Origin of the sequence: Ferdinandcohnia jepli, from assembly GCF_047246645.1 — a bacterium.
Lineage (GTDB): Bacteria > Bacillota > Bacilli > Bacillales > Bacillaceae_L > Ferdinandcohnia.
Genome location: NZ_JBFOKR010000008.1, coordinates 57,672 through 221,824 on the forward strand (window position 1 = coordinate 57,672; position 164,153 = coordinate 221,824).

Sequence of the window (164,153 nt, forward strand, 5' to 3'; positions counted from 1 at the left end):
CTGCATTTTCAATAACAGTCCGACCCTTTGCACGCACAGCTGCTAACATGATATTAATTGTTGCCCCAACACTAACTACGTCCAAATAAATTCTAGCACCGCGTAATTCATCTGCACGAAGATAAATCGCACCTTGTTCATTTGTAACAGTTGCACCTAGTGCTTCAAATCCTTTAATATGCTGGTCGATTGGTCGTGGACCTAAATGACAGCCACCAGGCAAACCAATTACCGCCTTTTTAAAGCGGCCAAGCATTGCACCCATTAAATAATAAGAGGCACGCAGCTTTTTAACTCTTCCATTTGGTAATGGCATTGAAACGATATTAGAAGGATCAACGTAGATTTCTTCTTTATTTATACTTACATGGCCACCTATTTCTTCTAATAGGTCCCCTAAGATTTGAACATCTGAAATATCAGGTAAGCCTTCAATTGTAACTGGCGACTCTGCTAATATGGTTGCTGGGATAAGAGCAACAGCACTATTTTTAGCACCACTGATTTTTACAGAGCCTTTCAATGGATAACCGCCTGCTATTTTAAGTTTTTCCATATGTGTCTCCCTTCTGCGAAGATGACGGTTTTGTAAGGGAAACTTGAATTACCTCGATCTGTTCCCTTTTCACGTACATATTACACTTCACTCTGGTGGTATATTTTAACATTTATTTTATTCAAAGCTGTACGAGTATTAATTTCTAGTTTACACGAAAATCATAAAATCATGAAACATTTTAAAGCTTTTTTCAAAAACAATTCATCCCACCTATGTAAACATACTCCATTAGGTAGATAAAATAGTTCAAAAGTATAGTTTCTGCTTGGTATAGGAAATTTGATGTTGTGAATGAAGTATTTCTTGTTGAAGATCTATGAAATGTATATTAGGCTTCGAAGAACATGTTGTATCGTTGAAATACTAGGATTCACCACCATCTCCTTTCATATCAGTATTATCGGCACTAAGTGGCCGTTTCCCCTATACTACCTGTTTTGCCAAAGTGTTTCATGGACATACCATTTATTTTAAGAGGTATCTTTGGCACCTATATTATAACGTAAGAAAACCGCTCTTCCAAATTACATAACTGTAAAGTAGAGTGAGAGCGGCTTACGTATATATTCGAAGGCATGCTTCGAAGTATTCAATTTATTTGACGTACAAATTCATAAAAAGTTTCAGGTGTTTTTTACGCTTTACCTGAAGAACCAAATTCACGCATTTTACCTTTAACTGTTTCTTTAATTGCGTCACGAGCTGGACCTAAGTATTTACGTGGGTCATATTCATTTGGTTTTGCTGCAAGCACTTCACGAACTGTTTTTGCAGAAGCGATTTGATTTTCTGTGTTAACATTGATTTTTGCTGTTCCTAAAGAAACCGCTCTTTGGATATCTTTTGTTGGAATTCCAGTTCCACCGTGAAGTACAAGTGGTAATCCAGTAAGATTTCCGATTTCCTCCATCTCTTTGAAACCAAGGTTTGGTTCACCTTTGTAAGGTCCGTGTACAGAACCAAGAGCTGGAGCTAAGCAATCAATACCAGTACGTTTTACTAGCTCTACGCATTCTTGAGCGTCCGCATAGATTACGCCCTCAGCAACAACATCATCCTCTTGTCCACCAACAGTACCAAGTTCTGCTTCAACAGAAACTCCGTGGAAATGTGCTAACTCAACAACTTTCGAAGTAATTTCAACATTTTCTTCAAACGGATGGTGAGAAGCATCGATCATTACAGATGTAAAACCAGCATGAATTGCTTTTGCACATGATTCATAGCTTGAACCATGGTCAAGGTGAATAGCAACTGGAACTGTAACGTTATAGTCTTCAATAAGAGCTGTAACCATTGCTACAACTGTTTTGAATCCACCCATATAACGAGCAGCACCTTCAGAAACACCTAAAATAACTGGTGAATTTTCTTCTTGTGCAGCTTGTAAAATTGCTTGTGTAAACTCTAAATTATTTAAATTAAATTGACCTACTGCATAACCTTCTGCTTTCCCTTTTTCAAGCATTTCTTTCATTGAAACTAAAGGCATGTGAAGTCCTCCTTTTGTACCGTTTTTTATAACCATTCCATCATTTCGTATCACAATTAGAATGACCTTTTTAAAATAATAATATGTAAAATGATAATAGAAATTGATAGACAACCGGCCTATTAAAGCTTCACGTTCAAAAAGGAGTTAAACCGAACGCAGTAATTCTGCTCTAGTTCTTACGTGACTTCTTGAACAATCTAGTAAAAAGCCTTATATCCTATGGAATAGCTATATTACAGTACATAGCATATCAACAACATCTTGATTCCGCAATAGTCTTGACTTCAGTGAAATACCACGTAACCGTTTCCAATCTAAGCACAATGCCCTTTAACATATTTTTGTCTTTTTTAGGACATTTTTCACAATCTTATTTTACGATTTTAAAGGAATATGCTTTCTCACCGCTTCACGAATTTCATCAATGTCAAACGGCTTTGCAAAGTGAGTAATTGCTCCTAAATCCTTTGCCTCTTGAATCATATCCAATTCCCCATAGGCTGTCATAATAATAACTCGGATTTCCGGATCAATTTTTTTCAAGCGTTTTAGGATTTCTATCCCATCCATACCCGGGATTTTCATATCTAATAAAACTAAGTCTGGAGAGTGTTTTTGGACGATATCGATAGCCTGTACTCCGTTTGCTGCTTGGAATGTCTTATAACCTTCTTTATGAAAAACTTCATTTAACAGTATTCGTATTCCGTATTGGTCATCAACAATTAAGATCTTATCTGACACTCTAAAACCCCCCTTATTCTGCTAAAAAATTATGTATGCTCCATTAGATGTAAAAATGCTATTACTCAATGGTTTCACTCATTAAACAATTTTATTCTACCTTAAATGGTAAATCTCCTTCTTTTTTGGAAAGAAATCTTATTATTTGTCAAGTGCTGTAAGATGGTGAATAAGTGCTGGATACAAGGTTTGGTGATTTCCGCTCCTGGCACTCGCTCCAAACACCCTTTTGAAAACCTAGCTTGTAGATTAAAAACCTTCCCGTTTAGATTTAAAAATGAACAGAACTACTAAATCAATCTATTTAAAAAACTATATCAGCATACAATTTCCTCTTTTTTTGTAAAACCGTTATACTATTGGTACGATTTTAAGTAAGGAGTTGAGCAATATGCTAAAAATATTTACGACCCAATTACAAGGGCATTTTAATAGGATTATGGATAAAGAAGAAATGAATATCGAGGATAGTGCAAGAATCTTATCACAAGCTGTCATTAGTGATGGTACCATCTTCGTTCATGGATTTAATGAAATGAACGCTATTACAATCGAGGCGATTCAGGGACCTGAACCCTTACAGTCTGCTAAACCATTATTTAAAAACGGTGAACAAGCACAAATTGAGGATGTAGATCGTGTATTGATTTTCACTAGATTCTCAACAGATGAGGAAGCAATCACACTGGCCGAGCAATTACAGCAGCAAGGTGTTCAAACTGTTGGAATATCAGCTATCGCAAAAACAGAAAGTGACCGAACCCTGGATCAAATTGTTGATGTACATATAGACAGCAAGCTCACAAGACCACTTTTGCCAGACGAAGATGGAACTCGCTTTGGCTTTCCAAGTATTATGACGGCGCTATATGCTTACCACGGCTTGTCTTTTACAATAAAAGAAATGGTTGCAGAATTTGAATAAAGAAAAAACTCGGCGATTGCCGAGTTTTTTTGTGTCTTAAAAGTTAGAGTCTAGATATTTAAACTTAGTTTTCTATGTCTAGCTCCAGCGCCTAGCCAGTTTTCCTACCAGAATATGCTTCTTCGAGTATCTTGCGCAAAAAGCTTTGCTTTTTAAGCAGCTCGAGGTCGCTTCACCCTTCCTGCGGCGGCAACACTAAGGAATGCTTCGTGAGGATAATCCCCGCAGGAAAAAAGCTTTGCTTTTTTTCGAGCCTCCTCGTCAGGGTTCCAGCGCTTGTCGGGGCTGACCAAGGCGCTTACGCATTTCACATTTTTTCGCCATTCACAAGTGAAGCACGGATAAATTCTCTAAATAACGGTTGTGGACGGTTTGGTCTTGATTTGAATTCTGGGTGGAATTGAGAAGCCACAAACCAAGGGTGATCTTTCAACTCAATAATTTCAACAAGACGTCCATCTGGGCTTGTCCCAGAGAAGATGAAGCCTGCTTCTTCCATTGCTTGACGATAATGATTGTTAAATTCATAACGATGGCGGTGACGCTCATACACCACTTCGTCATTGTATGCTTCAAATGCCTTTGTACCTTCAATAATTTTACATGGATATAATCCAAGGCGAAGTGTTCCACCCAAATCCTCAACATCCTTTTGTTCAGGTAGAAGGTCAATGATTGGATGTGGAGTTTCTGGCATAATTTCTGCTGAATGCGCTCCATCAAGTCCTAACACGTTTCTAGCAAATTCAACTGATGCTAACTGCATTCCAAGACAAATTCCTAGTAACGGAGTTTTAGTCTCTCTTGCATATTTCATTGTAGCGATTTTACCTTCAATTCCACGGTCACCAAATCCTCCAGGAACTAGGATACCATCTGAACCACCAAGTAATTCCGCTACATTTTCCTCTGTAACATCCTCTGAATTTACCCAGTTAATATTAATATCTGAATCAAACGCATAGCCAGCATGTTTTAATGCTTCTGCAACAGAAAGATAAGCATCCTGCAGCTCTACATATTTACCTACTAATGCGATATTCGTTGTCTTTGTAAGATTCGTTACCTTTTCAACGAGCTTAATCCAGTCAGTCATATCCGCTTCTTTGCAATCAAGTTGAAGATGTTCGCAAGTAATTTGATCGATATGCTGTTCTTGAAGCGCTAATGGGATTGAATATAATGTTTCTGCATCACGACATTCAATAACGGCTTTCTCCTCAATGTCACAGAACAGAGCAATTTTATCCTTCATATCTTGTGAAATTTCCATTTCAGTACGAAGAACAATTACATTTGGTTGAATACCAAGGCTACGAAGCTCTTTCACACTATGTTGAGTTGGCTTAGTCTTCATTTCCCCTGCAGCTTTAATATAAGGAACTAGTGTACAGTGAACATACATTACATTACGTGCACCAACATCACTTTTAATTTGGCGAATTGCTTCTAAGAATGGAAGTGATTCAATGTCTCCAACCGTACCACCGATCTCAGTAATAACAACATCGGCATTCGTTTCACGACCTGAACGAAAAACACGCTCTTTAATTTCGTTTGTGATGTGAGGAATAACCTGTACTGTTGCTCCTAGGTAATCACCACGTCGTTCTTTCTTTAAAATTGTTTGATAAATTTTACCTGTTGTAACATTGCTGTACTTGTTTAGGTTAATATCAATAAAACGCTCATAGTGACCTAAGTCTAAATCCGTTTCAGAGCCATCATCGGTTACGAACACTTCACCGTGCTGATAGGGACTCATTGTTCCCGGGTCCACGTTAATGTATGGATCGAACTTCTGGATTGTTACATTCAACCCTCTGTTTTTTAATAAGCGCCCTAGTGAAGCAGCAACAATCCCCTTCCCTAAGGAAGAAACAACTCCACCAGTTACAAAAATATACTTTGTCATCTTGCTTAAATCCCCCAATCTATGTATTAGTTAAAGTTTGCTCCAAAAATAAAAAAGATATAAAGAGAATGTGAAACGGTATGTGTCACTTCAATCAGTGCAGGTACGAATAACGGTTCCTGTCACCCACTGCTAGCATTCTCAAACAAGTCTGTAAACACTACCTAAGTATTCACCTATACACCTTTTCTACATCTTGCAATGGTGACAGGCACCCAAAGCACTGTTCAAATTCTAGCTGATGTACTACTCTCTATACTCCATATTTTTACAAACCCCAGAAAAAATAAAAAACGCTCCTCTTACGAATGTAAGGGAGCGAAACATTTATATGTTTTCGTTAGATACTCATTTTTTAAAGAGCCCAAAAATGATTCTACCTACTTGTGTTGTAAAAGTCAAGATGAACTTACGTACTTAATTAGAGGTCTTCGTCCTCGTCCTCTTCTAGTAATTCATCCTCTTCTTCATCTTCGTCTAGATCATAATCGTCATCTTCTAATAACTCTTCTTCGTCTTCGAAGTCTTCATCATCATCTTCATCGATATCATCGAAGTCATCCTCTTCGTCTTCATCTTCATCGAGGTCATCAACATCGTCAATATCATCCTCTTCGAAATCATCTTCTTCATAATCTAAATCATCTTCATCAAGATCGTCGAAGTCAATTAAATCATCTTCTTCAACAGCTTTCTTCTTCGCCTTTTTCTTCTTAGGCTTAACAGTATGAGTAACTTCTTCATCAATTTGCTCATACGGATACCATGTACGTAGTCCCCAGCGGTTATCTCCTAATGTGATAAAACGGCCATCTACGTTTAAGTCTGTATAAAATTGAGCAAGTCTTGCTCTAAGTTCCTCTTCAGGTAATGCTAGGTGCTTTTGTACTTCGTCAACTAGATCTTGGAATGAAATTGCATCTTTTCTGCCAAGAAACACTTCATATGCTACTTCAAGCATGGACATTTCTTTTATTTGCTCTGGTGAGAATTGTTCCAAACTCATCAAGGCACTCCCTTTCTATGTATAACTTATCTACTAATTATGATAGGTACCTGCTGTTATGTAAAAAAAAGAAAAGTACTTTAAAAATAATACTCTGTAAAATACATATCATTCATTATAAACAAAATCAACCTATTTATGCCACTCTTATTATTTTTTAAAGGCTGAGCATGTATATTTTTCTGCTCAGCCTTTCGTGTAAATCTATTTTTTCTTTTTGTTGGCCATTTCTAAAAAAGATTGCTATATGTCTTTTTATTTTGAGAGTAAGAGGTATAAAGATTGTGACTTCCGCTCCTGGCACTCGCTTTCCGCGGGCGGACCGTGAGCCTCCTCGTCGTTACACTCCTGCGGGGTCTCACCTGACTTGCACAGGACAAGGAACGCTCCGGCAGCATAAGCATCGCACGAAGAAAATGCAAAGCATTTTCGAGGAGTCTCGTGCCATGCGCTGCAATCACACTGTAAATCCTATTTTGTAATCTAAAAACAACAACAAAGTTTCCTTAACAGCCTTTTTAAAACCAACTTACATATTACGACGATACTGCCCGCCTACTTCATACAGCGCTTGTGTGATTTGGCCGAGGCTTGCTACTTTTACTGTTTCCATTAGTTCGGCAAAGATATTTCCGTTAGTGACTGCAACGTGTTTTAGACGTTTTAGCGCTTCGTCGATTTGGTCTTTGTTGCGTTCTTGGAACTCTTTTAGATTATGAATTTGAAGCTCTTTTTCTTCTTTTGTCGCACGAGCAAGCTCGATGTTATTTAAATCCTCTTCTGAAGGTGGATTTGGATTCAAGTACGTATTGACTCCAATAATCGGAAGCTCACCTGTGTGCTTTTTCATTTCATAATACATTGACTCATCTTGGATTTTACCGCGTTGGTACTGAGTTTCCATGGCACCTAGTACGCCGCCACGGTCGTCAATTCGGTCAAACTCTTGAAGAACTGCTTCCTCAACTAAGTCTGTAAGCTCCTCTATAATAAATGACCCTTGTAATGGATTTTCATTTTTCGTTAATCCATGTTCCTTCGTAATAATCATTTGAATCGCCATTGCTCGACGCACTGATTCTTCCGTTGGAGTCGTGATTGCTTCATCATACGCATTTGTATGAAGGGAATTACAGTTATCATGTAACGCCATTAGTGCTTGAAGCGTTGTACGAATATCGTTAAAATCAATTTCTTGTGCATGCAATGAACGTCCAGACGTTTGAACATGGTATTTTAACTTTTGGCTACGTTCGTTAGCTCCATACTTTTCTCTCATAACAGTCGCCCAAATACGTCTAGCCACACGGCCAATTACTGTGTACTCAGGGTCTAACCCGTTACTGAAGAAGAAGGAAAGATTAGGCGCAAAATCATCAATATTCATTCCACGACTTAAATAGTATTCCACATATGTGAATCCATTTGACAGTGTAAATGCAAGCTGTGAAATTGGGTTTGCACCCGCTTCTGCAATATGATAGCCAGAAATGGAAACAGAATAATAGTTTCGCACTTTATGGTCAATAAAGTACTCTTGAATATCCCCCATCATCCGAAGAGCGAACTCTGTTGAGAAGATACATGTATTTTGCCCTTGGTCTTCTTTTAAAATATCCGCTTGAACCGTACCACGGACAGTTTGTAGGGTTTTTGTACGGACCTCTTGGAATTCTTCAACTGTTAAAATTCTTCCTAACTCTTGTTCGCGCTTTTCAACTTGTTGATGAATGGCTGTATTCATGAACATCGCTAGAATAATAGGAGCCGGACCATTGATTGTCATTGATACTGATGTTGAAGGTGCACAAAGGTCAAAGCCACTATAAAGTTTTTTCATGTCATCTAACGTACAAACAGAAACCCCACTTTCACCAACTTTCCCGTAAATATCAGGTCGGTAAGCCGGATCCTCACCGTATAGCGTTACAGAATCAAACGCTGTACTTAAACGCTTTGCATCATCATCCTTCGATAAATAATGGAAACGGCGGTTCGTACGCTCTGGTGTACCCTCACCTGCAAATTGACGTTTTGGATCTTCACCTTCACGTTTAAAAGGAAATACTCCCGCTGTATACGGGAAAGACCCCGGAACATTTTCTTTATAAACCCAACGTAGAATTTCGCCGAAATCCTTAAAGCCTGGAAGTGCAACCTTTGGGATATCTAAGCCTGAAAGACTCTTCGTTTTTAAGATTGTTACGATTTCCTTATCGCGAATCTTCGTAATGAATTTATCGCCTTTATATGTTTCTCTTAAAGACTCCCAAGTATCTAATATCTTTTTAGATTCAGCTGAAAGTTTTGCTTCATACTCTTTTTGCAGTGCTTCTAGTGCAGTAAGTACCTCTTGGTTTCCGAGTTCCTTCACACTTTCTATTGTTCCAGAGATCTGGAATAGTTTACGAGCAACCTCAACTTGTTCTGCTGCCTTTTTATGATAGTTTCGAACTGTCTCAGAAATCTCACGTAAATAATAGCGGCGGTCATTTGGTATAATGACGTTTTGCTTGTGTACATCAGCAGATTTTTCAAAAGATGTAACCCAGTCTGTTCCCACCTTTTGGTTAATTCGATCCACAAGATTCGCAAACAACGCATTAGTACCCGGGTCATTAAATTGACTCGCAATCGTACCAAACACAGGCATTTCTTCAAAATCTTTTTCAAATAAAAGATGACTTCTTTGGTACTGTTTTTGAACCTGACGCTTCGCATCCTCTGAACCTTTACGTTCAAATTTGTTGATAACGATTAAGTCAGCGTAATCAATCATGTCTATTTTTTCAAGCTGAGATGGGGCACCAAACTCACTTGTCATCACATACATAGAGATGTCACAAACCTCTGTGATCTCCGCGTCACCTTGACCAATTCCACTTGTTTCAACAATAACCAGGTCAAAACCTGCAGCTTTTACAACGGCAATTGCATCTTTAATTGCAAGAGATAATTCTGATTTCGATCCACGTGTTGCAAGGCTACGCATATAAACTCGTGGTGAGAATATAGCATTCATTCGAATTCGGTCTCCAAGTAACGCCCCACCTGTTTTCTGTTTCGTCGGGTCAACAGATAGAACCGCAACCTTTTTATCATCAAACTCGTTTAAAAAGCGGCGAATTAGTTCGTCTGTCAACGAGCTTTTACCCGCTCCACCTGTACCAGTAATCCCAACAACCGGTACACTTTTTTCTAATCCTTTTACTTGCTTAATAATTGTTTCAGCTGCTGCCGCAGTTTCACCAGTTCCCTCAATTTGGTTCTCTGAAATTGTAATTAACTTCGCTACTGCCTGATAGTCCCCTTGTTGTAAAAGCTCGAGTTCATTCGTAAGCTCCGTATTTGTTGGATAATCGCACTCTTCAAGCATTCTATTAATCATCCCTTGAAGACCGAACTTACGTCCATCCTCAGGTGAAAAAATACCCGCAATCCCATACTCATGAAGCTCTTTTATTTCACGTGGGATAATAACTCCTCCACCACCGCCATAAATGCGGATATGAGATGCTCCACGCTCTTTTAAAAGGTCATACATATATTTAAAATATTCAACATGGCCACCCTGGTAGGATGAAATCGCAATGCCTTGCGCATCCTCTTGGATTGCTGCGTTCACAACTTCCTCCACAGAACGGTTATGACCAAGATGAATCACCTCTGCACCACTCGCTTGCAGAATACGACGCATTATATTAATTGAGGCATCATGCCCATCAAATAAGCTTGAGGCCGTTACAAATCGAACATGATTTTTGGGACGATAGACTTCAACCGTACTCATTGTTCTCCCCCGATCTTCTTTAAATTAGTATTTAAGGCTACTTATGATTTCCTGTTAGGCAAACTATGCGCTTTTTCATTAGATTTGAAGTAGTTCTACAATGAAAATAAGCTAATCCGACAATATCCCTCATAATTCGGTCATTCCAGATATTAATTCGAAACAATTACAAATTAATTCGGCAATAATTATGTTAATCCGGCAATAATTTAATTAATTCGCCAAAAAGCAATATTGACCACATCAGCATTAAGAAACCTACTCAATTCCCTTTAACAAAAGCTCTGTTTGTAATTCAATATATTCTTCCAGTGTATAAAGCTTACCCATTGCCCATCTTCGGAAGCCCCACATTTGGCCTTGAACAAAGATGTTGTGAGCAACCAGTTCTATCTGTTGTTTCGATAATTGGAGCTCGCCTTTTTTGACACAGCTTTCAATTACCTTTTCAAACATGCCAACCATTTCGAATTCTTTTTTCAATACATATGGCAGTGCTTCTTTCGAAAGCGATTTGGCTTCTTGGTACATAACAAGTACTTCATCCTGCATTTCATCCATAACACGGAAATAATAGTCAATCGCAAGCTTTAGGCTTTCGATGCTACCTTCTTTTGTGTTAATGGCTTGCTGGAGGCGGTCTTGAACCTGGTCATAGATGCTATCACAAACGAGGTAAAGCACATCCTCTTTTTTTCGAATATATTCATAGAGCGTCCCGATACTAAAGCCGGCCGCCTTGGCAATTTCTCTTGTTGTTGTTCGATGGAAGCCTTTTTCCTTAAAAAGAGTAACGGCTCCCTTGATCATCTGATCGCGGCGTTTTTTTATGAGACGTTCATCTTTTACAGAAGCAGGTACTTCATTTCTGCTCATCTCATCACCTCTTTTTTTGAAGAATGCAGTGAAAGTAGAATAGCTCTCTCACTGCATATAAACCATTTATTTTGTCAGCATTCTTGAAATAACTAGGCGTTGAATTTCTTGTGTTCCTTCATAAATTTGTGTGATTTTCGCATCACGCATATAACGTTCTACTGGATAGTCCTTTGTATACCCATACCCTCCAAACACTTGAACAGCTTCTGTTGTTACCTTCATTGCTGTGTCTCCAGCAAAAAGCTTCGACATTGCAGATTCTTTTCCGTATGGAAGTCCCTCTGATTCTAACCATGCAGCTTGATAGGTTAATAGACGAGCAGCTTCAACACTAGTAGCCATGTCAGCTAACTTAAAACCTACTCCTTGCTGTGCAGCAATGGGTTTACCGAATTGAACACGTTCTTTTGCATAATCAGTTGCTGCATCTAATGCACCTTGTGCAATTCCAACTGCTTGAGCAGCAATTCCGTTACGTCCGCCATCAAGAGTCATCATTGCAATTTTAAAGCCTTCTCCCTCTTCACCAAGTAAGTTTTCCTTTGGTACTCGGCAATCTTCAAAGATTATCTCAGTTGTAGGTGATGAACGGATACCCATCTTTTTCTCTTTCTTACCTACCGAGAAGCCTGGGAAGTCACTTTCTACAATGAAAGCACTTGTGCCTTTATGCTTTGAAGTTGGATCAGTTAACGCAAATACAACATAAATATCTGCTACTCCACCATTTGTGATAAAAATTTTCGAACCATTTAACACATAGTGATCACCATCAAGCTTTGCAGTTGTTCTCATTCCACCTGCATCTGAACCTGAACCTGGTTCTGTAAGACCGTACGCTCCAATTTTTTCACCTTGTGCCATTGGTCTAAGATACTTCTGTTTTTGCTCTTCGTTACCAAACTTGTAGATTGGCCAGCCTGCTAATGAAGTATGCGCAGAAAGAGTTACCCCAGTGGAAGCACATACTCTTGAAAGCTCTTCAACAGCGATACAATATGCTAAATAATCACTACCGATACCGCCGTACTCTTCTGGCCATGGAATTCCTGTTAACCCTAGCTCAGCCATTTTATCGAAAATTTCACGATCAAAACGCTCTTCCTCATCACGCTCAGCTGCAGTTGGCGCTACCTCGTTTTTCGCAAAGTCGCGAACCATCTTACGAATCATTTCATGCTCTTCTGATAACTTAAAATACATTAGTGTTCCCTCGCTTTTTAGTAGTTTGATAGTTAGTATGTCGTGGGACAGGTCACTTGTCCCATACCTCTTATAAATGCTTGCTAATCACAATTCGCTGTATTTCACTTGTTCCCTCGTAAATTTCAGTTATTTTAGCGTCTCTGAAAAATCGTTCGACTGGATAGTCCTCTGTATAACCATAGCCACCGTAGACTTGGATTGCTTCAGTTGCAACTTCCATTGCGGTCCTAGATGCAAACAACTTTGCCATTGAGGCTTCCTTACCACAAGGCAATTTTTGTTGTTGTAAAAAAGCTGCTTGATACACTAGAAGTTTTGCTGCTTCAACATTTGTTGCCATATCAGCAAGCTTGAAGCCGACTCCTTGCTGTGCTGCTATTGGCTTCCCGAATTGAAAACGACCTTTTGCATATTCAACCGCATGCTCAAGGGCTGCTTCTGCAATTCCAAGCGCTTGAGAGGCAATACCAATTCGGCCAATATTTAAGTTTGCCATTGCTACTTTAAAGCCCTCACCCTCGGTTCCGAGTAAATTCTCTGCAGGTACCTTTGCATCTTCAAAGGTAATCTGTACAGTACGTGAACCGTGTAATCCCATTTTGTGCTCATCTTTTCCGATAATGAATCCTGGTGTGTTTTTCTCTACGATAAAAGCTGATATACCTTTGCTTCCCTTTTCAGTCGGGTTTGTACGGGCGAAAACAATGTATACATCTGCTTCTCCACCATTCGTGATGAAAACCTTTGACCCATTTAGGATGTAGTGATCACCTTGTTTGACTGCTTTTGTTTTTAAACCAGCAGCGTCCGACCCTGCACTAGGCTCCGTTAAGCAAAAGGCTCCTAGATATTCACCGCTCGCTAGCTTTGGTATATATTTTTGTTTTTGCTCTTCCGTTCCGAAATACAGAATTGGATTTGTCCCAACTGATGTATGCACAGATAATATAACCCCAATTGTTGCACTGACCTTCGAGAGCTCGTTGATTGCAATAATATAGGATGTAAAATCCATCCCAGACCCTCCGTATCCTTCAGGAACGGTAATTCCCATAAGGCCAAGTGACGCCATCTTCGTTAGAATATCTCGAGGGAATTCTCCGTTCTCCATTCGCTCGATAAATGGTGAAATTTCTTTCTGCGCAAAATCGCGTACCATCTTTCGCATCATTTCTTGTTCTTCTGTCCACTTAAAGTTCATGCTGTTTCCCTCCAGTATGGATGGATCTTGGTGTGGTGGGTTTTTAAATAGAGTTGTCACCCTGTTTTCCCCCTACCCTTCATATGTGTAGAAACCACGTCCCGATTTTTTACCTAACCAGCCCGCTTTTACATATTTACGAAGCAATGGACATGGTCTGTATTTGTCATCTCCAAATCCTTCATGCAAGGTTTCCATAATATATAGACAAGTATCAAGACCAATGAAATCTGCTAAAGTGAGAGGCCCCATCGGATGGTTCATTCCAAGCTTCATTACTTCATCAATTGCTTCCTTAGTTGCTACACCTTCATACAGTGTATAAATCGCTTCATTGATCATCGGCATTAGAATACGGTTTGATACAAAGCCCGGGAAGTCATTTACTTCTACAGGAACCTTGTTAAGAGTTTTCGTCATGTCTTCAATGACCTGGTATACTTCGTCGGCAGTTGCTAAGCCACGGATAATTTCTACTAGTTTCATAACTGGCACTGGATTCATAAAATGCATACCAATTACTTTCTCTGGACGTTTTGTTGCAGCTGCAATTTCTGTAATTGGTAGTGAGGATGTATTTGTAGCTAAAATTGCGTTCTGAGGTGTAATTTCATCTAGTTGTGAGAAAAGCTTTGTTTTAATGTCCATGTTTTCAATTGCTGCTTCGATGACAAGATCAACATCACTTGCGTTGTTTAAATCGATTGATGGAGTAACTCTTCCTAGTGTGGCAGACATGTCATCTTCGCTCATACGACCCTTTTGTACCTGGCGTGATAAGTTCTTCGATATCGTTCCAAGACCGCGGTCAACAAACTCTTGTTTCAGGTCATGTAAAATGACATTATATCCAGCCATCGCGCATACCTGGGCAATACCTGAGCCCATTTGACCTGCACCAATGACCATTACTTTGTTTATATTCATATCCTTTACCTCCCGGGAATTCCGGTGCCTGTCATCCGACGCTAGTATTCCAAAAAAAGTTATTATGAGAAACTTTATTTTCGATACTGTACTTATTTGACATCTTGCGTCGGTGGCAGGCACCCCAAACTCTGTATTCTTTCTTGCTTTTATACTTTATCTACACCTCAACCATAATCGCGTCGCCCTGGCCACCTCCACTACAAATTGCAGCGATTCCAATACCGCCTCCACGACGTTTTAACTCATGGATAAGTGTTATGATAATGCGAGCTCCACTTGCACCAATTGGATGACCTAACGCTACCGCACCACCGTTGACATTTACTTTCTCTGGGTCAAGGTTGGCAATTTTTCCACTTGTTAGGGCAACTGCTGCAAAAGCTTCGTTAATTTCAAATAGATCAATCTCATCTACCGTCTTACCTGTTTTTGTAAGAAGCTCATTAATGACTAGACCTGGTGTTTTAGGAAAATCCTTTGCTTCAACAGAAATTGCCGCATGAGCTAAAATCGTTGCCAACGGCTGCTTGCCTTCACGTTTCGCTCGTTCTTCACTCATCACGACAAGTGCCGCTGCTCCGTCATTTACACCCGGTGCATTGCCCGCCGTAATAGTGCCATCTGCGTTAAATACAGAAGGCAGCTTTGCTAGTTTTTCAAAGGTAGTGTCTGATCGAGGTGCTTCATCACGGTCGACAATGGTGACTGCACCTTTTCGTCCTTTTACTTCAACAGCTACAATCTCTTCTGAAAACTTTCCAGCTTCAATCGCTGCTATCGCTCGCTCATGACTTCGATATGCCCACTGATCCTGTTCTTCGCGAGAGATTGATAGTTCTTCTGCAACTTCATTACCGTACGTTCCCATATGAACACCCTGGAAGCTGCACGTTAAACCATCATGGACCATTAAGTCCTTTACCGGTGAATCGCCCATTCGAAGACCGAAACGTGCCTTCGGTAAAAAGTATGGTGCATTGCTCATTGATTCCATTCCGCCTGCAACAATTACTTCCTCGTCACCTGAACGGATAATCTGGTCGGCAAGAGTTACACTACGTAATCCTGAAGCGCATACCTTATTAATGGTTTCCGTTTTCACTTCCCACGGCAGACCAGCTTGTCGTGCCGCTTGCCTTGAAGGAATTTGTCCTTGACCGCCTTGTAAAACTGTTCCAAAAATGACTTCATCCACTTCACTTCCATCGATTCCAGCTCGTTGTATTGCTTCTTTAATTGCAATGCCGCCAAGCTCTGATGCTGTTAATGCACTAAGACTACCACCAAGTTTTCCAAACGGAGTACGAACACCACTTACAATTACTGACTTCACCATGCTCCAGCCTCCTTTTTTATTTCATGCCCATCCGAAACCGCTTACATATTTTCGACTGAACGCTCGCTCGATATTGTTTGAAAGAAGGAGGCGTACAAAATGTACACCTCTCTCATTCTTATATTCTATAAATCTATTATGCATTTGGTAAATAAATACTTATTAAATATATTTTACCACATTTGGTGCCTGTCACCCACGGCTAATTTTAAAAATCGATTATGTTGTGAAATCCAAGTACTAATCAAAATACTTTTATACACCTTGCCGTGGTGACAGGCACCACCAATTCTGTACACTTCTTACCTTCTTACCCATTCACCATCTACGAAGCAAGTTCCTTCTTTTCACCAACAACGGATTTTTCAAGAATTTCAGCGATATCATATGTGCCTACTTGTTCTTCGACTTCTTTTGCCTTCGTACCGTCACTCAACATCGTTAAGCAGTAAGGACAGCCTGAGCTGATCGCAGTTGGATTCACAGCAAGGGCTTGCTCTGTTCTTGCTACGTTAATACGGCTTCCTGTGTCTTCTTCCATCCACATGAGCCCTCCACCAGCTCCACAGCACATACCTGTTTCACGGTTACGTTCCATTTCAACCAATTTCACACCAGGAATTTGTTTTAAAATTTCACGTGGCGGATCGTACACATCATTGTATCTTCCTAGATAGCATGAATCATGCCATGTAATTGTTTCATTAACCGCATGTTTCGGAACAAGTCGCCCTTGCTTTACAAGGTCGTATAGAAGTTCTGTATGGTGATATACTTCTACATTTTCAAGACCCATATCTGGATATTCATTTTTGAATATATTATAAGCATGTGGGTCAATGGTTACGATTTTCTTCACTTCTGCTTTTTCAAACTCAGCAATATTGTTTGCTGCAAGCTCTTGGAATAAGAACTCGTTTCCTAGACGACGCGGTGTATCTCCAGAGTTTTTCTCTTTGTTACCGAGGATTGCAAACTTCACGCCCGCTTCATTCATAAGCTTTGCAAATGAAAGTGCGATTTTTTGGCTACGGTTATCAAATGCTCCCATTGAGCCAACCCAGAATAGGTACTCAAACTCTTCTCCAGCTTTTTTCACTTCTTTTACAGTTGGAACATGTACGTCATCACGTACTTCACGCCAGTTTTCTTTTTCCTTACGGTTAAGACCCCAAGGGTTTCCTTGACGTTCAATGTTTGTCATTGCACGTTGTGCATCTGCATCCATCTTACCTTCAGTAAGTACAAGATAACGACGTAAATCAATAATCTTATCAACATGCTCGTTCATAACCGGACATTGGTCTTCACAGTTACGACATGTCGTACAAGCCCAGATTTCTTCTTCTGTAATAACATCGCCAATTAGGCTTGGGTCATAAGCAAATTCAGTTGTTGCAGCTGACTCGCTTACACCTTTTCCAGCAGAAGCTAGTGCTAATTGATTTCCTTTTGTATGAGAAAATGCAACAGCAGGAACCCACGGAACACGTGATGTTACAACTGCTCCTTTTTCTGTTAAATGATCACGAAGCTTTAAAATAAGGTCCATTGGTGACAGCATTTTTCCTGTACCAGTTGCTGGACACATATTTGTACAACGTCCACACTCAACACATGCATATAAATCAACTAATTGGGTTTGTTTAAAGTCCTCTATTTTTCCAACACCAAAGGTCTCTTGAGTTTCATCTTCAAAATCAATTTTTTCAAGCTTACCAGGGTTGGAAAGACGACCGAAATATACATTTGCTGGACCTGCAATTAAGTGCGCATGCTTTGATTGCGGTACATACACTAAGAATGTTAATAAGAATAATAAATGAATCCACCAAGCGATGTAGAAAATAACAATCGCAACTGTTTCACTTACTCCGCTAAGCAGCATTGCAAAAAGTGATGCAATTGGCTCTGTCCATGCTGTTTCATGGCCATGCCAAACCATCCCTGCACCATTTCCTAGTAATACTGATAGCATTAAACCGCCGATGAATAATAATACAAGTCCTGATTTAAATCCTCTTTTGAGTCGTACTAGCTTTTCAACATAACGACGATGGAATGCCCAAACAACCGCAACTAAAATCATTAATGTTACAATCTCCTGGAAGAATGTAAATCCAGGATATAGCGGTCCTAAAGGAAGATGAGAGCCTGGATTTAAGCCCTTCCATATAAAATCGATTGCACCAAATTGTACAAGAATAAATCCATAGAAAAACATGACGTGGATGATTCCACTTTTCTTATCTTTTAATAGCTTTTTTTGTCCAAAGACATTTACCCAAATTCTTTCTAAGCGTTCTTTTACTTTTCCGTCAAATTCAACTTTTTTACCGAGCTTAATATACTCAATACGCGTTTTTATTAAGTACGCAAAAAGATATAAAGCGTAAGCGGTTACAGCCAAAAATGCAAGAAGATTAATGATTAAGAGGGTACTCATGTGTTCGAACTCCTTTCTTCTGATGTGTTGGTAAACGCTTGCTTTTTCGCAAACATTTGTAATGAAATTAATTTTCTGACTACAAAGTTCATACCTCCATTATATAATGAATGAGCATTCAGTCAATATTTTTATGTAACAAACTTACACATTATGAAATATTACCTGCATTTTTCGTTAAAACTAAGTAGACGACTTCTGAGGAGGGGTATTTTTTGATATTTGTCGTTGGGTTTGTCCTAGTAATACTTATTCTATTACTGCTACTCCGCCTTGATTACAATCTTGGGAGAAAAAGTCACATAAACAAAGCAACACCTCGTGAATTTCCTTTACGAAAAAGTGATTTAACCTTTTTTAAAATGGGCGAAAATTTATTTTCTGACCTTTTCACCGAGATTCGACAAGCAAAAAGTCATATTCATATCGAATTTTATATTATGCAGGATGATGATTTTAGTAAGGAATTTGTTTCCCTCTTAATGGACAAAGCCAAACAGGGAATTGAAGTTCGTCTACTTTTGGATTGGGTTGGAAGTAAAAAAGTAACAAGGAAGCTGGGTACTATGCTAAAAAGTGCTGGTGTTTCATTAGCTTATAGTAACAAACCTTCCTTACCTTATTTCTTTTATAAATTAAATAGCAGGAATCATAGAAAGGTTACAGTTTTAGATGGTAAGATTGGCTACATTGGTGGATTCAATATTGGAAAGGAATATTTGGGCAAGGATGAGCAGTTCGGACTGTGGCGAGATTATCACTTAAAACTGACCGGTGAAGGTGTAGCCGACCTTCAAAAACAATTTCTGAATGACTGGTTTGAGGCAACTGATCAAGTTGTCACAAGCCAAGAAGCGTATTATCCAACACTTCATACGGGTAAGAGTGAGATGAAACTTATTGCTACTGATGGAGTCTATCTTGAGGAATCCCTGGTGAAATTGTTGAATAGTGCCAACGAGCAAATCACGATTGGAACACCATATTTCGTTCCGGGAGATGGCTTGAAAAAGGCACTTATAGATGCTGTAAATAGGAATGTCAGCATACGAGTATTAATTCCAAAAAAAGCAGACCATCCACTTGTAAAAGAAGCTGCGATTCCGTTTATCGATGAATTATCAAAATTGGGCATCCGCTTTTATGCATTCACTAAAGGGTTTTACCATGCGAAAGCAATATTAATTGATAATGACATTTGTGATATAGGAACAACAAACTTTGATCAACGAAGTCTTTATTCTAACTTTGAAATTAACTGCCTGGTTTACGACAAGGAATTTATTGAAATAGTAAAAAAACAAATTGACGAGGATTTCTCGTCTGCAGATGAAATCACAAGCGAAAGACTTGAAGAACTTAAAGAACAATATAAATATAAAATTAAACTCGCATCACTATTTCAGCACTTTTTGTAAAGATGATTCAACAGTATATTTCTGAGGAGGACATTTGTGTTTTTATGGTGCCTGACACCATTGGGGATATTGTGGAGTTTGTGGACAAGTATATGCTCATGGATTTAGGGGGGAATTGTATGAGGGTTAGGTTTGGGTATGTTTCGACTGCGTTGTCGTTGTGGGAGTGTTCGCCTTCGAAGACATTGACTTTCACGAGGTGGAAGGCGATGCCTAAGGATGAACGGATGGAAAAGCTGATTGATGTAACGGGGCAGAACCTTAAGAACACGTTGCGAATGTTGCATTACAATGTAGCCCATGAAATTGAATTATATCGAATGTCTTCCTCTATCGTTCCCCTTGCGACACATCCTGAAGCAACCTGGGATTACAGAACTATTTTCAAAAAAGAATTGCTCGAAATTGGAGAATTTATTAAAAAACAAAAGCTTCGTGTAAGCTTGCATCCTAATCAATACACATTATTTACTAGCGAGAAAAAGCAAATAACAAAGAATGCTGTTCTAGACATGCAATATCATTATGATTTATTTGAAGGTATGGATATAGTTAATGAGGACCGTGTGAATATTAATATTCATGTCGGTGGTGCCTACGGTGATAAAACAAAAGCTCTCGAGCGTTTCCATAAAAACATTAAGCAGCTGCCAGAGATTGTAAAGCAGAAAATGACCCTTGAAAATGATGACAAAACCTATACATCTCTAGAGACTCTTTCGGTTTGCCGTAAAGAAAAGGTACCAATGGTCTTTGACTATCATCATCACATGGCCAATCTTGGTGAAGAAGAACCTGACCTAAACCAGGTAATTTCTGATACATTCGCAACGTGGAGCAATTGGAGTATCCCACCCAAAGTCCATATCTCATCACCAAAATCAGAAAAAGAGTTCAGAAGCCATGCTGACTATGTAAGCCTAGATTTTATCATGCCGTTTCTGAAGGCAACTAAGGAATTACAAATCGACTACGACATTATGATAGAAGCAAAGCAAAAAGATAGATCACTTATTAAACTAGTCGATGAAATATCAAAAATCCGAGGAATCAAACGAAAAAGCGGAGCATCGATTGAGTGGTAAGCGCGAAGGGTGACGTTGAAATTTTCGGTAGTGTCCACCCCAGAAAGACAAATGTCTTTCTGGGGTGCCTGACACCAATTATGTAAACTGTAAACTAACCTTATTATTTTGGACCAAAGGTAATGAGTGGAGCAAGCCATTGAAATAGTTTGAAGCCAAGGTAGATTCCGATTATGCCGGTTACTCCTGCTAGTGCTGGGGGTGCCGGGATTGGTAATTTGAGTAGGGCAAATAGGAATCCGACAATGACTCCAGTTATTAGTGCTAATAAAACTTCTTTCATACATATTTCCTCCTATTTCTAATCTAGTTTCATTATTCCCGACAAAAAGACCCTCTACTCTTTAAGTGAGGGTCTTTGTTGGGGTTTCACATATCGTGTCTATCACCCACTACTAGTATTAGTTAGTGGTTTCATCATTTTAGATAGTATATTACTTTTGGTTATCTTGTAGTGGTGACAGGCACTCAAAACTCTGTACATTTTCTTACTTACGTACGTTTAGTCAAATTCACTTTGGACTGCAGTTTTACATTTTCTCAGGTGCAGATACCCCAATAAGCTTCAATGAATTTTGTAGTGTAATTTGAACTGACTTCATCAAGGCTAAGCGTGCTTTTGTTTTATCTAGATTTTCCTGGTCAAGTACTTTTTCTGCATTATAGAAGCTGTGTAATGCAGCTGCTAGCTCGTTTATATAATTTGTAATACGGTGTGGAATGCGTTTTTCAGCCGCTTCAGTAACCGCAGCAGGAAACTCCCCAAGCTTTTTCAAAAGGTCAATTTCCTTCTCGGAATTAATGTACTCAAGTGCATATTGACCATCTAAGGAGATATTCAATTCCTCGCCTGAACGCAGCATGCTGCAAATGCGTGCATGAGCATATTGCGCATAATACACAGGGTTTTCAGTTGATTGGGAAACTGCTAAATCCAAGTCAAAATCAAGGTGAGTATCAGAACTTCTCATTGCAAAGAAATAACGAACCGCATCTAAGCCTACTTCTTCAATAAGGTCTCGCATTGTAACAGCCTTACCAGTACGTTTACTCATTTTCATTTTTTCACCGTTTTTATAAAGGTGAACAAGCTGGATAATTTCTACTTCAAGAGTGTCCTTTTCATATCCAAGCGCCTGGATTGCAGCCTTCATACGCGGAATATATCCGTGGTGATCTGCTCCCCAAATATTAATCAGCTTTTCAAAGCCACGTTCTAGCTTGTCCTGGTGGTATGCAATGTCAGGAGTTAGATACGTATATGAACCATCATTCTTAATTAATACACGATCCTTGTCATCTCCAAATGTAGTAGAACGGAACCATGTAGCCCCTTCTTCTTCATAGATGTGACCTTTATCTTTGAGAGCACCAAGAGCTCGATCAATTTTACCGTTGTGATAAAGAGATGTCTCTGAATACCATACATCAAAACCTACACGGAACTCCTCTAAATCCTTTTGAAGCTTTGCCATCTCATATTTCAAGCCGTATTCACGGAAGAAATCAAAACGTTCTTTTTCGTCTACGTTGATATATTTATCGCCAAATTCTTCAGCAAGACGTTGCCCAATTCCCACGATATCCTGGCCGTGGTATCCGTCCTCAGGCATTTCCATTTCCTTGCCTAATGCCTGCATATAACGGGCTTCTACAGATAAAGCTAGATTATTAATTTGGTTACCGGCGTCATTAATGTAATATTCACGAGACACATCATAGCCCGCTTTTGCCAACACATTACATAATGAGTCACCAACCGCTGCACCACGAGCATGTCCTAAATGCAAATCACCAGTTGGGTTCGCAGAAACAAACTCTACTTGTACCTTTTGGTTGTTTCCAAAAGTGGTTTCTCCATATGCCTCTCCGGCTTCCAAAATAGCAGGAACTAAATCAGTTAGATAAGAATTGTTCATGTAAAAATTAATAAAGCCTGGTCCGGCAATTTCAATTTTTTCAATTGATGCTTTTGATTTATCAAAGTTTGAAACAATTTCTTCAGCAATCATACGTGGTGCCTTTTTAGCAACTCGTGCTAGCTGCATCGCCATATTTGTCGCATAATCACCGTGTGCTTTTTCTTTTGGTAATTCTAAAACAACTTCCGGTATTTGTTCCTCAGTTGCGAGATTTGCTTTTAACACAGCGTCTTTTATCTCTGTTTTTAAACGTTCTTTGACTTGGTCAACAACATTCATTTAGATTCTCTCCTTAAAATTGATGGTTATGGCGTATAATCCCGATTTTTCACCTTGCAGTGAAAGCTCATATGTTAAAAATAATGATCCCTTTTGCGAGTTTTTGTACCATTTATATTCAATATTGTTCGTTTTGGTTGTTACAAGAAATGTGCCCATTTCATTTTCATACGAACCATTTGTTACTTCATTCTTTCGGTACACCTGTCTCATTTTCACACTACCAGATCGCAGGATCAGGACTTCACGATCTGAAATCTTAATTATCGTTTTAACAGGACCTATTTCTTGCTTCTCTTCAAAGGCTAAATATGTATTGTTACCCTTTATGTAGTATAGACCATTTGCATCAAAAGCAACATTCTCTTTTCGCAAACCGTCCTTTATTTCCGTTACAAACTTCAATTGAATGGGTGTTCCATTTTGTGAAACAGCACTCATTTCAACACATCCCTATATCAAATGCCGGATTTGCGCACAATTTTTTCGGGCTTGCTCAAAATTCCCTCTGAAAAATTGTGACATGCGCCGGAGGCTTTTCCTTTTTTCAGTGGTTTAAAGCACAAACTGAAATAATTACCCTTACTCTATTTATCCCACTAGTTAAATAGATCGCTGAATATAGTTAAAAACTAGTCTTTAACTATAACAGTATAAGGATTCTTGAAGAAAATATCAAATTCAAAAATATAACTTTCACCCACTCCACAAAATAAAAAACCACCTCTAAAGGTGGCTAACATACATCCAATATTATAATAGCTTTTACTGTTTCGTTACCTTCACATTCAAAAACACATTAACAACAAATAAAATAACTGCAAGAGTCGTTATCGTTCCACCTACAGCAATTACAGGCTCAAGTGCTGTGTTCCCTTGCATCAGCAATGTTAACCCCACCATCATAACCGGCAAACCAATGTTATGAAGCCAAAAATGAGCCTTCCCTAACTTAGACTCTCCTGCGTGAGGAAATAGGTAATATATAACCCCCGCTAGCGCCATTGATACCCAACCAAGCAGATTAACATGCGCATGGACACCAACTAGCGTATGTGCCCCAGACATCGACATTCCCATGCCCAAAAGCACACCAATCAAAAAATACAGGACGGAAATTTTAATAAATCGAACTCCAACCATCGTTATCCCCCTTCCTTACTATTTAAGTACTTCAAAAGAAGTATATTCATGAAAGGAAGGGTAGTTGACAAAAAATTCAGAAATACAAAGTGGTGCCTGTCACCGATGCTAGCTTCCAAACAAGTTATGGTGTAATACCTAAGTATCCTACACTAAATCTAATTTAGAAATTTCGCCTCGGTGACAGGCACCTAAACTCTGAACTATTTTTTAACTACGTACCTATTTATCTACCCTGAATTAAATTTGGCAGGCTATTTCTGAACCCAACCCAAAATCATTTCACGAATTAGTTTGCTTGCGGTATTAGCCGTTTGTTCAGAATGATCATATATTGGGGCTACTTCTACTAAATCTGCCCCGACTACGTTAATATCTGACTTCGCAATCGCGTGAATTGCTCCAAGCAATTCTTTAGAAGTAATTCCTCCTGCATCAACAGTACCAGTACCTGGTGCATGCGCAGGATCAAGTACATCGATATCAATGGTTACATAAACAGGACGTCCTGCAAGCTTTGGCAGAACTTCTTTTAATGGCTCAAGCACTTCAAACTTAGAAATGTGCATGCCGTTTTCCTTAGCCCATTGGAACTCTTCCTTCATACCTGAGCGGATACCGAATGAGTACACATTTGTTGGCCCAATAAGGTCAGCTACTTTTCTGATTGGTGTTGAATGAGAAAGTGGTTCTCCTTCATAATTCTCACGCAAATCAGTATGAGCGTCCATGTGAATAATCGCTAAATCCGGGTACTTTTTGTAAACAGCTTTAAAGACTGGCCATGATACCAAATGCTCTCCGCCAATTCCTAATGGGAATTTTCCAGCAGCAAGAATTTGGTCTACAAAGTCTTCAATCATGTCTAAGCTTTTCTGCGGGTTTCCGAATGGCAATGGAATATCCCCAGCATCATAATACTTTACTTCATCTAGCTCTTTATCAAGATACGCACTGTACTCTTCTAATCCAATCGATACCTCACGGATACGCGCTGGACCGAAGCGTGAACCTGGACGATAACTAACAGTCCAGTCCATTGGCATACCATATAGAACCGCTTCACTTTCTTCAAAATTAGGATGGCTTTTTATAAACACATTTCCTGAATATGCTTCATCAAATCTCATGTTAAAAATCCTCCGTTATTTAACTAGGTCAGCAACAAATTTAGGTAGCACAAACGCCGCCTTATGAAGCTCTTTTGTATAATACTTTGTTTCGATGTCATGGAAACGGTCTTCACTAACTTCTAGTGGGTCATGTTTCTTTGAACCAATTGTGAAAGTCCACAAACCACTTGGGTATGTAGGGATATTCGCAACATATAAACGTGTGATTGGGAAGATTTCCTTTACATCACGTTGTACATTTGTAATTAACTCTGGTGTAAACCAAGGGTTGTCCGTTTGCGCAACGAATACACCATCTTCTTTTAACGCTCTAGAGATTCCAGCATAAAATCCTTTTGTAAATAAGTTAACAGCAGGACCAACAGGTTCTGTTGAGTCCACCATGATTACATCATATTCATTTTCGCTTTGTGCAATATGCATAAAGCCATCATCTACCTTTACATCTACTCGAGGATCATCAAGTTTTCCTGCAATTTCAGGAAGGTACTTTTTGGAGTACTCGATTACTTTTCCATCAATATCTACTAAAGTAGCCTTTTTAACACTCGGGTGCTTTAGAACTTCACGGATAACGCCACCGTCACCACCACCGACTACAAGTACATTTTCTGGATTTGGGTGAGTAAATAATGGAACATGTGCAACCATTTCATGATAAACAAACTCGTCAACTTGAGTTGTCATTACCATTCCATCAAGGATTAGCATGTTACCAAACTCTTCCGTTTCTACCATATCTAATTTTTGAAACTCAGTTTGCTCTGTATGTAATGTTTGTTTAATTTTCGCTGTAATACCAAAGTTCTTCGTTTGTTTTTCAGTAAACCATAATTCCATTTTCATAACATCCTTTCTTTAATCAAATGCGCATTGGCGTATTTGCGCCCGATTTTTTTCGAGCTTGCTCGAAAAATTTCCTTTTAAAAATCGAGGCATCCGCCGGAGGCTTTAACTTTATTCAGTGGGAGTTAGAACCCCGACTAAATTGTATACTATTTTTGCACTCATCCCACACTTATAGAAGTTGGGGACTTCATTCAGCTGAATAAAGTTAAAAAAATCATAATTCCTCATTACAATTATTCCCTTATCGTTCCCTATTCCACCAAATAAAATTAGTTAAACTTGTTAAGCTTCTGCAACTAAAACTCGAGCAACTCAAACACCTCTGGAAACAGGCATTGCTTTTTCGAATTCGCTTCCGCTTTTCTTTGCATCTAACTTCAAAAAGTATAGAACAATCACGCAAAAATGCAAGAAAATTTTTCATGTTTTAGCAAATTAATGTTTAAAACGTGTCAATTGTTTCAATACTGATTGATATATATAGACGCAGGGTGTCGTATGCCCTAATCACTAGGGTGTCCAAAAAACACTCTGTCATGGATAGAGAGAGTTTAGTAGAGAGAGGTGATCCCCTTGGAAGTCATTAGAAATGAACGCTTTAAAAACACTATTAAAATTATCCGTGCCATTTTAATCATAAGCCTAATTTTCATTGGCCTCGCTACAGTAGGTCTCCTAGGCGTTCTTTCATATGCCAAAACGCAAGGGGCACCTCCTCTTGCAGTTCCTTTATCAACATTAATATACGCAGATGATGGTTCGTTAATTGGGGAAGAACGGCACCAGGGGGAAACTCGTTATTGGGTATCACTTGAAGATATGTCCCAGCCTATTATCGATGCGACTATTTCTATAGAAGACCGTAACTTTTTCAATCATCATGGCTTCGATTATAAACGAATCGGCGGAGCCATTTTAGCAGATATAAAGGCAATGGCAAAGGTTCAGGGAGCCAGCACCATTACACAGCAGTATGCCCGAAATTTATTTCTAGAGCACGAAAAAACATGGAACCGAAAACTCACAGAAGCTTTTTATACGATTCGGTTGGAACTCAATTATTCAAAAGACGAGATTTTAGAGGGCTATTTAAATACCATTTATTACGGCCATGGCGTGTATGGTATTGAAGCGGCTGCTAACCATTACTTTGGAAAAAGAGCAAGTGAACTAACACTCGCAGAGGCATCCATGCTGGCTGGTATCCCAAAAGGACCAAGCCATTATTCTCCTCTGGTAAATGAAGAAAAAGCTAAACAACGACAAAAGGTTGTTCTTGCTTCAATGGTAGAAACCGGGCTTTTATCAAAGAAAAAGGCAACTACCGTAGCTGAAGAAGAACTCTCTTTCACAACAAATGCCAATATAGGTAGAGAAGACATCGCTCCGTATTTCCAGGATATTGTGAAAAAAGAGCTTAATTCAAAATTAAAGTTAGATGAACGCACTATTGAAACTGGCGGTTTACGAGTGTATACAACTCTAGATCCAGAATTGCAAAAGCTGGCGGAGGAAAAGGTAGAAGCTACCGTCAATAAAAACTCTGACATTCAGTTAGGTTTTGTGGCAATGAATCCGAAAAACGGGGAAGTTAAGGCCCTACTCGGTGGACGGAATTATGAAGAAAGTCCTTTTAATCGGGCAACACAGGCAGAAAGACAGCCTGGTTCCACGTTCAAGCCATTTTTGTACTATGCCGCTTTAGAAAAAGGATACACGCCATCTACACAAATTCGAAGTGAGGTTACGACCTTTTCATTTGATGAAGATCGGTCTACCTATACACCAAAGAATTACAAAAACTATTATGCAAATGACACCATTACATTGGCACAAGCGCTTGCATTATCGGACAATGTATATGCGGTAAAAACCCATTTGTTTTTAGGGGAAGATACCTTAATAAAAATGGCTAAGAAGGTAGGAATCTCTAGTGAACTTGACAAGGTCCCTTCGCTTGCCTTAGGAACATCCGGTGTAAAGTTACTTGATATGGTGAATGCATATAGTACCATTGGTAACGGCGGGCAGCTTCGAAAACCCATTTTTATCACAAGAGTAGAGAACTACAAAGGTGAAGTCATCTACGAAAATAATCAGAAGCCAAAGCAGGTTCTCGACCCTGATTTAGCTTTTGTAACGACTCATCTCATGATGGGCATGTTTGATAAAAAACTAGATGATTATACGGCAGTTACCGGTTCCTCCATTACAAATAAACTGACTCGCTTTTATGCTGGAAAATCTGGAACGACTCCGACTGACAGCTGGATGATTGGTTTTTCGCCGGACCTTGTTGCTGGTGTATGGACAGGGTATGATAAAAACCAAACTCTCGATTTAGTGGCAGAAAGACAGTATTCGAAAAATATTTGGGCTCATTTTATGGAAGAAGCACATAAAGATAAACCACCAATCCCATTTAAGCCTCCAGAAGGGGTTGTTGGTGTCTATGTGAATCCTGATAGTGGGCTGCTTGCTACAAAGGATTGTCCTGTTTCAAGATTAACCTTCTATAAGAAAGGAACAGAGCCGACCGAGTTTTGCACAAAGCATAGTGATGGTGAAATCCCTGTAGAAAAGAAGAAGGAAAAAGACGAAGAAGAGGATAAAGGATTCTTCAGAAAAATATTTGATTGGTTTTAGCTTTATCATGTTTAAGAAGTATGAACAAATTAAATATGCACAGAATTTCAAAGTTCGTTTTCGAGTTAAATTGATTTTGGCGTTAACACGACAAGGATGCATTTTAGAAAAAGCGAAACCCCCAGGCTGTGTAGGTCCTGGGGGTTTCTGTGTCCTAGTTCCAATGTGTGCACATTGTAAATTTAGTGTACTTACTTTCCTATAAAAGCTCAAGCTAAACCTTCTTTGTTCACAAAACTGTCACATGTTTAGCTATGGTATTTTACAATACCTCAAGTTGTCTGTAAACCCTGTTTGAGTTCATCACTTGACTGTTCCCACATGCCAGCATCATGGTTTTCCAGAAAATCTGCTAAAAGCTTTTTCGACTTTTCATCCATAAAATCAACCATGATTTTACGTTTCAATGATTTATCCATTTTATTTACATGGTCTGGCAAAGACTTATAACCGCGTCGTATTGAGCGATCAACCGTCATTTCACATGCAGTTACGCCAGCATAATACGGTCCCTCTTCTTTACGGTCAATAGTTACCCAAACAAGCCAAAATGGCTTTCCATTAGGAACATCCTCTTTATTAGGTAGAAACTTAATACCTTTTTCAACAACACTTCGAGCATGCATTGCACCAATATCAACAAACACATCATTATTTTCTATATCAACAAATACGGGTGAGATATTTTCTAAACTAAGGGCACCAATTCCGTATCCTTTATGACCATCTGTTGGATCATTTTTAATAATGTTGAAGGCAACCTTTTTCTTATTCTGATCCACCTTAAAATCCACCTTTCACAATAATTCTTCATTTTACATTATTTTACCACACCACCATAGTGTTTTTAAAATGGGAGGATTGGCTGAAACAGCATAACAAGAACGTCAGTAATAAAATAGACCCCTGCTTGTAGATATGGGTAAAAGTAATTGTCACCCAGCGGTGTAATAACTAAAACAAGAAATAACACTACACCGAACCCCTCAAATTGGGTTAGCTTAGGACGAATCCCTCGTGGAACTAAGTCCTCAATGATTCGATATCCATCTAGAGGTGGGAATGGCAATAGATTAAATAGAAACAGCATAATGTTTAACCTTACGAAAAGGTTAAAGAAGGTCTCCAGACCTGCAGCATAGGTTTCAGGTAATAAACCAAATACGCCAAAACGAATCATTAAAAAGAAGAGTAGGATTCCTAGAGTCGCAACAAATAAGTTACTCAATGGTCCTGCTATCGATACGAGTATCCCGGCTAGGCGCGGATTTTTAAAATGAAATCTGTTAACCGGAACAGGTCTCGCCCACCCGAAACCGGCAAGAAATATCAAGATGGTACCAAATGGGTCTAGATGCTTTAACGGATTTAGTGTTAATCTACCTTGATTTTTCGCTGTATGATCACCAAAGCGATATGCGACATAGGCATGTGCAAATTCATGGACTGTGAAGGCTACTAATAAGGTGATGACTACGTACGGTATGAGAGTCAAATCAAATGCTAAAAAACTAGTTACATTATCCACATGTTTTCCCCTTTTTCTAGTATTGTAAGTACTTTCAGTATACAATACTTATAGTATCTTTAGAATTACGATTTAGTAGATAGGAGAGATTGAGATGCCATATGTAACAGTGAAAATGCTTGAAGGTCGCTCTGAGGAACAAAAGAAAGCATTGGTTGAAAAAGTAACAGCTGCAGTATCTGAAACAACTGGTGCACCGAATGAAAAAATCGTTGTTTTTATAGAAGAAATGACGAAAAACCATTACGCGGTAGCTGGAAAGCGCCTAAGCGACGAATAATGACTACATACAAAGGACTGGTTCTTCATGAATCAGTCCTTTTCTTTTGTGGAAGACTAGTTACATATCAAATGCGCCTCGGCGAATTTGCGCCGGATTTTTCTTCGAGCTTGCTCGAAAAATTTCCTTTTAAAAATCGAGGCATCCGCCGGATGCTTGAACCCCGACTGTATTGTATACTCTTTTCACATTCATCCCCCACTTACAGAAGGGACTTCTGCCGAATGAAGTTAAAGGAATTATTCCCAAACGAATATTACACTTGCATTTTGGTGAATAAACGAATAATATAGATAAGTATTTTAAAAAACGTTCGTCTTTTTGGAGGTATACACTTCTATGTTTAAATTATCAGAGCTTAATACCAACGTAAAAACTGAATTACTAGCAGGTATTACTACATTTTTAACCATGGTTTATATTGTCGTTGTTAACCCGGTTATTTTATCTGACGCTGGAGTACCTTTTCAGCAAGTCTTTTTAGCAACCATTATTGCTACTGTTATCGGGACACTTTGGATGGCACTCTTTGCGAATTATCCAATTGCCATCGCACCTGGAATGGGGTTAAATGCCTATTTCGCGTATTCAGTAGTAGGTGCAAATGAGAACATTACTTACGAAACTGCTTTTGCTGCTGTATTTGTTGCAGGACTCATCTTTGTGATTTTGTCTTTAACACCGTTTCGAAAAAAGCTAATCGAAGCGATTCCGGAAAACCTTAAGCACGGAATTACTGCTGGTATCGGACTATTCATCGCATTTATCGGATTACGGTTAACCGGTATTGTCACTGCACATGAAGCAAATCTGGTAACACTAGGCGATTTACATTCTCCTACCGTTTTACTTGCTTTAGTCGGTTTAGCAGTTACATTGATTCTTATGTCATTAAATATAAATGGTGCGTTATTCTTCGGAATGATCATTACAGGAGTAATCGCATATTTTACAGGTCACCTTGAGTTCAATGAAGGTATTGTAAGTCGCCCATCACTGCCAGAAGGATTAATTATTGCAAATCCATTAGCTGCTATTGGTGATGTAATTCAGTACGGATTATATACAGTCGTATTCTCTTTCTTACTCGTTACGATCTTTGATACAACCGGAACGATGGTTGGGGTTGCCCAGCAAGCTGGTCTTATGAAGGGGAAGGAAATGCCGCGTGCTAGACAAGCACTACTCGCTGATTCTATCGGTACAACAATTGGGGCCATGTTTGGAACAAGTCCAACAAGCGCTTATATCGAATCATCAACTGGTGTTGCAGCTGGTGGACGTAGCGGATTAACAGCTGTTACGGTTGCCGTACTATTCGCAGTCTCTGCCTTTTTCGGTCCGCTCGTTGGAGCTGTATCAGGACTCTCTGCAATTACTGCACCTGCACTCATTATTGTAGGTTCTTTGATGATGGGCAGCATTTCAGAAATTAAATGGAATGAACTAGACGAGGCCTTTCCTGCATTCTTAATCATTTTAAGCATGCCACTAACATCGAGTATCGCAACAGGAATCGCACTTGGCTTCATTTCATATCCATTAATGAAGGTTGTAAAAGGAAAATGGAGAGAAGTTCACCCGCTAGTATATTTCTTTGCAGTACTTTTCTTCTACCAACTGGCGTTTTTACCACACTAAATAAAAAACTCGGCAGTTCATTCTCTAATGGAGAACAGGAACTGCCGAGTTTTTTTATGGGACATGTGCCCCAATTAATTGACTACTAGATTACGAATAGAATTGATATATTCATATGCTTCTTCTACTTCTTCGTCTGTGTAGCGTTGCTTGCTTTTTAGTGTGAAGATTTTTTCTTTTACTTCTTCTTTTTCAAGTCCTTCGAAGTATAGTACGGTTGAAACAAGCTCCAGGAAGCGTGCATTCTGGTTGTTTAAGGTTTGCATACAGTTTTCTAAAGGGGGCATGTCCAATTGGTAGTGGCTTAAAAACTGCTCACCTTTTTCAGTTAAGGAATAGCGGTATTGGTAGTAACCGCCTTTCTTTTCTTTTACTTCGTCTAAAAATCCCAAATTACATAGCTCTTCGACTCGTAGGGTAAGTTCTTCGGAGTAAGGTCCATAAAAATGAAAATTGTATTTTTCATAAAACGGATACTCAATCTTCTTTGCGATATAAATCATTTTTTGCAGTTTTTTACGACCAGTAATTTCTCCTGCTGCAGAGAAAGCTTTCATTATTTTTGCGTGTTCTGTTAACAAAACCCCTTCATCTCCTCACCGAAATCTGAAAAGCGCAAGCGCCTTCGAAAAAAGCTAAGCTTTTTTCTGCGAAGAACACTCCTAGAAGCATTCCTTTATGCTAAGAAATGAGAAAACTGGAGGCTCCGACAAAGAGGCGATTTTTGCCTCTGTAGGAGGAGCTGAAGTTTCTCGAATTTCTAGGCGCTGGAGCTAGACATAAAAAAATTGTTTGGAATTTTATATATATTTATCTAATACGCTAAAAGTTCTATTATCTTTTGTTTCACTGTGCTCTCTTCTGGTAGCTTCTCAATCATATCTTGTGGAAAATAGAGCTTATGATCCGTTCTTCGTTTTCCTGAAATCGCATCAACAATCTCAGATTGTCTCGATAGCTCACGGATTTCTCCATTTGGCATTAATAGATGAATAGGAAGTCGTTCCTCTTCCTCACCTGGACGGTAAAAATCGTATGGTAAATCAGATGATGAATCGACCACTAAATAATACTTAGAATCAATACCGGCTTCATTAAATAAGTTCGTTAGCTCAATAAGCTTCATCATTTGATCACTCGGGTTAAACTCGATATATTTAAACAAGTTTCGATTCATGAATCGATTACATAAATCGCGCAAAATGGCGTCTTCCTCTTGCTGCCAAGCCTGGAAATAGAAGAAAATCGTCGATTCATCTAAACGTAAATAATCTTGAAGTGTAATGTTCTCATTAAAAATAGAGATAAAATGAGTTGGCTCCGTCTTAAAGGAATAATTCTCCGTATAAAGTTGCTTCGCTCGATGGAGAATTTTCGTTAAAATTACCTCTGAACTTCTTGTAACAGGATGGAAATATACCTGCCAGTACATTTGATAGCGGCTCATAATATAATCCTCTACCGCATGCATACCGCTGCTTTTAAAAACAACTTGATCTTCCTGGGGACGCATTACACGAAGAATTCTTTCCATATCAAAGTTCCCGTAACTTACGCCTGTATAATACGCATCACGAAGTAAGTAATCCATACGGTCAGCATCAATCTGACTTGAAATAAGACTTACAACCACTTTGTTTTTATAGGTTTTTCCGATTACTTCCGCTACTTTTTTCGGGAATTGTTTGGATACTTGTTGTAAGACTGAATTTACTTCAGTATCACCTACAATGATCGCTTGTGTATATTCTTCGTGGTCATAATGGAACACTTTTTCAAATGAGTGTGAAAAAGGACCGTGACCTAAATCGTGTAAAAGCGCTGCACATAGGCAAAGCAAACGATCTTCTTCATTTAAAAACGGGCGGTCTTTAAACACATCATCTATAATTCTTCTAACAATTTCATACACACCTAAGGAGTGATTAAAGCGGCTATGCTCCGCCCCGTGGAATGTAAAATTCGTCGTGCCCAGCTGACGAATCCGTCGTAATCTTTGAAACTCAGACGTAGCGACGAGATCCCATATCACCTTGTCCTGAACATGAATATATCTATGTACAGGGTCTTTAAACACTTTCTCTTCACTTAACTTCCCATTGGAATTTGTCATCTATTCAACCTCTTCCATACTGGCATGCTATTATTATATATATTTTCTTTAGACAGAAAAACCCAAAATTCATCAAAAGCATTCGACAAACTCGTTACAACAAGGGGTAGCAAGTACTTGGAAAATTTTTCGACACGAACCTACCGGTAAATAACTCTCCCATTAAGATGTGCCATTTATGCGTAAAAAAATCACCTTTTCCCTTGAATGAGAAAGGCGATTTACTCTTTGTTCAGCTTCTTATTAATTTTTTCAATCAGTTCATCCTCAGTCGGAGCAGAAACCGGACGATTGTTTACAAAAGCGAATGATTTTTTTCGACCAGGACCACAATATGATTGGCAACGGATATCAATTGTTGCATCACAGTCAACCTGTTTTAAGCGTGGTACTAATGTTTTAATATTTGTCGCATCGCAATCATCACATATACGAAATTCATTAGCCATCAGTGTACAATCCCTTCACCAAATGTATATGTTGCGTGTTTGTTATAACACGTTAAAAGTAAATATATAAAATACTAGTGTTACTAGTATTTGCAATTCGTTTGTAAAAAAACACTACACGGTATTTTACCTTGTCCAGTTTGTCTTTGCAAGTGAACTCATCAAATTTCAAAATATCTCCATATGTGAGAGTTTACGATAATTAGGAATTCAAAGTATAAAAGTATAACAGTTTAATCATGGCTTTCTATTTATGTCCAGTTCCAGCAGCGAACTCCGCTTCGTCGGAACTCCGACGCACAGGAAGTCACTGCCGTTATGAACAAAGGGCGTGACGGTTTTAGCAGTCAGTTTTCTCTATTCTGGTCGAGGCGCATACACATTTCCAAATAAATCTACTATCATAGTAAGATTTTTGGTATAAAGATTGAATCTATTGACCAATATAAGTAATAGCCGAAAGCATTCATAAACATACTATATTGGGAGATGAAAGAATATGAAAGTAAGACAAGACGCTTGGACAGAAGAAGATGATCTATTATTAGCAGAAACTGTCCTTAAGCATGTTAGAGAGGGCAGTACACAACTTAATGCATTTGAAGAGGTAGGCGACAAACTTAATAGGACTTCAGCGGCATGTGGATTCCGTTGGAATGCAGTTGTACGACATGACTATGAAAAGGCATTGCAATTAGCGAAAAAACACCGTAAACAACGTCAACGTGCACTTGGAAAAACACAGCCAGTTAAGAAACAATTATTGTATACACCGCCAACACCTAACCTTGAAGAGTTTGCTGATGAATTACCTCTAGTTACAACAGAGTCAATGAGCACTAGAAAGGTAGCACCAGCTGTTTCAAGAAACACTAGACCAGCAATGTCAATGTCAATTGAGGACGTAATCTCATATCTTCATTCAATGAAGAAAAGCACATCTGGAATCGAAGCACTAAAAAGTGAGAATGAAAGATTAAAAAATGAAAAGAATGAAATACTTCGTAAAAATGAAGAGCTAGAAAAGCAAATTGCACAACTAGAACAAAGCTCAGAAAACATTCAAGAAGACTATGAAACACTAATGAAGATTATGAATCGTGCAAGAAAACTAGTCTTATTCGAAGAAGAAGAAAGACCAGCAACAAAATTCAAAATGGACCGCAATGGAAACCTCGAAAAAGTTGCCGAGTAGAATTGCCGAGTAAGGTTTTGAATGTATTTCTATGGTGCCTGACACCACAAAAAGACAAATGCCCCGGAATGTCCGCCTGAGGTGGACGTTCCGGGGTTTTTTATTTACAGCTATCTTTATTTATTCAATTCTTGCTTTTACAATTGTGCCTTCTGGTGAGATTTCGAATCTAAGATGTATTGAGCCTGCTGAATAATCTACTTCTATATAGCTTTCAAATGCTAGTTCACTAAAAAGTTGGTATTCATACTCTGTTTCACTTCTTTGTTTCTCGCCATGTTTTTCTACATCAAGTGGAAGGTGTGCTTTAAGCAATTCATAGGCTTCTTCGACTGTTGCTGGTGGATTTTTAAAACCAATCAGGGGATTTTCACAACGTTCCGCTCCTATTGTTCTACAAGTTAAAACAATAGATTCTGTCTCGAATTCCCGTTCAGAAAGTTTCGTCATGTTTTGTTCAATAAACGATAGTTTGTCATAATAGCCGCCCTGTGTGGTTGTTGACTCTGTTGTAGCAATCAATTTTCCATTAACAAACTGATATTTCCCATCCCCAAATGGGTCATTTGTAGCAGAGTCAGAGCTTTCATCTTCCACATCTTCCCCTTCCGTTACCGTTATTTCCTCCGTATTAACCGTTTCTTCATCAGAGGCTAAATCCGTTGAAGATCTAACAGATACTTCTCTACCTGAAACAATAAGCCCTCCTACAATAACCAATAAAGCGAGAACTACTACCGATCCAGCCTTTCGACTTGAAACAAGAGTCTCTCCCACATTTTCAAACACTCTACTAACAATCGCTCTTTTTGTTCGAGTCGCCTTTTGGTCAAATAACTTTCTACACCCTTCACTTAGTAATTGGAAGGTTAAAAGTAAACCTGTAATAGCCAAGGCAGGAAACAACACAATCCACGGAGCTTTTATGATTTCATAACGTGCTGCAGACAGTAACCCAAACCAATCATAAACCCCAGTTGCAGAAAAATAGCCCGCTTCATCCTGGAATACTCCACCACCTGGAATATATTGAATTATATTTTCAATAAAGTATTCAAATAAGGCCAATTGCCCAACTAATAAGGTCACCCGTGCAAGATCATTAAAAAAGTTAACAACTACATTGCGTGTAATCGTTGGCAGGTAATGAAGAATTGCTAATTGAAAAGGGGAGGTTCCAATTGTCTTACTTGCCTTTACAAACTCTTTTTGGGAAATCTCGTACAACTCATTTGAAAATAGATAACTTATTCTACCTACCTCAATCAGTGCAATGATTACAATATTCCAATAAACCCAATTTCCAGACGTGTTTTTACTAAAAATCTCAAGAAGTAGGATAGCAGCAAAGATGGTTGGAATACTTCCAAATAATGAATACCAGCCATTTGTCACTAAGTAAGCAAGTCCCTTTTTAGTAGAAGCAAAAAATGCCATTGGCAATGCAATGATGTACCTAATAACCGTAATGAGGATAATTATTTTTAACGTATCTTTGGCACCGATGATCAGCATCGAAAGAATATCCCGTGCTTCACGGTCCGTTCCAAGTATATCTTCACTAGATGGCGGAAACGGAGCTCTCCCAATCCCACCGTCCTCGTAAAATCTCATTCTATGTTCTGGTGCTGTATCATCAACGAAATCAAACTGTGGACCAACAAAGCTAATAAATAACATAAATCCTAGCATTAGTAAGCCAATCCATAGAGACCAATTTTTCATCAGTTACCTCCTTTCCCTTTATTACACTTTTATATTGCAGATAATAAAAAGCACAAAAAACCAAATAAATAAATACTGAACAATTACCTTTACTATTTGTGATAAAACATTCCTTTTTTCAACCTGATATTTGTTTTTCCAAATAATACTCACTATTTGAGTCAGTACAAGTATCACAACAAAACAGAATGAAATTTCCACAATCAAACCTATTTCTGGATACCCTTTAAAAGCCGCATACGCAGGTTTACTAACATCCAACCGTTTTATAGATGTCATCATTCGCCAAGCAGCACCCTTATACTCCATTAGCCACTCAACGATTAACAGATTTGAAACGATATACGTCATTACAACTCCAAGGTGTTGCAGGATCGAATGGAAGCACTTTTTTAGAATATGCTTTTTTATTACTACCCTTTGCGTCAATCCCTTTGAACGTGCGAACTGAATGTACATTTCGCCATCTTCGGCAGATAATGTGGCAAACGTTATCCGCGCAAAATACATCATTGGATATAAAGCAACGAGAATCGATGGAAAAATAAAATTAAACCACTGATCATGGCCAAATACATCAATAAAATTAAAGTTAAATAAAATAATCCATTGTAATGCAATAATTAGTAAAAAGTCGGGAAGCGAATTTACAAGAGAGGTTACTCCCGTACCCAAAACGTTTAAATATGTATTCTTATACCGATAATCAAATATACCTTTTGAAATGCCTAAAGTTACCGAAAGGAAAAATGCAGTCAAAATGACATATAAACTTCTCGGAAAGTGATCCATTACAATGTCTTCGTATACCTCACCGCTCTTAGTCGTCCCCAGGCTTCCTTCTGTCCACCCGCTTATTATGAATTGCTTAATTGCCTCAACACTTTCAGATATCGGGAACAGTAGTTTAATAGATGAGAAGAACGACATCACGTCCCCTTCTCCTAAAAAATAAGCTATCACTAACAGGACAAGTCCTAAATAAAGTAAAAACATAAGATCTCTTCCCGATATTGCTATCTTTTTAATCAATCGGATCCCCCCTTTTTCTAATCTCTTTTTATTCTACTGCCCGTCTAACGGCCAGATTTACACCTAACATTAAGACGACATCTTACAGAAAAGGTTTCACTTTTTATAATATTTGGATTTATCACTCTATTATGTAACAGAAACAAGTAAATTGCACATAAAAAAGAGCCTTATCCTGAATCAGATAAGACTTTTCTATCTACTTTTTCAATTTATCGGCAATATCTTGGCTAAAGCCATACCGCGCACTGATTTCTATCTTCAAATAACTAGCTTACGGTTTTTAGTTTTGATTTATGATTTTTAATTCGGATTTACGATTTATAATTTGAATTTACGATTTTTAATCGAGATTTATGGTTTTTACGAGAAAAATACGATTTTTAGCAATTTCCGGCGCATCGCCAGCTTAAAAGCCGCTTCTTACTTCTCAAACAACTCAATCCACTCACCATCTGGTCCAATAAAAAACACATATCTTGCACCACTTGGAAGAGTCGTTATCGCTTCATCCACAAATGTTACCTCGTGTTCCTTAATTCTAGCGATTTCCTGTTCAATGTTCTCCACGGCAAACGCAATATGGTGTACCTTTCCTTCAGTCGGTAAGTTAGGATTATATCCCGAAATCAATTCAATTACCGTTTCATCTGAGTCACTGAACCCTAAAAATGCAAGTTTGATAGCTGGATCGACATGGTCTTGTTTTTCAAGTAACTCTAAGCCTAATACTTTTGTGTAAAACTCTATCGTTGTATCTAGATCCCTAACTTGGATTCCTACATGTTCTAATTTTTTAAGCGGCATGTTTCTGTTCTCTCCTTTTACGAATGATTTTTGGTCGATAGCCTACTCCAATATACGTAACGGCAAGCGCGAGTACTAAGACAGATCCCTTAACAATTTCAAAGGCATAGTACGGTAGATTTAACATGGTTAATCCATTTAACAAAATGCCAATTAAAGCTGCTCCGAAAAACGTACCAAGCGCGTTTGGTTTTCCAGCACCTAATACAGAGAAACCTACAAATACAGCCGCGACAGCCTCCATTAAAAGAGAAGCACCGGCATCAATTTGCCCTGACCCGACACGTGCAGCAAATAGAATACCAGCCATTGAAGCAAATACTCCTGACACTGTGTATGCAATAAGTTTTACCTTATTTGTATTAATCCCGGATAACCTTGCTGCTTCTGCATTTCCACCAGTCATATATAAAATTCGTCCCCATCTTGTGTGAGTAAGAATGACGTACACAAGTAGAACAAAAAACAACATAATCCATACAGGTACAGGTAGGCCAAGCATTTTACCCTGGCCAATCCATAAAAAGGCTGAACTGAATTCACCCGGTGCAGTCCCTCCACTTGTTAGCGGCATGTTGTTATAAATGGAGTACCCTTCCGTATACGTTCGATGAAGTCCAGAAACAATATACATCATTCCCAAAGTTGCAAGTAAATCCGGTATCCCTATTTTTACAATCAACAAAGTATTCACTAACCCTACTAAAATACCAACAACAAGAGGTAACAAAAGCACAATCCATAATGGCAGCTCATACCAGACCATCAAGGATGCAGTAATTACGGTCGAAAGTGACATAGTCGATCCCACAGATAAATCAAAACCATCAACAACAAGTGTAAAAGTAACGCCTAATGCAAGCAAAGTCACAATTGAGATAGACCGCAAGATATCTGATAGATTTCCATATGAAAAAAATGCATCATTTACAAAACTAAAATATATTAAGATGACACCCATTAAAACAATTGCCCCATATTTAAACAAGAAGCTGATGATATTCCCTTTCATGTACGTCTTCCTTTCCACCACTTGCATACAAGAGGATTTTGTCTTGAGTTGCTTCTTCCCTTGTCAGTTCTTTCACAATTTCTCCGTCATACATAACGAGTACTCGGTCTGAGATACCGATGATTTCCTCAATTTCACAGGACAAATACACAATTCCCTTTCCATCGTCTGCAAGTGAAGTGATTAATTGAAAGATATCCTGCTTCGCTCCTACATCGACACCCTTTGTAGGCTCATCAAATAAGTAGATACTCGCATCACGGGATAACCATTTCCCAATTGCCACCTTCTGCTGATTACCACCACTTAAGTGCAGAGCTGGTGTCTCTGTATCGTCCGCTTTTATTCCTAGTAAATTGATAACTTCCTGAGCATGAGACTTCTCTCGTTTTCTATTCATAAAAAGGAACCGCGAAAACTTCTTTAGGTTTGCAAATGAGAGATTTGTTGAAATTGACTCATTGATAAAAAGTCCTTCTTTTCGTCGTTCTTCAGAAATGAGGGCTAAACCCGCCTCTATTGCGTCTCCGGAATGTGTAAAAGCAGCAGGTATCCCTCCTAGCTTCACTTCACCATCAACACGAGGTCGTAAGCCGAATAATGTCTTCGCTAGCTCCGTTTTACCGGCACCCACTAGTCCTACCACTCCAACAATTTCTCCCTCCGAAACGGTAAAAGATAGATTAGTTAGTTTCTCACCGTCATCGAGTCCGTGAACATCTAATAGAACCTCTCCCCGCTTGAATATTCTATTGGAAGCCTGCACAACAAATGAATTCCCAAGCATAGCTTCCACAACTACTTTTTGAGTAACATCCTTCGTCTGATAAGTAGTAATTGTTTTTCCATCTCGCATGATGGTCATACGGTCACAAATCCCAAACACTTCAGGTAAACGATGAGATATAAAAATACATCCAACACCATTCTTCTTCAGTGTCTGTATAACGTCAAACAGATGCTTGGTTTCTTCAATCGATAAGGGTGCTGTTGGCTCGTCAAAAATAATTACCTTTGCTTCATGAACAAGGGCTCTCGCAATAAGAACAAGTTGTTTTTCAGCAAGAGTTAGCTCAAGTGCCTGCTTTTGCATCGGAATGGATGATACATTTAGGAGAGAAAGAGCATCCGCAGCTCTTTTATGCAGCTTCTTCTTGGAGACAAAAAACCCTTTATCTGTTGAAAAAGTATCTAGCAATATATTTTCAGCTACAGTCAATTGCGGAACAACTACGGTGTCCACCTCTTGATATACGCAGTGAATCCCGTGCTCTTTCGCATCCTTTGGTGAATAAATTTGTACCGATTTACCATCCACTAGAATCTCTCCTGTATCAAGCACATATGCACCTGAAAGGATTTTCATCAGTGTACTCTTTCCGGCACCATTTGCACCCAACAAGGCATGAACTTCGCCACTTTTCAGTTCAAACGCTCCATGTTCGAGGGCAACAACATTGCCAAAGCTCTTCGTAATATCTCTCATTTCTAATAAAAGGTTGCTCATTTTCACATCAAGCCTCCTGTCTGTGAAAAATATGGGAGGACCTCACGTTAGTAAGGTCCTATTTTCATATTTTAATAGCTTTGTTTTTTGGGTTTATGCACTTTAATTTTGATTTGTGCATGTTAATTTCGATTTCTGCACGTTACAAGAAAAATATGCACTTTAGCAAAAACCCAACTTATTCTCCCGCTTCAAGCTTCTTCAACTCGTCTGTGTACCCTTGCTCACTCTTGCCCCAGCCTTCAATGTATTGATCAAGTTCAGCTGTTGTAATTTGTTGAGCCGGTAGAGCTTCTTTCGTTACGAAAACTGGCTCAAGCTTTACTCGTTCTGGTGTTTCATCCCCATTAAGCTGTTGGTACACATAACGAACCTGGATACGTCCGATATCCTTTGGATCAACGGCTGCAGATGCAACCCACGGGCTGTTATCTTCTTGAATCATTTGCAGATCTTCGTCACTCATATCAATTCCATACACCTTGATATCTGTACGTCCCGCTTGTTGAATTGCACGAACTGCCCCTTTTGCAAACTCATCCCACGCTGCCCAAACTGCTGTGATTTGGCCTTCTTCAGGATATTGCTTTAACAGTGCTTCCATTTGAGCTTGCGTATCTAATGCTGTATTTGCAGTAGCCGCACCGAATGTGGCGATTTCCTTAATACCTGAGTTGCTTTCTAAGAACTCGGCATAGGCAAGCTGGCGTCTTTCCATTGGTGCAAAACCTGCCACCCAGATTTTCACGATGTTTGCGTCACCTTTAGCATCCTCTGCTAATTTTTCCAGCGTCATTTGCGCCATTTGTTGGTCGCCTTGCTCTAATACTGTAACGCCCGGAACCTCTACTTCTGCATCAAATACAACTACTGGAATCCCCTTATCAACAGCCTTTTGTACTCCGTTTTGTAGAGCTTCCTTTGTTCCGTGGTCGATTAAAATTCCGTCAAATCCTTGGTTGATCGCAGCATCTAAGTTAGACGCCATTTTTGCTAAGTCACCATCGGATGTGAAAACCGTTGTTTTACCTCCGAACTTTTCTACTTGCTCTTCTACCCCTTCGATATACTGGGCGGAAAAGGTTCCTAGGTTCTGCTGCATGACTAACGCTATCTTCTTATTTGCTAATGGATGGTCTGTATTTTTAGCCTCATTATTGCTTGTTTTTGTTGTTTCCTCTGCCACTTTCGGTTGGCAGCCAACCAATACAGCTATAATTAGTAAAAGTATAAAAAATAATTTTGTTAATTTCATTTTGTTCTCCCCTTTTCGGTTTTAATCATTGTTCTCCCATCTGTTTACTCAAGTTGACTATATATCACTCTCCCGTTTTTTAGAGGCTTTTCTATGAAATTATGTATTTGTAAAATAAGAAAAGCCTCTTTCTAAATCAGAAAGAGGCTTGAAGCATACTAACGTCTTCGCACCTCTTATCTTCCAGAAAGAATAATCCTTCTGTTGGAATTAGCACCGTGCCTTGCGGGAAATTTCCCGGCGATTTGTATCGCCCCATTTCACAATGGTATTACGGTCGGTTGCTGGGCATCATCGGGCCAAATCCCTCCGCCTGCTCTCGATAAGAGTTGTATACAGCATATTCACTTTTTTACTACTTGACGAGAATAATATCATCCTCAAAAATAAATTGCAATATTTTTATTATAAAAATTATGAGAATAGTAAAAACTCTTTTTACATCTCAATGGCTTTCCGATTTCGTTCTAAAACACGTGCATAATTTTGTTCAAACAGAATCATTTCCTGCTCTGTCAGCTGTGAAGCAAATATATGCTGACTTTCATTTTTTAATGTCTGTAGAAGCTGAAGCATAACTTTTTGCATGGTTAAATCTTTATCAACTAATTCTGCTAAAGATGCCATTGTCTCCGGCTTAATAGATGGATAGATAAATTTTGTTTCCTCACCTTTTAAAGCTGTCTCATAAAATCGCCTGATAACTTCAGCACGCTCTGAACCACTGCCTGTTACTCCCAGATAGATTTGAACGGCTACCCCGTTTCTTAATCGACGCTGTGAAATCCCCGCAAACTTTTTGCCATTCACACTTAGATCATAGCTTCCCGGACAATATGACCCAACTATCTCTTTTGCCACTATTTCGACTTGATAACCTTTGAACATTCGTTGAATAAGCGCGAGCATCGTATCGTAACCACGATTGATATCGATTCCTTTTTCACTCTCAGGAAAAATTAACGAGATATTTAACACGCCTTCGTCAAGCACGACCGCAAGACCACCTGAGTTTCGGACGATGACTCTGTATCCCAGTGACTCTAGTAATCGGACTCCATCTTGTAAATGAGGTAGCTTCGTATCCTGTATCCCAAGCACAATCGTATCGTGATGTACCCACGTTCTGGCTGTTGCTACAGATTCACCTTTTCCGACAGATGCACAAAGCGTATCGTCCATCGCAAAGGATTGAAGCGCATCAAACTGGTACCCATGACTTGATTGATCAATTATTCGCCAACTCGGCTGTTGTAAAAGGCTCATTTCTCAAAACTCCCGTACGTAAAAAGTAATTTATTATACCATATTGAGCTTGAAGAGGTAAAAAGGGGTACTTTAAATAGAACTTTTAGTAGATTAGATTGATAAGCAAATTAGAATCTATTATGTAATTGCGCATTAACTTTACTAATTGCAGGATAGCTTGATTAATTGCATAATAAATTTAATAATTGCTTACTAATTTCGATAATTCGCAGGATAACAGAAATATTTCTGAAAACAGATAATAAGAAATTGACAGCCAAAGCAAGCCTCAAAAATGATATACAACACCAACATAGTTCAACATTTGCAGGTAGGAAATTGATGCTTTCTATCTATAAAAAAAAGATAGCCACGCCCAACCGTGACTATCTCCCACATTTTTTTACAGCGCTTGTGCCGCAGTAATCAACGCAAGCTTGTATACATCCTCAGCGTTACAACCACGTGATAGGTCATTCACCGGTTGGTTTAGACCTTGTAAAATCGGTCCTACTGCTTCAAAATTTCCAAGACGTTGCGCAATTTTGTAGCCGATGTTTCCAGCTTCAAGGCTCGGGAATACAAATACATTTGCGTCCCCTTTAAGTACTGAGTCTGGTGCTTTTTTCGCAGCAACAGATGGTACGAATGCAGCATCAAACTGGAATTCTCCATCTAAAACTAACTCCGGCTTTAATTCCTTTGCAATTTTAACAGCATCTACTACTTTATCCGTTTCTGGTGATTTTGCTGATCCCTTTGTAGAGAAGCTTAGCATTGCCACGCGCGGATTGATATCAAACATTGCTGCTGTATTCGCACTCTCAATCGCAATTTCAGCCAAGTCCTGGCTATCTGGAGATATATTGATTGCACAGTCTGCAAATACATATTTTTCATCTTCACGAACCATGATGAATACACCTGACGTCTTTTTTACACCTTGCTTTGTTTTAATGATTTGTAAAGCAGGACGTACTGTGTCTGCTGTTGAATGAGCAGCCCCACTCACTAATCCATGTGCTTTACCTGTATAAACAAGCATGGTTCCGAAATAATTTTCATCTTGTAGAATTTTTCGAGCATCTTCTTCAGTAGCTTTTCCTTTACGACGCTCAACGAAAGCTGCTACTAATTGATCAAACTCCGCATATGTAGAGTAATCATAGATTTCAACACCATCTAGAGATAATCCAAGTTCATTTGCTTTATTTTCAACCGCCTGCTTCTCGCCAACAACAACCGGCACAAGCACTTTTTCACTTGCTAATCGGCTTACTGCCGTTAAGATACGCTCATCTAGTCCTTCTGGAAAGACAATTTTCAAGTCCTTACCTGAAACCTTTTGTTTTAACTCTGTAAATAAATCACTCACATTAAATCCTCCTACCTTGTTACCGTACTCTCCTTTGGAAAGTACCTAATTGACACATCAATTTAGTTATCTAGATAATCAATTATCTACCATCCATAAGGATAAAGCTTTTTCAGTAAAAAGCAAATCAAACGGCCTTGCAATTCTGTGACAGTATTATGACGCTATAATCAATTTTCCCAAGTATTGTATTATTTACTCTTATTTTGAAAAATGACTTTACTAATTTTTGCTTTCCTAACTCTCGTTTTGTTCACAAAATTGTCTAAGGTTTATTCACTTGGCTATAGGGGAAACTATGATATAGTAATCTTTAGCATACATAAAAACTTAATCAGCTACAGTTCAAACTGGTTGAACTACTAGACAAAGTATATAATTTAATAGGGTTCAAACCCTAGCTGAATTAAGTTAAAGCCTCTGGTAATACCATCAAGATTCTTTTAAAATGAATTCCGTTGGAATTTACCAAGGTGTATAAAAGAATAGGAGTGATAGTAATGGCTGAAGCAGCACAAACATTAGACGGCTGGTATTGCCTTCATGATTTCCGTACAGTGGATTGGACTTCTTGGAAAACTCTATCAAGTGATGAACGCCAAGCAGCAATTCACGAGTTTCTTGGTTTAGTTGAGAAATGGAACACAACCCAAAACGACAAGCAAGGTAGTCACGCATTATATACAGTTGTTGGGCAAAAAGCGGATTTCATGATGATGATCCTTCGTCCAACTATGGAAGAATTAAATGAAATTGAAACTGAGTTTAACAAAACAACACTAGCAGAATATACAATTCCTGCTCATTCTTATGTTTCTGTCGTTGAATTAAGTAACTATATTGCATCTGGAAGTGACGAGGATCCATATCAAAATCCTCATGTTCAAGCTCGCTTATATCCAATCCTACCGAAAAATAAGTATGTGTGCTTCTATCCAATGGACAAGCGCCGTCAAGGTGAGGATAACTGGTATATGCTACCGATGGCTGACCGCCAAAACTTAATGCGTAGCCATGGTATGATTGGCCGTCAATACGCTGGTAAGGTAAAACAAATTATTACTGGTTCAGTTGGATTTGACGATTACGAATGGGGCGTTACATTATTCTCAGACGATGTCCTTCAATTCAAAAAGCTTGTTTATGAAATGCGTTTTGATGAAGTAAGTGCACGTTACGGAGATTTCGGAGCATTCTTCGTAGGTAACATCTTACCAGAAGAAAAGGTTCCGGTCTTTTTACATGTAAATTAATGATAAACGGGAGGTATCTACCTTCCGTTTTTATTTTATTCTTTTTACTCTTTATTAAAGAATTGTTGCTATTTGCCTGTTTTCTATGAGTGTGATGGAAATAAGGTTTGGTGGTTTCCGCTCCTGGTACTCGCTTTCCGCGGGCGGAACGTGAGCCTCCTCACTGAAATGCTGAAGCGGCTCGACCAGAAACGAGGAGTTGAAATTTCTCGAGTTTCTAGCCGCTGAAGCTGGACAAGTCGCAAGCTCCTGCGGGGTCTTCACTTGACTTGCACAGGACAAGGAATGCTCCGGCAGCAATAAGCATCGCACGAAGAAAATGCAAAGCATTCTCGAGGAGTCTCGTACCATACGCTCCAATCACCGTTTGTATAATCTTTTTTCAGTTCAAATGAACCTTATTGTAGAATGTAAAGCTATAAAGTTTGCTAAAACAGCCATTCTTTATCATATTCCACCCAACCTGCTCATACACTTCTTATTGATGAATCCTCTATTACATACACCACAAGTCATAGTGAAAAAACCCAGAAAATAATCAAAAAGTAGGAACCCATTTTTCTCCCAAACAATAAGTTAGTAAAGAGACTTTTTTCAATTACATGTCTCTTATGGTAAGTGAGGTGAGAAGATGGCAGTTGTTGCACATACCGAAGAGGATGTAAAACTGTTAGCAAGACTTTTACGTGCGGAAGCTGAGGGTGAGGGGAAGCAAGGAATGCTTCTGGTTGGTAATGTTGGGGTAAATCGGGCAAGGTCTCGGTGTCTCGATTTCAAAGACATTACGACAATCCGGAAAATGGTTTTCCAAAGTCCAGGTGGATTTGAAGCAACTCAAAAAGGATATTTTTATCAAGCAGCACGTCCTTCGGAAATTGCATTAGCCCGAAGAGTACTTAAGGGTGAGCGTTTTCGCCCTGCTGAATTTTCACTTTGGTTTTTTGAGCCTTCTGGTACTTGTCCTGCCCAATGGTTTAACCAGTGGAATGTTGGACGGTTTAAAGCTCACTGCTTTTACCAACCTACACAGTCTGATTGTCCAGGAGTTTTCTAACGTTTTCCTTGTTTGAATCACTTCAAACTTTACACATACTGAGGAGGGTTTACATTGAGTAAAGAAAATAATCAGAGAGAAACAGCTCAACAAAATCCATATGCTGCATACGGCTATAGCCCACAAAGCTTTGGCCAATATGGCGGTTATACGGATCCAAGTCAATTTAGTCAATTTGGAGGATATGGGTATCCATATCAGCAACAACCTGCAATGCAACAAGTACCTCAACAGGCAGGTGCACAATTTCCTTCAGGATATCCAGCAGGTTTCCCTAGTCAATTCCCAACAGGAGAGGTAGCGAGTCAAGTTCCAGGGATGCTGCCAATCGAAGAGTCCTATATCGAAAACATTCTGCGTCTAAACAAAGGGAAGCTCGCAACTGTTTATATGGGCTTTGAAAGCGGTCAACAACCAAAAGTATTTAGAGGGATCATTGAAGCTGCAGGACGGGATCATATCATCTTAAGTGACCCACAGTCTGGAATGCGCTATTTATTGTTAATGGTATTCCTTCAATACATTACGTTTGACGAGGAAATTGAGTATGAATATCCATATGGAGCAGGTGTACAGCTAGCTAACTATTCACCACGCTAATAAGTAAGAAGGAGTGTCACCCAGACACTCCTTTTTCATTCTATAAAAGCTTTGACGCAGCCACACCAAGCAGTACCCATCCTATTAAGAATGCAACGCCGCCCAGAGGAGTAATCGCTCCAAGAACCTTGATACCGGTTGTACTTAAAACATACAAGCTTCCTGAGAATAAAATAATTCCAATTAACATACTCCAACCTGCAGATGTAATGAGGTTTGTTTGTGGGAACTTGTCAGCTAAAAATCCTACTACAAACAATCCGATTGCATGGAACATTTGGTATTGAACTGCAGTATTCCAAGTCTTTAAATATTTCTCTGATATTTTTCCTTCTAAACCGTGTGCACCAAATGCACCTAGTGCAACTGCTAAAAACGCATTAACCGCTCCTAAAATTACAAATAGCTTCATGTATTTTCTCCTGCCTTTTTGTCTTCCGCCACCTTGACGGCATGTTTTTCTAAAAATTCCTCTTTTATTTTATCATATTCATTATAAGATAGTAGTAGGGAAGGGGGACTGGCTATGGAAATTGAAGTTTTTTCGTCAGGAGATATGGCGGTTCACGTCACATACAAATTACCAGTCACTGAAACGTTACATAGAAGAATTCAGGAAACCTGTAAGGCTATTAGAGAATTAAATCTTCTTGGTGTCGTTGAAATTGTGCCAGGTTTTAATACGATAACCGTGTACTATGACCCACTTGTTACAACCTACTTTGATGTCTATAAATTTGTGCTTTCTTACAGCATATTAGTCAAGGGCGAACGCGATACCCCCACAAAAGAAATCATAACAATTCCCACATGCTATGGCAGCACATTTGGGGAGGATCTTGAACATGTTGCCTTGATTCATAACCTAACAGAAGAGGAAGTAATTAAACTACATTGCAGTGCTAATTACCTCGTTTACATGATTGGATTTTTACCTGGTTTTCCTTATCTTAATGGACTCAAAGATGAAATTAAGACACCTCGATTGGCTACTCCGCGTCTAAAGGTTCCACAGGGAGCGGTTGGCATAGGTGGCAATCAAACAGGTATCTATCCACTTGAGTCTCCAGGTGGCTGGAATCTAATTGGCAGAACTCCTGTCCGTTTATTTGACCCGACAAAATCTTCCCCATTTTTACTTAAAGCAGGGGATACAATCCGTTTTACACCTATTTCACGAGATGAATTTTATGAGATAGAAGCCCAAATTAACGAAAATAAATATGAAGTTCAACGAGAGGTGATAAAAAATGAAACAGATTGACCTAAATAGTGACGTAGGCGAAAGTTTTGGTGCCTACAAAATTGGAAATGAAGAACAAGTTTTTGATTATATAACAAGTGCAAACATAGCATGTGGCTTTCATGCAGGCGACCCTCACATTATGAGCAAAACCGTGAAATTGGCAAAGGAAAAAGGGGTAGCTATTGGAGCACATCCTGGCTTTCAAGACCTAGTTGGGTTTGGGCGTAGACCGATGTCCATGTCACCATCTGATGTTTATGATTTACTACTATACCAATTGGGAGCTCTATCAGCGTTTTGCCAGATACATCATGTGAGGCTCACACACGTCAAACCTCATGGTGCTTTATATAATATGGCAGCAATCGATAGAAACCTTGCTGAAGCAATTGCAAAGGCCGTATATGATTTTGACTCATCGTTACTTTTATATGGACTAGCTGGAAGTAGACTCATTGAGGCTGGTAAAAAATTCGAACTTAAAACAGTATCCGAAGTCTTTGCCGATCGTACATATCAACCTAATGGTACATTGACGCCAAGAAGTGAAAGTAATGCACTTATCCATGATAGCCAAACAGCAATAAATCAGGTCCTCCAGATGGTTAAACAGCAAAGAGTTGAAACAGTGACAGGTGAGATCATTCCAATCGAAGCAGAGTCCATTTGTGTTCACGGTGATAATTTACAGGCGCTTTCCTTCGTAAAAGAACTAAGAGACGCGCTTGCAGCTGAAAAAATTACGGTTAAGGCGCTAGGGTAAGCTATGAATATTCCACTATTTAAAGTGATAAAGAAGGGCCTATATACATCATTTCAAGACCTAGGAAGATTTGGCTATCAGCAGTTTGGTGTTGTAACAAGTGGCGCAATGGATTCGTATTCCAGCCAACTGGCAAATATCCTAGTTGGCAATCCTAGAACAGAAGCCACTCTCGAAATCACTATGATTGGGCCTATTTTACGTGTGGAAGCAACCTCGCTTGTCATTGCTGTATGTGGTGCAGACTTAAGCATGAAAGTGAACGGCCGTAACGCACCATTATGGAAGTCATTTATAGTTAAAAAAGGGGATATTATTGAATTTGGCAAGTCTGTATCAGGAGTGCGAACATATCTTGCCGTTTCAGGGGGATTTCAAGCGAAAGAGGTACTTGGCAGCAAGTCCTATTATGGGAAAGCAAACCTTGGTACTGCAATTGAAAACGGAGATACCTTATTTGGTTATAAAAATGAGACTACATATCGGTTTGGATTAACTCCTGATGTAATTCCAACCTTTTCAAAAAAGATTACTGCGAGGGTTATACTTGGCCCACAAGAACAATATTTTACCGATGAATCAATTGAGTTATTTTTGAACAAACCATTTCAAGTACAACAAGGTGACCGTATGGGGTATCGCCTAAAAGGGACTTCTCCATTGGTACATAAAACAACAGCTGATATTCCTTCTGATGCAATACCACTCGGTGGGATCCAGGTACCTAGCAATGGTGAACCAATTGTTCTTTTAGCAGACCGTCAAACAACTGGTGGCTATACCCGGATTGCAAATGTCATTACCGTTGATATCTATAAAATAGCCCAACTACCACCTGGGGGCACCATTCACTTTATATCCTGTACTGTTGAAGAGGCACATAGACTCTATCAAAAAAGAGCGAAGTTTTTTCAAACCCTGGAATCATTCATTAAATAACCCCATGGCTTGCATAGCCTTGGGGTATAGTTATTATCGATTATTCAAATAAACCTGTAAAGTATCTTTAATATCCTTACGCTCAACCTCTGATACTTGAATGTCGTAATGGTCTCCATTTTGAGTGGTTGTGTAAGTAGAAAACCCCTTCGCACGCAAGAAATCATCAATATCTGTAAGGCTATCATTTTGATTTAACAAAGTTTTATTTCCTACCAATTCACCGTTTACAAAGACCTCATAGCGGTCCTCTGTTAATTTTGCATTATCAAACGAATCGGAATCCAATGGGAAAATCCTTGTGTGAGACCCTGTTCCATCCCAAGATAAACCTGACATCTTTCCACCTCATTTTTTCTATTATTACCTTTAATGTAACCGAAGAAATAAGAAATATGAGGCGAAAATCGGTTACTTAAAAATCAAACAGAGAGTCTCCATTAGCGTCCTCTTCCTGTAATTTCGGAGTGTTTACGACCGTATTTGTTTGTAAAACCGCAGGTATGACCTTTTTCTCTACAATAGGAGCTTTTGCAGGGGACTCTTCTAAAACAAGGTCACATAGTGTCCTTATTGCCATTAAACGCTCCCTTATTTTCTGCTCATTTCCTTCACTTTTAGCCATAAGAATCTCTTGTTGCATTTTATCGATAATTTTATTTACTGAAATGTTCAATGTACTCACTCCACTACTTTTTAAGCTTTTCCTCATACTTCATACAGTCTGAACCAGAAGATTGAAATACCGTTACCGAAGGAATTGTATGTGTTTTAAAATTAAATGCTTTGCAGCCCCTAGGGAATTTAGGATCCCAAGTGGTGTAAAAATGCTTGCATTTTATACAATTTATCTTTTTTTGCATGTGAAGCCACGACCTTTAATATTCTTGCTTCTATTCTTACACGAGTTCTAAAAGCCGTCAAACTTTCATTTTGGGAATCTAGTATTTGGAGAAAGGATAGGAGCTTTTTATGCGAGATTTGCGCTTTATTGCATGAAAGAGGGCAAATGAAAAGCCCTTCAGGCTTATCTGAAGGGCGTTGACGCATTATGTAGGCTACGATTACTTACCAGAAACTGCGTCTTTAAGAGCTTTACCAGGTTTGAAAGCTGGTACTTTGCTTGCTGCGATTTCGATTTCTTCACCAGTTTGTGGGTTACGACCTTTACGAGCAGCACGCTCACGTACTTCGAAGTTACCGAAACCGATTAATTGTACTTTATCACCGCTGCTTAATGCGTTTTGAACTGCTTCAAATACTGCGTCTACAGCTTTAGTAGCATCCTTTTTTGATAGTTCTGCACTTTCAGCAACTGCTGAGATTAATTCTGTTTTGTTCATTTTAAAATTCTCCTCTCCAAATAAACACATATTCTTTTTACCACGATTTAACATAGGTTTGCAAGTTTTACTTACTAATTTCCCTATTAAACTTGTGGTATAAGCTATTACATCACTAGATTAGCCAAAATACAAGGTTTTCAAACCAAAATCCCTAACTTTTTGCTAAAAAATTTATTAATAGCTTCTCTTACTATCCAAGTTTTACCACAAATCTATTTTTTATTCTATTAAAATTTATAATTTTTTTGGGAAACCTAATAAAAAAGTATTATTAAAGACATATTTTGGCTATAAAAAGGGAGGTAGTAAATATATGGCACGAAGAAAACGGCGACCACTAATACCGGAAGCCCGACAAGGGCTAGACCAGCTAAAGGCTGAAGTCATGAAAAAACAGGGATACAAATCCGACCCGGCAAATCCTGATCAAGTCAAATATGAAGTAGCAAAGGAACTAGGAATCCCGCTCAATCAAGACTATAACGGGGGACTTACTTCAAAGCAGGCTGGTAAGGTTGGCGGAAACATTGGTGGTAATATGGTTAAAGAAATGATCCGGATAGCACAGGAAAATTTAAATAAACGGTAAAGAGAAGTGGGGGTACCGGTTGAGTACCTCTTTCTTTTGGTGTTCATAAATTGCTAAAAATCGTAAATTTAAATTAAAAACCGTATTTTCCTGCTAAAAATCGTAAATTTAAATTAAAAACCGTATTTCTCCGCTAAAAACCATAAATCCAATTTAAAAACCATAAGCCCTTTTTCCCACGCAATTTTCAACTGTAAAATAGAAAAAAACCCACCAAAAGGTGAGTCAAAAACAAAGGTCTTACTTCAAAACATTCAAAATTGCCTTAGCAACTCCATGATTTTCGTTAGTATCGGTAACTTTATGGCACAATTCCTTAATATCGTCAGGCGCATTCCCCATTGCTACCGCAAGTCCCGCTTTTTTAAACATGGATACATCATTATAGTTATCACCAATAGCCATGGTTTCTTCTAAACTAATTCCATGTTTCGCAGTAAAAGCAGCTAGCGCATTACCTTTTTGTGCGTAAATTGAGTTTACTTCAATATTCTCTTTACCTGAAGAACTAACTGCAATATCCTCTATAGCAGCTAATTGCTTCTTAACTCTTTCAAGTTTTTCTTTATTGAATGAAAAAGCAATAAATTTATTTGCTCCGTTTCCTTCTTTTTCAAGTACTGACTCGAAGTTATCAACTAGGTGGATGAGTCCGCTCTCAAACCGTTCCTTTGCTGCTTCAAGAGACTTCTCATAGTTACTCTTCAAGCTATGACTCATAAAAATGTCCATGATAATTGTGATCGCTTTATCATAATCATCCGAATATGTACCAGTTGATGTATACAACTCAAAATACATTTCGTTCTCTTTGAGAACCTTCATAACCTCTCCAGCCTTAGAGATATTAATTGGATTTGATAGCAAAATTTCACCATTTTCAGAACGAATTTCTCCACCGTTCGCACAAATGATCGGGCACTGAATCCCCGCATCAACTAACACATATTTTGCTTCATCATATGATCTGCCAGTTGCCGCTACAACCATTATTCCTTGTTGCTGCGCCTGTAGAATAGCCTCTCTTGTCTCCTGGCTAATGACATGGTCACTATTTAAAAGTGTCCCGTCCATATCAGTTGCAATACACTTAATCATTTTTACACCTTATTTCTATAATATTGTCCAGTTCTAGCTGATTTTTATATCCGTTTATAATTACATATTTTAATATTCTTTAGAACATATTACAAACGAGTGAAAAGGAAAGGAAGTAACACAATGGATAAACAGCAAAACAGAGTAGGTCAAACGAACCATAGCCAATACAAAGCTGCAAAGGGGCCTAAAGCGAGAGAATCAGGCTATGAGGCAAGCTATGAGTACACAACGGGTAATGAAGTAGGAGAAAAGGATAATAAATAAAACCAAAAGCTGTTCCCAATAAAAAAGGAGCAGCTTTTTACTATTAATTAATTTCCCTTTGCTCTATATATTCATCATAAGCAACCTTAACTCTATCATCCCTTGGAGCTATTTTTTCAAGCCTTTTGCTTATATCTTGTAATAGATACAATCCTTTAATTAGACATCCAACAACGATTCCAAATGCCAAAACACCACCAAACCACGGCCCAAGCATAAGTAACAGATATCCTACTATAGTTGCTAAAACAATAGCTAATAGTAAAAACAAATTACCTCCCCCTCACTCTTTTTAACTACGACTTTTCAGAAAACTCTCTATTTCCATATTCCAATAAAAACTCATATACATCAAGCTATTTAACCGATAAAATGAGAAGTAAACAAACTAGTAAAACGTTTACACATCTTTTATAACTTGGAGGATTGGCGATGTCAAACCTGACAAAAGTCTTATATAGTATCGGTGTTGTCCTCTTTCTTATTACTTTTTCACTAACCTGTTATTACGCTTATCAAATCTTTCATATAGGCGAGGAGTCTGAGCCAGCTAGTACAGAAGCACCACGCTACCATTTTGTATTGGTCCCAGAGGAGCTAGATAATGATTATTGGCGGCTAGTTGAAAGTGGGGCAAAGGCTGCCGCGGCTCATAATAACGTTATTCTTGAATATATGGGGCCTACACAAGCAAACCTTGAAGAACATATCAAAACACTTGAAATGGCTGCCGCTTCAAGAGTAGATGGGATTCTGACACAAGGCCTTCACGAAGACCAATTCACACCCTTAATTAATCAGTTTGTTGAAAAGGGCATACCCGTAATTACGGTCGATACAGATGCAACAAAAAGTAAGCGCTTATCTTATGTAGGTACTGACAATTATTACTCCGGCTTTATTGCGGGCCAAGCATTAATTAAGGATACTGGTGGTAACGCAAATGTTGCTATTATTACCGGAAGCTTTTCTACATCTGCTCAACAACTCCGTGTACAGGGTTTTAAGGATGCAATAAAGCAAGCTGAAGGTATTAATATAGTCGCCATTGAAGAGTCGAATATCACGCGTGTAAAGGCCGCTGAAGCTGCAAACAAAGTACTGCAGGAGCATCCAGAGGTAAATGCCTTTTACGGGACAAGTGCGCTTGATGGAATCGGGATTGCACAGGTTATTGAATTTTATAATAAACAGGATGAAATATATGTAATTGCTTTCGATACAATAGAAGACACGCTAGATTTAATAGAAAAAGGGACAATTGAGGCAACTGTTGTACAGCAACCCTATGAAATGGGATACCGCGCGGTTCAAATGATGATTAATCATATGGAAGGTAAAAGTGTTCCAACAACTGTTCATACAGAGACGAAGGTGATTCGAAAAAAAGATCTGCCTCTTGATTCAAACAGCATAATAAGGGTGAATCCATCATGATTTTTCGAATTAGAACTAAATTACTTCTTTACTTTATGATCGTGTTTTTGCTATTAAATGCTGTTGCTTTTTTGTTCTACAAAAGTAGTGAAAAAATTGTCTCTGAATATGATGGCAGTTTTGAACAATTCCTGCTTCTTAATGATATTTCTCAGCAGGTTAACCTCGTTAACGAGAAAGTTCATGCTTATATAGTCGAAGAGGATATAAACTTTTTAACCGAATACTTGCAGGCAAGAAGTGGCCTTGTAGGGTATCAGGAACAGCTGTTGCGGCAGCTTAAAAATAAACATAACACAATTGCTGTGACCAACTATAAAAATATGATATCGAGTTTCATAGAATCAACTGATTTAACGATTGAATCCTTTCAAAATAAAGAAATAAACCTGTATCCTGCACATTTAAATGATGCTCTTAAATACGCAGGTTTTATCCAAGAAACGACATTATCGTTGTTAAATAATGAGTTAACTGATTATCAACTATTTTATGAAGAAATCGCTAAACAAAATCAATATTATAAATTAATGGGCTTTTCATTATTTAGCTCCACCTTTTTATTAAGCACCTTACTTGCTTTGTGGTTATCAGGCGGAATTACGAAACCAATCCGGCAATTATCTGAAGTCGCTGGTGAAATCTCAGAAGGGAACTTTTCAGGCGCTGACCTGAAACCAACTACTAATGACGAACTTAAGCTTCTCACGAATACCTTTAACCAAATGAGACTTAATATCCGGCAGCTTGTAAATGAAATTAAGCAAAAGTCTGAGTTAGATAAACTTTTAAAAGAATTAGAGCTTAAAAGCTTACAAAATCAAATCAATCCGCACTTCCTTTTTAACACCTTAAATACAGTCTCAAAAATGGCATATTTAGAAGAAGCGCATAATACATCTCGGCTAATAGAGGCAGTTGCTGCTTTACTTCGATATAATCTTGGAGACTTAAATAAATCATCAACCTTGTTAAATGAAATAAAAATTGTTAAAGAGTATTTTTACATTCAGCGTACCCGGTTTGGTGAACGTATTAATTTTCTAACAGATGTTGACCAGGACTGCCTAAATATCGAGATCCCTTGTTTGATTCTCCAGCCTCTCATTGAAAATGCCTTTATCCATGGAATTGAATCAAATGAGGATGGAGGTACGATTACAGTGAAGGTCTTTAAAAAGGGCGATCGAATTTATGTAGAAGTCAGTGATAATGGAGTAGGGATGGACGAACTTACACTTGAAAGACTACGTAAAATCACTTCTGGAATTGAGCCGCAAGAATTGGTTCTTAATGAGAAGTCGACAGGGCATTCAACTGGTATTGGTGTAAAGAATGTTATTCAGCGATTACAATTATTTTATAAACAAACTGATGTAGTTGAAATTGAGTCAGAAGAAGGGGTAGGCACCACTTTCCGGCTTTTACTACCTTATGATTTTAAAGAGGTGAGTGACCATGCTTAAGGTAATTATTGTTGATGATGAATTATTAGAGCGTAAAGCATTATCTAAAATCATTTCAACAGAGTTTCCTGACGTTGAAGTAATTGATGAAGCACCCAATGGCCGTGTTGCCATCGAAAAGGCGCAACTTCATCAACCAGATCTTATGTTAATGGATATAAAAATGCCTGGAATCGACGGTGTGGAGGCTGTTAAACAAATAAAGGAGCTATTACCTGACACAAAGTTCATTATGGTCTCCGCCTTTAACACGTTTGAATATGCAAAAGAGGTTATGAAGCAGGGGGTAAAGGATTATATTCTGAAGCCAAGCCGCAAGGAAGATATTCTCGCATCTGTTGAACGTGTAAAAGGAGAAATTGAACAGGAAAGAAAACAGCTTGAGGAGCAAAAAGAGCTTAGAGCACGATTGAAGCAATTACTTGCTCTGACTCAGAACGAAGGTTTTCTAGAAGACGACCATAGCGAATTAGTGGACGCTTGGAAAAGTAATCAGGCCAAAAAAATCCTTACAAAAGCAAAAGAATATATTGAAAACAAATTCAGTGATTCTCTTACACTTGAGGAAGTAGCTGAGCATGTTGAACTAAGTCCCGTTTATTTTAGCAAGTTTTTTAAGGAGAACTTTGGGGTAACCTTTATTGACTATGTGACAACGATCAGAATGAATCATGCGAAAAAAGAGATGAAAGATCCTACAAAAAGCTTGAAAGAAATTTGTTATTCTGTCGGCTACAAAGATCCAAACTATTTTAGTAGAGCCTTTAAAAAATATACCGGTCTATCTCCAACAGAGTATCGTAGTATTACGCAGGGGTAATTTGTGGATAAACTAACTCCAAACAAAAAAACCTATGTTCATCCACATGTGGATAAGCATAGGTTTTCTTATTAAGATAGTCTATACACTCTAGCTTCGTAAGGCTTTAACTCAATTTCAGATGCTGGTGAATGTTCGCCTACCTTGTAGTTATGCAGCATTAACCCTTCATGATTAAGCTCAATCTTAGGAAGGCTACATACTGCAGGCTTTGTTGATAAGTTGGAAATGACAATTACTTTTTCCTCATCTAGTGTACGAGTATATACGTACAATTGTGGATCTTCCTCAAGAAGCAAATCATAGGTTCCATAGGTAAACACTTTGTTTGCTTTCTTTACTTTAATCATTTCTTTATAAAAATGTAGGATTGAATTTTCATCCTGCTCTTGTTTGACTACATTTATCTCCTGATAGTTTGGATTAACTCCTATCCAAGGAGTACTCTTTGAGAAACCGGCATTTACTTCGTCTGACCATTGCATTGGAGTTCTTGAATTATCACGACTAGAAGCCCAAATGACTTCCATAATATCCTCATGTGATACACCCTCGCTACGCTTCTCCTTATACAGATTTTTCGTAGCTACATCATCATAGTCATCAATGGACGGATAATGAACATTCGTCATACCAATTTCCTGGCCTTGGTAAATAAATGGAGTCCCTTGCATTAAGAAATACATCGTTCCTAAAGCAGTTGCACTTTCGCTCCAATATTCTGTATCATTTCCCCATGTTGAAACAACTCTTGGCTTATCATGATTTTCAATAAACAACGCGTTCCAACCTTTTTCTTCAAGGCCTTTTTGCCATCTTGTAAAGACTTTTTTGAGCTCAACAATGTCAAGTTCCTGCTTTTTCTCAGCGTCCCATAAGCCTAAGTGCTCAAACTGGAACACCATGTTGAATTTACCTTTTTCTTCGCCAACCCATTCCTCTGCATCTTCAATGCTTACACCATTCGCTTCGCCAACGGTCATAATATTGTACTTAGCAAAGGTTTCTTCTTTTAGTTCTCCTAAAAACTCCTGGATGCCTTCTCTGTTCATATGACCTTCAAAAGAAGAAACATATTTTAACCCTTTTGGATTTGGAAGGTCAGGAAGCCCCGGAACCTTTTTAATATGACTAATCGCATCAACACGGAAGCCATCAATTCCTTTGTCCAGCCACCAATTAATCATCTTATATAACGCATCTCTAACGTCTTTGTTTTCCCAGTTTAAATCAGGTTGCTTAGTTGAAAAGATGTGCATATAGTATTGATCGGTTTTTTCATCATACTCCCAAGCTGGTCCACTAAAAATACTTTCCCAGTTATTAGGCTCTTTCCCGTTCTTTCCATCGCCCCAAATATACCAATCTCGTTTTGGATTATCCTTCGAAGAACGAGATTCGATAAACCAAGGATGCTCATCACTTGTATGATTAATTACGAGGTCAACAATTAGCTTCATTCCACGATTATGAGTTTCCTCAAGAAGCTGATCAAAGTCCTCCATTGATCCAAAATCATCCAGGATATCTTGGTAATCACTGATGTCATAGCCATTGTCATCGTTTGGAGACTTGAAAACAGGGCAAATCCAAATAACGTCAATGCCTAATTCTTTTACATAATCTAGTTTAGAAATAATACCTTGTATATCACCAATCCCATCACCATTTGAATCCATAAAGCTTCTTGGATAAATTTGATAGGCAACGGCTTCTTTCCACCATGCTTGCTTCATATAAATCCTCTCTTTTCTGCGTTTGTTCTTAGTATGGTTTACAGAGTATCGTTATCATTCAGGTTTTTTAAGACTCGCAATTGTTTGATTTCTTGTGATAAAGTGAACATTTTAAGAAAAAAATGATTTGCCGCCAATAAGGGCGAAAATCGATGTCTTTTTTACACTTTAACCCTTTAAGGCTGAACCTTCTTAAAGTAAAAAATAAGAAGCACCTATTAAAGTGCTAGCTTATAAACACGAGCTTCAAACGGTCTAAGTTGAATTTTTTCAATGGTCTCAGTTTCATTTACGTCGTAATTGCTTATTAGTAATTCCTTAGTGGTGTACACACATTCAGAAGGAAGCTCAAATTCGGTATTTTCTTTCGCAAAGTTTAACACGACAAGGAGTTTTTCATTGCCTAGTGTTCTTGTGTACGCATAAATTGTTGAATGCTCTGGCAGTATCAAATCATAGGTACCATACACAATAATTTCGTGTTTCTTACGTAGTTCAATCAATTGTTTATAATAGTGAAATACTGATTCTGGATCATTTACTTGCTTACTTGCGTTTATATCCTTGTAATTCGGATTTACCTTTAACCAAGGAGTACCTGTCGTAAAGCCCGCATGTTCACTGTCATTCCACTGCATTGGTGTTCTAGCGTTATCTCTTCCTTTTACATAGATCGACTGCATAATTTGCTCTGGATTGATTCCAGCTTCACGCTTTTCTTTGTACATATTCAGCGTCTCAATATCTTGATAATCCTCAATTGAATCAAATTTCACATTTGTCATACCAAGCTCTTCACCTTGGTAAATATAAGGAGTACCATGAAGCATATGAAGGAATGTTCCTAGCATTTTAGCAGACTCTAGCCAATACTCACCGTCATTTCCAAAGCGAGATACCATTCTTGGTTGGTCATGATTGTTTAAATACAAGCTATTCCATCCATTTTCCTCTAAACCTTTTTGCCATTTTGTAAAAGTCTGCTTCAAGTCATGAAGAGTCCACGGACGAAGATCCCATTTACCAGTCGGACCTGAATCAAGATCCATATGTTCAAACTGAAATACCATGTTTAATTCGTTACGTTCAGCACCTGTATAAAGCTGAGCTTGATGTGGGTCAACACCTGGCATTTCACCAACTGTCATGATATCGTATTTGGATAAAACCTCTTTATTCATCTCTTGAAGGAATTCATGCATTCTAGGGCCATTCATATAATAATCTCCACCAGGAGCATACTTCTTACCTTCCTGTAATTCTCCATCAGGCAGACCCGGTACCTTTGATATCATATTAATTACATCCATTCGGAATCCATCAATGCCTTTTTCTAACCAGAAGGTCATAAGATCGTAAACTTCTCTACGAACCTTTGGATTTTCCCAGTTTAAATCAGGTTGTTTTTTGCTAAATAAATGTAAATAATACTCGTCAGTTTTCTCATCGTATTGCCATGCGGAGCCACTGAAAATGGACTCCCAATTGTTTGGTTCTTTGCCATCCTTACCAGGGCGCCATATATAGTAATCTCGATAAGGGTTATCTTTGGAACTTCTCGATTGTTGGAACCACTCGTGTTCATCTGATGAATGATTCACAACTAAATCCATCATTAGCTTCATATCTCGTTTATGCATTTCATGAAGTAGTTCTTCCCAATCTGCCATGGTTCCAAATTCCTTCATGATTTCACGATAATTACTAATGTCATAGCCATTGTCATCGTTAGGTGATTCATAAACAGGGGAGAGCCAAATCACATTAACACCCAAGTCCTTTAAATAATCAAGCTTCTCCGTAATGCCTTTAAGATCGCCGATGCCATCGCCATTCGTATCATTGAAGCTTCTTGGGTAAATTTGATACACAACACTTTCTTTCCACCATGTTTTGTTTTCCATGCCCACGATTCTCACTTTCTCTCAAATGTATTTACTGAAGTTTAGCACTTGATTTTCTCTCTATTAATTTTGCTGGAATTGTAATTCGCTTAGGTAATACGTCCGGATTTTTAATTTTTTCAATTAAACAATTAGCACCTTCAAGTCCTAATTGAAAAATATCAATATCCACTGAAGTTAAAGGTGGTTTTGAATGTTCAGCAAGTAAAACATTGTTAAAACTTACAACTGACACTTCCTCAGGTACGTGTATATGTAACGCCTCAAGATGACTCATTAATTCTATTGCTAAAAAGTCATCCGCACATACTAGTGCAGTTGGTGGTTCCACAGTAGACAAGAAAGATTTAATTGCCTGTCTTCCTTCATTTAACCTCGTTCTATGAATGATATAATTCTCTTTAAAGGGAATACCTGCTTCAGTTAGTGCCTGTTTATAGCCCTCTAATCGGTCAATTGTAAAAACAAAGTCAAAATCCACGCCTACAAATGCTATTTTTTTATGGCCTAATTGAATTAAGTAATCCGTTACAACTTTCGTAATGTATATATTATCGTTATCTACATGAGTGACTCGTTCAGCCCCAACAAAAGGGCGCCCAATAACCGTAAACGGAAAGTCTACCTCAAGCAGATATTTAATTAGTCTGTCATCAGTACGAGAATATAATAATATCAATCCATCCACACGTTTACCTTGCACCATCCCAATGACTTCTTCCAAGATCTCATCCTCAGTTCCACCAGTTGAAAGATACATACCAAAGCGATGTTCTCTCGCTTTACGGCTAATGCCTCTAATAACTTCAGGAAAGAAGGGGTCTTGAAGCACTTGGGATGCTGAAAATGGCATGACAATACCGATTGTCTCCGTGCTTTTAACAGCTAGACTTCGTGCTTGGAAATTTGGATGATACCCTAATTTGTCCATCGCTTCTCTGACACGTCTCTTCGTCTCTTCACTTATACGAGGATTGTTCGCGATAACTCTTGAAACCGTGGAAGGAGATACATTTGCTGCTTTTGCTACGTCTTTAATTGTGATAGCCATACGTATCCTCCCGAATATTTATACACATAGAGTTTATTACTTTACATAACTCCTAAGGTATTAGTTTTAATGTACCCAGTCCACCACCAGAAAAGCGGTGGACTTCAACTGAATAAAGTACATTTTAATTACGTTCTATTATATCAAAGAGGTACTAAATTCCTAAATTTACACCCCTGATTTATCAATTTTTATTTAACCGAGCCTTCTGCAATACCTTTAATAATTTGCTTTTGTGCAAAGAAGTATGCAATGATGACCGGAATAATCGCCAGAGTCAATCCAGCAAGAGCCAAATGCCATTGTTTTGTATATTGTCCAAAGAAGAAGAACATTTTCAACGGGATTGTATGCAAGCCTTCTTTGTTAATAACAAGGGAAGGTAATAAGTAGTCATTCCATATCCAAATGATATTAAGAATACCTACTGTAACTGTAATCGGCTTTAACATAGGGAAAATGATATGCCAAAAAATCTGCCATCTATTTGCACCATCAATGGTTGCAGCCTCATCTAATGATCTTGAGATACCATTTAATGATCCATGATACAAGAAGATGGATAAACTACTTCCAAATCCAAGATACATAAAAATGATTCCAAAACGATTTAGCATTTCAAACTTACCAAACAGAGAAACCAACGGTATCATTACCGATTGGAACGGAATTAACATCGCTGCAACAAATAGGAAGAAAACCATACCACTTATTTTTCCTTTTCTTCGATTAAGTGCATATGCTGCCATTGATGAAAAAATAATGATTACTACTACACCTAAAGTCGTAATTAATACAGAGTTAAAGAATGTACGAATAAAATCTAATTCTTGAAAAGCTTGAACATAGTTAGCCCAAGTAAATTCATCTGGTAGAGCAACAGTATCAGTAAAGATCTCTCTTTTTGTTTTAAAAGAGTTTACAACCATCAAGTAGAAAGGGGAGAGCCATACTAGGGCAAGTACAACGCCTAGCAATTCAAGCAAATATAATTTTCTTTTTTTACTTTTCATTACATTTCGACCTCCCGTTTCTTGTTAATGTAAACCTGAGTTAACGATATTACAGCTACTATGACAAAGAAAACAATCGCCTTCGCCTGGCCGTATGCATAGTTATTTTCTGAGAATGCTGTTTTAAAGATCTCCATCGCTACCATTTGTGTTGAGTTATAAGGTCCTCCACCTGTTAATGATAGGTTTTGATCATAAAGCTTAAATGAGTTTGATAGAGTTAAGAACAAACTAACTGTAAATGCTGGAGCCACAAGTGGGAATGTTACATTCATAAAACGTTGGAATGCATTTGCTCCATCTATTTCTGCAGCTTCTAAAAGCTCCTGCGGAACACTTTCTAAATAAGAAATATAAATAATCATGATATAACCAGACATCTGCCAGCTCATAAGAATAACGAGTGCCCAGAAACCTGTTGTATCTGTTGAAAGCCAACCTTTAAACGCCATAATTCCAGTTAAATCTCCAATACTAGCAAATACCTTCATAAAGATAAATTGCCAGATGAAACCTAAGATTAGTCCACCGATTAGGTTTGGCATGAAAAAGATCGTACGTAGAAGCTTGTTTGTCTTTAATTTTTGAGTTACTAGTAACGCTAGTGATAACCCGAAAAAGTTTATTAAAAAGATAGAAACAACTGAGAATTTAATCGTGAACCATAAAGAATCCCTAAATTCTTTATCTCCAACTAATTTTTGATAGTGTTCTAGACCCACAAATTCAGTTATTTTTATTCCATTCCAGTTTGTAAATGAATAATACGTTCCAAAGAGTAATGGCACGATGACAACAACAGCAAGTGCTAATAACGTTGGGGCTAAAAATAGCCAGTACCATAGATTCCGGTTTCGCATTTTAAACTCCTCCAATAATCAATCGAAATACCGTAAACACGAAGTTCATTACATTAGTTGCGGTTCGATTTGTATAAGGGCTCTGTTATACTTCGTTGTTGACCTAAGTGCGTTTCCACAATTGATTTTCCAAATGTCTCGAATATTACCATCACTCATTCAACACCAAAATGTAACAGAGCCTTAAAAGTAGAAAACAAAGCAACATGTGCTGCCTTGTTTTCTGTTTTGGTTTATTAATTATTTTCTAGTATCTTCCCAAGAAGCTTGGGATTCTTTTACTAATTCGTCCCAAGTCATTTCGTCACTTAGGTATTTTTGGATGTTAACACCAAGTTGGTTTTCTCCCCAACCAGTTGGATATCCCATGAATACCCAAGGAATTGTTTTACCAGCAGAAGCATACTCGTAAACTGACTTTCCTAGTGGATCAGAAACTTTTGAAGCGTCAAATCCTTCATATGCAGGAATGAATTTGAAATCTTCAAGAACAGCAGTTTTACCTTCTTCAGAAGTGTATAACCAATCTAAGAAATCTTTAGCAGCTTTCACTTCAGCATCTTCTTTATTGCTGTTTACAGCCCAGTACATTGGAATACCAACTGGGATTGCATCTTCTTTGTAACCTTCAACAGGGATTGGTAGAATGCTTACGCCATTGTTAGCAAGCTCTTCGTCAATACCAGCGATTGAACCATATACCCAGTTACCTTGTTGAATCATAGCTACACGACCAGTTGAGAATAATTCTTCAACTTGCATTGCATAGTCTAAGCTAACAGTTGGTTGAACTGAATAATCATTTTGTAGATCAAGTACTTTTTTGAATGCATCAGCATATTCAAATTTTACTGTAGCAGAATCAAATGTTCCTAGCACATTTCCTTCAAATTCAGGAGATAAGAAAGCGTTTGATAAATGTAAACCAGTTACCCACTTTTCTTTACCTGGTAAAGCAAATACTGCATCTAAACCTAGATCTTCTTTCTTGCTATCTAATGTTTTTACTGCTTCTTCAAGAGCAGCTAAAGTTGTGATACTTGCAGGGTCAATACCAGCTTTTTCAAATACAGCAGTATTGTAAATTAATCCATAACCTTCTTGGTTAAATGGAAGACCTAATACTTTACCATCTTTAGTAACTCCTTCAAGAGTTCCTTCAAGAGCTTTTCCAGCAGCAGAAGTATCAGAAAGATCAGCTAAGCTGTCAGTCCAGTCAGCCACGTCTTGTGGTCCACCAATATTATAAATTGTTGGTTCTTCACCTGAAGCAAATTTTGAACGAAGAGCTGCGCCGTAATCTTCTCCACCACCAACAGTAGTGATGTTAATTTTTACGCCTTTGTTAGCTTCTTCATATTGTTTTGCAACAGCTTCGAATTGATCTTTAAATTCTACTTTAAATTGGAAGATATCAACAGTTACGTTTTCTGTAGATTCTCCGCCTTTGTTGTCTTTTTCTTCTCCAGCATCTTCGTTACTAGAACTACATCCAACTAAAACAACACTTAGTAAGAATAATAGTGCCATTAACGATGGTAAAAGTTTCTTTGCCTTCATGTTTTTGTACCCCCATTTTGTTTTTAAAAGAGTTGTAACCGTTTACCACACTCTGCGAAATCGTTTGCATAAAAGTATGCTGTTTTGTCGAAAAAAGCTATTTTTTCTACTTTTATTCAAACGCTTTCATTTAATCTATAAAACTTACTATCTTATGTACAGTAATAGTTTTATAGATTTATTAAATTACTGATAAGGTTTGTGCAAACGATTGCATCACTTTCACAAGACCATAATATCATGGGCAAAAAATAATTACAACTAAAATTTTTTAAACAAATTTCGAACTTTATTAAATGACATTAAGCAAAAATTAAAAATTAATTTCAAAGAATGACAAAAACTCCTGATTGGATCAGGAGTTTTTTACAAGCTTCGTATTCAATTGTTCAAGCATGTCTTTTGTCATTGATTCTAAGTTATATTGTGCTTTAAAGCCCCATTCTTCTTTTGCAGCTGTTGCATCAATAGAATTTGGCCAGCTTTCGGCAATAGCCTGACGCACAGGATCGACACTATATTTCATTGTGAAGTCAGGAATATGCTTTTTAATTTCTGCCGCAACTTCCTCAGGGGCAAAGCTCATTGCAGTGACATTGAAAGCATTACGGTGTCTTAGCTTTGACTCGTCTGCTTCCATTAAGTCAATGATCGCTTGAAGAGCATCTGGCATATACATCATGTCCATATATGTTCCTTCTGCAATATAGGAACTATATGCTTTATTTTTTAATGCTTCATAATAAATCTCTACTGCGTAGTCAGTTGTTCCTCCACCTGGAGGTGTTTCATAAGAAATCAATCCAGGGAATCGGAGTCCTCTAGTATCAACTCCAAATTTATGATTGTAATAATCACATAACAACTCACCAGATACCTTGTTTACGCCATACATTGTCGTGGGACGTTGGATTGTATCTTGAGGTGTATTATCCTTTGGAGTAGAAGGTCCAAACGCTCCAATTGAACTTGGTGTAAAGAATTGACAACGCAATTCTCTAGCAACTTCTAGCGCGTTCACCAATCCGCCCATATTTAAATTCCAAGCAAGCAATGGTTTTGCCTCAGCTGTAGCTGATAATAATGCGGCTAAATGAATTAATGTATCTGCATCATATTTTTTCGAAATATCAAACATTGCTTTTGCATCTGTAACATCTAGAATTTCAAACGGTCCTGCTTTTACAACTTCACTATCATTCTGACGGATGTCAGTTGCAATTACATTATCTGTACCGTAAACTTCACGCATTTTTGTGACAAGCTCTGAGCCAATTTGGCCAAGCGCTCCCGTTACAACGATCTTTTTCATTTGTACTCCTCCAAGTTGGTCTAGGTCAAAACAAAAGGACCAGCTTTTAGATAATATTCATTTCTTTTCCTACTTTTTCATAAATCGCAACAGCACGGTCTAACATATCCTTTGTATGTGCCGCTGTCGGCATATTACGCACTCTTCCCGTACCTTGAGGAACAGTTGGGAAAACGATTGACTTCGCATAAACGCCTTCTTCATTTAACCTCTTACTAAATTCTTGCGTTTTTATCTCTTCACCGATAATTACCGGTGTAATTGGTGTTTCACTATGGCCTATATCGAAGCCACGTTGCTTCAATTGCTCTTTAAAATAATTCGCATTTTCCCAAAGCTTATCATGTAATTCAGTGCTGCTCATTAAGATTTCGATTGCTTTTGTAGCAGCAACTACATCAGCTGGCGGTAATGCTGTTGAAAATAAGAATGGTCTACTACGTACTTTAAGCCAATCTATTAACTCTTGCTTTCCAGCTACATATCCACCTACAACTCCTATTGCTTTTGAAAGAGTTCCAATTTGGAAATCTACTTTATCTGAAAGTCCAAAATGTTTAACAGTTCCAGCACCTTTTCCAAGTACACCTGACCCGTGTGCATCGTCTACATATGTAATTAAGTCAAATTCTTCAGCAATTTCTACGATCTCAGGTATCTTTGCAACGTCTCCATCCATAGAAAATACACCGTCAGTAATCACCATGATTTTTTTATATAAGCCTGACTCTTTTGCCTCTTTTGCTTTTGCACGTAAGTCATCCATATCAGAATGATTCACACGAATAATTTTTGCCTTTGAAAGTCGGCAACCGTCTATAATGGATGCATGGTTAAGCTCATCTGATAGAATCGCATCATTCTTATCCATTACTGCAGAGATAGCAGCCATGTTACAGTTAAAACCAGATTGATAGGCAATTGCTGCTTCTGTATGTTTAAATTCAGCAAGCTTTTCTTCAAGTTTCACATGCAGATCAAGCGTTCCATTGATGGTTCTAACAGCTCCCGCTCCTACACCATACGTATTAATTGCTTCTTTTGCTACTTCCTTTAAGCGGTCATCCGTTGCTAGACCTAAGTAATTATTCGATGATAAATTGATAAGTTCTCTTCCATTAATCTTGATAATTGGTCCATTTGCGCCTTGAAGAGGATCGATGACATTGTAAAGACCCTTCGCTTTTAAATCATCAAGGTTTTCCTGTAAAAATGAATCTAATATCTTTGACATAAATAATCCTCCTTTTGTCTATTCTTAAACTACAAATGTATTTCTGGTGTGTACACGCGTGTTTTCTTCAAGCCTTTTATATCAACATTCTTCACATCTACTTTACCACATTTAGTTAACAATGTTTATACCCAGTGGACAGTTTTTGGTATTAATTATTGGTTCTCTCAAGAAGACCGTTGTTGTTTGCCTTTTTAGATAGGTGCTTAGCATATAGTTTGGTGATTTCCGCTCCTGGCACTCGCTTTCCGCGGGCGGACCGTGAGCCTCCTCGTCGCATGCTCCTGCGGGGTCTCACTTGGTCACGCTATTCCCGCAGGAGTCTCGTGCCATGCGCTACAATCACCCTGTAGTACAAACTTGAGCAGAAAGGTTAACAAACACAGCCTAATTATTATATTATTTACTAAATTTTGTTGTGTAATGCAATGTTAGGCGTTTTATCCAATCTTGAACATTTATCTTCATATTGTAATTCGACAATAATTCTAGGAATTCGGCAATAAACTTTGTTTTTCCGAAAAAAAACGTTAATAATCCGGCAATAAATTAGTTAATTCGAAAAACACCACATATAATCCGGCAAAACTTAAAATTATTTGAAAACTCGGCGATTGCCGAGCCTTTAGGCGACAGCAGAGCCGTAGTTGCACTTATGCAGATTGGAAAGAGTTTTATACTTTCCTATCTGCGAGCAAAAAAAAGACCCACACCGGGGCCTTTTCTACTTCTGTTTCTGTTTAATTGTATCGTGCAGCATGTCAATCATTGCTCTTGTTTCATCAAGATGACTTATTGTTTCTTCGTAGGCTTGTGAGGCTACACTCATAAATAGGATATCAATTACATGAAGCTGGGCAATGCGGGAAGAGGTTGCGCCACTTCTAAAGGTTGGCTCTTTTGTAGCAGACGTATATAAACGTATATCCGCTTGCTCTGTAACAATCGATGAGCCATACTTCGTTAAGCTAATCGTGTGTGCGCCTTTTTTATTTGCAATCTCGAGTATCTTTGCTACCTCAAAGGTTTTACCTGAGAATGAAATTCCTACAACTACATCATTTTCCTGTGCGTTTGCAACAAGAGTTGCTGCCATATGGAGATCAGGGAATGCGGTTGCCTTTTTGTCAATTCGCAGGAACTTCTGCTGTGCATCTTGGGCAATAATGCTTGACGCGCCCACCCCAAAGAAGTGAATGGTGCCTGCGTTCTTAAGAACCTCTACTGCTCTTTCTAATTCTTCCGTATTTAACAACTCTGCCGTTTCGCGAATCGTTTGAATGCTGTTATTTGTCATTTTTTCAATGATTGATTGCGCTGGTTCATTTGGTTCGATATCACGAAAACCTGTCGCTTTCGTTTTTTGCAGATCGCCCGCTATTCGCAGCTTTAGATCCTGGAAGCCTTTTAAATCAAGTGATTTACAAAGTCTAATAACAGCGGCACTACTTGTTGAACTTCGTTTTCCGAGTTCACTTGCCGTTAATGAAATTGTATCCTGAGGATTTTCTAAAATATATTGAGCTATTTTTCGTTCAGATGGTGGTAGGGTTGTATGCATCTCTTGTAGCATAACAAGTCCCCCGGTCATAAAGGCCATAAATATCAACTCTCTTATGAATATATTATATTAATTTTTTCATCACGTGGAATTTACGTGTTACTTCAAAACCTGTTTTCTTGTATAAATGTCCAGCTGCACTTTTTTCACCAGTCCATAAAAACCAAGCACCATGCAAGCCTTCAGAACGCATATTTTTTAGGCATTCATGTAGCAGAATTTTACCTAATCCCTTTCCTTGTTGGTCAGGGTCAACACCAAATGGACCAAAGCGGTCTGGTATCCCTTCGTAACCACCATATATACAGAAGCCTACTAATCTTTCACCGTCTCTAGCAATTAAGATTCGATGAAGAGGTAGACCTTGTAGTATACCTTCTCGGATGGCTCTTCCCCAATCAGGGTTAAAGGTTTTATTAGCAAACTGGATTACTTCATATAAATCTTTATCCTGTGCTTGTAAAAATGTATAACCTTCTTGTTCGCGCTTTACCTTAAGTTTCATTGCATCACTTGCTGGAGCATAACCGACTAAGCTTCGATCCATTGCAACAGGTGAATATTGTTTTTCAAAGCCCTGTTTTACTAAAAATGCATAGCCTTCAGGATATGCTTCTTCATCGATACCAGGCAAGATATAATTAGGTGCGTATGAAGCAAAGAATACATTCTTTCTACCCTGAGATGCAAGAAATTCTACTCCATCGTTCAATAATTTTTCTGCAACTCCCGCCTTGCGATATGAAGGATGCACAAAGAAAAATGGAATCCACCCATTTTCAGGCTCCAATTCCGTACCTTCCATTGGTAACAATCTACGTATCGCATACACACAACCAACTATTTTTTCGTTATCTGTAGCGATACGTAACCCTTGTGGATCAAAATTGGCATCAAGCAAGACAAGATTTCGAAAGCGTTGCTGTGTAATAGGATCCATCGTTAAACAGTCGTTCCAAAGGGTAACGATGCTTTGTTCATCTCCTGATTGATAATAGCGATACGTAATCATGGGGTTCTCTCCTCTGACATTTATTTATATAAAAGATAGGGTTCTCTCTGTTTTAAAAATCCTTCAGTCTGTACTCTACTGCTTTCTATGAATCTACTTGTTTCTCCTTTTACAACGAGATCCTTCAATTCCTTCGTACCGGCAAGTAAATCAAACATATAGGTCTTCTTTTCACCAAATTGAACAAATTCAAATTCCTTTGGATACATTTCTGCAATCGTCTCGAGAACTGTCAACCCTGTGGCTAACGAGTGTATCGTTTTCCTATCAGTTACATGCAGTTGAATTCCTTCACAATGTAAGTCCTTATGTTTTGAATACGTTGGAACAAAAGAAATCGGACGAGCAATGACACCAGGTAGCTTTTTCTCATTCAGTCTCTTTGCTACTTGATAGCCTTCAATAAATGGGCTGCCGATATACTCAAAAGGACGTGTCGTTCCTCTTCCTTCTGATAAATTCGTCCCTTCAACTAAACATGTCCCCGGGTACAAAATACACATATCCATCCCCGTTGTGTTTGGTGAAGGCGGAACCCAAAATAGATCTGTTTCATCATAATACATATCCCGGTTCCAGCCTTCCATTGGAACAACCGTTACATTACAATTAATCCCAAATTCATGTTTAAAAAACAAAGCTAGTTCCCCAACGGTCATTCCGTGGCGGTTAGGGATTGGATATAACCCAACAAAGGAGCGGCACTCTTCTTCTACTAAATTACCTTCTAGTCTAGTACCGGAAATCGGATTTGGACGATCAAGCACGACAAATTCCTTACCAAACTCAGCACAAGCTTCCATCACATATGCCATCGTATAGATAAACGTATAATAACGTGCTCCGATATCCTGTAAGTCAAAAAAGATAATATCTACCGGCTCCAGCATTTCTTTCGTTGGCTTTTTTGTTGCACCATATAAGCTATAAACAGGTACTTTTGTATAAGGATCTACAAAGAAATCAACCTTCTCGCCTTCCTTTGCACTACCTCTTATTCCATGCTCTGGACCATATAAAGCTGTTAACTCAATTGAAGGATGGGCATGGAAAAGGTCGATCGCCGGTGTTAATTGTTGATTGACACCTGTCATATTGGTAACTAAACCAACCCTTTTACCTTTACACAAGTGAAGATGATCTGTTAAGAAATAATCAAGTCCGATTCTCATAACGATGTCCCTTCTTTAAAAAAAGAGAGATTATCTCTCTCTTTTTTGTTTTTCATTATTCCTTTACGCCACCTAATGTTAAGCCTTTTACGAAATGACGTTGGAATAGGATAAATACAATGATCATTGGAATAGAAGCAACAGCCGCTCCACTCATGAGAAGCTTAAAGCTCGCTAAGTTCGCATCCTGTAATGTCTTCAATCCGACTGGTAATGTATATAAGTCAGCATTATTTAATACGATAATTGGCCATAGGAAAGAATTCCATACGCTCATAAATGTAAAGATTCCTAGTGCAGCCAGTCCTGGTTTTGCTAATGGGAGTACGATGCTCCAATATGTCTTCCATTCACTTGCTCCATCTATTTTTGCAGCATCCAATAACTCATCAGGGATTGAATGCATAAATTGCCTCATTAAGAATACACCAAATACCATTGCTAAATCCGGGAATATTAGTGCCCAGTGTGTATCCATGATTCCGAAATTACGAACCATGATAAACAACGGAACCAATGTAACCTGTCCTGGAATCATCATTGTCGCGATAATTGACCAGAAGATTAAATTCCGTCCTGGGAATCTCTTTTTCGCTAACACATACCCGGCCATTGAGTCGAAGAGTAATACACCGATTGTTACAACTACCGCAATATATAAACTGTTAAAAAACCAAACACCAATATTGTTCTTTTTAAATAATGTTGTGAATCCAGAAAAAGTATCTTCAATAATTCGGTCCATTACATCACGATGATAAGTTGCTTGTTCCATATCTCCTGAATTTTCAGCATCGCGTGCTTTTCCCCAGTGCTCAAAATACTCTGTAATCCCCATCGGATACATTTTCGGCGGGTTTGAATCTACATATGATACTTGACGCTCTAGTTCCTCATCCTGATAACTGCTTAATTGTAGAGATGTACTAAATACCCAATATAATGGTAAAAGGGAAACAATTGCGAACACGGAAAGTAATAAATAAATGATAAGCTTGTTTAATTTTTGAATACCTGTTGTCATGATGTCCCCTCCTACTCATCGTACCGAAGTACACGGAATTGAATAACTGAAAATACTAGAATGATAAAGAATAAAACGACTGATTGTGCCGCAGCATAACCAAACTCAAAGTCTCTAAATCCAGTTTTATAGATTAAATGAACAAGCGTTTCTGTTGCTGTTCCTGGTCCTCCACCTGTCATCATAATGATCTGTGTGAAGACTTGGAATGATCCAATTGTGCTTAATAACACTAAGTATAATGTTGATGGCTTTAATAATGGTAATGTGATATAAAACCATTTTTGAATACCATTTGCCCCATCAATTGTTGCAGCTTCATATAACGCAGTTGAGATTGATCCCATGGAAGCTAGATATAAGATAATACCTACTCCAAATGGTATTAAGCATTGCATGATGATTAGCGCCCATAGTGCTGATGAGGATTGTCCTAACCAGTTAAGTTGATCCATTCCAAATAAACCTAGAACATAGTTAAATAATCCAAAATCATAGTTGTACATCCAGCGCCATACCATCGCAACAATTACCATTGATGTAACTGTTGGTAAATAAAATGCTCCTCGAAAGAAGCTTTGAGCCATTTTACCGAGAGGATGGATAAGAGAAGCAATAATGAGTGCACTTATTACGTTAAATGGTACCGTTACAACCGTAAAAAGGAACGTGTTCCCTAATGCGTCGTAAAAGGCATCACTTTTAAATACCTTTATATAGTTATCAAGGCCAGCCCACTCACTTCCAAAGACTTTATATTCCTGGAAAGACAGAATGAATGCCCATACTACCGGTATTGCAATAAATGCTATAAACAGGATTAGTTTGGGAAGTAAAAATAAGTATGCGGGATAGTTTTTTATTATTTGTTTAAATATAGATGGTTTTTTTGTTTCCACTACTGCATTTGCAGTTTGATGAACGGGTTTCAAGGTTATTCCCCCAATCTTTCATTACAGGCAGGGAGTCAAACACTTGACTACCTGCCCGTCTTGTTGCTATTCGCCTAAGAATTCATTAACCTTTTTCTCTGCATCTTTCATTGCTTGTTCTGCTGTCTTTTCACCGTTGAATACTAATTGAAGCTCAGTTTGAATTGCTTCATCAATTTTCTTCCACTCTGGATGACGAGGAAGCATTACAACCTGAGAAGACATTTCTTGAGCACGTTTCATTTCTGGATTATCTTTATACGGATCTTTGTCAGCAGATGATTTACGTGCTGGGAAAATACCATATTCAGTAGCCATTGTGTACTGCTCATCAGTTGAAGAGATGTATTTAATAAACTCACCAACTACTTTTTTCTTTCCTGCTTCTTCTTGGTGGAACATTGTCCAGCCACCTACACCACCGATTGTAACTGGTTCACCAGTTGATCCAGTTGGGTAGTTTGCTACAGCAAAGTTTGTTGGAAACTTAGTTTGAGCTGCACTGATTGCCCAAGTAGCCCATGGTTGCATTGCAACTGTACGTTGCTCTTCGTTTGCCCAAGCTTGGAATGTACCACCTACATCTTGACCACCTAATGTTTCAGGAGCTGCATCATGCTTTAATTTTAAGTCAGCAAGCTGTTGAATTGCTTCTACTGCTTCTGGCTCTGTAAACGTAAACTTGCTCAAGTCTTCATTTAATGGACTACCTCCATTAATATAGAAGAATGGCCATGCTTCATAATATCCAGGAAGTATATAAGTTGAGAAACCATATACGTCTGTTTTTCCATCGTTATCTCTGTCAAAAGTTAGCTTTTTAGCTGTTTCAACGAATTCATCCCAAGTCCATTCTCCGTTTGCAGGAGGCTCTACTCCAGCTTCTTCAAATAGATCTAGGTTTAAAAGCATTGTGTGTACTGTTAAAGAGTTTGGAACTCCATATAGTTTTCCATCGAATGTGTATGCATCTAATGCATTATCATAGAAATCTGTTAGTTCATCTTTTGTAAATAATTCGTCAACAGGCTCAATTACACCTTGTTCGATATGTTCAATACTTACCGCACTACCGCTGATATCAACTGGAGCGATGTCTGGCCAAGATTGACCTGCAATTGAAACGCCTAATTTATCAGGAAGCTCTGCCCAAGGTACTTGAACTAGTTCAATTTCTACACCTTCATGCTCTGCTTCAAATTCTTCAATTTTGCTTTCTAACCAGTGATACTTGTTATCTTCTGCGTCAGCCCAACGAGGTCCATCCCAAATTGTGATTTTTCCTGTCCAAGCTTTTTCATCTTCGCCATCTTTTGATGCGTTTTCATCTTTGCTACATGCTGCCAGCATACCAATAACCAACATAGCTGTAAGTAAAAGACTAAGCCATTTTTTCATTTTCATAGTTCCCCCTTAAGTATATTTCCTTTTCATCCGTAAGAATTTTTCAAATTGGCATTTCAAGTTATGTGCTTCTTGGCCCTCGCCTCCTTTCAGTGTGCGTGTTTTTTAATAATTTCGAATGTATTTTCACTAATTTTTTATGTCTAGCTCCAGCGCCTAGCCCCTCGAGGTCGCTTCACCCCTCCTGCGGCGGCAACAGCCTCCTTGTCGGACTTTCACAGGATGTGCTGATGTCGGCGTTCGCCACAGGACGTGGCGGTTTTTAGGCGACGTTCCTCTATAAGGCGCTTGCGCTTTTCTTATTACCAAGCAATCTTCCCCATCACCACTGGAGCACTTGCGCCTGTTGCAGATGGTAGATTATTAGGCCGCTTCATCACACATTGATAGCCTAGTAGTGCAAAGACAACTGCTTCTTTTGCGTCGGCTGGTATTCCTAACTCATCCGTACTCGCTAGTTTAATTGTTTCAGGAAGGTGAGCTTTTATGGAGTTGCGAAGTGTTTGATTGTACCAACCTCCTCCGCTTATAAAAACCTCTCCAATTTGATAGGAATCTATAAATCTTTTAATATCTTCTGAAATGGTTATTGCAGTCAATTCTGTGATTGTTGCTATTTTATCTTCTGGAGATAGTTGAGTATTTAGTTCCCAAAGCTGTTTTGCATATTGAATACCAAACAATTCTCTACCTGTACTTTTTGGAATAGGAAATTGATAGTATTCATGTTTTAATAGTTCATTTAGCCAGCTATTGTTCACTGTTCCACTTGCCGCAATCTCTCCATTGTCATCAAAGGTTTGCTTTCCATTTGATGCCCATGTAGTAAAAGCATCAATCAGCATATTTCCTGGGCCTGTATCAAATGCAAGAACAGACTCATTACTTGTTGCAGGCGGTAGCACTGTTATATTAGCGATGCCCCCTATATTTACTAACACTCGACCAACTGATTGGTCCCTACATAATAGTTTATCCGCATACGGAACTAGCGGAGCACCTTGGCCACCAACTGCCATGTCACGAGTTCTGAAATCGCCTACTGTCATTACTCCGGTACGTTCTGCAATTACTGCTATATCACCAATCTGTAAGGTAGACGAAACGGCATAGCCTTCAGTAGTACTTTTTTCAGGCTGATGAAAAATGGTTTGACCGTGAGAACTGATAATGTCTACATCTTTCATTTCTAAGCCAGCTTCTTGCACTACTTGCTTTGCTGCATCTGAAAACAACTCACCTAACAACATGTTCATGTACGAGATTTCTTCAATCCTTGCACGATCTGGGTCACAAAGGTCTAGTATTCTTGTTTTTAGTGATTCTGAAAAAGGAAGTGTTTTAAAATGAACAAGATTTACGTTAAGCTCTGTGCCAATTTCACTTATCGAAACTAACGCAGCATCAATACCATCCAATGAAGTTCCTGACATTAAGCCAACAACATATTTAGGCTTGTCATTTACCAAGCATGACCCCTCCCTTCCTAAATCTTTATTTTTAGTTAGATGGAATAGTTACTGGTAATTTTCCTGTTACCTGTTCGAGCCCGTATATCGTTTTTGCTGCCATCTGTAATGCAGGGTATGGGAATTCATACGTACACACATACGCCTGAACGTTTGGTAAATAAGCTAAATCATATGGGCTTCTTGTAGCAACAACGATAACTGGTAATCCTGTTTCATATAGTTGTTCGACTAGCTTAGCTTGCGAGTCACCTGGTAGAACCGTAAGTGTACCCACAATAATTGCATCATAATTAGGTGCTTTTTGAACAACACTCTTAATCTCTTCATCTGTGGCAGGGTTTGATAGTTCAACAACCTCCGCATTTCCATCAATCTCCTTGATTGTTTGACCAAGGAATATTGAAGAGTAACGTTTATCTTCAACCTGCATAGTGTATTTATTCTCCGAATAAACCACTAATACTTTTTTCTCGTTTGCTTGGAGCGGTAATACTCCGTCATTTTTTACAATGGTAATGCCTTGCTTGTAAATATTAGTAGCTAGTTCAATATGTTCCATACACCCAACAATAGCTGGGACTTCAACTTTATCTTCAAGTTTAAGCTCTTCCCAACTGCAATACTTTTCTTTTAATCGAGTTACACGGCCGACAGCAGCTTGTATTTGCCCTTCTTCAATTTCATTAGCCTCAACCGCTTCAACTATCGCTTTAATCGTATCTTTTTGAAGATGGTGTAGATGTGAAACCATAATTAGGTCAACACCGGCTTTTATTGCCTCTACTCCACCTTTAGCCGTTCCAATCGTGTTTGCAATCGCATTCATTTCCATGCAATCTGTTGTGACTACTCCATCAAACCCAAGCTTTTCTCTTAATAGACCTGTTACTACCTTTTTAGATAAGGTTGCCGGTACGCCTGCCTTATCTTCAATCGCAGGGAAATACACATGAGCTGACATGACTGTATCAGCACCTGCTTCGATACTATCAATGAATGGCTTCAATTCAATCTGCTCTAAACGTTCCATGCTATGTGAAATAATTGGTAAATCAAGATGGGAATCAACATTTGTATCTCCATGACCTGGGAAGTGCTTTAAAGTAGTAATTACCCCCGCTTTCTGCATCCCTTTCATTGCCATCTTTCCGAACTCAGACACCTTTTCCGCCGACTCACCGAATGACCTAACTCCTATTACAGGATTCTCCGAATTGTTATTAACATCCAGAACAGGTGCGAGATTCCAATTAATACCCAGTGCTTTTAATTCCTTACCAGTGGTTTCTCCAACTTTATAAGCATTTTCCGGGTTATCAGTCGCACCCAAGAGCATAGCTCCCGGTAAGATCGTTGTACCTTCTCCTAATCTACGAACAACGCCATTTTCCTGGTCGATACAAATGAGGAGTGGATGCTCGTGCCCTGCTTCCTTTGCCACCTTTTGAAGCTCATTTGTTAACGAAAGAATCTCCTTCGGTGTCCCTATATTACGGCCAAAAAGAATGATTCCTCCAACATGATAGTCTCTGATTAATTCTTTAATTTCATCAGAAGCTGTTATTCCTTTAAAACCAATAACCATAAGCTGGCCGACCTTTTTTCTCAATTCCTTGTTGTTCATATGAGTCACCTCCTCTTATAATTCAAAACCTGGTATACTTGAGCCTTTTCTAACATTTGCTCCTGTGGGAAACTTTAATGTTTGTGCATACGTTGTACGGTTCAAGCATCCTCTCATCGTTCCTAGTGCTTTATAGTAATCGTAATAACGGAAATCTGAGGAATTCATAATAAACCAGTATTGAGACAACGCTTCTAAATACGTATCAAATTCATCGGTTACATCAACATAGATATCCGGCACATACCCCTCCATGTCTTCCCAGTTCTCGCTATGAAGCATTCTTCGTAACGAATGAGGAGGTAAACCATCCAAGTCAAACCCTGGTAATGCCGCTTTTAGCCATGCAGCCTGCACGAGCCTTGGGCAAAGCGCATGATCTGGATGCATGCTATTTTCCCAATGTGTAATAACAACTGTTGGCTTTAGCCTTCTAAAAATCTTCGCAAGTTCAGAAACAGTGGCATCATCTTCTTTTAATTCTGCGTCTTTATAAGAAAGGGTGATACTTTTAGCACCTAATACAGCTGCCGCTTTTTCTGCTTCTTTAATCTTTTGAATTCTGTATTCCTCAACACTTAAATGTAGTGGAGTCCCTTTTTCACCAGCTGTTAGATGAAGAAAGGTTACCTCATGTCCTGCTTTTGCATACTTGTGAGCAATTGCACCAGCTTGTATCTCACCGTCTCCGCAATGTGCCCCGACTATCATTAGATGGATTTTGTCTGTCATCATTAGTTCCCCCGTTCATCCTGCTTATCTTTGAACTTCAGCTAAAACTGTGCGCGAATTATATTATGTAATCTTGGTCGAAGTCGAATGATAGGGTCCTTTCTTCCAAAATGAACCCGATTCGTAAGCAATATGACATGAAGCTGGATTTCCGGATCAAACCATATGCTTGTTCCTGTAAAACCTGTATGTCCGTAGGAATGTTTTGAGAATAAATCACCGCAGCTAGATAGTGCTGGACTTTTTAAAATCCATCCTAATCCGCGGAACTCCTGACTATATGGTGTAAAATTCTGTTTTGTCAGTTGGATAGTTTGTTCAGATAATATCTTTTTCCCTCTAAATACTCCGCCATTTTCAATCATTGAAGCAAAATTGGAGAGATCTGCTATTGTCGAAAATAAACCCGCGTGGCCACTGATACCGCCCATACTCTCCGTATTATCATCATGAACTATGCCATGCTTGTAATCCTTCAAAAGCTCGCTATACTCTGTTGCAGCATAGCGCTCTCTTTCATAGCTTGGTAGATACATAGTTTCCTTCATATCTAGCTTTTCAAAAAGCCCACGTTGCACAAATTCCGGAAAACTTTCACTTGTAATCTTTTCGATTACTTTATATAGAGTGATAAAACCTAAATCACTATAAATGACCTTTTCACCTGAAGGTGCGATAAGACCTTCTTCAAAGATCCGTTCCATAATTTGTTCAGTGGTTAAGGATTCTTTGAAATATTCTCTGTGAGCCGGTAGCCCTGATGAATGAGTTAATAAGTGCTTAATTGTGATGCCTGCCTTACCTTGTTTTTTAAACTCAGGAATGAAATGACCGACCGTATCGTCAAGATGTAGTTCCCCAGCTTCCATTAGCAACAATAACGAAGGAAGTGTCGCGACAACCTTTGTTAGTGAAGCCAAATCAAAAACAGTCGTCAGCTCCATCGGTTCCTTTGACGGAAACACAACGCGATTTCCAACCGCCTCTTGTAAAACGGTTTCATTTTTATATGAAATGGAAATGACCGCCCCAGGGATATGATTTTGGTCTATTTCTTGTTGTAAGAAAGGTAGAACCTTTTCTTTCATATCCTCACTTCCCTTCGTTTGCCAGTTCAATCGCCTTTCTTGTGAAACCATTAGATTGATCGATTACTTCATTTGCCTTTTCTAACGGAACACCTGCTAAAATCATGACGATAGCCGGTTTTACTTTTTGATTTGTTTGGTTTAATACTGTTTCGGCTTCATCATACGATACGCCAGTAACATCCATGACAATTTGCTTTGCTCTCTCTATTAGCTTCAGATTGCTAGCATGAAGGTCTACCATTAAGTTCCCATAAACCTTCCCAAGCTTAATCATCGCTGTAGTTGATAGCATATTTAGAACCATTTTTTGAGCTGTTGCTGATTTCAACCGTGTAGATCCAGATACAATTTCTGGCCCTACAATCACTTCAATACTATGGTTTGCAAACTTACTAATCTCAGCACTTTTGTTACAAGCAAGTGAAACTGTTCTTGCACCTAGATTTTGAGCGTACTGTAAAGCACCTATTACATATGGAGTCCTTCCACTAGCCGCAATTCCCACTAAAATATCATTCTTTGAAAAGCCTCTATGTGCTAAGTCGCGTGCCCCGCCTTCCAGGTCATCCTCCGCTCCTTCAACCGCTGTAAACATAGCAGTCTCTCCACCTGCCATAATCGCTTGAACCATCTCTGGTGGTGTACAAAATGTAGGAGGACATTCAGCTGCATCTAAAACACCTAATCTGCCGCTAGTTCCAGCCCCAATATAGAATAAACGGCCATTTAATTTTAGAGTTTCATAGATAGACTCAATCGCTTGCTCAATTTGCGGAAGAGCTTTTCTAACTGCCTGTGATACAGTACCATCTTCATCATTCATGAGCTCTATAATCTCTGCAGTCGATAACTGATCAATTGTTAATGACCTCTGATTCCGCTGCTCCGTTGTTAACGTTGTAATATTCACCTTCAAATTCAACACGCCTTTCCAATTCGTCTTATCTAATTGTTCTCTTTTTTGCATTTAGAAAGGACTAAATATTCTTACTGTATTGCTGATACTGTTTCCATATCGTAAAGTTCAACTTTTGATAAAAGTCCACTAATCCCGTCCAATCAATTACAATGCTGTCGATCTGTCTTCCTCGTAAGTAAGCAATTCCTGCTTTTACAATCGCGAGTCCGTAGCCGTTTTTACGCTCTGCGGAGTCTATCCCTAACGGTCCAATCCCACCAAGTTCCCCATGGAACAATGGTGACCAGTAAACATTCGGACCAATGATGGGAGACTTTGAATCATTTATCCGGCAAAAACCAATAATCTGGTTATTCTTTTTAAAAATAACGAATTCTCTTCCAGTGCCACCATTTTCAAAGTATTGTGCAGCCTCATATTCCCATCTACCAGGAAAACAATGATGGAGGAAGGAAAGTAAGTCATTTTGTTCATTTTGTTTTACTAAGCTAATTTGGATATCCTTAATACTCTGAACAGGCTCAATTTCATCGTCTTTGAAATTTCGTACCAAGTCGGATTCTATACCAATCGCTTGATAACCTTTATGTTCAAACCACCTTTTAGTAGTTTCATATTTTACTGGAACCCCAGGAAAGTAATGACCAGGATCACGTCCCAGAAATATTGTTTTACTTCCTTGGTTCTTTAATGTATCTTCAGCCTTCGTCAATAAAGCGCTTCCAATACCTTTATTACGAAAATCCGAATGAACCAGTAATACCTGAATCCACCCTACTTCTGTATTTAGTTGGATATCCATCTGTTTCTGTATCTTTTTTGCTACAATAAAACCAACTATCATTTTGTCATCATTAATTGCAATATGTGAAGCAGATTTCAGGACAGTATGATCTTGAAAACTGTTTTGTTGAATAAGTTCTTCCCTCATTGGGAAATCAGTTCCCAATTCTAAATTCCATAGCTTTACTAGTTCTGGTAACCACTTTACATCCCAAGGAATAAACTTCATCTTGGTTCCCCCGATTAACAGCTTGATAGCTAATTTTTTACAAAAACAGGTTAAACTGTAATTTTATTATATCAGACTGTCTATGTATTTGAAATAAAAAATCAACAATAAAGTAGAACTATTGTACTATTATTTCATAATTATTTATATTCTTTTTAAAATTTTCTTCTAATCTGCAATCTGATTGAACTAAGGCAGCTGCAACTGCTCCTCCAACCGGTTCTATCTCAGGTGTTAGAAACTCAACATTAGCCCCTTTTTGTTTTAGCAAATATTCCATTTCTGGTATATATAATTCAGATCGTAAGAAAACTCCTCCGACTAAAACAATCGGGATTTTCATTTTCACATCATTTATAAAAAGCTGTTGATACAAACTCATAATTGAATGAGCAAGTTTAGTAGTGGCTTGTTGGATAATTTGTTTTGCTACTTCATCGCCTTGATCGACAGCTTCTGTAACATACTTACTTAATGGCGAAATGATATTTCGAGCGTTTCCTCCATAAATATGGGTTATTAAGTCGGGGATTTCTGTAACATTGAAGTGTGATTGAATTAAATCTGTTAAAATTGTTTTCGGTCCTCGTCCATCATACGCTTTAAAAATTGCATGTAGCGCTTCTCTACCAATCTCGTAGCCGCTGCCTTCATCATCAATCAAATAACCCCATCCACCAACACGTTTTCGCCCACCATTTTCATTTATTCCAAATGTTATGGAACCAGTTCCACTTATCTGAACAATACCTGGTAATCCCAACGTTCCAGAGTACAATGCGTTGACTCCATCGTTATCAATGATAATCTTTACATTAGTTGGTAGATATTTTTTGAAAATATTGTTTATCACTTCTTTGGCTTCAGGTCTATCCACACCAGACATTCCAGCAAAAACAGTATGTAGATTAGCAAATACCTTTTCATTCTGCCTTTGTAAAGAAGTTAGTAATGAGTCCATTTCCTTTTCAACGATCTTGATGTCGACTCCATTTTGGTTTGTTGGTCCTACCTGCTCTGCAGCATATACATTGCCAAACTCATCTGCAATGATACCTTTGGTTTTTGTCCCTCCACCATCAATTCCAAGTACATACATTGACGTAGCCTCCAAAAGTAAATTAATTACCATTTCACTTTTTATTATACATTGTTGAAATTTTATTTCAATTAAATTTTGGTTATTTTTAAAATTATATTTCACAACATAAAAACTGTTGCCACTTGGACAACAGTTATTAAAACAATATGTTATTTTGATAGTTTACTAAAATATGAAAGATCTTCTAATGACATATTTGAGTAGTATGAAGTAAGGATACTGTCATAATCATAGTCCAATGTTGTACCAAGATAGTATGCACCGTATTGGCTCATACCAACTCCATGGCCATTACCACCACCATAGAAAGTAACGCCGCCTTCTTCGTTTGGCTCAAAACCAAAGAATGCTGATGGTAGGATTGTGTAGTTATTAGTATTAGCTGTATAACCCGTACTTCCTGCATATGCACGTTCTAATACAACAGTATCTCCTTTTGTGTATGCATTGCTTGGTCTAATTGTAAAACGAATATTATATTCTTTAATGATTTTATATGTTCCTGTTGTACCTTCAATAACAAGCTCCATTGCATTTCCACCATCACCACGTTTCGCAACGTACATATCTACGAATTCTCCAATTCCTTCTGTAGGTATTGGCTGACTAACAAACTCACCAGTAGCATTTTGAGTTAACACAAAGTTAGGATCTGCAGCCTGTCTACCTACAATGTTTGCATTAATTGTATTCTCTAACTCTTCCTTAGTGAGACTAACCTTCCATCTAAACCAAGGAGAATTTCCATCATAGCCTGTATGTGACAATGTTTTATAGAAATCTAGCACTTCTTCTTCACTTTGTGTATTAATTTCTAGCATTTTGCTAGGATCATTGGGATCAAATGTATGACTTCGAGCTAATAAATATGGGATTTCTTCACTTGGGAATGAACCATCATCGCCTGCCCAAACCTGATGCTTGGAAGCCCCATATCCACCAGAAGTAGAATAATATCTAGCATCTACTAAACTACCATCTACACCGACCATAATAACTCCCGCTGTTTCATTTACCGCTTGTGTAGTTACAGCATTCTCAGCAGTGTTGTTATACACCTGACTCATGACGCTATCTAATACAAAGAAACCATCCTTTGCAAAACGGTCACTTAAGTAATCTCCCATTGCATACGTCCTAGCTGCAACTGCCTGTGCTTTTAGTGCCTCTAGTCCAAAATATGCCGGCATTTCACTTGGCACAACTTGATATAAATATTGTTCAAAATTTACTTCGTTGATTAGGTTTATCTTGTCCCCAGCATCAGAAGTTGTTAACTCGAAGAATCCACGGTAAGAAGGATCGCCACTTGCCCTTGTAATATTCTCAACTTTTATTTTACTTCCCTCTTCAGTGAACGCATAAAGTCTGTTAGGAGAAGTATACAACACATCACCTGCTGTATTTGTTACAGTGATTTCATGTGACGCTGGTGTAAATGTCACTTTCTCTCCTGCAGCAACTGTAATTGATTCACCCGCAACTTTATCGACAATTTCAAGCCCGACTTTTGAACTTAAAACGACTGTATCATGGTCTACAGTTGCAAAGCCAGAAGTCATGATTCCGACTCTCATTGTTTCAACTGGAGTAGGTCCATCAATATAAATTTTTGTGATTTCATTTTTATGATTTACCCGTACAGTAACGTTTTCCGCTCCAACCCTTACATCAGCAAGGGATTTTTGATACACTCTATTTTCACCATGCTGGGTTACATCATAATTCTTTGCCAGCTTAAACTCACCTTGAAGCTCTAATTCTAGTGTTCCACTCTCTTTGTCCTTGGCCATAATTTTTTCTGTATATTCTACCCATGATCTATTTTCCTCTGCAGCGGAAGCTTGTCCAACTTGAGAAAAAAGCCCAATGACTAGAACTACGATTGCAATAACACTAAACAATCCACGTACACTTTTCAGCATTTAAATTCCCCCATCCAGTTAATGTTAGCGCTTTCTAAAATACACATAAATCTAGTATTCTTTTAATTTCCCCCATTTCGTCATTTTTCCGTATCGTAGCACACAAAATATTCAGATAAAAAGAGACTATCTACTCATGTGCCTTACTCACTTAAATCAGCTAATATTTATTAAAATAATCCTAATGCCTTGTTTTTCCGACAAAAACAAGCAAAATAAAACAATCTTCTGTTTATCTATCAGGACTTTAGGTGTGAACTTACTAGCCAACAGACAGTCCAAATGGCCTGGTTTTTTACACATTTTTTTCAAAGAATTTTATTTTAAATTGAAATAAAATTTCAATACTTTATTTTAGTCACTCCCTTTATAAAGAAGGATATTTTATTTAGTACATCGAAATAAAATAGATACGTATTTACATAAGGAGGTAACAACTTTGAACCAAAATATTCAAACCTACTTGAAAGAAAACCGAGAGTCTCATTTACAGGAATTGTTCAATTTACTGTCTATTCCTAGTATTAGTGCCCTTCCTGACCATAAGGAAGATGTGAGCCGCGCTGCAAATTGGGTGGCAGAATCTTTGCAGAAGATTGGCATGGACAACGTCTCAATTCATCCTACAAAAGGTCATCCGGTTGTGTATGGCGACTGGTTACATGCTGAAGGAAAACCAACTGTACTCATTTATGGTCATTATGATGTCCAACCAGTTGACCCGCTCCATTTATGGGATAGCCCACCATTTGAACCGGAGATTCGCGATGAAAAGCTCTTTGCACGTGGGGCAAGTGATGACAAAGGTCAAACATTTATGCATATAAAAGCACTAGAAGCTATTTTAAAAACTGAAGGTTCATTACCACTGAATTTCAAATTCTGTATTGAAGGTGAAGAAGAGGTTGGAAGTCCGAACCTTCCAGCATTTGTAGAGGAAAATAAGGAACTATTGGCAGCAGATGTTATTGTGATTTCCGATACTAGTATGATGGAAAGAGGCAAGCCTACTATATGCTATGGTGTCCGTGGTCTTGCTGGACTTCAAATTGATATTAAAGGATCAAAGAGTGACCTTCATTCAGGATTATACGGAGGTGGCGTACATAATCCAATAAACGCGCTTGTTCAGCTATTAGATTCTTTCCATAGCGAAGATGGTGCCGTAACAGTTGAAGGTTTCTACGATGATGTTCTTCCATTAACAGATGAAGAAAAGCAAGCATACCAGGATTTACAGTTTGATGAAGAAAAACAACGTGAAGAACTGGGGGTTCCTGCTCTTTATGGTGAAAAAGGATATAGTTACTTAGAGCGGACTTGGGTGCGTCCAACACTTGATATTAATGGGATTTACGGCGGTTTCCAAGGTGATGGAATCAAAACAGTTATTCCTTCTGAGGCACATGCAAAAATCACATGTCGCCTTGTTCCAAACCAAGACCCAGAAGTAATCATTGAGCAACTAACACGCCATATTGAAAAAAATAAGCCCGCTGGAGTAGATGTAAACATCACGCTTTTTGATAAAGGTGCACCTTACGTGACACCATTCGACCACCCAGCAATTCAAGCAGCTGGCCGTGCGTATGAAGCAATTTACGAGGTACCTACTTCTTACACTCGTGGCGGCGGTTCACTACCTATCATCTCAACACTGGATCAAGTACTGCACGCTCCAATCGTATTGATGGGCTTCGGACTACCGACAGAGAACTTCCATGCACCAAATGAACACTTCCATCTTGAAAATTTCGATAAAGGGATGGAAACATTGTGTACGTATTGGTTTGAACTGGAGAAGTCGTTGTAAAAGTTGAAAAAACTCGCCGATGGCGAGTTTTTTTCGTCTACATAGATATATAAGTTAGACATTTCGAGCATTTTTTAAACAATTTCTATAATAAACCCGGTTTACGGTTTTTAGTAGGAATTTACGATTTTTATTTTGAATTTACGGTTTTTAGCAGGAATTTATGGTTTTTAATTTGGATTTACGGTTTTTAGCAAGAATTTATGGTTTTTAATTTGGATTTACGGTTTTTAGCAAGAATTTATGGTTTATAGCTAAAATCCAAAATTCTGCTTAAGTATCTCTATTAGCTTGTTCCCAGATCCACTTCCCAATCTCCTAGCTAATTAATCATTTATTCGACGCTAAAAATTCCTTCACCTGCTCAAAAGTCGGCAAAGCCGTCATTGCCCCTTTGGTCGAAACAGCCAAAGCACCAGATACACTTGCAAGTGTTGCAATTTCTTTTAATTCTTCTAGTGTAAGACCATCCAGTCCCTTGCCTTTTTCACTAAACTGGTATAAGAGGCTTGACACAAATGCATCCCCTGCACCTGTTGTGTCTACACTTTCCACTTTTCTCGCTTCAACAAAGATGTGCTCACCTTTGTAAAATACATAAACTCCATCTTTACCTAAGGTTACAAACAGCAACGGAATTTGATATTCCTTTAATTTCTCAGCACCACGAACGATGTCACTTTCTCCAGTAATAAATTCCAATTCTGTTTCTGAAAGCTTTACAAGATCGGCTTCACCTAACATGGATGTAATCTTTCTTTTCGCTTCCTCTAAGCTGCTCCAAAGCATTGGTCGTAAATTAGGATCATAAGAAACCAGTAACCCATTATCCTTTGCAAGTTGAAGTGCTTTTTTTGTAGCTAACTCCACCGGCTCATGGATTAGTGAAATTGACCCAAAGTGGAAGACATTATGCGTTTCGAAAAGTGAAACCGGAATTTCTTCAGGTACTAAAAACTGATCTGCACTTTTCTTGATATAAAAGGAAAACTCTCTTTCACCGTCTTTGTCTAGTGTTACAAAAACTAAACCCGTCCGTACATCCTCAGAGAGATACATAGCCTCGGTGTTAACCTGATAATTATCTAGGGTTTCTTTTAAAAATTGTCCTAAAACATCATCACCAACTTTACCGATAAATGATGTTTTTGCACCTAATCGTGCCGATCCAACAGCAACATTTGCTGGTGCTCCTCCAGGACTTTTAAGAAACTGCATATTTTCCTGGTCCAATGGAATAAAATCAATAAGTGCTTCTCCTAAACAAATGACTCCTTTATTCATAAATTCACTTTCCTTTATTAAAAATTATAAATCCCATTTCTTCACATCAAATGTGATGTCGCCCTCCGCTGAGAAGACAATCGACTGGTCATCATCAGAAGGGAAAAACCTGGCTGTAAACACTTCTTCACCATCATTAACAAAGACTTCAATTGATGATGTATCTAAGAAAATTTGTAGTTTCTCCAAATTCTCAAGATGACAGTGTCTTGATTCCGTAGTATCGCCTTTGAAAGAAGTCCGGTGTAAGCTGATTCGGTTTTCTGATGATGAATATTCCAACTTAGCATTTCCTCTAAACGTTATTTCAAATATAGCTGATTCATTCTTAATCTGACTTAAGTCCAATTCTAGTGTTTTACCTCTAACACCATCAAGAGACAAACTAAAACCAGATAAATGAACGCCTCTATAAACCATTTCATTTTTACGTAGTTCCTCTAATTCTTCAACAGGTTGTTGAAAAAGCTTATCTCCCTGTAAAGACAGTTTACGAGGAAGCGTCATTGCATGAATCCAACCATTTTGGATGGTAGGCTGATCCTGTTCATTTTCGTCCGTGATACCCATCCAACCAAACAGTAATCTTCTGCCTTTATTATCAAGGGTAGTTTGGGGTGCATATAAATCAAAACCACGGTCTAGTTCTTCAAACTTACCATGGATAAATTCATGATTTTCATAATTAAGACTTCCTAAAAAATATCCTGTTTGAAATATATTGTGATAGCGGTAACCCTCTGGTTCAATACCTTGTGGGGATAATAGCAAGACATCCTTGCCATCTAACTCAAATAAATCAGGACATTCCCACATATAACCGAAGGAATCAATGCCATTTCGATTAGGACCCGCAACTGTTCCGTGAAACTCCCATTCAGTTAGGTTTTCCGAAGAATACAGCACAATATTTCCTAATTCAGATAAGTCTTGTGCTCCAAGGACCATGTACCAGCGGTTATCTTTTTTCCAAACCTTTGGGTCACGAAAATGCGCTGTATATCCTTTAGGCAAATGAATAACAGGACCCTTTTTCTCAAATGTAATACCATCCTTAGAGATCGCCATACACTGGTAGGTTTCACGATTTCCCTGCGCATCCTTTACATTTCCAGTATAAAACAGCACCATTTCCCCATCATTCTCAACAGCGCTCCCCGAATAACATCCATTCTTCTCATACCACTCACTAGGTGCAAGAGCAATCGGTTCATGCTTCCAGCTTACCAGGTCTATTGACGTATAATGCCCCCAAAACTTAGAGCCATGGTTGGTTTCAAAAGGGTTCCATTGATAAAACAGATGATACACATCATTAAATTGGATAAATCCATTTGGATCATTTAGTAAACCAACTGGCGGCATGATGTGAAAGTGCAAGCGATAGGGATCTTTTTTTATATTTTCTTTGTTGTCTTCTACTGCTTGATACGCTCTATCTAGTAGGTTCTTTTCGTGTTGGTTCATGCTAAACTCCTTATTTCTAAAGAAGAGGGCAAGTAAATAATAACATTACTTGCCCCCTCTCCTATTTTCTTGTCTAGTTCCAGCGACTAGAGACTCGAGAAACTTCATCTCCTCCTTCAGAGGCAAAAAACGCCTCTTTGTCGGAGCCTCTGACTGACATCATGTCCTAATGCCGACATGCCACAGGACGTGGCGTTTGTCGGCCAGTTTTCTCGTTTCTGAACAAGTCGCTTGTACTTTTCTTCTTTAATTTGTAGTATTTTCTTGCATTTTATCCGAATAACCAAACATCCATGTTAAGGCAAATGCTACTGCAATTGCTACTAAGTTAACGAGGATATAAAGTAAAATTTGATCGTTTAGATAAAGTAGTGTTCCTGGAATAACAGTAATAGCCATACCTGTAGCCTTTAATCCAAAGATAGAGGCTAAGAATCCACCAACTCCCCCACCAATTAGACCCATTATAAATGGTTTTACGTAGCGAAGGTTAACCCCGAAAATTGCAGGTTCTGTTATGCCTAAGAACGCTGATAATGTGGATGGTAATGCTAATGCTTTAAGCTTCTTTGATTTTGTTTTTAATGCCACAGCAAGAGTAGCTCCACCTTGTGCAGCAGTCGCACATGTAACAATCGCGTTATATGGGTTGTTACCAAAGTTTTCAAGCAGCTGAATTTCTAATAGGTTAAAAATATGATGTACGCCGGTTACAACTATTATTTGGTTTAAAAACCCAATCAGTAATCCAGCTAAACCAAACGGCCATGATAAAACTGCAACCGTTGCATCTAGGATTAAGTTTTCTACCGTATGGAAGATAGGTCCTATTACAAATAATGCTAATGTAATCATCACTAATAGTGTTAAAAACGGTGTCACAATTAAATCTAATGCTTCAGGAACACGCTTACGAATTTGTTTCTCCAACTTCGCACCAACAATACCAGCAATAAACGCTGGAATAACAGATCCTTGATATCCTACAACCGGGATAAAGTCGAAGAATCTAATCGGCTCTACGCTTCCCCCTGCAACTCCCCACGCATTTGGTAAGGATGGACTAACAAGCATTAATCCTAGAATTAGACCGATTGTTGGGTTACCACCGAACACCCGGAATGTAGACCATGCTACGAGCGCTGGTAAAAATACGAATGCTGTATCCGTTAGAATTTCTGTAAATAAAAGAAAGTTACCAGAGATATCGTCTGGAGTTAATCCAAATAGTCCAAGGATTTCCGGCTGCATCACAAGTCCACGAACACCCATGAACAACCCAGTAGCAACTAACGCTGGAATGATGGGAACAAACACATCTCCAAAGGAACGAATTGCACGTTGAAACGCATTTCCGCTTTTAGCAGCTTCTTTCCCTTGATCGGCTTTAGTTGTTGTATCTACTCCAAGCTTTTCAACTTCTTCATAAATACGGTTTACTGTTCCAGTTCCTAAAATTACTTGGAACTGACCTGAATTAAAGAATGCTCCTTTAACTTTTTCAACATTTTCAACCTTAGGTTGGTCAATTTTTTCTTTGTCTTTTACCATTATTCTTAATCTTGTTGCACAATGTGCGGCAGATAAGATATTTTCTTTACCACCAACTGCCTCGATAATTTCTTCGGCAATACGACGATTTTCAGACATTTATTTCACCTCAAAATTAGTATTATATGTGTAATCGATTACACATGTAAGTAAAAAATAGGTAATCGATTACATAACCGATTAAAAAAATTGCGGAGGAGTATGTAATCGATTACACACCCTCAACGAAACTGATTATATACTATCTCGAATTATTAGTCTATAGTCTATTATTTTTTTATCCGAGGAAATTCCTTCCTTTATCATTGATAATAAAATCGTAGCTGCTTCAATTCCAATTTTCTCACTTAATAGATCTATTGTTGTTAGAGGTGGAAACACATACTTTGCTAAATCTGAAGCACCCATTCCAGTGATTGCTATATCCCCAGGAATAGTAAGTCCTTTTTCTTTTATGTATTCCATTGCCCCAATCGCTAGACGATCTGTAACTGAAACAACAGCAGTTGGCTTTTCTGTGCTGACCTCGTATATTTGCTTCATTGAAATATATCCGGATTCAATTGTGAAGTCCCCTGTTTGAACCCAATCTTCTACAAAAGGTAACTCTGCCTCCATTAAAGCATCCTTATATCCAGCCTTTCTCTGGTGTCCTACTTCCCAGTCCTTTTCACTCACACCGATAAAGCCAATTTTTTTATGGCCTCTTTTTATTAGTAGGTTAGTGATTTCTTTTGCAGCATTAAAACTATCATTAATAACAGAAGGAACTCCATCGATATTTTGACCAGTTGCAACAAAAGGTATTGGCAATTTTTTTATCTCTGTAATCAAATCTTCTCCTTTATTAGTAGCTAGGAGAATAATTCCATCAACCTGCTTACTTTTTAAAAGCTTCACATATTCAATTTCTTTTTCAGGATCTAAGTTCGTATTAGCCAATAAAATTTGATATCCATGTTTCGCAAGTTCTTCGCTAATACCGGTTACTACTCTTGTAGAAGTCTCGGTGCTTAATCTAGGCAGGATGACGCCAATGACATTTGATTGTTTCGTCCGTAATGCTTTTGCATGTTCACTTGGTATGTATCCCGTTTCTTCAATAATCGTAAGAATTCTCTTTCTTACATCTTCACTAACATATCCCGAATTGTTTAAAACACGTGAAACAGTTGCGCTAGACACATTTGCCAACTTCGCAATTTCCTTCATTGTTATCATTGTTTCCCCCCCATTTCACCTGTAAAACACATGTTTCCTATTCTTATTGTACACAAAAACCTGTTATAGAATAGGCAATTTCAACTTCAATATTCTACTATATTTTGAACATTACTTACATACGTTTCTGGAGTTGTTTTTTGGAAAATTTTTCTTTTCTTTTAAGAAAGAATCGATTATACTTTAGTCGATAAATGAGGGGGTGTTTTGAAACGAGTAAGAAAACGGCATTTCTGTATTAATTGTTTTTTCATAAAAAAAACAATCTAATATAGAACGTGAGGAAAAGAAAATGATATTCAAATTAACAAAGTCTGATTATACAATTGTAATACCTTTACTTCCTGGGCTTGAAAACCATCCAGTTATTTTTGGCGTAATTGATGGAAATAACCCTGGGGAGATTTATGTAGATAATAAAATAAATCCAAGAACTGCACTCATCTGGGCAAAAAATGAAATGTTTTATTTGTGCGGTAATCTTAAAAATCCTGAATTCAATAAAGAAATAGAAGAATATATTGCTTCAATTATAAAAAATGAAGCCATTCAACATGGTGAACATGATTTAAATTTAGAACTGTATCCTACCCACAAATGGGATGGAACGATTGATCAAATTTTTCAACGGGTGCAGCTCTTAAAGGGCGAACGTGTACCATTTACTTTTCATAAAGAATGGTTTTTGCAATCTGGGTCAAAAGAGATTGCTGATGGGTATGAGGTAAAGCTTATTACTCAAGAACTCATCAATAACGATGTTAGCCACATTGTTGAAAATGAGATTAAGAAATTCTGGGGGCCAACGCTGGAACCATTTTTTGAAAAAGGGTTTGGTTATGCGGTTGTTCAAGGTGCTAGCATAATTGGAACTTGTCTTTCAGTATTCATTACGAAAAATGAATATGAGATTGGCATCAATACGTATGACACAAATCATCGCGGAAAAGGGTTAGCAACCGCAATGGCAAGAGCCTTTATTGAAGAATGCGTAAGGCGTGGAGTAACACCACACTGGACCACTGAAGCTTTTCGCAGGGATTCAGTTGCTATCGCTAAAAAGATAGGGTTTGAACAACTTCCAAATTATACAGTATACTATCTTCCTTTCAACGATTTTGTAATTAAATAATCAATGGGTGGCTCACCAATGGTGAACCACCCTTTTTTACACTGTCGAAAACTCTTGAATCGTTCGCTTCTTTTCATCTATTCTTTCTGAATAATTTCCGTCTGTATATTTCGATATAACACTTCTCCAAAAGCTCTTTGCACGTTCATTTTTTTCTGACTGCGTAACCAGCCAGTTTCCTTGGAATCTATCGAAAATTTCTTTGGCAACCACCTTGCCAATCCCTTTGCCCTCATAGCCTCTCATGACAAAAAATTCATTAATAGTATTTGGTTTTTCCCCCTGCTCGCTCTGTACTAATACAAAGCCTGCTAACTCGTCTTCGACTTTTATAAAATAAGCATGATGGTAATCATCATTCCAATATACATCAAGAGTAAAGGGATCGTAGCGCCCATCTTCATTCACTTTTATAATGCTCAAATAACTACTAAATTCATAAATATAATATTGCATCAGATTATGTAAAACATGTTCTTCTTGTTTTTGAACGGGGTGTAATTGAATGTCCATCCGGTATTTCCTCTCTATAATTTGGTTCGAATGCTCCATAACTCAGGGAAGAACCTGTGGCTTGTTACTTGCTTTAAATACTCTACTCCCGCAGACCCACCTGTTCCTCTTTTATATCCGATAATTCGTTCAACAGTAAGCATATGATTATATCTCCACTGCTGCTGTCGTGATTCAATATCAACAAGCTTTTCTGCCAGTTCGTACAGGTCCCAATACTGATCTACATTACGGTACACAGTTAACCATGCGTCTTCTACACTCTTATGTGGCACATAATCCTCTGTCCAATCCCGTTCTAAACAGGTTTTTTCAATCTCTAACCCGCGTAAAGATAAGACTTGGATAGCTGCATCATAAATACTTTTTTCCTGGAGTGCATTTTCTACCTGTTTATAGATGTCTGGCTGGTGTTTATATACTCCTAAAACATGAGGTTTCTTATGTCCCATTGCAAATTCTATTAACCGGTTTTGATAGGATTGAAAGCCTGATGACTTCCCTAGCTTCCCCCGAAACTCCATGTATTCAGAAGGTGTGAGAGTTGATAAGACATCCCAAGATTGGATAAGCTGCTGTTGAATTCTCGCCACCCTGGATAGCATTTTAAATGCTGGTTCAAGGTCTTTTTTTAAGATGGATGCTTTAGCTGAGTTCATCTCATGTAAAATCAGTTTCATCCAAAGCTCACTTGTTTGATGGATAATGATAAACAGCATTTCATCATGATGATCTGATAACCTGTGCTGACTTGCTAATAATGTATCTAATTGAAGATAATCTCCATATGTCATGTCTTTTGATAAGTCCGTGTGTATCCCGTCATTGTTATTTGAGGTCATAGCGTCTCCTTTCAAAATCGTATCCTCCCTCTTACATTCTATATATATGTTGAAAATCCTTTTGTTTAGTAGCAAAAATGCATTGCTTACCTAGGGGTTAAAATTTATGTTGAAAGTAATCTATATTTTGGGGGAATAAAAATGAGATTCATAGAGACAGAACGCCTGCAACTTCGAACTCTTTCATTAAAAGACGCTGAGCGTGTTGAAGAATTGGCAAGCGATTATGAGATTGCAAGGACAACCTTAACCATACCGCACCCTTATCCGAAAGGTTCTGCTGTTCCGTTTATAGAAAGTGTGCAAAAGATGGAGGAAAAAGAACCAGTTGCCTTTTTTGGTATTATTGAAAAAGAGTCTTCAAGTTTAATAGGAATTATTAATATAGGTAATCATCCAGTTCATAAACGGGGAGAACTTGCTTATTGGATTGGTAAGCCTTACTGGGGAAAAGGCTATGGAACTGAGGCTGCAAAAGCAGTTATGAAGTTTGGGTTTGAAGTGCTTGAATTACATAAAATCTTTGCAGCGTCATTTACGGATAACCCTGGGTCATGGAGAATCATGGAGAAGATCGGTATGAAGCATGAAGGGACGTTTCGTCAACATGTGATGAAAGATGGCGAATCTCGGGATTTGCATTTTTATGGAATGATAAAGGACGAATTCGTTAATTAGAATTCGTCCTTTTTTGTTTAAACCCGTCTTCTTCTGATAATAAGTTGATTTAGAACCTCAGATAAAACAAGTCCAAACGCAATTGACCCTGAAATCATCGTTGCCTTAGCAGCTAACTGGATTGCAGTTGAGTAATCATTTTCAACAAAATTTCTCATTGCGTCATACGATAATCCACCTGGTACTAACGGAATGATTCCAGCTACACTAAAAATAATAACTGGATTTTTATATAATTTTGCAAAGATATGACTAATTAATGCGACAAGAAATGAAGCAGCTAGGGTTGCTGGTACAGCATCATACCCTTTAAATATCATGCTGATGTATAAAGCCCATCCAGCCATGCCTACAAAGCCACATTTTAATAAGGTTCTTTTAGGAATATTAAATAAAATGCCAAAAGTACCTGTTCCAATAAAACTTGTAATTAGATGTGATAGCATTGAAATCTCCTTTCTCAGGGAGGTTAAAAAATAGATAATACAACTGCAACTCCTGTTCCAATTGCAAATGCGGTAAGAAAGGCTTCCGCACCCTTCGATATTCCAGAAACAAGATGACCTGCCAGCAAGTCTCTGACAGCATTGGTTATTAAAAGACCTGGCACAAGTGGCATGACAGAACCGATAATAATCTTGTCTATTTCTTTACCCAACCCAGTTGTAACAAATATATAAGCGACAACTCCGATCATAAAAGACGCCATAAATTCTGCAAAAAACTTAAGCTGTACATAGCGGTGGATATAGATAAAGCCGATATATCCCACCCCTCCAGCAACACAGGATGGGAGAAAATCAACCCAGCCTCCTAGGAACATAATTGTAAAGCAACCACTCGCTAATGCTGCTGCAATGATCTGTAACCAAACTGGATAGGAATGGTCGGCCTTTTCCAACTCCTGCAGCTGTCTTTTCGCTTCCTGAATAGTTACATCTCCAGCACTAATACTCCTAGAAATACTATTTACAATTGTCACCTTTTCAAGATCAGTAGACCGATTTGATATCCGTATTAAATTGGTTTGTTCAACACTATTTATTGAGAACATTATGCCTGTTGGTGTCACATAACTATGTGACTCATTGATTCCAAAAGAAGCAGCAATGCGATTCATCGTATCCTCAACTCGATACGTCTCCGCCCCGCTTTGAAGCATAATTTTACCCGCCAACAGACAGATTTCAATAATTTCTTTTGATTTTTCCATAATAGATAACGCTCCAATTGTATTCATTAAGTGGTAATAATAAACACTTGATATATACCAGTTTATCGTACTTTACCCATTTTAATAAAAGCTACGTACCGGTAAGAATACGAGTTATAATACACACCGTAAAACTTACCTGCGTTTCGGATAAATTTTTACATATTGTAAAGCTTATATGAAAGAGAACCTAATAATCAACCGAAACTTTGGTAAACATGAGAATAATGGAAATTATTCATGTTTTATGTTATATTCATCAATTATAGTACTTCGTAAATGAAAGAGGTTATAGCTGTGGATAACAACACATCAAACTTTATTAGGAACATCATTCAAGACGACTTAAAAACAGGAAAACGTGATTCTGTTGTCACTCGATTTCCGCCAGAACCAAACGGTTATCTTCATATCGGGCACGCAAAATCAATCTCCCTAAATTTTGACTTAGCAGATGAATTTAAAGGTAAAACTAACTTACGCTTTGATGATACTAATCCGGTAAAAGAAGACATCGAGTTTGTTAACTCTATTAAAGAAGACGTAAAATGGCTCGGTTATGAGTGGGAAGGTTTATTTTTCGCATCTGATTACTTTGATGAGATGTATAACCGCGCAGTTCTTCTTATTAAAAAGGGACTTGCATATGTTGATGACTTAAGTGCAGATGAAATCCGCGAATACCGTGGAACGCTAACTGAACCAGGTAAGGACAGCCCATATCGTGAACGTTCAATTGAAGAAAACTTAGAGCTCTTTGAAAATATGCGTGCAGGTAAATATGGAAACGGTGAAAAAGTATTACGTGCAAAAATCGATATGAAATCACCTAATATTAATTTGCGTGACCCAGTTATCTACCGTATTTCTCATACAACTCACCATAATACAGGAGATAAATGGTGCATTTATCCGATGTATGCTTTTGCTCATCCACTTGAGGATGCAATTGAAGGGGTTACTCATTCAATTTGTACAATTGAGTTTGAAGATCAACGTCCGTTTTATAATTGGGTTGTTGAACAGTGTGAAATGGAAAGCAAGCCACAGCAAATTGAATTCGGTCGCATTAACCTAACAAATACTGTAATGAGTAAAAGAAAGCTTAAGCAATTGGTAGAAGAGGGTTATGTTGATGGTTGGGATGACCCACGCATGCCGACAATTTCCGGTCTACGAAGAAAGGGCTATACACCTGAAGCAATCCGTACTTTCTTACGTGAACTAGGTGTTGCAAAGAATAATGGAACTGTTGACACACAAATGCTTGAGCATTTTGTTAGAGAAGATCTAAAGCTAAAGACACCTCGAACAATGGGTGTAATTAATCCATTAAAGGTTGTTATTACGAATTATCCAGAAGGCCAAGTAGAAATGCTTGATGCTGAAATAAATCCTGAAAATCCTGAGATGGGAATAAGACAAATTCCATTTTCTCGAGAAATCTATATTGAGCAAGACGATTTTATGGAAAATCCTCCTAAAAAATACTTCCGCCTATTCCCTGGCAATGAAGTTCGCCTAAAGCACGCATACTTTATTAAGTGTGAGGAAGTAATTAAGGATGAAAAAGGAAATGTTGTAGAACTTCGTTGTACGTATGACCCAGAAACAAAGAGTGGAACTGGCTTTACAGGTCGTAAAGTAAAAGGAACCATCCACTGGGTTGAAGCAACAAATGCTGTTCCTGCTGAATTCCGTCTATATGAACCACTCATCTTGGATGCCGAGGGAGAAGAAGAGGAAGGAAAAACATTCTTAGATCATGTAAATCCAAATTCACTTGAAATCGTGAATGGATTTATAGAGCCGAACATGAAGGATGTTAAACCACAAGATAAGTTTCAATTCTTCAGACATGGATACTTTAATGTGGATCCGAAGCATACAGCTGATAATCATATTGTGTTTAATCGAATTGTTTCACTAAAAAGTTCATTTAAGTTATAGAAAAAAAGACTCGTTCACTCATGGAGTGATACGAGTCTTTCTTATTTTTAATAACGATCTTCCAGATCAATTCCCTGATAATAGTGCTTTAGTATTTTCTCGAATGACGCTCCCTTTTCAGCCATGCCAACAGCACCAGTTTGAGAAAGACCTACTCCATGGCCCCAGCCTCCGCCGTATACCTTAAAGCCAATCTCGTCAGTTTGTTTGTTTTTAACAGGCTCAATGTGGAAAAGTGTGCTTAGAAGTGACGCTTGGTTACCGCTGCTGTTAATGTACTTAAGATATGAACGAATTGAGTCTTTATAAGCATAAAGATTCCCGCTTTCCGTAACAAACTCAATTTCTAATACTCTACCTGAGCTTGATCGCTCAATTACATTAATTTCATATACTTTTCCAACCTCTTTGTTAAATGATGTACTTAATACATCGCTGATTTCCTCAGCAGTCCATTCAAAATTCCAACGGTGGTATTTTGACCAGTCTGATTCGAAATCTCCATTCTTCATTGCTCGAAGGGAGTTAGAGTTACTGCTGTTTTTAAACACCTCTAATGACGGAACATGCTCAAATGATTTCCCTCTTTGTGCATCTGGAACACCACGTAAATATGGAACCGCATCTGAACTCCAAATATCCTCATTATTAGCTGAGAATCCACCGCTGGTTGAGTTAAATACAGCTGTAATTAACTTGCCTTCATATGTTGCAACAACGCCTCTTGTCTCATCAACAGCCTGATTAGAAATTGGATGTTCATCTTCAAATCCACCATACACTTGGTCAGATGTTGTAGGTAACAAGTCGTACCCATCTTTACTGCGCTTTCCAAGACCAGCAAAAGCATAAGTCCTTGCTGCTACTGCCTGAGACTTTTGTGCCTCTATTTCTCCATAAGGTACAGGTGGCAGCTCACGAGGAACCACTCCATATAAGTATTCTTCCATTGGAAGTTCGTTGATACCAGCTAAAGTACCAGAACTGTTGAAACCAACTTCCGCGATACCACGGTATCTTCTGTCATTAATTTTTACAAGATCTTCTGATATGACTTGGATTGCGTTTGGAGTTGTTACTACCGTTTGACCTTGAGTAATTTTAATTACGGATTCTCCTTCAACAAGGGTAATTAACCTCCAGTATGCATCACTAGCGCCCAGGCCTTTTGACACTATTTCGTTTTTGAATGCTGTTCTGACTGCAAAAGATGCATCCGATGGAAACTCTCCTATTAGTAGACGCCAGCCATTGTTATATGGCTCTACGTATGTAGAATATCCGAAACCTTCCGCTCTAGTTAACCAGTCTTGTACTGCTGCATTACTTGTAGTAAAAGAAACCTGTAAACGATAATTCGTTTTAACAATTGATTCTCCAGAAATTTCAGCTGTTAGTTGTTCATTTTCACCACTAACCAGGGTTTCTCCCGTCTTTTTATCTATTACATCAAACGTTCCTACACCACCAACAGTCAGGGACTCAACCGAAGGTATGACTCCTATCCGTATAGTAGGTTCTTCCCCTTCTGTTGCTGCCGCTTTGTTACTTCCAATAACCCCCTGGAAAAGTAAAGCGCTTACAAGAGTAAATACAAATACTAGCTTGCTAACCTTTTTGACCAAACTAACTCCCCCATTCATTTTAGTCTTCATATATGTATGTTCGACCTAGATATAAAATAACCTTTCAAACTATTTTACTAATTATTAAAATTAAATTTTAAACTCTCGTTTTAAGAAATCCATACAAAAATAAGCTAAAACCCCCTTTTTATAAGGGGATTTCTTAAAAAAGTGAATTTTTCTTGAAGGTTGTTATCGTAGATCATACCGTTTCACTACATTTAATAGGTATTACCTCCTATGACCTTCTGCTTATACACATTAAAAGACTTGCAAAAAGGCACCTACAAAAGTAGGTGCCCTTCTCATTACTATGACTGGTACTGAACCTGATGTAGGTTCGCAAAAATACCGCCTTTTGCAATTAACTCATCATGTTTTCCTTGTTCGGCAATGCCTTCTTCTGTCACAACAATGATCCGATCCGCGTTCCGGATGGTTGCCAAGCGGTGCGCGATAACTAATGTTGTACGATTTTTTGAAAGCTCGTTCAACGCTTTTTGGATAATTAGTTCTGTTTCCGTATCTAATGCTGAAGTAGCTTCATCCAAGATCAGGATTGGTGGATTTTTTAAGAACATCCGTGCAATCGCAATACGCTGTTTTTGTCCACCTGATAGCTTAAGTCCTCTTTCCCCAACCTGTGTTTCGTATCCATCTGGTAGACCTCCGATAAAGTCTTCTAGATGCGCACGCTTTGCTGCTTCCTTGATTTGTTCGTCAGTTGCATTAAGCATTCCATACGCAATGTTTTCACGCAACGTCCCTGTAAAGAGAAACACATCCTGTTGAACGATTCCAATTTGAGAGCGCAATGATTTTTTCGTAATATCTCTGATATCAAATCCATCTATGCTAATAGATCCTTCATCAACATCATAAAAACGTGGAATTAATGAACAGATTGTCGTTTTTCCTGCACCTGAAGGCCCAACAAATGCTACCGTCTCTCCTGCTGTTATTTGCAAATCGATATTCTCTAATACCGGCTTATGTTGATTTTCATAGCTGAACGTTACCTTGTCAAAAACTATATTTCCACGAAGTGAAGGTACATCAACAGCATTTTTCGCATCCTCCACCTCTGGCTCTGCATCAAGAAGCTCAGTAAAGCGTTTAAACCCAGCCATTCCTTTCGGGTATAGCTCCAATAGTGCACTAATTTTATCGATTGGCTTAAAGAGTACATTTACATATAAAACAAATCCAACAAGCTCCCCGTATGACAAGTCTCCAGTAAAGCTTAGCCATGCACCCACTACAAATACAATCAGTACAAAAAGGCGTGTCATAAAGTAAATACCTGAAGATGTAAATCCCATTACCTTATATGCACCAAGCTTTGATTTTCGAAATTTACGGTTATCGACTTTGAATCTGCTAATTTCAAATTCTTCATTGGTAAATGATTGCACAACTCTTGCACCTGCTACACTGTCTTCAACACGTGCATTTACATCCGCAATATTGCTGTACATATCTTTCCAGGCACGATTCATTCTAATATTTGAAAATGCTATTAGCCAAACCAGAAATGGAACAACAATAATTGCGATTAACGCAAGCTTTACATTGATGGTAAGCATAATCCAAAATGCCCCCACAAATGTCATTATTGCTATAAATAAATCCTCCGGCCCATGATGCGCCAGTTCTCCAATATCAAACAAGTCATTGGTAATGCGGCTCATGATATGACCAGTCTTCGTGTTATCAAAGAACCTAAAGGACTGTCTTTGTACATGTTGAAACAACTGTTGCCGCATATCTGTTTCAATATTAATACCCAGCTTATGTCCCCAATAATTCACAATGAATTGTAGACCTGTACTAACTGTATATAGAACAAACAGTCCTACACTTACCCATATAATTGCAGTCCAATTGTACGTTGGCAGCAGTTCATCAATGAACCATTGTACTGCAAGCGGAAAAGCTAGTTCTAATATAGCTACTACGATTGCACATGAGAAATCAATTAAGAATAAGGTCCGGTGCGGCTTATAATATGTAAAAAATCTAGAAAGCATATATTTCTCTCCTTATGTTAATCCAAAATTCAGTCTAATTGATTATAAGTCGTTTTACCGAAAATAGGCAATTATTATGATTTACTTAAACAAGCTTTATCATCCCAAATCTATATACAGGCAATTTTCACGGTTTCCTCTGAAATGAATAGTATACAGAAAAAGTGAAAATGGGATGGTGAACTACTAATGAATTTACCAACAATATTAGCTGGACCCATTCTCCGAAGAGTCGAACGTTCATGCGTCTATATATGGATTGCCCTTCGAAAAAGATATCATCTGGGAGCAACCCTTTACACGATTGAAGAAAATGACGAATCAACAATTAACTATACTGAAATAGATTGCCAATCCGAAACCACTACCATTCGGGCTGGTAAACAATTATATATTAGTCTAATAAAGGTTACCCCTAGAAGTGGTATGTTTCCGACAGATCTTCTAATAGGCTATAATCTATTCTTTAAATCTGGTACAACAATTCTTGATTTACAAGACTTTGACCTCTTAAATCCAAATAATCCTAATTCCATTGTTTATGGAAACCTAGTTTATCCGAGTTTTTATATACCTGGGCAAATTGATTCTCAAATTCTTTATGGCTCTTGTCGAAAGCTACATGGAAAAGGAACGGATGCCCTTAGTACATCAGATAAGAAGTTAGCTACAACCTTTAATGTACTAGGTGAAAGACCAAATGCTCTTTTTTTAGTCGGAGATCAAATTTATGCAGATGATGTTCCGGATCCAGTTTTTCCACTTATGGTTGAGGCTGGAAAAATGTTAATTGGCAAAAAGGAAAATCTGGCCACTTTGGATTCTCGCCTCAACAACATTCCTTTTACACAATCAATTGAACAAATACGTGGAAGACAATTTATCATGGAACGCTTTTGTCGTTTCACCTCTAGTCATGCTCATAACCATGCGATGACAATGGGAGAATACTCCGCTCTCTATCTCTTGAGTTGGTCTCCTCAGCTATGGGACGCATGGCTAGATGACCAACAGTTTCCAACCTTTCAAGAGACCTTACAGAATAATAACGTATATTTCGTATACGATGAAAAAGAAGGTCAAGACGATGAACAAAAGCGTGAGCTTGAACAACATCAAAAACGGTATGAAGAACATCTAAAGGACGTAAAAAAAACCTATCAAACTCTTTCTAACGTTAGGCGGTTACTAGCAAATATCCCAACTTATATGATATTTGACGACCATGATATTACAGATGATTGGAACCTTAGTTATGACTGGAAAAAGAGTGTCCATTCTTCTAATTTAGGAAGGCACATCATTACAAATGGTCTTTCAGCTTATTGGCTATTCCAAGGCTGGGGTAATGATCCTGATAGTTTCCACTCTCTCTTTATACGAAACTTGGGAAAATACTTCAAATCTTACAATCTACAATCAAGTGTACATGATTTATGGGAACAACAGCTTTTGGAGTATGATGCATGGAACTTTGTTGCCCCTACCAATCCGACCTCTATCTTCCTTGATACTCGAACACAACGTGCCTTTGACCACAATCCCCTCCCTGTCAAGTTAGGAAGAACAATCGAGGAAAAAGATCGACCTCCAAAATTAATAGGAAGGCATGGCTGGGAAACAATAACCAATTGCTTAATAAATAGCCTATGGAAAAAAGGAGATCCTCTAATTATTGTATCTCCAGCACCTGTCTACGGTATTGGGCTTATTGAATCATTCCTCCATCAGTATATTTACCCTTTGAAAATAGTCGGTGTCCGTGCAAATAGCACCTTTGACTTCGAAGCCTGGAAATATAATGGGGAAGGATTCACAGAGTTACTAAATCAATTTAAGGATTGGAACCCAAGTGACTGCATTATACTATCCGGTGATGTTCATTATGCCTCTGCTGTACGTTCAAATGTTACGTTTCAAACTGGAGAAAAGCTACGTATTCACCAATTTACAAGTAGCCCTCAACACAACATGAGCTTTTCCGGTTTTTGGGGTGCTATTATGAAAGCAGTTGTTACCTTAAATGCTGGTAAGAGAAGGAACAAGGAAATTAATCGCTACAGTGATGATACTTTTCATCTAATCACACAATCTAAAGATACTCCATGTCCATCTAACTTTACCTGGCAAGAAAAAATACGGTATTTGACTGGTGATAAGAGTACTATAATTGAAACTGATAACAATATTGGTCTTCTTCGTCTTACTCCAAGTTCTATTCAGAACTTCTTGTTACAACATGATCGGACCATAACGTACAATGAAATTGAACTAATGAAAGGATCAACAAGCAAATAGGTAACGGTTCTTCATAGTAACCACTACCTACCACTTTAATAAGAATCAATATTTGTGTATAATGGTTTTAACTTAATAAATTTGTTTTCTAGGGTTCCGCAGTTTTAACTGGCCTGGTCCGAGAGAAGACACATAGCATAATGCTATGCCACGGAGGGACAAAAGCCTGGGAGATTGTATGATTCGATATAATCTCTCTAGGCTTTTTTTGCTTTTATTCCGTATATACTACTAATATGAATGGGGGAAAAATAGTGAATATACAATGGCTAAAGGTCCTTTTTGCTGCGTTTTTTGAAGTCTTTTGGGTAATTGGATTAAAACATGCTGATAGTATCCTTGACTGGACAGGGACGGCAATATCAATTTATATAAGCTTTTATATGCTTATAGCGGCAGGAAAGTATCTTCCCGTTGGAACCGTTTATGCTGTCTTTGTTGGACTAGGGACAGTAGGTACTGTACTATCTGAAATGATCTTTTTTAATGTACCTTTTAATCCTGAAAAGATGATTTTCATCCTCTTATTACTTATTGGTGTAATTGGCCTAAAGCTCGTTACAAAAGAGGAAACAGAGAAGGAGGTTCAATCATAATGGACTGGTTCTTTCTTATTATTGCCGGACTTTTTGAAATGACTGGGGTTGTTTTGATTAACAGACTTCATACTCATCGTAACTGGCAATCATTAGTTCTGTTACTTTTATCCTTTGGCGGAAGCTTTCTATTCCTTAGCCTAGCGATGAAGACTTTACCAATGGGAACTGCTTATGCTGTTTGGACTGGTATCGGTGCTTCTGGTGGGGCCATTTTAGGAATGATATTATATAAAGAACCAAAAGAATGGAAACGAATCTTTTTTATCGCGTTAATAATTGGTGCAACGGTTGGATTGAAAGTTGTAGAATAATGGTAAGAAGACACACATATTTGTATCTATTATGTTAAGGCTAACAATATAGTTAGCCTTTTTTTCAACAATATCTAACAAATATCCCCTATTTCCGAGGAAATACTACATAAAGGTTGTAACTTACAGTGAAGGAGTTAACAGTCATGGAAAATATGCAGCAATCATCAAAGACAGTTGCAAGTATACTATTAGAACAACTCAATTTATGGGGAGTTAAAAGAATATATGGTGTCGTTGGTGACGCCATTATTGATTTAATGGATGAGCTTGCAAAACAAGAAACTATTCAGTTTATTGCAGTAAAACACGAATCTGTCGCAGCGATGATGGCTTCTGCAGAAGCTAAATTAACTGGAAGAATAGGTGTATGCCTTGCAACAATGGGACCTGGACTAGGAAACCTTATTAATGGTCTTGGTGATGCATATATGGATAAAACACCTGTACTAGCAATTACAGGACAAGCTCCTACCAAGAAGATAGGTACAGATTATAAACAATATATTGATCAGCAAGAATTAATAAAACCTATTGCTGAATATACAACTTTACTCGCTCATCCTAATTCAATTACAGATGTATTAGTAAAGGCAATGAATACTTCTGAAGCAAAAGGAGCCGTAAGTCATCTATCCATTCCTAAGGATATGTTTGCATTGGCTACTTCAGCTAATCCGAAAAACAGAACTGACATTTTGGAAGGGTCTGCACCATTTCAATTCAAAGACGGAAGTCGTGCTATAACAATAATGAAAAGTGCAAAGAAACCAATGATTTTAGCTGGTCTGGGAGCAATGAATGCTGTTGTTCAAATTAAGGAGCTTGCTTCTAAATGGGGAGCAGGGATACTTGTAAGTCTAGGTGCAAAAGGCTACTTTGATGATTCCTATGAATTATTACTAGGTGGAATTGGCCAAGGTGGAAACCCTTATGCAAAGGACTTATTTAAACAATCTGATGTCGTTTTATTAGTTGGAAACTCATGGTGGCCAGAGGGATATGTTCCCGAAAATGCTCAGGTAATACAAATAGATGCAGTTAAAGAGAATATAGCAAAAGGAATTCCAGTCGAACTAGGTATCTATAGCAAAGCAGAATCTACTATTCCGTTGTTAATCGAAGGGTTACAGGACCATACAAAAAATGAAAGCTGGGTAACACAGCTTCATGAAGTAAAAAGGAAATGGGATGTAGAAAATGAGCAAGAAGGATTACAAACAACGCAACCCATCCATCCATCCCGAATCGTTAGGTCTATCGAAAACCATGTAGAAAAGAATGCAATAATTGCCCTAGATACCGGCGATATTACAGTATGGTTTAATAGAAACTTCCGTTCAAAAGGACAATCTATCCTTTTTTCTGGTGAGTGGAGAACAATGGGTTATGGACTACCGGCAGCACTTTCAGCAAAACTATGCTTTCCCGAACAGCAAGTAGTAGCAATTGTAGGTGATGGCGGAATCGAAATGACGTTGGCTGATTTATTAACAGCTGTTCGATACCAAATAGATATAAAAGTAATTGTATTTAATAACCACGCTTTGCAAATGGAGAAAGATAAAATGGTTGTAAGTGGCAATCAACCATACGGGACTGATTTAACCAACCCTGATTTCGCAATGATTGCTAAAGGCTGTTCATGGAAGGGCTACACCGTAAAAAGTGAAGATGAATTAGATGAAACAATAAAAACAGCGTTGTCACATAAGGGCCCTACCCTAATCGCAATAGAAACAGCTCCTGTAGTCCATCCCGAAACAAAGTAAGGTACCATTACGAAATGGTACCTTTTGATTAAAAATTATCGTTGAAACCTATCAAGCATGCCAAAAAACTCTTTAAGAAACTCGTAGAATAACTTCTCGGTAGGAAGTAACTGTCTTTCACTTGGAATAATAACTCCTACAGTACGAGTTACATTTGGTTCTACTATTGGAATTTTAACCGTTGAGCGAGGGATATTATCCACTAGAGTAATTTCAGGTATAAGCGTTATTCCTAAGCCTGCCGATACTAGTCCTTTAATTGCATCAATATCCTCTCCCTCAAATGATATTTGAGGATTAAATCCAATCTGTTTGCATGCATTTACGATAATATCTCGTAAAATATATCCCTCGGGAAACAATACAAATGAATCCTCCGCTAATTCATTTAGATACAATGATTCTCTCTTCGCAAAAGGATGTGTATTTGGCAGCAACCCTACTATATGATCTGTAAAGAGTACACTTCCTTTTATCTTTTTCTCATTCATCGGTACTGGTCCTATTAGCGCCATATCAAACTCACCATTTATGACACCTTCTACTAATGAATGATACGACCCTTGATTTAGATTAAATTTCACATGAGGAAAGCGTTCTCGGAATGCAGAAATGGCTGTAGGCATGGTATACGAAGCCAAACTACTCGGAAATCCAATTCGAATCATACCTTTCTGTGGATCTAAATATTCTTCTACCTCTCGCTTTCCATTTTCGATTACCTTTAATGCATGTTCCATATGTTCAAGAAAGATTTTACCGACTGGAGTTAATTTTACATTCCTACCTTGTCGTATAAACAAATCAGCGCCAAGCTCTTTTTCTAAATTTACAAGCTGCCTGCTTACTGCAGACTGTGCTACATGCAGTGTAGTGGCGGCATCTGTTACGTGCTCTCGCTTAGCTACTTCAATAAAATACATGATTTGTCGTAACTCCATTACGCTTCACTTCCATTCATCTCATTTCGGCATGAATCTTATCTATTATGTAGATTGATTAGATTATTTCTACATTATAAAATATTACTAACTAGAAGTCTAAAAATTTTATTACTTGTTCGGACAGACGTGTTATGAAAGGGTGAATGTACCATTGGCAATCTTAGAGAAGACACTTACTAACTCAGCAAACCATATTGCGGTTGACTATGTGAATAACGTATATGAAGCTGTAAAACAAAATAATCCCCATGAATATGAGTTTCATCAAGCAGTAAAAGAGATCCTAATATCACTCATTCCTGTTATTGCAAAACATCCCAAATATATTGAGCATAATATCCTGGAAAGAATCGTAGAACCCGAACGAATGATTACCTTTAGAGTTCCATGGGTTGATGACCAAGGAAAACCACGTGTAAACCGAGGATTCCGTGTTCAATTTAATAGTGCAATTGGCCCCTTTAAAGGTGGGTTACGTTTCCATCCGTCTGTAAATTCCAGCATTATTAAATTTCTTGGATTTGAGCAGATTTTCAAGAATTCCCTAACTGGTTTGCCTATTGGTGGAGGAAAGGGCGGATCTAATTTTGATCCAAAAGGTAAATCCGACGGAGAAATTATGCGGTTTACTCAAAGCTTTATGACCGAACTTAGTAGACATATTGGGCAAGATATAGATGTTCCCGCTGGTGATATAGGTGTAGGAGCAAGAGAAATAGGCTATATGTTTGGGCAATACAAAAGGTTGCAGGGTAGTTATGAAGCTGGTGTTTTAACAGGTAAGGGGTTAACATATGGCGGTAGCTTAACACGTACAGAAGCTACTGGATATGGGACTGTTTATTTTGTACAGGAAATGCTGAAGGATCAAAACCTTTCCTTAGTGGATTCCACTGTAGTAGTATCCGGCTCTGGTAATGTTTCTATTTATGCAATTGAAAAAGCTACACAGCTTGGTGCAAAGGTAGTTGCTTGTAGTGATTCAAATGGCTTTATCTATGATGAAAATGGGTTGAATCTAGACACAATTAAGAGAATAAAAGAAGTTGACCGGAAACGAATTTGCGAATATATTAATGAACATCCAACTGCAACTTATACAGAAGGTTGCTCTGGAATTTGGTCTATACCTTGTGATATTGCGTTACCTTGTGCAACGCAAAATGAAATTGATGAATGTGCAGCTAAAGTTCTCGTGGCAAACGGTGTAAAGGCTGTTGCTGAAGGTGCTAACATGCCATCCACATTAGAAGCCATTGATGTATTTCTTTCTAATCATGTACTTTTTGGCCCAGCAAAGGCCGTAAATGCGGGTGGAGTAGCTGTTTCTGCATTAGAGATGGCACAAAATAGCATGCGCCTGTCTTGGTCATTTGAAGAAGTAGACCAAAAACTGCACGAAATTATGAGTTCTATCTATAATCGTAGTATGAAGGCTGCAGAAGAATACGGACACCCTGGCAACTTAGTGGTTGGAGCTAACATAGCAGGATTTATTAAGGTCGCTGATTCAATGATTGCACAAGGCGTTATTTAACCTCTATACAATAAAAAAAGAGCATCAACCCTAACTTGGTTGATGCTCTTCCTTTTAATCACCCTTCTAATAATAAATCCTCAGGGTCTTCTAATAATTCTTTTACTTTTACCAAGAAACCTACTGCATCTTTACCATCGATAATACGGTGGTCATAAGATAAGGCAATATACATCATCGGTCTAACTTCAACTGTATCATTTTCATCTACAACAACAGGACGCTTTTGAATTTTATGCATTCCTAAAATACCAACCTGTGGTGCATTAATAATTGGTGTTGAATATAGGGAACCAAATGTTCCACCATTTGTAATAGTAAATGTACCGCCTTGAAGATCACCTAAACCTAGTGTGTTGTTTCTAGCTTTTTCAGCTAAACGGCCAATTTCACTTTCGATTCCAGCAAAACTTAAGCGATCTGCATTGCGTACTACTGGAACAACTAATCCCTCTTCAGCAGAAACAGCAATTCCAATATCATAAAATTTCTTTAGAAGAATTTCATTTCCTTGGATTTCTGCATTTACTAACGGATATTGCTTAAGTGCCCCAATTACTGCCTTTGTAAAGAAGGACATAAATCCTAACTTGACACCATGCTTTTTAAAGAAAGCATCTTTACGACGGCTTCTAACATTCATTACAGCTGTCATATCCACTTCATTAAATGTTGTAAGCATTGCCGCAGTATGTTGAGCCTCAACTAGACGTTTCGCAATTGTTTGACGACGTCTTGACATCTTAATTCTCTCAACATTATCTTCAGTTGCAGTAGGCGCTGGTGCTACAGGCGCTTTAGCTGCAGGTGCTTGTTTGCTTTGTTCCATCGATTGCTTATATGCCTCTACACCTTCGACACGTACGCGACCTAGTGGATCTTTATATGGAACATCGTTTAAATCAATTCCTAGTTCTCTCGCTCTTTTTCTAGCAGCAGGAGATGCTACTGGTGGAGTAGCTTGCTTACCTGTTTCCTGGATTGCCTCAGGTTTGCTTACTTGCTCCACTTGTTTCTCTTCCTTCTTCGGTTGAGGTGCATCCTCTACCTTTGGAGCTTCCTCTTCAGCTGCTGGTTGACTTGCTTCCGAACCGCTCTCATCAAGCTTTGCAATTACTTGCCCTACCTCAACATTATCACCTGGTTGAAATAAGAACTCTTTAATCACACCGCTATATTCACTGTTTATTTCAACATTAACTTTATCTGTTTCCAATTCAGCGATTGATTCACCTTTGTGAACATATTCGCCTTCTTTTTTTAACCACTCTACAATTGTTCCCTCTGTAATGGACTCAGCTAATTCAGGTACCTTAATTTCTATCATAACTGATCCCCTCCCTTACTAATACGTAATGAATCTTCAATAATCCATGCTTGCTCTTGTTTATGAATATCAGGGTCCCCTGTAGCAGGACTTGAACGTTTTGGTCGTCCAATATAATCGATCTTGATTTCTTTTGCAAAGTGTTCGATTAAGACTGATTGAATAGCAGGCCATGCTCCCATGTTCTTAGGTTCTTCTTGAACCCAAATGATTTCCTCTAAATTAGGATATCTGTCTACTAACTCTTGTACTTCCTTCTTCGGGAATGGATATAGCTGCTCCACTCTTGCTATGTGAATTGACTCTGTTTTTTCAGAAGGTAATTCTGCTACTTCTGTTGCTAGGTCAATCGCAACTTTACCACTACATAGCACTAAACGGGTTACCTTTTCTGTTTCTGAACCCAGTCCTGGTTGCTCTACCAACGGCTTAAACGCACCGTTTGTTAATTCAGAGACTGGTGAACCTGTTTGCGGATGACGAAGTAGACTTTTTGGAGTCATGACAATTAATGGTCTAGATTCGTCAGTTTCAGAAAGTAACGCTTGTCTTCTTAGCAAATGGAAATATTGGGCTGCACTTGTTACATTTGCGACAATCCAGTTATTTTCAGCTGCTGCATTAATGAATCTTTCAAGTCTGCCACTAGAATGCTCAGGACCTTGCCCTTCGTATCCATGTGGTAGAAGCATCACAAGGCTAGATTTTTGTCCCCACTTTGCACGACCAGCTGATATAAACTGATCAATGATCGGTTGAGCTACATTGACGAAATCACCGAATTGCGCCTCCCATAAAACGAGCGCCTTAGGATTTTGTACAGTGTAACCATATTCAAATCCCAATACAGCTGTTTCTGATAATGGGCTGTTATAAATTGAGAACGGCGCCTTTGCTTCCGGTATATGGTGTAAAGGTATATATTTTTCATTTGTTTCATAATCATTTATTGCAACATGTCGATGAGCAAACGTACCACGTTCACTGTCTTGACCTGTCAGGCGGACTGTAGTTCCTTCAGAAAGGACTGTTGCAAATGCTAGAGTCTCTGCTAGTGCCCAATCAACTTTGTTTCCTTCCTCTAATGCGCTCTCACGACGTTTTAGGATTCGTTCTAACTTTGGATAAACAGTTAGTGTTTCAGGCCAGTTTAGTAGTCCCTTATTAATTGAACGCAGAATTTCGACTGGAACTGAAGTATCAAACTCTGGTATATCTGACAATACCTTTGGTACTTGCTGTTTTTTGAGCTCTTCGTTATCTACAAAGCTATTATAGGTTTCTTGTAAGCTTTGCATAAACTCATCTTTCTTTTGAGCTAGTTCTGCTTCAGTTAATGTACTGTTGGTAACTAGTGTTTTTCCATATTTATCGGCAATTACCGGATGCTCTGCAATCATCTTATATAAATGTGGCTGTGTTACGTTTGGGTCATCCATTTCGTTATGGCCAAAACGTCTGTAACCTACTAAATCAATAAGAATATCCTTTTGGAATTGTTTTCGATATTGATATGCAAATGCGATTGCTGCAAGACATGCTTCTGGATCGTCAGCATTTACACGTATAATCGGAATCTCATATCCTTTTGCAAGGTCACTCGCAAAACGAGTTGAACGAGAATCAGTATTATTTGTTGTAAACCCAACAAGGTTATTTGCAATAATATGAACCGTTCCACCAGTTTCATATCCTTTTAATCTACTCAAGTTTAGTGTTTCAGCCACAACTCCCTCACCAGGGAATGCTGCATCACCATGAATGAGTACACTAAATGCCTTTTGCTTATTTTGTTCAGGATAGCCGGCTTTATCTGTAGTGTCCTGAGCTGCACGTGTAATTCCTTGTACAACAGGGTTAACAAATTCTAAGTGACTCGGATTATTCGCTAAATTGATATGTGTTGTATGTTCAGTAGTAGAACCCTTTACCTTTCGATCGGCACCTAAATGATATTTTACGTCACCTGACCATCCATAGTTAATACCTCTTGAACCCTCAGAAGGAACCAGTTCCTTATTTGGAGAATGATGAAATTCAGAGAATATTAATTCATATGGTTTATGCAACACATGCGCCAACACATTAAGTCGCCCACGGTGAGCCATACCAATCATAATATTATCTGTGCCGTCTTCACAGCCTTCTTGTATTAACTTTTCAAGCATTGGCACTAACATATCAAGTCCTTCAATTGAGAACCTCTTTTGACCAACGAACGTTTTATGAAGGAACTTTTCAAAACCATCAACTTGAATAAGGCGTTCTAGAAGTTCCTTTTTTTGCGAATTAGAAAGATTTAGGTTTACCCCATTTAGTTCAACTTGCTGAGTAAGCCATTTTCGCTCTTGTTCATCATGGATATGTCCAAACTCATAGGCAATTGTTTGTGTATAGATTGAACGCAAATATTGATACGCATCCCAAGCTGTTTCGATTCTTGCAGGAGCCTCTTCCCATATGCAAGATGCCGGAATGCTCTGTAAGTCTTCTTTTGTAAGATTATAAGCATCAATTTCCAAATAGCTAGTATCTGGTTTTGGTCTAGTACGTAGTGGGTAGATATTAGCTGCTAAATGTCCATAAGCACGGACATTTTTTAATAGCTTATTTGCTGCTATTACCTTTTTAAACATATCTGGTGAAGCAACCTGAGACGTAGACTCCGTTACTTTTTCGTCAGTAGGTGGCGGACCAAGTTCTTCAAATAAAGCCCTCACTGACGGGTCTACAAGACTTGGGTCTTCCTTGTACTTATCATACATATCAAAAACGTATCCCATATTAGGACCATAAAATGTTTCCCACACATTTTTCATTTGTTGACTGTTCATTCGTAAAGCCTCCATACATCACATGGTCTATTTTCAGACAAAAACAATTAGTAAAAATTAACACTTTAATTACTATACCCACATACTATTTTTTTGTAACGTTTACATTTCAAAAAATAGCGTTTTCCTCCAAAAAATAAGACGTTTACTCGTCAATATTTTTAGAAAATATGTTATTCTTATATTACAGAGTAGATTACTAAAATTCCTTGATTTAAATCAATTTTAAATAATTTTCACTATCACGATAATGAAAACGTTTTGAATACAATATGGTATAACCATCAGCCTTTTTATAGCTACTAAAACTTTTCATGTCCACCCATCATCTATAAACTTCACTCTTAATGACGGGTAAACTAAAAAGTACAACATGAGTCCGCATAAAAATGGGCATTCGAAAGGAGTAAAAAGTGTTCTGTATGATTAGCAGTCCACATGATCCAAGTTATATTAGTCTCGTACCTATTTTTCAAGGTTTACAACAAGATGAAATACAGGATCTCCAAAAGGTAACACAAATAAAAGAGTATCAAAAAGGTGAATGGATTTTTAGAGAAGGTGAGTCATCTGACACACTCTACCTTATTAGTGAAGGCTTAATCAAGATTACGAAGGTTGCAGAGGATGGAAAAGAACAAATCGTCAGATTGCTTTTTCCCGGTGACTTTTTTGGTCAATCTGCTATGTTGCAAACCGAAAATCACTATGCAAATGCAGTTGCTATTAACGATACACTCATCTATACGATACACAAACATGATTTCTTAAATACATTAGAGCGCAATCACAAAATGGCACTACGATTTATGAGAGCCTTAAATGAGCGCATATATCAAGCAGACGAATGGATGAGTTTGTTAAGTCTTATGGAAGTTGAACAACGACTCGCAAGTGTATTATTACTTTTCAATAATCGCATGCAAGCGAAAGATGGCAAATTCACTCTACCTATTTCCAAAAAAGTGTTAGCCTCCTTAATAGGCACAACCCCTGAAACAATTAGTCGTAAGCTCGTATTATTTGTATCGAACAACTTAATCGAGCTACACGGGCAAAGAGATATTCATATCCTCGATATAGAAGGACTTAAAAAGAAGGCAAAATTGCATTAGGTTTTTTGAGACTGTTTGAAAACATTTGTTATATTTAACTGATAAAACTGACTTGGCATTACTTCAAGTCAGTTTTTATTTGTTTTGGCTCTCAATTCCCATTTTGAATGACAAACTCCATCTAACATCTTACTAGTTGGTTTTCATTACCCTTATGAACACCAACCCCTTATAGCATCTGACCTTTTCGACTTTTTAAAATCAAACATCCCCTACCCTACTTAGTTGTTACTACAAGCCTTCAAAATTCAGCCCAATAAAAAAGACACCTGCAAATCAGGTGTCTTCCTCATATCTTTAATAAGAAACATACTTCAGTGGATTTACCGCATTAGAATGGCCACCACTATATTGGGTAGGTGTATATGGTCCTTCATAAATCTCAAAGTGTAAATGCGGTCCAGTTGAACGGCCCGTATTCCCCATATATCCAATTACTTGTCCTTGTTCGACACGGTCATACTGACCTACATGTCGTTCTTGTAGATGTGCGTACACCGTTGTATATTGTTGCCCATTAATATAATGCGTAATCATAATAACATTACCGTAGCTGCCTTCTAGGCGCGAACGTGTAACAGTTCCTGATGCTGCAGCAAGTATTGGCACGTTGCCTGTCCTACCTGCTTTACCAATATCAATTCCAAAATGCATTCTTCCCCATCGCATTCCCATTGTAGAAGTTAATGGACCTGTTGCTGGGTTAATAAAGATACCATTATTAACAATTGTTGTTGGTGGCGGTGTTTTTCCTTCTTGCTCAGCCTTTTTTCTCTGTTCTTCAAGCTCTTTTTGCTTACGATTCCATGCATCAATTTCAAGTTTTATCGCCTTTTCTTGAGCTGCTAGTAACTCTCCTACATCTTCTAGAGCCTGAAGTTCATCATGCATATGCTCTTCTTGTTCTTCTAATTGCGCCATTACTTTGTTCTGTTCTTCTATTTGGCCTTTAAGCTGAACCTCTAAGCTATCCAACTCAGCTAACTGAGTTTTCTGCTCAGCTAACAGATCTTCGACTTCAATTCTGTTTTCTTCAAGTAAGGCAATGTCGGCTTGATGTTCTTTTATAATGTCACGATCTGCTTGTACAAAAGTTGAAACAGCATTTATGCGGTTTATAAAGTCGGTAAAGCTTTTAGCACCAAACAATACATCCAAATAACTTACCATTCCGCCGCTTTGTTGTAGGGTACGCATTCTTTCTTTTAGAAGCTCGTCCCGCTTTTCGATACGCTCCTCCAAAACCTTCATTTCTTCTTTAATACGTTCTATTTCTTCACCAGTTTCCTGAATCTGTGCTTTTTTTCCTTCGATTTTATTTCGAGTCTCAGATACAGCAAAGTCAAGTCGTTTAATTTCTTTCTCAACTGATGATTGCTCGGCTTGTATCTCACTTATTGCGTCCTTTTTATCCTCAATTTCCGATTCGACACTTGACTTCTTTTGTTCAACCTCTTGTTTTTCTTTTTCTAATTCGGTATTTTTCTCGATAGCTTGTACAGTGCTTGGCGTTGTCGATAATATACTTCCGAAGCCCATCATTACTCCAATGCCAAGTATAAGAAATTTTCTTTTCAACCTGTCGCCTCTCCCTTCTACCAATCTAGTATTCTATTAGTTAATAATTCGAACATAGCAAAGGAAAAAATATCTATGTTTGTTTCACTTTTTGTAATAATCTCAGGTAATTTGTATTATAACATAAAAAATTGACTTTTTTCCCCGAATCTTTATTACAAATATATTTCAAAAAAGGTTGATATTACTAGATTTCTAAAAGATTTTTCGACATTAGCTTTTTAATTTTTTGATATAGAAGAGATATAGAAGAAATGAAAAAACTCACCACTTCCATGGTGAGTTTGAACTCGTTTCCTTATTTTTTCCGACTAATCTCTGCCGGTATTCTGTAATGAGCAATCTGTCTTTTTAATAAAAGGTTTTCTTTTTCAAGAAGGATGACTTTTTTCTTATTTTGGTCTTCATACTCTTCATCAAAAGGAGTTAGGTTAATTTCATACCACGCCTTACCATCTAGATCCTCCCTAGAAGAAGATCGAGTGATAGCAGCACCTGGGTATTTGTTACGTATGTACTCCACTTCATCTACTGAAAGCCTTAATTCCCGGTATGTCTTTTCTAACGCAAAGGATTCCTGAAAAAACATTTCAAATGCTTCGGTGTGTGTACGGTTCATACCCTTCCCTCCACTGATAAAGTACCATTTATTTTTTTACTTGTTTACCAGATCGTGTAATGGATCTTTCAACTAGCACATTCATTGCGTCAATACTGTATTTTGCAACTTCATCACTTAATTTTATGCAGGATAATTCTGTGCATGCTAAAATGATACATTTACATCCCTCATTTTCGACTAACTCTACTATAAGAGATTCTAGTTCACCCGGATCTACATCTAACTCACTCTTCACACCATTATAGATAATATCCATGACTTTTCCCTGGATAGCATCATTTGGAGAGTGCAGTTCAAGCTTATATTTTTCGCAAACCTTCTTATAGATTCCCGTTCGAATTGTTCCATTTGTTGCTAAAATACCAACCTTTGTATTTTCACCATACTTTTCGTAAATTTCTTTAACAGTCTCATCAACCATGTTAATAATGCTTATTTGAGTCATTTTTTGAAGCTCTTCGTAAAAATAGTGTGATGTATTACAAGGTATCGCAATATTGGCTACACCAGCTGCTTCTAGGAGCTTAAAATCATTTTTGATTGCTTCTAAAAAGGTTTCACCAGTGTTTGCCAAAATGGCTTCCGTACGATCTGGAAGTGTAGAATGATTGAGAATGACCATATTAATATGTTCTTGGTCTTTATGAGCAACCGTACTATTAACAATTTTATCAAAAAATACAGAGGTTGCTTTAGGTCCCATACCGCCAATTATACCTAGACTTTTTGTTTCCATTTTTGCACCTAGTTTCGTCATTACTATTCTTTATTCAGCACTACGGCCCATCAATTGTTTTTGTTCCTTTGTTAAACCAGCAACACGATGGCGCAGTGGGAAGAATAATTTCTCCAAAGGAATATCGCGTCGCATTTTTGCAATTTGCTGTAACGCTACTCCGCCACCATAATCCATACCTTGGGCACCTGCCAGAATTACAACATCCCCTGGTTCTGCCTTAGTAAGGGCAGTAGAAATTGCATCATTAAGTTCATCAAACAAGTTTACTTTAATATTTGCATCAGCCATTACTTCTTGGAAAACAGCGACTTCTTCATCTGTAACTCGATCCTTCGATGTTACATGGGAGACACTCTTAGTCGCTATTACTTCATTAAATCCAAGTTTTTCGGCCCATTTTGCAATAGCTTCTGCATTTTCTCTGTTTACAGTTGGACCTCTTTCTCCTCGAATTGCATATACAAGCTGCAGGTCTTTGTACTCCATATATTGCAGGGTCTGTAGCGTGACATCAATATTGCCAGCATTTGCAAAGTGATCATCTACTATTTTAATATCATCTTCAAAAATAAATTCAAAGCGTCTTTCTACGCCACCGAATTTTTTTAAGCCCTTCTGAATAGAAGAAATTGATACACCACTTAGGAGGCCTATCGTGATGGCAACCATTGCATTATATACGGAGTGTAGACCTGGTACAGATAGTTCAATATCAAATTCACTTGGTAGATATTCAAAATCATAGCGTTTTATTGGCTTTAAGATTTCGATTGTAAACTTGGCTCTACCTGTAGTCAAATCTAAGTTTTTGCATGTAATATGTCCATCTTTACTTTCTAAACCAAAGGTGATCACATTTGCTTTAGTTTTGTTAATAAGTGATGAAGAATATGGACAGTCCAAGTTTAGAACAGCAAAGCTGTTTTCACTTGCATCTGTAATTAAGCTTGATTTAATTTCAAAATACCTTTCAAAGGACCCGTGAGAGTCAATGTGTTCACGACTCACATTATTTAGAGTTACAATATCATAATCTACTTTTTCTACACGATTCGTTTCTAACGCGTTCGACGAAACCTCCATGGTTACATGGGAAACATCACGCTCTACCATTTGCTTTAAGTAGAATTGCAAATCAAGTGATTCTGGCGTAGTTAGTTCTGATGGAATTGAAAAATCATCAATTTTTACAGAAACTGTCCCTATTAAACCGGTACGGAATCCCTCTTCCTCTAAAATCGCATTAGTCATAAACGATGTCGTTGTTTTTCCATTTGTTGCAGTAATGCCAATCATACTCATTTTTTCGGAAGGATTACCATAGTATTCAGCAGCTAGTCTGGCTAAAGCAATTCTGCTGTTTTTGACAACAATTTGGGGAATCTCAATTTCCTCTTGAATGTCTTCCACAACAGCTGCAATGGCCCCATTAGCTATCGCTTGCGTAAGATATTTATGTCCATCTGTTTTATAACCCTTTATACATACAAATAAATGTCCTGGAGATACCTTACCAGAATGATATGATAGTCCTGTTATTGATATATCCTTATCATTAATTGTTTCAATTACTTCAATGGAAGATAAAAGGTTGTGTAATCTTGCCATTTTAGTCCCTCTCTTCTTTACACTATCTCTTTTAATTTTGTTTCAGTTTCTGTCTGCTTTCGAAAGATACTTACAACCTATCTTTTCTTAAACTTCTTGCCAGCAATCATTTTCGCAAAAGAAACAAATGGTTTCGGGTCTTTTACATCCCAGATTGCATATGCTTTAGGTTTCATTAAGGATTTTACTACTTGCCCTTTTGTTAGTTGGCCAGTTCGCAGATAACCTTTAATTGCATAAAAGTCTTCATAGGCATACCAAAATACAATACCTGTATCGTGTTCAATTGCTTTAGGTGGTAATGGATTGCCTGTTAGTTCTCGATACGTAATATAAGGGAAGTTAACCCCTACCTTGTATAATAAACTGTTTAGGTTTGTGATTCGGACATTCAATTCAATTAAATAGAACTTCCCTGTCTCAGCGTCCTTTTTAAACTCAATCTCTACAAAGCCTTTATAACCGATGCTCTCTAAAAAGCGTGAGCCAATCTCATACAGTTCTGGGACATATTTTTGACCAGTATATACAGATGCGCCGAAATTAATTGGATATTGGCGATATTTTTGACATGTTACCCAGTGTGTAACCTTGGATTCTTGATTTAAATACGCATCAAACGTATGCATATGGTCATCAAACCCAGGAATGATTCGTTGAACAATTACTTCTTGTTTTGCATCTTTTGCCTTTTTAATAGCTTCATCCAGTTCTTGACGATTATGAACCATAAATAACTTTTTACGGAAAATAGAGACAAAGGTAGGCGAATCTGTTGGTTTAACTAAACAAGGATACTTAATCGTTTCTTCAACCTTTTCATAAAAGTTGTCCTCATCCACACGAACCGTTTCAGGAACAGCCACACCATGCTCACTCGCTAATTTATGTAGTAGTTCTTTATCCATTGCCTTCGTATATAAACCCTGCTCTGTTTGTGGAATAAGATAGAACTCTTTTAGTTCATCTAGATATTCATCTACTACTTCAACATAAGAATCGTGACATGGAATTAACACTGGCTTTGCCGTTTGTTTTCTGGAATACTCTTTTAGAAATGAGATAAACTCCTCTTTCTCATTGCGGTAATGAGGAGCAATCACTCTTTCCGAACAATATTTAGACTCCGCTCCATATGTGTTTTCATAGGAATAATCAACAGCAACTGTATGAACTCCATTGACACCTAAACAGCGAATAGTACTTAATCCTATATAATAATTCGTTCCTAATATTACAGCCTTATTATTCATACTATTATCTCCCCGAATCGACTTTAACTAGTTATTCATCATTATATCAATATTGACATACAATTATAGGTGTTTCAAGAAATATTCAACTAGAAATGTATCCTGAATTTTTTTATAAATCTCCCATATAATAAGCACATTCTTCTAGACGTTTTTCATTACCATTTTCCATATGAAAGCAAAAAGGAATAGAGTACAGATACATGTTTCGTACTCCATTCCTCCTTTTTGGTGGATACAATGCAACTTAGGCGATATCCAAATTTAGATAAACATTCCTGCTATTGCAGCACTCAATAATGATGCCAACATACCAGCGGCAACTGACTTAAGGCCAAGTCTTGCAATATCAGGGCGCCGACTTGGGGCAAGTCCTCCCAATCCTCCTAAAAGAATAGCCATAGAGCTTAGATTTGCAAATCCGCACAATGCAAAACTTACAACAATTACCGTTTTTTCAGAAAGACTTGGAATTTGTGGTGCAAAAGAAGAATAAGCCACAAATTCATTTAAAACGAGTTTTTGTCCAATAAAGCTTCCTGCAGTGATAGCTTCTGCCCAAGGTACACCAACAGCAAATGCTATTGGTGAAAAAACAACCCCAAGAATAGCTTCAAGACTTAAAGATGGGTAACCAAATAAGCCACCTATCCCCCCAAGTATCCCATTTATCAATGCAATTAACGCAATAAAGGCAAGCAACATAGCCCCTACATTCAACGCAAGTGATAAGCCATCACTTGCACCGCGTGCCGCTGCATCAATTACGTTTGCAGATTCACTGTCATTTTCCATCTTGAATTCTTGTACCTCTGAATGATCCGTTTCCGGAATGATAATTTTGGCTAATATTAATCCCGCAGGTGCCGCCATAAAACTAGCAGCTAAAAGATATTCAAGAGGAACCCCTAACAAAGCATATCCAACAAGTACAGATCCAGCAACGGAGGCAAGTCCTCCAGTCATAACAGCAAAAAGTTCAGATTTAGTCATTTTAGCGATATAAGGCCGTATTACCAACGGAGCTTCTGTTTGTCCAACAAATATATTTGCAGCGGCAGACATCGATTCAGTTTTGCTGGTTCCCAGCAACTTTGATAAGCCTCCACCAATAATTCGTATAAACCATTGCATAATGCCAACATAGTATAAAACAGAGATTAAGGAAGAAAAGAAAATGATAATCGTTAAAACATGAAACGCAAACACAACTCCAAATTTCTCTGTATCTGCTAAAGAACCAAAAAGAAAACCGATGCCTTCATTTGCAAAATTTATAACATCTTGGATTCTCTCCGTAAACCATTTCAAACCAGTTCTTCCAGCTTCCCATTTTAAAACAACAAAAGCAAAAATAAGTTGAATTGCTAGCCCACCTAAAATAGTACGTGGCTTTATTTCTCGTTTGTTTGTAGAAAGAAGGAATCCTATCCCTAATACTACTAACATTCCAAACAAGCCCCAAATCACATTCATCTCTATCACCTCTACCTGTATATTTATCATCTTTATTTCGGAATATACGGAGAGATGACAGTCTCTATTTAAATAGAGAGTTTATATTTTTTTTCGTGTAAATCATCCAATGTATAAACTCTTTCAATATAGTGAATTTCTTTATCTGACATAAGTAAGATGGTAGAACTCCTTGTACCATAGTTTTTACTTTTAATAAATAAAGGTGATAGGATTCTCTCCCACTCCAGTGGTACACCTGTAGACGGCAACAAGTCATCCAAAGGTTGATCGGTATTTTGAAGAATTTCAAATAACCTTTCCACTATGTTTTCATGCTCAATAGCACTTGTTAAACCTTGCTTTCCTTTTACTACCTTGGGCCACTCTGTATTTAACAGATGATTACTTAGCCCATGAATCCCCGGTTCTACCTGGGTGAGAATGTTCCCCTTATTTGAATAGTAAAAGAGTTCATTCAGGTCACCTGCTAGCAGGTTATATCCCGGATACTGTTCCTTTTTCTCCTCTAAACTCTTCATATACTCTTTGATATTCCCACTAAATGTGAGGGCATTTGCTACCAACTCACCTCTTGAATTCTTACCTGTCACATTTTCAGAAGGGTCACGGAAATTAGTCAAGGCAGCAAAACGCCCTGTTTTCGTGATACCCATCCATGTTCCTCCTTTTTCTAAATCCCGTCCTGCCAGAATCATAGGGTGGTCTTCCCAAAAATGTACGGGTGCTGTAGGACGTTGATAAAACTCATCTCTATTGCTGGCAACAATTAATTTATATACTGGATGTTGCTTGTAAGCAAACAATAATAAACACATCGAACACAACCCTCATTTCAATTATCAAGTATGGGGAGTGTTAATTTGTTGCGTCAGCAGTATGCACACTAGAAGACTGATTAACACTTCTTCCTTCATCAATTTCATCTGGAAGCTCACTTTCAATATGCCGTACTCGAGGATGTACTAAAATGATGAACGTTGAAACAGTCCAGACCACTCCTACTAACACAATAAATAACCCCATACCTCTACCATTACCGCTTCCGATTATAGATTGAACCATAGTTGTTACTTTCCCACTACCTTGCATAAAAGGCTCAAACACTTTTTCTACAAGTGGACCCGCTGTTACATAAGCAACCGGTGAAAGCGAAATTCCAATCATTCTTCGTAACGCAAATACTCGACCTTGGACATTTGGGGCTACTTTGCTTTGCCAAATGGTCTGACTAGCCCCATTCGCAAAGGGAATTAAAAGAAACATCATAAACGCTCCAATAGCTACAACATACGGGGAAGGCTTGATACCAGTTAAACTTAGGAATAACCCTCCCATCACTCCTGATATCATCACTGTGAGAATTCGCTTTTTCGAACCACCCCACACACTAACAACAATCCCTCCAACAAGCATACCTATTCCTGCAAAAGATAAGATGGCTCCTAATACCTTCTCATTAGTAAAAGAAAGAATCAGCGGTTGTAAGAGTACATTGAAAAAGCCAAGTAATAGGTTCGAAACAGCAAAAAAGACTAGTAAACCCTTTAATCCAGGGCGGTCCATAATGTATTTCCAACCATAAAGAGCATCTCTGAAGAAGGATAATTGCTCACTTGTTTCTTTTTTCTGATTTACTTCAGGTAGCTTTGTAAAGAGTAGTATAGTTATTGCAACTAAAAACGTAACAAAGTCTATCATTATTATTCCTTTTATACCAACTTCAACGACTAAAAAACCAGCGAGTAATGGAGCAATTACAATAGATGAAGCCTCAGCAAGCTGAACCATTCCATTCGCACGGATCAATTGTGCCTTTGGAACCATTAACGAAATGGACGATTGGTAAGCAGGTGATTGAAACGCACTACTAAAAGAAGCGACTGCAGCTGCAATATAGATATGCCATATTTCTAATGAATTCGAAAGCAGCAATAGAAAAATAGCAATTGTACTTAATCCTGCTAATGAATCACTTATTACCATTACCCATTTTCGCTTCCACCTATCCACCACCACTCCTGCAAAGGGAGAAATTAGTATTGCTGGAACCGTCGCTGACATCATTATTAATGAAAATTGCGTGATTGACCCAGTCTCTTTTAACACCCAAACACCAATACCAAAACTAGTTAAACTTGTTCCTATAATTGAAACCAATTGACCAATCCATATGACGACAAATGTTTTAAAGGATTGTTGATACATAATTTCCCCCATTCTGTTGAACACACCAACCACTACAATACAAATTCACATTCAAATTTATATGTATGATTAAAATATAAACTAATGAGTCTATTTCAGTAAATTAGTCGTATAGTAACGAAAAAAGGTTACAAATGAACGCTTATAATAGTAAATACCATTATAATAATTTTAAATATGACATATATGTGAAGTCTATTGTAAATAGATAAAACGTGTTGTATAGTAAGAGTGTAGAAAGTTAGTGAAGAACTTCACAAATTAAGATCATATTTATAGCTAAGCAAACAGCATTATTACATTATTTTTTTACCATAGATTGTGAAGAACTTCACAATAAAATATAGGGAGAGATTTAGATGAGAAACTTTTTAAAAGGCCCAAAAATGGCAGTTATCTGGACAGTATTACGTATCTGGTTAGGAATTCAGTGGATTGAAGCTGGTTGGCATAAAATAGCAGATGGATTCGATGCAGGCGGGTTTTTACAAGGAGCATTAGCAAAGGCAACTGGAGATCACCCGGCGGTTCAAGGCTGGTATGCAACATTCCTTGAAGGCTTTGCAGTACCAAACATAGAGCTGTTCAATGTGTTAATTCCTTGGGGTGAAGTGCTAGTAGGTCTTGGATTAATTCTTGGAGCTGCAACAATTCCAGCGTTAATAGCAGGTGCTTTCATGAACTTAAACTTCTTATTAGCAGGTACAGTTAGCACAAACCCAATTCTATTTACAGTAGCTGTAATTCTTCTATTCGCAGGTGCAGCAAGCTACTATTACGGTGTTGACAGATTTGCAATTCCATATCTAACAAAATATATTAACGATAAAAAAGGTACTAAGACAGCAAAAGCTACTGCTTAATTTGTAAGAAAGTGTCCCAAACAAGGGGCGCTTTCTTTTTTTGTTTTGTCCCCTCACTTACTTCACTTCTAGAATAGTAGCCCTTTATTATGGACACCCCTATTAATATGTCATTACCTTTTTATGACTAAATTTTGAAAGAAAATGAACGTTAATGATTAAGTTTGATTGTTTTTAATTGATTTTAAGTGAATTAGGTAGTATTATAAAACTATCAAATAAATGTAAGCGTTTTAGGAGGTGTTATTTTTGTTAGAGCCAGAACGCCATCAGATAATCCTAGATGCACTAAAAGAAAAAAACACAGTCAAGTTGCAAGAACTTGTCGAGTTGACAAATTCATCCGAATCAACCATTAGACGTGATTTAACCCAATTAGAACAAATGAAGTTTCTAAAAAGGGTTCATGGTGGTGCGGCTAGGTTACAAGGAAAACTTCAAGAGCCGAGTATGAATGAGAAATCATCCAAAAACATTCAAGCAAAACGTCAAATTGCTAAATTTGCAGCAAGCTTAGTTGAAGATGGAGATTGTATTTATTTAGATGCCGGGTCTTCTGTATTTGAGATGATTCCACATCTTCCTTCGAATATTGTTGTTGTTACAAATGGTTTTATGCATCTTAATGATCTTCTTGAGCGGAATATTAAAACGTATATCCTTGGAGGATTCGCTAAAACAACCACCAAGGCAATCATTGGCCGAGGTGCATTAGAAAGTCTCGAACAATATCGATTTGATAAATGTTTTATGGGTGTAAATGGAATCCATCCCCAATTTGGGTACACTACTCCAGATCCAGATGAAGCAATGATTAAACAAAGAGCCATTTCATTAACTCGTGAAGCGTATGTGCTTGCTGATGAGTCAAAGTTCTCGGAAATTTCTTTTGCAAAAATAACCGACCTCCATTCAGCAACGATTATTACTAATGCAGTAGAAGAAGAAATAGATGAACAATATAGCAATAAAACAAAGATAAAGATGGTGACAACATGATCTATACACTTACATTAAACCCATCCCTTGATTACATTGTGGAAGTAGACCAAGTTTTGCTGGGCGACCTTAATCGCACGAAAAATGAATCTAAATTTCCAGGCGGAAAAGGAATAAATGTATCACAGGTTTTAAAACGATTTGATGTTGATAGTAAATCATTTGGATTTATAGGTGGCTTCACTGGGGATTACATTGAAAATCACTTACATTCTTTGGATATAGGTACTGATTTTGTACGAATTCAGGAAGATACAAGGATTAATGTAAAACTAAAATCTGAGGCTGAAACTGAAATTAATGCAAAAGGTCCCACAATCTCAGTTGAAGAATTTGAGAAATTAAAAGATAAAATCTCAAGACTTTCCGAAGAAGATATTCTAGTCATAGCTGGAAGTATCCCCTACTCTATGCCTACTGAAACCTATGAAATACTTGTAAAGATATGTAATGAAAAAGGTACAAAATATGTGGTAGATGCTGAAGGGGATTTATTAAAAAGCATCATTCCATATAAACCATTTCTTATAAAACCAAATCATCATGAACTTGGAATGTTTTTTAATAAAGAGATACGTACAACTGAAGAAGTAATCATGTATGGGAGAAAACTCATTCAAAGTGGTGCACAACATGTCATTGTATCAATGGCTGGAGATGGAGCTGTACTACTTACAGAAGAGTATGCCTTAGTTGCTACGGTACCGAAAGGCGAAGTGAAAAGTTCAGTTGGTGCTGGAGATTCAATGGTTGCTGGGTTTATCGCCACTTACACAAAAACACAAAACATTGAAGATGCTTTTCGTTTTAGTGTTGCTGCTGGTAGCGCAACGGCCTTCTCAATTGGCTTATGCACAGAAGAAAAAGTTGTGAGTTTATTACCGCAAGTTACGTTAGAAAAAATATCTTTCTAAGGGGGAACAGTTATGAGAATAACTGAATTATTAACCAAGGATACAATTACTCTATCATTAAAAAGCAATCGAAAAAATGATGTAATTGATGAACTGATTTCTGTATTGGATTCTGCTGGCAAGCTCGCTAGCAGAGCTCAGTTCAAAAAAGCAATTCTTAATAGAGAAGAACAAAGTACTACCGGGATTGGCGAAGGAATTGCAATTCCACATGCGAAAACTAGTGCTGTCAAAAAACCAGCAATCGCTTTTGGTAGGTCTACTAGAGGTGTAAACTATGAATCTCTTGATGGCCAACCAGCTCATCTCTTCTTTATGATTGCTGCTCCAGAAGGTGCAAACAACACACATCTTGAAGCACTTTCAAGACTATCAACAATCTTACTGAAGGAAGATGTTCGTAAACAATTACTTGAAGCAAAATCAGAGACTGATATTTTAAACATTATTAATCTACATGATCAAGAGGAAAAACAAGAAGAACAATCGATGTCAGGTAAGAAAAAGTTCATTGTTGCTGTAACTGCATGTCCGACTGGAATAGCTCATACGTATATGTCTGCAGACTCATTAAAAGCCAAAGCTGCTGAGATGGGAGTAGACATCAAAGTAGAAACAAATGGTTCAGGTGGAGCTAAGAACGTCTTAACACAGGAAGAAATTGAAAACGCTGTCGCAGTTATCGTTGCTGCAGACACAAAAGTTGAGATGAACCGATTTAACGGTAAGCATGTTATTGAAGCAGCGGTTGCAGATGGTATTAGAAAACCACAACAACTAATTGAAAGAGCTCTAAAAAAGGATTCCCCTATCTTCCGTGGCGATGGTACATCTAATTCAGATCGTGAACAAAGTGGCGGTCGAGGTATAGGAGCTACAATTTATAAGCACCTAATGAGTGGCGTATCTAACATGCTTCCATTCGTTGTTGGTGGCGGTATATTAATTGCAATAAGCTTTATGTTTGGATTTAACTCAGCTAATCCTGATGACCCAACTTACCACCCTATTGCAGAAGCATTAATGACAATTGGTGGCGGTAATGCATTTGCATTAATGGTACCTGTATTAGCAGGTTTTATTGCAATGAGTATTGCGGATAGACCAGGATTTGCTGCTGGTATGGTTGGAGGTATGCTTGCGACAAGTGGTGGAGCAGGTTTCCTTGGTGGGCTTGTTGCAGGTTTCTTAGCAGGTTATGTTGTAGTCGGTTTGCGAAAAGTATTTGCTGGAATGCCTTCTTCACTTGAAGGAATTAAAACAATATTAATCTATCCTCTACTAGGTATTGCAATCACAGGTTTCATCATGTTATTTGTGGTCAATAAACCTGTTGGTGCGTTAAATACTGCTATTTCTGAATTTCTATCTGGACTTGGAACAGGAAATGCTATATTACTAGGTATTATTTTAGGCCTCATGATGGCATTTGACATGGGTGGTCCTGTAAATAAAGCGGCCTATGTGTTTGGAACTGGTCTTTTAGCAAACGGGGTTTACGAACCAATGGCTGCAATTATGGCTGCTGGTATGGTTCCTCCATTAGGGATTGCATTAGCAACAACATTCTTTAAACGTAAATTTAATAAACAAGATCAAGAAGCCGGTAAGGTTAACTATATTATGGGATTATCCTTTATTACAGAAGGTGCTATACCATTTGCAGCTGCCGACCCAATCCGCGTCATCCCTTCTCTAATGATTGGTTCAGCTGTTGCAGGTGCATTATCAATGATGTTCAGCATTGGTTTACGCGCTCCACATGGCGGATTATTCGTTATACCTCTTGTCGATGGTAGCTGGCTTCTATATTTAGTTGCAGTAATAATAGGAGCTATCGTAACAGCTGTTTTACTGGGCGTTCTAAAAAAACCAGTAAGCACAAATTAAGTTTAGTAAATAAAACATCATGACTTGGTCTTTTTCTAAGTCCTAAAGAAGAGTGCCATTCAAGGCACTCTTCTCTTTTACTCATCATCTATCTCTCCATCACCAATTTCATCTTCTTCTTCAATTTCTTCAATTTGTTCTCCTTCTTCAGGCATTTCGTCATCGTCTCCACAACCTACTAAAGAGACGATTGGAATAAGTAAGAAAAATACTAGGAAAAATCGTTTCATATTTTATCCCTCCTAGTATTATAATTTCCCTTGTTTAACGAATTCTATGTACTATTACTTCCCTGCTTCTATATCACCTTTCCAAGCCAACATTCCACCAGTCATGTTGGTTACATTAAACCCGTTCTCCTCTAAAATCTCACAAGCCATACTACTTCTACCTCCTGAGCGACAAGCAATATAGTAATGTTCATTTTTATCGAGTTCATCTAATCGATTCGAGATATCACCTAGACGTATATGCTTTGCTCCTGGAATTTTTCCTTCTGCTACTTCATCATCTTCTCTAACATCAATAATGGTAACCTGCTCACCATTTTTAATTTTTTGATTAAGTTCATCTGTAGTAATAGCCTTCACTTTTTTGCCTCCCTTTTCATAATTCTTTCTTATCATTCCCATTTAACCGGTTAATGTAACGTGTATTATTGCGTTTTAGCTCTACACTTTTTTTGTCTAACTCCTGTATTGTTTCTCAAATTTTTAACTTAATCGATAGATTGTTAAAAAACTTCAATACTTCCTTTAGAATTTCAAATGGTTTTATCAAATATGGTTGTTATAATAGGTAATATTAAAGCGCTTACTTTTTCTAAACTTAACTAGATAGGAGAGAAAAAAATGACTAAACCCACAAAACAGAATACACCTATAGTTGAACATATTTACACAGCAGATCCTTCTGCACATGTTTTCGAAGGTAAATTATATATTTACCCTTCCCATGACCTTGCTCATGGTGGTTCTTCAAATGACAATGGTGATCAATATGCAATGGAAGATTATCATGTATTATCTTTGGACGACTTTAATTCAGAAGTTGTAGACCATGGTGAAGCACTTCATCTTAGAGATATTCCTTGGGCATCAAAACAGCTTTGGGCTCCAGATGCAGCATATAAGAACAACACATATTATTTATTTTTCCCAGCAAGGGATAAAGATGGTATATTCCGAATTGGAGTAGCTACAAGCACAAACCCTGCAGGACCTTTTAAAGCAGAGGAAAATTATATTCCTGGAAGCTTTAGTATTGACCCAGCTGTATTAGTTGATGAAGACGACAAAGCTTATATGTACTTAGGCGGACTATGGGGTGGCCAGTTAGAAAAGTGGCAAACAGGCACATTTACTCCTGATGCCGAAGGACCAGAATTAACTGCACCTGCATTAGGACCACGTGTTGCTGAGCTTACTGATGATATGAAAAACTTTAAAGGTGATCTTCAGGAAATTTCAATTGTGGATGAAGATGGTAAGCCGCTTCTAGCTGGTGACGAAGATAGACGATTTTTTGAAGGACCATGGGTTCATAAATACAATGGATATTACTATTTATCATACTCAACTGGTACAACACATAAAATTGTTTACGCAATGAGTAAAACTCCTACAGGTCCATTCGTTTTCAAAGGTACAATCCTTGAGCCTGTAGTTGGTTGGACAACACATCACTCCATTGTACAATTTGAAGATAAATGGTATTTATTCTATCATGATTCCTCACTATCTGGCGGAATTGACCACCAAAGAAGTGTGAAGTATACAGAAATAAAATATAATGAAGATGGTACAATCCAGAAAATCCATCCTTACGGAGAAGAATAAAAAGAAGAAATCCATGACACTATTTTGATGTGTTATGGATTTTTTTTATAGTAATGTTAGGTTTTTCAGATTAAGTAGGATAGCATAACTCAACTGCAACGTCAGTTTCGGAATGGTGAGCACCGCAAACATAATACCCTAATAGGGACAGTCCGCAAAAAACTATCTCCTGTTCAGTTTGATGTAAAAAATATCCGTATAAACTGATGGTTCTTTTGCAAACTATGAGTGCAGAGTTTGTTTATAAGAAAGGATAAATAGAATGAAAAGATTACTTGTTTTAGTATTTTGTCTCTTATTGTGCATATCTTCGGTGTCTCCTTCTGTTTATGCAAATGAAAGCAATGTTCACGTAGTAAAAGCAGGTGATACTTTACCTGATCTTGCAAAACAATTTGAAACATCAGTAGAGGAAATAAAACTTTCAAATGGGTTACAGTCCGATTTACTTGTTGTTGGTCAAAAAATTTTAATTCCCTTTTCATATGAGGTCAAGGCAGGAGAGGAAATGAAGGATATCGCTCTTCGGTTTCATTCGTCTGTTGAGGAGATCAAGAAGGCAAATGGTTTACAATCAGAAGAATTATATGTTGGACAAAACATTACTGTTCCTCCTAGGAAATATAAGATGGATGGACATCATATTCTTATGACTAAAGACGAATTCAAGGATTGGATAATAAACAATAAGTTTAAAAGAAAGATTAGTCTAATCCAACAACATCACACCTGGATCCCTTCATACAGCCGTTTTAATGGCTCTAATCATTTTTTGTTACTTAAAGGAATGGAAAATTTTCATATTCAAAAAATGGGATGGAATCAAATTGCTCAAAACATAACAACGTTTCCAGACGGAAAGATTGCTGTTTCCCGACCAATAAATATTGCTCCCGAAGGAACTATTGGAGCACAGGCAAATGCGGTAGGAATAGCTATTGAAAACCTTGGTAATTTCGATGAAGGCTGCGATGAAATGACAAAGGAACAAAAAGACACTATTGTTTATCTTACTGCCCTCCTCTGTTTAAAATTCGGGTTAACTCCTTCTGTTGATAGCATCACCTATCATCATTGGTGGAATGTAAAAACAGGAGAACGTGTATTAGACAAAGGACCTGACTATAATGTTAAAACCTGTCCAGGTACAGGATTCTTCGGTGGAAACTCCACCGATAGTGCAAAGAAATACTTCTATCCTCTTGTAACTCAAAAAATGAAGGAAATGAAAGCATCGTTTGAATAGGACATTGGGGGAGATATATCATACTTAATCCGTTTATCCTCAAGATTCAAATGTTTTATACCATTTAATTAGTAGATTAATGAAACTTAAAAGCGCCAAATTTTGTATCTTTTCTTTCATGTAAAAGCATGGTATACTTGCGTAGCGATGAGCTGATTTGCATAAGACGAGATTGACGTACCTTTGGGTAAACACTATGTGGAGTGTTGTCTCTCGCCGCAATACGCAAAAAGACGACCTTTTGGTCGTCTTTTTTTTATTTCAAGGGGAATAAATTCCGCTACAAATTATGCTTCAACCGGCTCCATAGCTTTACTCTTCTTCTTTGGTTCTTCATTCTTAGTCATTGTTAAGCCTGTAATTCCATAGAATAGGGAAACCATTGGCGTAATTAGTGCCAGGAAGCAAAAAGGTAGATAAGCTCCAGTTGCTACCCCAAGTGCACCAGCTGTATAAATTCCACTACCAGTCCAAGGTACAAGTGCGCCACCTTGCGTACCTGTATCCTCTAAAATTCTGGACAGATTTTCTGGTTTAAGATTTAAACGTTCAAATATAGGCCTCATAAGTGTACCACCCATTACAGTTGAGAAGTAGATAGATCCACCGATTGCTAGTGTTACATAACTGACGATAATTGTCACAAAAACAAGTGTCCCAGTATGTTGTATTTTATGAGCAAATGACGCTATAATCGCTTCTAACACACCCGCTTCTGCTAACATTCCACCTAACCCTAGTGCAAATAAGAAAAGTGCAATTAAAGCTAACATACTAGTTAATCCGCCGCGCTGTAGTAAGCTGTCAACAACTTCAATACCAGATTCTACCTCATATCCACTGTAGAAAATAGTAAATATATCTGCAAAGCTAAATCCTTGATATAGAAAAGCAATAACCCCACCAACTGCCGCACCTATAAAAATAGATGGCACCGCTGGTTTCTTTAACATTAATAGTGTAATGAGAACAATAATAGGGATAAGCGGCACAATCCCAATATGGAATGTCTCATCTAAATATGCAAGTAACTGATTTACACTAACTGCATCTACCGAGGATGCATTATACTTTAAACCAACTAGTGTAAAGATGATTGCAGTAATAAGATATGCTGGAACTGTTGTCCATAGCATGTGTTTAATATGTGAGAATAGATCTCCACCTGTAACAGTTGGTGCTAGGTTTGTCGTATCAGAGAGGGGCGACATCTTGTCTCCGAAATAAGCACCACTAATGATTGCTCCTGCCGTAAGTCCAACAGGTATACCTAAGGTAGTCCCCACTCCCATCATTGCAATCCCAGCAGTACCAATTGTTCCCCATGAAGTTCCGGTAGCCACTGAAACAAGTGAACAGAATAGTAATGTTGTAACTAAAAAGAACTGCGGAGAAACAGCATTAATACCGTACGTAATTAAGGTTGGGACAGTACCCGAAGCAATCCATGCACCGATTAAAACACCGACGGTTAATAAAATCAGCCCGGGTTGTAGTGCCCTCCCCATCGATCTCATCATCGATTTTTCTACTTGTTTATACGTAAATCCTAATTTCATCATAAAAGGAATAAGAACAAGCATACTGAAAAACATCAGAATTTGAATCGGTGCATCAAACGCTAAAATCCCAATTGAAATTACTGCTACCGCAGTTAAAAGCATAAGCAAAGCATACATAAATGTAGGTTTTTTAATCGTATTGGTATCCAACAAACCACTCCAATCTTCGTCATAATATTTTTTTGAGATTACTTTTTAGATGTGAGTTAAAAATCTAAGAGTATGGCTTACAGTACGGGGTTAAAAAAGGAACTATGGGAGATGTCTTCTAACATGGTGTATAGGAAACCACCAACTTTACTGGTTTAGTTTAGAACGAAACGGTATATAAATATATTACTATAGAAACAATTGTCAGTAAATTCCGGTAAATACTTATATTTAATGATAACTTATGCATAACGCTTCTCAGATTGGTTTACCACCAAACATCCTTAGAAATGCTCCCTTATCTTCCGGAATAATCGCATATGGTGGAAAAATGGGTTATAGGGACAAGTCCGTGATCCACTTTTAATCTAATTAGGATGTTTGTACTTGATTTTGATTAGTGGTAATCCAATCTATATACTTTTAAAGAGTTGTATATATAATAAAAGGCCAGAATATACAAAAGGACATGGGCTATTGCCCATGTCCTTCCTTCTCATGTCTAACTTGGGACATTTAATTGGTCCCCGTATCCTTAAACTGACTATAATACATATTGAAATAGAAGCCTTGTTTCTTCAGGAGTTCTTGGTGTGTACCAGACTCAATGATTTCCCCTTGGTGTATTACGAGAATACGATCTGCATTTTCAATTGTTTTTAGGCGGTGTGCAATTACAAAGCTGGTCTTACCTTCTGTTAAAATATTAATTCCCTTTTGTATTTCGATTTCAGTATTCGTATCAATACTTGATGTTGCTTCATCGAGTATTAAAATATCTGAGTTGGCTAAAATGGCACGGGCAATGGCTAGCAATTGCCTTTGTCCTTGACTTAAGTTTGAGCCACTTGAGTTAATACGAGTTAGATAACCTTCAGGTAAATGCTGAATGTACTGATGTGCTGATGCCATTTTTGCAGCATTTATTACCTCCTGATCGGTTGCTTCTAGACGCCCATAGCGGATATTGTCCATAATGGTTCCTGAAAAGAGGAATGTATCTTGAAGCACGACTCCAATTTTCTTACGCAATCCGCTTAATAGATAATCTCGTATATCTTGCCCATCTAATTTTAGTTCACCAGCAGTTACGTCGTAAAACCTCATCAATAGATTGATAATAGTTGTTTTACCTGAACCAGTTGGACCAACAAGGGCAATTTTCTCTCCTGGTCTTACTTTAAAATTAATATCTTTTAAAATGGGCTTATCTTTTTCATAGCTAAAATGAACATGTGAGAATTCAACCTCACCTGTTAGACTTTCTTTCACAATGGCATTTTCTTTATCTACTAAATCCGGTGTCTCATCCATAATCTCAAAAACACGCTCCGCACCAGCAATAGCGGACTGGAACATATTGAATAAATTTGAAAGTTGATTGATTGGTCTGAAAAATTGACGTGAGTACGTTACGAACGCTGCAATGATTCCGACACTTGCCAAATCCTGAACAGTCATGACTGCACCAACTGCTATAACCAAACCCAGTCCAATATTATTGATAAAGTTATTAACCGGACCAAGGAATCCTGAAACAGTATCAGCCGCCATGGCCGATTGGCGCAATCGTTCATTCACTACTGAAAATTGGCCATTTATTTTTTCTTCTTTTCCAAACAGTGTTATGACTTCGTTTCCTGTAATCGATTCTTCAATAAAGCCATTCAATTCACCTAGATCTCGTTGCCTTTTGATAAAGTGACTTCTACTATAAGTAATTAATTTTTTAGTAGTCACTATCATCAACGGTATGACAAGTAGTGTCACAATCGCGAGCACCCAATTTAGTGTGAACATCGCAATAGCTACACCAGACACCATTAGAACTGTTGAGATTATTTGGATAACACTTTGACTTAACGCATTATTCAAACTATCAATATCATTTGTTACCCTACTCATGAGATCCCCATGAGTCCTTTTATCAAAAAATCGTAATGATAAGGTTTGAAATTTATTAAATAAATCTTGCCGCAAATTCCTTATCGTTTGTATGGATACACGTACCATCATAAATGTTTGAAGCCATGTAAATATGGCAGTAAAGAGATAAACAATCGCAAGTAAAACCAAATATCTGAGCGTTCCCGCTATATCCCTTGGAATGATATAATCATCTATTATGATTCCAATCATATATGGTCCAAGAAGCCCCAGTAAAGTGGAAAGGATAACAAAAATGATAGAGGCGATTAATGCCGCCTTTTGCTTCTCCATATACATCCATATCCTTTTTAATGAACCTTTCCAGTCCTTTGCCTTTTCAACCGGGCCGCTTAACCCTCTTGGACCACGTGCGCGATTAATGATGTTTGGTTGAGATTTAGAGGCAGCATTATTCATACAGATTCAACCTCTCTTCCACCTTGTGAGCTATAAATCTTTCTGTACACATTACTAGTGGACAGTAATTCCTCATGTGTACCACTCGCTTCAATTTCCCCATCTTCCAACACAAGGATTAGATCTGCATCCCTGATTGAAGAAACTTTTGACGAGATGATAAATACTGTTGTATGAGGATATCTGCTTCGTAATGCTTGTTGTACTTCTGCTTCAGATAAAGCATCTATTGCAGAAGTCGAATCATCTAGGACAATGATCTTTGCTTCACGGATTAATGCACGTGCCATGGATAACCGTTGTTTTTGCCCCCCTGACAGATTTGTAGCACCTTGCATAAGCGTGTGTTCAAACCCTTCTTCCAACCTATCGATAAATTCAATCGCAGCGGCAGATCTTGAAGCTTGATTCATTTCCTCTTCGGATGCTTCTTCTTTTCCGAAACGTAAATTATCCTTAATACTTCCAGAAAATAAAGTTGCCTTTTGCGGAACAAACCCAATCGCTGTACGAATTTTTTCAAGCGGCAATTTCTTTATATTTACGCCATCAATAAGTACTTCCCCAGAATCAGGGTCATAGAGACGTGGAATCAGTTTTACAAGTGTTGACTTTCCACTCCCAGTTGACCCTATAATGCCAATGGTTTGACCTGCTTCTGCTGTAAACGAAATATTTTTTAAAACATTATTTCCATTTTTACTATAACTGAAATCCACATCTTTAAACTGAACATTTCCTTGTAGAGAACCATTACCTAATTGGAGATTTATTTCAGTAATATCACTCTCTGTTTCAAGCACCTGATTAATACGGGCCGCTGAAGGAAAAGATCGAGCAATCTGCATTAACACGTGGCTACTGCTCATTAAGCCATTCATCATGATAGTAAGGTAGTTTATAAATGCTAAAATAACACCAACTTGAAGTGTGCCTTCATTTACCTTTAGTACACCCATCCACAACCCGGCAATGATTCCTATATTTACAACAAACATCATAATTGGCATCAACGTTAGGATATGCTGCTCTGCTGTTAGGTTACGCTTCATTAATTGGTCATTTACTTTCTTAAAGAGATCCTTCTCATAATCATTACGGTCAAAAGCCTTCACAACCCGAATGCCCGCTAATATTTCTTGAAGCTTTGTATTTACCTGGTCCATTGCTTTTTGTACATTTGCAAAAAGTTTTCCTGACTTTACAGAAAAGTAATAGATACACAACATTAGAATAGGGATAGCAACCAACAGTATTGGAAATAACTCTCTTGCAGTGAACCAAACAATAACTACAGAACCAATAAACAATAATGGTCCTCTTACAAAAACACGTAATGTCATCATAACAGCTTGTTGTATAGTAGCGATGTCATTGGTTACAATCGTAATTAATTTTCCCGTACCAAATGTATCTGTATTATGATTCGAAAATGTTCCTATCCTACGAAACACATCTCTTCGAATATCAGTCGCAAAGTGAACGGAAGCTTTTGCTGCATAAATAGCGCTCCCCAATCCTCCAAATAAACCAACAATAGCACTTACTAGCATTAAGATTCCTAGTTTTATCACGTACTGATTATCCTGGTTACCAATGCCCGTATCAATCATCTTCTGCATAATTGTTGGTTGTAAGAGGTCCATACCAACTTCAATACACATAAAGATAGGTCCGATAATAGCAAAAAAAGTATACGGTTTAATATATTTCAATAATTTTTTTACAGCTTTCATAAAAGTTCCCCTTATGTATTGTTCTTCTTTTGTAGTCGTTCAGTCATCTCATCGATAAGAGTTATTAACTCAATTACACTCCCCGGATTCTTACGTGCTAGTTTCATAGACTTTCTAACTTCTTTTTCCCAGCGTTCCATTGCCACAGTCAATTGTATTGATTCCGCAGAGTTTTTCCAGATCATTCTTTCTTTCCATTCATTCCAAAAGTCGCCATCTTTATGTTTGGCTACTTCTTCAAGACGCTTTTTCCCAATATCATTGATTGAATAGACTTTTTTTCCCGATTTATCATCAACATCGATAAGATTTTGATCTGCCAGTTCCTGTAGCGCAGGATATACAGTACCAGCGCTCGCCGAGTAAGCACCATTTGACCGTTCTTCTAACTCTTTCATGATTTGGTAACCATGCATGAAATCTTCCTCTAACAAATGCAGTATTGCAATTTGAACAAACCCTCTTCGTCGTTTCAATTTTTTCCTCCTTAACTCTCACATTTTATATCGTTTATTTTAATCGATATATCGGTAATTTACAATCGTAATACTTTCTCACAAAAATAGGATTTGCCCTGAACGGCAAATCCTTTTACTATCTAAAACACTTAATTTAGAAGCATTAAATCTTTTTTACAAATTCAGATTTTAGCTTCATTGCTCCAAAACCTTCGATTTTACAATCAATATTATGATCTCCATCAACTAGACGAATATTTTTTACTTTCGTCCCTTGTTTTAAAACAGAAGAACTTCCTTTTACCTTAAGGTCTTTAATCACTGTTACAGTGTCTCCGTCTTGTAGTATATTCCTATTAGCATCTTTAAAAAGTGTATCCTCAGCGTTCCCATTATCAGATTCTGAGCTCCACTCATTTCCGCACATTGGACAAACGAAGAGTGCTCCATCCTCATAGGTATATTCAGAGTTACACTTTGGACAGCTTGGTAAATTACTCATATTTAGTAGTTCCTCCTTTATTATTCTATTACCCTCTTAACCATCAACGACAGCAGAGTAAAATTTTGTATTTATCTATTATCTCAAAATTACATTTTTATAAAATCATTATCTTCATAAAAAAGAACCTTTAACCCATATAAGGATCAAAGGTCCTATATTTCACTCTTACTATTTTAAAGAATTAACTAAAAACCAACTCTTTTTCACTAACTACCGGTTCTTTTCCGATTAAACCTAGTGTCTCTGCTGTTGAGGTGTGAATTTTTTTGAATAACTCTGGATTTTCAACCAGCGACACCCCGTAAGATGGAATCATTTCTTTTATTTTTGGCTCCCACTCGTTTATATGTTGTGGAAAACACTTATTTAATACTTCAAGCATAACGTGAACTGCAGTAGATGCACCAGGAGAAGCACCAAGTAATGCAGCCACCGATCCGTCCGCCGCACTAACCACTTCTGTTCCGAATTGTAGTGTGCCTTTTCCAGCATCAGTATCTTTGATTACCTGTACGCGTTGACCAGCTACTACTATATCCCAATCTTCACTTTTTGCATTTGGTATGAATTCACGTAATTCTTCCATACGCTTTTCATTAGAAAGCAACACTTGTTGGATGAGATATTTAGTTAAAGACATTTCTTTAACACCGGCAGCTAACATCGTAAGCACATTATCCGGCTTTACAGAAGCTAATAAGTCAAGGTTTGAACCCGTTTTTAAAAACTTTGGTGAGAAACCAGCAAATGGTCCAAACAGCAGAGACTTTCTGTTGTCGATATATCTTGTATCAAGATGTGGAACAGACATTGGAGGCGCACCCACTTTTGCTTTTCCATACACTTTTGCATGATGCTGTTCTACAACTTCCGGATTGTTACACACCATGAACAACCCGCTTACTGGGAATCCACCTATATGTTTTGATTCCGGTATACCTGTTTTTTGAAGTAGTGGTAGGCTACCACCTCCGCCACCAATAAAGACAAATTTTGCTGTATGATTCTCAGTTTTACCGCTTACAAGATTCTTTACTTTTAATTTCCAATTACCCTCACTTGTTCGTTTAATATCCTCAACACTATGTTTGTAATTGAGCTCAACGTTTTTACTTTCCAAGTGATCAAATAACATTCGCGTTAATGCACCAAAGTTAACATCAGTTCCATAGTCGACTTTTGTTGCAGCGATTGGTTCATTTGATGTGCGGCCATCCATAATTAGTGGTACCCATTCCTCTAATTTTCCAGGCTCTTCTGAGTATTCCATGCCTTGAAACAAAGGGTTCTTTGATAGCGCTTTAAATCGCTTTCGCAAAAATTCTACGTTCTCTTCTCCCTGTACCAAACTCATGTGTGGGATTGGCATAATAAAATCCTGTGGATTAGTAATCAGGTTATGTTCTACGAGGTAGGACCAAAATTGTCTTGAAAGTTGAAATTGCTCATTAATTTTTATTGCCTTGCTAATATCTATAGATCCGTCTGGTTTTTCGGATGTATAGTTAAGCTCACAAAGGGCTGCATGTCCCGTACCTGCATTATTCCACTCATTAGAGCTTTCTTCCCCTGGACTTGCAAGTTTCTCAAATACTTTGATTTCCCATTCAGGTACTAATTCTTTTAGTAAAGATCCCAAAGTCGCACTCATGACTCCGGCACCAATTAAGATAACGTCTGTATTTTTCTGTATGCTGCTCATGATAACCTTCCTTATCCCCTTTATTGGCAAATTGGCAAAAAAGAGTAGGCGCTCCTGCCCATATGTCATTAAAAAGCAAGGCACAGCCAGGTACACACTTTTCTGTCTTTAACTATAACTATATCATAGTCTATTATAATTATTTATAGATTAAAATATCTACTATTATCTGATTATTATAAACTATTTTCCGATAGTAAAAAAGTCATAAACTCTGCAAAAGGTCATAAAAATAAGTAAAACCAAAGCCTTATCATCCGTTTATTTGGATATCAAAGGCTTTGGAACCAAGTTCAGAGCTTTATTACTGTTCATTAAACCCAGTAGCAATAACAGTTACGATAATTTCATCCTTTAAGTTCTCATTAATTACTGAACCAAATATCATGTTTAAATCCTCATGCGTCGTTGAGGAAACAATATCAGCCGCTTCTTGTACTTCAAAGAGACTTAAATTGCGACCTCCTGTAATGTTCATAATGACTCCTCTTGCACCACTAATTGATGTTTCAAGTAAAGGACTATTTATTGCTTTATGTGCAGCATCAGCAGCACGTCCTTCTCCATTTGAGATACCAATTCCCATGATGGCAGTCCCCTTGTGAGACATGACCGTTTTCACATCGGCAAAATCAAGGTTTATTAATCCTGGGACAGCAATTAAATCGGATATACCCTGGACACCTCTTCGTAAGACATTATCTGCCTCTCGGAATGCTTCCAGCATTGGAGTTTTTTTATCTACAATCTGCAGTAAACGCTCATTTGGAATAATAATGAGCGTATCCACCGCTTCCTGCATTGCATTGATTCCAGCTTCTGCATTTGTTGCTCTTTTCCGGCCTTCAAATTTAAAAGGACGGGTTACAACTCCAACAGTTAGGATTCCTAGTTTCCTAGCAATCCTTGCTATTTCAGGTGCTGCTCCTGTTCCTGTACCACCGCCCATACCTGCGGTAACAAAAACCATATCCGTTCCTTTTATCAATTCTTCAATTTCGCGTTCACTTTCTTCGGCAGCTCTTTTTCCTATCTCAGGGTTTGCGCCTGCTCCTAATCCCCTTGTTAAAGATGCTCCAATTTGGATAGTAACATCTGCTTTAGATTGGTTAAGCGCTTGTCCATCTGTATTGACAGCAATAAATTCTACACCTTCTAATCCAGCCTCGATCATCCGATTTACCGCATTATTTCCGCCGCCACCAACACCGATGACTTTTATTCTCGCAAATTGATCAAAATCTGTATCAAACTCAAACAAAGTTGTTTCCTCCTAACTCCGCGAATCCTAAATTATTTATAAAATTTAGAAGTTCCTACTATACCTATTCGAAGTCTCTATCTTTTTTTGGGCAAGATGAATGCCAGCCCTATCATCCTGAAATATCGGTTACCATCATCAATGTGCCTACAATAATATTTCCACGGTAATGATGATGAATAATTTTCATCTGAACTCAAAGGCTTGTTATTCTCCTGCTATTTATTCATTTTTGAAAGAAAATCGCCTAAAAGACTATCAAGGTCGTTCTCTGATTCATCATTTTCTTTTATATTTTTGGGGTCCTCTTGATTATTACGATTCCACTCAAACATTTCTAAGTCATCAATTTCCTGCGTAACGGCAGTTTCTTTTTGAGAACTTTTTGTAGTAGGCTGTTCGAGGAATACGTCCTTTTCTTCTTTTTCCTGTAAGTACAATGCTTCATTTATATCCAAGGAGTTACTGTTTAAGGAAGCTAGCAAGGCAGTAGCACGAACTGGGTCATTTAAAAGTTGATAAATGATACTGCCAAGCAATGCTTCAGAGTGCTCATGCTTTAACCAATTCCGCTGTGTTTTACTTAGCTTGTGCGGAAGAGGGATTGTTATTGTCTCCCGCTCCCTTGAAAAAGAACTGCTAACTCCTTGCAGAACAAAATCTGCGATTTTACTAGAAAAATTCCTTCTCTCTGTTTCTTTTAGCTTTTGCAGCTGTTTTACTAGATGATCTGGAGTATCAGAAGGAATACGGAATGAAATGGCTTGACCTCTTTTTACCTGATTCATTTAACATGTCACCTAATTTCATTTTTTCGCAGGTTCAGGAACTGCCTTTGACTTTTCCGTTCTCCTTACATAATCAGTAATCAATTTATAATAAGCATTGGCCATCATCCAAATGCTCTCTTTCTCATCTTCAAAGAATTCAATATTATAGCCATCTAAACTATTATTAATTGTTTTAATATATTCCTTTAACACATTTGCTCCTCCGCCAACAAAGTAACAGATTTCTGTTTGGGAGTTTCTTTGCCACGTGTTTCGTAATAAACGATATTGTTTTTTCGCAAGTTCCAGTAAAATGCGATCTGTTATATCATGGACGCTTGTCCTACTACCTTTAACCATAATATGGTTTCGGTCATTTTTTCGTGTGATAATTTCGACTACGTCTCGACGGCTATCTAACTCTACCCCATACTTTGAACGAATTTCTTCACGTATAGCTTCTAAAGCCTCTGACACTCCAAGATTAAATCCCTGCGCCTTGTCATCGTCGACATTTCGGTTCTTAATTACTGCTATATCAGTAGATAAGCCTCCAATATCTTGAATGACTATTCTTTTATCTATCAAATTTTTGTTTATAATTTTCAGTTGATTATCCATGACAAGATTAATAAATGCAGCAAATCCTTCGGGATATATTTTTACTTCATTAAATTTAATATTTACCTTTATCCCTTGATATCGGGGTGTTACAAGAAACTCTACTTGGTGGACTGAACCAACCAGTTTTGAACGGTAGCCCGCATCCTTTCCTTCCTTTACTTCTCGAAGTGGTAGTCCCGTTCCAAGCGTATAGTTTGCATCGATTACGTTTTTTGCTCGCGAGAAGAGTTCTGCATTCTCCTCTTTAACAGCATCTAGAGCCAATGTTGCAAAAAGCATTACCAGGGTTTGATCCTCTTCTGATTTTGAACTGCCTGGATCTAGCTCGGTTGCATTATTAGTCTTCGTTGCTAAGTTTCCAACTCGGTAGATTGCATTATTTTCTTTTAATGCAGGGGAGTGTACCTTAATATGAATCCCATCCAGGGGATCTTTCGTATCTAATTCTTCAATTCCAATAACCGGTCGATCTTCTGTATCTCTTGCTACGATATTGGGAATATTTAGTTCATACTCCACTTCTCCAAAAATAGCCTTGATTGAGTCATTTCCGACATCTACAGCAGCAATTCTAGACTTAGACATATTGTGGATCATTCCTTTTAATAGATTTATTTTAAAATGGTAGATCTGTAAAATTAGTGTTATTACATTTAACGTTATAAGAGATTTATAGATTCCACAATGCGCTGAACTGAAAAGAAATATAACTGTAAACTTCTTGTAAACTATCACTTTTTGCATACATTTTTGTAAACAACGCTAACATTTTCGTATACATCTCGTGTTTAAAGGATGTATACATGTTTGTTTACATGTACACGCATTTGTATACGATTTGTTTACTGATTGTAAACAGGTAAACATAATTGTATACACTCCTTTTATGTAAAAATAAGATCTCCAGCTATTTGGTGAATTCTTTTTTACAACCTCAAAAATAGAAAAAAACCGCACCTCTCTGGGTACGGTTCACTTACCTTTTTTAGCTATTACTCGAAAGCAGGAATAGCCGTTTCATCATAATTTTCTTCTAGGAATTTGCGTACATCTGGACTTGTCATAACTTCAGCTAATTTTTGAATTGCTTCTGAGTCAGCATTATCTTCACGGGCCACTAAAGTAATTGCAAAGTCATTTTCAACGCCTTCAGTTAATAGAGCGTCACTTTTAGGTGTTAATCCAAGTGGTGCTGCATACGCAGGTGTCATAACGACTGCATCTGCATCATCATACATTCTCGCTAACATTAACAAATCTACTTCTTCAAATTTGTATCCTTTAGGGTTATCAATAATATTTGCTTGTGTATAGTATGGTCCTGTTTTTTCCTCTAACGTAATTACACCGTGTTGAGCTAACAACGACAATGAACGGTCAATATTAGAAACATCATTTGCAATTGCAATAACAGCACCTTCAGGTAATTCATCGATCGCATTGAATTCTTTTGAATACACACCATAGTTCGCAAAATAGACAGGTACTATCGGAACTAGATCTGCATCATTATTGCGATTGAACTCCTCCATATATGGAACGTGTTGGAAGAAGTTCGCATCAACTTCACCTGCAGCAAGGGCACTATTTGGCTGTACATTATCACCAAGTACTACTAACTCAATGTTAATTCCTTCCTCTGCTAGTTTTGTTTTTGCAATCTCGACAATATCAGTCATTGGTGGAATTAAAGACGCCACTTTTAGTGTTACTTCTTCTTTTTCTGTCTTTTGTTTAGTTTCATTCTCACTTTTTTCATTCTCTTGGCCACATCCAGCTAAAGTGAAAAGAAATAATGCCAATAAAATTAATAGTTTTTTCATTATGTTTTCCCCCTGTTGTTTATCTTTTATCAATAATCCTCGATACAGTAGTACCTGTAAATTGAATTAGCTGCACTAGTATAATCATAATAATAATCATATACATCATTAAGTCAGTTTTGAATTGCTGATAACCATACCGAATCGCAAAGTCTCCTATCCCACCGCCTCCGACCACTCCCATTATTGTCGAATAAGATATAAAACTAATAATCGACGTTGTTAATCCTAGAACAAGTCCGGAGCGAGCCTCAACTAAAAGAAACTTAAAGATAATTTCCTTAACAGAAGCACCCATGGAAATAGCAGCCTCCATTACACCTTTTGGTACATCCAATAACGATTGTTCAACTAAGCGTGAATAGTGAGCAATTGCTATTATCGATAATGGAACAGTTGCAGCAGCTGTTCCAATGGCAGTTCCTATGAGTAATCTAGTAAATGGAATTAAAAACACTACTAATAGCAAAAACGGAAAGGATCGGATTGTATTAACTAGTAAATTTAGTGAAGAAAATACAAACTGGTTCTCAAGCAACTGGCCTTGCCTGCTAAGATACAGTATGATCCCGACTGGAAGTCCAATTAAGACTGCAGCTAAAATTGAAACCCCAACCATTATAAAGGTTTCTATGATTGCTTTCCAAATCTCTGCTTCATATTGAACTAAAATCTCAGGCATTTGTGCTATCACTTTCCTTTGTTAGCTGTTCTACAAACCATGCTGGACTATTATTTAAAGTTTGAATCCCCTTTGGTTCAATTGCTATTGTTTCATAGACTTGTCCATCTGCCATGATCGTTACGCGATTACATATACTTTTAACGACTTCCATCTCATGACTAACAATCACAATTGTTACCCCTAGGCTTTTATTAATGTTTTGTAATACACGTAGAATTTCAGCTGTTGTATTCGGGTCAAGAGAGGAGGTTGGCTCATCACATAACAAAACTTGAGGATAATTCGCTAATGCCCTTGCGATTGCCACGCGCTGCTTTTGTCCCCCGCTTAATTGAGTTGGATATTTATTTTGTAAGCTCTCTAATCCAACAAATTGAAGACATTCCACAACTCTACTATGGCGTTTTGTCTTTGACATTTTTGCTAACTCTAACGGAACAGCAACATTATCGAAAACTGTTTTATTTGCCACTAAATTAAAATGTTGAAAGATCATCCCAATTGTTTGCCTTGCCTGTCGAAGTTCTTTACTGTTTAAATCTGTTAAAAACTGCCCATTCACTTCGACTTTACCCTCATCTGGTATTTCCAATAAATTTATCATCCGCAGTAAAGTAGATTTTCCCGCTCCACTCGCACCGATTACTCCATGGATTTCACCTTTATTTATCGTCAGAGATACAGATTTAATAGCCTGGAACTGCGAAAAAGCTTTAGAAACACGATGTAATGTAATCATAAAAAAACCCCTTTCTATTCACTGAAGGGTGTAGTTACAACGCATCTAATTATAGCTTACTATGGGAAGGTTGTCATTTTAGAGAAATCTTTCTCACCGAAAAATGAAATAAATTTGTGGCCATCTATCTTCATATTCTAAGAGGTATGGTGCTACAACTTTCCTACATTCTGTCCAACTTAACAATGCTATCTGCTATTTTGGGGGAATATGCTTACCCCCAACCTTTTTGGTAGGGGGTAAGCTAAATTACTTGGATGTGAGATGAATTGAATTTACCTTTTAGTATTATTAAAGAAGATTTTATAAGGTAATAATAATGCTGCTAAAGATAGTAGTAAAAAAATAATATCAGGCATGAATGTACCAAAGCCGATTATATGAAGCAAAAAGAATAAGGGATATACCCAACACACATACCAGGACCACCGAAGTCCTTTACGATATGCATTTAAAATAATTGCAAGACCAAACAATGTCATACCTATCACTAAGGATCCACGTAGCTTTAATTCAATCCCAATTTCTGTTTGATCATCTGATAGATATGCATGTAAAACTGAACCTTCACCTACTGGTCCGTTTTCACCTGAAATACTTATAATAAGCATTAGAATTTGTATGAGAAGCAATAGAAACCAAGCCTTTGTTTGCAAAAACTTCACTTCAATCACCTCCTCATACCTATTTTAAAAAATAGGGTAAGTCTCATATTTAGACTGTATTTACTTAACAGGTAGGCCAATTAACTGACATACCTTTTTATAAAGAACACCTTTAAAGAATAATATTGTTGTGGTATTTAATTTATTCCATACTTTACTCTTACCTAAAAAATTTTATATTGAGGATTTTTCTATAAAAAGTATCTCTTGCTGCTGCTGAAAAATATTGCTCCTTTTGAACCTAACTTTTATCCTCCATAATTGAATAAAAGTTTGTGATTCATCCTTAAAATAAAGTATAGTTAGTCTATTAAAACAATCCCCTGATTAAGGATGTGGCAACATGCGTGTTAATAAATATATAAGTGAATCTGGTAAAGCATCCAGACGAGGTGCTGATAAATTAATTGCCGATGGGAGAGTTACCATTAATGGTAAACGTGTGACTATAGGTAGTAGAGTAGAACCTGGGGATGACGTACGAGTAGATGGAAATCCAATCCGAGTAGCAAGGAATTATGTATACATTGCCTTAAACAAACCAGTAGGTATTACGAGTACCACTGAAAAAGGGGTAAAGGGGAATGTCATTGATTTGGTCAACCACCCTTTACGAATATTTAATATAGGGCGACTGGATAAAGATTCAGAGGGCTTATTGCTTCTAACAAACGATGGAGACATTGTTAATGAAATTCTGCGGGCTGAAAATCAGCATGAAAAAGAATATATCGTTTCAGTAGACAAACCGATAACTCCTGAATTTTTAAAGAAGATGTCAGAGGGTGTAAAAATATTAGGTACAAAAACACTTCCCTGTAAGGTAGAACAATTATCAAAATTTGATTTTCGTATCATTTTAACTCAGGGACTAAATCGCCAAATACGTCGCATGTGTGCAGAACTGGGATACGACGTTTTCCGACTGCAAAGAATCCGAATTATGAATATACACTTAGGAAACCTTCCACCTGGACAATGGAGAGATTTATCTAAGAAAGAGAAAACTCAATTATTTAGAGACTTAAACTATGAGCCAAAAGAATGGTAGATGTTAAGTAAGAAATACCATTATAGTAAACCTTAATGCTTCTTTATATAGAAAGAAGCATTAAGGAAGATATTCATAGAATTATTAGTTACTTTTGAATGGTTAACCAACACAATTCAAATTTTTTATTCTCATGTTATGTTGTTGGAAGACGCGGCAGCCTGGTCAGCCTTTACACAATCAATTGCTACAACGAGCGAAATAATGACCGTTTCCATCTCTTCGTCCACTATTTGGACCTTATAGCTATCGCCCCAAGTGAACCACTCCTTGCTCACCATACCTACAATATTGCCATTCCTTAATACTTGAAAATCCATATCCCACCAATTACCACGCACTTCAAGTCCTGCCGCTTCAATCGAATAGCGTGCCTTCAGAAAAGACATCTCCTTCTTTATTATCACAACACCACGACCTTTTACTTCAACATAAAATGTAGGTAAAAAGCTGAATACTTTTTTTGTAATGAGTGCTACTTCTTCTCTTTGTATATTCATAATGGAGAAAGTCTTTGGGATCTTCATGAAGCTTCCTTCGACATAGTATATATCTTTCTCCTGCTGATCTTTTACCGTAAATTTACCACTAAGGCTGAATACCTTCTGTTTTATATAAAGTTGCTTCATACAGTCCTCCCCTTATACCAATATAGGATCGTTTTAGATTACCCAATTTTGGCTAAAACTGATTTCATTATATATCTTCAACATTTGTCCTCATATTACCTTCTAAATAGAAAAAGGTATATAACCTAGACGGTAATATACCTTTTAAAATATATACGATAGGAACACCTATTATTGTTAGAATTTACCTTCATCTACTTTAGTAGCCGTTGCACCTCTAACATTACTTTTAGTCATTATACCCCAACCCATTTTTTAACTCTCACTCCAATGTAAAAGATGCCAAACTGGCATTTCCCATGCCGGTAAAAGTAAAATATAATGCTTGAATGCCATCGGGGATGATAATATCTGCGTAATACTCTGTCCATACATTAGTAAAATCAACCGGAATTTGTCCATAAGCCGGTCCATCCCAAGATGTTTTTACCTCAAAGTTTCCACGACAATACCCGCGAACCTTGATTTTCACTTTTTGAATTCCTTTACAATCAAAATATTTAAATCCGGCCGTAGCAGAATCCTGCATATTGGCGATATAACCTATTTCTTCGTCCCCATCTTTTCCTTCCTGGGTAATCTTCGGATATCTCCCGTCCATCCACGCACCGAATGTCCCTGAATACATTTCCTCATCTTTACAGAATAGATTGCATGCGATGTAAGCAGGGTATTCTCCGCGTCCGACTAACGGTCCCCCATTAGGACCACATGACGTCATCTCTATTTGAGATATCGTTCCATCATCCTGAATATCAATAAGTTCAATACAGCCTTGTCGACTATAACTTGTTCCATTGGTATGTCTGTGGTAAAAGATATACCATTTGCCGTTAACTTCAACCATACTTCCATGGTTATTCCCACCGTAATACATAGGTTGATTGTCAGGTTTATACGAATTTATATGAAGGTCATTGTTGCTTACTATTACCCCTTGAAAGACAAAATCTTTTGTGGGGAATTTGCTTGTAGCATAACAAAGTTCATGCATGACTACGGAGGAGTAAATGAAATAATAAGTATCGCCCTTTTTTCTCATGGAAGGTGCCTCAAAAAATTCATGCCCTTCGTACCCGCTTCCTTTGCTATAAGGCTCGCTAGGTGCGATAAATACAGGTTCTTCTACAATCGTCAGCATATCCGGTCCTAATACCGTCGCCATTGCACCTTTTCTCGACTTGTCACCTACCCCACAAAAACCTGTATAGAGGTAAGTATTCTCGCCCTCCGTCATAACTCCTGGATCAAACTGAGGCTGGTCACCCTCTCTTTCTCCAAGTCGTGCTCCATCAGCATAACGTACGTAACCGTAAAATTCATACTTGCCTGCTGGTGTATCGCAAACTGCCACTGACACAATTGAAACCTTATCAAGAACATAGTAAAGATAGTAACGGCCATCCGGACCAACCGTTACATCTGGTGCATAAAGACACATCCTTCCATCTGGATTAAGTGGGTCATCCGTTTTTTTGTAAATGATTCCTTCATACTGCCAATCAGCCATATCCTCAACAGGCGCTGACCAGCATACATAATCATTTAAACAGAATACATGTCCGTTAAAGCTGTCATGAGAACCATATACATAAACTCTATCATTAAAAACATGCGGTTCTCCATCCGGAATGTATTCCCAAGATGGAAGATAAGGATTTAAACCTTGCTTTCTTGTCATAAATGTTCATCTCCTTTATTAAATTTGGTCAAAATTTCACCAAACAGCTTCTATAAAAACAAAGCTATTCCGCTAAACCTGGAATAGCCTTGTTGTTTTAAATTACAAACTGTACTGTTTCATCATTTTTATCTAATTTAAAGTTTACCTTTTTACCATCACATAAAAGGTCATAATCACCAAGGAATCCTTCAAATGATACCATTCCGTTTTCATCAGTTTTAGAAGTAACATTTGTAGACCAGTCACCTTTGATTAGTTTCTTTAAAACCTCATAAGATGGTTTCGGACTATTATCCTTTCTGACAAATCCAGCAGGAGCTCCAAGCCATGCACCATCATCACTGAAGGACCAAGTCGTAATTGCTTCTACAAGAGGATGTTTAAACAAAATAGAATACATTTCTTCTACTTCTTTTGCCTGACGTTCTTCGAATTCTGGTGTAGATGCCCACTCTGGAATCTGATAATCATTTAAATCCTCAATTTCAGGCGGCATTATATGTCCAGATGTCAATGTGTTTTCTGTAAAGTGAATTGGAAGTCCGAAATGAGAGAAACGGTCTAATACTTCCTCTAACTTTTCACGCCCCCAATATCCTTGATGTTGATGTGACTGAATACCAATAGCATCAATTTGGATCCCTGCGTTTAAGCATCCATCAATCAAGATCTCATAGTTAATAGATGTATTAAAGTCATTTAATAATAGAGTCGCATTTGGATTGAATTCACGTGTTTTTGCAAACATTTCTTTAATAATGCCAACACGGCCAAGGTCTTTACTGATTCTTGTAATGCCATTATCATACTTGTCAAAAATCGGCATAATCACAACTTCATTGATTACATCCCACATATCAATGAACCCTTTAAAGTCTGATACATCACGTTCAATTCTATCAAACTGTGCTTTAAGGATTTCTTCATTGCTCATATCAAGAAGCCAAGGTGCAGTTATCGTATGCCAGCAAAGCGGATGTCCTTTTACGGTTACATTTCTCTCCTTTAACCACTGAGCTGCCGCCTTTAATTCTTTTGTACGTGGTTTTCCTTTTTCAGGCTCAAACATCCCCCAATAGAAAGGCAGTGTAGCAGAGTTAAATACATCTAGAAACTTATCAAGTTTTTCTTCCTGAAAGGCAAGTCTGTCTGCAGGTACATTTTTGTTTGCAACATCAATTACATCAAAAATGCCGCAGCCAAATAAGAACTTATGATTGGTCTGCTTAAATTCTATTTTCTTTCCTGAAACAGGACTCCCAAAAGTATCTACCAGTTTAATTGTCTTGCTAGTCATTCGGTGTTCCAAATCATTAGTTAGTCTCATTCTATTACCTCCATTTTCATAACTGTTTCTAATAGCTTAAGAAAGCGCTTACGCACCTGTTATGTAAATTCTATCAAGCTGTATTTAACAATCATACAAAGCAAATTAAACATTATGTTTTAAAAAATAAAGTTGTTTTAATCTGGTTGCTATATTCTAGATGATTTTAAATCCTGGAATGAACAATTAATAGAAGTTGGCAGTGCAAGAAACCTTCTGATGAGTGATAGAATGAAAAACTAGGATTTGGAAAAGACAAGAATACTAGTTTTTTTACAAGCTTTACTAACTTCAGCCTATTATTTTATTTTAGAAATACTTTTGCAATATAAGATCAATAGATGTAACCAAATTAATACCTCCCTGTTCTTTTTCTACAAAAAATCTATGTTACGATTATTTAAAATTAGAACCAAGGTACAAGGAGGATAAAAGAATGCTCAAGAAAATGGTATCTATTTTAGCAGGTACAGTACTTTCAGTAACCGTATGTGCTAATGTACAAGCCTCAACAATTACAGTACATAAAGGTGATACACTTTGGGATCTATCACAAACAAATAATATTTCAGTAAAAAATATCAAAATTCTGAATCAACTATCAACAGACTTAATACACCCTGGAGATAAACTTACAGTAGCATCACAAAAACAATATACAGTTAAAAAAGGTGATACATTATGGGACATAGCAAGAGCTCATCAAATCTCTGTTTCACAAATAAAAGAATGGAACGAGTTACATTCTGACCTTATCCATCCCGGATTAAATCTATTAATCTTTGAAGGTATAAAACCTACTAAAAGTATTGAAGAAACACCGGTACAGTCTGTTGCAGATACAACTAAAGAAAGTTCAGATGAAGAACCTGTTGTTAAAAAGGAAGAGGAAAGTATTTCTACTGTCACACCCGCAACAACTAGCAAAGCAAGTTCAAAAGAAATCGTTGTAACAGCTACAGCCTATACAGCTACATGTGAAGGATGTTCGGGAATTACGTCAACTGGCATAAATTTGTTAGAAAACCCAGAAGCAAAGGTTATCTCAGTTGACCCGTCTGTTATTCCTCTTGGCAGTAAAGTCTATGTAGAAGGCTACGGAGAAGCTATTTCAGGAGATACCGGCGGAGCCATTAAAGGAAATAAAATTGATGTCTTTATTCCATCTAAACAAGATGCAATCAATTTTGGTGTAAAGCAAGTAAAGGTAACAATTTTAGACTAACTCAATCTAACTAAAAGTACCCTACAAACTTTGAAGTAATATAGTTTGTAGGGTATTTTTTAAGAGTGTATATTATTCTTTTATAGAGCACCATCTAAGAGAATTAGCTAGTATTTTTTGAAAAGCTGGATGTAATAGTCCCTCCTCCAGATGAGCCGGACAAAGACATACTACTCTCCCTGCCCCATAATCATGGGCCCAGCCACCTATAGATTCACCATCAACTGAACTGGACGTTAGGAGTACATTTGTGTTTTCTTTATCACATTCTACAAAGTAATGTTCATCAGGGAATGAGAATGTATCATCCTCTACAATATACGATGATTCTGGTGTAGCTTTGTATTCAACGATTTGATGCTTTTCAGGATGGTATGTAAAGTAGCCTCGCAGCATTGAGATATATCCTTCCACATTTTCGTAACTGGCCATCCCTGAGTGCCATGCCAGCCATCCACCACCGTTTTCTACGTATTCATTTATGGCTGCTGCTGTCTCGTTATTCATCCACGTAACAACCGTTGTGTCCTGTGGATTCAAACGGTTTTCTGCAAATAAGATAAACGCATCCGGTTTTTCTGTTAAGTCATTAAGCAACTTATCGGGAGTACTATATTGGATTTTGATTTCATTTCCTAGCTGTTGTACAGCGTTTTCTAATGCTTCTCTAGAAAGCTCTGCTTTATGATAGTAATCTCCTAAAATAGCAGTGATGGTTACGCCCATTCAATATGCATCTCCTTTTAAATTTCCATTGGATCACCATTATAATCAACAAACACATACTGACTTGTTATTTTTTTCTTACGCTCCGCTAACTCAATGATGCCTTTTGCAGTATCATTTGGATAAAGTGGAGCATTTTCACCACCCATGTCCGTTTTCATCCACCCAGGATGAATCGATAAAACTTGGATATCTTGATCCTGTAAGTAACAATTAAGTTTTTCTGATAACATATTTAAGGCAGCCTTAGATATGCCGTATGGATAATCACCGCTATAGGAATTGGTTAAACTGCCTGATTCCGATGAAATATTAAGTATTGACTGATTCTCTCCCTTCTCCAATAAAGGAAGAAAGTGCTTAACGACACGAATAGGTCCTAAAACGTTGATATCTAAGGCAAGCCTGCAAGCTTCAATATCAAGCTCTTCGATTGATTTACCTCTTTCATTTAAAATGGCAGCATTGTTTATTAAAACATCAAGGCTGTCCGTTTGTTCCTTTACTTGAGTCAAAGCTGAAAGGACTGATTCCTCACTTTGAACATCGATATCGATTATTTGCAAGTTTCCGTTATGAGTTTCTTTTAGCTCAAGTAATTCTTTTATCTTTGCTTCTTCTGTCCCTCTTACTCCAGCAAAGACTGTATCTCCATTCAATAAGCTTACTTTTGTTAAAGATAAACCAAGACCACGATTTGCTCCTGTAATGAAATATTTCATGACTTCTCCTCCTTAGTTGTCATTTTCCAACAATTCAAGAATCACCTTTAGATCGCCAAAAGTATCCATATAGGCATATCTTCCGCCAGTGTATTCGCCTTTTTGCACTAAAGGCATGTTTCTTGATTCCAACTTTGCAACTGTTCCTTTCATATCTTTTACTACAAAGGCGATATGGTGAACTCCTTCCCCATGTGTATCTAAAAATTCTCTCCACGTACTAGGTTGTTCATCAGGCTCAATTAATTCAAGCTGTAAAGACCCCATATCAAAGAATGCTAATTTTGCACGGGCTTCTGTTGGTTCACCTTTATAGCTAGTTTGTGCCTTTTCCAGTGGATCTGTTGGATTTGCTGGCGGCTTTTCCATTCCAAAGAAATCAGCAAATGCCTGAGATGTTTTTTCAATATCCTTCACGATAATACCAACTTGTGCCACCACATTTGTTCCTAATACACTGTTACTCATCTTATTATCCTCCCTGTTTTCCTACTTTATTATTAATTAATTAATCTACAAGAATCCCTTATTTGTAACTCCAAATCCAATTTAGATACATTATTGACTTTTTCACCTGTTATCGCTTTAATCACATGAACTGTTAGAGACTCAATAATTTCCTCAAAATCTACCTTTACTGTTGTGAGTGCAGGCGTACTATAGGCACTCAATAAATGATTGTCAACACCAATGATTGATAGATCTTCAGGTATAGAAAGAGAAAACTCCTTTAATGCCTTGATTGCACCTAGAGCAATACTATCGTTTGCAGCAAAAAATGCAGTGGGTAACTCTGTTCCACTTGCTAATAGATGTAACATCGCATAGTAGCCACTTTGTTGATTGAAATCACCAGGTAGAACCCATTCTGGTCTAATAATTAAGTCATATTTCTTCATGACCTCTGCAAAACCATCATATCTTTGGATACCGGCTAACCTGTTTATATTCCCATTGATAATACCTATGTTTTTATGATTTAAACGAACTAAATACTCTGTTGCAATGGAAGCTGCTTGTTTATTTGGGAATTGGTAAGTTATTCGATTAGACTCACATCTTGGAGTTGGCTCCTGATCTAATACCCCTAAAATAAAGCCTTCTTTTACTAACTCTTCAACAAACTCTTCTGTTTTGTTTACGCCTATTACAATTCCACCATCGACTCTCCTTTGATGAAAAACTTCTTTAATTTTATCTTTCGATGTTTGAGAGTTACGATCTCTAATAACCATGGTTAAAACATAATATCCGTAATTTGCTGCAGTCTCTATTACACGAGTAATTAAGTAAGTGTGAATGGCGTCATTTGATATGATTCCGTCATCAATTGTAATTAGTACAATGGTTCCGGTCTTCCTTCCCGCTAAGACCTGACCAAATAGATTAGGGTAATAGTTATTTTCTTTAATTACTTTCAATACTTTTTCCCTTGTTTTCTCGGGCACATTTGGATAATTATTGATTACCCTGCTAACAGTACTTCTGGAAACGCCCGCTAACTTCGCAATTTCTGTGCTGTTTATTTCTTTCAATATCAAACCCTCCTTTCGTGAACACGTGTTCATTGATAGTGAAAAAATATTGTAAATGGAATTTATCATTATTAGGAATTATTAATTTAGTTTCTGTTGAGAATGATATATTGTTTATGTTGTGATTTTTTGTTGTGAACACGTGTTTACAATTGTTCAAAAAAATTTATAGTCTAGGATATCCTTCATTAAAGCGTTTACACTTTTACTTAAAACCACTATAATCCTACTATTTTTTTCTGTCAATAATTTTTGACTATCTCAAAGTCAGGTACACTAGTGGACTCATGCCAAAGCTGTCTAACTCCATTCATGATAAAAAGCCTCGCTCACTTATGTTACGGTCACCTTGGTTATTTAGCCGCAAAAAAGGAAATTGGTAAATTGGTTTTACCAATGCCCTTTTTCTATTCACATAACACTAAATATTACATCCTAAGGTGAGGAATAATCCTTTAATTTGTCCGAATAATTCACTTGTTCGATCGAACGATATTTCTCACTTAACTGCATTATATTTTTCTTTATTACATCTTTGGTTATATAATTAACAAAACTCTATGAAATGTACACAAAAAGACCAAGGTAAATAGCACCTTGGTCTCAAATTTTTATTGGTCAATTTTTTCAATTAAAACACCTGGTATGGAGATATTTCCACCCATTGTTGATTCATATGTGATTAATCCTGTAGAAGTACCGTAAATTGTAATGACATCATCTTCTAAAATTCTTGAGCTAACAACAGAGGAATCATATTCACCAAACAAAATCGTATCGTAATTATCATTCACAGCTAAACGAATTTGGGTCATTCCATCCCCTTCCATAACTTGAACCACTTTGCCTTTAAACTTTACCTTTTCAAACATATAATCATCTGGAGTTCTTGCTAGTTGGTCATAAGTAACACCAGTCTCATATCCTTGTTTAGCTTTTGCTTCCGCTTTTGCTTTTTCTTCCGCTTCGGCTTTTGCTTTAGCTGCTTCCTCTGCTTCTTTTTTCGCTTTTTCCTCAGCTAGACGCTTTTCTTCAGCAGCTTTTGCTTCCGCTTCTTTAGCTATGCGTTCTTCTTCTTGTAATTTAAAGAATGGCTCCGCTTCTTTTACTTTTGCTTCCAGTTCGGTAATCTTTGTTTCCGATTCCATGTTTTTCGCTTTAAGTTCATCTACTTGTTTATTTAATTTATCACTCTTTTCTACAGCTGCGTCTACATCACTTTGAGATGGCCCCCCTGTAGAACCAATAATAAGAGCAACAATCGCTACTAAAATATACTTCCATCGTTTCTTTGCAAATCCTACTACTTTTTCCATACCCTTTTCCCCTTTTTTATAGTTTATTATTTTAGTATAACATAAAAAAAGAACTAGGCGAAATTACCCGGTTCTGAAAATTAATTGACAGATTTGCATTATAATGACATAAACCGCTTTACAGCATGACTTAGAAAAAAGAAAATGAACTTAGCTTTCAACTAAGTTCAGCCGACTCAAAAATTATACCACCCTATGTGGTTCGGCATTTATTAGAAAAAGTATATGCAACACGTGAAGAGTTATTTAGAAGGGTAAGTATTGCACATGATTATATAAGATCCTTTTTTGATAAACCTATAAAACTAAATGAAATTGCTAGGGTCGCTTTTTTATCACCTAACCATTTATTAAGAACTTACTATCAAATATATGGTAGAACCCCTCATCAGCATATTTCTGAATTTAGAATACAAAAAGCAAAGCAACTATTATCAAAGGCAGATAAAAATATGACTGATATAACCTTTATACTTGGATTTCAAAACCCAGTATCCTTTAGTAAAATGTTTAAACAACATGTTGGTATATCTCCTATAGAATATCGAAAAAAGGTGATATTGGATAAGAAATATTAGAGAAATTTTTTATGCTTATATTGAATAGATATTTGAAGGGAGAAATGGATAATGGAAACGACAATAGTTCAGAAAGTTGGACAAATTGGAATACCTGTAAAAGACATAAATAGGGCACTAGATTTTTATAAAGAGAAACTAGGACTCACTCTATTATTTAACACAGATAGTATGGCATTTTTTGAATGCGATGGATTACGGCTACTATTATCACTACCTGAAAAAGATGAATTCACCCATTCAAGTTCAGTTATTTATTTTCAAGTAACTAATATTAAAGATACTTTTGAGCACTTAGTAGGTAAAGATGTCACTTTTATCGATGTCCCGCATGTTGTAGCAAAAATGGGACAAACAGAAACATGGATGGTATTTTTTAAAGATACAGAAGATAATACTCATGCATTGATGAGTGAAGTACAAGTTTAAGTAAACCAAACAGAGACCGTCTAAATCACATAAACGGTCTCCTTCAATCTAAATTAGCCCTTTTATCCATAATTACTTCTTCCATCTGTTTTACCCTATTTGTGATACGTTCTCCGTAACACATTTAAATTCGGTTTCCATTTAACTATCAAAACACTTTTTTCTGTTTTCTACTCACTATACTTTTAGTGCTTTTGGATAAACACTACTTTTAAATAGTTTCCTTCTTTGTATGACTTTATTGTCGCAAAGTCAGAAGGCAGGGAAAACTCCTCTTTTATACTATATTTTACATTTGATTCCTTACATGCCTGATCAATAAATGTTTTGAATTTTTTCATATCAAAGTTCGCACTATTTGTCGAAGCAACAATTACCCCATTTTTTTCAGTGATGAGAATAGCCTCTTTTAGTAAGTTTTTATAATCCTTAGCAGCACTAAAGGTGTATTTTTTTGACCTAGCAAAACTTGGAGGATCCAGAATAACGAGGTCAAACATTTTCCTTTTCCTTACAGCATATTTAAAATATTGAAATACATCCTCTACGATAATATCTTGGGCCTCAAAGTCTATATCATTAATACTAAACTGCTCCATTGTCTTGCTCAGACTCCGATTCGCAAGATCAACACTCGTTGTCTTAGTGGCTCCACCTAATGCAGCGAATACAGAAAATACCCCGGTATAGGAAAATGTGTTCAATACTGTTTTACCCTTTGCATACTTATCAAAAATGGTTTTTCTTACATCGCGCTGATCGAGGAAGACACCGACCATTGCCCCCTCGTTCAAGTATACAGCTATGCGTACACCATTTTCTTTTACTATTATCGGAAACTGACCTCTATTTCCATCTACAAATCCATCTTCTTCGATATATTTTCCACCAGTGTCATAGCGCTTTTTTTGGTAGATGCCCTCATATTCTACTAAATTTCTCAGTGAATCAACTACGTAATTTTTAAATGCAAAGATTCCTTCACTGTACCAATTAATTAAATAATACCCATCAAAATAATCAATCGTTAATCCGCCAATTCCGTCTCCTTCAGCGTTGAAGACCCGGAAGGCATTTGTTTGTTCACTACTAAATAATTCTTTTCTTTTTTCGAAAGCAGTTTTTATTTTTCTTTCAAAAAATGATTGATCAATCTTTTCATTTTCCTTATGAGTTAGAATCCAGCCATAGCCTTTATTTTGTTTCCCGTAATAACCTTTTCCGATATATTTGTCTTTTTCATCGACAAGTTGGACTATCATACCCTCTTTTGTTAAGCTTTCCATGTTATAAATTGCTTCTTTAAGAATAAGGGGATAACCAGTTTGATAGGATTTCTCAAATTTCGACTTCACCTTTAATATACCTTCTGTCTGCATATACACCATCCATGTTTAAAGTCTATTTTTTTCTATGATTTTGTTTAAGCAAATGTAAACCACTCATTCATATAATTGACAGCACAATGAGTGATATTCGAATAACTCCTTTTTCCCTTTAGCAAAAAAACAAAACTATTTATGGTACGGTTCTCCCCTATTAATCCGAAATGCCCTATAAATCTGCTCTACCAATATCAATCTCATCAACTGATGAGGAAACGTCATTTTTGAGAAGGAAAGTGTGTCATTTGCCCGCTTCATTACGTCATTACTCAACCCCAATGATCCACCAATAACAAACGCAATCTTACTTTTTCCATAGGTGCCTAGCCTTTCTATGTCTGCTGCGAGCTGTTCAGAGGACTTCATTTTTCCTTCGATAGCAAGAGCAATTACATGTGTATCATCGGATAACTTTGATAATATACGGTCTCCCTCTTTTTGTTTAACTTGCTCCATCTCTGAATCACTCATGTTCTCTGGAGCTTTTTCATCTGCTAATTCAACAACCTCGACCTTTGCATATGACGTTAAACGTTTTAAATATTCATTTATCCCCTGAATTAAATATTTTTCTTTCAGTTTTCCAACCGTAATAATTGTGATGTTCAATTTTATCCCCACTTCACTCACATTTTACAAACACTTTATCCACAAAAGTTATCCACATATCCACATTTTCTATCCACATCTTGTATGCGAATACTAGTTCCCTACTATATATACAGCCTTATTTTGACAAAATTCACAGGTTGTTGATAACTTTTCGTCGTCTTCAATCTTCGTCATTATTGGTGCAGATTCGTGTTCATCCACAATCATATCAAGGGCTAAATCAATATGTTCTTCACAACATTTAATCATTTTAATTCCTCCGTAATTCGACTAGAAACGCTATTTTTTACTACTCTAATAATTCATCTATTTATCCACAACGAATAAATTCTTTATTATCTTACCCGTTTCTCCCCTTTTATTCAAAAGTTTATTAAATATTAATAGCTATACCCAAAATCTCCTGACACCTCTTTTTAATCCTACTATTACGCTTTTCTCATCACCATTTTTGATATTAACCTCGGATCTTAATGACGGTGATTTACTGTTTAACTTTTATAAATGGGCACTGTTAAACGCTAGTACTTTCAGCAGTAGATGGCCTCTTTCCGCCCTGGCCAGAAAGCCTCTCTGTCACTTTGCTCATGGAGGGTCTCCCTTGAAACGCATTTCCGCAAAGAGTCTCATATCTTCCACTTCAATCAACATATAAACAACAGCAAACAGCACAACCTAAAAAAAGATTTTTTACTAAAAGTTTAAATTGTCAGAAATTGGTCTACAATATTGAAGAAAATTGAAATGAATTAGAGGTGTATGTTTATTGAAGAAGTCAACATATCTTATTTTACTTGGAGTTATCTTAATTGCAGGAGTGAGTTTTTCCTTATTTTCTAATGACGATACAACCGTAGAAGATAATAAGGGACTCTATCAGAATGATGCAGACGAGGTCTCTAAGGAGGCAGTAGAAGTAGTTGCTGCTGATGATGGTAGTATTAATGCCAATCATTTGTATATTCCTTGGACAATTAACAAAAGCGGAAGTTCCTTTTTCCTGAGTCAACGTGAAGGATCAGTCATTCAGATTGATGGAGAATTTGGATTAGTCGAAGTTCAGGATGTTACTGTTTCTGAAGACATTCATCAAGAGGGAGAAGGCGGATTTCTTGGATTTACGTTGGCTCCAGATTTTGATACATCTAAGATGGCTTTTGCCTATCACACATATCAAAAAGATGGTAAAACGCTAAATCGAATTGTCTCATTAAAACTTGATGACAATAAGTGGAACGAAGAAGCTGTCCTCGTGGATGGAATCCCAGGTGGAGAAATAAATAATGGCGGTCGAATTCTAGTTGGTCCAGATGGAATGCTATATGCGACCACAGGTGATACTGGAAAAGGAGAAAACGCACAAAGTCTTAAGAATCTAGCTGGTAAAATCTTAAGAATGGAACTAGATGGCGATATCCCTAAAGACAACCCTTATAATAATTCCTATATTTACTCTTTTGGACACCGGAACCCGCAGGGGTTAGCCTGGGATAATAAAGGTAAACTTTATAGTTCAGAACATGGAGAGTCTGGACATGATGAAATTAACCTTATTGAAGCAGGTAAAAACTATGGATGGCCAACCATTCAAGGTGACGAGGAAAAAGATAACATGGTGAAACCACTTCTCCATTCAGGCGACAGCACATGGGCACCGTCTGGCATGGCTTTCAAAGACGGAAAACTATTCATAGCTTCGTTAGCCGGTAAGAAAATCTTTACGTATGATATTGCAACTTCAAAAATGAACGACTTTTTTGGGGATGCAGGAAGACTAAGAGATGTAATGATTGAAAGAGATGAGCTATTTACGATTACTAACAACCATGATAGTCGTGGTAATCCAAACGAAAAAGATGATCGCTTACTTCAAATCTCTTTAACAGAAAAAGCATCAACTAACTAAAGCTAATATAAAAAAAAGAAATCGCTCAAACTAAAATGTACCCTATAGAATAGACACTTAAAAAAAGTGCTCTTTCTATAGGGTATTTTTTGTATAATTTAAAGTACA

General features: G+C 37.7%; 144 protein-coding genes, 1 pseudogene and 2 riboswitches (1 of these 147 only partly in view). Of the genes and pseudogenes, 39 read left to right on the plus strand and 106 right to left on the minus strand.

Annotated elements, in window-relative coordinates; genetic code table 11:
• The 3 genes from murA to AB3M96_RS09900 all read right to left on the minus strand — a co-directional run.
• On the minus strand, nt 1–556 hold the 5' end (the start) of the coding sequence (murA, locus tag AB3M96_RS09890) for a UDP-N-acetylglucosamine 1-carboxyvinyltransferase (protein ID WP_412967439.1). 731 nt of this gene lie to the left of the window's left edge; only the first 556 of its 1,287 coding nucleotides appear in the window; the start codon lies at nt 554–556; the stop codon falls past the left edge of the window.
• Between the two features lie 637 nt (nt 557–1,193).
• Nucleotides 1,194–2,051, minus strand: coding sequence for a class II fructose-bisphosphate aldolase (locus AB3M96_RS09895; RefSeq protein WP_412967440.1), 858 nt, complete (start codon nt 2,049–2,051; stop codon nt 1,194–1,196).
• 378 nt (nt 2,052–2,429) lie between these two features.
• Nucleotides 2,430–2,798, minus strand: coding sequence for a response regulator (locus tag AB3M96_RS09900; RefSeq protein WP_412967441.1), 369 nt, complete (start codon nt 2,796–2,798; stop codon nt 2,430–2,432).
• A gap of 391 nt (nt 2,799–3,189) precedes the next feature.
• On the opposite strand from AB3M96_RS09900, the gene AB3M96_RS09905 reads away from it, so the two are divergent.
• The gene (locus AB3M96_RS09905; RefSeq protein WP_412967442.1) at nt 3,190–3,723 is read left to right on the plus strand and encodes a DUF2529 domain-containing protein; all 534 of its coding nucleotides are present in this window, start codon (nt 3,190–3,192) and stop codon (nt 3,721–3,723) included.
• 307 nt (nt 3,724–4,030) lie between these two features.
• Here the strand turns inward: AB3M96_RS09905 and pyrG are convergent, their stop codons facing one another.
• The 9 genes from pyrG to AB3M96_RS09950 form a co-directional block, all read right to left on the minus strand.
• Nucleotides 4,031–5,638: a CTP synthase gene (gene pyrG / locus AB3M96_RS09910; RefSeq protein WP_412967443.1), complete on the minus strand. Its 1,608-nt coding sequence runs from the start codon at nt 5,636–5,638 to the stop codon at nt 4,031–4,033.
• A gap of 421 nt (nt 5,639–6,059) precedes the next feature.
• On the minus strand, nt 6,060–6,644 hold the full coding sequence (gene rpoE, locus AB3M96_RS09915; RefSeq protein WP_412967444.1) for a DNA-directed RNA polymerase subunit delta: 585 nt from the start codon (nt 6,642–6,644) through the stop codon (nt 6,060–6,062).
• A gap of 529 nt (nt 6,645–7,173) precedes the next feature.
• Complete coding sequence (gene icmF / locus AB3M96_RS09920) at nt 7,174–10,434, minus strand: fused isobutyryl-CoA mutase/GTPase IcmF (RefSeq protein WP_412967445.1); 3,261 nt, start codon at nt 10,432–10,434, stop codon at nt 7,174–7,176.
• Nucleotides 10,435–10,692: 258 nt separating this feature from the next.
• On the minus strand, nt 10,693–11,310 hold the full coding sequence (locus tag AB3M96_RS09925) for a TetR/AcrR family transcriptional regulator (protein ID WP_412967446.1): 618 nt from the start codon (nt 11,308–11,310) through the stop codon (nt 10,693–10,695).
• A 66-nt stretch (nt 11,311–11,376) separates the two neighbouring features.
• Entirely contained in the window at nt 11,377–12,516 is a 1,140-nt protein-coding gene (locus AB3M96_RS09930) for an acyl-CoA dehydrogenase (protein WP_412967447.1), read from the minus strand.
• A gap of 70 nt (nt 12,517–12,586) precedes the next feature.
• Nucleotides 12,587–13,720 (minus strand): acyl-CoA dehydrogenase, encoded by a 1,134-nt coding sequence (locus AB3M96_RS09935; protein WP_412967448.1) that lies wholly within the window; start codon nt 13,718–13,720, stop codon nt 12,587–12,589.
• A gap of 72 nt (nt 13,721–13,792) precedes the next feature.
• Nucleotides 13,793–14,647, minus strand: coding sequence for a 3-hydroxybutyryl-CoA dehydrogenase (locus AB3M96_RS09940; RefSeq protein ID WP_412967449.1), 855 nt, complete (start codon nt 14,645–14,647; stop codon nt 13,793–13,795).
• A gap of 160 nt (nt 14,648–14,807) precedes the next feature.
• Complete coding sequence (locus AB3M96_RS09945) at nt 14,808–15,986, minus strand: acetyl-CoA C-acetyltransferase (protein WP_412967450.1); 1,179 nt, start codon at nt 15,984–15,986, stop codon at nt 14,808–14,810.
• Between the two features lie 325 nt (nt 15,987–16,311).
• A complete protein-coding gene (locus AB3M96_RS09950; protein ID WP_412967451.1) occupies nt 16,312–18,432 on the minus strand; it encodes a (Fe-S)-binding protein in 2,121 nt (706 codons plus the stop codon).
• Nucleotides 18,433–18,647: 215 nt separating this feature from the next.
• On the opposite strand from AB3M96_RS09950, the gene cls reads away from it, so the two are divergent.
• Nucleotides 18,648–19,850, plus strand: coding sequence for a cardiolipin synthase (cls, locus tag AB3M96_RS09955; RefSeq protein WP_412967452.1), 1,203 nt, complete (start codon nt 18,648–18,650; stop codon nt 19,848–19,850).
• Nucleotides 19,851–19,969: 119 nt separating this feature from the next.
• Nucleotides 19,970–20,935 carry a UV DNA damage repair endonuclease UvsE gene (gene uvsE, locus AB3M96_RS09960; protein WP_412967453.1) on the plus strand — a complete coding sequence of 322 codons (966 nt, stop codon included), beginning with the start codon at nt 19,970–19,972 and terminating at the stop codon, nt 20,933–20,935.
• A gap of 103 nt (nt 20,936–21,038) precedes the next feature.
• Here the strand turns inward: uvsE and AB3M96_RS09965 are convergent, their stop codons facing one another.
• The 6 genes from AB3M96_RS09965 to speE form a co-directional block, all read right to left on the minus strand.
• Nucleotides 21,039–21,218, minus strand: coding sequence for a XapX domain-containing protein (locus tag AB3M96_RS09965; protein ID WP_412967454.1), 180 nt, complete (start codon nt 21,216–21,218; stop codon nt 21,039–21,041).
• A 247-nt stretch (nt 21,219–21,465) separates the two neighbouring features.
• Nucleotides 21,466–23,136 carry an arginine--tRNA ligase gene (argS, locus tag AB3M96_RS09970; RefSeq protein WP_412967455.1) on the minus strand — a complete coding sequence of 557 codons (1,671 nt, stop codon included), beginning with the start codon at nt 23,134–23,136 and terminating at the stop codon, nt 21,466–21,468.
• Nucleotides 23,137–23,577 (minus strand): YwiB family protein, encoded by a 441-nt coding sequence (locus AB3M96_RS09975; RefSeq protein ID WP_412967456.1) that lies wholly within the window; start codon nt 23,575–23,577, stop codon nt 23,137–23,139.
• A gap of 324 nt (nt 23,578–23,901) precedes the next feature.
• Nucleotides 23,902–24,279, minus strand: a complete 378-nt coding sequence (locus AB3M96_RS09980; protein ID WP_412967457.1) for a cytochrome-c oxidase — start codon at nt 24,277–24,279, stop codon at nt 23,902–23,904.
• Nucleotides 24,280–24,533: 254 nt separating this feature from the next.
• On the minus strand, nt 24,534–25,409 hold the full coding sequence (gene speB / locus AB3M96_RS09985; RefSeq protein WP_412967458.1) for an agmatinase: 876 nt from the start codon (nt 25,407–25,409) through the stop codon (nt 24,534–24,536).
• A 15-nt stretch (nt 25,410–25,424) separates the two neighbouring features.
• Complete coding sequence (speE, locus tag AB3M96_RS09990; protein WP_412967459.1) at nt 25,425–26,252, minus strand: spermidine synthase; 828 nt, start codon at nt 26,250–26,252, stop codon at nt 25,425–25,427.
• Between the two features lie 582 nt (nt 26,253–26,834).
• Here speE and AB3M96_RS09995 point away from each other — a divergent pair.
• Nucleotides 26,835–28,907, plus strand: a complete 2,073-nt coding sequence (locus AB3M96_RS09995; RefSeq protein ID WP_412967460.1) for a transglycosylase domain-containing protein — start codon at nt 26,835–26,837, stop codon at nt 28,905–28,907.
• A gap of 272 nt (nt 28,908–29,179) precedes the next feature.
• Here AB3M96_RS09995 and AB3M96_RS10000 read toward each other — a convergent pair whose 3' ends face one another.
• Nucleotides 29,180–29,689, minus strand: coding sequence for a YwhD family protein (locus AB3M96_RS10000; RefSeq protein ID WP_412967461.1), 510 nt, complete (start codon nt 29,687–29,689; stop codon nt 29,180–29,182).
• Nucleotides 29,690–29,754: 65 nt separating this feature from the next.
• Nucleotides 29,755–30,435 carry a site-2 protease family protein gene (locus AB3M96_RS10005; protein WP_412967462.1) on the minus strand — a complete coding sequence of 227 codons (681 nt, stop codon included), beginning with the start codon at nt 30,433–30,435 and terminating at the stop codon, nt 29,755–29,757.
• Between the two features lie 94 nt (nt 30,436–30,529).
• Between AB3M96_RS10005 and thmT the strand changes: the two genes are divergently transcribed.
• Nucleotides 30,530–30,715, plus strand: a complete 186-nt coding sequence (thmT, locus tag AB3M96_RS10010) for a 2-hydroxymuconate tautomerase (protein ID WP_412967463.1) — start codon at nt 30,530–30,532, stop codon at nt 30,713–30,715.
• 339 nt (nt 30,716–31,054) lie between these two features.
• Complete coding sequence (locus AB3M96_RS10015; RefSeq protein WP_412967464.1) at nt 31,055–32,356, plus strand: NCS2 family permease; 1,302 nt, start codon at nt 31,055–31,057, stop codon at nt 32,354–32,356.
• Nucleotides 32,357–32,430: 74 nt separating this feature from the next.
• On the opposite strand, the gene AB3M96_RS10020 is transcribed toward AB3M96_RS10015, so the two are convergent.
• The 3 genes from AB3M96_RS10020 to AB3M96_RS10030 all read right to left on the minus strand — a co-directional run bounded on the left by AB3M96_RS10020 (nt 32,431) and on the right by AB3M96_RS10030 (nt 34,918).
• Nucleotides 32,431–32,937, minus strand: coding sequence for a YwgA family protein (locus AB3M96_RS10020; RefSeq protein WP_412967465.1), 507 nt, complete (start codon nt 32,935–32,937; stop codon nt 32,431–32,433).
• A gap of 233 nt (nt 32,938–33,170) precedes the next feature.
• Nucleotides 33,171–34,469, minus strand: coding sequence for an HD domain-containing protein (locus AB3M96_RS10025; RefSeq protein WP_412967466.1), 1,299 nt, complete (start codon nt 34,467–34,469; stop codon nt 33,171–33,173).
• A 221-nt stretch (nt 34,470–34,690) separates the two neighbouring features.
• Nucleotides 34,691–34,918 carry a YuzB family protein gene (locus AB3M96_RS10030; protein WP_412967467.1) on the minus strand — a complete coding sequence of 76 codons (228 nt, stop codon included), beginning with the start codon at nt 34,916–34,918 and terminating at the stop codon, nt 34,691–34,693.
• Nucleotides 34,919–35,417: 499 nt separating this feature from the next.
• Here AB3M96_RS10030 and AB3M96_RS10035 point away from each other — a divergent pair, with 499 nt between their 5' ends.
• A complete protein-coding gene (locus tag AB3M96_RS10035) occupies nt 35,418–36,113 on the plus strand; it encodes an RsfA family transcriptional regulator (RefSeq protein WP_412967468.1) in 696 nt (231 codons plus the stop codon).
• A 120-nt stretch (nt 36,114–36,233) separates the two neighbouring features.
• On the opposite strand, the gene AB3M96_RS10040 is transcribed toward AB3M96_RS10035, so the two are convergent.
• From AB3M96_RS10040 to pta, 8 genes are all read right to left on the minus strand, one after another.
• Nucleotides 36,234–37,838, minus strand: coding sequence for an ABC transporter permease (locus AB3M96_RS10040; protein WP_412967469.1), 1,605 nt, complete (start codon nt 37,836–37,838; stop codon nt 36,234–36,236).
• A gap of 21 nt (nt 37,839–37,859) precedes the next feature.
• Nucleotides 37,860–38,870, minus strand: coding sequence for an ABC transporter permease subunit (locus AB3M96_RS10045; protein ID WP_412967470.1), 1,011 nt, complete (start codon nt 38,868–38,870; stop codon nt 37,860–37,862).
• A gap of 423 nt (nt 38,871–39,293) precedes the next feature.
• Nucleotides 39,294–39,677: a VOC family protein gene (locus tag AB3M96_RS10050; protein ID WP_412967471.1), complete on the minus strand. Its 384-nt coding sequence runs from the start codon at nt 39,675–39,677 to the stop codon at nt 39,294–39,296.
• Complete coding sequence (locus AB3M96_RS10055; RefSeq protein ID WP_412967472.1) at nt 39,667–40,689, minus strand: ABC transporter permease; 1,023 nt, start codon at nt 40,687–40,689, stop codon at nt 39,667–39,669. Before AB3M96_RS10055 ends, AB3M96_RS10050 begins: the two co-directional genes overlap by 11 nt.
• The gene (locus AB3M96_RS10060; protein WP_412967579.1) at nt 40,658–42,196 is read right to left on the minus strand and encodes a sugar ABC transporter ATP-binding protein; all 1,539 of its coding nucleotides are present in this window, start codon (nt 42,194–42,196) and stop codon (nt 40,658–40,660) included. The genes AB3M96_RS10055 and AB3M96_RS10060 overlap by 32 nt, the downstream gene beginning before the upstream one ends.
• A gap of 178 nt (nt 42,197–42,374) precedes the next feature.
• The gene (locus tag AB3M96_RS10065; RefSeq protein ID WP_412967473.1) at nt 42,375–43,451 is read right to left on the minus strand and encodes a sugar ABC transporter substrate-binding protein; all 1,077 of its coding nucleotides are present in this window, start codon (nt 43,449–43,451) and stop codon (nt 42,375–42,377) included.
• Nucleotides 43,452–43,624: 173 nt separating this feature from the next.
• Nucleotides 43,625–43,780, minus strand: a riboswitch (SAM riboswitch).
• 109 nt (nt 43,781–43,889) lie between these two features.
• Nucleotides 43,890–44,717, minus strand: coding sequence for an octanoyl-[GcvH]:protein N-octanoyltransferase (gene lipL / locus AB3M96_RS10070; protein WP_412967474.1), 828 nt, complete (start codon nt 44,715–44,717; stop codon nt 43,890–43,892).
• Between the two features lie 385 nt (nt 44,718–45,102).
• A complete protein-coding gene (gene pta, locus AB3M96_RS10075; RefSeq protein WP_412967475.1) occupies nt 45,103–46,074 on the minus strand; it encodes a phosphate acetyltransferase in 972 nt (323 codons plus the stop codon).
• Between the two features lie 500 nt (nt 46,075–46,574).
• Between pta and hemQ the strand changes: the two genes are divergently transcribed.
• From hemQ to gerQ, 3 genes are all read left to right on the plus strand, one after another.
• On the plus strand, nt 46,575–47,327 hold the full coding sequence (gene hemQ / locus AB3M96_RS10080) for a hydrogen peroxide-dependent heme synthase (protein WP_412967476.1): 753 nt from the start codon (nt 46,575–46,577) through the stop codon (nt 47,325–47,327).
• Nucleotides 47,328–47,958: 631 nt separating this feature from the next.
• The gene (locus tag AB3M96_RS10085) at nt 47,959–48,381 is read left to right on the plus strand and encodes a cell wall hydrolase (protein WP_412967477.1); all 423 of its coding nucleotides are present in this window, start codon (nt 47,959–47,961) and stop codon (nt 48,379–48,381) included.
• Nucleotides 48,382–48,435: 54 nt separating this feature from the next.
• A complete protein-coding gene (gene gerQ / locus AB3M96_RS10090) occupies nt 48,436–48,981 on the plus strand; it encodes a spore coat protein GerQ (RefSeq protein WP_412967478.1) in 546 nt (181 codons plus the stop codon).
• 40 nt (nt 48,982–49,021) lie between these two features.
• Here the strand turns inward: gerQ and AB3M96_RS10095 are convergent, their stop codons facing one another.
• On the minus strand, nt 49,022–49,393 hold the full coding sequence (locus AB3M96_RS10095) for a DUF423 domain-containing protein (protein WP_412967479.1): 372 nt from the start codon (nt 49,391–49,393) through the stop codon (nt 49,022–49,024).
• 114 nt (nt 49,394–49,507) lie between these two features.
• Here AB3M96_RS10095 and pxpB point away from each other — a divergent pair, with 114 nt between their 5' ends.
• From pxpB to AB3M96_RS10110, 3 genes are read left to right on the plus strand one after another with little or no spacing between them, the layout of a single operon-like run.
• Nucleotides 49,508–50,245, plus strand: a complete 738-nt coding sequence (pxpB, locus tag AB3M96_RS10100; RefSeq protein WP_412967480.1) for a 5-oxoprolinase subunit PxpB — start codon at nt 49,508–49,510, stop codon at nt 50,243–50,245.
• Nucleotides 50,232–50,990, plus strand: a complete 759-nt coding sequence (locus AB3M96_RS10105; protein WP_412967481.1) for a LamB/YcsF family protein — start codon at nt 50,232–50,234, stop codon at nt 50,988–50,990. Before pxpB ends, AB3M96_RS10105 begins: the two co-directional genes overlap by 14 nt.
• 3 nt (nt 50,991–50,993) lie before the next feature.
• Nucleotides 50,994–51,929: a 5-oxoprolinase subunit C family protein gene (locus tag AB3M96_RS10110; RefSeq protein WP_412967482.1), complete on the plus strand. Its 936-nt coding sequence runs from the start codon at nt 50,994–50,996 to the stop codon at nt 51,927–51,929.
• A gap of 33 nt (nt 51,930–51,962) precedes the next feature.
• Here the strand turns inward: AB3M96_RS10110 and AB3M96_RS10115 are convergent, their stop codons facing one another.
• From AB3M96_RS10115 to AB3M96_RS10125, 3 genes are all read right to left on the minus strand, one after another.
• Entirely contained in the window at nt 51,963–52,268 is a 306-nt protein-coding gene (locus AB3M96_RS10115) for a hypothetical protein (RefSeq protein ID WP_412967483.1), read from the minus strand.
• A gap of 76 nt (nt 52,269–52,344) precedes the next feature.
• On the minus strand, nt 52,345–52,605 hold the full coding sequence (locus AB3M96_RS10120) for a YwdI family protein (RefSeq protein WP_412967484.1): 261 nt from the start codon (nt 52,603–52,605) through the stop codon (nt 52,345–52,347).
• A 388-nt stretch (nt 52,606–52,993) separates the two neighbouring features.
• Complete coding sequence (locus tag AB3M96_RS10125) at nt 52,994–53,272, minus strand: HU family DNA-binding protein (RefSeq protein ID WP_412967485.1); 279 nt, start codon at nt 53,270–53,272, stop codon at nt 52,994–52,996.
• A 316-nt stretch (nt 53,273–53,588) separates the two neighbouring features.
• Here AB3M96_RS10125 and AB3M96_RS10130 point away from each other — a divergent pair, with 316 nt between their 5' ends.
• Nucleotides 53,589–53,864: an alpha/beta-type small acid-soluble spore protein gene (locus tag AB3M96_RS10130; RefSeq protein WP_412967486.1), complete on the plus strand. Its 276-nt coding sequence runs from the start codon at nt 53,589–53,591 to the stop codon at nt 53,862–53,864.
• Between the two features lie 240 nt (nt 53,865–54,104).
• On the opposite strand, the gene AB3M96_RS10135 is transcribed toward AB3M96_RS10130, so the two are convergent.
• A complete protein-coding gene (locus AB3M96_RS10135) occupies nt 54,105–54,962 on the minus strand; it encodes a Cof-type HAD-IIB family hydrolase (RefSeq protein WP_412967487.1) in 858 nt (285 codons plus the stop codon).
• A gap of 123 nt (nt 54,963–55,085) precedes the next feature.
• Between AB3M96_RS10135 and AB3M96_RS10140 the strand changes: the two genes are divergently transcribed.
• Nucleotides 55,086–55,229 carry a hypothetical protein gene (locus AB3M96_RS10140; RefSeq protein ID WP_412967488.1) on the plus strand — a complete coding sequence of 48 codons (144 nt, stop codon included), beginning with the start codon at nt 55,086–55,088 and terminating at the stop codon, nt 55,227–55,229.
• A gap of 43 nt (nt 55,230–55,272) precedes the next feature.
• Here the strand turns inward: AB3M96_RS10140 and AB3M96_RS10145 are convergent, their stop codons facing one another.
• Complete coding sequence (locus AB3M96_RS10145; RefSeq protein WP_412967489.1) at nt 55,273–55,500, minus strand: hypothetical protein; 228 nt, start codon at nt 55,498–55,500, stop codon at nt 55,273–55,275.
• Between the two features lie 161 nt (nt 55,501–55,661).
• Between AB3M96_RS10145 and AB3M96_RS10150 the strand changes: the two genes are divergently transcribed.
• The 3 genes from AB3M96_RS10150 to AB3M96_RS10160 are packed head-to-tail and all read left to right on the plus strand — an operon-like array spanning nt 55,662 to nt 58,952.
• Nucleotides 55,662–56,666, plus strand: coding sequence for a sugar-binding protein (locus tag AB3M96_RS10150; RefSeq protein WP_412967490.1), 1,005 nt, complete (start codon nt 55,662–55,664; stop codon nt 56,664–56,666).
• A complete protein-coding gene (locus AB3M96_RS10155; RefSeq protein WP_412967491.1) occupies nt 56,663–58,132 on the plus strand; it encodes a sensor histidine kinase in 1,470 nt (489 codons plus the stop codon). Before AB3M96_RS10150 ends, AB3M96_RS10155 begins: the two co-directional genes overlap by 4 nt.
• Nucleotides 58,125–58,952, plus strand: a complete 828-nt coding sequence (locus AB3M96_RS10160; protein WP_412967492.1) for a response regulator transcription factor — start codon at nt 58,125–58,127, stop codon at nt 58,950–58,952. Before AB3M96_RS10155 ends, AB3M96_RS10160 begins: the two co-directional genes overlap by 8 nt.
• A gap of 71 nt (nt 58,953–59,023) precedes the next feature.
• Here the strand turns inward: AB3M96_RS10160 and AB3M96_RS10165 are convergent, their stop codons facing one another.
• The 22 genes from AB3M96_RS10165 to AB3M96_RS10270 form a co-directional block, all read right to left on the minus strand.
• Nucleotides 59,024–60,688: a glycoside hydrolase family 13 protein gene (locus AB3M96_RS10165; protein ID WP_412967493.1), complete on the minus strand. Its 1,665-nt coding sequence runs from the start codon at nt 60,686–60,688 to the stop codon at nt 59,024–59,026.
• Between the two features lie 218 nt (nt 60,689–60,906).
• The gene (locus AB3M96_RS10170; protein ID WP_412967494.1) at nt 60,907–62,592 is read right to left on the minus strand and encodes a glycoside hydrolase family 13 protein; all 1,686 of its coding nucleotides are present in this window, start codon (nt 62,590–62,592) and stop codon (nt 60,907–60,909) included.
• 31 nt (nt 62,593–62,623) lie between these two features.
• On the minus strand, nt 62,624–63,643 hold the full coding sequence (locus tag AB3M96_RS10175) for a LacI family DNA-binding transcriptional regulator (RefSeq protein ID WP_412967495.1): 1,020 nt from the start codon (nt 63,641–63,643) through the stop codon (nt 62,624–62,626).
• A gap of 191 nt (nt 63,644–63,834) precedes the next feature.
• Complete coding sequence (locus tag AB3M96_RS10180) at nt 63,835–64,656, minus strand: carbohydrate ABC transporter permease (RefSeq protein ID WP_412967496.1); 822 nt, start codon at nt 64,654–64,656, stop codon at nt 63,835–63,837.
• Nucleotides 64,656–65,516: a carbohydrate ABC transporter permease gene (locus AB3M96_RS10185; protein ID WP_412967497.1), complete on the minus strand. Its 861-nt coding sequence runs from the start codon at nt 65,514–65,516 to the stop codon at nt 64,656–64,658. The genes AB3M96_RS10180 and AB3M96_RS10185 overlap by 1 nt, the downstream gene beginning before the upstream one ends.
• 240 nt (nt 65,517–65,756) lie before the next feature.
• Nucleotides 65,757–67,076, minus strand: a complete 1,320-nt coding sequence (locus tag AB3M96_RS10190) for an ABC transporter substrate-binding protein (protein ID WP_412967498.1) — start codon at nt 67,074–67,076, stop codon at nt 65,757–65,759.
• Between the two features lie 355 nt (nt 67,077–67,431).
• On the minus strand, nt 67,432–68,388 hold the full coding sequence (locus tag AB3M96_RS10195; protein WP_412967499.1) for an L-threonine 3-dehydrogenase: 957 nt from the start codon (nt 68,386–68,388) through the stop codon (nt 67,432–67,434).
• Between the two features lie 46 nt (nt 68,389–68,434).
• Complete coding sequence (locus tag AB3M96_RS10200; protein WP_412967500.1) at nt 68,435–69,622, minus strand: glycine C-acetyltransferase; 1,188 nt, start codon at nt 69,620–69,622, stop codon at nt 68,435–68,437.
• Nucleotides 69,623–70,346: 724 nt separating this feature from the next.
• Nucleotides 70,347–71,222 (minus strand): MurR/RpiR family transcriptional regulator, encoded by an 876-nt coding sequence (locus tag AB3M96_RS10205; RefSeq protein WP_489672277.1) that lies wholly within the window; start codon nt 71,220–71,222, stop codon nt 70,347–70,349.
• Nucleotides 71,223–71,247: 25 nt separating this feature from the next.
• On the minus strand, nt 71,248–72,195 hold the full coding sequence (locus tag AB3M96_RS10210) for a GNAT family N-acetyltransferase (RefSeq protein ID WP_412967502.1): 948 nt from the start codon (nt 72,193–72,195) through the stop codon (nt 71,248–71,250).
• 20 nt (nt 72,196–72,215) lie between these two features.
• Nucleotides 72,216–73,367: an exo-beta-N-acetylmuramidase NamZ family protein gene (locus tag AB3M96_RS10215; protein ID WP_412967503.1), complete on the minus strand. Its 1,152-nt coding sequence runs from the start codon at nt 73,365–73,367 to the stop codon at nt 72,216–72,218.
• A gap of 55 nt (nt 73,368–73,422) precedes the next feature.
• The gene (locus AB3M96_RS10220; RefSeq protein WP_412967504.1) at nt 73,423–74,391 is read right to left on the minus strand and encodes a carbohydrate ABC transporter permease; all 969 of its coding nucleotides are present in this window, start codon (nt 74,389–74,391) and stop codon (nt 73,423–73,425) included.
• An 11-nt stretch (nt 74,392–74,402) separates the two neighbouring features.
• The gene (locus AB3M96_RS10225) at nt 74,403–75,323 is read right to left on the minus strand and encodes a carbohydrate ABC transporter permease (RefSeq protein ID WP_412967505.1); all 921 of its coding nucleotides are present in this window, start codon (nt 75,321–75,323) and stop codon (nt 74,403–74,405) included.
• A gap of 66 nt (nt 75,324–75,389) precedes the next feature.
• The gene (locus AB3M96_RS10230) at nt 75,390–76,721 is read right to left on the minus strand and encodes an ABC transporter substrate-binding protein (RefSeq protein WP_412967506.1); all 1,332 of its coding nucleotides are present in this window, start codon (nt 76,719–76,721) and stop codon (nt 75,390–75,392) included.
• 308 nt (nt 76,722–77,029) lie between these two features.
• Nucleotides 77,030–78,196 (minus strand): anhydro-N-acetylmuramic acid kinase, encoded by a 1,167-nt coding sequence (locus AB3M96_RS10235; RefSeq protein ID WP_412967507.1) that lies wholly within the window; start codon nt 78,194–78,196, stop codon nt 77,030–77,032.
• Between the two features lie 31 nt (nt 78,197–78,227).
• Complete coding sequence (nagZ, locus tag AB3M96_RS10240; protein ID WP_412967508.1) at nt 78,228–79,823, minus strand: beta-N-acetylhexosaminidase; 1,596 nt, start codon at nt 79,821–79,823, stop codon at nt 78,228–78,230.
• Nucleotides 79,824–79,838: 15 nt separating this feature from the next.
• The gene (locus tag AB3M96_RS10245) at nt 79,839–80,555 is read right to left on the minus strand and encodes a PIG-L deacetylase family protein (protein WP_412967509.1); all 717 of its coding nucleotides are present in this window, start codon (nt 80,553–80,555) and stop codon (nt 79,839–79,841) included.
• A gap of 41 nt (nt 80,556–80,596) precedes the next feature.
• Nucleotides 80,597–81,694 (minus strand): serine hydrolase domain-containing protein, encoded by a 1,098-nt coding sequence (locus AB3M96_RS10250; protein ID WP_412967510.1) that lies wholly within the window; start codon nt 81,692–81,694, stop codon nt 80,597–80,599.
• Nucleotides 81,648–82,613 carry an N-acetylmuramic acid 6-phosphate etherase gene (gene murQ / locus AB3M96_RS10255; protein ID WP_412967511.1) on the minus strand — a complete coding sequence of 322 codons (966 nt, stop codon included), beginning with the start codon at nt 82,611–82,613 and terminating at the stop codon, nt 81,648–81,650. Before murQ ends, AB3M96_RS10250 begins: the two co-directional genes overlap by 47 nt.
• 10 nt (nt 82,614–82,623) lie before the next feature.
• On the minus strand, nt 82,624–83,577 hold the full coding sequence (locus tag AB3M96_RS10260) for a GNAT family N-acetyltransferase (RefSeq protein WP_412967512.1): 954 nt from the start codon (nt 83,575–83,577) through the stop codon (nt 82,624–82,626).
• Nucleotides 83,578–83,695: 118 nt separating this feature from the next.
• A complete protein-coding gene (locus tag AB3M96_RS10265; RefSeq protein WP_412967513.1) occupies nt 83,696–84,676 on the minus strand; it encodes an N-acetylglucosamine kinase in 981 nt (326 codons plus the stop codon).
• A gap of 152 nt (nt 84,677–84,828) precedes the next feature.
• Nucleotides 84,829–86,604: a SpoIID/LytB domain-containing protein gene (locus AB3M96_RS10270; RefSeq protein ID WP_412967514.1), complete on the minus strand. Its 1,776-nt coding sequence runs from the start codon at nt 86,602–86,604 to the stop codon at nt 84,829–84,831.
• Between the two features lie 439 nt (nt 86,605–87,043).
• On the opposite strand from AB3M96_RS10270, the gene AB3M96_RS10275 reads away from it, so the two are divergent.
• The gene (locus tag AB3M96_RS10275) at nt 87,044–88,417 is read left to right on the plus strand and encodes a dipeptidase (protein ID WP_412967515.1); all 1,374 of its coding nucleotides are present in this window, start codon (nt 87,044–87,046) and stop codon (nt 88,415–88,417) included.
• A 330-nt stretch (nt 88,418–88,747) separates the two neighbouring features.
• On the opposite strand, the gene AB3M96_RS10280 is transcribed toward AB3M96_RS10275, so the two are convergent.
• The 4 genes from AB3M96_RS10280 to AB3M96_RS10295 all read right to left on the minus strand — a co-directional run bounded on the left by AB3M96_RS10280 (nt 88,748) and on the right by AB3M96_RS10295 (nt 93,940).
• Nucleotides 88,748–89,701 (minus strand): carbohydrate kinase family protein, encoded by a 954-nt coding sequence (locus AB3M96_RS10280; protein ID WP_412967516.1) that lies wholly within the window; start codon nt 89,699–89,701, stop codon nt 88,748–88,750.
• A 24-nt stretch (nt 89,702–89,725) separates the two neighbouring features.
• Nucleotides 89,726–91,168, minus strand: coding sequence for a glycoside hydrolase family 32 protein (locus AB3M96_RS10285; protein WP_412967517.1), 1,443 nt, complete (start codon nt 91,166–91,168; stop codon nt 89,726–89,728).
• 246 nt (nt 91,169–91,414) lie between these two features.
• Nucleotides 91,415–92,818, minus strand: coding sequence for a sucrose-specific PTS transporter subunit IIBC (locus AB3M96_RS10290; protein WP_412967518.1), 1,404 nt, complete (start codon nt 92,816–92,818; stop codon nt 91,415–91,417).
• 135 nt (nt 92,819–92,953) lie between these two features.
• Nucleotides 92,954–93,940: a LacI family DNA-binding transcriptional regulator gene (locus AB3M96_RS10295; RefSeq protein ID WP_412967519.1), complete on the minus strand. Its 987-nt coding sequence runs from the start codon at nt 93,938–93,940 to the stop codon at nt 92,954–92,956.
• 292 nt (nt 93,941–94,232) lie between these two features.
• On the opposite strand from AB3M96_RS10295, the gene AB3M96_RS10300 reads away from it, so the two are divergent.
• On the plus strand, nt 94,233–95,072 hold the full coding sequence (locus AB3M96_RS10300) for a GNAT family N-acetyltransferase (RefSeq protein ID WP_412967520.1): 840 nt from the start codon (nt 94,233–94,235) through the stop codon (nt 95,070–95,072).
• A gap of 36 nt (nt 95,073–95,108) precedes the next feature.
• Here the strand turns inward: AB3M96_RS10300 and AB3M96_RS10305 are convergent, their stop codons facing one another.
• The gene (locus AB3M96_RS10305) at nt 95,109–95,585 is read right to left on the minus strand and encodes a GNAT family N-acetyltransferase (RefSeq protein WP_412967521.1); all 477 of its coding nucleotides are present in this window, start codon (nt 95,583–95,585) and stop codon (nt 95,109–95,111) included.
• 14 nt (nt 95,586–95,599) lie between these two features.
• Nucleotides 95,600–96,427 carry a tryptophan 2,3-dioxygenase gene (kynA, locus tag AB3M96_RS10310; protein WP_412967580.1) on the minus strand — a complete coding sequence of 276 codons (828 nt, stop codon included), beginning with the start codon at nt 96,425–96,427 and terminating at the stop codon, nt 95,600–95,602.
• Nucleotides 96,428–96,568: 141 nt separating this feature from the next.
• Here kynA and AB3M96_RS10315 point away from each other — a divergent pair, with 141 nt between their 5' ends.
• Complete coding sequence (locus AB3M96_RS10315; protein WP_412967522.1) at nt 96,569–97,105, plus strand: GNAT family N-acetyltransferase; 537 nt, start codon at nt 96,569–96,571, stop codon at nt 97,103–97,105.
• 17 nt (nt 97,106–97,122) lie between these two features.
• On the opposite strand, the gene AB3M96_RS10320 is transcribed toward AB3M96_RS10315, so the two are convergent.
• Both AB3M96_RS10320 and AB3M96_RS10325 read right to left on the minus strand, forming a co-directional pair.
• Nucleotides 97,123–97,551 carry a threonine/serine exporter family protein gene (locus tag AB3M96_RS10320; RefSeq protein WP_489672278.1) on the minus strand — a complete coding sequence of 143 codons (429 nt, stop codon included), beginning with the start codon at nt 97,549–97,551 and terminating at the stop codon, nt 97,123–97,125.
• A 23-nt stretch (nt 97,552–97,574) separates the two neighbouring features.
• Nucleotides 97,575–98,345 (minus strand): threonine/serine exporter family protein, encoded by a 771-nt coding sequence (locus tag AB3M96_RS10325; RefSeq protein WP_412967523.1) that lies wholly within the window; start codon nt 98,343–98,345, stop codon nt 97,575–97,577.
• 252 nt (nt 98,346–98,597) lie between these two features.
• On the opposite strand from AB3M96_RS10325, the gene AB3M96_RS10330 reads away from it, so the two are divergent.
• Entirely contained in the window at nt 98,598–100,268 is a 1,671-nt protein-coding gene (locus AB3M96_RS10330) for a glutamine--tRNA ligase/YqeY domain fusion protein (RefSeq protein WP_412967524.1), read from the plus strand.
• Between the two features lie 47 nt (nt 100,269–100,315).
• On the opposite strand, the gene AB3M96_RS10335 is transcribed toward AB3M96_RS10330, so the two are convergent.
• Entirely contained in the window at nt 100,316–101,893 is a 1,578-nt protein-coding gene (locus tag AB3M96_RS10335; protein WP_412967525.1) for a SpoIID/LytB domain-containing protein, read from the minus strand.
• A 311-nt stretch (nt 101,894–102,204) separates the two neighbouring features.
• On the minus strand, nt 102,205–103,923 hold the full coding sequence (locus AB3M96_RS10340) for an ABC transporter ATP-binding protein (protein ID WP_412967526.1): 1,719 nt from the start codon (nt 103,921–103,923) through the stop codon (nt 102,205–102,207).
• A 189-nt stretch (nt 103,924–104,112) separates the two neighbouring features.
• Between AB3M96_RS10340 and AB3M96_RS10345 the strand changes: the two genes are divergently transcribed.
• From AB3M96_RS10345 to AB3M96_RS10360, 4 genes are all read left to right on the plus strand, one after another.
• Complete coding sequence (locus AB3M96_RS10345) at nt 104,113–106,221, plus strand: metallophosphoesterase family protein (RefSeq protein WP_412967527.1); 2,109 nt, start codon at nt 104,113–104,115, stop codon at nt 106,219–106,221.
• 77 nt (nt 106,222–106,298) lie between these two features.
• A riboswitch (guanidine-I (ykkC/yxkD leader) is annotated at nt 106,299–106,396 on the plus strand.
• 79 nt (nt 106,397–106,475) lie between these two features.
• Entirely contained in the window at nt 106,476–106,817 is a 342-nt protein-coding gene (locus tag AB3M96_RS10350) for a DMT family transporter (RefSeq protein WP_412967528.1), read from the plus strand.
• Nucleotides 106,817–107,131, plus strand: a complete 315-nt coding sequence (locus AB3M96_RS10355) for a DMT family transporter (protein WP_412967529.1) — start codon at nt 106,817–106,819, stop codon at nt 107,129–107,131. The genes AB3M96_RS10350 and AB3M96_RS10355 overlap by 1 nt, the downstream gene beginning before the upstream one ends.
• 128 nt (nt 107,132–107,259) lie before the next feature.
• Nucleotides 107,260–108,903, plus strand: coding sequence for a thiamine pyrophosphate-binding protein (locus tag AB3M96_RS10360; RefSeq protein WP_412967530.1), 1,644 nt, complete (start codon nt 107,260–107,262; stop codon nt 108,901–108,903).
• Nucleotides 108,904–108,938: 35 nt separating this feature from the next.
• Here AB3M96_RS10360 and gltC read toward each other — a convergent pair whose 3' ends face one another.
• Nucleotides 108,939–109,844, minus strand: coding sequence for a glutamate biosynthesis transcriptional regulator GltC (gene gltC, locus AB3M96_RS10365; RefSeq protein WP_412967531.1), 906 nt, complete (start codon nt 109,842–109,844; stop codon nt 108,939–108,941).
• Between the two features lie 160 nt (nt 109,845–110,004).
• Here gltC and gdhA point away from each other — a divergent pair, with 160 nt between their 5' ends.
• Nucleotides 110,005–111,384 carry an NADP-specific glutamate dehydrogenase gene (gene gdhA, locus AB3M96_RS10370; protein WP_412967582.1) on the plus strand — a complete coding sequence of 460 codons (1,380 nt, stop codon included), beginning with the start codon at nt 110,005–110,007 and terminating at the stop codon, nt 111,382–111,384.
• Between the two features lie 58 nt (nt 111,385–111,442).
• Here the strand turns inward: gdhA and odhB are convergent, their stop codons facing one another.
• Both odhB and AB3M96_RS10380 read right to left on the minus strand, forming a co-directional pair.
• Nucleotides 111,443–112,711: a 2-oxoglutarate dehydrogenase complex dihydrolipoyllysine-residue succinyltransferase gene (odhB, locus tag AB3M96_RS10375; RefSeq protein ID WP_412967532.1), complete on the minus strand. Its 1,269-nt coding sequence runs from the start codon at nt 112,709–112,711 to the stop codon at nt 111,443–111,445.
• Nucleotides 112,708–115,545, minus strand: a complete 2,838-nt coding sequence (locus tag AB3M96_RS10380) for a 2-oxoglutarate dehydrogenase E1 component (RefSeq protein ID WP_412967533.1) — start codon at nt 115,543–115,545, stop codon at nt 112,708–112,710. Before AB3M96_RS10380 ends, odhB begins: the two co-directional genes overlap by 4 nt.
• A gap of 422 nt (nt 115,546–115,967) precedes the next feature.
• On the opposite strand from AB3M96_RS10380, the gene AB3M96_RS10385 reads away from it, so the two are divergent.
• Nucleotides 115,968–116,660, plus strand: a complete 693-nt coding sequence (locus AB3M96_RS10385) for a Crp/Fnr family transcriptional regulator (protein WP_412967534.1) — start codon at nt 115,968–115,970, stop codon at nt 116,658–116,660.
• Between the two features lie 297 nt (nt 116,661–116,957).
• Here the strand turns inward: AB3M96_RS10385 and AB3M96_RS10390 are convergent, their stop codons facing one another.
• The 8 genes from AB3M96_RS10390 to AB3M96_RS10425 all read right to left on the minus strand — a co-directional run bounded on the left by AB3M96_RS10390 (nt 116,958) and on the right by AB3M96_RS10425 (nt 126,144).
• Nucleotides 116,958–118,238: a murein hydrolase activator EnvC family protein gene (locus AB3M96_RS10390; protein ID WP_412967535.1), complete on the minus strand. Its 1,281-nt coding sequence runs from the start codon at nt 118,236–118,238 to the stop codon at nt 116,958–116,960.
• A 298-nt stretch (nt 118,239–118,536) separates the two neighbouring features.
• The gene (locus AB3M96_RS10395) at nt 118,537–118,857 is read right to left on the minus strand and encodes a hypothetical protein (RefSeq protein WP_412967536.1); all 321 of its coding nucleotides are present in this window, start codon (nt 118,855–118,857) and stop codon (nt 118,537–118,539) included.
• Nucleotides 118,858–118,885: 28 nt separating this feature from the next.
• Nucleotides 118,886–119,596 carry a cysteate racemase gene (gene cuyB / locus AB3M96_RS10400; protein ID WP_412967537.1) on the minus strand — a complete coding sequence of 237 codons (711 nt, stop codon included), beginning with the start codon at nt 119,594–119,596 and terminating at the stop codon, nt 118,886–118,888.
• 30 nt (nt 119,597–119,626) lie between these two features.
• Nucleotides 119,627–121,207, minus strand: a complete 1,581-nt coding sequence (locus AB3M96_RS10405) for a Mur ligase family protein (protein WP_412967538.1) — start codon at nt 121,205–121,207, stop codon at nt 119,627–119,629.
• Nucleotides 121,208–121,284: 77 nt separating this feature from the next.
• On the minus strand, nt 121,285–122,460 hold the full coding sequence (locus tag AB3M96_RS10410; protein WP_412967539.1) for a carboxylate--amine ligase: 1,176 nt from the start codon (nt 122,458–122,460) through the stop codon (nt 121,285–121,287).
• A gap of 264 nt (nt 122,461–122,724) precedes the next feature.
• Nucleotides 122,725–123,936: a NupC/NupG family nucleoside CNT transporter gene (locus AB3M96_RS10415; RefSeq protein WP_412967583.1), complete on the minus strand. Its 1,212-nt coding sequence runs from the start codon at nt 123,934–123,936 to the stop codon at nt 122,725–122,727.
• A 68-nt stretch (nt 123,937–124,004) separates the two neighbouring features.
• On the minus strand, nt 124,005–124,754 hold the full coding sequence (locus AB3M96_RS10420; RefSeq protein ID WP_412967540.1) for an NRDE family protein: 750 nt from the start codon (nt 124,752–124,754) through the stop codon (nt 124,005–124,007).
• Between the two features lie 40 nt (nt 124,755–124,794).
• Nucleotides 124,795–126,144, minus strand: a complete 1,350-nt coding sequence (locus tag AB3M96_RS10425) for an MFS transporter (protein WP_412967541.1) — start codon at nt 126,142–126,144, stop codon at nt 124,795–124,797.
• Nucleotides 126,145–126,503: 359 nt separating this feature from the next.
• Here AB3M96_RS10425 and AB3M96_RS10430 point away from each other — a divergent pair, with 359 nt between their 5' ends.
• The 4 genes from AB3M96_RS10430 to AB3M96_RS10445 all read left to right on the plus strand — a co-directional run bounded on the left by AB3M96_RS10430 (nt 126,504) and on the right by AB3M96_RS10445 (nt 130,810).
• Nucleotides 126,504–127,007, plus strand: a complete 504-nt coding sequence (locus tag AB3M96_RS10430) for a DoxX family membrane protein (protein ID WP_412967542.1) — start codon at nt 126,504–126,506, stop codon at nt 127,005–127,007.
• A 249-nt stretch (nt 127,008–127,256) separates the two neighbouring features.
• Complete coding sequence (locus AB3M96_RS10435) at nt 127,257–128,006, plus strand: DeoR/GlpR family DNA-binding transcription regulator (RefSeq protein ID WP_412967543.1); 750 nt, start codon at nt 127,257–127,259, stop codon at nt 128,004–128,006.
• On the plus strand, nt 128,003–128,920 hold the full coding sequence (gene pfkB, locus AB3M96_RS10440) for a 1-phosphofructokinase (protein WP_412967544.1): 918 nt from the start codon (nt 128,003–128,005) through the stop codon (nt 128,918–128,920). The genes AB3M96_RS10435 and pfkB overlap by 4 nt, the downstream gene beginning before the upstream one ends.
• 12 nt (nt 128,921–128,932) lie before the next feature.
• A complete protein-coding gene (locus tag AB3M96_RS10445) occupies nt 128,933–130,810 on the plus strand; it encodes a PTS fructose transporter subunit IIABC (protein ID WP_412967545.1) in 1,878 nt (625 codons plus the stop codon).
• 77 nt (nt 130,811–130,887) lie between these two features.
• On the opposite strand, the gene AB3M96_RS10450 is transcribed toward AB3M96_RS10445, so the two are convergent.
• Nucleotides 130,888–131,040 (minus strand): hypothetical protein, encoded by a 153-nt coding sequence (locus AB3M96_RS10450; RefSeq protein ID WP_412967546.1) that lies wholly within the window; start codon nt 131,038–131,040, stop codon nt 130,888–130,890.
• A 54-nt stretch (nt 131,041–131,094) separates the two neighbouring features.
• Entirely contained in the window at nt 131,095–131,400 is a 306-nt protein-coding gene (locus AB3M96_RS10455) for a rhodanese-like domain-containing protein (protein WP_412967547.1), read from the minus strand.
• 261 nt (nt 131,401–131,661) lie between these two features.
• On the opposite strand from AB3M96_RS10455, the gene AB3M96_RS10460 reads away from it, so the two are divergent.
• The gene (locus AB3M96_RS10460; protein WP_412967548.1) at nt 131,662–132,648 is read left to right on the plus strand and encodes a glycoside hydrolase family 43 protein; all 987 of its coding nucleotides are present in this window, start codon (nt 131,662–131,664) and stop codon (nt 132,646–132,648) included.
• A gap of 262 nt (nt 132,649–132,910) precedes the next feature.
• Nucleotides 132,911–133,894: a LysM peptidoglycan-binding domain-containing protein gene (locus AB3M96_RS10465; RefSeq protein WP_412967549.1), complete on the plus strand. Its 984-nt coding sequence runs from the start codon at nt 132,911–132,913 to the stop codon at nt 133,892–133,894.
• Nucleotides 133,895–134,181: 287 nt separating this feature from the next.
• Here the strand turns inward: AB3M96_RS10465 and nhaC are convergent, their stop codons facing one another.
• The 13 genes from nhaC to AB3M96_RS10530 form a co-directional block, all read right to left on the minus strand.
• Complete coding sequence (nhaC, locus tag AB3M96_RS10470) at nt 134,182–135,606, minus strand: Na+/H+ antiporter NhaC (RefSeq protein ID WP_412967550.1); 1,425 nt, start codon at nt 135,604–135,606, stop codon at nt 134,182–134,184.
• Nucleotides 135,607–136,122: 516 nt separating this feature from the next.
• A complete protein-coding gene (locus AB3M96_RS10475) occupies nt 136,123–137,952 on the minus strand; it encodes an ABC transporter ATP-binding protein (protein WP_412967551.1) in 1,830 nt (609 codons plus the stop codon).
• Nucleotides 137,949–139,688 carry an ABC transporter ATP-binding protein gene (locus AB3M96_RS10480; RefSeq protein WP_412967552.1) on the minus strand — a complete coding sequence of 580 codons (1,740 nt, stop codon included), beginning with the start codon at nt 139,686–139,688 and terminating at the stop codon, nt 137,949–137,951. The genes AB3M96_RS10475 and AB3M96_RS10480 overlap by 4 nt, the downstream gene beginning before the upstream one ends.
• A gap of 11 nt (nt 139,689–139,699) precedes the next feature.
• The gene (locus AB3M96_RS10485; protein WP_412967553.1) at nt 139,700–140,164 is read right to left on the minus strand and encodes a PadR family transcriptional regulator; all 465 of its coding nucleotides are present in this window, start codon (nt 140,162–140,164) and stop codon (nt 139,700–139,702) included.
• 145 nt (nt 140,165–140,309) lie between these two features.
• Nucleotides 140,310–140,648: a zinc ribbon domain-containing protein YjdM gene (locus tag AB3M96_RS10490; protein ID WP_412967554.1), complete on the minus strand. Its 339-nt coding sequence runs from the start codon at nt 140,646–140,648 to the stop codon at nt 140,310–140,312.
• A gap of 184 nt (nt 140,649–140,832) precedes the next feature.
• The gene (locus AB3M96_RS10495; protein WP_412967555.1) at nt 140,833–142,353 is read right to left on the minus strand and encodes a malate:quinone oxidoreductase; all 1,521 of its coding nucleotides are present in this window, start codon (nt 142,351–142,353) and stop codon (nt 140,833–140,835) included.
• A gap of 304 nt (nt 142,354–142,657) precedes the next feature.
• Nucleotides 142,658–143,614, minus strand: coding sequence for a cell division protein FtsZ (gene ftsZ / locus AB3M96_RS10500; RefSeq protein WP_412967556.1), 957 nt, complete (start codon nt 143,612–143,614; stop codon nt 142,658–142,660).
• A 218-nt stretch (nt 143,615–143,832) separates the two neighbouring features.
• Entirely contained in the window at nt 143,833–144,402 is a 570-nt protein-coding gene (locus tag AB3M96_RS10505) for a hypothetical protein (RefSeq protein ID WP_412967557.1), read from the minus strand.
• A gap of 18 nt (nt 144,403–144,420) precedes the next feature.
• Complete coding sequence (locus AB3M96_RS10510) at nt 144,421–145,593, minus strand: Alp7A family actin-like protein (RefSeq protein ID WP_412967558.1); 1,173 nt, start codon at nt 145,591–145,593, stop codon at nt 144,421–144,423.
• 407 nt (nt 145,594–146,000) lie between these two features.
• Nucleotides 146,001–146,831: a MetQ/NlpA family ABC transporter substrate-binding protein gene (locus AB3M96_RS10515; protein WP_412967559.1), complete on the minus strand. Its 831-nt coding sequence runs from the start codon at nt 146,829–146,831 to the stop codon at nt 146,001–146,003.
• 19 nt (nt 146,832–146,850) lie between these two features.
• Nucleotides 146,851–147,513, minus strand: a complete 663-nt coding sequence (locus tag AB3M96_RS10520) for a methionine ABC transporter permease (protein WP_412967560.1) — start codon at nt 147,511–147,513, stop codon at nt 146,851–146,853.
• A complete protein-coding gene (locus tag AB3M96_RS10525) occupies nt 147,506–148,255 on the minus strand; it encodes a methionine ABC transporter ATP-binding protein (RefSeq protein ID WP_412967561.1) in 750 nt (249 codons plus the stop codon). The genes AB3M96_RS10520 and AB3M96_RS10525 overlap by 8 nt, the downstream gene beginning before the upstream one ends.
• A gap of 275 nt (nt 148,256–148,530) precedes the next feature.
• Nucleotides 148,531–148,920: a hypothetical protein gene (locus AB3M96_RS10530; protein WP_412967562.1), complete on the minus strand. Its 390-nt coding sequence runs from the start codon at nt 148,918–148,920 to the stop codon at nt 148,531–148,533.
• A gap of 343 nt (nt 148,921–149,263) precedes the next feature.
• Between AB3M96_RS10530 and rluF the strand changes: the two genes are divergently transcribed.
• Complete coding sequence (gene rluF, locus AB3M96_RS10535) at nt 149,264–149,971, plus strand: 23S rRNA pseudouridine(2604) synthase RluF (RefSeq protein ID WP_412967563.1); 708 nt, start codon at nt 149,264–149,266, stop codon at nt 149,969–149,971.
• A 131-nt stretch (nt 149,972–150,102) separates the two neighbouring features.
• On the opposite strand, the gene AB3M96_RS10540 is transcribed toward rluF, so the two are convergent.
• The 3 genes from AB3M96_RS10540 to AB3M96_RS10550 form a co-directional block, all read right to left on the minus strand.
• Entirely contained in the window at nt 150,103–150,600 is a 498-nt protein-coding gene (locus AB3M96_RS10540; protein WP_412967564.1) for an LURP-one-related/scramblase family protein, read from the minus strand.
• A 262-nt stretch (nt 150,601–150,862) separates the two neighbouring features.
• Nucleotides 150,863–152,281, minus strand: coding sequence for a family 43 glycosylhydrolase (locus tag AB3M96_RS10545; RefSeq protein ID WP_412967565.1), 1,419 nt, complete (start codon nt 152,279–152,281; stop codon nt 150,863–150,865).
• 97 nt (nt 152,282–152,378) lie between these two features.
• Nucleotides 152,379–153,611, minus strand: a complete 1,233-nt coding sequence (locus tag AB3M96_RS10550; protein WP_412967566.1) for an endo-1,4-beta-xylanase — start codon at nt 153,609–153,611, stop codon at nt 152,379–152,381.
• Between the two features lie 436 nt (nt 153,612–154,047).
• Between AB3M96_RS10550 and AB3M96_RS10555 the strand changes: the two genes are divergently transcribed.
• Complete coding sequence (locus tag AB3M96_RS10555) at nt 154,048–154,836, plus strand: 3D domain-containing protein (protein WP_412967567.1); 789 nt, start codon at nt 154,048–154,050, stop codon at nt 154,834–154,836.
• A 72-nt stretch (nt 154,837–154,908) separates the two neighbouring features.
• Here AB3M96_RS10555 and AB3M96_RS10560 read toward each other — a convergent pair whose 3' ends face one another.
• From AB3M96_RS10560 to AB3M96_RS10580, 5 genes are all read right to left on the minus strand, one after another.
• Complete coding sequence (locus AB3M96_RS10560) at nt 154,909–155,562, minus strand: ThuA domain-containing protein (RefSeq protein ID WP_412967568.1); 654 nt, start codon at nt 155,560–155,562, stop codon at nt 154,909–154,911.
• Between the two features lie 17 nt (nt 155,563–155,579).
• Nucleotides 155,580–156,284, minus strand: coding sequence for an SDR family oxidoreductase (locus tag AB3M96_RS10565; protein ID WP_412967569.1), 705 nt, complete (start codon nt 156,282–156,284; stop codon nt 155,580–155,582).
• Nucleotides 156,285–156,296: 12 nt separating this feature from the next.
• On the minus strand, nt 156,297–156,752 hold the full coding sequence (locus AB3M96_RS10570) for a VOC family protein (RefSeq protein ID WP_412967570.1): 456 nt from the start codon (nt 156,750–156,752) through the stop codon (nt 156,297–156,299).
• Nucleotides 156,753–156,784: 32 nt separating this feature from the next.
• Nucleotides 156,785–157,819 carry a LacI family DNA-binding transcriptional regulator gene (locus tag AB3M96_RS10575; protein WP_412967571.1) on the minus strand — a complete coding sequence of 345 codons (1,035 nt, stop codon included), beginning with the start codon at nt 157,817–157,819 and terminating at the stop codon, nt 156,785–156,787.
• A gap of 611 nt (nt 157,820–158,430) precedes the next feature.
• Nucleotides 158,431–159,135 carry a toxin regulator gene (locus tag AB3M96_RS10580; RefSeq protein WP_412967572.1) on the minus strand — a complete coding sequence of 235 codons (705 nt, stop codon included), beginning with the start codon at nt 159,133–159,135 and terminating at the stop codon, nt 158,431–158,433.
• A gap of 227 nt (nt 159,136–159,362) precedes the next feature.
• Here AB3M96_RS10580 and AB3M96_RS10585 point away from each other — a divergent pair.
• Together AB3M96_RS10585 and AB3M96_RS10590 are read left to right on the plus strand one after the other, a co-directional pair.
• Nucleotides 159,363–159,713, plus strand: a pseudogene (locus AB3M96_RS10585) (helix-turn-helix transcriptional regulator); the annotation flags it as partial.
• A gap of 51 nt (nt 159,714–159,764) precedes the next feature.
• Complete coding sequence (locus AB3M96_RS10590) at nt 159,765–160,142, plus strand: VOC family protein (protein WP_412967573.1); 378 nt, start codon at nt 159,765–159,767, stop codon at nt 160,140–160,142.
• A gap of 185 nt (nt 160,143–160,327) precedes the next feature.
• Here the strand turns inward: AB3M96_RS10590 and AB3M96_RS10595 are convergent, their stop codons facing one another.
• The 3 genes from AB3M96_RS10595 to AB3M96_RS10605 form a co-directional block, all read right to left on the minus strand.
• Nucleotides 160,328–161,521 (minus strand): class I SAM-dependent rRNA methyltransferase, encoded by a 1,194-nt coding sequence (locus tag AB3M96_RS10595; protein ID WP_412967574.1) that lies wholly within the window; start codon nt 161,519–161,521, stop codon nt 160,328–160,330.
• A gap of 135 nt (nt 161,522–161,656) precedes the next feature.
• Nucleotides 161,657–162,136 carry a 23S rRNA (pseudouridine(1915)-N(3))-methyltransferase RlmH gene (rlmH, locus tag AB3M96_RS10600; protein WP_412967575.1) on the minus strand — a complete coding sequence of 160 codons (480 nt, stop codon included), beginning with the start codon at nt 162,134–162,136 and terminating at the stop codon, nt 161,657–161,659.
• A 93-nt stretch (nt 162,137–162,229) separates the two neighbouring features.
• Entirely contained in the window at nt 162,230–162,388 is a 159-nt protein-coding gene (locus AB3M96_RS10605) for a CxxH/CxxC protein (RefSeq protein ID WP_412967576.1), read from the minus strand.
• A 517-nt stretch (nt 162,389–162,905) separates the two neighbouring features.
• On the opposite strand from AB3M96_RS10605, the gene AB3M96_RS10610 reads away from it, so the two are divergent.
• Nucleotides 162,906–164,045, plus strand: coding sequence for a PQQ-dependent sugar dehydrogenase (locus AB3M96_RS10610; RefSeq protein WP_412967577.1), 1,140 nt, complete (start codon nt 162,906–162,908; stop codon nt 164,043–164,045).
• Nucleotides 164,046–164,153: the final 108 nt, after the last annotated feature.

Bases quoted from the DNA above. Each gene is read 5' to 3' on its own strand.
- AB3M96_RS09895 (WP_412967440.1), bottom strand. From the start codon at position 2,051: ATGCCTTTAGTTTCAATGAAAGAAATGCTTGAAAAAGGGAAAGCAGAA.
- AB3M96_RS09905 (WP_412967442.1), top strand. From the start codon at position 3,190: ATGCTAAAAATATTTACGACCCAATTACAAGGGCATTTTAATAGGATT.
- pyrG (WP_412967443.1), bottom strand. From the start codon at position 5,638: ATGACAAAGTATATTTTTGTAACTGGTGGAGTTGTTTCTTCCTTAGGG.
- rpoE (WP_412967444.1), bottom strand. From the start codon at position 6,644: ATGAGTTTGGAACAATTCTCACCAGAGCAAATAAAAGAAATGTCCATG.
- icmF (WP_412967445.1), bottom strand. From the start codon at position 10,434: ATGAGTACGGTTGAAGTCTATCGTCCCAAAAATCATGTTCGATTTGTA.
- AB3M96_RS09925 (WP_412967446.1), bottom strand. From the start codon at position 11,310: ATGAGCAGAAATGAAGTACCTGCTTCTGTAAAAGATGAACGTCTCATA.
- AB3M96_RS09930 (WP_412967447.1), bottom strand. From the start codon at position 12,516: ATGTATTTTAAGTTATCAGAAGAGCATGAAATGATTCGTAAGATGGTT.
- AB3M96_RS09935 (WP_412967448.1), bottom strand. From the start codon at position 13,720: ATGAACTTTAAGTGGACAGAAGAACAAGAAATGATGCGAAAGATGGTA.
- AB3M96_RS09940 (WP_412967449.1), bottom strand. From the start codon at position 14,647: ATGAATATAAACAAAGTAATGGTCATTGGTGCAGGTCAAATGGGCTCA.
- AB3M96_RS09945 (WP_412967450.1), bottom strand. From the start codon at position 15,986: ATGGTGAAGTCAGTAATTGTAAGTGGTGTTCGTACTCCGTTTGGAAAA.
- AB3M96_RS09950 (WP_412967451.1), bottom strand. From the start codon at position 18,432: ATGAGTACCCTCTTAATCATTAATCTTCTTGCATTTTTGGCTGTAACC.
- uvsE (WP_412967453.1), top strand. From the start codon at position 19,970: ATGAGGGTTAGGTTTGGGTATGTTTCGACTGCGTTGTCGTTGTGGGAG.
- AB3M96_RS09965 (WP_412967454.1), bottom strand. From the start codon at position 21,218: ATGAAAGAAGTTTTATTAGCACTAATAACTGGAGTCATTGTCGGATTC.
- argS (WP_412967455.1), bottom strand. From the start codon at position 23,136: ATGAATGTTGTTGACCAAGTCAAAGAACGTTTAAAAACAGAGATAAAA.
- AB3M96_RS09975 (WP_412967456.1), bottom strand. From the start codon at position 23,577: ATGAGTGCTGTTTCACAAAATGGAACACCCATTCAATTGAAGTTTGTA.
- AB3M96_RS09980 (WP_412967457.1), bottom strand. From the start codon at position 24,279: ATGGTTGGAGTTCGATTTATTAAAATTTCCGTCCTGTATTTTTTGATT.
- speB (WP_412967458.1), bottom strand. From the start codon at position 25,409: ATGAGATTTGATGAAGCATATTCAGGAAATGTGTTTATAAAAAGCCAT.
- speE (WP_412967459.1), bottom strand. From the start codon at position 26,252: ATGGAATTATGGTTTACTGAAAAACAAACGAAGAACTTTGGTATTACA.
- thmT (WP_412967463.1), top strand. From the start codon at position 30,530: ATGCCATATGTAACAGTGAAAATGCTTGAAGGTCGCTCTGAGGAACAA.
- AB3M96_RS10015 (WP_412967464.1), top strand. From the start codon at position 31,055: ATGTTTAAATTATCAGAGCTTAATACCAACGTAAAAACTGAATTACTA.
- AB3M96_RS10025 (WP_412967466.1), bottom strand. From the start codon at position 34,469: ATGACAAATTCCAATGGGAAGTTAAGTGAAGAGAAAGTGTTTAAAGAC.
- AB3M96_RS10030 (WP_412967467.1), bottom strand. From the start codon at position 34,918: ATGGCTAATGAATTTCGTATATGTGATGATTGCGATGCGACAAATATT.
- AB3M96_RS10035 (WP_412967468.1), top strand. From the start codon at position 35,418: ATGAAAGTAAGACAAGACGCTTGGACAGAAGAAGATGATCTATTATTA.
- AB3M96_RS10040 (WP_412967469.1), bottom strand. From the start codon at position 37,838: ATGAAAAATTGGTCTCTATGGATTGGCTTACTAATGCTAGGATTTATG.
- AB3M96_RS10050 (WP_412967471.1), bottom strand. From the start codon at position 39,677: ATGCCGCTTAAAAAATTAGAACATGTAGGAATCCAAGTTAGGGATCTA.
- AB3M96_RS10055 (WP_412967472.1), bottom strand. From the start codon at position 40,689: ATGAAAGGGAATATCATCAGCTTCTTGTTTAAATATGGGGCAATTGTT.
- AB3M96_RS10060 (WP_412967579.1), bottom strand. From the start codon at position 42,196: ATGAGCAACCTTTTATTAGAAATGAGAGATATTACGAAGAGCTTTGGC.
- AB3M96_RS10065 (WP_412967473.1), bottom strand. From the start codon at position 43,451: ATGAAATTAACAAAATTATTTTTTATACTTTTACTAATTATAGCTGTA.
- lipL (WP_412967474.1), bottom strand. From the start codon at position 44,717: ATGAGCCTTTTACAACAGCCGAGTTGGCGAATAATTGATCAATCAAGT.
- hemQ (WP_412967476.1), top strand. From the start codon at position 46,575: ATGGCTGAAGCAGCACAAACATTAGACGGCTGGTATTGCCTTCATGAT.
- AB3M96_RS10085 (WP_412967477.1), top strand. From the start codon at position 47,959: ATGGCAGTTGTTGCACATACCGAAGAGGATGTAAAACTGTTAGCAAGA.
- AB3M96_RS10095 (WP_412967479.1), bottom strand. From the start codon at position 49,393: ATGAAGCTATTTGTAATTTTAGGAGCGGTTAATGCGTTTTTAGCAGTT.
- pxpB (WP_412967480.1), top strand. From the start codon at position 49,508: ATGGAAATTGAAGTTTTTTCGTCAGGAGATATGGCGGTTCACGTCACA.
- AB3M96_RS10105 (WP_412967481.1), top strand. From the start codon at position 50,232: ATGAAACAGATTGACCTAAATAGTGACGTAGGCGAAAGTTTTGGTGCC.
- AB3M96_RS10110 (WP_412967482.1), top strand. From the start codon at position 50,994: ATGAATATTCCACTATTTAAAGTGATAAAGAAGGGCCTATATACATCA.
- AB3M96_RS10115 (WP_412967483.1), bottom strand. From the start codon at position 52,268: ATGTCAGGTTTATCTTGGGATGGAACAGGGTCTCACACAAGGATTTTC.
- AB3M96_RS10125 (WP_412967485.1), bottom strand. From the start codon at position 53,272: ATGAACAAAACAGAATTAATCTCAGCAGTTGCTGAAAGTGCAGAACTA.
- AB3M96_RS10130 (WP_412967486.1), top strand. From the start codon at position 53,589: ATGGCACGAAGAAAACGGCGACCACTAATACCGGAAGCCCGACAAGGG.
- AB3M96_RS10135 (WP_412967487.1), bottom strand. From the start codon at position 54,962: ATGATTAAGTGTATTGCAACTGATATGGACGGGACACTTTTAAATAGT.
- AB3M96_RS10140 (WP_412967488.1), top strand. From the start codon at position 55,086: ATGGATAAACAGCAAAACAGAGTAGGTCAAACGAACCATAGCCAATAC.
- AB3M96_RS10150 (WP_412967490.1), top strand. From the start codon at position 55,662: ATGTCAAACCTGACAAAAGTCTTATATAGTATCGGTGTTGTCCTCTTT.
- AB3M96_RS10155 (WP_412967491.1), top strand. From the start codon at position 56,663: ATGATTTTTCGAATTAGAACTAAATTACTTCTTTACTTTATGATCGTG.
- AB3M96_RS10160 (WP_412967492.1), top strand. From the start codon at position 58,125: ATGCTTAAGGTAATTATTGTTGATGATGAATTATTAGAGCGTAAAGCA.
- AB3M96_RS10165 (WP_412967493.1), bottom strand. From the start codon at position 60,688: ATGAAGCAAGCATGGTGGAAAGAAGCCGTTGCCTATCAAATTTATCCA.
- AB3M96_RS10170 (WP_412967494.1), bottom strand. From the start codon at position 62,592: ATGGAAAACAAAACATGGTGGAAAGAAAGTGTTGTGTATCAAATTTAC.
- AB3M96_RS10175 (WP_412967495.1), bottom strand. From the start codon at position 63,643: ATGGCTATCACAATTAAAGACGTAGCAAAAGCAGCAAATGTATCTCCT.
- AB3M96_RS10180 (WP_412967496.1), bottom strand. From the start codon at position 64,656: ATGAAAAGTAAAAAAAGAAAATTATATTTGCTTGAATTGCTAGGCGTT.
- AB3M96_RS10185 (WP_412967497.1), bottom strand. From the start codon at position 65,516: ATGCGAAACCGGAATCTATGGTACTGGCTATTTTTAGCCCCAACGTTA.
- AB3M96_RS10190 (WP_412967498.1), bottom strand. From the start codon at position 67,076: ATGAAGGCAAAGAAACTTTTACCATCGTTAATGGCACTATTATTCTTA.
- AB3M96_RS10195 (WP_412967499.1), bottom strand. From the start codon at position 68,388: ATGAAAAAGATCGTTGTAACGGGAGCGCTTGGCCAAATTGGCTCAGAG.
- AB3M96_RS10200 (WP_412967500.1), bottom strand. From the start codon at position 69,622: ATGTCAAAGATATTAGATTCATTTTTACAGGAAAACCTTGATGATTTA.
- AB3M96_RS10205 (WP_489672277.1), bottom strand. From the start codon at position 71,222: ATGGCCTTTATGACCGGGGGACTTGTTATGCTACAAGAGATGCATACA.
- AB3M96_RS10210 (WP_412967502.1), bottom strand. From the start codon at position 72,195: ATGATTACGTATCGCTATTATCAATCAGGAGATGAACAAAGCATCGTT.
- AB3M96_RS10215 (WP_412967503.1), bottom strand. From the start codon at position 73,367: ATGAGAATCGGACTTGATTATTTCTTAACAGATCATCTTCACTTGTGT.
- AB3M96_RS10220 (WP_412967504.1), bottom strand. From the start codon at position 74,391: ATGACAACAGGTATTCAAAAATTAAACAAGCTTATCATTTATTTATTA.
- AB3M96_RS10230 (WP_412967506.1), bottom strand. From the start codon at position 76,721: ATGAAAAAATGGCTTAGTCTTTTACTTACAGCTATGTTGGTTATTGGT.
- nagZ (WP_412967508.1), bottom strand. From the start codon at position 79,823: ATGAACAACAAGGAATTGAGAAAAAAGGTCGGCCAGCTTATGGTTATT.
- AB3M96_RS10245 (WP_412967509.1), bottom strand. From the start codon at position 80,555: ATGACAGACAAAATCCATCTAATGATAGTCGGGGCACATTGCGGAGAC.
- AB3M96_RS10250 (WP_412967510.1), bottom strand. From the start codon at position 81,694: ATGGTTTCACAAGAAAGGCGATTGAACTGGCAAACGAAGGGAAGTGAG.
- murQ (WP_412967511.1), bottom strand. From the start codon at position 82,613: ATGCAAAAAAGAGAACAATTAGATAAGACGAATTGGAAAGGCGTGTTG.
- AB3M96_RS10260 (WP_412967512.1), bottom strand. From the start codon at position 83,577: ATGAAGTTTATTCCTTGGGATGTAAAGTGGTTACCAGAACTAGTAAAG.
- AB3M96_RS10265 (WP_412967513.1), bottom strand. From the start codon at position 84,676: ATGTATGTACTTGGAATTGATGGTGGAGGGACAAAAACCAAAGGTATC.
- AB3M96_RS10270 (WP_412967514.1), bottom strand. From the start codon at position 86,604: ATGCTGAAAAGTGTACGTGGATTGTTTAGTGTTATTGCAATCGTAGTT.
- AB3M96_RS10280 (WP_412967516.1), bottom strand. From the start codon at position 89,701: ATGAATAAAGGAGTCATTTGTTTAGGAGAAGCACTTATTGATTTTATT.
- AB3M96_RS10285 (WP_412967517.1), bottom strand. From the start codon at position 91,168: ATGAACCAACACGAAAAGAACCTACTAGATAGAGCGTATCAAGCAGTA.
- AB3M96_RS10290 (WP_412967518.1), bottom strand. From the start codon at position 92,818: ATGTCTGAAAATCGTCGTATTGCCGAAGAAATTATCGAGGCAGTTGGT.
- AB3M96_RS10295 (WP_412967519.1), bottom strand. From the start codon at position 93,940: ATGATAACAATGAAGGAAATTGCGAAGTTGGCAAATGTGTCTAGCGCA.
- AB3M96_RS10300 (WP_412967520.1), top strand. From the start codon at position 94,233: ATGATATTCAAATTAACAAAGTCTGATTATACAATTGTAATACCTTTA.
- AB3M96_RS10305 (WP_412967521.1), bottom strand. From the start codon at position 95,585: ATGGACATTCAATTACACCCCGTTCAAAAACAAGAAGAACATGTTTTA.
- kynA (WP_412967580.1), bottom strand. From the start codon at position 96,427: ATGACCTCAAATAACAATGACGGGATACACACGGACTTATCAAAAGAC.
- AB3M96_RS10315 (WP_412967522.1), top strand. From the start codon at position 96,569: ATGAGATTCATAGAGACAGAACGCCTGCAACTTCGAACTCTTTCATTA.
- AB3M96_RS10320 (WP_489672278.1), bottom strand. From the start codon at position 97,551: ATGCTATCACATCTAATTACAAGTTTTATTGGAACAGGTACTTTTGGC.
- AB3M96_RS10325 (WP_412967523.1), bottom strand. From the start codon at position 98,345: ATGAATACAATTGGAGCGTTATCTATTATGGAAAAATCAAAAGAAATT.
- AB3M96_RS10330 (WP_412967524.1), top strand. From the start codon at position 98,598: ATGAAAGAGGTTATAGCTGTGGATAACAACACATCAAACTTTATTAGG.
- AB3M96_RS10340 (WP_412967526.1), bottom strand. From the start codon at position 103,923: ATGCTTTCTAGATTTTTTACATATTATAAGCCGCACCGGACCTTATTC.
- AB3M96_RS10345 (WP_412967527.1), top strand. From the start codon at position 104,113: ATGAATTTACCAACAATATTAGCTGGACCCATTCTCCGAAGAGTCGAA.
- AB3M96_RS10355 (WP_412967529.1), top strand. From the start codon at position 106,817: ATGGACTGGTTCTTTCTTATTATTGCCGGACTTTTTGAAATGACTGGG.
- gltC (WP_412967531.1), bottom strand. From the start codon at position 109,844: ATGGAGTTACGACAAATCATGTATTTTATTGAAGTAGCTAAGCGAGAG.
- odhB (WP_412967532.1), bottom strand. From the start codon at position 112,711: ATGATAGAAATTAAGGTACCTGAATTAGCTGAGTCCATTACAGAGGGA.
- AB3M96_RS10380 (WP_412967533.1), bottom strand. From the start codon at position 115,545: ATGAACAGTCAACAAATGAAAAATGTGTGGGAAACATTTTATGGTCCT.
- AB3M96_RS10385 (WP_412967534.1), top strand. From the start codon at position 115,968: ATGATTAGCAGTCCACATGATCCAAGTTATATTAGTCTCGTACCTATT.
- AB3M96_RS10395 (WP_412967536.1), bottom strand. From the start codon at position 118,857: ATGAACCGTACACACACCGAAGCATTTGAAATGTTTTTTCAGGAATCC.
- cuyB (WP_412967537.1), bottom strand. From the start codon at position 119,596: ATGGAAACAAAAAGTCTAGGTATAATTGGCGGTATGGGACCTAAAGCA.
- AB3M96_RS10405 (WP_412967538.1), bottom strand. From the start codon at position 121,207: ATGGCAAGATTACACAACCTTTTATCTTCCATTGAAGTAATTGAAACA.
- AB3M96_RS10410 (WP_412967539.1), bottom strand. From the start codon at position 122,460: ATGAATAATAAGGCTGTAATATTAGGAACGAATTATTATATAGGATTA.
- AB3M96_RS10415 (WP_412967583.1), bottom strand. From the start codon at position 123,936: ATGAATGTGATTTGGGGCTTGTTTGGAATGTTAGTAGTATTAGGGATA.
- AB3M96_RS10420 (WP_412967540.1), bottom strand. From the start codon at position 124,754: ATGTGTTTATTATTGTTTGCTTACAAGCAACATCCAGTATATAAATTA.
- AB3M96_RS10425 (WP_412967541.1), bottom strand. From the start codon at position 126,144: ATGTATCAACAATCCTTTAAAACATTTGTCGTCATATGGATTGGTCAA.
- AB3M96_RS10430 (WP_412967542.1), top strand. From the start codon at position 126,504: ATGAGAAACTTTTTAAAAGGCCCAAAAATGGCAGTTATCTGGACAGTA.
- pfkB (WP_412967544.1), top strand. From the start codon at position 128,003: ATGATCTATACACTTACATTAAACCCATCCCTTGATTACATTGTGGAA.
- AB3M96_RS10445 (WP_412967545.1), top strand. From the start codon at position 128,933: ATGAGAATAACTGAATTATTAACCAAGGATACAATTACTCTATCATTA.
- AB3M96_RS10450 (WP_412967546.1), bottom strand. From the start codon at position 131,040: ATGAAACGATTTTTCCTAGTATTTTTCTTACTTATTCCAATCGTCTCT.
- AB3M96_RS10460 (WP_412967548.1), top strand. From the start codon at position 131,662: ATGACTAAACCCACAAAACAGAATACACCTATAGTTGAACATATTTAC.
- AB3M96_RS10465 (WP_412967549.1), top strand. From the start codon at position 132,911: ATGAAAAGATTACTTGTTTTAGTATTTTGTCTCTTATTGTGCATATCT.
- AB3M96_RS10475 (WP_412967551.1), bottom strand. From the start codon at position 137,952: ATGAATAATGCTGCCTCTAAATCTCAACCAAACATCATTAATCGCGCA.
- AB3M96_RS10480 (WP_412967552.1), bottom strand. From the start codon at position 139,688: ATGAAAGCTGTAAAAAAATTATTGAAATATATTAAACCGTATACTTTT.
- AB3M96_RS10490 (WP_412967554.1), bottom strand. From the start codon at position 140,648: ATGAGTAATTTACCAAGCTGTCCAAAGTGTAACTCTGAATATACCTAT.
- AB3M96_RS10495 (WP_412967555.1), bottom strand. From the start codon at position 142,353: ATGAGCAGCATACAGAAAAATACAGACGTTATCTTAATTGGTGCCGGA.
- AB3M96_RS10505 (WP_412967557.1), bottom strand. From the start codon at position 144,402: ATGAATCAGGTAAAAAGAGGTCAAGCCATTTCATTCCGTATTCCTTCT.
- AB3M96_RS10510 (WP_412967558.1), bottom strand. From the start codon at position 145,593: ATGTCTAAGTCTAGAATTGCTGCTGTAGATGTCGGAAATGACTCAATC.
- AB3M96_RS10515 (WP_412967559.1), bottom strand. From the start codon at position 146,831: ATGAAAAAACTATTAATTTTATTGGCATTATTTCTTTTCACTTTAGCT.
- AB3M96_RS10520 (WP_412967560.1), bottom strand. From the start codon at position 147,513: ATGCCTGAGATTTTAGTTCAATATGAAGCAGAGATTTGGAAAGCAATC.
- AB3M96_RS10525 (WP_412967561.1), bottom strand. From the start codon at position 148,255: ATGATTACATTACATCGTGTTTCTAAAGCTTTTTCGCAGTTCCAGGCT.
- rluF (WP_412967563.1), top strand. From the start codon at position 149,264: ATGCGTGTTAATAAATATATAAGTGAATCTGGTAAAGCATCCAGACGA.
- AB3M96_RS10540 (WP_412967564.1), bottom strand. From the start codon at position 150,600: ATGAAGCAACTTTATATAAAACAGAAGGTATTCAGCCTTAGTGGTAAA.
- AB3M96_RS10545 (WP_412967565.1), bottom strand. From the start codon at position 152,281: ATGACAAGAAAGCAAGGTTTAAATCCTTATCTTCCATCTTGGGAATAC.
- AB3M96_RS10550 (WP_412967566.1), bottom strand. From the start codon at position 153,611: ATGAGACTAACTAATGATTTGGAACACCGAATGACTAGCAAGACAATT.
- AB3M96_RS10555 (WP_412967567.1), top strand. From the start codon at position 154,048: ATGCTCAAGAAAATGGTATCTATTTTAGCAGGTACAGTACTTTCAGTA.
- AB3M96_RS10560 (WP_412967568.1), bottom strand. From the start codon at position 155,562: ATGGGCGTAACCATCACTGCTATTTTAGGAGATTACTATCATAAAGCA.
- AB3M96_RS10565 (WP_412967569.1), bottom strand. From the start codon at position 156,284: ATGAAATATTTCATTACAGGAGCAAATCGTGGTCTTGGTTTATCTTTA.
- AB3M96_RS10570 (WP_412967570.1), bottom strand. From the start codon at position 156,752: ATGAGTAACAGTGTATTAGGAACAAATGTGGTGGCACAAGTTGGTATT.
- AB3M96_RS10580 (WP_412967572.1), bottom strand. From the start codon at position 159,135: ATGGAAAAAGTAGTAGGATTTGCAAAGAAACGATGGAAGTATATTTTA.
- AB3M96_RS10590 (WP_412967573.1), top strand. From the start codon at position 159,765: ATGGAAACGACAATAGTTCAGAAAGTTGGACAAATTGGAATACCTGTA.
- AB3M96_RS10595 (WP_412967574.1), bottom strand. From the start codon at position 161,521: ATGCAGACAGAAGGTATATTAAAGGTGAAGTCGAAATTTGAGAAATCC.
- AB3M96_RS10605 (WP_412967576.1), bottom strand. From the start codon at position 162,388: ATGATTAAATGTTGTGAAGAACATATTGATTTAGCCCTTGATATGATT.